Below are 230,686 nucleotides of genomic sequence, written 5' to 3'. Positions count from 1 at the left end.
GAGCTGCTGGCAGCTACCAATGCACGTTAGGTAGGCGTTCTACTGCGGTATGCCCGGTTAAATCTTTTCGAGTCGAGTGCTTTCTTCTCGGCACATCCTGCGATGGCTCTTGATGTTGCTCAGAGACTGAAAACACAAACTAAACGCCAGTTATATTGGTAAAGAATCATGTTTTTATGGGTGCCAATACCCAAGAATTCCTTTTTTAAGTCTTATTGCAACAAGCTGTTGCTCTTCGAATTTATCCCTGCTGGATAGACGATAGATGACTTTTTTATCGCCGCTTATCAAAACTGCATATTGATAACTGGATTTGCCTGAATGTTTTGTTCCAAACCCTGCGACCCTAAATTGCTCGGTTCGCTCGGCGACAGAGAAACAGTTGTTGAGCGCAGTCGTTGCGACAAGGCCGGCAAAAATAGAAATAATATAAATGTAGGGGGCTTCACGTATTTGCTTGCGCTGGGGATAGTTGAGTTTATCTAGGGGGTTGGATTTTTTATGATTAAAAATTAATCTGCGCATTTTGAAATAGACATAAGGAACGATCAGTCCAGATATGACTCCGAGGCCTGTAAGTTGAAAGCCGTCAATCACGTCGTCATTGAATTCTATTATTTGACACACTAAAAAAATAGGAACAAATAAAGTTAAAAATAAAAAAGAGAACGTGCTTTTTATGCGTGTTGCTATGCCGTTCAGGTTTTTTTTAAAATCAACCACCTTGTCTGCTCCCCCGGAAAAAATTGGGCCAAGAGGTAATAATGTCGAGGTGCCCTAACGCCTTGCAGGTTAGCAATCTACTTCCACATCAGTCAACTCAAACGCATTTTTGCATAGCCCCTATGCAACGCGCCGTTTCACTTTGCGAGGGAAGGTATTTCCTGGGTTTAATTTGGGTGGGAAGGTGTCAGCTAGGAAGTCTGCTTCAACGGTGATTATGATTCAAGTAACTAGTTCAGGTTGTACTGCATGACTTTCATGGGGTTTAAGTATCTGCTGCTATTTTTCCACCCATAGATGCATCATGTTTACATACGTGATTGCCACAATTTCAGCGCCAGGACTAAAAAAACGCCCACGTACTGCAATGCCTGGCGAATCAGCTTAAATCGTGTGACACCGAGGCGTTCAACTTCTTGATTGCCTCAGGCATCAAACAACTCGACACCCTGCGCAGCGCTGCCGCCCAACTTCAACCGCTGGGCCTGACCACCGGCTACGGCGACGTGCAGGGCAACTGGTGTTTAAAAAACATTGAAGAAGAACAGAGTGCCCTGCTGCAAGGCGGCATTCCGCGTAAACAGGGCTTTACCTTGGAGTTTGTACGTTATGGCGACGACTTGCAGAACAGCTAGCGGCGACGTGCTCGACACCATTTGCCAGAACTACTACGGCCACCTCAATGGCACGGTCGAGGCCGTGCTCGATGCCAACCAGGGGCTGGCCGAAGAGGTTCAGCCGTTCAAGGCCGGGCTGGTGATTCACCTGCCTGATTTGCCCGTGCCGAGTGATGAGGTGGTGATGCTGTGGGGGTAGATTAAAACGGGGTGCTGGTAAATTCAGATTGTTCCTACAAAGTGCGTCTAACCCTGCGTAGTAACATCCGGAGATGACTCAAGCGCTGAGGGAACCTATGCGTTTAATGAAAAGCACTGCTCGCGGGGCCAGTGATGCGGAGCCGTCACACTCTGCCGAGAGCACAGTAAGAAAAATGCTGGAGGGCAATCGGTCAAGCCTTGAAGGGCTGGATGAACTCTTGCGTGATCATTACACGATCAACAGTAATCAGGACATTCTCAATGCCGTCAGAAACGGTGATTGGGTGCTGGTTACAAACAGTTCCAATGCTGCGGGGGGCGGCGGTTTTTTCTGCCCCATGCCTGAGCCAGATCCTGTTTATATGTTGAAAGAGGAATGGCCAGCTCCCAAAAAACGGACTGATCTTACCTTCGCCAAGTCCATCAGCACGGCCCCTTGGGGTACTACCCACGCCGGTACCGGCAGTGAGCCCGCGACGAACTTCGGCAAAACTATGATTATGGCTGCCTCCGCGACCGAGGTCGGGTTGGGGAGAGTCGCGGGAGAACTCATTCTAAGAAGTTTCGTATGGTCACTTGAAATGGCCGGGATGGTGCTTAAAAACGCGGCGGGGCCTGTGGGGCGCGTGGTGATAATGGCCATGACCCCGACAATGCTCGGGGACGATTCTTTCTACACAGAAGAACAATTGCGTGACATGCGTACTGCCACGACGCGAGTTCGCTTCCAGTTTCGCAATGACGCTAATGGGGCATTACAGGTCTACGGTATCCACACCAGCGCCCAGTCAGGTCAAGACTCGGTTCCGGTGATTCATGCCAAATGGAACGCCGATAAAAGTGCAATGGAAGCCCATCTCGGCGGAATCACGATTATCTGGACACCGAACAAAGGCCCCGTGGTAACCGCACCCACCCGTTACCCAGGCGTGACCGATGAACTGGCGAACATTTTGGTTCACCCGATCAGCGAAGGGGACGACAGCAAAATTCAGGGCTCGCCTATTGATGAGTTCACCGTCGAGGACTGCATCATCACTTTCCCGGCGGATTCCGGGATCAAGTCGCTGTACCTTGTCTTTGCGAAGCCGATGGTCAATCCTCTGGAGGTCGGCCCCGCGAATGACCTTTCCAGTCGGAGTGCAAAGGACGGTCTCGACATCGATCACATGCCGTCGCAAAGAGCTTTAAGAGAATATGTGGTTACACTTAAACCAGGCACGCACCCGAAGGTTCTAAAAAAAATTCTGCAAAATGCGCCAAGTATCGCTATTCCGCGCGTGGCGCATCACAAATATAGCGAGACATATGGCGGCAGAAATACAAAGGCCAAGCAAATTATGGATGCCGCTGACCTGCGCGCAGCTGTAGATTCCAATCTCAACGCCATTAAGCCTTATCTACTCGACGAAGGTTTTACCGATGAGCAGATCGAAACAGCGCGGATCGACCTGCACAACCTCCATCAGCAACAAGGCTGGTATTGATATGAACGCTGCAATGATTGATGACTTGGTAAAAAGTCTTGGACGCACTTACTCGGAGTTGATTGCCTCCGGTATGTACCTCCCGGGCGGGCCTCCCAAGGGTATGTTCGATGGTGATGAGACCTCGTATATGTCGCCTGCGCCCGGAATAGATTTAGGGTTTTCAGCGAATAAACACCTTGGATCAATCCATATCTATTTGCTTAAAACCTTCGATGACGACTCGGTATACGAAGGGAGTTTGCCGTACCAGCTCCAACGCCGTATGGATCAAACTTGGGTAAGATCACATTGCGGCGAACCTTTAGAGTCAAAAGGACCTATCAAAATGCCAGTGATTGGAGTGACAGGGGGCTGGGATACATATCGCTTTCCAAATACAGTTAAAAATATCAAGACGGTATTCCAGTTCAACCTCGAATGGGCAGTGAGTGGACTAGTGTTCAGCCTCATAGGCCAAGACACGTAGGGCGACGCAATCAAATTTGTCAGCTGGTCTAAATTTTAACGATGCGCAGATCGAAACGGTACGCCCCGATTTTCGTAGACATCATCAACAACCAGGCCTATGTTGATATGAATGCAGCAATGATTGATGACTTGGTTAAAAGTCTTGGACGCACCTATCCTGAAATGGTTGCGTCAGGTCTTTATCTTCCGGGCGGTCCGCCAATAGGCATGTTCGACGACAGTGACACCTTATCAATGATGACGACGCCGGGCGTTGAACTTGGCTTTTGGGCCAATAATAAACGATTTGAAAAATTTTTTATTAGCTTGCTGGAAAGTTTCGAAGGAGAATCCCTTTATAAGGGAACATTACCTTATGAACTTAAAAGCTATATGAATCAGGGGTGGATTATTTCCAAGTTTGGCATACCGTTGGAGTCAAGGGCGCCGTTCAAAGTTCCCGTTCTCGGCATGACGGGTGGACACGATATCTATCGTCTTCCAGGAATGCTCAAAAATACCAAAGTTGTTTTTAAATACAACTTAGAGATGGAAGTGGAAATGGTAGTGTTCAGACTTAACGAAGTATCACATGCCTAGTACTTTGGCAGTGAACGACTAAGACTAGGCCTGGGATATCGGTTCTATTCCACGGCCCCTGATCATTTAATATTTCTAATTTTAAGGCCTCGACTCGTCGAGGCTTTTTTATATCTACGGTTTAACGACAATGAAACCAACTTTTCGCATCGTCGTAGACGGTGCTGACATCACCGCGCTGATCAACGACCGCCTGCTTTCATTGCGAACCAGTGACAAACTCGGCATGGAGTCCGACGACTTTGAACTGCGCATCGACGACCATGATAGCGCCGTGTCATTGCCAAGCCGTGGGGCAAGTATCGAAGTATTCCTCGGCTACAGCGGCACCGCATTAACCCGCCTCGGGCGCTGTACCGTGGACGAGGTCGAGTTGTCCGGCCCAACCGATACGCTGGTGATCCGGGGTAAAGCCAGCGACATGCGCGGCAGTGGCAAGACTACGCGCAGCGGCAGTTGGGAAGGGGCGAGCCTGGCCAGCATCGTCAAGGACGTAGCGGCACTTAACGGCTGGTCGACACGGTAGTGCCTCGTGCAGATCAGCTCAGCGAGGCAGACTTCAACTTCATCACCCGACTTTCCAAGCAGTTCGACTGCACCGCCAAGGTGGCGGACGGCAAGCTGCTGGTCATGCAGAGCCAATAAGGACAAAGCGCACTTGGTGCAGCGCTGGGCATCGTCATCCTGACACGCAGCGACGTCAGCCGTTTTTTGTTCCTGTTCTATCCACCGCGATGATCCAATTCCATATCGTCGGCACGAAACGCATCGTCGCCTTCATCGCTCAGATCGGTCACGAATCCGGTCAGTTTCGCTACGTGCGCAAATTGGGCAGCGACCAGTACCTGAGCAAATACGACACCGGCTCTCTCGCCAAGCGCTTGGGCAATACACCTGAGGCGGACGGCGACGGCCAGACGTATCGCGGCCGTGGTCTGATCCAAATCACCGGCCGCATTAACTACACCGCATGTGGTGAAGCGCTGGCCTTTGAACTGGTCAATCATCCCGATCTGTTGGAAAAAAACCAGCACGCCTGCATTTCAGCAGCCTGGTTCTGGCGAGCAGGGGGCTTAACACCCAGGCTGGTGCAGGCCAATTCGACACCATCACCCGGCGCAGCATCGGCGCCCAACTCCAGCCTCTGGGCCTGACCACCGGCTACGGCGACGTGCGTGGCAACTGGTGTATGAAAAACATCGAAGAAGAACAAAGCGCCCTGCTGCAAGGTGGCATCCCGTGAAAGCAGGGCTTTACCTTGGAGTTTGTGCGCTATGGCGACGACTTGCATAACAGCTAGCGGTGATGTGCTCGACACCCTCTGCCAGAACTACTAAGGCGACCTCAATGGCACGGTCGAGGCCGTGCTCGACGCCAACCAAGGGCTGGTCGAAAAGGTTCAACCGTTCAAGGCGGAGCTGTTGATTCACATGCCGGATTTACTCGTGCTGAGTAATGAGGGGATGATGTTGTGGGTGGAGGGCTTTTTGCTTGTAAGGCATTAACCAAAGTTTTTGTATTATTTTTGAATGGCGAAAGCATAAGTTTTTGTGCAGGCTTCTCTATAAAACGCCACAGCAAGAAGGACACAATAATGACAAATATGCAGTATCCCAGCATCTGCACGCTCTGATCGATTGAAGCGAACCACTGCGGATGGAGACTCAATGTCTTTTGTATGATTTGGTGGGTTAAATAAATTGAAAAACTTATTTCTCCTAGCCATACGAGCGGTTTGAAAGACAATGCTCGCGTAATAAAGTCTTTGCTGATAGCTAAAAGTAATATTCCAAGGGCGAAAAAAGGGGCCGCTCCACTGGCATTTAACCACCCGGCAAGTGGGAGGCTGATCCACTGATGCGATAACATCCAGGAGGACAGATTAGGCACCAAGATACCTGCACAAATCATGATTGTCAGAGCCATGAAGCCGTAGATGGCTGACCAGCGTGAGTCGAGTAGCGAGTCACTTTTTTGCATTACCACCAGCCCGGCTAACATGCCGAAGACAAACTCCAGAAGCCTTGCAGGAGGCCAGATATACAGCCAAGAGGCTGACGTAATGATGTCTCCCGTAATCACGGCAGGAGGTCGTGTGATACTGATGATCAAAAAACTAAGCCCTAAAAGTGATACTGAAAATAAAAGTTTCAGTGGCCAGTTTTTACGGATGTTGATAATCAATAGAGGGAACATGGCATAGAAAAAAAGCTCTGTTGATAAGGACCAAGAAACTCCGTTGTATGAGAAGAAGTAGGAAGGGTAGGGTATCCATGATTGAGTTAACGTCAGATTGCTAAGTGTTGTGCTGATGTCTGGGCTGTAACCGGTGCTAAATACATAGGCCCAAAGAATGTAAAAGGTAATCATGGTGGTGGCGTGAGAAGGCCAAATTCGCGCAATCCGTGCCCATAAAAAATAAATTGAGTTTTTAACGCCGGATAAGTTTCCATGTGTATAGGTCAGAATAAAGCCTGATAAAACAAAGAAGAACGATACACCTTGGTCCAAAGCATAGTTTTTAGCCAGATCTTTAAAAACACCAAAATGGCCAGCGGCATGCTGAACAACGATCATCGCGGCTGCAAAAAAACGCAGGGACGTTAAGGCTGGTAATTGTTTTTTCATGGAGCTTGCGCGAATTCCTATGTCATCAAGCTAATTTTCCTACGCGCAAATTCTATAACAGTCCTCATGCCCGGGTCTGTGGTCGAGCCCCAAAAAGCACGAGATGCGCCTCAATGAATGCCTTGTTTCAGCCTATAGCGCCCGTTGGAAGCCATCTTACTAATGGCCTCCCTTCTGGAATCCAGTCATGAAGTCTACCTTGCGCATCGTTGCAGACGGAGCGACATCACCGCAGTGATCAATGACCGTCACTCTGAGGTGACATAGCCCAGTCACTGATCCACCCCTGAGCAGCGCGGCTCGATGCCAGCTTCCCCAATCTGCTATCCAACAGACCGACCTCTTTTCCCGTCACGACACGATGCTACTTATTCAGTCTGGTTGATTGGGTGTACAGATGTGGCCCGTAGTGGATACCCACTTCAAGGCTTGAATACCGTTCCTCACTCGTCTTGTTTATGACGAAGAGAGAAGTGCATTGAGAGAGTCACTCAGGCGATCGATTCGGCCACTGCTTTCGTTCACCAATTGAGTGATTTCTTTAGCCGAAACGGCAGACTGTTGGGCCAGCTTGCGCACTTCGTCGGCTACGACTGCAAACCCCCGGCCCGAGTCGCCCGCGCGTGCGGCTTCTATCGCGGCGTTGAGGGCGAGCAAGTTGGTTTTCTCGGTGATGGAGTTGATCGTGCCGATGATATTGGCAATTTGTGTGCTGGATTCTTGTACGCGCCGCATTTCACGGTCAGTGACTTGCGAGGCATCGTGCTTGGTTTGCTCGTCCACGCCATAACTTACGATGCGCTTGATATTGCCGATTGAGTCGGTAATGGGGCACAGCGCGCCGCTGAATTGGATGGACCGACCGTCTTTGGACGGGATGGCGAAACCGCCCGCGAATTGTTCGCCCTTAAGCAGTTTCGTGAATATTTCCGGGCTCAGGAGAGTGCGCAAGTTGTGTTTGCGGGCCAAGAGTTCAGGTAAATCGGTGTGAGCCAAGTGATGCACCAGATAGTCGTTGGCCGTGCTCATCTGGCCATTGGTTTCCCATTCCGCGACGCCGTTACTGACACTGATGGCTTTAAAGCGCTTGTCCGACTCAAGGGAGAGTTCTTTGGTGTCGGTAATGTTGGCCTGGATAGAAATGAAATACTCAAGTTCACCGGCGTCACTGAAAACAGGATTGATGGCCAGGGAAATCCAGTAGTGACCTCCGGATTTTTTATAGTTGAGAATTTCGTTATAGATCGGGCGGCGATGACTGACGGCATCCCGAATCTGCTCCACAGTGTGGGGGGCCGTGGCGGCGCCCTGGAGGAAATGCCCCGGTTTTTTACCTCGAACTTCCTCCAGGCTGTATTCCGTCAACTTCGTAAACCCCTGATTCACATACTGGATAAGCCCGTCTTTATCCGTAATGACAATGGCGTTATCGGTCTCGTTGGCAACCAGTGACAGTAATTTGAACTCGCGGTTGCGCATGACTTCTGCCGTGATGTCATTTGCGAATTTGATCACCCGGACAACCTTGCCTTCAGCATTAATGATCGGGTTGTAATTGCCGTGAATCCACACCGAATCACCACGCTTGGTCATTCGTTGATATTCGGCCGTTTCGTAGTGGCCCGCCCGCAATTTTTGCCAAAAGTCAGCATAGGCTTTCGACTGACGTTGAGCGGGCGGGACGAAAATAGAGTGTTTTTCACCCCGAATGTCGTCGAGTGAATAACCCATGAGTTTAAGAAAGTTATCGTTTGCATCGAGAATCGTGCCATCAGGGCTGAACTCGATAATGGCCTGTGCACGGTTAATGGCGGCAATCTGAGCGTCCGCGCGCGCATGTTCAATAACGGAGGCAGTCACATCCGTGGCGAATTTGATAATGCGTTGCAGTTTGCCGCGACGAAAAACAGGGGTGTAGGTTGCCTGAATCCAGACCGGTGTGCCGTGTTTGGTATAGCGCTTGAACTCGCCTGACTGTGGTTTTCCGCTTCGAAGGTCCCGCCAAAAATCACTGTATGCCTGACTGTCTGCCTCACTGGCCTTGGTAAAGAGGCTATGCGCACGACCTTTAACCTCTTCAATGGAATACCCAAAGAGGTCCAGAAAGAGTGGGTTGGCACGCAGAATATTGCCCTGTATGTCGAATTCGATGACGGCCTGTGTTTGCTCAATCGCTTCGATGACGTCCAGTACACGGTTCTTACGGAACAGATTGAGCATGATGCGTTTCCTAAAATATGGACGAACCTTCAGTGCTGATTTATCGGCTGTCAGTGCAAAACCTTGAGCGGGCGCTACTGCTGTGTGCAACGGTTGCGGGGCGGTTGACCCCTTAGCGGATGCGCACCTTCAAGCGAGTGGCCACGCCGGTTGTCAGCCTGATTTTTTGAGAATAGTGTGTGAAAAAACTTATACGGGTAATCAGGCTATGTACAAGAATGCGCAGTGGCCGCTCACGCTTTATTTTGATGGCGCATGCCCGCTCTGCGCCCAGGAAATAAAACTGTTGCGCGCCAAAGCCTCACCGGCCCGGCTTCTTTTTGTCGATATCAGTGAAGATGGATTTGACGCCAGCGCTGTGGGGTTTTCCCTTGAGGCCATGCAGTCATCCTTGCATGCCAGGTTCAGTGATGGGGACTGGGTGATGGGGTTGGACGCGACCTTGTGGAGTTGGCGCGCCGCCGGTCTCGGCATTTGGGTCACGCCGTTGTCATGGCCCGTGATGAGGCCCTTACTGAATCTGGGGTACCGGTTTTTTTGCCGCTGGCGCCCGCACCTGGCGTGGTTACCGCATCCGGATGGCAGTCGACGCTGTCACGACCTTCAGTGCGATATTGCGCCAAGTAAGCCAAAAGCCGACAACTCGACGCCTTCGTCAGGACAGTAGCGTCGGGCGCCCACCTGTCGCGAATATTCAGTCAGCCACCCTGTGGATGTTCCACCTATCGCTCAAGCCATTGGCCGTCTGCCGCAGCGGCTGAATCACCTTGCGCGCGACATATAATCTAACTGTCTGATTTGTAAAGAATATCTTGTATCAATATATTTCAATTGATTTTCGGGTTAATAAACACAAGATCCAGACTTTTATGAGGCCAAAGTCAGTAAGGCCACATTTTTCACCAGATATGGCGGTGTATATGGTGAAAAGGACTACAAGACACTTCCTATACTGCGCTCGGCATCTATTTACCTGCGCAGCACCTCCTATCTGACTGATTCGAGAACCTGCTCTGTCGATGCGCTTACGCACAGAGGAGGGCGTTGGCGGCTTCTCCTGTGGCGTGCACCTAATAAGTCTAAGAAAGAGAACGTGTCATGAATAAACAATCCATCCAGATTGCCCTTGCATATATGTCGGTCGTTATTGGCGGTGGCTTTGCCTCCGGGCAGGAGGTACTGCAGTTTTTTACCGGCTATGGGCTGATCGGCATCGCAGGCACGCTGGTGAGTGGCCTGATGTTTGCTTTTTTGGGCATGCAAATCGCCCGCATGAGCTCGAAGATGCAAGCAAATTCGCACAAAGAGGTTCTCTACAGCCTGTTCGGCGCACGCATTGGGTGGGTCGTGGATGTGGTGTTGTCGTTCTTCTTGTATGGCGTTGGTGTGGTCATGCTGGCAGGCAGCGGTTCGATCTTCGCTCAGCAGTACGACATGCCCCCTTTGTTTGGCGGCGTACTGATGACGGTCCTGGTGATGGTTACCTTGTGCATGAACGTCAAGCGCATTATTGATTTGATCAGCGCGGTCATGCCGTTTCTGCTGGCCATGGTGCTGATCATCACCACCTATTCGATCTTCAGCTATAACGCCCCCGTCGAGACCCTCGACGCAGTCGCCCGTGAAAACAACGAGACGGTGTCCGGCAACTGGTTTGTCGGGGCTCTGTTGTATGCCTCGTTCAATATCGCGGTCGGTTTCCCGATGTTGGCTGTGATCGGTGGCATGACCCAGCAACCCAAGGCTGCGGCGGTGGGTGGCATTCTCGGCGGTTTGGGCTTGGGCGTGCTGATCCTGCTGTTGAACATTGGCTTGTTCGCCAACATCAACCAACTGCAGGGCATTGAAATGCCATCGCTGGCACTGGCCGGCCGCATCTCGCCGATGCTGTCAGTGGTGATGTCTCTGGCCCTGGTCTGCATGGTGTACAGCACGGCGGTAGGGATGTTCTTTGCGTTCAGCGCCCGTTTCGCCAAACCTGAAACACGCCGTTTCAAGGTGACCAGCGCAGTCGCGGTGTGCGTGGGGTTGGCCTTGAGCCTGGGTGGCTTTAGCAAGCTGGTCGGTACGGTTTACCCACTGCTGGGTTACGTAGGTTTTGCCCTCATCCTCGCGATTGCTTTTAGCTGGGTGCGTGGTCGCTCCAGCGCCAAGGCGCTTAAAGCTGAGCTGGACGCGGCGTCATAACGGCGTCGATCTCGCAGCGGTCAATCCCGCACGCCTGAACCCCGCCTAGTGCGGGGTTTTTCATTCAGGTGTCAGCGCAAAGTGCGACTCTCGAGCGTCAAAAAAACCGTGTGCTACGCTCCTTTTCAGCGTGATTAACCCCTTTCTGGACCATGGAGACGGCGATGAGAAAAATACTGTCCACCCTGTCAATCGCATTGGCAGCGCTCGTTCTGACCGCGTGTGTGAATGGCGGCGCTAATAACCCGGGGCCCAATGAGTATGAAATCCGCACCGGGGTCATTGAGCAAATTGAGCTGACGCAGGCACAGACCAACCATGACAGCGGGGTCGGCGCCATTTTGGGCGGGATTGCCGGGGCAGGGATTGGCAGCTTGATCGGTCACGGCACCGGGCGTGATGTGGCGATGGTGGCGGGCGCACTGGCCGGTGCGGCGGGCGGCAACTACACCGAACGGCAGCGCTATGACCAGCCGCGGCAAGTTCAGCAAATCATCGTGCGGGTTAAAAGTGGTGTATTGGTTTCGGTTACCCAGCCAATCAACCCTGTCCTCACACCGGGGATGCACGTGTATATCGAAGGCGCGGGCAGTGATGCGCGCGTGATTCCACAGAATTAACCCCTCAGGCATTGCCCCCAGTTGAAGCTTTGCTGGGGGGCAATGGATTTTTCTTGCGTGGCGAGCACTGTCGTCGTGGTGCTTTTGGGGCGTTGAAATCAACTTTTCCTACTAAGTGGCTGTTTTTTAATAAATTTGTGCGTTTGGGGGTTTCCAGATGTTACGAATGTTGGTAAATTTGCGCGCACTCCCGGACAGGTCGCCACATGGCCTGCAGCCCAAAGCCATTTATGAGCGTTGCGCTGAGCGAACGGGAGCCGAGTGCCAGGCACTCATCGCAACAGATACAGGGGCGTCGCCAAGCGGTAAGGCAGCAGGTTTTGATCCTGCCATGCGTTGGTTCGAATCCAGCCGCCCCTGCCATTTCTCATCGTGTTTCCCGCATCCTTCTGTCGCGCGTTCTGCGTAAGCAGCTTATTCAAACGTGACCACCGATCCTCACTTTGCCCTGTCTGTGCGAAGGGATTTGGCGTGTCTGGCGTTTGAGCAGGCTGCACACGAACAGGGGTTGGCAGGGTGACGCCAACCCCTGAGTGCTTAGGTGTAAGTGCTTGCAATCGGAAACGGGCATGCTTGCAATCAACGCACTTCAGGCGTCGAGGGTGGTGCGAGACGTCTCTCAGTGGTGCTGGCTGGCCATCCCAAGCTGCGTAATGATTTGCGTCGTCCGACGATGGAGGAAATAGGCTATCGCACCGACATTTTTTCACTCGATGGCATCACCGGTAGCCAGCGCGAATACATCCACTGGTTACTGGACACCTGTTCAGAGGGGGAAGTAGCTGCTGAATCGATCTTGACCGAAGATGCGATCGATCTGTTGGCCACCAAACAGCGCACGCCCTTGCAGATTCAACTGCATTTAAGCCTGTCTCTGGAGGCAGGCTACTTGACGGGTGAGAAACCTGTTTCGGCGGAGCTGGTGGAGTCGGTGCTGTCGCGTCAACTGGATGATCTGGAACCGAAACTCACTCGTCATGGGTACCGGATAAAAGACTTGGTAGAGCAGTTCGACGCCAAGCCCACCGAAATCAAAGCGTTATTCAGTAACATGTTCGACCCGGCACGAGCTGCTGAGTTACGCGACAAGATGCTGGCAGCAGGATTACCGATTTAACACAAATCGTAGCGATTGTCGGAAGGTCACAAGGCTGTTGTACTCAGGTGCTACGAACGGTCTGGATTACTTTGGAAATCGATGATGATGTGATGGATCCATTTCGAGTAATAGTCCGATAAGGTTTTATTGTTATGTCTGAATACGTTGACGGATAAAAAACAACCATCCCCTCATCGACACCGCTGCCAATGTAATAGTCCTGATCCAGTACTTTTTTCTGAATGTTTTTTATATGAACCTCGACAACAGAAGCCTCAGATATAGCTTTAAATCGGTTGGTCAAATGACTTTCGGCATACATTTTGGCATCGTCATACCGTTGAGAAATGTAGAACCCTTCTCCATGCTTCAACTGGGCAAGGCTACTATTTTGACCTGCATGACCTTCTTTAGGCCCGTGTGCAATAAGTTGGCGTTCACCCGCAGATGTAGTGCCATGATAACCCACTTTAGACACTGCTCCTTCAGGTAATCTTGGCTTCGCTTTTTTCATCAAGCCTACCTTGCGTAAAAGCGATTTTAATGGAGCCCATGTGTGCCCAGTAGAATCTTTTCGATTCAGAGGGTCGCCTCCGCAATATGCGTACGAATTTATCCCGCCCTTTTCAAAAGGACTTAACTTATCCGGGCTGTTAAAGCGCATTAGCACAGGATTAAATGCCCGATAACCCTGACCCAATAAATAATGCCCTGTTGCTGAGTCAGGCCGTTCGCCGTTAAATCCCAGTAAATTAAGTAACCCGTTCGTCGTTGGACGATACCCATAAGGGCCGTAGCTCTGTGGTTGGCTAAGTACAGGGCTAACGCCGTACAGCACCGATCTTTGCTGATCCGTGGCCAGTAATGTGACAGCTTCTGCTGGGTGTAACTCAGCCAGAGGCATGCCCTCGTGTTCAAAAAAACAGGTTTTTCTATTGTTCTGAATCTCGGTCGCGATACGGGTGCCGTTATAAAAACGTTGGGCCGAATGAGCGCCTGTCAAACGGTCCAACGGGTCGTACAGATAGAGGTCAGTGATGGATTTACGTGGCGCGTTCATGTGCCTTGCTCAAAGGAAATAGTTATCGACACTTAACAATCTGCTCATTAGCCAGATCTGTATAGCTAGCAGATCTATTAGGTGCTTGCATGGGCTGACGTCCACCAAACCACCGTTTGATGGACGCTCCGTCAGTCGCACATAAAGTGAGCCCGCGAAGATCGATTGCAAGCATGCTGGGTTGAATGCAAGCACAGTCGCAGCTAATGCGAGCATGGGGGCCGCTTCAGTCGCAATTAATTCGAGCCTGAAAGTGCGTTGATTGCAAGCTTGGTCGTTTTCGATTGCAAGCACTTACACTTAGGGTTTGCTGAGCGGTGGGGTACGCGGCGGCACCTTGCGTTTCGAACCGGTGGCTTCGAATGCGCTGGCCAAGGTCAACAACGCCGAGTCATGGTAGGCGCGGCCAGCAAAGGTCAAGCCAACAGGCATGCCGATGTCGTGCATGATGCCCATCGGCACCGTGACCGTCGGCACGCCCAGGTGTCGGATAGCCAGGTTGCCGTTGGCCACCCACACGCCGTTGCTCCAGGCGATATCTGCTGACTCGGGGTTCACGTCGGCATCGGCCGGGCCGACATCGGCGACCGTCGGGAAAATCACGGCAGCCAGCTGGTGCTTGTCCATCCAGTCTTCGAGGTCGATTTTTCGGGTTTTTTCCAGCCCGCGCAGGCCATCGGGCAAGGACGCAATCTGATCCCAGGGCGTGATGCCGCGTTTGGCCATTTTCACGTACTCGTCCATGCCGGCCGCGAGGTCGTCTTCGCGGTTGGGCAGGGTGCCGGGGTCATGGGGGAAGATTTTCGGGCCATCCACATCGGCCAGACAGTTGAGTTTCGGGTCGCCATTGGCACGCAGAAAATCATCGAACGCCCAGGCCGACAGATCCCACAATTCGTCATGCAAGAACGTTTCGGACACCAAACCGCGGTTGAACACCGTGGGTGCTCCCGGGCGATCGCCCTCGCAGTTGGAGACCAGCGGGAAATCCACTTCAATCACTTCAGCGCCTGCCGCTTCCAGCGCCCGGCGCGCCTGCTGCCACAGTTCGATGATCGAGTCGCGGGTAATGATCTTTTGCCCGGTCGGGCCGCCGATCCCCGGTTTTTCGGACGTGCCGGCGTCGGGGTCGGCATTGATGTACATGCGGGGCACGCCAAAGCGTTTGCCCGCCAGGGCCTGTGGCGTGGCCATCAGTTGCAGGTACGATTCGGGGCGCACCGAAGAGGCGCTCGGGACAGGCACCCACGGTTGCAAGCGCCACAGATCGCCACGGGTGTCAGGGTCGTCGGCAACCACGATGTCGAGCACTTCAAGCAGGTCGGCCATGGTTCTGGCAAACGGTACGACCACATCCATGGTCGGCGTCAGGGGCCAGTTCCCGCGCACCGAAATCACCCCCCGGGACGGGGTATAGGCGCACAGGCCATTGTTTGACGCAGGCCCACGGCCGCTCGACCAGGTTTCTTCCGCAAGACCGAACGCGGCGAAGCTGGCGGCGGTGGCGGTGCCCGCACCATTGGATGACCCGGAAGCAAACGGCGCAGTCAGGTAATGCGCGTTGTAAGGGCTTTCGGCCCGGCCGTATACGCCGCGTTGCATGCCGCCGTTCGCCATGGGCGGCATGTTGGTTTTGCCCAGGCAAATGGCGCCCGCTGCACGCAGCCGTTCAATGGTGAACGCATCGCGATAAGCAATCAGGTCCTTGAAGGCCGGGCTGCCGGAAGCCGCGGTCAGCCCCTTGACCAGATAACTGTCCTTGGCGGTGTAGGGGATGCCGTCCAGCGGACCCAGGGTTTGGCCTGCGGCGCGGCGTTCATCTGACGCGCGCGCTTGGGCCAGTGCATCCGGGTTGCGCACCACAACGGCATTCAGCGCGGTGGGGGTGTCCGGGCCGTCATACGCGTCGATGCGTTGCAGGTAAGCCTGCACCAGCGCCACGGCGGTGGTTTGCCCGGATTTCAGCGCGGCGCGTAAGTGGGCAATCGATACTTCAGTCACTTCGATCATGCGTTCACCGCCTGGGGTCCGAAGGCATGGACATGATGGCTGGCATCACGTGTGGAGGTCGGGCAGAAGGCATCGTGTGTCTCAAACTGGCAGGTCATATCGGTTCTCATTGCACGGCTCACGCAACAGGGGCTGAACGCGGGTCTGTTACCGTTTCATTGCAAGCCGCGTCACCGGCTAACGGTGACACGCGACCCGAAGGGACGAGCATCCACGTAGCGCAGTGCGGCGTTGCTCGACGCGTGTTGGGAGCAACCCAACCACGCCTCTCGCGCTTTGCCCTGCACCCGTGGGCTTTCGTCGCGGCGGCGATGAAGTGGTAACAGACCTTGGGGGCCAGAGCTTAGCGAAATCCCGGGCGTTTAGGCCATCACCAATGCACTTTCGGGTGCCGGGTCGATCCATTCATCAATGCGCGCGGCGGGAACCGGCATTCGATTACTCAGTCATAGCCATGTGCCATATCGGCCCTTTGGAAAGGAATCATTCGATGTTCAGTGCCCGCCACCCTTTTTTTGCGATGACCGTCCTGGGTGCAGCGTTGCTGATGCCAGGGAGTGGGGCTCAAGCCGCCAGTGAGCCGACGCGTATCGTCATGGGGCCGTTCAGTGCCGTGTACAACGACGCCATTCTGGCGGGTGCCAGCGAGGCGGGCAGAACCTACACCGTGCGCAGTGCGGGTTTCACCGTCAATGACCTGCAACAGATGAAAAAAACCCTCGACGACAACAGCCGGGCCCTCGCTGAACTGCAGTCGCTCAAGCAGACGGTAAGTGAGCAGGCGCGCCAGATTGAAGCGCTCAAACGCGACACCGGGTCGATTCACAGCACCGGCTCCAATGAGCTGTCGCGGCTGACACGCACCACCGAAGAGCAAAAGAAAGAACTCGACAAGCTCGCGCAACAAGTGGAAGTGCTCAAGCGTAACGCGGGCGCCACTGACGTAACGGCGCTCAAAAACACGCTCGACAGCCAGGGCCGTACACTCGAGAAGCTCGACAGGGAGGTGCAAGACCTCAAGCGCAATGCCGGTTCCAGTTCCAGCTCGGGTGCCAGTGAATGGTCTGCACTCAAAAACAAAGTCGATAGCCATCACAACAGCCTGGACAAACTGGAGCGTCAGCTCGACGACGTGAAACGCAGTGCCGGTTCAAACTCAAGTGCCGCCGACCTGTCTTCCCTCAAGCGCGAAGTGAGCGATCAGCAGCGTGTAATGGAAGGGCTGAAGCGCAGCGTTGAAGACCTCAGCCGCAAAGTGAAATGAGGCGTGGAATGGGATCCATTTTGGCCCACGGCTGAAAAGATTCAGCTTATAGCCATTTGGAATAACCTTATGGGCCTAATATTATTAAAAACATGTGGTTATTTAATGACTTAGGTCAGTAAAGAATTGGAAAAAAACGTGCAAAATATCTTGTTACGAGTTGTAACGCTGAGGTAAGATCGCCCCGCGTTCACCTACCACGGTTTATGCATTTTTTAAGGCCCAAGTTTCCATCAGCTACTTGGGCTTTTTTTTGGCAGGGCGATTTATTGGATCCAAAGTTGTCAGGGCCATGAGCCCCTTCAGCCGCGCGGGATCACTTGAGGCCCCGGTTACGGCGCCAGGGTGCCGGCGTTATACGCGCCGGGCTTTGGTACACGGTGAAAGCATGGCCGTCGTAATACAGGCTGCGATGTTTGCCCTGATTGTCCAGCGTGACCATGAGTTTGTCGGGTTGCTTGGCCAGCAGGCGCGTGTGGTGGCGGATTTCTATGCTCTGGCCGTTTTCCAGCACGTGATCGATCTGGGCCCCAAACTGCTTGAGGCTGCGCAGGTCACTGCCCATGCGCGCCAAGGCCTGCACGGCGGCGGGTCGACCTCATCAGCGGCGTGGCACAGGCGGGACACCGCCAGCAAGGTCCTGAGCAGCGCGCGATGCACAATAGCCATGGCCCGGCCCTTATCAGACGAGCGGCAAGCGAACGGTCCAGGTGTTCACATCCGACGAGCCGGTGCGTTCTGCGACGATCACGGTTTGACCGCCGCCCACTGCACGTCCACGGGCTGTCGAACAGGGTGCGTCAATGAATCCCGGCTGGCCGCATGCTATCGTGCACGCCTTTTTCGAGGGGTAATCCGATGCGAATGCTGATTGGCGCTGTGAGCTTGGCCCTGCTGGGCGGTTGTGTTTCCTCTGCGATGAATGAGGCGCGTCACCAGACGCCGGTGCGGGTGCTGGCTTCCAGTAAAGCCACGCCGTTGGTGGCACAGTGCATTCAGTTTTCGTGGCAGGACGAAGCCGTGTTCGGCGTGGATGCCAGCGGCTACATGAACACCCCCAAAGACGGCGGCATGACGGTCTACACCCGGGGTGCCGAATCGTTTGCCGACCTGACGCCCCAGGGCACGGGCACCTCGGTGAGTTACTACGCCGCCAAACCCGATGACAGTGTGGCCATGCGCCGAATGGCGGCGATGGCCACTTGTCTGTAATTACGCGGTCCCGGGGTTGAGGGGGCGCGTGTGAGCCTGCACCACGGTTTTGTGCTGACCCGCCACTGGCGCGACACCCCGTCGGGGATTGAAGTCGAGTTCTGGCTGGCCACCGACAACGGGCCGCAACGCCTGCGCCTGCCGCTTCAGTCGTGTACCGCGTTCATCCCCGCCGAGCAGCGCGAGCAGGCGCAAGCGCTGTTGCAGGCTGAGCGCGGGCTCGAATTTCGGCCACTGGCGATGTGCGACTTTCATTCGCGCCCGGTGGTGGGGCTGTACTGCCAGCAATACGGCCAGTTGACTGACATCGCCCAGCGTCTGCGACGTGCCGGGGTAGACGTTTACGAGTCTGATATCCGCCCCCCGGAACGCTACCTGATGGAGCGTTTCATCACGGCGCCCGTCAGTTTTCACGGGCACCCGCAACCGGACGGCCTGTGGCTGGAGGCGCAGATCAAACCCCATCCCGACTACCGGCCGCGCTTGAAGCTGGTGTCGCTGGACATCGAAACCAGCGAGCAAGGCGACCTGTATTCAATTGCCCTTGAAGGCTGCGGCCAGCGTCAGGTGTACATGTTGGGCAAGGCCACGGCCGCCGATGCCCCGGTGGATTTTGACCTTGAGTTCTGCGCCACCCGTGCCGAGCTGCTGCACCGCCTGAACCAGTGGTTTGCGCGGCACGACCCGGACGCCATCATTGGCTGGAACGTGGTGCAGTTCGACATGCGGGTGCTGCACGAACATGCGCGCCGCCTTGGCATCCCGTTGGCGTTGGGGCGCGACGGCAGTGAGATGCAGTGGCGCGAACACGGCGCGCGCAACAACCACTTTTTTGCCAGCGCGGCCGGGCGGCTGATTATCGACGGCATCGAGTCCCTGCGTTCTGCCACCTGGTCGTTCCCCTCGTTCAGTCTGGAGAACGTTGCGCAAACGTTGCTCGGGGAAGGCAAGGACATCAGCACCCCGTACCAGCGCATGGACGAAATCAACCGCATGTTCGTCGAGGACAAACCGGCGCTGGCGCGTTACAACCTCAAGGACTGCGAGCTGGTGACGCGGATCTTCGAGAAAACGCAGCTGCTGACCTTCTTGCTGGAACGTGCGTCGGTCACGGGGCTGGAGGCTGATCGCAGCGGGGGCTCGGTGGCCGCGTTCTACCACTTGTACATGCCCCTGATGCACCGTCAGGGCTTCGTGGCGCCGAACCTGGGGGACAACCCGCCCCAGGCCAGCCCCGGCGGGTTTGTCATGGAGTCGCAGCCGGGTTTGTACGAGTCGGTGCTGGTGCTCGACTATAAAAGCCTGTACCCGTCGATCATTCGCACGTTTCTGATCGACCCGCTGGGGCTGGTAGAAGGCTTGCGCGACCCCAGCGATAGCGCGTCTGTGCCCGGCTTTCGCGGCGCCCGTTTTTCCCGCACCCGGCATTGCCTGCCGGCCATCATCGAGCGCGTGGCCAATGGCCGCGAAGCCGCCAAGCGCGAGCAGAACGCGCCGCTGTCCCAGGCCCTGAAAATCATCATGAACGCGTTTTATGGGGTGCTGGGCTCCAGCGGTTGCCGTTTTTTCGACACGCGACTGGCCTCCTCGATCACCCTGCGCGGGCACGACATCATGCTCAAAACCCGTGCGCTGATTGAAGCCAGGGGCTACAGCGTGATCTACGGCGACACCGACTCCACATTCGTCTGGCTGCGCAGTGAACACAGCGAAGCCGACGCCAGCCGCATTGGCCGCGAGCTGGTGCAGCACGTCAATCAGTGGTGGCAAGACCATGTTCGCGAAGAGTACGGGCTGACCAGTGCGCTTGAATTGCAGTACGAAACCCATTACCAGCGCTTCCTGATGCCCACGATTCGTGGGGCCGAGGAGGGCAGCAAAAAGCGGTATGCCGGGATGGTGGAGCGCCCCGACGGGCAGTTCGAGATGGTCTACAAGGGGCTTGAAACGGTGCGCAGCGACTGGTCGCCGCTGGCGCAGCAGTTCCAGCAGGCCTTGTACGAACGCATTTTCAAGCGTCAGCCGTATCAGGATTACGTGCGTGATTTTGTGCGCAGTACGCTGGCCGGTGAGCATGACGACTTGCTCATTTACCGCAAGCGCCTGCGTCGCCCGCTCAGCGACTACGAGCGCAATGTGCCGCCCCATGTGCGGGCCGCGCGGCTGGCCGATGAATACAACGACCGTCACGGACGACCCCGCCAATACCAGCGTGGCGGCACCATCAGCTACATCATCACCGTGGCCGGGCCGCAGCCGCTGGAGAACCTGACGGGCGCAGTGGATTACGAACATTACCTGACGCGCCAGCTTCAGCCGGTGGCGGATGCGATTCTGGTGTTCGTCGACGACGACTTCAGCGCCTTGGTGGGCGGGCAGATGGGCCTGTTTTAAGCCTTGTCCGACGCCTCAGCCAAGGCTTTGGACTTGGCCCGGTCCTTGGCGGCCTTGGCTTCGACGGCCAGGCACTCCATGCAGAACTGCTCGGCGTAGCTCATGAAAATCTCAGTGGTGTCATTTTTGATCGTGCGCGAACCGGCGAGGATGTAGCGCATGCGCTTTTCCGTCACGCCGATGCGCGACGCAATCCAGGCCGGGGTCTGGCCGATGCGGTCGACCAGTTTGTTGGCGTATTCGGTGTCAGGGTTGTAGCGGTCAGCATTGGGGTACATGAGTGTTCCGTGTGGGCAGGATGCAAATCAGGGCGGCAGGGTACTCCTTTTTCGCCGGGCTGACGCGGCAAATCCGGCGGCAGGTAGCGAAACGTCCGGCCCGCAGATATGAACTAGAGTTCTTCCCACTCACTGACAGACACGAGAGGGATTTTCATGACTGCGCTGGACGTTTTTTGGGTCGGATTGGGGGGCGGGCTGGGGTCACTGCTGCGCTGGTGGATCGGTTTACGGGTTGGCCAACTGTATAAAGGGCCGTTGCCGCTGGGCACGTTTGTGATCAACGTCAGCGGTGCGTTTGTGATCGGTTACCTGAGCATCCTGTTCAGCGTCGACTGGCGTGACCGTTACGGTGATTTTCTCAACGCGGCCGTGCTCACCGGCATTCTGGGCGGCTACACCACCTTCAGCAGCATGCAACTGGACGCCTCGAAACTGGCCAGCGCCAAGGACCGTGCCTGGGCTGCCGGGTATCTGATTGTTTCGGTGGTGTTGGGGTTGGCGGCTGCCGCGTTCGGCGCCTGGCTGGCGCGTTAATCAGGAGCAGGAACCATGTTGAATCTGATCATGTTGATTTTTGTCGGCGGCGCGTTTGGCGCCATGTGCCGCGAGTTTGTGATGCTCTCGGTGCCACGCCTGGCCGACGGTTTTCCCATGGACATCTTCGTGGCCAACATCGTGGCGGCGTTTTTGTTGGGCGTCGCGACGTCGTTGTTCAAAAGCAACCGCATCAACCAGTACGTACACGTGATGATCGGGACCGGGATCATGGGCGGGCTTTCAACCTTTTCCAGCTTCGTGTTTGGCGCGGTTGAAATGATGAAAGACCCGGCCGGGGTCTTTGTGTCCATCTGCTACCTGGTGGCCAGCCTGGTGATCGGTTTTGCGGCGGTCGAACTGGGGTTGATTGCCGGGGCGAAATGGCCTGCCCGGCCGGCGGACGATAGCCACGCCTGAACGCACGAACGCAGGCGGGGGTGGCCCTCGCCTGCGCCTAGGTGCCTTAGCCCAGCGACGTACGCTTGCCGAAGAACATTTCGGTGATCAGGTCATTGTTGATCGCATCCCCCTGCAGGGTACGCACCAGCAGCTCACTGCCCAGCAAGGGCAGTGACAGCACCATGGTAGGGTTGACGCGTTTGACCTTGGCCATGTTCTGGGTTTCGTTAACCAGAGCAATGATTTGCGTGTCGTCACCGGCCACTTCCTTGGCCGCCAGAATCACAAACACGTTTTCCGCGTCACTTTCTGACAGCACCACGATGTATTTCGCTTCGTTGGCACCCGCCAGCTTCAGGGTCGACACGGCCGAGGTGTCGCCTTCGATGATGTCGGCCTTTTCCGGCAAGTCGTGCGGGCTGCCGGGGGGGCAGACCACGGTCACGTGTTCGCCCCGTTCTGTCAGGCCCTTGTAGACGTTTTGTGCCAGAGAACCCATGCCCACCAGGATGTAGTGATTTTTACGCGCCATGTGAGAAATCCTGCCCTTAACAATGCGTTGGATGTTGTTGCTGATCAGCGGACCGGCAATGGACGCCACCGAGATCGCGAAGATGGTGATGCCCAGGATGATCACCGTCAGGGTGAACATGCGGGCATCGGTGGTGTGCGGGACGATGTCGCCAAAGCCCACGGTGGACATCACCACGATGGCAAAGTAGAACGCGGTCGGCAGGTCGGTGACCTGCGGCGCGAACTGTTCGCCCATGTACAGCGTGCCAAGCATGCTGTAGACGATCAGCGAGGCGATGCTGACCACGGCGAAAAAGCTGCCGGTGGCCAGGCTGTAGTGGTCGAAGCGGCGCCAGAAGTACACCAGCACGGCAATGGTGAACAGCGAGAACAACGTCACGCCATCGGGTTGCTTCAGGATGAACACGTCGACGCAGACCGTGGCCACCAGCAACAGCAGGCAAAAGAACCAACTGATGCGCGACTTGATCAGCAGGCCGATGGACATCAACAGCAACACCAGCCCCACCACGAAGCCGGGGATTTCCAGCAGCGCCAGAAAGCTCAGGGCTTCCTTCCAGGAGCTGAACAGGCCGGACGCCTCGTTGGAGTGCGCGACGCCGCGTTGCAACACCGGTAAGAACAAGAGAAAACCGTTGATGGCCACCAGCAGGGCGACCCCGTAGGCAAAGGAGAATCTGGCTTTTACGTCCTCTTTTAAAGTCATGGTTCCTACGACGCCTCAGTTAAAGAATGGATGGAGTGTAGGTCAGCGGCTAACGCGCACGTCCTTTTGCTGAATCTGTTCATCAGGCATTGGCTCCTAAATGGTCATAACCGCGCAGGTAGTAGTTCAAGGCTGAAATCAGCCAGCACAACACGAACATGCCGATGATCCAGTAGCCGATCTCGCCAAAGTGTTCGCTGATGGCGTTGATCGGGGTCCAGATACCGCCCGTCAGTTGCAGTTTGTCGGCAATCAGCCCGAGGGCTTCAACCCCGCCGATAAACAGGGCCACCACCACCGAAGCGGCGGTGATGGTGATGTTGTAGTACAGCTTGCGCACCGGTTTGGAAAAGGCCCAGCCGTAGGCGCCGATCATCACAAAGTTGTCCAGCGAATCCACCAGCGCCATGCCCACGGCAAACAGCACCGGGAACACCATGATCGACCACAGGCTGATGCCATGGGAGGCGCTGGTGGCACTGATGCCCAACAGGCCGATTTCAGTGGCGGTGTCGAACCCCAGCCCGAACAGAAACCCCACCGGGTACATGTGCCAGCTTTTGTTGACCAGGTTGAACACCCGGCGAAACACCCGCGCCAACAGGCCGCCGTTGTTGCTCACCAGCCCGTCCAGCTCGTGCGGGGTGAAGGTTTTGCCAGCCTTGACCTGCTTGAACGTCTTGTACACCGAGATCAGAATCACCAGGTTCAGCACCCCGAACAACAGCAGGAACACCGCCGATACCAACGTGCCGATCAGCCCGCCGGTTTCGTGAAACCACGCCATGTCGTCTTTGAACGCCATGGCCGTGGCGGCGATGGCCAGCGACGCCAGGATCACGATGGTGGAATGCCCGAGGGAAAAGTACGTGCCCACGGCAATCGGGGTTTTGCCTTGTTGCATCAGCTTGCGGGTGACGTTGTCGATCGCCGCGATGTGGTCGGCATCCACCGCGTGGCGCAAGCCAAAACTGTAGGCCAGCAGCGCTGTGCCCATCAGCACCGGGTTGGTGCCGAATTCACTGAAGGCCCAGAGCCATGCCAGTGCGTTGGCGACGATCAGGCCGGTCAGCAAACAGATCGCATTGCGCCGGGTCGTGGAGGGCGCTGCTGGGGCCAGGGGTTCGACGATGGCTGTCATGTAAAGGCTCCGCAAAAGGATGAAGGCTACTGGCGGTGGGCAGGCATGACGTCTTTGTTGGGCACCAGAAATAACCACGACGCCAGTACAAACGGCATGGTCAGGGTCGGTATGCCCACCGGTGCCAGCAGGGTATTCAAAGCCCCTTGCACAAACACCGTGAAAATCACCCCGATCACGGTGTAGATCAGCACCCGCCAACTGGGCGTGTTGAACGTTGAGCCCAGCGCAATGGCGGTCAGCACGGCGCTGAACGCGTACAGGCCATTATTGATGCTGGCATGCTCGGCTTGCAGCACGGTAGCCGTCAGCACCGCCAGCAGCGAACCGCAGACGGCAAACACCGCCGCCCACAGCGAGGACACCGCGAGCCCGGCGAGAAACAGCACGCTGCCGATCAGGGTGCTGATCAGAAACACTTCGGAAATGCCGTTGAACACCCCGTCGAGCAGGTGAATGCCGTCGAACAGGTTGCTGTTGTGTGCGACCAGATCGTGGGGCAGGTTGGGCACCGGCAGCGCCGTATTGGTCAGGCCGCCAAAGGCGTAGCTGGCCAGCAGGATCATCCAGGTCACCAAGACAAACGGGGCAGTCAGGGCGGCGACTTTCCAGGTGTTGAGGATGTCGGCAATGCAGAGCATGACGATCACCGAGACCACGCTGGCAAGGATGATGCACAGCCACAGCACCGGTGTGACCTCAAGAAAGGTCGGCAACGCCGCGCCTACCAGACAACCGTTGTAGCCGTACAGCCCGGCCTTCCACGAGGCCCGGTCCTTGAGGCTCAGCCCGGCGAGGGTCGCCACCGCCGTGCCGAGTACGCAGCCCCAGGCCACGGCCGGGATGCCTTCGGCATAGGCGCCGACGAAGATCGCGGCGAAGAACAACAGCCCGGTCAACGGGTTGTTCTGGAACATGACTTGGGCACAACCGCGCAGGGTGACGTCGATGAACTCGATCCCCCGATTGCCGTTTGCCAGTTGGGTCCATGTGGAACCGGGCGCTTTGGCGACATCCATAGATGCTTCTCCATTCGGGCTGCAAAGGGTGTGCAATCACCGGCGCCGCAGCCGGCCCCGGTCACTACTGCGCAGTGCGAGTCGCCTAGCGCCAGAGAAACGGCGGCGCTAAGGTGACCCCCAGAATTTCCTCACGGGCGACTTTCCAGAACTCGCGGACCTGAGCCTTGACCTCACCGCTGTCATTGCCCAGCACCTTGAAGATCAGCCCGCAGTCATTGGGCAGGCGGGTTACGCCACTGGCCAGCCCGGCCTTGATATCGAACAGGGCAGGCATGCGTTCGACAATCCGGTCGTGATGCGCCTTGGGGGTGAGCAGCACCACGTTGCCGAACACGTCGAAGGTCTGCATCACGCCAATGGCGTCGAGGCTTTCCTTTTTGGGCTCCAATACGTATTTCTCGACAAACAGCTCCCGGCCCTCAAGGGTTTGGGCGCAGACCCGCGAGGAAAACACGTCAAAACCGAAGCGTTCATCCACGTGGTGGTATTTGCGCCCGGACATCAGGATTTCGCTGTAAATCGCCGTGGCCGTGGGGTGAATCGTGATCCGGGTGTCGGTGATAAACCGTGCATCGCGGTGCGGGATCAGCGGGTCGGGCATGAACTCCAGGTAGCCGTTTTCCTCGACCCGAAACTGCTGGATCTGCGAGGCATAATTGGCATTCATCGAATGCACTTTGGTGGCCGATTGGGTCGTCACGTGCCCGCAGGCGCCCACGCCCACATTCACGTCGGTGGCCAGGCGGTCGCCTTGCAGCACGCAGCCGGAAGTCGAAATCATGGTCACGCAGGGCAGACCGGGCATTTCTTCGTCCCAATACAAGGCCCGCTGCACCAGTGACGGCACGCGCCGCTCGACATCCGCCAAAATGCTGCGCTCCCCGCGCCGCTCAAACCCCAGGCGCAAGTAACCGCTTTTGCCGACCGCGCCGCTGTGCATCTGCGGCGGTTCATTCTGGTACTCCGCCAGCTCCGGCGCGTCCTGACCCAATGCATGAGCGCGAAGCCGTGAAGGGGTGTTCACGATGTTCAGGCTCTGAGCAGTCATGCAGTGACCTCGTGGGTGGCGGGTTTCTGGGCGAACAGGAACATGTGTTCAATCATGTCCACCAGCTCTTCAATGCCTTGGCCGGTCTTGCAGTTGGTGAGGATGTACGGGCGGTTGCCGCGCACCACTTTGGTGTCGCTTTCCATCACGTCCAGGCTGGCGCCCACGTACGGCGCGAGGTCGATTTTGTTGATGATCAGGATGTCGGCCTGCACCAGCCCTGGACCGTTTTTGCGCGGGATTTTTTCGCCTTCGGCCACGTCGATCACATAAATGTAGAAGTCGGCCAGCGCCGGGCTGAAGGTCAGGGTCAGGTTGTCGCCGCCGCTCTCGATCATGATCAGGTCGCTGTCGGGGAATTTCTCTTCCATTTCCTCGACCGCGGCGATGTTCATGCTCGGGTCTTCGCGCACCGCCGTGTGCGGGCAGGCGCCGGTTTCGACGCCGAGGATCTTGTCTTCGTCGAGGATGCCCTTGAGGGTGCGCTTGACCTGTTTGGCGTCTTCGGTGGTGACGATGTCATTGGTGATGATCAGCGGTTTGTAACCGCGATTGATCAGGATCGGGGTGATCACTTCAATGATTGCGGTTTTACCCGAGCCGACCGGGCCGCCAATACCAATACGTGTAATTTTTTTCACGGGACTTGCTCCTGAAACAGTCTTTTCATCGGGCACCGCGCTGGCAGGGGCCGGCGCGGTGCAGCGGGTCAGTTCATAAACAGCCGCACATGGGCTTTGACGTGGACCGCAGCCAGCACGTCGACAATGGGCACATAGGACGACATCTGCTCGATGTCGCCGATTTCAGCGATGTCGCAAAACGCTTCAATGTCGTGGTTGAGTTCAAACAGGATGTGCTGGGTGTCCAGGTGCGTGACACGCATCAGGCGCATGGCGGCGCTGAGGATAGTCATCGCCACCCCGTACTGGTGCATCACCACCACCTCGCGGGCGCCGATGCCCTGGGTCGACATCACCACGGCCTGGGTCACGGGGTACGTGCCTGCGGCGTTGCCGGCCTTGATTTGTTCCAGCCACCAGCGCACCAGCGGGGTTTCCACCACATGGATTGACATCTGCGCGAGTTTTTTGCCCATGCGGGTGGCCATCAGGCGGCTTTCTTCGTTGAGCTTGCGGTTATTGACCGCCCAGTCCGCACGCAAAATGCCATCACGGTCATCAGCGATGGCCGCGCGGTGCGCCGCGACCACCCCCATGCCGTCACAACTGGCGGCCTGCTTGAGCGCCGTGAGTACAAACCCTTTGAGGGTTGCCACATCGTGCACGATGCCGGTCTGGATCGCGGACTCTACCCCGTTGGAGAACGTGAACGCACCGACCGGTAACACCGAGTCGCCAAACTGCATGATGCGGATGAGATCTGCTGCCTTCATGGTCACGCCTTCTGCAAGGTTCAGTGCTTATGGTCGTGGTGCGTATGGCCATGGTCATGGCTGTGACTGTGGCTGATGCCGTCGCCATGGCTGTGCACGCCGTGAATCTTGAGTGCCGCGGCCTCCAGCTTGTCCTGAGGGCTGGCGACGTGGACGTGGGTGTCGGTTTCTTCGGCGCCGCCGAACAGCAGGCGGGCTTCGGAGCTGGTGAGGTGCGGCAGGATTTCGGCGCCGCCGATGAAGGCGTAGGGCAGGTGTTCAAAGCCGTGGGTGCGCATCACCGAGTCCATCATCTTGGTTTCCACGGTGAGCGGGATGTACACCTCGTTGTTTTTGGTCACGGCTTTCCAGTGCTGGTTGCCCAGTGCGTGGCCGAGTTCGAAGCTGGTTTTTATCAGGACATCGAGGGGCTGTTTTTTCAGCTCCTTAAGGTCAATCACCATGACGTCGCGCAGGTTCAGTTGCACCACCACGGCGGTTTTGCTGGCCTCATCCCACATCAGGACATCGCCGTCGGCCAGCACCACGTTGCGTTCCAGCGAAATACCCAGGTCGCGCCCGCCGAGGCTGGTGCGGCGACAGCGGCTTTTCTGCGCTTCGCGCTGATCGAGCACCAGCAGGTCGATGTGAGCGCCTTCGAGTCTGCGCTGCCAGACCGGGTCTTTCTTGGCATTGCCCAGAATGTGTTCAATCAAAATCACGTCGCAAACTCCTTCCTTGATGCCCGGCCATCCACCCACGGATGGCGGCCGGGCGGTCTGCCTTAACCGAAGAAATACCGCTGGTTCATGGTGGCCACATCGATCGGTTTGCACGTGGCGTGCACGCCGTCGACTTTCACCTCGAACGTTTCAGGGTTGACTTCGATGTGCGGCGTCTGGTCGTTGCGCACCAGGTCCTTCTTGGAAATGGTGCGGCAATTGCGCACCGCCATGACCTGACGGTCCAGCCCGGCCTTTTCCTTGACCCCGTCTTCCAGCGCGGCCTGCGACACGAAGGTCACGCAGGTGTCTTGCATGGTTTTGCCGAAGGCGCCGAACATCGGACGGTAGTACACCGGCTGCGGCGTGGGCAGGGAGGCGTTCGGGTCACCCATGGCGGCCCAGTTGATCATGCCGCCCTTGATCACCAGTTTTGGTTTGGCCCCGAAGAAGCGCGGGTCCCACAGCACCAGGTCGGCCATCTTGCCCACCTCGACAGACCCCAGGACGTGGCTCACGCCTTGGGCAATGGCCGGGTTGATGGTGATTTTGGCCACGTAACGCAGCACGCGGAAGTTGTCGTTGCCCGCGCTGTCTTCCGGCAATTTGCCGCGCGAGACTTTCATGGCGTGGGCGGTTTGCATCACCCGCAGCCAGTTTTCACCGACCCGGCCCATGGCCTGGGAGTCACTGGAAAACATGGAGATCACGCCCATGTCTTGCAGCACGTTTTCGGCGGCGATGGTTTCCGGGCGTACCCGGCTTTCGGCAAACGACACGTCGGCCGGTACGTTGGGGTTGAGGTTGTGACAGACCATGATCATGTCGAACAACTCGGCCTGGCTGTTGACGCCGTAGGGCAGGGTGGGGTTGGTCGAGCTCGGCAGGACGTTGAGCTGGCTGGCCACCTTGATGATGTCCGGGGCGTGACCGCCACCTGCGCCTTCAGTGTGGAAGGTGTGAATGGTGCGGCCTTCGAAGGCATCGATGGTGTCTTCGACGTAGCCGCATTCGTTGAGGCTGTCGGTGTGCACCGAGACCTGAATGTCCATTTCATCGGCGGTGCGCAGCGCATGGCGCAGGGCGTTGGAGGTAGCGCCCCAGTCTTCGTGGACTTTAAGCCCGGCCACACCGGCAATGATTTGTTCGGCAAGCGGGTCGCGGGCAAAGGAGTTGCCCTTGCCCAGCAGGCCGACGTTGATCGGCAAGCCTTCGAGCGAGCGCAGCATCTGCCGGATGTTCCACGGCCCCGGCGTCACGGTGGTGCCGTTGGTGCCGTCGGTAGGGCCGATGCCGCCGCCGAAGAACGTGGTGATGCCGTTGGACAGGCCGTGGTAAGCCTGTTGCGGCGAGATCAGGTGAATGTGGGTGTCGATCCCGGCGGCGGTGAGGATCAGGTGCTCGCCGGAAATGGCGTCCGTGCTCACGCCCACCACCATGTTATTGGTCACACCGCTCATGGTGCCGGGGTTGCCGCTTTTGCCGATGCCGCAGATCTTGCCGTCGCGGATCCCCACGTCGGCCTTGATCACACCCTGAATGGCGTCAACGATGGTGACGTTGGTGATCACCAAATCGAGCACGCCGTTATCGCGGGTCAGGTGGTTGTTGGCGCCCATCCCGTCGCGCAGCGATTTGCCGCCGCCGTACACGGCTTCTTCGCCATAGCCGCGCAGGTCCTTTTCGATTTCTACAAACAGGTCAGTGTCGCCCAGGCGGATCTTGTCGCCCGTGGTCGGGCCGAACAGCCCGGCGTATTCTTTGCGTGAAATAGTTGGCATCGGTGGCTCCTTCCTTCATGCGGCGCATTCGTCAATGGCGCAACGACGCGCAGGCAAAATGTGAAATGCGGCGCTTAGTTGGATGGTTTGGAAAACTTGAAGCCGCGATCGGCTGCACGCTGGATGGCTTGCAGTTTTTCCGGGCGTTCATGGCCGCTGACCGTGCTGTCGGGGGCCCAGCCGTCCACCAGGTTGTTGAAGCCGTACAGGGTCTGTTTGCCGCCGAAGGGGATCAACGGCACTTCAATTTCATCGCCCGGCTCGAAACGGATGGCCGTGGTGGCGGTGATGTTCAGACGCTTGCCGAACGCGGCGGCGCGGTCGAACTCCAGCGCTCGGTTGACTTCGAAAAAGTGAAAGTGCGAACCCACTTGAATCGGCCGGTCGCCGGTGTTGCGCACTTTGACCTTGGTCACCGCACGGTCTTCGTTGAAGGTGATCGGCGTGCTGGCGTAGATGCAACCGCCCAGCGGCACATTGCTTTCATTGCCGGTGGATACACCCCCGGGGTTTTTGGCGTGGGGGATGTGGTGGTCAGGATGGGTGTCCTGATGCGGTGATTGGGAAGGCTGGGGGGATGCTGGCTTTTTGCTGCTCATGACGGAATCCTCAAACGGGTGTGTTTGGCGTTAACCGGCTTGACTGCTCGGCCGTTATTTGATCGGGTCGTGAACCGTGACCAGACGGCTGCCATCGGTAAAAATCGCTTCCACCTGAACGTTGGGGATCAGGTCGCTCACACCCTCCATGACGTCATCTTTGGTCAGTACTTTGCCCGCCTCGGTCATGACGTCTTCCACCGACTTGCCATCCCGTGCCCCTTCAAGCGCCGTGACGGTAATAATTGAAACGGCCTCGGGAAAGTTCAACTTCAAACCACGCGCCTTGCGTCGCAGTGCCACGTCCGACAAGGTGTAAATCATCAATTTGTCGATTTCTCTCGGGGTGAGCTGCATAAGCCCTCCTATTCACAGTGCGCTTAATCGTTAAGTTTCAATGTGCCGGTCAGACGGACAAACCCTTGTTTCAACATTCGGTAACGGGCAAGGATGCAACGGGTTGAATGTGGCGCAGGGTTTCTTAACGCGGTAATGGTTGTATTCAACACAGCGGGTATCACGCAGGCAGTTATCTTGCAGTGTTGATGCAGGGCGGCCGTTGTCGGAGTGCCACTGAACGTGAGCACGTTATATGACGCATACACTGCGCACGTTGCACCGGGGCGGTGTATCAGGTGTTTAAGCGCAGTGGTGTGTTCAGTGGTCATGGGCTCTTCCGTTCAGTTCCATCAAGACGGGCGCGATCAGAGCGTAGACGATAATTTTGCAGCGGCGAGCCAATCCAGGGCAGGGAAGGAGGCCCGGGCAAGGCTGCTTGACGAATCTGAAAAGCGTGAGCTAATTGTTTGTGTCACTTTTAAAACAGTAACTTAGAGCTACATTGCCTGTGATCGTGGTGGGGTGAATACGCTGCTATCGGGCTCGGTTTCTGGGTTAAATCTTCATGTTCGGTGCTCCATGTCATATTCATTTGTAGGTTTTTTCTTTGATTGTCGTAGCTTTTGTATCGGTATTCGATAATGTGTCGCGACGAGCTCACCCTGGGATGTGCCGCACTGCCGCTCAAGGGTCCGCAGGCGGCTTGTTGTTTTTAAACAAGTGTTTATGTCCCGGATGGTAAAGCGCCGCGTGCAGTTGATCGTTCAATTCAGCCAGTTGTTTGAGCATTTCAAGGCTGAGCCATACATAGGCATAAAAAGGCGTTTCTATTTCTTTGCCGCTAATACTCTTAAGTGCCAACTCGCGTAACTGGTGCGAACTTTTACGTAACTGTGAACTGATTTCGTTATCGCCAATGCCCATGACTAATTTGTTTTGCAACGATTGCAAGGCCAACGGTATAAGCCGGTGCAAGTCACTTAAGGCCGGTTCATTTTTAATCAATAAATGATTTTCGCGGGAAGACCAGTACGCATCGATCATCAGAATCAGTGTGGAGACCACATTGCGGTGCAACGTTTGCAGGCCATTGAAAACGTCCTGCTTGAGGTGGCTTTCGTTGCTCGCGGCGGCGATGTAACTGCGCAACTTGACCACCGCGTCCAGCTCATCTTTGAGTGAGTCGTCCAGGTGGGGGCGCTCCAGCACCTGCGGGGAAAAGTAGGCTTCATACAGGTCGTTGAGTTTGCCCATGCTCTGGCTGAACTTGATGCGCAGATCGGTATAGGCCCGTTGCGGATAGATGCTGGTGTAGATCAGCGCCAGTATCGAACCTGCCATGACGTAAACGCTGCGCAACACGGCGGCGTCCATGTCATTGGGGGCCGAACAACTGACCACGGCCAGGGTCGCGCCAATCAGCAGCGCCATGTAGGGGTGTTTGCCCAGGGTCAGGTAGCCGCACGCGAACATCACCACCGCGCACCACAGCAGCATCGCGGGGAATGAATACATCTCCAGGTACAGCGCCACCAGCCCCGACACGGCGCCGATCACCGTACCGCCGGTTCGTTGCACGGCGCGTGAGAACACATTGCCCCAGTACGGCAGCGGGCCCATCACGATCAGCATGGTAATCAAGGCCCAGGAGGCGTCTTCGAGCTTGAACCAGCGGATCCCCGCGAAGGTGATTAAAAACGCCAGGCTGATGCGGGTCGCGTGAATCCAGCGGTAATAGCGACAGGCCAACTGTTCCAGCGTCGAGATCTTTTTGCCCAAGTGCATGTCGCCTCCCACCCATGATCTGCAATGGGCAGGGAGCCTAGTTCAAGGGTGGGCAGTCCTCCACACGCGCCGGGCGTGGCCATGCCGGTTGCAGATGGCACGTTCTGTATTTCCTATGGCCGGGGCCGCGTGTACAGCGCATAAGATGACGCCAACTGGCCCAAAAAAATAAATGAGGAAGTGCTGATGAATGCTGTCCAGGCACCGCTGACCCGCCCACCCTTGCCCGCGTCGTTACTGCAATCGTTGCAGGCGCTGTTGGGCCCCCGCTTGTCGACGTCTGCCAGCGTGCGCGAGCACCATGGCAGCGACATTTCGTCTCTGGGCCCGATACCGCCGGATGCGGTGGCGTTTGTGCAGAGCCTGGACGAAATCGTCAGTGTTTCCCGGCTGTGCCATGCCCATGATGTGCCGATGATTCCGTATGGCAGCGGCACCTCGCTCGAGGGCTGGTTGCAAGCGGTGCAGGGCGGGGTGTGCATCGACGTGTCGGGGATGAATCAGGTGCTTGAAATTCGCCCGGACGACATGGATGTCACGGTGCAGCCCGGCGTCACCCGCAAACAGCTGAATGCGGCGTTGCATGGCACCGGTTTGTTCTTCCCGATTGATCCGGGCGCAGATGCCTCGCTGGGGGGCATGGCGTCCACCCGGGCCTCAGGCACCAATGCGGTGCGTTACGGCACCATGCGCGAGAACGTGCTGGGCATGACCGCCGTGCTGGCCGATGGCCGGGTGATTAAAACCGGCGGTCGGGCACGCAAGTCGTCGGCCGGCTACGACCTCACGCATTTGCTGGTGGGCTCGGGCGGCACGCTGGCCACGTTTGCCGAATTGACCGTCAAACTGCACCCCTTGCCGGAAGCCATTTCAGCGGCGATTTGCACCTTCCCCACGGTGGACGATGCGGTGCGCACGGTGATTCAGACCATCCAGCTCGGGGTGCCGATTGCCCGCATTGAGCTGATCGATGCCCTGACGGTGCGAGCCATCAACGCCTACAGCCACACCGATTTGCGCGAAGCCCCGTCGTTGTTTTTCGAGCTGCACGGCTCCGAGTCCGGGGTCAAGGAACAGATAGAAACCGTGCGCATGGTGGCCGATGAACACGGCGGGCAGGACTTCGAATGGGCCGTCAACCCGGAGGACCGCACCCGCTTATGGCAGGCGCGGCACGATGCCTACTTCGCCTCGGTGGCGCTGCGTCCGGGGTGTCGCTCGTTGACCACCGATTCGGTGGTGCCGATCTCGCGCTTGGCCGAGTGCATTGAAGCCACGGCTGCCGACTTGCACGCAAACGGCTTGCTGGCACCGATTTTTGGCCATGTGGGCGATGGCAATTTCCATGCGCTGATACTGGTGGACCCCCATGACGCGGACGAAGTGGCCCGTGCCGAGGCGGTCGCCCATCGTTTGGCCGAGCGCGCGATTGCCTGTGAAGGCAGTTGCACCGGCGAGCACGGGATTGGCCTGACCAAGCGCGATTACATGGCCGTTGAACACGGGCAAAACGCGGTGGATGTGATGCAGTCGATCAAGCACGCGCTGGACCCGAAAGGGCTGATGAACCCCGGCAAGATTTTCCGGCGCGATTAACACCACGCGTGGGCGCGCTGCTCGCCGGGATTGTCAGGTGACGCTGCAATCGCGGCGTGTATAGAATCCGCGGCATGGAAATTCGTCAGCTCAAGTATTTCGTCGCCATTCTCGACAACGGCAGCCTCAGCGGGGCGGCCCGCGACGTGTTTGTCGCCCAGTCCGCCCTGAGCAAGCAGATCCTCGACCTTGAGAAAGAGCTGGGGGTGCAACTGTTGCACCGCAGCCACAGCGGTGTGACGGCCACTGCGCCGGGCAAGGTGTTTTACGAATACGCCCAGGGCATCCTCAAGCACCTGCAGGACGCCCGCAACGCGGTGCTGGATTCGGCGCAAGCGGTCAGCGGCCCGGTGGTGGTAGCGCTGCCGCAGAGTGTGGCCAGCCCGTTGGCCTTGCCGTTGCTGCGCGAGGTGGCCACGCGCTACCCGCAAGTGCGGCTGAACCTCAATGAAGAGCTGACCGGCAACCTGTTCGAGCAGCTGTTGTACGGGCGTATCGATCTGGCGCTGTTCACCGATGCCGAGCTGCCGCCCGAGATCGCGTTCACCCCGTTGCTCGAAGAAGACTTCTACTGGCTGTGCGCGCCCGCGGATGACCCGTGGCCTGCCGGTCAGGTGCTCGACCTGGAGCAGGCGTTTGCCCGGCCGCTGGTGTGGCCGGGCGCGGCCCACGGTCATTGCACGCGGGCGATTGTCGAGCGCGTGGCGGCCCGCCATGGCGTGTGTGCGGCGCCTCCCGCGCTGGAAGTCAACTCGGTACACATCCTCAAAAGTGCAGTGCAAGCTGGGCTGGGCCCGACCTTGATGCCGCTCAACCTGGCCCGTCGCGAGCTTGAAGAAGGGCGCCTCACCGCCCATCGCGTCGACTGCCCGGCGCTGTATCGCACGCTGGGCATCTGCGTGTCGACCCGCATGCCGCCGACCCCGGCGCGTGAGGCAGTGGCCGCGCTGATCGGGGAGGTGGTCAACCGCATGGGTGAGCAGGGGCAATGGCCCGGCAGTCGCCGGTTGAGCAACGGGCCGACCTGACGCTCAAGGGCGTTGCGCCGCCGCGACAGGTGCTGCGCTGCGCAGGTCGAGTCTGGCCTTGGGCACGCACAAGCCCAGCGCGCCGCCCATCACCAGCACGGCCGCCATCATGTACATCGCCGCTTGAGTGCTGCCGGTGAGCTGGGTCATCCAGCCCACCACGATGGTGGCGAAGAAGCCCGCCACGTTGCCCATCGAGTTGATCAAGGCAATCCCGGCGGCCGCCGCCGCGCCGCCTACCACGGCGGTCGGCATGCCCCAGAACACCGGCAGGCTGCTGATCATTGCCGCGGTGCCGACCGTCAGGCCGATCATGGCCAGCCACAGGTTGTCACCCAACAAAGTGCCGAACAGCACGCCAGCCGCGCCGAGGGTCGCGCAGATCGCCACGTGCCAGCGGTATTCGTGATGGCGGTCAGAACTGCGGCCCACCAGCACCATTGCCACGGCGGCTGCGGCAAAGGGAATGGCCGACAACAGGCCGATCACCCACGGTTGGTCGATGCCGCTGTTGCGGATGATGGTGGGCATCCAGAAGCTGATGATGTACTGGCCCATCACCAGGCAAAAATACACCGCGCCCAACAACCAGATTTTTGGGTTAAGCAGCCCCTCGCGCACCGAGTGCCCCTGTTTGCCCTGGTTGTCGCGGTCAATCGCGGCTTGCATGCCGCGCTTTTCGGCTTCGCTCAGCCAGCTGGCGTCGGCAATCCGGTCGCGCAGCAGGCAGAACACGGCCATGCCCAGAAACACGGCCGGCAAGCCTTCGATCACGAACAGCCATTGCCAGCCGGCGTAACCGGCCACGCCGTTCATGTACTGCATGATGTAGCCGGAAATCAGCGACCCCAGCAGGTTGGAAATCGGCAGGGCGCAGATGAACAGCGCCACCATCACCCCGCGCCGGTGTCCGGGAAACCAGGTGGTGAGGTAGAAAATAATGCCGGGAAAGAACCCCGCTTCAGCCACGCCAATCAGAAAGCGCAGCGCGTAAAAACTCCAGGGGGTCTGCACGAACATCATGGCGGCGGACAGCAAGCCCCAGGTCACCATGATCCGCGCGATCCAGCGCCGGGCGCCGAAGCGGTGCAGGGCGATGTTGCTGGGCACTTCAAACATCAGATAACCGATGAAAAATATCCCGGCGCCCAACCCGTACACGGCCTCGCTGAACGCCAAGTCATCGAGCATTTGCAGCTTGGCAAACCCCACGTTGACACGGTCCAGATAGGCCACCAGAAAGCAGACCATCAACAGCGGCATGACGCGCCACGCGGTTTTACGATAAGCCTCGTCCAGTGCCTGATCGTCGGGGTCAGGGTGTTGCGCAGGAATGTGATTCATCTCAAGCCCTTTTTTGTTATCGCGCGCCTGAGCACGGGCGTGGCCAGGCATCTTTTTAGGGAGGTGCAAAGGGACTTTACGGTCGTGGGACGATTCGCACAATCGGCGGTTTAAGTTCCGCGCAGGGAACGTTCAGGCACGACAAAGGCGGCAGAAAAGACCAGCAGACAGGGGGAGGCTGAGCAAGCGGGCGTAAAAAAGGCCATTACCATCATGGGGATCCGGTAATGGCCAACTATCTCAACCAAAGAGAGCGTCAGGACTGACCTGACGGACGAGAATGTATCAATGGGCCACTTAGTTAGCTAGCTAAGGAGGCGCGAAACAGTTTTACCTGATGCGCAACAATGGTGCGTTTTCGAGCACGGGATGGACGCTGCGGGCGGTCTGGAACTGTTCACGTCAACGCTTAGGCGCTAACCTTCGGCCCCATGCACATACCTGACATGAATTTACTGGTTGCCCTCAACGTGCTGCTCGAAGAGGGCTCGGTGGTGGGCGCTGCGCGGCGCATGAACCTCAGCGCCCCGGCCATGAGCCGCACCCTGACGCGCATCCGCGACGCCCTGAATGACCCCATTCTGGTGCGTTCCGGGCGCGGGCTGGTGCCTACGCCGCGTGCACTGGAGTTGCGCGAGCAGGTGCGTGGCGTGGTGGAACTGGCGCACGGGGTGTTTACCCAGAGTCAGAACAGCGACCTGAGCCAGTTGGACCGCACCTTCAGCATCCGCGCCAACGATGTGTTCTTCGGGGTCTATGGCGGTGCGTTGCGCCGGCAAATGGCGCTGGAGATGCCCAATGCTGCGCTACGAGTGGTGCCCGAAGGGTTTACCGACGATGAAGCCCTGAGTGAAGGGCGGATCGATCTGGCCATCGGCGCCACGCTACCGGTGAGTGCGGACCTCAAGGTGCAGCGGCTGTTTACCTGCCCGTTTGTGGGGTTGGCGCGCGAAGGGCATCCGATTTTCGATCAGGCCATCACCGCGCAGCGATTTGCCGGGTACGACCACATCAGCGTCTCGCGCCGGGGCCGCGCCCGTGGGCCGATTGATGCAGTGCTGGCCGAAATGGACCTTGAGCGTCGGGTGCTGTTCACCACGCCGACGTTCTATTCCGCGATTTTTGCCTTGGCCAATTCGGAGCTGATCCTGCCGTTGATGCCGCAATTGTTGCTCAAAACCCTCGAGCCCCTTGGCCTCAAGCTGCGGGCCTTTGAGCTGCCCATCCCGTTGAAACCAGTCGAAATCACCCAGGCGTGGCACCCGCGGCTCGATAACGATCACGCCCACCGCTGGCTGCGACGCACCCTGAAAACCCTGTGCGATAACGCCACGGCGTAAATCGCGGTGGTGGATTGCGTTTGCTGCAATCCAGACGTGCCGAGAGATCAATTTTTATAACGGTTTGTGCTGATTAAACTTTTCGTCATCTTTAAAGGTGACGGAGTCAGCCATGTACGGCGGTGTTAACAGTGCGCGGGTGTGCGCGGCGGGAGCTGGACAGTGACGGCGTTGAACGTCGGTGTGCCCACCGCCCCGGCAGTGGCCCCGGCCATCAGCGCGGCGTTTGGCCTGCGGATTTTCACCGGGCTGGTGGGTGTGCTGCTGGCGGTGCTGGTGTCGGGCTTCAACGAAAACGTCACCAAGGTGGCGATGCCGGATATTCGCGGCGCGATGGGCATCAGTTATGACGACAGCACCTGGCTGCTGGCGGTCTATTCCGCGACCTCGATCAGCGCCATGGCCTTTGCGCCGTGGTGCGCGGCCACGTTTTCCCTGAGGCGATTCACCCTGTGTGCGATCGGTGCTTTTTTGCTGCTGGGCATCCTCTGCCCGTTGGCCCCCAATGTCGAGGTGCTGATGCTGTTGCGCACCCTGCAAGGCTTCGCCGGGGGCGCTCTGCCGCCGATGCTGATGTCGGTGGCGCTGCGGTTTTTGCCGCCGGGGATTCGCCTGTACGGCTTGGGCAGTTACGCGCTGACCGCCACGTTTGGCCCCAGTTTTGGCACGCCGCTGTCGGCCTGGTGGGTGGAATACGCTGGGTGGCAATGGGCGTTCTGGCACATCATTCCGTTGAGCCTGCTGGCCATGGCCTGTGTCGCCTGGGGCTTGCCGCAGGACCCGCTGCGCCTTGAGCGTTTCAAGCAATTTGACTGGCGCGGCCTGCTGTTGGGGCTACCGGGGTTGATCATGCTGGTGCTGGGGCTGGAACTGGGTCAGCGGATGAACTGGTTTGAGTCGTCGATGATCCGGGTGTTCATCGTTGGCGGGCTGGGATTGCTGGTGCTGTTTTTCATCAATGAGTGGTCGCACCCGCTGCCGTTTTTCAAGTTGCAGTTGCTCAAGATCCGCAACCTTGCGCATGCGTTGATCACCTTGGGCGGGGTGCTGTTCGTGCTGCTGGCGGTGATCAAGATTCCGTCTGCGTATCTGGCACAGATCCAGGGTTACCGACCGTTGGACACCGCGCCGGTGATGCTGCTGGTGGCAGTGCCGCAATTGATCGCGCTGCCATTGGTGGTCGCGCTGTGCAACCTGCGTCGGGTGGATTGTCGATGGGTGTTGGCCATCGGCCTGGCCTTGTTGGCGCTCGCCTGTGGCCTGGGTTCACAGGTGACGTCGGTGTGGAATCGCGACAATTTCTACGCGCTGCAAGCGATTCAAATCATTGCCCAGCCCATGGCGGTGATCCCGCTGTTGATGCTCGCCACGGGCAGCCTGAACCCGGCGGACGGGCCGTTTGCGTCGGCCTGGTTCAACACGGTCAAAGGGTTCGCGGCCATGGCGGCGGGCAGTTTGTTGCAGGTGCTCACCGTCAACCGCGAACACTTTCACTCGATGATGCTGGTGGACCGGCTCGGCAATTCGCCGTGGGTCAGCGACAGCGCCGATCTGGCGCACCGCGTGCACCAGCAGGCGATGGTGCTGACCTCGTCTGACCTTTACCTGTGCATGGCCGGTCTGGCCGTGTTGCTGATCGTTCTAATCCCTTTCGGCCCGACGCGGATTTACCCGCCACGGGCCGCACGCTGAACCTGTGTGGAGTCATGAAATGAGTACAACAAGTGCGCGCACGCCTGTGCTGAAGGCCGGGCTGGGACTGCTGGCGGTCGTGGTGCTGTATGGCCTGTGGCGGCTGGTGTTTGGCACCACCGGGGTGCAAAGCACCAATGATGCCTTCGTGAGTGCTGACTTCACACTGGTGGCGCCGAAAGTGGCGGGGTTTATTGACGAGGTGCTGGTGCAGGACAATCAGCCGGTCAAGGCGGGCCAGTTACTGGCGCGCATCGACCCGCAGGACTACCAAGCTGAGGTTCAGGCGGCCCGGGCCAACGTGGCCACAGCGCAGGCGCAACAGGCCAATGCACTGGCCATGATGGAGCGTCAGCGGTCGCTGATCGAACAGGCCAACGCCACGGTGGACGCGGATCTGGCACAGGTGGAGTTTGCGGCCCATGAGTTGCAGCGCTACGAACACCTGGCCGGGCAGGGCGCCGGGACGCTGCAAAATTCGCAACAGGCCAAAAATCGCTCGCAAACGGCGCGGGCGTTGTTGGCGCAACACAAGGCCGCGCTGGAAGCGGCGCGTCAGCAAACCCGCGTGCTGGTGGCCGAACACACCGCCGCCCAGGCTTCGGTGCAACATGCCCAGGCCGTGTTGGCGCGCGCCGAACTGGACTTGTCGCACACCCGCGTGGTGGCCCCCTTTGATGGGGTGGTCGGGCGTCGCAGCCTGCGGCTTGGGGCCTACGTGAAGCCCGGCGACACGGTCATGGCCGTGGTGCCGCTGGCGCAGGCCTATGTGGTGGCCAATTTTCTGGAAAACCAATTGACCCGCATGAGCCCTGGCCAGCGGGTGACCATCAACGTCGATACCTTCCCCGGAGAAACCCTGCTCGGCACGGTAGAGAGCATTGCCCCGGCCACGGGCGTGACGTTTTCGGCCATCGCGCCGGACAACGCCACGGGCAACTTCACCAAGGTGGTGCAACGGGTGCCGGTGAAAATCGCCCTGGATCCCCATCAGCCGCTGGCCAGCCAGCTGCGCCTGGGCATGTCGGTGGACGCGGCCATCGACACGGCCTCGACCCCGGCCGAACAGGTGAGTGCGCGATGAAGCTCGGTGGATTGGCCTGCGCCGTGGCCGGTTACTGCGCCTTGAGCCTGACCGGTTGCGTGATGGGACCGGACTATCAGACCCCGACCACGCCGCTGGCCGCCCATTGGGCGCTCACGCCCGGTGAAGCGGGGCACAGCCGGGCCATTGAAGGGGAGGTCGACCCGCGTTGGTGGGACCGTTTTGGTGATGCGCACCTGTCGGCGTTGGTGCGTGACGCGCTGCGCAGTAATTTCGACCTGCAACGGGCCGCCAGTCGGCTTGAGCAAAGCCGCGCCCTGCGTCGCCAGATTGCGGCCGATTCACTGCCAGCGGTGGACGCAGGTCTGGAGTACAGCCGCGGCCGTAATAGTCAGCGGGGCTTGAACGACCCGTCGGGCCGTAGCGGTAAACAGGCGTTCAACCTGTGGAACAGTGGCCTGGGGTTCAGTTGGGAAGCTGACCTGTGGGGGCGCGTCAAACGTTCAGTGGAGGCGGCCGACGCCTCGGTGCGCATGGCCGAGGAAGACCGGCACGGCGTGCAATTGCTGGTGATCCGGCAAACGGCGCAGCAGTACATCCAGTTGCGCGGCACCCAGCAGGCGCAGGCGGTGGTGGAGCAGAACCTGAAGATTGCGCAACGCACGCTGGAGCTGACCCAACTGCAAGTGCAGGAGGGCGTCGCCACGGATTTGGAAGTGTCTGAAGCCGCCTCGCAAGTGGCCGAGATGCAAGCGCGCCTGGCGCCGTTGCAGCAAAACAGCGCGCAGTTGATCAATGCCTTGAGCCTGTTGCTGGGCAAGGCGCCGCGTGCCTTGCAGGCGCAATTGGCACCCCCTGGCCAAGTCCCGTCGTATCAGGGCGATGTGCCCATTGGTGTGCCGAGCGAGCTGGCGCAACGTCGCCCGGACATCCGCGGGGCTGACGCGCACTTGCACGCCGCAACGGCGTCCATCGGTGTGGCCCGGGCCGATTTTTATCCGCGCATCACGCTGTCCGGCAACCTCGGGTTTCAAGCCCTGCAGTTGTCGGATCTGGGCAGTTGGGGCTCGCGCAGTTTTGCGTTCGGGCCCGGCCTGAGTCTGCCGGTGTTTGAAGGCGGGCGGTTGCAGGGGGCGTTGCAGTTGCAGGAAGGGCGTCAGCAAGAGGCGGCGGTCCAGTATCAGCACACCGTGCTACGCGCCTGGCATGAGGTGGATGATGCGCTGGTGGCGTATCAGGCCAGCCAGCAGCGGCGCGACAGTCTGCAGCAGGCCGTGCGGCACAGCCAGCGAGCGCTGGACAGCGTGCACCAGCAATACGCACAGGGCACGGTGGATTTCCTTAACGTGATGACCGTGCAAAACGCGTTGCTGGCCAACGAAGCGGCGTGGGTGGACAGCACCGCGGCGGTGTCGCTGTCGCTGGTGGACGTGTATGCCTCGCTGGGCGGTGGCTGGGAGGCATCGGCCCCGGCGCGGCGCTGAGGTCGGGGTTGAAGAACCGGGGTGTGGATTTGCTATGCTCGCGCCCCTGAGCGCAGCGTCTGTTGAGGCGTGCCCCTTCCTATTGAGCGTATTTATGCCTGCTGATACTCAAGCCCCTTCGGTGCGATTTTCCCGGTCCGACTACCGGACCCTTGGCCTGGCGGCCTTGGGCGGGGCGCTGGAAATTTACGATTTCATCATTTTCGTGTTTTTCGCCCTGACCCTCAGTCAGCTGTTTTTCCCGCCGGACATGCCCGAGTGGCTGCGCCTGCTGCAAAGTTTCGGCATTTTTGTGACCGGCTATCTGGCGCGTCCGCTGGGCGGAATTCTGATGGCGCACTTTGCCGACCATTTGGGGCGTAAACGGGTGTTCAGCCTCAGTATTTTGATGATGGCGCTGCCGTGCCTGCTGATCGGGGTCATGCCCACCTATGCCGACATCGGGTATTTCGCACCGTTGATTCTGTTGGCACTGCGCATCCTGCAAGGCGCAGCGGTGGGGGGCGAAGTGCCCAGTGCCTGGGTGTTTGTGGCCGAGCATGCCCCGGCAGGCCGACGCGGGTATGCGCTGGGCTTCTTGCAGGCCGGGCTGACCTTCGGCTATTTGCTGGGCGCCCTGACCGCCACGTTGCTGGCGCAGGTGTTTACCCCGGCCGAAATCCTTGATTACGCGTGGCGTTTTCCGTTCCTGCTAGGCGGGGTATTCGGGGTCATTGGCGTGTGGTTGCGCCGCTGGCTGAGCGAAACTCCGGTGTTTCTGGCGCTGCGCGAACGCAACGAGGGCAGGGCGCCGTTCCCGCTGCGCACGGTGTTACGCGACCATCGAAGTGCCTTGCTGCCAGCGGCATTGCTGACGTGTGTGCTGACCAGTGCGGTGGTGGTGTTTGTGGTGATTACCCCGACCGTCATGCAGCAGCGCTTTGGCATGGACGCCCGTCACACCTTTGCGCTCAGCAGTCTGGGGATCGTGTTCCTGAATCTGGGCTGTGTGCTGGCCGGGTTGATCGTGGACCGCATCGGTGTGTGGCGCAGTATCGTGCTGTACAGCCTGTTGCTGCCGCTGGGCATTGGCTTGCTGTACGCCAGCCTGGTGGGGCAGTGGGCCTTGCCGGGCCTGGCCTATGCGTTTGCCGGGCTGACCTGCGGCATCGTCGGGGTGGTGCCGTCGGTGATGGTGGGGTTGTTTCCCGCACCGATTCGGGTGTCGGGGATTTCCTTCACCTACAACATCGCTTACGCGCTGTGGGCCAGTACCACGCCCCTGTTGCTGATTGCGCTGATGCCGTGGAGCCCGTGGGTCTGCGTGGCGTTCTGCGCCCTCATGGGGCTGGTCGGATTGCTCACGGCACGCAGGTTCGGGTTTGCACGCGGCCTTCAGGTGGAGCAGCGATTGCTGGCGAGCGTGCAGCGTTAGGTCGTAATGATTGCTGGGCATAATAGGAAGCATTACTATTCGCGCCCCGCCTTCGCAGCCTATGGCAATGACCGATAAGCCGCCCCGTAAAACGGGCTTTTTTGAACATTACGAAGAGTTGATTGGCACCTGGACTCGCCGCCTGCGCAATCGTCAGCAGGCACAGGACCTGGCCCATGACACGTTCGTGCGCGTGCTCGAAACCGATGCGGCCACGGTCGAGCAGCCGCGTGCCTATCTGCATCAGACCGCGCGCAATATTGCGGTCGACGACTTTCGCCGCGCAGAACGCCGCGACGCCAAGGAACGGGCCACCATGCCCCCTAGCGCGTCGGAGACAGGCGACCCGGAGCAGTTCATGCGTGCGTTGCAGTTGGCCGAGTCGGTCGAAAGGGCCTTGCAGGAGTTGCCCCTCAACTGCCGCAAGGTGTTTGTGTGGCAGAAGATCGAAGGGCTGACCCAGGCCGAAATTGCCGAGCGGCTAGGGCTGACCAAAAATATGGTGGAAAAATATATGATCCGCACCCTGCGCCATCTGCGTGAACGCGTGGAGGCTCCGTGATCCGCTCAACTGGCGAGTGTGATCGTCCCACCACCGACCCAGAGACGCCGGGCGCGGGCGACCATGCCTGCGTGCGCGAGGCTGCCGCCACGTGGTTTGCGCGGGCGCAAGCGGGCAGCCTGACGGCCGGGCAGCAGGGCGAGATGGCCGCCTGGCGCGGGCAAGACCCAAGTCATGAAGCCGAGTACCAGTGGCTGTTGAACATGTGGTCGGCCCTCGACACCCTGCCTGCGTCGCGCTTGCAGGCCCTGTGCGCAACCCCGTCAGCGCCGCTCAGGCGGCGCGGTCTGTTGCGTTACGGGTTGGCGGCCAGCCTGATGGCGCTTGCGGCCGGGGCCGGTTTTTGGGGATATCAACTGTCCTCACCGTCTTATCAGGCGGCCTTTGCCACTGCGCCGGGGGAACGGCGCGTTGTGACATTGCCCGACGGCTCCACCCTCGAACTCAACAGCCGCAGCCGGGTGCAGGTCAGTTTCGAGGCTGACCGGCGCCATGTGGACTTGAGCGAAGGCGAAGCCATGTTCAGCGTGGCCCATGACAACGCCCGACCGTTTGTGGTGCAGGCGGGTCCGGGGCAGATCACGGTCACCGGGACCCGCTTTGATGTCCGCCGCGATGGCGAACAGGCGCGGGTGGCCGTTGAGTCGGGCCATGTGCAGGTGCAGGGCGTCGACCCGCAGACCCGGGTCAACCTGACGGCCGGTCAGGGCACACAGGTCAGTGCCCAGGGGCACGTCGCGGCGGTGCAGGCTGTGAACGCTCAGGCACTGACGGCCTGGCGCAAAGGCCAATTGGTGTTTGATAACGCGACCCTCGGTGAAGTGGCGGCCGAAGTGTCGCGCTATCGCGCACAGCCGTTGCAGGTGAGCAGCCCTGCGCTGGCGCAGTTGCGTGTGTCCAGTGTGTTCAAGGTGGATGACACCGACGCACTGCTCAGGGCATTGCCCAAGATCCTGCCGGTGGCGATTCGCACCCGCGAAGATGGCAGTCAGGAAATAATTGCCCGCTGAATTCAGGTTTTTTTTGAGTTCTTCGTCTTCTTGAACAACTGAGACTGGTTTGCATTAACAGTCGCACTTCAGATGCGATCAATAGGGCAAGACTCGACGTGAAAAATAACAAGCTTCGTGGGCGCTTCTCTTCGTTCAACTGCGCTTTGAGTACCCCGCCTCGTGGTGGCCGGGCGCGCTGGCTGCCCTTGGCACTGGCATTGGCGCTGGCCGTCAATGCTGCTCTGCCTGTTGCAGTCGCCGGGGAAGACACATCCGGCGCCATTCACATTCAGGCCCAGCCGCTGGCAAGTGCGTTGAGCCAATGGGCCCAACAGACCGCCTTGCAGGTGTTTTTCAACCCGGACATGGTGGCGGGCAAACAGGCGCCTGCGGTGAATGGCAAGCTGTCGGCGCAAGAGGCGCTGGCGCAACTGCTGCAAGGCAGCGGCTTGAGTTACGCCCTGGACGGTGATGCCGTGACCCTGCGTGAAGCGCCGGTCAGCCATGCCTCGTCAGCCAGCGGCACCCTTGAACTGGCCCCGCTGGATGTGAAAGTGGTGGGCGACTGGCTGGGCGATGCCAATCAGGCGGTGGTGCAAAACCACCCGGGCGCCCGCACCGTGGTGCGCCGCGAAGCAATGGTCGAACAAGGGGCGATGAATGTGCGCGATGTGCTCAAGGGCATCCCCGGCGTTCAAGTGCAGGATTCCAACGGCACCGGCGGCAGCGATATTTCCTTGAACGTGGGGGTGCGCGGCCTGACCTCACGCCTGTCGCCACGCTCCACGGTGCTGATTGACGGCATCCCGGCGGCCTTCGCGCCCTATGGCCAGCCGCAGTTGTCGATGGCGCCGATTTCGGCGGGCAACCTGGACAGCATCGACGTGGTGCGCGGTGCCGGTTCGGTGCGTTACGGGCCACAGAACGTGGGGGGCGTGATCAACTTCGTGACCCGCGCCATCCCCGAAACCTTTCAGGGTGAAGTCGGCACCACCCTCGAAACCTCGGAGCGTGGCGGCTGGAAACACATGGAAACCGCGTTTCTGGGAGGCACGGCGGACAATGGCATCGGCGCCGCGCTCTTGTACTCGGGGGTCAAGGGCGATGGTTACCGCGCGCGCAACAACGACAACGACATCGATGACGTGTTGCTCAAAACCCATTGGGCGCCCACCGACCAGGACGACTTCAGCCTCAATTTCCATTACTACGACGCCACGGCCGACATGCCGGGCGGCCTGACCCAGGCGCAGTTCGATGCCGACCCGTATCAGTCGGTGCGCGACTATGACGGCTTCAGCGGTCGGCGCAAGGACGTGTCCTTCAAGTACCTGCGCCAGATCGACGATCTGACCCAATTTGAAGTGCTGACTTACTACACCGACAGCTTTCGCGGCAGCACCATTGCCTCGCGCAACCTGGACACGCTGGTGTCCTACCCGCGCAATTACCACACCTTCGGCATCGAGCCGCGCCTGTCCCGCGTGTTCACCCTTGGCCCTGTGACTCAGGAAGTCGGGGTCGGCTATCGCTATTTGAAAGAAGCGATGCACGAACAGGCGAGTCAGTTGCAGTTGGTCAACAACGTGCCGGTGGTCGGGCCCAAGGGTGACGGTCATGCGTATCAGGACCGCACTGGCGGCACCGAGGCCAACGCGTTCTACATCGACGACAAGATCGACGTGGGCAACTGGACCGTGACGCCGGGTATTCGCTTTGAGCGCATCAGTACCCAATGGCACGACCGGCCCGTGCTGGACGCCAAAGGCAAGCCGGTGCAAGAGAAGAAACGCAGCATCGACAGCAACGAAGCGCTGCCGGCGTTGAGCGTGATGTACCACCTGTCTGACGCCTGGAAGCTGTTCGCCAACTACGAAACCTCGTTTGGCAGCTTGCAGTATTTCCAGCTGGGGCAGGGCGGCGTTGGCGATCAGACAGCGGCGGGGCTCAAGCCCGAGAAGGCCAAGACGTACGAGTTGGGGACGCGTTACGACAACGGCGTGTGGGGCGGAGAAATCACGCTGTTCTACATCGATTTTGCCGACGAGCTGCAATACATCAGCAACGACATAGGCTGGACCAACCTGGGGGCCACCAAGCACCAGGGGCTGGAGACGTCCGTCCACTACGACCTGGCCAGTCTGGACCCGCGTCTGGACGGGTTGACCGTGAATGCGGCGTTTACCTACACCAAGGCCACGTCCGAAGGCGACATTCTCAACTTCAAGGGGCGCGACTTGCCGCTGTATTCGCGACAAGTGCTTAACCTTGGCATGCGCTATGCGGTTAATCGCTGGACTTACAACCTGGACATGTTTGCCCAGTCCAAACAGCGGGCGCCGGGCACTGGCGGGGTCTACATCACCGAGCCGACCGCGGACGGCCAGTACGGCGATATACCGGGTTATGCCACCTGGGCCACCCGCGTCGGGTATGACTTCGGGCCGCAAGCCTCGAACCTGAAGCTCGGGGCGGGGATCAAGAACCTGTTCAATCAGCAGTACTTCACGCGCTCCAGCGACAACAACTCGGGAATGTACCTGGGCGAGCCGCGCACGTTCTTCGTGCAGGCGAGCGTCGGGTTTTAAACGCGCCGTCGTAACGGCTTCACACCCGCAAGATCCGCCCGCTGATGGCCACGGCCACCAGCAGGGCGGCGATTATCAGGAACGCCGCGCTCAAACTGCTGGCGTGCGCAACGAACCCGATGGCTGCAGGGCCCGCGAGGATCCCGGCGTAGCCCAGCGTGGTGATCGCCGGCACGGCGATGTGTTCGGGCATCACGGTTTGCTTGCCCACGGCGGAGTACAGCACCGGCACAATGTTGGAGCACCCGGCGCCGACCAGCGCGTAACCGAGCAGCGCCACTTCCCAGCCCGGAGCCAGCGTGGCCAGCGCCAGGCCCAGCGCCGCGAGCGACCCCCCCAGCACGATCACCCGGGTCGGCCCCAGGCGCCTGACGAGGGTGTCGCCCAGCAAGCGCCCGGCGGTCATGGTCACGGCGAAGGCGGCATAGCCCAAGCCCGCATAAGCATCCCCGATGTGTTTTTCAGCGCTGAGGAACACGGCGCTCCAGTCGAGCATCGCGCCTTCGGCCAGAAAGACGATGAAGCACAGGACCCCGATGAACAGCACCACGCCGTGGGGGATGGCAAAGGCCGGGCCACTGCTTTCACTGCCATACGGCAGCAGGTGCGGTGCGGCTTTGGCCAGCGCAGCCAGTAACAACACAATCACCACGGCAATCGCCCACAGCGGCGTAAGCCCCAACGCCAGCAAGGCGCTGACCCCCGCCGCACCGGCAATCCCGCCCACGCTGAACAGGCCATGGAAGCCCGACATCATGTTGCGGCCGCTGGCGCGTTCGACGATCACGGCTTGCAGGTTGACCGTGGAATCCACGACCCCCAAACCGGCCCCAAACACAAACAGCGTGGCAATCAGCAGCGCGACGGTGCTGGCGGTGGCCAGCAGGGGCAGCGCCAGACAAATCAGCAGCGTGCCAGCGATGGTGACCTTGCGACAGCCGTAACGGGACGCCAGCATGCCCGCGATGGGCATTGCCAGAATCGAACCGGCCCCCAGGCATAACAGCAGCAGGCCCAACGTGGCTTCGTCCAGGCCCGCTCGGGCTTTGGCATAGGGCACCAACGGCGCCCAGGCCGCCACGCCGAACCCGGCAATAAAGAACGCCAGACGGGTCGAACTCTGTTCAAGGCGTCCTGGAACGAGGGGCTTTTGGGTAACGGCGGCTGTCATGGTCATCCTTGTCGGTCGCGTCGGCGAGACGCGGGGAAATATCCTTGCTTATTCGGCGCAGGCGTCGCGGCGACAGGCGGTACACGGCCGTCTGTAACCGCTGGCGCCCGGCTTACACCTGTAACAAACGCTCACGCAGCTTGCCGATTTCGTCGCGCATTTGCGCCGCGGCTTCGAATTCCAGGTCGCGGGCCAGGGCGTACATTTTTTCTTCCAGCTGACGAATCCGCTTGCTGATTTCGCTGGGCGAACGCAGTTCGTTTTCGTACTTGGCGTTTTCTTCGGCGGCTTTGGCCATGCCTTTGCGTTTTTTGCTGCGCGAGCCCGGCACGGTCGCGCCTTCCATGATGTCGGCCACGTCCTTGAACACGCCTTTGGGGGTGATGCCGTTGGCGAGGTTGAAAGCGATTTGCTTCTCCCGGCGCCGTTCCGTTTCGCCGATCGCCCGCTCCATGGAGCCGGTGATGCGGTCTGCGTACAGGATCGCCCGGCCATTGAGGTTTCGCGCCGCACGGCCGATGGTCTGGATCAACGAACGCTCGGAGCGCAGGAAGCCTTCTTTGTCCGCGTCGAGAATCGCCACCAGCGACACTTCCGGCATGTCCAGGCCCTCACGCAGCAAGTTGATCCCCACCAGTACGTCAAACACCCCCAGACGCAGGTCGCGGATGATCTCGACCCGTTCCACGGTGTCGATGTCCGAGTGCAGGTAGCGCACCCGCACGCCGTGGTCCGCCAGGTAGTCGGTCAAGTCTTCGGACATGCGCTTGGTCAGCGTGGTCACCAGCACGCGTTCTTCCAGCGCCACGCGCTTGGTGATCTCCGACAGCAAATCGTCGACTTGGGTCAGGGCGGGGCGGATCTCGATTTGCGGGTCCACCAGACCGGTCGGACGCACCACCTGTTCGATCACCCGGCCCGCATGTTCGGCTTCGTAGTTGCCGGGAGTGGCCGAGACAAAAATGGTTTGCGGGCTGATGCGCTCCCACTCGTCAAAACGCATGGGCCGGTTGTCCAGCGCCGACGGCAGGCGGAAGCCGTATTCCACCAGGGTTTCCTTGCGTGAACGGTCGCCCTTATACATGGCGCCGACCTGCGGCACGCTGACGTGGGACTCATCGATCACCAGCAGCGCGTCGGGCGGCAGGTAGTCGAACAAGGTAGGCGGCGGGGCACCGGATTCACGGCCCGACAGGTAGCGCGAGTAGTTTTCGATGCCGTTGCAGTACCCCAGCTCCATGATCATTTCCAGATCGAAGCGGGTGCGCTGCTCAAGGCGCTGGGCTTCCACCAGCTTATTGTTGGCGCGCAGGTAATCGAGGCGCTCCTTGAGCTCTTCCTTGATGCCCTCAACGGCATCGAGCAGGGTTTCGCGCGGGGTCACGTAGTGGCTTTTGGGGTAGAAGGTGAAGCGCGGCATCTTGCGGATCACTTCACCGGTCAACGGGTCGAAGGCGCTGATGCTCTCGACCTCATCGTCAAACAGCTCGATGCGGATGGCTTCGAGGTCGGATTCGGCCGGGTAGATGTCGATGACGTCGCCGCGTACGCGGAACGTGGCGCGGGCGAAGTCCATGTCGTTACGGGTGTATTGCAGGTCAGCCAGGCGACGCAGCAGTTCACGCTGGTCGAGTTTGTCGCCGCGGTCAATGTGCAACACCATTTTCAAATAGGTTTCGGGGCTGCCCAGGCCGTAGATGCACGACACCGTGGTGACGATAATCGCGTCCTTGCGCTCCAGCAGCGCCTTGGTCGCGGACAGTCGCATCTGCTCGATGTGATCGTTGATCGAGGCGTCCTTCTCAATGAAGGTGTCGGAGGAGGGCACGTACGCTTCGGGCTGGTAATAGTCGTAATACGAAACGAAGTATTCCACGGCGTTGTTGGGGAAGAACGACTTGAACTCGCCATACAGCTGGGCCGCCAGGGTTTTGTTGGGTGCGAGCACCAGGGTCGGGCGGTTCACGTGGGCAATCACGTTGGCGATGCTGAAGGTCTTGCCCGAACCGGTCACCCCGAGCAGGGTCTGGTGCGACAGGCCGGCTTCGATGCCTTCAATCATCTGGCGAATGGCTTCGGGTTGATCGCCTGCGGGCTCAAAGCGGGTAACGAGCTGAAAATCGGACATATCTGACCTCTGGATTCGCATCTATAAAGGCATGGACCTTTCAAACGCGAGAAAGACTGCATACGACGCATGCCGCAGGAAAAAAACAGGATACGGCTAAATATGGTGGTGGTGACTGACTGTTTCAAGGCGTGTCGCTGACAGGGCGATTCAGGCCCGGTTTGCAATTAGACCAGTGGCCTGAAAATAAACGGAAATACTTGGGCAAATCCGGGAATCGCCTGTTGCCCCAATCGTGTTCGGGCTTATACTTGCTCCCCGTTTGTGCACCGCTCTAGTGCAATCGGCTGGAGCGTTGTCACCCCCTCCATTCCCTATTCAGAGCCGCCGTAATAATGAGCCTGTTCTCCGCTGTCGAAATGGCACCACGCGATCCTATCCTGGGCCTCAACGAAGCATTCAACGCCGATACCCGAACCAGCAAAGTGAATCTGGGGGTCGGTGTTTACTGCAACGAAGAGGGAAGAATTCCGCTCTTGCGTGCCGTTGTCGAAGCCGAGACCATTCGCGTCGCTCAACACGCGTCGCGCGGTTACTTGCCCATCGACGGTATTGCCGCCTACGACCAGGCCGTTCAAAAACTGCTGTTCGGCGCCGAGTCGCCGTTGTTGGCCGCTGGCCGGGTCATCACCACCCAGGCGGTCGGCGGGACCGGCGCACTGAAAATCGGCGCTGACTTCCTCAAACAATTGCAGCCCAACGCTGTGGTCGCCATCAGCGACCCGAGTTGGGAAAACCACCGTGCGCTGTTCGAAACCGCGGGTTTCCCGGTGCAGAACTACCGCTACTACGACGCCGCCACCCACGACGTGAACCGTGCGGGCATGCTGGAAGACCTGAACGCGTTGCCGGCGGGCTCCATCGTGGTGCTGCACGCCTGCTGCCACAACCCGACCGGCGTCGACCTGACCCCGGCCGACTGGCAGAACGTGCTGGACGTGGTCAAGGCCAAGCAGTTGATCCCGTTCCTCGACATGGCCTACCAGGGGTTTGGTGACGGCATCGCTGAAGACGCCGCCGCTGTGCGTCTGTTTGCCGAGTCCGGCCTGAGCTTCTTTGTTTCCAGCTCGTTCTCCAAGTCGTTCTCGCTGTACGGCGAGCGGGTCGGCGCGTTGTCGATCATCACCGAGTCGAAGGACGAGAGCGCCCGCGTGCTGTCCCAGGTCAAGCGCGTGATTCGCACCAACTACTCCAACCCGCCGACCCACGGCGCAAGCATCGTGGCGGCTGTGCTGAACAGCCCTGAGCTGCGCGCCATGTGGGAAGACGAGCTGGCAGAAATGCGCCTGCGCATTCGCGGCATGCGCCTGCAAATGGTCGAGCTGCTGGCCAAAAAGGCGCCAGGGCACGATTTCAGTTTCGTGGCGCGTCAACGCGGCATGTTCTCGTACTCGGGCCTGACCGTTGAGCAAGTGGCGCGCCTGCGCTCCGAGTTCGGCATTTACGCCCTCGACACCGGTCGGATCTGCGTGGCTTCTTTGAACCAGCGCAACATTGAGGTGGTTACCGACGCCATTGTTCAGGTCATCTGAATAATGCAAAGAGAAGTCATCGCGAGTGTTGACTTCTCTTTTTATATCAGTAAGATAGACGCCATTCCGCGATAGCTCAGTTGGTAGAGCAAATGACTGTTAATCATTGGGTCCCTGGTTCGAGTCCAGGTCGTGGAGCCAGATACAAGAAAAGCCGCTAGCGATAGCGGCTTTTTTTATGCCCGCAATTCCTTCCTTCCGCGTTCCCCTGCCACCCCTGACAATTCAAGCGCTTCTTGCGCCTGCCGATAACTACGGCGGTGGCCGTGTGCCTGACTAAATAAATGGAGTGTCGCTTGGAGGTGTCCAAGCGTTAAGGAGAGCACCTTGAAACGCATGGGTTCGACGATTGGCCTGATCGTTCTGTTGTCAGGCTGCGGGGTGTACAGCGATGTGAAACTGTCGATGGCGCGTGATGCATTGCGTCAGGAGTGCATGGGTAATTTCACGAATACCTGTGTGAGTAAAACGATCGACTACAACATCCTGTTATTGGAAGAAGCCAAGTCAGCCTGGCTGGCTCAAGAAGATGAGTGGGTCGAATCTTTGGGTAAGGATGCTGGCAAGCTTTGGACCGGCCTGGTTGAGCAGCGCACCGATCAACTGGTCGACAAGCTGGAGTCGGTGCGACCCGGCATGTTCTCACGCTGGTTCTTGGGCGATGCACAGCCCTTCAGCGGTAAGGGAATGATGGAATTCTCCGGTCAGGACCTGAAAGAAATGCACGGCGCGTTGATGGCTGAGTTCATTGCCAAGGGCAAGCAGCAGGGCCTGAGCCTGACTGAAAAAGGTGTTGAAAAATACGCTCCGGCCGCCGATACGAAGGGTGTCGAGTCTGACGCCACTCAGGCGGATGCCGCATTGCAGGCTGCGATCAGTGACGTGATTGCGATGGAAATTTCCAAGGATGGAGGGGCGGAATACACCGATAACCGTCAGGTTATATACATGGACCTGAATGAAGACGGTCAGCCTGACGCTGTGGTGCTGTTTACTGTCGAAGGGCAGGGGGGCGGTAACGGCTCCTACCAAAGCCTGGCGGGGTTCTATCGCTCAGGGGCTGGCTGGGTGTATCAGGGCCATTCTGTGGTGTCAGGGGCGGCAACCGACATCAAGGCCTCTACAGGCCCGCGCGTCGCCGTGAGCACCCTGACCAGTGGCCCGGATGACCCTCGGTGCTGCCCGAGTGTTGAAAGTGTCGAGATCTATACGTGGAACGGACGCGGCTTTGAATTGAAGCAAAGCTGAATACCGCACACAGGCGCCGCGATGCCTTTACCGGGTGGGCGGCGTCTGTGCGAGTCGAAGTGTCTGTGAATCGGCGGGGCGGTGCGGCAACCACAGGATTTGCGCTTCGGTGCCGGGGTATTGGTCGGCACTTGTGCCGTCACGGTCCAGCACGACGCGGTCGTTGTATCCCTTCATGGAGGGAATGGCGAACAGCTTGCCGATCAGCGAGGGCATCCCGTGGACATCGGCAAAAAACCCCGCATGGCGGGCTTCCAGATCACTACGGTTTTGCGCCTGTTACCCGTGCCGCGCCTGTTTGCGATTATCGAACAGCAGTTCGATAATCGCTCACGCCTTTGTGGGCATCAGGACAGGAAAACAATAATGAGTGAAGAACCCCCGTTGCCACGCTCGACCGTGGCGCCGCCGATTGTGGCGTCACCGGCCAGGCGCATCGATGCCTTGACCGGCGACCCGAATTTCATGACGTCACTGGCCCGCGGGCTCGCCGTGGTGCATGCCTTTGAGGCACGTAAACGGCAACTGACGATAGCCCAGATCAGCCACCGCACCGACATTCCCCGTGCCGCCGTGCGCCGCTGCTTGCATACCCTGATCAAACTCGGGTACGCCACCACCGACGGACGCACGTATTCGTTGCTGCCCAAAGTGCTGACGCTGGGTCACGCTTACTTGTCTTCAACCCCCATGGCGGTGACGGCCCAGCCCATTCTGGATCGGCTTAGCGAACAACTGCATGAGGCGTGTTCGATGGCCACGCTGGAGGGGGATGAGATTTTGTACATCGCTCGCTCGGCCACCCCTCAACGCTTGATCTCGGTTGACTTGAGTGTGGGCAGTCGTCTACCGGCGTATTGCACGTCCATGGGACGGATTCTGTTGGCCGGGCTGGATGACCTGGCGCTTGAGGATTACCTGCAACACGCCCCGTTGCAGGTTAAAACCCGTCGCACGGTGCATACCGTTGAAGGCCTGCGGGCCAGCCTCGACAGCATTCGCCAGCAGGGCTGGGTGATTATTGATCAGGAGCTGGAGATCGGTTTGCGCTCGATTGCCGTGCCTTTGAAAGACTCGGCAGGTCAGGTGATGGCGGCCCTCAATGTGGGCACTCACGTCAGCCGCGTCACCCTTCAGGCGTTGGAATCGCGCTTTCTGCCGGTACTGCTGCACGCCAGCCAGGAACTGAGCACCCGACTGTACAGCTGAAACAGTGTGCGTTAATCGAACGCTTGGCTGAAGGTTCAATTGAGTCCTTGCGCCTCGTGCGGCTTAATGCGGCAGGGGGAATGCGCCGTAACCGTTCCTCCGGTCAGCGTATTTTTCTGTGCCCACAGGCATAGAATCGGTGACAGCTTGATCAAACACTGCGTTAAGGCAGAGCGCAGTGCATAAAAACAATGTGAGTGCCTTGTCATGAACAGTTGCCTGCTCAGTCACACCAGTAGTGTGTTCGACCGTGCTGACCCGCACGTGGTGTCCAGTTACGTCAATGAACACATGGGAATGCACGACATCCGCATGCCGAGGCTCGGCCAGCCGGCGGCTTCGCTAAACCATCGCAAGTTCGCCAGTCTTGACCTGTGTCGCATCAGCTACGGCGGCAGTGTGCAGGTGACTTCACCCGCGCTGGAGACCGTTTACCACTTGCAAGTTTTGTTGCAGGGCCATTGCCTCTGGCGCGGCGGCGGTGAGAAGCACCCGTTCAGCCCCGGTGAGTTGCTGCTGATTAACCCGGATGATCCGGTCGACCTCACGTATTCCGCTGACTGCGAAAAATTCATCATCAAACTGCCTTCGTCGCTGCTGGATAAAACCTGCCGCGACCATCACTGGCAGCCTCCCGAAGACGGTATTCGTTTCAAACCCAGGTACAACCTGCATCAGCTAGAGGGTTTTCAGGGGTTGTTGCAGTTGGTGTGTGTCGAAGCGGAAAGCACCCACACGTTGCAGCAAGTGCAAGAGCAATTCACGCGTATCCTCTGCGCCAAATTGCTCACGCTGCTGGACAGCAACGTCAGTCGCCTGCCACTCGAACAGGGTGCCGCCAGTTTCGAGCGCATCCTGCACTTTATTGAAGCCAACCTGAAACACGACATTAGCGTTGAGCAGCTGGCGCGCTTGGCCCACAGCAGCCCACGCTCGTTGTATGCCTTGTTTGAGCGACACACGGGCACCACGCCCAAGAGTTTTATCCGCCAGAAGAAGCTCGAACAAATCCGTTCAAGCCTTACCGACCCGGCCTCGCGTGTGCGCAACGTGACGCAAGTGGCGCTCGATTATGGGTTTGTTCATTTGGGCCGGTTTTCCGAAAGCTACAAAAGTGCCTTTGGCGAATTACCTTCCGAAACCCTGCGCCGGCAAAAGGCACCGAACCCTTCGGTGTAGCCGCATCGTCGGTCTGTCCAGGGCCGACGTCCTTTTTGTGTCAGTCATCACCGCCCGTTTGTCCGCCTGCCGTGAGGTGTGCAGTAAACGGATAGAGGTTGTGCGCAAAGCGGATATTGCCGCGCCAGCGAGCCACGTAGCCTTCATTCCGTTGAAACAATAATAACGGAGCCATGGCCATGAACCTGGGACTCGACTACCTGAACAGCCTGCTGCAAGACGATAAAGAGAAAGGCATCTTCCGCTGTAAGCGCGAAATGTTCACCGACCCGCGGTTGTTTGATCTGGAGATGGAACACCTCTTCGAAGGCAACTGGTTGTACGTGGCGCATGAGAGCCAAATTGCGCAGAACAACGACTACTACACCACCTACATGGGGCGTCAGCCGATTGTTATCGCGCGCAACAAGGCGGGTGAGCTCAATGCGTTTATCAACGCTTGCAGCCATCGCGGTGCCATGCTCTGTCGCTTCAAAAGCGGCAACAAGGCGACCTACACCTGCCCGTTCCACGGCTGGACATTCAATAACTCGGGCAAGCTGCTCAAAGTCAAAGACCCCAAGCACGCCGGCTACCCCGACAGCTTCGACTGCGACGGTTCCCATGACTTGAAGAAAGTGGCGCGGTTTGAGTCATACCGGGGCTTCTTGTTCGCCAGCCTGCGCGCTGATGTCGCGCCGCTGGAAGTGTTTCTGGGCGAGTCGAAAAAAATCATCGACATGGTGGTCGATCAGTCGGCCGACGGCCTGGAAGTGCTGCGCGGGTCATCGACCTACGTGTACGAAGGTAACTGGAAGTTGCAGGCCGAGAACGGCGCAGACGGTTACCACGTGTCGGCCGTGCACTGGAACTACGCCGCAACCCAGCAGCAGCGCAAACTCAAAGAGGCGGGTGATGACATTCGTGCCATGAGCGCGGGCGGCTGGGGCAAAAAAGGCGGCGGGTTTTACTCGTTTGAAAATGGCCACTTGCTGCTGTGGACGCGCTGGGACAACCCCGAAGACCGGCCGATGTTCGCTGAGCGAGACCGCCTGGCCGGTGAGTTCGGTGAGGCACGCGCGGACTGGATGATCGGGAATTCACGCAACCTGTGCCTGTACCCCAACCTGTACCTGATGGACCAGTTCGGCTCGCAACTGCGCGTTGCCCGGCCGCTGGCGGTCGACCAGACCGAGGTCACCATCTATTGCATCGCGCCCAAAGGCGAGAGTGCCGACTCGCGTGCCAAACGCATTCGTCAATACGAAGATTTCTTCAACGTCAGTGGCATGGCCACGCCGGACGATCTGGAAGAGTTCCGCGCCTGCCAACAAGGCTTTGCCGGTCGCGCCATGGAATGGAATGACATGTCCCGGGGCAGCGAGCATTGGGTCGATGGCGCCGATGAATCAGCAAAGGAAATCGACCTGCACCCGTTGATGAGCGGCATGCGCACGGAAGACGAGGGCTTGTTCGTGTTGCAGCACACGTACTGGCAGCAGCAGATGATCAAGGCGCTCACGCACCGCCAGGACTCGATGATTCACGTGGAGGGCGCGTGAATGAGCCTGACCTACGAAGCCGCGCGTGACTTCCTCTACCGTGAGGCGCGCTACCTGGACGACAAGCAGTGGGACGATTGGCTGGAGATGTACGCCCGTGACGCCAGTTTCTGGATGCCCGCCTGGGACGATCGTGACCAATTAGTGGAAAACCCGCAGACCGACATCTCGTTGATCTGGTACGCCAACCGCAGCGGCCTGGAAGACCGCGTGTTCCGCATCCGCACCGAACGCTCCAGCGCCACGGTGCCTGACACCCGCACCTCGCACAACATCAGCAACATCGAGCTGATCGGGCAAGCGGATGGCCTGTGCAAGCTGCGGTTCAACTGGCACACCCTGAGCTTTCGCTACAAGGTCGTCGATCATTTTTACGGCACCAGCTTTTACACCTTGGACACCCGCGGGCCCAACCCGCTGATCAAGGCCAAGAAAGTGGTCCTGAAGAACGATTACGTGCGTCAGATCATCGACGTGTACCACCTGTAACCCCGAGGTGGAGCCCGCGCAGGCCTGCCTCAGCGGCGAGCAGAACAGGCGTTCTTGCCGCCGCCCCGGGTGCCCCTGCGCGCATCAAGCTCCGCCAGCGGTTTGACCTCTTACTGTGTTAAGCGAGGCGTGCCATGAGCCACAAGATCGCACTGAATTTTGAAGACGGCGTGACCCGTTTTATTGATGCCACTGTGGGCGAAACGGTTGCCGATGCGGCCTACCGCCAGGGCATCAACATCCCGCTCGATTGCCGCGACGGCGCTTGCGGTGCCTGCAAGTGCTTCGCGGAGTCCGGTCAGTACGACCTTGGCGAAGACTACGTTGAAGACGCCTTGAGCGAAGAAGAAGCGCAACAAGGTTTCGTATTGACTTGCCAGATGCGCGCCGAAAGCGACTGCGTGGTGCGCGTGCCCGCCTCCAGCGAGGTGTGCAAAACCCGACAGGCCACGTTTGAGGCGCCTATCAGCGCGGTTCGCCAGCTTTCCGAAAGCACCATCGCCCTGTCGCTCAAGGGCGAGGCCCTGTGCAACCTGGCATTTCTGCCGGGCCAATACGTCAATCTCAGCGTGCCTGGTAGCGAGCAAACCCGTGCCTATTCGTTCAGCACGTTGCAAAAGGGCGGTGAAGTCAGCTTCTTGATCCGCAATGTGCCCGGCGGGTTGATGAGCGGTTTTTTGACCGGGCAGGCAGCGGTCGGCGACACCATGACCCTGGCCGGTCCCTTGGGCAGTTTCTACCTGCGGGAAATCAAGCGGCCGCTGTTGCTGCTGGCCGGGGGCACGGGGCTGGCGCCGCTCACCGCCATGCTGGAAAAAATCGCCGAGCAGGGCAGCGTCCACCCCGTGCACTTGATCTACGGCGTGAGCAATGACGTGGATGTGGTGCAAGTGGACACCTTGCAGGCCATGGCCGCACGCATCGACAACTTCACCTACAGCGTCTGCGTCGCCAACCCGGACAGCACGCACCCGCTCAAGGGGTACGTCACTCAGCACATTGCGCCCGCGCACCTGAACGAAGGGGAGGTGGACGTTTACCTGTGTGGTCCGCCGCCGATGGTCGAAGCCGTCAGCCGCTACCTGCGCGAACACGCCATTGAGCCTGCGAACTTCTACTACGAGAAATTCGCCGCCAGCGCCTGAGCGTCCTTCTTCACGGCCAATCGCTGGTTCAGCGGGCTTGTTTAATCGCGACGCGGTGTGCGGTTCGTTTGCCGGATCGCCCACCGACTTTTACCGAGGTCAGGACCATGAATATGCGTTTTCAACACAAGGTTGCCGTTGTCACGGGCGCCGCCCAAGGCATCGGTCGGCGTGTGGCCGAGCGCCTGGGGCAAGAGGGCGCGCAACTGGTGCTGGTCGACCGTTCGCCGCTGGTGCATGAACGGGGTGATGCCGGGGCCCGAGAGACTGACGTGTTGACCCTGACCGCCGACCTTGAACAATTCGCTGAATGCCAGCGGGTGATGGCGGCGGCAGTCGAACGTTTCGGGCGTCTGGACATCCTGATCAACAACGTCGGCGGCACCATTTGGGCCAAACCGTTCGAGCACTATCAGGCCTCTGAAATCGAGGCTGAAGTGCGCCGTTCGTTGTTCCCGACCTTGTGGTGCTGCCATGCCGCCTTGCCGCAGATGCTTGAACAGGGCGCAGGCGCCATCGTCAACGTGTCTTCCATTGCCACCCGCAGCATCAATCGCGTGCCCTACGGCGCTGCCAAGGGCGGGGTGAACGCCCTCACGGCATGCCTGGCGTTTGAAACGGCCGAGCGCGGGATTCGGGTCAACGCCACCGCGCCGGGCGGAACCGAGGCACCGCCACGGCGAATCCCGCGAAACGCCACCGTGCAGACCGAACAGGAAAAAATCTGGTACCAGCAAATCGTCGATCAAACCCTCAGCAGCAGCCAAATGAAGCGCTACGGCACGATGGATGAGCAAGCGGGCGCGATTTTGTTCCTGGCCAGCGACGACGCCGCGTACATCACCGGCGTGACCTTGCCCGTCGGCGGCGGCGATCAGGGCTAGACGGGTGTGTACCGGTCCGTCAGCAGTGTCAGGCGCCGCCAGGGCCTGGCCCTCTTTAACTCACGCAACAGAGAACCCTGAAATGAGCCAAGTCCTGATCGAACGTGTGTCGGCCGTTATCGTCGACCTGCCCACCATACGCCCGCACACATTGGCCATGCACACCCTGCATCAGCAGACGCTGGTCGTGATCCGCGTGCAGTGCAGCGATGCCATCGAAGGCATCGGTGAGTCGACCACCATCGGTGGCCTGGCCTATGGCAACGAAAGCCCGGAGAGCATCAAGCAGAACATCGACAGTCATTTGGCCCCGTTGTTGGTAGGCCAGGACGCGGCCAACATCAACGCGGCGATGCTGCGCCTGGACAAGGTGGTCAAAGGCAACACGTTCGCCAAATCCGGGCTGGAAAGCGCGCTGCTCGATGCCCAGGGCAAGCGCATGGGGCTGGCGGTGAGTGAGTTACTGGGCGGGCGCGTGCGCGACAGCCTTGAGGTGGCCTGGACCTTGGCCAGTGGCGACACAGGGCGCGATATCGCCGAAGCGCAGCACATGCTCGACCTGCGCCGTCACCGGATTTTCAAGCTCAAGATCGGCGCCAATCCGGTGGAACAGGACCTCAAGCACGTGATCGCCATCAAGCACGCGCTGGGCGACCGCGCCAGTGTGCGGGTGGACGTGAATCAGTCGTGGGACGAATCCCGGGCCATTCGCGCTTGCCAAGTGCTGGGCAACAACGGCATCGACCTGATCGAACAGCCCATTGCGCGCATCAACCGCGCCGGGCAAGTGCGCCTGAACCAGCGCAGCCCGGCGCCGATCATGGCGGACGAATCGATCGAAAGCGTCGAAGACGCCTTTAGCCTCGCTGCTGACGGCGCGGCGAGCATCTTCGCCCTGAAAATCGCGAAAAACGGCGGCCCGCGTGCGGTGTTGCGCACGGCGGCGATTGCCGAAGCGGCGGGCATTGCGCTGTACGGCGGCACCATGCTCGAAGGGGCCATCGGCACCCTGGCCTCGGCCCACGCCTTTTTGACCCTGCGGCAGCTGAGCTGGGGCACGGAGTTGTTCGGCCCCTTGCTGCTCACCGAAGACATCGTCACCGAACCGCCGGTTTATCGCGATTTTGCCTTGCACGTTCCCCGCACGCCGGGCCTTGGCCTGAGCCTCGATGAAGAGCGCCTGGCGTTCTTTACCCGTCACTGACCCAGAGGAGCCGCACATGTTGTTCCACGTAAAGATGACCGTAAAACTGCCGGCGGACATGGACCCGGCCAAAGCCGCAACCCTTAAGGCCGATGAGAAAGCACTGGCCGGGCGCCTGATGCGTGAAGGCACGTGGCGTCACTTGTGGCGCATCGCCGGGCACTACGCCAACTACAGCGTATTTGACGTAGAGAGTGTGCAGGCGCTGCACGACACCTTGATGCGCCTACCGCTGTTTCCCTACATGGACATTGAGGTGACGCCGCTGTGTCGGCACCCGTCTTCGATCCGCGAAGACGACCGTTGATTACGCCCATAACAAAAAAATGAGGTAACACCCATGACCGTTAACGTCAGCCACACTGCCGAGATTCAGCGCTTGTTCAACGAAGCGGCGGGTCTCAACAACGACCAGGGCAACCCGCGCGTCAAAGCCATCCTGTTGCGCATCATCAACGACCTGGCCAAGGTCATTGAAGACCTGGACATCACCGACAACGAGTTCTGGTTCGCCGTGGACTACCTCAACCGTCTGGGCGGACGCAATGAAGCGGGCCTGCTGGTGCCGGGGTTGGGCCTGGAGCACTTTCTCGATGTCTTGCAAGATGCCAAAGACGCTGAAGCAGGCCTGACCGGTGGCACACCGCGCACCATCGAAGGCCCGTTGTATGTGGCGGGTGCGCCCATGGGCGAGGGCGAAGTGCGCATGGACGACGGCAGTGAACTGGATCACGCCACGGTGATGTTTCTGGAAGGCGTGGTGCGCGACAACCAAGGCCGTGCGGTGGCCGGGGCGGTGGTCGACCTGTGGCATGCCAATACCCAGGGTAACTACTCTTACTTCGACAAGAGTCAGACGCCGTACAACTTGCGTCGACGCATCGTCACCGACGCCGAAGGCCGTTACCGCGCCCGCAGCATCGTGCCCAGCGGGTACGGCTGTGCACCCGACGGCCCGACTCAAGAGTGCCTGAACATGCTGGGTCGCCACGGTCAGCGCCCGGCGCATATTCATTTCTTCATCTCGGCGCCGGGTCATCGGCACTTGACCACACAGATCAATTTGTCGGGTGAAGCCTACCTCTGGGATGACTTCGCCTATGCCACCCGAGAGGGGCTGGTGGGGGACATTACCTTCGTCGAAAACCCGACCGCGGCCCGTGAGCGAGGCGTGCAGGGTGCGCGCTTCGCTGAATTGACATTCGATTTTCAGTTGCTACAGGCACCGCACGTTGACGCCGAGCAGCGCAGCCAGCGCCCTCGCGCCTTGCAACAGGCCTGATCCGGCCAGTGGGCAGCCCCCGAAGTTGCCCACTGCGCCTGCTGCGAGGCGCCATGACCAGCGTGATTAACGTACGGGCCCGGTGCGCTGCCTGATCAGGTTTGTGTGTCCGATTATCGAACCCGTAGTCGTTTATCGCCTGGATGGCAGGCGCCCCGAGCGTACTTTTTATCCACCTGACGCCTTGCTGCGTCCTGGACACCATCGAGATCACCATGGCTGAGATTCTTTCCCTGCGCGAAGCCGTCGAGCGCTTTGTGAATGATGGCGACACCCTTGCGCTTGAAGGGTTTACCCACCTGATTCCGACTGCCGCCTCTCACGAGATCATCCGTCAAGGCAAGAAAAACCTGACGTTGATTCGCATGACGCCTGATCTGGTCTACGACTTGCTGATTGGCGCCGGTTGCGCCAAAAAACTGATTTTTTCATGGGGCGGAAACCCTGGCGTCGGCTCTCTGCATCGGCTGCGTGATGCCGTTGAAAAAGGCTGGCCGCAGCCACTGGAAATCAGCGAGCACAGCCACGCGGCCATGGCCAATGCGTATGTAGCAGGTGCGTCAAACCTGCCGTTTGCGGTGCTGCGTGGTTATCAGGGGTCGGATTTGGTGAAGGTCAATCCCGACATCAAATTTATCCAGTGCCCCTACACCGGCGAGCAATTGGCCACCGTTCCGAGCGTGCGTCCGCAGGTGAGCGTGATCCACGCCCAGAAAGCCGACCGCAAAGGCAACGTACTGATTCAAGGCATCCTCGGTGTCCAAAAAGAAGCGGCCCTGGCGGCCAGGCGTTGCATTGTGACGGTTGAAGAAATCGTGGAGGACCTGCACGCGCCAATGAATGCCTGTGTCTTGCCAGGCTGGGCGCTGAGTGCGGTCTGCGTGGTGCCAGGAGGCGCTCACCCGTCTTACGCCCACGGGTATTACGAGCGTGACAATCGCTTCTATCAGGCATGGGACGCTATCGCCCGCGACCGTGAGACGTTTACTGCCTGGATCAATGAATACATCCGTGGCACTGAAAATTTTGAACAGTTTCAGGCGAAAGTAACCGCAGGGGCCAAGTGATGAATGACTTCAATACCAACGAAATGATGACCGTTGCGGCGGCCCGTCATCTGGGTAATGGCAGTGTGTGTTTTGTCGGCATTGGCTTGCCTTCGAAGGCGGCCAATCTGGCACGTTTGACCCACGCCCCCGAGGTCGTGCTGATTTACGAATCCGGCCCGATCGGCGCGAAACCCACCGTGCTGCCGCTGTCCATCGGGGACGGCGAGCTGGCCGAAACCGCTGACACGGTCGTGCCCACCGGTGAGATCTTCCGTTACTGGCTGCAAGGCGGGCGCATCGATGTGGGGTTTCTCGGTGCCGCTCAAGTCGACAAGTTCGGCAATATCAACACCACGGTTATTGGCGACTATCACCAGCCCCGCGTGCGTTTGCCTGGGGCCGGGGGCGCGCCGGAAATCGCGGGCAGCGCCAAAAAGGTGTTGATCATGCTCAAACAGGGGCACCGCACCTTCGTCGAGAAGCTTGCGTTCATCACCTCCGTGGGGCATGGCGAAGGGGGGGATCACCGCACGCGACTCGGGTTGCCGGGCCAGGGGCCGGTGGCGATCATCACCGACCTGTGCATCATGGAGCCGGAAGCGGGCAGCCACGAATTTATCGTCACGTCGCTGCACCCGGGCGTGACCCGCGAACAGGTGATTGACAGCACCGGTTGGCCGGTGCGCTTTGCCACCGAGGTGGCCACCACGCGGGCGCCCACGGTTGAAGAACTGGCCGCACTGCGTGACCTTGAAGCCCGCACTGCCGCTGCCCACGGGCAGCAGGGCGGTGAGGAATGAGCCGCGAGGTGTTCATTTGTGACGCCATTCGCACGCCGATTGGTCGCTTGAATGGTGGGCTGGCCCCGGTGCGGGCGGATGACCTGGCGGCCATCCCGTTACGCGCCTTGATGCAGCGCAACCCGCAGGTGGATTGGTCGGCGGTGGACGAAGTGTTCATGGGCTGTGCGAACCAGTCGGGTGAAGATAACCGCAACGTGGCGCGCATGGCGCTGCTGCTCGCCGGCCTGCCTGCCAGCGTGCCGGGCGTCACCCTCAATCGGTTGTGTGCCTCGGGCATGGAAGCGGTGGGGGCTGCGTTCCGCGCCATTGCCAGTGGTGAAATGACGCTGGCCATCGCGGCCGGGGTCGAGTCCATGACCCGTGCCCCCTATGTGATGGGCAAGGCCGACAGCGCCTTTGGGCGTACACAACGACTCGAAGACACCACGTTGGGCTGGCGCTTCGTCAATCCGGCCCTGCGGGCCGAGTATGGCGTGGACAGCATGCCGGTCACGGGCGATAACGTGGCCCACGCATACGCTATCAGCCGCGCCGACCAGGACGCCTTCGCCCTGCGCAGCCAGCAACGTGCCGCCCAGGCCAGCGCGGCGGGCTATTTTGCCGAAGAAATCGTGCCGGTGGTCATCCCGGGCAAACACGGCGAGACGGTTATTGAAGCCGATGAGCACCCGCGCGCCGGGTCAACCCTTACTGCACTGGAAACGCTCAAGCCGGTCAACGGCCCGGGGCAAACGGTCACGGCGGGCAATGCGTCGGGCCTAAACGATGGTGCCTGCGCCATGGTGCTGGCGTCGGCCGACGCGGTGGCCAAGTATGGGTTGACGCCACGTGCCAAAGTGCTGGGCATGGCCAGTGGTGGGGTGCTGCCGCGCATCATGGGCGTCGGGCCATTACCTGCGGTGCGCACCTTATTGACGCGTCTTGGATTGGGCATTCACGACTTCGACGTGATTGAGCTCAATGAAGCGTTTGCAGCTCAAAGCCTGGCCGTGACCCGTGCCTGGGGGTTGGCTGACGACGATGCGCGGGTCAACCCGAACGGTGGCGCGATTGCCCTCGGTCACCCGCTGGGCATGAGCGGGAATCGTTTGGTGCTGACGGCGGTGCACCATCTGCATAAATACGGCGGCAAATATGGGCTGGCAACGATGTGTGTGGGGGTCGGCCAAGGGCTGGCGTTGGCCGTAGAACGCGTGTGAGCTGCCGGTTCGAGTCCCTGGAACGGCAGTCGTCGTCGAAAATTCCTCCCTTCTGGAGTGCTGTATGTCTGAAGCAAACCGGGTCAACGGCCCACTCAATTACCGCCTTGAAGGTCCGCAAGACGCCCCGGTGTTGGTGTTGTCCAACTCGTTGGGCACTGACCTGCACATGTGGGAGGCGCAAATGGCAGCGTTCACCGGGCATTTCAGGGTGTTGCGCTACGACACCCGTGGGCACGGTCAATCGCGGGTGACGCAGGGCCCTTACAGCATCGAGCAGAATGGCCATGATGTGGTGGCATTGCTGGACGCGCTGCAGATTGAGCGGGCATTTTTTTGCGGCCTCAGCATGGGGGGCTTGATTGGCCAGTGGCTGGCGATCCATGCACCGCAGCGTTTGCACCGCGTGGTGCTGTGCAATACCGCCGCGAAGATCGGCAGCCCCGATGGGTGGAATCCGCGTATCGAAACCGTTGTGCGTGAAGGCGCGGCGGCCATGCGCGGGCTGCGTGACGGTTCGGTGGCCCGCTGGTTTACCCCTGAATTCGCCTTGGCCCACCCCGATCGGGTTGAGCGCATTGTCGACATGCTGGCCCACACCTCGCCCCAGGGTTATGCCGCCAACTGTGCTGCCGTGCGCGATGCCGACTTCCGCGAGCACGTGGGTCGTATTGAGGTGCCGGTGTTGATCGTGTGCGGTTCGCAGGATGCCGTCACCACTGTGGAGGACGGGCGGTTTATGGCTGAGCGTATACGCGGTGCCGCGTGCGAGGTGCTGCACGCGGCCCATCTGTCAAACGTTGAGGACGCTGCGCTGTTCACCCGTCACGTACTGGGCTTTTTGCGGGCCGGGGTGGTTGGGTAGCGCGCCACCTGCCGTGAACACCTTACCCCGTGGCCCGGATGACCCTCGGTGCTGTCCGAGTGTTGAAAGTGTCGAGATCTTTACGTGGAACGGACGGGGGCTTTGAATTGAAGCAAAGCTCAATACGCACAAAGGCGCCGCGTTGCCTTTACCGGCTGGGCGGCGTCTGTGCGAGTCGGGGGGGCTGTCAATCAGCGGGTCGGTGCGTTATCCAGCGCTTCGCGCAATGCCGTGGCGGTGGTAAAGGCCTGCTGTGACACCAGTTTTCCGTTGTCCAGCTGCAACAACAGGATTTGCTCTTTGGCGCCGGGGTATTGGTCGGCAATTTTGCCGTCACGGTCCAGCACGACGCGGTAGTTGTATCCCTTCATGGAGGGAATGGCGAACAGCTTGCCGATCAGCGAGGGCATCCCGTGGACATCGGCAAGAAACACCGCATGGCGGGCTTCCAGGTAACCTTTTGGCTGGTCTTCAATCGCCGCCTTGACCATTTGAGCGGCCTTCATGTCGCGCGCGACCAACAGGATCCGGGTGTTCTGGTCGAGGGTATAAGGCTGGTCGAACTGGTCATTAAGCGTCCACGGCGTCAATGTATCGCCCACATTGGCTGCCTGAGCCAGCAGGGTTGCCGCACTCAATAACAACGCAAGTACAATTTTCACCGTTCAATCCCTCTGTCATGACTGTTGATTCAGGTCGCTAACGGCGGATGGCCATTAGTCGTAGCGCGGCATGTTAGCCCGCGAGCTGCATGAGTAGAACCTGTATGGTCATGCGGTTGTCTCAAAGTATGACAAAGGTTGCACGGTTATCCGGCGTCAAGTCAGGCACAAATTGTGCGGCTGGCTTATCATCGGCGGCGTTTCACCGATCAATGGCAGTAATCAGAGTAACGGCGTAATGACTGACTGGCTTCAACACGATGGCGCGATGGCTGAGCGAATCAGAACGCATGATTGGGCCAGTACGCCGCTCGGGCCGTTGACCGAGTGGCCGGATGTGTTGAAAACCAGCGTAGCCTTGATGCTGGATTCGCATTTTCCGCAGTGCATCGTGTGGGGCGCATGCCTGATTACCCTGTACAACGACGGGTTCGTGCCCATTTTGGGCAGCAAGCCAGAAGCGCTCGGGCGGGCGTTCAGTGATATTTGGAAAGAAGCCTGGCCTGATATCAGTCCCATTGCCGACCTGGCTTTTGCCGGTAAAGCGACGTATATCGAAAATTTCCCTGTCGTGATTCATCGCAGCCAGCGCCCTGAGCTGGCCTATTTCACCTTCTGCTACAGCCCGATACGCGATTCGGCCGGCAAGGTGGTCGGCATGCTCGACACCGTGACCGAGACCACAACGACGGTGTACATGACCCAGCGTCTGTCGGTACTCGACGCGATCAGCCATGCCGTGGTCAATGCCCATGACCCGCAGGAAATTCTCGCCATCACCATGAGCACACTCGCAGATGCTTTGCGCGTGACCCACTGTGCCTACGCGGATATGGAAGCGGACGAGGACACGTTTTTCATTCGCGATAACTGGCTGGCAGACGGCGCGACCCGCCTGGTGGGCCAATACAGCCTGAGTGAATTCGGCCAGCACGCGGTGTCTCGTTTGAAAGCGGGCAAGCCGCTGGTGATCAACGATGCGCAGGCAGAACTGCCGGCACACGCTGCCGCCAGTTTCACCGCGCTGGGCGTCAAGGCCACCCTCTGCCTGCCGTTGATCAAGGGCGGACGCCTGACTGCGCTGATGGCCATACACGACACCTCGCCGCGACTGTGGTCGCCCCAGGACGTGGCCTTGCTGCGTGAAGTCACGGAGCGTTCGTGGGCGCACATTGAGCGCGCGCGGGCTGATGCGGCGGTGCGTGCAGGCCTGGCTGAGCTGGCACAGCTCAACACCACCCTCGAAGAACGCGTCCAGGAGCGCAGCGCCCGCTTGCTGCACATCGAGGCGGCGCTGCATCAGTCGCAAAAGCTCGAAGCCATCGGTCAGCTCACCGGCGGTGTGGCCCACGATTTCAACAATCTGCTGACCATCATTCGTTCGTCGGTGGATTTTCTGCGCATGCCGAACCTGTCGGATGTGCGCCGTGAGCGCTATGTCAATGCCGTCTCGGATACGGTTGAGCGGGCGAGCAAATTGACCGGACAGTTGCTGGCGTTTGCCCGGCGCCAGCCGCTCAACCCGCAGGTGTTCGAGATCGGCCAACGCATCCGTGACATCGGTGACATGCTGGAGACCATCACCGGGGCCAGAATCAACGTCGTGGTCCAATTGCCGCCCGAGACCTGCTATGTGCGCGCCGATGCCAGCCAGTTCGAGACGGCGTTAATCAATATGGCGCTTAACGCACGGGATGCCATGGAGGGGCAGGGCACGCTCCTGTTGCGGCTCAATGACACCACCACCTTGCCCGCGATCCGGGGGCATGCAGGCTGCGACGAGCCCTTCGTGGCCATTTCGCTGACCGACACCGGCATCGGGATTTCCTCGCGCATGCTGACGCAGATTTTCGAGCCCTTTTTCACCACCAAGGAAGTAGGTAAAGGCACGGGGCTGGGGCTGTCGCAAGTGTTCGGGTTTGCCAAGCAGTCCGGCGGTAATGTGGACGTGGCCAGTGTCCTCGGTCAGGGCTCGGTCTTCACCCTGTACCTGCCGCGAGCCAGCGCGCAGGCGCTGACGGACGATGCATCCGGCGTGTGCGCGCCTGCCTGCCTCGACCCTGAAGCCGATAAGCCGCGCGTGTTGCTTGTGGAAGATAACCTTGAGGTCGGTCGATTTGCCCAGCAGATCATGCAGGACCTGGGTTATGAGACGGCCTGGGCCACCCATGCCGAAGAGGCCCTGCACATGATCGGGCCGCAGGCCATGGCGTTTGATGCGGTTTTTTCGGATGTGGTCATGCCGGGCATGACGGGTGTAGTAATGGCTAGGGAGATGCGCAGGCGCCGCCCCGATTTGCCGATCATTCTGGCCTCTGGCTACAGCGAAGAACTGGCGTTTGACGGTTACGATGGCTTCGAGTTCCTGCCTAAACCTTACTCAGTCGAGCAGATTTCGCAGATTTTAGAAAAAATCACCCACAAGCGTTGAGGTCTGTTTTTCTGCTCGGCAGAGTGTCTGAAATACCCTTCAAACTTGTAATCCCTATCTCCATCCGTTATAGCTAAAAAGGCATTCATAACCAAAAGAGGCTAATAAGCCCCCATGCATGAGACCACACGTATCTTTGACCCTTTCGGCCTTCCGCCTGCGCAACGCAGTGACGGAACCAGGCCGATCCAGCTGCACACCCTGCCTGTTTTAGTGGCCACGTTCTGCCAGACCCTGGCGACGCGTTTTCATTTGCCCCCCACGTCGCTGCGAGACGCTTTAGTCACTCGCCCGCGCAGCCGCGCAGTGCCTCCCCCTTCCGTTTGATGCCTGATCGCCGCCGTCTCGCCACGCGCTTGGAGCGTGTTTGCGCGAGGGTTTTTCACTGATTCAGCGTTCAATCTGTTGAGGGAATTCGATGTCTACTCGTGTTGCAATTATTGGCGCAGGCCCGTCGGGTCTGGCGCAACTGCGTGCCTTTCAGTCAGCCCATGCAAAGGGGGCGGCCATGCCGGATGTGGTGTGTTTCGAAAAGCAGGCCGACTGGGGCGGCATGTGGAACTACACCTGGCGCACCGGCCTGGACGAGCACGGCGAACCGGTGCACGGCAGCATGTACCGTTACCTTTGGTCCAATGGCCCCAAGGAGTGCCTGGAGTTCGCGGACTACAGTTTCGATGAGCACTTCGGTCGCCCCATTTCTTCGTATCCGCCTCGTGAAGTGCTGTGGGATTACATTCAGGGCCGGGTCAAAAAGGCCGGGGTGCGCGATTACATTCGTTTCAATACGGCGGTCAAACAGGTCACGTTTGACCCCGTATCGCGGCAATTCACTCTGACCGCCTACGACTACGCCAACGGGCGAAGCACGACCGATACATTTGATTTCGTGATCGTGGCCAGCGGGCATTTCTCCACGCCGCAGGTGCCTGCGTTTGCCGGGTTCGAGCGTTTTTCCGGGCGCATTTTGCATGCCCATGACTTTCGCGAAGCGACGGAATTTCAGGGCAAGGATCTGCTGATCGTGGGTAGCAGCTATTCGGCCGAAGACATCGGCTCCCAATGTTACAAATACGGCGCGCGCTCAATTACCAGCACCTACCGCACACAGCCAATGGGGTACACATGGCCCAAGGGGTGGGAAGAGCGTCCGCTGCTGAACAGGGTTGAGGGTGACATCGCGTATTTTGCCGATGGGTCGAGCAAGCGGGTGGACGCCATCATCCTGTGCACCGGCTATCAGCATCACTTTGCGTTTCTGCCGGATGAGCTGGCCCTCAAAACCGGTAATCGCCTGTGGCCGCTGGGGTTGTACAAAGGCGTGATCTGGGAGCACAACCCGCAGTTGATTTACCTCGGTATGCAAGACCTGTGGTACAGCTTCAACCTGTTTGATGCCCAGGCCTGGTTTGTGCGCGATTACATCCTGGGTCGCATCAAACTGCCTGAACAGTCCGAGATGCAGGCCGACAGTGCCGCGTGGCGCGAGCAGGAAGAGGGGTTGCAGTCCACCGCTTCGATGTACGAGTTCCAGGGTCGTTACATCAAGCACCTGATCGAACACACGGATTACCCGTCCTTTGATATCGACGCGGTCAATCAGATCTTCCTCAAATGGAAAACTGACAAGAAGCGCGACATCATGGGCTATCGCGACAAATCCTACCGTTCGGTCATGACCGGCACGTTAGCGGTGCCGCATCACACGCGCTGGTTGCAGGCGCTGGATGACTCGATGGAAGAATATTTGCGCGAAACGGCGGGCAAGGGGGACGTCAATGCGCTGCGCCAGCGTTAATCTGAGCCGGTGAACGGCCCAGCCTCTGGCGCGTGACCGTGGCCAGAGGCGGCTTAGCCTTTCTTTTTTTGCAGGTTTTTCAGGCGGGCACTGGCGCGTTGCACGGCGGCCATTTTCTCCGGGCGCTTCATGCGCCGCCACGTTCTGATGTCTTCTTTGCTGCGCCCGCAACTCACGCATAAATCCCCGCTGAGCTTGCAGGTGGCCACGCACGGGTTTTCGATGTCTTTGGCCACGTTTTACTTGCGACCTGCGCCCTTGCGCGCAAGACGTTGCGGCCAGTGCCCGGCGTCGGTGCGCTGGCATTCTTCCTCGGAATCGAAGTACACATGGGTGGCCACGTTACGCAGGTTGACATTGGCTTTGTCGAACGCCTTTTCGGTCAGCTCGACCATGTAACCGGCTTCGCCATCGGCCAAGGCAAAGTCCTTGTTGTTTTGCGTATCGAACACCCAAACCACTTTGAGACTGGCAGGAAATGCGTCGTAGTCGACCGCGTGAGTCAGCCAGACAAACCCGTCGATTTGATGTTTGGCGATTTCGCAAGCCTCGGTCAGGGCTTTCACCAGGCGGCGTTCGATTTGGGCCTGATTGCGTTTGTTCAGTGACATGAATCTTCCTGTGGGCTGGCAGTGCGCAAAAGCCGGCCATCATACGCCAAGCCTTGCGCGGCCGGGCCGTTGATTGCGCCCGTGTGTGCGAGCGGGGCGGCAAATCGTGGGCAACCCCTTGTCGCAAACGATTCAGCTGCCTGAAAAAACCGCAAAAGATGCGTTTTCGCCCAAAGGGCCACCTGAGGTAGAATGTCGCGGTTTTGAGGCTGGCCACCCGGAATACTCATGTTCACGCAGTTCCCCGGAAGGAACCGCGAGGCGGTCGGATGCAAGGGAATAGCGAAACGGTTGGTGGTTGCGAAGGAGCTGGGCGGAGGCAATTCGTTCAAGCCGTGGCCATCAATAGCTGACACTTATCATCAATGTCACCCAAGTCGCTGAAGCCAATAATTAATAAGAGATCAGCACCCAAGGTACATAAACGTGAGGTCTATAGTTGTGCATAGGCCTTTATCCATCTATCCGTTCAAGGCCTGAGGGCTCGATTGCAGGCGATCAGCCTGTGGTGAGCCGGTATTGCTCATGAACCGCGTGCCGGGTAGATGATGTTTTATCTTAGGTACTACAACATGTTAAAAAAAATGAACAAGGGGCTACTGGGCCTCGCGCTGAGCATGGGGTTGACCTCCGTGCAGGCAGCCGAGACCAAACACGTTGATGTCTTGCTGATTGGCGGCGGCATCATGAGCACCACATTGGGCGTGTGGCTCAATGAGCTGGAACCGAACACCTCGATGCAGATGATCGAGCGTCTGGACGGTGTGGCGCTGGAAAGCTCCAATGGCTGGAACAACGCAGGTACGGGTCACTCGGCACTGGCCGAACTGAACTACACCCCGGAAGACAAGAACGGCAACGTCGAAATCCCGAAAGCCATTGAAATCAATGAAGCGTTCCAGATTTCCCGTCAGTTCTGGTCCTGGCAGGTCAAGAATGGCGTGCTGAAGAACCCGCGTTCGTTCATCAACTCCACGCCGCACATGAGCTTTGTGTGGGGCGATGACAACATCAAGTTCCTGAAAAAACGCTACGACGCACTGCAGGCGAGCCCGCTGTTCGCTGGCATGCAGTACTCCGAAGACCCGGACCAGATCAAAAAATGGGTCCCGCTGATGATGGAAGGGCGTGACCCGAACCAGAAGATCGCCGCCACCTGGTCGCCGATCGGTACGGACGTGAACTTCGGCGAAATCACTCGTCAGTTCGCCGCTCACCTGCAAGCCCAGCCTAACTTCTCGCTGAGCCTGTCGAGCGAAGTCAAAGACATCAAGCGCAATGAAGATGGCAGCTGGCGCGTGGTGTACAAAAACCTGAAGGACGGCACCGAGTCCCAGACCGATGCCAAGTTCGTGTTCATTGGCGCGGGCGGCGGTGCGCTGCACTTGCTGCAGAAGTCCGGCATTCCTGAAGCTCAGGAATACGCAGGCTTCCCGGTAGGCGGCTCGTTCCTGGTGACCGAGAACCCGACGGTGGCCGAGCAACACTTGGCCAAGGCCTACGGCAAAGCGTCGGTTGGCGCGCCACCGATGTCGGTGCCTCACCTGGACACCCGCGTGCTGGACGGCAAGCGTGTGATCCTGTTTGGCCCATTCGCGACGTTCTCGACCAAGTTCCTGAAAGAAGGTTCTTACTTCGACCTGTTGACCAGCACCACCACCCATAACTTCTGGCCAATGACCAAAGTCGGTATCGAACAATACCCCTTGGTTGAATACCTGGCCGGTCAGTTGATGCTGTCGGACGAAGACCGTTTCAACGCGTTGAAAGAGTACTTCCCGAATGCCAAGTCTGAAGACTGGCGTCTGTGGCAGGCCGGCCAGCGCGTGCAGATCATCAAGCGTGACGAAGAGAAGGGCGGCGTGCTGAAACTGGGCACCGAAATCGTCAGCGCCAAAGATGGCAGCATTGCAGGCCTGCTCGGCGCTTCGCCGGGTGCCTCCACTGCGGCACCGATCATGCTGACCGTGCTCGAAACCGTGTTCAAGGACAAGGTGGCCTCGCCTGAGTGGCAAGCCAAGCTGCACCAGATCGTACCGAGCTATGGCACCAAGCTGAACGGTTCGCCAGAGCGCGTTGCGCAGGAATGGGCCTACACGGCTGAAACCCTGCAACTGACGCCTCCACCGGCAATCCCGGCAGCCTCGGCTGCTCAGCAAGCTCCAGCTCAAGCGCCGGCACAGCCAGCGCCAAGCAACCCGGCCGCTGATATGGCCCTGTAAATAAGCGGCCCCGACCCACACTGTTGGGCGGGGCCACTTTCAGTTGTGACGCTTGACGCCCTTCGATACTACGCCCGCTGAATGAGTGGACGCCGATTCACGGCGTACCGAACAGGGCGGTCCAGTAAATCCCCGCATCACTTTTCGGATCGACCGCATAGGCCGCGCCCAGCGCCTGAAACTGCGGATTCATCACGTTCGCGCAATGCCCGGGGCTGGCCAGCCAGCCATCAACCACCTTGTTCGGCGTGTCTTGCCCGGCGGCAATCGTTTCCCCGATCCATTGCGCGCTATAGCCCGCCAGTTCTGCACGGTCCCCAGGCGTTTTGCCATCGCGGTTCATGTGATCAAAATAATTGGTATTGGCCATGTCACGTGTGTGGCTTTCAGCGGCGATGGCCAGTGTGGCGTCCCAGGTCAACGGGGCGGCTGCGGCAAACGCCTGCGTGCCGCATTGGCGCGGTTGGGCGCGGGCGGTATTGATCAGCGCCAGTACCTTCTGGCCCTCGGTTTGCCAATCTCCCAGGCGACCGGTCAACAAGGGCCGTGCCAGCACGATGCGCCACTCACGCTGGTTGCGGCTGACACCGATGTCCACGAATTGCGGGTCGAGAACCACCTTGCAGAAGCTCTCTTGAACGGCTTGCATCGCGGCCTGTGCATCACGCGGGCCTGACAGGCTAATGGCCTGCACATTGACCAGCGGATACGCATTGCTGGCCAGCGCTTGCTGCAGGTCGCCAAAGTTGCCGGAAGGCAAGATCAGGCGCGCATCAGCGGTCAGTGGCGGCAGTTCCTGGGAGACCTGCCCCGCGCACTTGTGAGGCTGGCTGCGATAGGTATTGATCGACTCGACGAGTTGCGACTCTTCGCTGGCCACGGCCGAGCAAGCCACGAGCCAGGCGCAGGTGAAAGCGGCCAGACGGGTGAAGGTGACGGGAACGCGCATGCAGGTTTCCTCTGAACGGACTGCGCACATGATGCGTTATTTCACCCCCCGTTTGGCAACGGCCTGTCAGCGCGTGCGTTCGGCCACGAAGGCGCGTGCCTTGGCGGTGAGCTGGTCGATTTGACGGTCACGCTTTTTTTCGGCGTCGATCATGGCTTTTTTGCCGTGACGGTTGAGCAGGTAGGTGTGGATCTGCCGCACTTCGGTGGAGCTGTAGACCGCCGACACATCCAGCACGGCCATCAGCCCGTCGGTGCCGTGGTCGCGGGTGTTCATCACCACCTGCGGTCCGCGAGCGCCTATGACCTGAAAGCCCAGTGCTTCAAATGGCGCCACGTTGCGCACGCTGCAGGTGAGTTCGGTGTGGGGGTAGCGGCGGATGACTTCCTGCACCATCGCCCGGGTGACGTCCGGGGTATTGGCGGCCATGTAGGCGATACCGCAGGCCTGAGGGTCGTCCTTTACGGGCAGATACAGGACAAACCCGGTCACGCTGTCCGGCGCCTGCTCGTCCGTGGCGACGATCAGTTCAACGGCAATTCCTTTGGTGCCGTCCAGCGCCTCCAGATACAAATGCACTTCGAAGCCGATGGCGTACTGATAGATGTTGTAGAGCAGGTTGCTGGGCGTGATTTCCATCATGCTCAGCTCGGTGAGCTGGTCCACCACCCGTTGCAAAATCTGGCTGCTGATGGGTTCGCTGACCGGTGTATCAAAATGAGTAAGAAGCGTCATGGGCCTTTTCTGCAGGTCTGTGCGTGAGGGTAGGTCGGGGGCCGGCGGCTCAGCGCTGGCTCAGCCAGTAGTCATGCAAAGCGCGGGCGGCGGGGGCCAGCTCGCTTACCTGGTGCTGATGCGCGGCGACGTCCAGATCGGCCGGCAGTTCAAAGTTGTCCTGTTCGGAGCAGTCAGAAATAGCACTCAGCAACCCCGCCTGAATGGCTGGCAAGGGTGTCCAGTGGGCAATGGCGACACCGCGCAGGTACCCGAAACACCATTCTTCTGCCAGTGTCACGGTTTGACCCTGATGCTCGGTCTGTTCGAAGCGCGGCAAAAATGCCTGACTGTCGTGCGCCAGTTGGCGAGCCAGCGTGTTGAGGTGCCGCACGCACAGGTCAATGAACTGTCGGGCCTCTTCCGGGGTTTCCCACTCAGGGTTTTGCCCCCCCCAAATCGCCGGGAACCACTCGGCAATGTCCACCGGCGCCGGGCCAGAAACCAGTGCCGTGAAGTAGCCGTCGAGTTCGCTCGGGTTGAGGACAGAATGGTCGTCGCCGTATTTCAGCAGCGTGTCTTCAAGCGAGGTGAAGTCGGCAGCGTTCAAAGGTTGGGTGTTCATGGACGGTTTCCTGTAGCGGGCGCTTTGGGCTGCGCGCTGAATAAATTGCGCAGAATCCCGTTTGACGCGGTGTGTGACCCGGGCGCGGGCTCAATGAATCAATCGACTTTAACGATCGACGCCAATTCGTAGTATTTAAATTTGGCTTTGGCCAAGGCTTTTTTGGCTTCTTGCTCGGCATCAAACCGGCTCAGGGATTTTGAGTCATGAATGAACTGGGTCACTTCGCCGTCGTATTCCTTGCTGACGTTCATGGTGACGCGCAACACGGGGCCTCTGCGTTTCACGGGAGCTCGGTCCGCAGCCTTGACGGGGGCGGGTGCGACGGGAGGCAGTTCAGGTTCAGGCTGGGGGGCCGGGGCGGGAGTGGGTGTATCAAGGCCGAGCGCTCTGCGCATTTCGTCCTCGGTGAATCCGGTGCTCATGGTGTGACTCTATTGATGTGAAACACGGGCTTATATTTCAGGCCTCTGGTCAAGGCAAGCGAATTCTTCCGGGAATGCCGAAAAACCGGTTATTGGGCCCACGGCATCGCCCACCGATTCAGGTATCGCGCAGCAGGTCGTGACCGTCGAGCAGGCGATAGGCTATTTCCGGGCGCTTCTCCAGGGCTCGCCGTATGGCGGCGGGGATCGCCTGACGGGTTTTGCGGCACAGGCCCGGCTGATCGGCCAGGCGGATGGCAATCCCGCGCATGGTGCGCACTTCATTGAAGCCGGGCTCAATGTCGAGCCGGATGCCCAGTTGTTCGTGCATGCGCCGTTGCAAATGGTGCAACTCGTCGAGGTCCTGAATGTTTTCCAGCCGTTGCAGCAGCTCTTTTTCCGCCTGACGGGTCAATTTGAAAATCCGCAGGTCGGCGTCGTCCTTGGCCAGCAATGCGTCACGCTCGCAGATGCAAACCCCGGGCGGGCAAGCAGGTCGGATCGGTACGGAGGGGGTCATGGGCCAGGGTCTGTTCCCGTTTTATAGCCGTCGCGACGAAAACCCACGGGCTGCAGGGTCAGGCGCGAAAAGCGTGGTGTGATTGTTCCCAACCAGCGTCGAGTACCGCCGCTCCGCGCCACGTGGGCTTTCGTCCCTTCGGAGCGCGTGGCACAAGTAGCCAGGCTGCGTTGCAGCGCTTGAGAAGAGCATAGCCAGATTGCCCGGGGTTTGCCGCCATGCCCGCCGCGCAGTGCTCAAGCGACTTGCAGACGGCGCATTACCAAGGCGATCAGTTCCTGAATCATGGGCTGGAACGCTTTGGCGGTGCAGGTTTGGCCCAGCATCACGGTGCGGGTCGTCAGGTGCGAGAACAAGGCATCGAACAGGATCGCGGGCACTTCGCTGGTTGACGCATCGGTGGCGATCGCTCCGCGCTGGCGCTGCTCCTGAAGCAGGGTGGCGATCAATTGGTGCCAGAACTTGGGACCGTGCTCGTACCAGGTTTGCCCCACTTGCGGGACATGGGCCGAGCCGTTGACCACCAAACGGTAGAAGCTGACATGGCGAGGGCTGGTGACCACCGCCACCAGCTGTTCGAGGATCATTTCCAGACCGCGGGCCAACTCGACACCCGAGGTGTCGAGTTGCTTGAGGTCAATGATGAAGTCTTCACACAGGTACTCGACCACGGCCACCAAGAGCGCTTGCTTGCTGCCGAAGTAGCGGTAAATCGTGGCTTTGGAGCCGCCTGCCGCGGCGACGATGGCGTCCATGCTGAGGCCATCGTAGCCCTGTTGCAAAAACAGTTCGCTTGCCGTGATCAGCAGGTTGCGCCGTCGGTCCTCACTCCGGGTCGGGGTTGAAGTCGGGGAACGGTGCAACTGCGGCATGGGAACTACTCTTTTTCGGGAAGCGCGTACGCTATCACGTAATCCCCGCGATCTGGAGACTGACGCGCGCCACCTGCGACGATCACCACATATTGACGCCCGGTTTCAGGCGAACGATAGGTCATCGGCGTGGCCTGACCCCCGACCGGCAAGCGGCCCTTCCACAGCTCTTTGCCGGTGGCCATGTCCAGGGCCCGCAGGTAGTAATCCTGTGTCCCCGCATAGAACACGATCCCCGAGCCCGTCACGGCACCGCCGCCCAGGGTCGGCATGCCCAGCGGAATCGGCAGCTTGGCGCGCACGCCATTGATCACAGCATCTTCCACTGTCCCGGCCGGACGCTCCCAGACCTGTTTGCGCGTCTTCAGGTCCACCGCGGCAAATACTCCCCACGGCGGGCTCTGGCAGGGAATACCCAGTGGCGAGTTAAAGCTTTTGTGGTCAATCACGAACGGCGTGCCGTCCATCGGGTAGGTGCTGCCCACGCCATGTCCGGACTTGAGGTGGGACAGGTCGACGTTGTCACGCGGCACCAGTTTGACCACCTGCGGGATGCGGATGTCGTTGACGAACAGGTAGCCGCTTTTCTCGTCAATGGCCGCGCCACCCCAGTTAAAGCCACCGTAGTAGCCAGGGTAGATCAACGTGTCTTCGGTGCTCGGTGCGGTGAACTCACCGTGGTAGTTGAGCTTCTTGAAGTCGATACGGCACATCAACTGATCGAAGAACGTCGCGCCCCACATGTCTTTCTCGGTCAGCGGTTGTGCGCCGAAGGTGGGCATGCCGACCGAGTAGGGCTGGGTTTTCGCCACCCAGTCGCCCGCCGCATGCGCCTGTGGCACCGGTTTCTCGATGACATCGGCGATCGGCTGGCCAGTGCGGCGGTCGAGCATGAAGATTTGCCCGCGCTTGGTCAGTTGGATCAGCGCCGGGATCTTGCCGCCTTTGCCGTCCGGCACGTCATACAGGGCTGGCTGGGACGCTACGTCATAGTCCCAGATGTCGTGATGCGCGGTCTGGAACGTCCAGCGTTCGCGGCCGGTGGCCATGTCCAGCGCAACCACGGCAGACGAGTATTTCTCGGTCAGTTCCGGACGTGCGCCACCCCAGAAATCCGGCTGCTGGTTACCCGTGGGCAGGTACACCAGGCCCAATTCGTCGTCGAATGCCGGGCTGGACCACATGTTCGGCGTGCTGCGGGTGTAGGTTTGACCTTCAGGGGGCAGTTTGGTGATAGCGGGGTTGCCCAGGTCCCAGGCCCAGACCAGTTCACCCGTGTCGGCACTGAAGGCGCGCACCACGCCCGACGGCTCATCGGTCGAGCGCCCGTCAAAGACCCAGCCGCCGAGGATAATCAGGTTGCGCGACACTGTAGGTGCTGAGGTGTAGGCGTAATACGGGACGTTTTCCATGACCTTGCCCAAGCCCTGGGTCAGGTCCACGGCGCCTTTATCACCAAAGTCCTCGCAGGGTTTACCGGTTTGGGCATCGATTTCCAGCAGCCGTGCGTCCATGGTCACTTGCACAATGCGCCGGGCGCAGACGCCAGCTTGCGCAGTGGCAGCGGGCTTGAGGTCGGTAAACACCAACGGGTGCTCAACCTTGGCGGGCTCGTAGTAGCTCACGCCCCGGCAGCGGTTCCAGGTTTTGATGTTGTGCGGCTTGGGGTCGAACATCCAGCGCTGTTCCCCGGAATCGGCATCCAGCGCAATCACCTTGCTGGTCGGTGTGCAGGTATAGACGGTGTTGCCGACCTGGATCGGCGTGTTCTGGTATTCCGACGCACCTTCGGCGATTTCTCCGGTGCGATAGGTCCACGCGACCTGTAGCTGATCGACGTTGTCTTTGGTGATTTGATCCAGTGCCGAGTAGCGGGTCCCGGCCGGGTTGCTGCCGTAGTGGCTCCAGTCCGCCACCTGCTCTTGAGGGATGTCCGTGCCCGGTTGTGCAACGGGCAGGGGTTTGCCTTCGAGCACGCCGTGCGGGGTGAAGAGGGCAGTGGCGCCCACGGCCAGCAGCGCGGCAAATACGGCGCTGCCGGTATAACTGGCGGCGCGCTGGCGACCCTGTGTGAGCCACGGGTGCAGCAGGGATGCCAATAGGCCGATGACCAGGAACGGCGCCAGGCGCGGCACCATCGGCCAGAACGTGAAGCCGACTTCCCACAATGCCCAGGCCACAGTGGCGACCATTACCAGGGCCATGATCCCGGTTGCAGCGGGTTTTCGACGGATATACAGCACGCCCGATCCGAGCATGCCGAGCCCGGCAAGCAGGTAGTACCACGATCCTCCCAGTGTGATCAGTCGCGTCCCTGCAACTGCCAGAAACAGCCCGCTGAGCGCGAGCAAAATACCGAAGATGCCCAGTATCAGGTGTCTTCCTTTAGAGGCAGGGGCCTCTTGTTTAACGTTTTTCATTGCGGTGATCCCGGCAACCGGCAGCCAAGGCCTTGGAAGCGCTGCGGGTTTAGGTTTTAGAATGGTACTGTACAGTACAGTTTTTATTCTGAGCCTGTTTCCGGCACAAATAAAGACAATTTGTCGCAGGGGATGAAATTTAGTGAGCCGGTGACGGCCCGTTCAGAGACAGGTTCATAACGATGGTGCGTTCCTCGCCATGGTACTGGTCGCGCACCTTTTGGAAGCCCAGACCGGCATAGAACGCTTGGGCCGTGACCGAAGACGGGACCTGCACGTCGCTCAGGCGTGCGGCCCGCGCCACCGCGATGACCTGCGCCATCAAGGCCTGACCCACGCCGCGTCCTTGCCAGTCAGGGTCTACAAACACACTGCGCACCACTGAGCCATCAAGGCTGGCGGTGCCGATCAGTTGCTGATCGGCACGCGCGACGTACACCTGGCGTTGTTGCATGAGGTCAAGGATTGAGGCCGGGGCGAAGTGCTGTTCCACCTGCGCAATGACCTGCGGCGTGTAATCACGGGCGTTGGACACACGCAACGTCCTGATAATCAGCTGGCTGATGGCGGGTGCATCCGCGGGTCGGGCGTGTTCAATCGTGCAGGTCATGGTGCGTCCTTGTCGTCGTGGTTTCAGTCGTCGAACCCTTCAGCCAGAATGCCGGCATACAGCTGCCGGTCAATATTGGCGCCGCTCAAAATTACCGCCACGCGCCGTCCTTGCTGCCGGGGCTGCTCCTGAATCAAACCCGCCAGCGCTGCAGCGCCTGCACCTTCGGCGGTGTTGTGCGTGGTTTCATGATAGACCCGCATGGCGTGGGCAATTTCGCGGTCCGAAACGCGGATCACCCGGGCTGCGCCTTCAGCGATGATGGCCAGTGCGTCGGGCAAGGGCTGACGGCAGGCCAGGCCGTCAGCGAAGGTGTGGGCGGTCTCGGTGCTTACCAGACGGCCTTGCTCAACGCTCTGGGCGAAGGCATCGGCATGCCGGGACACGACGCCCACGATCTCGGTCTTGAGGCCCAGCAGGTCGCGGGTGCGAATTAATCCGCAGATACCCGAACCCATGCCCACCGGCACATACACCGTGTGCAAATCGCTCACGGCTTCAAACAGCTCCAGCGCATAGGTGGCGACCCCGCGGATCAGGTCGGGATGGAACGCGGGCACCAGATGATGACCATGGGTTTGCGCCAGCAGCGCTGCTTCGGCTCGGGCCTCGTCAAAGTCTTTGCCAGACTCGATCACGTGCGCGCCCAATGCCCGCATCGCGGCGTTTTTCTCGGACGAATTACCGACCGGCACCACAATGCTGATCGCCAGCCCCATACGCCGCGCCGCCAGCGCAAGGCTTTGCCCGTGGTTACCGCGCGTGGCGGTCACCAGACCCCGTGTGTCGGGTTCGCGCTGGAGCAAGCCTTGTACATACAGCAACCCGCCGCGCACTTTGAACGCGCCGGTCGGGGTGTGGTTTTCATGTTTGACCCACACCTGCGCCCCCAGCCGTTCGGCCAATAAAGGCCACGCCAGCTGTGGCGTGGGGGCCAGGGTCTGGTGGATGTCGTGGGCGGCGTGACGCAGGCTGTTCAAGTCAAACATGAGGAGCACCGTGATCGAAGGTTTGACTCGATTCTAAGCACAGCACATTGTATGGGCCGATCCTTATATTGCATGGCCAACAATAAATGTGGATGCCCACCCTCAACGACACTCAAGCACCGCGCTATCTGGCGTTGGTCGAAGCGATCACCCGCGCCATTGCCTGTGGCGAGTTGCAGCCCGGTGAGCGCTTGCCGCCCCAGCGCCGTCTGGCCTGGGCGTTGGGCTGGAACCCCAGTACCACCATGCAAGCCTATCGCGAGGCCGCGCGTCGGCATCTGGTGTCCGGCGAAGTGGGGCGCGGCACCTACGTGTTGGCCAGCAGCCAGGAAGCGACGCTGTTCAAGCTGCAACAGGTTGACGATCAGCCCTCGCGCATCGACCTGCGCACCAACCTGCCTGCCATCGACCTGCACACCGAGTGCGACGCCCAGGCGCTGAGCTGGTTGCTCGACACCCGTCAGGCCACTCGCCTGCAACACTACGTGAGTGCGGCCGACCTGTTGCAGGCCCGGGCGCAAGGGGCTGCCTGGTTGCGCGGGCGAGGTCTGGAACTGCCCGTCGATCACCTGATGTTGTGTACCGGCGCGCAGCAGGGATTGTTCACGGTGCTGTTGTCACTGTGCCAGGCAGGCGAACCGGTATTGGTTGAAGCCCTGACCGCACCCGGTATCAAAGCCGCTTGTGCGCAGCTGCGTCTGCCGCTGCACGGGGTTGCACTGGACGAAGAGGGCATCGTGCCAGACGACTTTGACCGCATGATCCGCGCCACGGGGGCGCGGATCGCGGTGCTCACACCTACCTTGCAAAACCCGACATCGGCAGTCATGGGGGTGGAGCGCAAGCAGGCCATTGCGCAGATTGCCCGGCGTCACGGGGTGTACGTGATTGAAGATGATGTGTACGGCGCCCTGACTGACAGCCCGCCGCTGTGCCAGTTCTTGCCGGAGCTGGGCGTGCTGATTACCAGTCTGTCCAAAACGGTCGGCGCAGGCTTGCGGCTGGGCTGGATCGCCGCCCGCCCGCAGGTACTGGCGCGCATCGACCCGCATGCCCAGGCCGCGCACTGGGGGCTTTCGCCGGTGACGCTGGCCATTGCCTGTCACTGGATCGCAGAAGGCATTGCCCATCAGCGTGTCGAGTGGCAAGCCGGTGAGGTAGAGCGCCGCTGGCGGCTGGCAAAAAACCTGATGGGCCGTGGGATGTATCAGACCCGCTTCGCCTCGCCGCATATCTGGCTACACGCCCCGGTCGAGGCCGAACCGTTGGTGCAGACGTTTCGCGCGGCAGGCATCGAGGTGGTGCCTTCACAGGTGTTTGCGGTTAAATCAGCCCCCTTGAACGCCGTGCGAATCAGCCTGACCGCCGCGCCCAGCATTCAGCAACTGAGCGTGGCGCTGCAGCGTTTGCCTCCTGACATCCCGTATATGAGAACCCCATGCGCAGAGAAATAGGCTATTGGCACCGCGAAGGTCGCGAGCTGTTTTATTACCTGGAATTCAAGCCCGAGACCGCCGAGTTTTACCTGACGTGTGAACACACCCCCAGCGAAGGCGAGGGCAGCGTACGCTCGGTGTTGCTCAGCGAAGCGCGGGGCGAACGCTATTACGAAGATGCGCTGCTGATCATCAAGGAAGAGCTGTTCAAGCAGTACACGGTGTAAGACGGCTACTGGATGGGCGCCGCACCCGCGCGATTCATACAGCGTTGACGCCGCTCATCCACCCGCTGGGCAAACCAGGCGGTAGTCAGATTGCGGGTGATTTTCGGGCTTTTGAGCGTGATGCCCGGCAGCACGGCACGCGGCAGCGGTTTGCCTTGTTGGCGATCTGCCAGCGCGAACACCTTGCGGTACAGGTCGGTCTCATCGAAGGCCAGGCTTTCGCCTTTTTCCAACTGACGCCGAATGGCGTTGTCATTCATGCCCAGTGACTTGCCCAGTGCTCGCACGGCACGTTCGGTAGACCCTACGGCGTAGGAACCGGGAATCGTCAGGTCGCCATCCAGTGCCAGCGGGATGCCCGACACCTGGCTCACGGCATTCTGAAAAGCGGCATTGCGGCTGGCATACCAGCCTGCATTGAAGTCAGCGAAGCGGTACAGCGACTGTGGGTAATCCGCCGGGTAGTCCAGCAAATGGGCGATGCCGAAATACATGCCCCCGCGTCGGGTGAACACTTCCTGGCGGATTGAATGCGCCACCGGGTACGGGTATTGCTTCGCGCGCTGCTCAGCAAAGGCGATGCTCACTTGCATCGGGCCGCCCGTGTGGACCGGGTTGAGGCTGCCAAACAGCGTGCTGCCCAAGGGCACCATGCCGATAAAGTCATCGAAAATGGCGCTTAACTGGCCCTCGGTGCGGGCCGCGTCCAGACGCTGGTTGTAGGTTTTGCCGGTGGGCGAGGTGATGTTCAACGCGCTGCGTACCAAAAACTCCGGAATATGCAGCTTGCCGGCGCGTCGGTTGATTTCAGTGCGGGCAATCTTCGCCAACCCCGGCACGGGCGGGTCGGCCCGAAAGGTTGACTCCTGCTCGGTGACCGCCAGTACCGAACATAAATGCTCATCGGAAGGGGACAGATCCTGCGCCACAAAGGCGACCTGAATATCGGCGGCCCAGCCCTGACGGTCGGCAACCGTGGACGGCAACAGTTGCACGATCCGCGCCCGGGTTTGCTCAGGCGTCAGTACCGGGCCACTGCGGGTGTCCCGGCTGCTGCAACCACTGAGCACGGCCACACACGTAAAAACAAGCAGGCTGAAACGGTTCACTGACTGGCAACTCCCGGAAAATCATCAAAGTCCACTGGCGCGCGTCAATCGTCTCGCGTCAGCACTTGCAGCAGTTCGATCTCAAAGGTGAGGTCAGAGTTCGGCGTGATGTGAGCGCCCATGCTTCTTTCACCATAGGCCAGATGCGCCGGCACCTGCAGCTTGCGTTTGCCACCGACCTGCATCCCCATCAGGCCGATATCCCAACCCTTGATGACCCGGCCAGTGCCGATCACGCACTGGAACGGCTTGACGCGCTCGTGGGAAGAATCAAACACCGTGCCGTCTTCCAGCCAGCCGGTGTAGTGCGTGGTAATCAGCGCGCCTTTGACGACGGTCTTGCCGTCGCCGATGAGCAGGTCAGTGATGAGCAGTTCGGGTGTCATTGGAGGTTCTCAAGCAGTGTTCGGGACGGTGATTTTTTCAAAAGGCCAGCCAATTACACAATAAGTAACAAATTTGTGAAGGGGGGGCTGGAGTGCGGCGTAAGGGCGCTGTTTTTCTCAGGGTTGCCGGGGTTTGGCAATCTTTTTCTTGAAAGAAAAAGCTGAAAAATTCGCGGAATACGGAACTGGGGAATGAGGATTATTGTCCTTTGAGCTTTACTCTCATTTGAGAGTGATTATTATTGCGGCCCTTGCAGTGCCATGGCGCGCAATCGATGCAGGGTCCTTTGGAGCCTCGCGGAGGCGCATCACGTCGTGCGCCTGCTGAGCACACTCCATTGTTAAGGGATCAACTGGACATGTCGTCTCGATTCAAACGCAGTCAGATTTCGCTCGCCTTTATTGCTGCACTGGCCTCACCCACGTTGCTGGCCGATGCGCTGGAACGCGAGCGTGACGAGGTGCCTGTCCAAGGGACGGACCTGCCGGTCGATGGCACCCAGCAAGCGCTGGAACTTGAAGAAACCCGCGTTCTGGGCACCGCCGCGCAAGAACTGAAACAGGCGCCGGGGGTGTCGATCATCACCGCCGAAGACATCAAAAAACGCCCACCGGCCAATGACCTGTCGGAGATCATGCGGCGCGAGCCGGGGGTCAACCTGACCGGCAACAGCACCAGCGGCAGCCGTGGCAACAACCGCCAGATCGACCTGCGCGGCATGGGCCCGGAGAACACCCTGATCCTGATCGACGGCAAGCCCTCGTCCTCGCGCAATGCCGTGCGGTATGGCTGGAGCGGCGACCGCGACACCCGGGGCGAAACCAACTGGGTGCCCGCCGAAGAAGTCGAACGCATCGAAATCCTGCGCGGCCCGGCCGCCGCACGTTATGGCTCGGGGGCCATGGGTGGGGTGGTGAACATCATCACCAAGCGCCCGACCGACACACTCAAAGGCTCGTTGACCGCCTATTACCTCTCGCCGGAAGACGACGCCGAAGGCATCAGCAAACGCACCAACTTCAACCTCAGCGGCCCGATCACTGACGACCTGGTGTTTCGCGTCTACGGCGGTGCGAACAAAACCGACGCTGACGATGCGGGCATCAATACCGCCGCGCAGGCATCGCCGGACAGCGTCGTGGCGGGCCGCGAAGGCGTGCGCAACAAAGACATCAACGGCTTGCTCAGCTGGCAGTTCACCCCGGAACAATCGCTGGACCTTGAAGCCAGTTACAGCCGCCAGGGCAACATCTTTGCCGGCGACACCATGCTCAACAGCGGCGGCGATTTCGTAAACAGCCTGACCGGCAAGGAAACCAGCGTTCTGCAACGCAGCACCTTCTCGGCGACCCACAATGGGTCGTTCGACTGGGGCTCGACCCAAGCGTCGCTGAGCCACGACCTGACCCGCAACGCCCGCCTGAACGAAGGCCTGGCCGGTTACGGCGAAGGGGCCCCGTCTGAAAGCGCGGGCCGCTTCGAATCGCGCTTGCGCAACACCCGCGCCACCGGCGAAGTCAACCTGCCGCTGAGCGCATTCACCGAGCAAGTGCTGACATTGGGCGGCGAGTACTTGTACGAATCGCTGAATGACCCGGGTTCGTTGCGACCACAAAGCTGGGACCCGGGTGCGGACGGTACGCCGGGCATTGCGGGGCAAGACCGCACGCAAACCAAGTCCACAGCCAACAGCTACGCGTTTTATGTGGAAGACAACATCGAGGCGGGTGCCAAAACCATCATCACGCCGGGTGTGCGTTTCGATCATCACAACGAGTTTGGTGGCAACTGGAGCCCAAGCCTGAACGCATCGCATCAAATCACCGATGAGCTGAGCGTCAAGGGCGGCATTGCCCGGGCCTACAAAACCCCGAACCTTTACCAGTCCAACCCCAACTACCTGCTGTACAGCCGCGGCGCGGGTTGCAGCTCGGTTGAAGTGAACATCGGCGGTTGCTACCTGGTCGGTAACCCGGATCTCAAGCCCGAAATCAGCGTCAACAAAGAGATTGGTCTGGCGTTTGATAAAGGCACCTGGCGTACCAGCGGTACGTATTTCCGCAACGACTATCAGAACAAGATCAACGCCAGTAACGAAGCTGCCTACCGCTTGCCCAACGGCCGACGTGTTTACCAATGGGATAACAGCGGCAAAGCCATCGTGCAGGGGATCGAAGGCAACCTGTTCGTGACCCTGCGTGACGATCTGGACTGGAACACCAACCTGACCTACATGATCGAGAGCAAAGACAAGGAAACCGGCGATCCGTTGAGCATCATCCCCAAGTACACGGTCAACACCACCCTGGACTGGTACGCCACCGAGAAACTGTCGTTCCAGGTCAGCGGGACTTACTACGGCAAGCAAGAGGCGCCAAAACGTAACAATCGGGCCAACGAAGAACTCGACAAGTCGGTGCAGCAATCCGTCGATCCCTATGGTCTGGTGGGCCTGAGCGGCGGGTATGAGTTCAACAAAAACCTCAGCGTGCGACTCGGCATCAACAACCTGTTCGACAAGCAGCTGTACCGCAAAGGCAACTCGGACGAAGCGGGCGCACAAACCTATAACGAAGCGGGCCGCGCCTACTTCGCTTCGGTGACCACCTCGTTCTGATGACCTGACAGACCGTGCATTGCCCTACGGGCAATGCCGCTCTTTATAGGCGCGACACCCGTCTCGACGGGCGCCGCGCCGTTGTTGCATCTGGCACTGGCAAAACCGTGGCTGGCGCTGAATGAAGGATTGAACGCTATGAAATTCGCATCAACGGCCTGGGTGCCGATTCTGTCTCGCACACTGGCGGCCTGGGTGGGCGGTTATGCTTTCACCTATGCCTTTACCGCGGCCCTGGCGCGTCTGTTGCCGCTGGACAACGTGGACGCCCTGATCGTCGCCAGCCTGCTGTCTTTTGTGATCTACACCTTCGCCATCCTCTGGGCCTTTGCCGCCCGCCATCAATGGTCGGCGTGGATGGGGGCGGTGCTGGCGCTGCCTTTGGCGGCCATCGGTTTTTGGCCGCAGTGGATGGAGCGACTGACATGAAACAGACCTTGACCCAATCGATGGCGTGGTTGCACACCTGGGGCGGCCTGATCGTCGGCTGGCTGTTGTTCGTGATTTTCCTGACCGGCAGCCTCGCGGTGTTCGATCAGGAAATCGACAACTGGATGCAACCCGAACTGCCTGCCCATCATGTGAGCGACGAACAGGCCGCCGATCGTGCGCTGGACTATTTGCGTGAACACAAAGCCGATGCCAAACAGTGGGGCATCAGCCTGCCCGGCGAGCGCACTCCAGCCTTGCAAGCCTCCACCGGCGGGCGCCGCGACGGGGTGTCAGTGACCCTCGACCCGAACACGGGTGAGGTCATACCCGTGCGCGACACCGCAGGCGGTATGTTCTTTTTCTTCTTTCATTTCACCTTGCACATGCCTGGCATGTTTGGCATTTACCTGGTGGGTGCCATGGCCATGGGCATGCTCGCGGCGTTGGTCAGCGGCATCGTGATCCACAAAAAGTTCTTCAAGGAATTCTTCACCTTCCGCCCCGCCAAAGGGCAGCGCTCATGGCTGGATGCGCACAATGCCAGCGCCGTGTTGCTGCTGCCGTTTCACTTGATGATTACCTACAGCGGGCTGGCGATATTTCTGGTGATTTACATGCCCGCGGCCATGGACGCGTTGTTCGACGGCAATCGTGAGGCGTTTTTCAAGGCGCAGAATCCGGCGCCCGCGGCCGTTGAAGTGCAGCGTCCGGGCACCGTCGAACCCGCTCCATTGATAGCGCTGGGGCCGCTCTTGAAGCAGGCGCGCGAGGTGATGGGGCCGCTAGGCGGGGTCAGTATTTCCAACCCCGGTCAGCGCAACGCCGAGATCATGATCCGGCCGTTGCTGGGCAACCGGATTGCACTGGCCAAAGGGCAGGGCATGCGTTTTGACGGCGTCACCGGCGAGCAACTGTCCGGGCCCACCGAGATGCGCCCCAGTGTGTTGACCCACCGGGTTATTTCCGGGATGCATTTCGCCCAGTTCGGCGGCTATCCGATGCGCTGGTTGTACTTCATCTGCGGGCTGATCAGCAGCGCCATGATCGCCAGCGGCCTGGTGCTCTTTACCGTCAAGCGACGACGCAAGTACGCCAGTGAAAGCCGGGTGGCCCAAGTGCTTTACCGCGGCGTCGAAGCACTCAACGTGACCGTCATTGCGGGCTTGAGCCTGGCGTGCATCAGCCTGCTGTGGGCCAATCGCCTGCTGCCGGTGGACATGGCCGCCCGCGCGGCGGGCGAACTGAATGTGTTCTTTGGCGTCTGGGCCCTGAGCCTGGGGCATGCCTTATTCCGCCCGCGCATGCAGGCTTGGCGCGAGCAATTGGGTCTGGCGGGCACGATGTGCCTGACGTTGCCATTGTTGAGTCTGCTGACCGTCAACTCGCCGTGGGCATTGCCCAGTCGTCTGGGGGTTGAAGGGGTGGCCATGGTGATTGGGGCGTTGTTGCTCTGGACAGGCTGGAAAATCGCGCAACCGGCGGTCGAGCGGGCGCCACGCAAAAAGCTAGCGTCCATGGCTGAGGTGAACTGAGATGGTGGCTCACTTTTTTGCGGGCTTCGCGCTGGCGTATATCGGCATGCTCGGCTTGTGTCAGGGGTTGGAGCGCCATTACAAACAGGTGTGGCAAACAGTGCCGTCTGCACCTCTGCGACGGCTGCTACGCGGGGCGGGCTGGTTTAGCCTGGCCCTGAGCTTTTACTTCTGTGGGCGTGCCTGGGGCTGGGCGATGGCCCCCATCGGCTGGTTCGGCATGCTGTCACTGAGCGGGTTTGGCTTATTGATGCTATTGCCTTATCGACCGCGTCTGGCGGTGTGGCTGGCGTTTGTATGTGTCCCGCTGTGGGTGCTGATTCGGGTGCTGGCGTAAGCCTCATTAACTCCCCCACAACCCTGTGAGGGAGTTAATACAAAAGGCGAGGCCGAGATAAGATCAATCGGCTGTAGTATTAATCAGTTGTTCTACAGGACTTATCCTGTAACAGAGTAAAGTCTATTTTTTTCTGAGTGTATATTTCCTTTCAAAATTTAATAAGAAAGTAACTACACGTGTTTCTGTTAATTCTGGCTGCGCAAGCGGGCCACGCTGCTTGACGGAGTGCGGTTGCGTTCTTTTTTTAAAATGAGGCTTGTAGGGCGGCAATTTATAGCCGTTGTTTGTGCCCTAGACTGGTTTTTAGCCCCCTGTTATTTAGCGACTTCACGGCGCCTAACGTTCATTGGGGGGTGCACCAATACCCTAAACCTCTAGGAAAGCGCAGGAATTAGAATGGACGCAGAGTTTGAGCAGGAATTTAATAACCCCGCCCCTATGCATGGCGTGCAGGAGAATGTTGCGCCTACACCCGCCGCTGTGACGTGGACAGACATTACAGATTTTCAAGTTTATGCACCTGAGGGCGGCACAACGCTGTATGCGAACGGTAAGCAACAGTTGAAAGTTCGCGTGTCTATCCGGGTGAAATATAAAGGCCTCGCGACAGTAGAACTGGATGAGCAAACGCTGTCCACGCTCACATTGGTGGAGTCCGGCACAGGCACACCGTTGGTCCATGACAGGTTCAACCCTGGCGATCCGATAGGCTGGCGGTATGTGCTGGAGCGCAATGAAACGTTCAAGTCCCTTCCTTATCAAGGCCCGATCGTGGCTGGAGTGGAGGGGGCGAAGGTGTATAGCCGTGATTTCTATGTCAGTACCACTGCCAGCACTTCAATATTGTTGTCGGCATCGGTGACACGGTCGGACGGGACGATGTTCTATTCAGAAGCTATCAAGACCCATGGCCGGATGACGTTGAACAGCGTTCCTCCAGCCGTCTACTCACACAACCAATTTCAGCTCGCCTTGATCGGTAAGACGCCTTACGAAAGTAAGAATATATCTAAAGTTGAGGTGTATCGACTAAGGCTGATTGTGGACCAGCATCAAGTTGACATCCTCAAGATTGACAGTCTTTATCCGGGTGTTTTTTTACGTAAAAGCTCACACCCTGATTACTTGGGTTTCTACACATCAGCTTATATCAATGGCGAGGAGTATCCGTTTGCTGAGTTACTGCCCTTTGAAATGCCACATGCTCGAGCCAAGTATCACAACTATCCGGGCGCGGTGACATTCCTGATGAGCTATGCCAAAAAAGGCGGCCACTCTCAGATCAGGACTGAGCAAGATGCGTGGAGTATGGTGTTGTTGGATATGTATGGTAATACCCATGCGGTTATTGTTAAAGCATCAGAGCATTCCCTGCCCGAGTTAAGGCTCTCTTGATACTGAAACCCTAAATCCCTTCGTTGTGTTTACTAAAAGATAGGTTGATGTATGAGCACGCCAGTACAAAAGGAAGAAGCGGTCAGCTCGGGCGCATTTAATTATTTAAGCTTTATTCAATCGGGTGTTGATCCGCGCACGGGTTCCTACAGTTGCAGTCTGTCTATGAGCGACCTGTTGAGTCATCATCTGTGCGGGCCAGCGCTACCCTTGATATTTAGCTTTAACTCTTTTAACGCCCTCAATCAGGGATTGGGCTGCGGTTGGTCCCTGCGCATGAGCGCCTATAACCGCACCACGAAAAAACTCACCCTGTCATCAGGTGCGAGCTATCAGGCTTATATCAATGGGCGTGACGTGACACTCGTGGACAAGAAGCTCGATACGTTCAACATCTCTGTTGAAAATGACACATTAATCATTCATCACAAAGATGGCACCGTTGAAGAGTTGACCCGGCCCGACCCTGACGATGACGAGTGGCTCCCGTCTCGCCTCTCTTCGGCAGAAGGACGTTATATTTCATTTACGTATGACATCGTGCACGGGTATCGGGTTTTACGGGGCATCAGTGACGCCCATTACCGTTTACTGAGCATTGAGTATGAAAGTGATCATAATTGGGACAGCTCGCCTGGGATTACGTTATGGCCCGACAGCCCTTATCACAGAAGAAAGTTTGGGTTTGTCATTCGCGACAGCTGGTTAAGTGAAATATACCTGGAGTCGCGCACCGGGCTGGAGAGAGAAAGTTGGTTGTTTGATTACCAGCCCGGCGTCAATGGTACGCTGCTGATTACCCGCTTGCAGACGCCTGCCGGCGCCCTTGAAACTATCGATTATGCAATGCAAGCCCATGTGCTGCCGCCCGGTGCTCCGCTAGCCGCCGTTCCGGCCGTCTTGTCCTGTACGTTAATTCCGGGGGCTGAACAAGCTGCAACGGTCCGTCGATATGCTTTCTCAGACCACAACTATTTCGGTAACGGTGCCGGTTACGAATGGAGCGATAGCGAGGATTACCTCTACAGGAATATCAGTGACTATACCTACTCATCTGTCGAGTCAGTGACCTGTGACAATAACGTTAAAACGATTGAAAGAACGTACAATCGATTTCATTTGCTGATTTCTGAAAAGACCACGGTGGGGACAAAAGTACATCATAAGCGTATTGAATATCACGACGTAGCGGGACAGGACTTTGCGGCTCAACCGGCTATTTTTCAGATGCAAAAAAAACTGACGAATACCTACTACGACCGTCTCGAGCCTGAGGCGAATTCATATTCGGAAATGACCCGCACCTCGTATGATTCTTTTGGTAATTTGCTGGAGCTGGTCAGTCCAAACGGTGGGCGTGAAGTGTATGTCTATTATGTGGCCGCCGGGGAAGCAGGTTGTCCTCCCAGCCCGTCAGGACGCGTTCATTATCTTAAAAGTAAACGTGTTATACCCTCGCCTGATTATGCACAGGCTCCGACGACTACGGTCGAACATACTTACGGCGATTTGCCGTGTCTTGGCAATAATGGCAAGCGCTTTATCATGTTGCACAGTGACGCCCTTTATGAGAATAACGCGGCCCAACCGACGGTCCGCACAACGTACGGTTATATCAATGAACCTGAACACCCTTTTTACGGGAAAGTCAGTATTAAAACTGAAACGATGGGCCGTCACGCTGTTACTTACAGACATGCCTATGCCTTGGACACACGCGTCGTTAAGCTCAGTCACACCGTTGAAGCAGAGAACCAGCTTTATACTCATCACATAGAATACGATGTCTATACCGGTCAGGAGGTCAATGTTAGCGATCATGCCGGACATGAGGTTGCCACTCTCTATGACGGTCTTGGGCGTGTACAAAAGGAGACTGTAAAGAACGGTTCCACTACAGTGTCCAGAACCTATGCCTACCCTGTATCAGATGAGAGTCTTAATGCCAGACGGCATGTTGTTTTAAATTCAAGAGGGCAGGAGCACATTACGGTCCTGGACGGGTTGGGGCGAACCATTGAAGTCCACGTGCAAGACATCGATTATCCCGGTCCCGTAAAACCTCTGCGTGAAACGTATCGTGCTTCATACAATGAGTGGGGGCAAATGACCCAAGAGGTCACGACGGACTGGTTTGAAGGAATCCCGCTACCACAGCCGGTAACGTTTATATATGACGAGTGGGGTAAATCCGTTCAGGTCATTCACGCTGACGGTACTGTGGAAAACGATACGTTTGATCCGGTTACGCGCACGCAGGTCAAGTGGCTCAATGGCGGCGGGAAAACAATAACGGTGATCAATGCTTTCGGTAAGCCCGACAGCATTGAGCGTGTCGACACGCAAGGTCGTTCCTACGGGAAAACGTCACACACATATGACGGATTTGGTCGTTGTCTGGAAACCATTACGCCTGAAAACCTGAAGACTAGGTTCAGTTACGACATGTTTGGCCGGGTGACTGAAACACAACTGCCGGATGGAACGGTCATTACTCGCCAATACGATCCGCGCAGTGCCGGGGATCATCCGATTACCATCAAAGCAAATGGCTATACGCTGGGGGCTCGAACGTATGATGCCCTCATGCGCGTCACTTCGACAACGGTGGGTGGACGACGCGAGCACTTCACGTATGAAGGCAGCAACACCGAGCCGTCGCGCAAAACCTGTGCAAGTGGTGCCGTGGTCAACTTTAGTCTGGACCCGATCTTCAAGGGGGAAGTGGGTGAGCGTAGCGTCGAGAACAATTCAAACCTGGTGTCTCGATTCAACAGGGATGCGTTGTATGGTCAATTGATTCAGGCGTCCAATCGCACCTCTCAGGAAAATTTCGATTATTACGCTTCCGGCAAGCTCAAGCGCAAAGAGTACCTGCTCGAGCAAAAGCAATTTGAAACGACTCATGCCTACTCTTTATTGGGAAAGCTCATGAGCTTTACCGATGTTCTGGGGGATGTTCAACGTTATCGTTATGACCCCTTCTGTCGTCTCGAACGGATAGAGGCAAACGCACTTATCACCACTTACAGTTATGATCGGCAGGGCGCATTAAAGAGCCTCCATGTGACGGATACTGACACGCAGCATCAGTTACGCACCGATTTGGATTACGACGATTTCGGGCGGGAAATACGGCGTACGTTTACCTCGAGTGAAACACCTAAACGCGTGATAGAGCAGACGTTTACGTCCGAGGATAAATTACAGCGGCGCACCTTGCGCACCGAGCAGGCCGTACTGCGCGATGAAACCTATCAATATGACAAACGTGGCCGTTTGAGCCGGTATGCCTGCAGCGGGCCTCAAGCGCCGGTAGACGCGTGGGGCAAAACCATTGTTGCCCAGTCATACGAACATGACGAACTCGATAATATTCTCACCCTGACAACGCACTTTATTGGCGGTGAGAATATCACCACGTTTCACTACGATTATGTTGACCGTACGCAGTTAAGTTCAGTGACGCACAGCCATCCAGACTACAGTCCACAACGCATTCAATTTGAATACGATGCCGATGGCAATCAACGGACTGACGAGTTGGGGCGCGTACTTAACTATGATGAGCTGGGGTGTTTATGTGGGGTCGCCGTCGGCGGGGCATCCGGCTCGTCCATGCTGGTTGAATATAACTATGACCCGTCTGACACATTGCAAAGCAGCAGATCGAACGAGGGGGTGACCAAAGCGTTTTTTTATCATGACGGGGCTTTGATTAATGAGCTTGAAGGGGAACAGCGTCGCAGTTACATCCGGCATGGGGCTCACGCGGTGGCCCAAAGGGACGATACCGAATGTCTGTTGTTGAGTACTGACAGTCAGGGCAGCGTGATTCAGGCCGGTTCGAAGAAACACCAAGCACCTGTTGCGTACATGCCTTACGGCGGTCGACCGCTTGATGACGGGATGAGTTCACTGTTGGGGTTCAACGGTGAATTACCCGATCCGTATACCGGGTGTTATTTGCTGGGTAATGGGTACCGTGCTTATAACCCTCTGCTCATGCGCTTTCACACGCCGGACAGTTTGAGCGTGTTTGATGGAGGCGGGCTCAACCCGTATGCGTACTGTTTGGGCGATCCAATCAACTACCGCGACCCAACGGGGCATATCACCGCTGTTCAAGGTGTGAAAATCGGGCTCGCTATTGGTTTGTCAGTGGCTTCTTTGGCATTGACTATCTTTACATTTGGCGCGGCCGCCCCAACTGTGGGGCTTTCAGTCACCTCTATTATCAGCCTGGTCTATGAGGTCGTTTCAACGGCCATCTCGATCACGTCAGCTGTGCTGGACGAGTTGGCGCCTGATTCCACGGTGACCCAAGTGTTGGGGTATGCAGGTATTGCGTTTGGATTAATCTCGGGGGGGAATTGGGCCGTCGGTAAACTCGCGAATAAAGGTATCAGTAAAGCACTGGAAAAAACGATTAACCGCGTTGGAAAATCGGCCGCTGGACAATCAACCTGGTCTGGAGCCAAAGTCCCTACGGCATCAAGGCCGATGTCAACTACCAGTTCATTACTGCGCGCAAATGGAGGCGGCAAAAATCTGAGGAAACTTCACGCGCAACTTCAAACTGTCTCCAACGTAAAAGACGGTATTGATTACACTCGATATGGCTTCATAGGCATCAAGGCGGGGTTTAAACATTATGGTAAAGCCGTGGATGTCTGGAACAGTGAGGCTTTTCAGTACGGGCTGAGTTATCTAAATAATGCGTATTTAGGGTTGGAAACTGTTTTTCCTCGGGAATGTGCCACTGCAGCAGATCAAAAGCTACCGCTTGAAAATTTTTTAGAGGGGATAGAAAGTCGGGTCATGCATATCAGAAATGGGTGATGCGCCCCGCTCATTTCGCTTGAGAGGGGCGCAAAATGCCTGATCTTTAAAGAGTGAGTGTGGACAACGGCCCGTTATTTCGCTGCGGCGTGCGAGCGAACGACGGGCTTGACCCAGCGTTGGGCCAGCCAGTCCAGGCTGCTGCACAGCACGAAGTAAACTAACCCGATAAACAGGAAGATCTCAGTCGGGTGGACCATCACCCGATTACTGACCTGAGTGGCCACAAATGACAGTTCCCCCACGCCGATCACGTAGGCCAACGAGGTGTCCTTGATCAGCGAGATCCATTGGTTAAGAAAAGACGGCAGCATCATCGGCAGGGCTTGCGGCAAGATAATCAGGCGCAGCACCTGCCCACTGCTCAGACCCAGCGCCTTGCCCGCCGCCCATTGTCCGGGCGGCAAACTGCTGATGCCGGCATGCACCGAATGCGCCAGATAGGCGCCGCCGATCAACGACAGCGCACACACCACGGTCGCTAGCGCGGGCACGTCCACCTTGAACAGGACGGGCAGCAGAAAGTAGCTCCAGAAAATCAGCATCACCACAGGAATGGCACGCAGAAACCCCAGCACGGCCAGTAACACCCAGCGGCCCCACCCGCGCATCATCACCAGCGCGATCCCGAGCAACAGCCCCAACAGTGCGGAAATCACACCGGACAACACACTGAGCACCAGCGTGAGTGCGGCGCCGCCCAGCGGACCGTCGGGATAAGCCCCGAGCAGGAAATACGACAGGTTGTCGCCAATCACTGAAAAATCCATGGCTCAGACCACTCCCTGCTTGTACCACTTGCTACGGGCCATCCATTGGCCAATCACTTCGATCAGCGCAATGCTGGCCACATACAAGAGGGTGGCGAAGCCGAAGGCCTGAAACGTCTTGAAGGTTTCGGTTTCAACCTGACGTGACGCGTAGGACAACTCGGCCAATCCGATGGCCATGGTCAGCGACGAGTTTTTCAAGGCGTTCATGTATTGCCCCAGCAACGGACCCAGTGCGGTGCGAATCGCTTGTGGAAATACGATGTAACGCCACACCTGCGCAGTGGTAAACCCCAGGGCCAGCCCGGCGGCTCGTTGCTCAATGCGCACCGAGCTGACCCCGGCGCGAAACTCTTCACAAATAAAGGCCGCGGTGTAGAGCATCAATCCCCAGAACCCGGCGATGAATTCAAAGGATGGCCATTGCAGCTCAAAGAAGCCTAACGACAGGCTGCGTGGCTGGTTAAGCCACATCACCCACCCTTCAGGCAGCATCGCGGTGACGCCGAAGTACCAGAAAAACAATTGCACCAGCAGTGGCGTGTTGCGAAACAGTGAAAGATAGGCGCGGGCGGGCCACGACCACAGACGCGCAGAGGACAAGCGTGCCAGGCACAGCAAAAAGCCGAGGCCAGTGGCGAAGACACAAGTGAGCAGTGACAGGATCAGCGTGAGCACAAAGCCATCCAGCAGCCAGTGCAAGTAGTGCGGGGCAAGCAGTTCACCGAACATAAACAGCGTCCATCCAGAAACAAACAAACCCGTCCGGTTGACCGTGACGGGTTGAACGATGATGCAGCAGTGAGGGCCTAGCTCTTGTCACCGATCTTGTAGAGACGGGTCAGCGGGGTTTTCGTGTTCGGGCCGAACCAGGCGTCGTAGATGGTTTGCGCCTGACCTTTGCTTTCCAGCTCGACCAGCGTTTGGTTGACCACTTCGGTCAGCGCCGTTTCGCCTTTGGGAATGCCCACCCCGATCAAATCGTTGGAGATGGTGAACGGCGGCACTTCGTACTTGTCCTTGTCCGGCACATTGGCCAGCAAGCCGATCAGTTTCGGCCCATCCTGAGTGATGGCTTGTACGTTGCCGTTGCGCAGGGCAGTGAATGCGAAGGGGGTGTCGTCATAGGCAACAACCTTGGCACCCGGGAATTTCTTGCGCAGCACGCCTTCATTGACCGTGCCCTTGTCCACCCCCACGCGCCATTTGTTCAACTCTTCAGGGGAGGTGAGGGTGCCTTTTTTGACGATGAATTGCTGACCGGACGAGAAATACGGAATGCTGAAATTCACCTGCTCGGCCCGCTCCGGGGTGATGGTGAAGTTGGCCAGCACCAGATCCACCTTGTTGGCCACCAGCAGCGGTACGCGGTTGGCCGGGTTGGTTGGCTGAAGCTGCAATTTCACGCCCAATTTGTCAGCGATGGCCTTGGCGTAATCCACGTCCAGGCCTTCAATCTGCTTGCTCTTGGCATCTACAAATCCGAACGGCGGGTTGCTGTCGAACGACGCCACGCGCAGCACACCGGATTTTTTAATGTCGTCCAGACGATCGGCGTGGGCCAAGCCTGACAAAACAGCCAGGGTCAGTGCGGTGAGGGCAGTGATTTTCTTCATTTCGTTCTCATCATGAGTTGGAATCGTTATGACGAGAGTCTTGCAGGAAATTTAGCTTTTAAAAAAGAATATAAAACGATTTAGATATTCTATTTAAGAATATGTATTGGCGTACGAAGTGACCTCAAAGCCCGAGCCTCAAGGTCACAGGCGGCCTCACGATGACTGCTCAACCCGGCGGATATCCCGGTCCAGAAAGGCCGGGGTCAGATTGGCGTGCTTGAAGTCCTCGCCGGTGGGGAAGTGCACCACCAACCGACTGATGATGCCGAACTGCACTGAACCGTGCTGCAAGTGGAAGTCAATGACATGCCCGCCGCCGTGGCGCTGCTCGGTGATGAAGTGTTCGTGGTAACCGGCCACGCCGATGCCCTGAATGAAATCGGGTGAGCGGAACCCGACCAGCGTGCCCGCAGCATGTGCAAAGTCGAACAGAGGTTGCTGCTCTACGGCTTTTGTAAAGGGGATAAATGGCGGCGCTTGTCGTTCGACGGTGCGGGTTCTCACGTGGTTGAACTGCCCGTCAATGCGGATGGCGCAGAACACATTGGCCGAACCTATTTGCGCATCAATGTCGTGATGCAACGCTTGGCGGGTCACAGGGCTGTCCACATATAACGTCAGTTGTGGCTCAAAAAAGGTCACTACGGCGTAGGGCGTTTTCTGGTTGCCTGTGGCAGGACGCGCCGAGCCGTCTGAGCGCAACTGATAGGCTTCGCCGTCAAATGCAATCAATTCGCCGTCCAGTTCATTAAACGTGCCGAGGCCGAAATCGCCTTTTGCGAACAGCTCGGCCAAGGTCATTTCGCCCTCATACACCCCGTCCATCAAAGCGCTCATGATCGAGACTTGATGCAATTCACGTTGGTTGTCGCGTTGTCCTTGACTCACCAGCCCTTGCAGCAAGTGCTGCGGGCACAGACATCCTTGAAGGTGGCTCATGATCACTCCTGTGTTCATCGTGTGAGGGGGTTACCCTAGCCCAGCAATGAGGCAATGCCCGCTCAATAGACGCTCTGCGACGAATGGACACTGCCCCACAGCCCCGGTTGATCCTTGTGGCGCCACGGCAGGATTAACGAGGCTGGGCGCTGATCGGGCGTTGGCGACAGTGCAGGCTCAGCTTTGCGCCGCCGCCGGGGCGGTTGTCCACCTCGAGGCTGAAACCGTGCAGGTTGACGATGGCGGCGACGATAGACAAGCCAAGGCCGAACCCGCCGTGTTTGTCGTCGCTACGGTAAAACCGCTGGAACACAGCTTCGCGCTCGGCTTCGGGAATGCCCGGGCCGGTGTCGAGGACGTCAATGCGCACGCAGCCTTCGTCGTTGACGGCGCGCAGTGTCACCTCACCGCCGGGCGGGGTGAATTTGATCGAGTTGCTCAACAGGTTGGCCAGTGCTTCAAACAGCAGCGCGCGGTCCCCGGTCAGGCCCGGCAAGGTGGGCGGTGTGTCCAGCAACAATGTGACCTGGCCTTCTTCGGCCAGCGGCAGGTAAAAGTCATACAGTTCTTGCAGCAGTGGCTGCGGGTCGAGTTGCACAAAGCCCGAGCGGCGTTGATGGTCTTCGAGCTCGGAAATGCGCAGCAACCCGCGAAAACGCGCCATCAAGGTGTCGGTTTCAGCGATCACTTGATCCATTTGCACGGCCTCGGGCGACCCTTCCGGCGCTTGCTGCTGGATGCGATACAGTTGCGCGCGCAAACGGGTCAGCGGGGTGCGCAAGTCGTGGGCAATGTTGTCGCACACGCCTTTGACTTCGTGCATCAGCCGCTCGATGCGGTCGAGCATGGCGTTGACGATGGCGGCGAGCATGTCCAGTTCGTCACGGCGATTGGACAGCGGCAAGCGGTAGGTCAAATCCCCCGCGACAATCGCTTCGGCGCTGGCCTGAATCGCCCGGATGCGCTGCAAGGGGCGACGTCGTAGCAGGTGCCAACCCGCGATGCCGGGGATGATGGTCAGCGACAGCCCCCAAAACAGGGCGTGCAAAATGATCCGCGTGACGGCGAACAGCGAACCGTTGTCGCGCACCAGAACCAGCCAGCGGCCGTCGTGGGTTTGCGTGGCCACGGCGTCGCAGCTGTCTTGCGGCAGGTTGGGGTCGTCGGCGTCGACGCAGGTGCTCAGCTCATGGATCTGGCCGTCGAGGGGCAGGTCGGCCGGGATGACCTGGATCGGCCCGCTGAGGGGGCGGTGTTGCGCGTCGAACAGTCCATACGCATCCACCGTGCGCAAATCAAACGTCAGGCTGGTGGCCAGCGCCTCGTCCAGTTGTTCGCCCTGAAAGCGCGAAAACAGGTGTTGGCGCTGCATCAAGGAATGCTTGGCCAGATTGCCAAGGTAGTCCGACACCTCGTAATACAGCACCCCCATCAGGATGCAGCTCCAGGCCACGAACAAAAAACTGTACAGCGCCAGCAACCGGCTGCTGGAAGAACGCCAGCCCTTAGAGGGGTTCGGCAATGACATAACCCGAGCCTCGAACGGTGCGAATCAGGGGCACCTGGCCCGGCGGGTCGATCTTTTTGCGCAAACGCCCGATGTGCACGTCGATCAGGTTGGTGCCCGGGTCAAAGTGATAACCCCAGACCTCTTCAAAAATCATCATCCGCGACAGGATCTGCCCGGTGTTGCGCATCAGGAACTCCAGCAACTTGTACTCGGTGGGCAGCAGGCTCAGCGGGTGCTCGGCGCGGCTGGCTTCACGGGTGATGAGGTTGAGTTCCAGATCGGCCACGCGCAGCGAGGTCTCGTATTTGTCGGCCGGGCTTTTGCGCCGCAGCAGGACTTCAACCCGGGCCGCCATTTCGTCGCTGGCGAAGGGTTTGGTCAGGTAGTCGTCGCCCCCGGCCCGCAACCCGCGCACGCGTTCATCGACATCGGAGAGGGCGCTGATCATCAAAATCGGTGTGCTGACGCCGATGGTGCGCAGGGTGGTGACAATCGCCAGCCCGTCCAGTTCGGGGAGCATGCGGTCGAGGGTGATCAAGTCGTAGTCGCCGCTGACGGCGCGTACCAGGCCTTCGCGGCCATTGTCCACCCAGTCGACATCCAGCCCGTGGCTGCTCAATTCAGCCACGATTTCTTTCGCCGTTACGGCATCGTCTTCAATGGTCAAAATGCGGGTCATACCGTCACCTGATAAGCCGTCATGGCGATGGCACATTTTGCCCGCAAAAAGCTGAAACGTTTCTTAATATTTCTTCATGTTCAGCGGGGCGTCAGGCAGGACGGTTTTTTCCGTCTGCCTGACGCCGTGCAAGGGCTCTAAAGCGGGCGGGTGACGAGCGCCAGTGGCGGGATCGGCTGACGCATCAAGGTCCCCACCACCAGTGCGCCCAGTAACCCCAGCCACCCGGCGACCCATAACACCACGCTGAACCCGTTCACAAAAGCCTGCGTGGCCAGCGCCTGAATCCGGGGTTGGACTGACAGCGGCAATGCGCTCACGGCGCCGTGCAGGTCTCCCGCCACGACCCGTGAGGCGATGGCGTGGGTGTGATCCTTCCATTGCGGGGCATCGGCCGCAAGGCTGGCATTGAGGTGCTGTTCGGTGTGACTGCCGAGCAATGCGCCGAGCACGCCAATGGCCAGCACAATGGCGCTGAAACGCATGGTGGTGCTCATGCCCGAGGCCATGCCGACACGGTCGCGCGGCACGCAGGCCATGATGTTTTTTTGCGTGTCGCCATTCAGTAAACCGGCGCCTGCGCCTGTCACAGCGGTGGTCAGGGCGAAACTCAGATAGCCGCCGTGCTCCACGGCCCAGGCGCTGAGCAGGTTGCCACAGCCCACCAGTGTCAGGCCCGTCGCCATCAGCGTGGCCGGGCTGTAACGGCTGGCCAGGCGGGCACCGATGCGCGGGCCGATCAACATGGTGACAGCAAAGGGCAACATGCCCAGCCCCGCGTGTACGGCGCTGAACCCCAACCCGTTTTGCAGGTAAAACGGCAGCAGGGTCATCATCACCTGTGCGCAACCGGCGTAGGCGAACATGCCGAGCAGGGCGCCGATAAAGCGCGGGTGGCGGAACAGTTGCAGGTCGATCATCGGGCGCTTTTGCAGCGACTCGACCCATACAAACACCCCCAGTAGCAGCACCCCGCCCACGATCCGTGCATAGGTCAGCGGGCTGTTCCAGCCAATGCGGTTGGCTTCGATCAAGCCCCAGATCAGGCATAACAGGCTGGCGCTGAACACCAGGCTGCCCCACGGGTCGAGCCGCGCGGATTGCGGGTCCCGGGATTCGGCAATGGCGTGGTTGACCAACGCCATGAGCAGCAGGCCCACCGGCAGGTTGAGGTAGAAAATCCAGCGCCAGCCCAGGTACTCGGTGATCAAGCCGCCCAGCGTGGGCGCGGCCGTCATGGCGACGCCCATGCACGCGCCCCAAAATGCCCAGGCCCTGGCGCGCTCCGCCTCGTCATGAAACGCGTGGCCGATCGAGGCCAGTGCCGAGGTTAGCAGCAGCGCAGCGCCGACCCCTTTGACGGCGCGGGCGATGTCCAGTAGCAGGGTGGTCGGCGCGGCCCCGCAGCCGATGGACGCGAGGATGAAAATGCTCAGGCCCCAAAGCAGGGTCTTTTTGCGGCCATAGCGGTCGGCGATGCTCCCGGCCGGTAACAACAGTGCGGCGAAGGCCAGCATGTAGGCGCTGACCACCCATTCGATGTCGACAAAGTTGGCCCCCAAGTCTTGCGCGATGCTCGGCAGGGTAACGGCCACAATGTTGGTGTCGAGCACGATCAGGGAGCACACCCCGGAAGCGGTCAGCAGGGTCAGGCGCGGGCTGACAGGCTTCATGGTCTGGGCTCCCGAGGCAACCGCAGGATTGCCTGCGAGGCAATGCAGCAGACGAGCGGCTGCGCGAAGTGACTGAGCGGCACGGCTGGTCTTGATTTGACGGACATAGAAGCGGCTCTCTAGTGTGACGGTCGGCACAGGGTAACGCTGTGCCGGGGCGGGTCGGTTAGGCATCGGCCGAGACTTCATTACCTATGAGCTAATGCACCCATGGACATACGTCATTTCCGCTATTTTCTGGCGGTTGCGCAGCAACGCAATTTCACCCGCGCGGCCGAGGTGCTGGGCATTGCGCCGCCCACCCTGAGTCGGCAAGTGCAGGATCTGGAAGCCGAGCTGGGGGTGCGTTTGTTTGTGCGCGAGCAACGTCAGGTGAGCCTGACCCAGGCCGGCGAGGCGTTATTGCCCGAGGCGCAAGCCACCGTCAGTCAGTTCGAACGGGCTGGGCGCCACGCACAGCGGGCTGGTCGCGGCGAGACTGGGCATATCGAGTTGGGGTATGTCGCGTCGGCAGTCTATTCCGGGGTTTTACAGCGCCAAGTTCAGGGCTTTTGCCGCGAATCGGCCGAGGTCAGCATTTCGGTCCGCGAAGCACCGATGGCGAATTTGCCAACGATGGTGGCTGAAGGCCGCTTCGATATTGGCTACGTGCGCTCGCCCATGGCGTTGCCCGACGGGGTGGAGGCGGTTCGCCTGAATGCGGAAGGTTTTGTCCTGGCGCTGGCGGCAGACGCATGGCTGGCGCGCTTAAAGGTCATCAGCCCCGAACATCTGCAAAACGAAACGTTTGTGTTGCCCGAGCAAATCAGCGGGACGTTGCAGGTCGCCCGTCAAGGCGGTTTCGCCCCCAGGCTCGGCCCGCAACCCGGCGGGCTGGTGGCGGTGATCGCGCTGGTGTCGCTGGGGCAGGGGGTGGCGGTGGTGCCTGCCTCGGTGGTCGGGCACATCCACTTGCCCGGCGTGGTCTATCGCCCGATCGAGGGCTGTGAGGTGATGTCGTGGTTGTCGCTGATCCACCGGCGCTTTGAAAAATCGGCGGCGGTGGCGCGTTATATCGAGCATGCCAAGTGTGATTTCCGGCTTCACGAAATGGCCCCTCGCGACTGATCGGGAGGGGAGACGATGCCAGCTCGTCAGATGCTGGCATTTAGCCTATGTCTGTACGTGCGTTTGCCCGTGGAATCAGTACAATCGCGCACTTTTCACGGTGCATGGATGCCGTTCGGCTAGCGCTCTGCAGAAGGTCCATGTTTTGGCAAGTTACTCCCCCGCGTTGGTTCTGATTTCTTTATGTGTGGCCATTCTTGCTTCCTACACCGCCCTTGACCTCAGCGGTCGCATCGCCACGGCGCGCGGCCGTGCCGCGTACCTATGGATGGGGGGCGGTGCGCTGGCGATGGGGTTTGGTGTGTGGTCGATGCACTTTATCGGCATGCTCGCGCTGTCTTTGCCCATTGAGCTGGGCTACGACCTCGGGCTGACATTGTGGTCGTTGCTGGTGGCGATTCTTTCATCGGGGTTTGCCTTGTGGCTGGTCAGTCAACCGCGGCTGCCGGCGCTGCAACTGCTCTATGGCGCCCTGATCATGGGCGCGGGCATCAGCGCCATGCACTACAGCGGCATGGCGGCGTTGCGCATGCAGCCGGGGATCGACTACGACCCTGCGTTATTTGGTTTATCGCTGGTGATCGCCGTGGCGGCGTCGGCGGCCGCCCTGATGATAGCGTTCCGTTTGCGTCAACAAACGCCGTACGTGCGTCTGGCCCGGGCCGGGGCAGCAGTGGTCATGGGACTGGCTATTGTCGGCATGCATTTCACCGGCATGGCGGCGGCAAGCTTCCCTGAGGGCAGTTTTTGCGGCGCAGCCTTGAACGGGCTGAGCGCCAAAGGGTTGGACAATCTGGTGCTGGTGGCAAGCCTGGCGGTGATGACCATCGCGCTGCTGACCTCGATCTTTGATGCCCGACTGGACGCCCGGACCGCCGCGTTGGCGCAGTCCCTGACCCTGGCCAATGAAGAGCTGACCCAACTGGCCTTGCACGACAACTTGACCGGCTTGCCCAATCGCATCCTGCTGGCCGACCGTATCGGGCAGGCCCAGCGCAAAGTGGCGGAACAGGGCGGTTGTTTTTCGTTGATGTTCATCGACCTGGATGGCTTCAAACCCGTCAACGATGCCTTTGGCCATCACTTGGGCGATCGCTTGCTGCGCGAAGTGGCGCTGCGTATGCGTCAAGAGTTGCGGGGTCAGGACACGCTGGCGCGCATTGGTGGCGACGAGTTCGTCATGCTGGTGCGACTGACCGAGGCCAATGACGCGCCGCAGGTGGCTGCGCGGCAGGTCAGCCTGCTGTCGCGCTCGTTTCAGGTGGATGAGCATCAACTGCAAATTTCCGCAAGCATCGGCATTGCGCTGTACCCCGGTAATGGCGTCACGGCTGAAGAGTTGCTGATGAACGCCGACGCGGCGATGTACCACGCCAAAGGCGCAGGCAAGAACGGCTACAGTTTTTTCGAGGTGTCGATGAACACCAATGCTCGCAAGCAATTGCAATTGCTCCAGGACTTGCGCCAGGCGCTGGCGCAGCAGCAGTTCAGTTTGCATTATCAGCCCAAGATGGATGCCAGCACCGGTCAGCCGATCGGTGCCGAGGCGCTGTTGCGCTGGGAGCATCCGCAGCAAGGGTTGTTGATGCCGGATGCGTTTATCGACGTGGCGGAAAAAACCGGTCTGATCATCCCTATCGGTGAGTGGGTGCTCAACGAAGCCTGTCGCCAGATGCGGGTGTGGTTCGACCAGGGTTACAGCCACTGGCGGGTGGCGGTGAACCTCTCGGCGTTGCAGTTTTGTCACAAGGGGCTGGTCGACAGCGTGGCCTGTGCGTTGGCCCGACATCAATTACCGGCCAATAGCCTGACCCTGGAAATCACCGAAACCACGGCCATGAACGACGCCGATGCCAGCATGACGGTGTTGCAACAGCTGTCCCTGATGGGCGTCGACCTGTCCATCGACGATTTCGGCACCGGCTATTCAAGCCTGATGTACCTCAAACGCTTGCCCGCCAACGAACTCAAGATCGACCGCGGGTTTGTCCGCGACCTGGAGCACGACAGTGATGATGCGGCCATTGTGTCGGCCATTGTGGCGTTGGGTCAGGCATTGGGCTTGCGAATCGTGGCCGAGGGGGTAGAGACCGACACCCAGCAAAGTTTCCTGACCACGCTGGGCTGCGATGCCTTGCAGGGCTACCTGTTGGGGCCCCCCAAGCCTGCGCAACAGTTCATGTCCGACATCCACCGCGTTCAGCAAACCTGCGCGGCACCTGACGCCGCGCACTGACAAAGGCGTAACGCCCGGTTATTCTGGCCGCAGGTTTACACCGTGAATGGGGAACGCGTATTTATGGACAAAGTCATCGTGATCACCGGTGGCAGCCGTGGCATTGGCGCAGCGACGGCGCTGCTGGCTGCCCGGCAGGGTTACAAAATCTGCATTAATTATCTGGCGGACGACGCGGCGGCCCATGAAGTGCTGGAGCAGGTTCGCGCACTGGGCGCGCTGGCCATCAGCGTGCGGGCCGATGTCAGCAATGAAGACGAAGTCATCAGCCTGTTCCTGCGGGTGGATCAGGAACTGGGGCCGGTGACGGCGCTGGTCAACAATGCCGGTACGGTGGGGCACAAGTCGCGGCTCGAAGAGATGTCCGAGTTCCGCGTGCTGCACACCCTCAAAACCAATGTGCTGGGCCCGATCCTGTGCGCCAAGCACGCGGTGCTGCGCATGTCGCCCCGGTATGGCGGCCAGGGCGGCAACATCGTCAATGTGTCGTCGGTGGCTGCCCGGTTGGGGTCGCCGGGCGAATACGTCGACTATGCGGCGTCCAAAGGCGCACTGGACGCTTTCACCATTGGCCTGTCAAAAGAGCTGGCGGGTGAGGGTATCCGCGTCAACGCGGTGCGACCGGGGTACATTTTCACCGACTTCCACGCGCTGAGCGGAGATCCGGGCCGGGTCAGCAAGCTCGAATCCATGATTCCCATGGGTCGGGGCGGGCGCCCGGAAGAAGTCGCGGAGGCGATCGTCTGGCTGCTGTCCGACAAAGCGTCCTACGCCACCGGCACCTTTGTGGACATGGCCGGCGGACGTTGACCCGCGCAGGCGGCTAAACGCGGATGCGTCTGTCATGCCGGTGAGGCCTGTGTCACCTTGCAATTCATCTTGATGTCACGATAATGCGACTTATTACTATTTGAGTTCGGTTGTCTTTATGAATTGTTCGAGTGGCACAGTCCCTATGAGCAAAAGCAGCGTTGACCCCATTACCCGTGCGGCTGTTGACTGGATGCTGTTGCTTGAATCCGGTCATGCCTGCCCGTCGGAACGTCAGGTGTTCAAGGCCTGGCTGGCTGAAAACCCCGAGCACCTGGCTGCATGGCTGCGCGTCGCCAATGTGCAACGGTTCAACCCGCGCACGCCCGCGGCCGACCCCGACCTGCTCAAGCTGGTGCAGCGCGCATTGGACGGGCGTTCCTTCTTTTCCCGGCATAAAGCCCTGCAACACGCGCTGTTGGCTTTTTTAGTCGGTTTGGGCGTGCTGGCGTCCGGGTTGTTGTGCCAGGGCTGAGGCCAGACTGATCGCTAACGGCAGGCGCGGCAGCAGGGTGGCCTGATACGCGTGGTAGAGGTCCGGTTTGCCCGGCCATATACGGGCCGAAGGCCGGTTGTTCGGGTCCAGTTCGTGATGCCAACTGCCGTGTTCCCGATCGATCAGGTGCAGGTCGATAAAATCCCAGAAGCGTTGACCCCACTGCTCATATTCCGCTTCCCCCGTGCGCTGCCATAGCGCAGCGGCCGCTGCCGAGGCTTCGGCCAGGGTCCAGTGCAGACGTTCGCGAACCACCGGCCGGTTATCCCAATCCAGTGTGTACACGATGCCGGGCTGGCCGTCGGCATTCCAGCCATGCTGGCATGCGCTGTGAAACAACTGCCGGGCATCGTCCAGTAGCCAATCGGGTGTCGGCATGCCACGTCGCGTGCGCGCCGCTTCCAGATGCAACAACAGACGCGCCCATTCGAAGGCATGGCCAGGGGTTTTGCCAAAGGGGCGGAACGGGTCGGCCGGATGGTCGCGGTTGTAGTCGGGCAGCGGTTGCCAGTGCTCATCAAAGTGTTCGACCGGCAGGTAGCCGGCTTGAGCGGCCTGTACATGGATGACCCGCTCGGCGATCCGCAGGGCGCGGTCCAGCCACAGGTTTTCGTCCAGCACATCGGCCAGCGCCAGAAAGGCTTCGACGCCGTGCATGTTGCTGTTGGCACCGCGATACGCTTCGCACGCGCTCCAGTCGCCCGTGAAAGACTCCAGCAACGCGCCTTCGGCTTCGCTCCAGAACGTGTCTTCCAGCAGCTCCACGGCATCCCCGAGTAATTCGGCAGACCCTTGTCGGCCAGCCACCGCGGCCGAGCTGAAGGCCAGTGCCACAAAGGCATGCAGGTAGGCTTGCTTGCGAGTGTTGCCATCGTGGGCGTGCGCGGTGGCGAACCAACCGCCATGGCGGGCGTCGCGTAAAGGCCCTGCCAGTGCCGCCAGGCCGTGATCAATCAGCTGCGCACAATCAGGTAAACCTTGCAGGTGGGCGAGGGCGAAACTGTGCACCATGCGTGCCGTGGTCATGGTGTCGGCCCAAGCGTTATCGGGGCGCTGGCCAAAGGAGTCGAGGCTGGTAAAACCATCCGCCACCCGTGCGGCCCGGGCGAAGTCCACCAGCCGTCGGCCCTGATCATGCAGCCATTGATGATGGGCCGGGCAAGCCATCCAGCCAGCGTCGGTGCGGGTGAGGTCGGACATGGGTCACCTGTGTTGTCATTGTTATTGCGCGTTGCAGCAGCCTAAGGGATAGCGCCGCGACTGCAAAGCTGAAAGGTTTCAGGTGCCGCAGGTTTCATCCTGGCGTAGGCCGGATCAGACTTCCGGCCCCCAGCGCTGGGACCAGTCGCCGTCCAGCTTGACGATGTCGCGCAGCAACTCCAGCGCCTGTTGCAAGGCCGGGCAATCTCGCTCGCGTGAGTACACCAGATAGGTCGGGTAACTGAATTCAGGCGCTTTGGGCACCCGCTCCAGGGCGCCGCTGTTGAGGTAGCTTTGCACCACCCGCGTGCGGAAATAGCCACTGCCGCCGTTCTCAAGAATGTAATGCAGCGCCACCGGCCCGAGGTTGAAACTGACGGCAGCCCGCGCCTTTTCCGGCAGGGCGGCATCGTGCTGAAGGCGGAAATCCTCCCCCCAGTCCACGTACACATAGGGATCGGGCCTCGCGGGGCGGCGGATCTGGATCAGCTTTTCCTCCAGCAACTGTTCCACCTGCACGCCGGGCCAGTAAGCAGGCCGGTACACCAGCGCGGCATCCAGCAAGCCCATTTCCACTTGCCGCAACAAATGCTCGCCATCGCGAATCTGCACCCGCACGGCATGGGAACTCAGGTGCTGGCGCAAGGCTTGGGTCCAGCTCAGGATCAGCGGGTTGCACAGGCTGACCTCGCCCGCGATATGCAGAACCTGGTCAAGCCCTTCGGGGCGCGGCAAATCGCGCCGTGCCGCTTCCCAGGTGTGCAGTAGCTGGTTGGCATAAACCACAAACGCTTCGCCTTCGGGCGTTAATTTGGCCCCCGCGCGGTTGCGGATGAACAGCGTCACCCCCAGCAGGCTTTCGAGTTTTTGCACCCGCGCCGTGACGGCGGTCTGGGTGACATGCAGGTTCTGGGCAGCGCTGGCAAGGCTGCCGTAGCGAACAATCTCAAGGAAGGTGCGAGCCAGATCGAGGTCCATGGAGCGTGCCAACAAGCAAAGGGCCATCAGTGTAAGGGCTTTCCGTCGCAAATTCGAAAATGGAGCGGATCTATTGGCCTGCATCAATGCTTATTTTTACGAATCGTCTAACGTTCCGGTCTTGGTTCCCAGTGACCAAGACCTCTGGCTGCCTAACACCCGGAGGCCCGCGCTAAGCAGTTCATACAAAGGACAACATAAGAAAATGGATGATTTGAACCGGCAGTACGACATTCAACCTTTAATGCAGGCGGACATGACCATCCTGCTCAATGGCCAGGCGGTCAGCGCCGCGCAAGGCGAGACTGTACTCAGTGTCTTGAACGCCGTCGGCGTTCGTCAGGTGTCGGCCAACGACCATGGTCAGGCCAGCGGCGCCTATTGCGGCATGGGCGTGTGCTATTGCTGCCTGGTCAATATTGACGGGCGGCATAAACGCCGGGCCTGCCAGACCGTGGTGCGCCCCGGCATGAAGGTCGAAACCGGGCAAAACCGGGTCGCAGAACAGGAGAAAGCCCGATGAGCCTTAATCCTGTGATCGTCGGCGGTGGCCCGGCCGGCATGTCGGCTGCCATTGAACTGGCGCAGCACGGTGTGCAGAGCACCTTGCTGGAAGAAGCCTCGCGCCTGGGCGGTGTGGTTTATCGCGGGCCGCTGCGTGAAGGCGTGGAGCTCGACTATTTGGGCGAGCGTTACAAGCAAGCCCTGCACACGTTGCATGATGAATTCGCCGCGATTGCCCGAAATGTCGATGTGCGGCTTAACCACCGGGTGATTGGCGGTCAGGGCGTACAGCGCCTGCAACTGCTGGATGCTAACGAGCAGGTGCAGGAAATCGCCTTCCCGCAGCTACTGCTGTCGGCAGGCTGCCATGAGCGCAGCGTGCCTTTTCCGGGCTGGACCACCCCCGGCGTGATCATGCTCGGCGGTCTGCAACTGCAAATCAAAAGCGGTGTGGTCAAGCCCAAAGGCCCGGTGTTGATAGCCGGTACAGGGCCGCTGTTAATGTTGGTCGCCTGCCAATTGCACGCGGCGGGCGTGGAAGTGGCCGGCGTGTATGAAGCCTGTGAGTTCGGCCGCATCGCCAAAGAAAGCCTCGCGCTGCTCAATCAGCCGCAACTGTTCCTCGATGGCCTGAGCATGCTGGTGTACCTCAAGCGCCATGGCATTACCGTGCGGTATGGCTGGGGTGTGGTTGAGGCCATGGGCGACGGTGAGGTGCAAACGGTCAAGGTGGCGCCCTACGACAGCCACTGGCAGGCAAACCTGAGCAAGGCTCAGACAGTGACAGCTCGCACCCTGGCGGTGGGCTACGGCTTCATTCCGCGTACCCAGCTCACCCAGCAAATGGGGCTGGAACATGCCTACAACGTGGACGGTTACCTGGCGGCCACCGCCAACAGCTGGCAGCAAAGCAGCCAGCCGGCGATTCACCTGGCAGGGGACGTCACCGGCCTGCGCGGCGGTGAAGCTGCCATGCTGACCGGACGCATCGCGGCCCTCTCGATCCTGATGCAGCGCGGGGTGCTCAGCGAACAGCAGGCCCTCGATCAGCGGCGGGCCTACCTGAGCAAGCTCAACGCCATCGTGCGCTTTCGCGGCGGGATTGACCGTTACACCCAGCGCGGCACCCGTCAGATTGACTTGCCACAGGCCGACACGGTGGTGTGCCGTTGCGAGCACGTCACCCGCGCCGACATCGACCTGGCCCTGAGTCAGGGAGTGCAAGACATGGCCGGATTGAAAATGCGCACCCGGGTCAGCATGGGCGATTGCCAGGGGCGCATGTGCGTCGGCTATTGCAGCGACCGTCTGCGCGACGCCACCGGGCGCCAGGATGTGGGCTGGCTGCGCCCGCGCTTCCCACTGGAACCCGTGCCATTTTCGGCCTTCACCAATGCCTGCAAGGATGCCTGACATGATCAAGACCTATGACGTAGTCATCGCCGGTGGCGGGGTGATCGGCGCCTCAATCGCCTATCACCTGTCGCGCCGCAAAGACCTGAAAATCGCCATGATCGACTGCAAGCGCCCCGGCAATGCCAGCCGCGCCTCGGCGGGCGGCCTGTGGGCCATCGGCGAGTCGGTGGGACTGGGCTGCGGGGTGATTTTTTTCCGCATGATGTCCGCCGAACGCAAGCGTGAAGCCCAAGGCTCGGCAGTGGTGGTGGACGCCAGCACGCCGCACATCCTGCCGGACTGCTTTTTCGACTTTGCCTTGCAGTCCAACGCGCTGTACCCGGGCCTGCATGAGGAACTCAAAGAAAAACACGGCATGGACTTCAAGTTCGAGCGCACGGGGCTCAAGTACGTGATTTATGACGACGAAGACCGCCTCTACGCCGAGCACATCGTCGCCCATATTCCGCATTTGGCCCATGAAGTGCGCTGGCTCGACCAGGCCGCGCTGCGCGAGGCGGAGCCGAGTGTCAGCCACGATGCCCTGGGCGCTCTGGAGTTTCTGTGCGACCACCAGGTCAGCCCGTTCCGCCTCACGGACGCCTACACCGAAGGCGCTCGCCAAAATGGCGTGGACCTGTATTTCAACACCAACGTCACCGGCGTGTTGCGCCAGGGTTCGAAAGTCATCGGCGTGCGCACCGACAATGAAGGGGTGTTCCACAGCAAAACCCTGATTAACGCGGCGGGTGCGTGGGCGGCCGAATTGAGCGTGATGGCCACTGACATGAGCATCCCGGTGGCCCCGGTCAAGGGCCAGATTGTGCTCACCGAGCGCATGCCCAAGTTGCTCAACGGCTGCCTGACCACCAGCGATTGCTACCTGGCGCAGAAGGACAACGGTGAAATCCTGATCGGTAGCACCACCGAAGACAAAGGCTTCGACGTCACCACCACCTTCCCGGAAATCAGCGGTCTGGTGCAGGGCGCCATGCGTTGTATACCGGAACTCAAGGACGTCAACCTCAAGCGCACCTGGGCGGGGTTGCGTCCGGGCTCGCCGGATGAACTGCCGATTCTGGGGCCGATGGCGGGGGTGGAGGGGTATTTGAATGCCTGCGGTCACTTTCGCACGGGCATCCTGACGTCAGCCATCACCGGCGTCATGCTCGACGCCTTGGTGCGCAATGAGCCTTTGCCGCTGGACGTGACGCCGTTTCTGGCAGACCGTTTCGACCTGCAGCCGGTAAGGCTGTCTAACGTCATCGGCGCCTGACACACGCCTCAACGGTGGGTGCCAGCCAACTGGCGCCCACCGTCTTGACTGTCTGCCGCGCGTGTTAAAGCGCCTGCGTCTGGATGCGCTGGTAATGCATCTCGGACAGCACAAAGAACTCTTTGTCGATCAAAGCCCGAACGTCCACCAGCGACATGCCCCGGATTTGCGGCGCAAGCCGTATGCCGTAGTCTTCGATGCGCTTGATCGTGTCCGCACCGCGCCAAATCACCTGATACGCCAAGTAATAAATGGAATGCTCAGGTCGCAGTTGAATCCTGCGCCGGGTGAGTTGGTCCTTGAGCAAGGCCTCGTCGAACACATCCACCAACCCTTGGGTAACACGGTCGAGCAAGTGCTCAAGCCGCCACAATACGGCTTGTTTGTCCGTTTCCGAATACCCGTTCCAGCCCACAATTTCATGGTGAAAACGTTTGCATCCCCTGCACACAAGGTCACCAAAAACCGTTGAGCACAGCCCCACGCACGGGGTTTTGATTTTCTGGCTACACATAAGTATCAGTTTGAAAAAAGTGAGGGCCTCACCGGGCCGATAGGCTCAGTCCCAGCTTAACGCGCCGCCCGTCTGGTACTCGATGACGCGGGTTTCGAAGAAGTTCTTTTCTTTCTTCAAATCCATGATTTCGCTCATCCACGGGAACGGGTTGGTGGTGCCGGGGTATTCTTCTTTCAAGCCGATCTGGGACAAGCGGCGGTTGGCGATGAACTTCAAATAGTCTTCCATCATGGCCGCATTCATGCCCAATACGCCGCGAGGCATGGTGTCGCGGGCATATTCGATTTCCAGTTGCGTGCCCTGCAAGATCATTTGCGCGGCTTCATCTTTAAGTTCGGCATCCCACAAGTGCGGGTTTTCGAGTTTGATCTGATTGATCACATCAATGCCGAAATTCAAGTGCATGGACTCGTCGCGCAAGATGTACTGAAACTGCTCCGCCACGCCATTCATTTTGTTGCGCCGCCCCATGGACAGGATCTGGGTGAACCCGCAATAGAAGAAAATACCTTCCAGCACGCAGTAGTAAGCGATCAGGTTCTTGAGCAACTCTTTGTCGTTCTCGACCGTACCGGTTTCAAACGTCGGATCGGAGATCGAACGCGTGTACTTCAAACCCCAGGTGGCCTTTTTCGCGACCGAGGGAATCTCGTGATACATGTTGAAAATTTCGCCTTCGTCCATCCCCAGCGACTCAATGCAGTACTGGTAGGCGTGGGTGTGAATCGCTTCTTCAAAGGCCTGACGCAGGATGTATTGCCGGCACTCGGGGTTGGTAATCAACCGATAGACCGCCAGCACCAGGTTATTGGCCACCAGCGAGTCGGCCGTCGAAAAGAACCCCAGGTTGCGCATCACGATGCGGCGCTCGTCATCGGTCAGCCCTTCAGGGCTTTTCCAGAGGGCGATGTCGGCGGTCATGTTGATTTCTTGCGGCATCCAGTGGTTCGCGCAACCGTCCAGGTACTTCTGCCAGGCCCAATCGTACTTGAACGGCACCAACTGATTGAGGTCGGCGCGGCAGTTGATCATGCGTTTTTCATCGACCGCTACCCGGGCAGAGGCGCCTTCCAGTTCGGCCAGGCCTTCTGCGATGTCCAATTGGTTCAGCGCGGCCTTGGCGCGCAGCGTGGCGGGTGTATCGTCAGCTGTCGCCTGACGTGCCTTGGCCGCCTCCTGATCGCCGACGCGGTTGAGTGCATCCAGCGCAGGCGAGGCGGGTCGCACTGCAGGTGTGCCAGAGGCTTCGTTGTCAGAACTGTCCCAATTCAACATAGGGGTTTCCTTTCGGGGGAGGCGGGTACGCCCACGAACAAGCTCGTGGAATAGAGTGAGTCAAACGCTAAAAACACATCATGTAGTGTGTATTTGTGTTTCTTGGCACACCATATAGTCGATACCCCGAAGGGTCAACCCGAAATTCCCCGGCGGTTTGCACGATCCAACGGGTGAATCTGATAGCCTTTGGCGACTTTTCCTTAGTGCAGGCCTGACATGGACTATTTCGCAGCGCTGAGTGCTTTTGTTGAAGCGGCACAGGCCAATAATTTTTCCCGGGCAGCCGAAAAACTGTCGATCAAAGCCTCGACGGTCTCGCGTTACATCAAGGACCTTGAGCAGGATCTGGGCATTGCCTTGTTCAACCGTTCAACCCGTACCTTGCGCCTGACCGAAGGCGGAGAGACGTTCCTGCACCATGCGTTGCGCGTGCTCGACGCGCTGGATCACGCCAAACAGGCAACGTCTTCGCTTAATCAGCACCCGCGTGGCCTGTTGAAACTGAATCTGCCCCCGGCATTCGCCCGCCAGCACATCCTGCCGGTACTCGGTGAGTTCATGTCGCGCCATCCCGAAGTCCGGCTGGACCTCACGCTGGACGACCATCACGTGAACCTGATCAATGCAGGGGTTGATCTGGCCGTGCGCATCGGGGTCTTGCCCGATTCCACCCTCAAGGCGCGCAAGCTGGCCAATGAACGTACGCTGGTGTGCGTCAGTGCGGCCTATGCCCGGCAACACGCGCCGCCAGCAACGCCCCAAGAGCTGAGTGGCGTGTTATTGAATGGCAATCTGCCGGATGAGGTGTTTTTCGTGCCCGCAGAAGGTTTTGCCCACGGGGTGCAGCGCGTGGCGGTGGCGGGGCCTTTGCGGATCAATGACCTGGAAGCGCAGTTGCGGGCGGTCGAACAAGGGTTGGGCGTGGCGTGCTTGCCCGACTGGCTGGTGGCCGGGCAACTGGCCTCGGGCGCGCTGGTTCAATGGTTTGCGCAGTGGCAGGTACAAGCGACGCACGTGCCTGCGTCGCTGTGGCTGGTGTACCCGCCCAAGCGCACTGTGTCTTCCAAAGTGCGCTGTTTCATCGACTTCATGGTCGAGCGGGTGGGCAGTCCGGCCTATTGGCAGTCGTGAGTGTCAGCTGAAACGGATATCCAGCGCCCGCAGGTAGGTTTGCAAGCCTGCGTCCTGAATAGGAATCAGAAAGGCCTCATCGTCCGACTCGTTGAAGTGCGCATGCCAGTAACCGGGCGGCGTGACAAACGCCAGCCCCGGCGCCCAGTCGACCCGGGTCGGATTGCGGATCTGCCCGTTCTCGTCGATGTCCGTGCCCACCAGGGTGTAACACCCGGCCGGGCAATCAATGATGAAATCCAGCGCAATGGATTGGTGGCGATGGGGTTTTTGCACTGAACCGGCGGGCAAAATCCCGTACATCGCCCACAACACATGGGTCACCGTGCGTGTCTGGGGAAAATGCCGATTGCCCAGCAAGATACTGATCCGGCTCCGGTCCTGCGCCCTTGGGTCATCCGCCGCCTCACGCAGCTTGGCGTTGGCTGTTTGGGCCGGGTACAGCGTGGCGCTGAAGTGCTGTTGGGTGGGCGTGACCCCCAGATAACGCAACAGCGGCTCATCGTGAACGTAATAAAAACGTGCATCTTCATGGGCACTCAGTTGCAGCTCTTCCAGCCCGGGCACGGCAATAAAGCAGCCTTTTTCCCATTCAAACGCCACATCGCCTTGCACCAACCCACCGCGTCCGGCGATGACATACAACACCTGGGACGTCGCCGTGGGGGCCAAGGTCAGGTGGTCACCGGCATTGAGCCGGATAAAATTCGCCAGCAGCCCCGGCCCGGTTGCCGGCCCTTCGCAGCCCAGCGCCTCACTCAGGTCTAAAGGGACAAGACGGCTAGGGCCAGTGTCATACAGCGAGGATGGAAAGTTCTGGTAAGGAATACGCGAAATCAACCCGGCACTGATCGGATTCGCGGCCTTGCTGTATTCGAAATATTCAGCGTCATGCTCGGCATCCAGCAGATCGACGTGGTGCAGTGAGGCGTTCAGGCTATTCATGCAAACCCCTTCTTTTTGTGAGTGGCATTACGGGTACAGGTGCAAGCCACTATACGAAGCGCGGGTCCACCCATTAAGGCCTCAAACGGAACAGCAGTTGTGCAGGGAAGGGGGCATGCGGTTTGGAACAGTGAAAAGTTAATTCGAAGACAAACGACTGCTCAGGTGAGTCAGGCGACTGTCCTGACTCGGACTCGACCTAGTGATTAGGAGTTTCAGATGTAGAAGTCCAGATGTGAGCTGACAGTTTATGAATTGGCCGTCGTGAGGTCAGTTAAATTCAGTTAATTATTGTGGCCTGCCAGATTTTTTGCCATTTTCAACTATCACTGTCTGCAAGCGACCACAGCACTCAATACCTTTCTTCTTGATTATTCCATTCATTATTGTAGTGTGTCGGCATAAGGCACGATCAATCGGCCTCCACTTATAAACGCCCTGACGCTCTCATATAATTCCGCCTTATATCGAAGGCCTTGTTGTGACTGCACCGTGGATCATCAGTGTTAGCGCTTATTTATGTATTGGGTTCTAAGCATGTATCGATATTATTAGGGGGTGTTGTTGTCATTATTGATGTGACTGAACAATAAGTGTGTGGTGTGTGGGTTGTAGGGTGATTAATGGTTTTTCAATGATCGTTTTAAATATGATCGGGAGTGGTTTTTATTTTTCTGAAGTTATAGTCTGGTGAAGTATGGAATGGGTGTTTTCTTGTGGCTTAACGCCTCTGTAGGCTTTAAATATTCAACGTTGAGTGTTTAAGCCGTTATTTAAATCTCAACGCGTGTAACGGGCTGCGCGGTGAGTACGTGGAGCTGATGTTGCATTGAACTCCGGCCTGCTTCTACCAGTCAGCACTCCAAGCCCACTCACAAACAGGTGCTGACACTCATGCAAATTTCTCTCGCGCAACAGGTGGCGCTGGTCACTGGCGGCAGTTCCGGGATTGGCGCGGCCAGTGCCCGGGCGCTGGCGGCGGCCGGTGCGGCGGTGGTGGTGCATTACAACGCGCAGGCGGAACCCGCGCAGGCGTTGGCGGCCGAGATCAAGGCGGCCGGGGGCAGGGCGATTGCTCTGGGCGGGGATGTGTCGAAAGAGGCGGACGTGGAGCGTTTGTTCGAGCAGACGCTGGAGACGTTCGGGTACCTGGACATTCTGCTGGCCAATTCGGGCATTCAGCAGGACGCCCCGGCAGTCGACATGACGCTGGAGCAATGGAACGCCGTCATCGGTGTCAACCTGACCGGGCAGTTTCTGTGCGCGCGGTCGGCGCTGCGGATCTTCAAGCGTCAGGGCATTCGCGAAGGGGTGTCGCGGGCGGCAGGCAAGATCATTCACATGAGTTCGGTGCACCAGGTGATTCCCTGGGCCGGGCATGTGAATTACGCAACCTCCAAAGGCGGGCTGGACATGCTCATGCGCAGTCTGGCGCAAGAAGTCAGCCATCACAAAATCCGCATCAATGGCATTGCGCCGGGGGCGATCCGTACGGCCATCAACCGTGATGTGACTGAAGGCGAAGCTGAACAGGCGCTCCTGAAGTTGATCCCCTACGGCCGCGTAGGCGAGGCCGAGGAGGTGGCCAACGCGGTGGTGTGGCTGGCCAGCGATATGTCCGATTACGTGGTGGGCAGCACGTTGTTTATTGATGGCGGCATGAGCCTTTATCCGGAGTTCCGTGGCAATGGTTAAACCCGATACCGACACCCAAAGTCACATCGAAGCCCACGGCATCATTGGCGACATGCGCACCGCCGCGCTGGTGAATGACAAGGGCAGTGTGGATTTTTTCTGCTGGCCGGAGTTCGACAGTCCGACCCTCTTCTGCGCGTTGCTCGACAGCCCTGAGGCAGGCATCTTTCAGTTGGCGCCGGACATGCCCGACGCCCGGCGTGAACAGATCTACCTGCCGGACACCAATGTCCTGCTGACCCGCTGGCTGGACAACGAGGCGGTGGTGGAGGTCACCGACCTGTTGCCCGTCAGTGATTGTGCCGATGAGTTGCCCGTGCTGATGCGCCGGGTGCGGGTGGTCAGTGGGCGTGCGACTTTCACGTTGCGCTGCGCGGTGCGTCATGACTACGCCCGTGCAGACACCCATGCCCGAGTAGACGGCGCGGATGTGTGGTTTGAGGCCTCTGGCCAACCGGCGTTGCGCCTGGCAGCCAGCCAGCCGCTGAGCGTTGAGCAGCAGGCGGCGTGCAGTACGTTCGCGCTGGCGCAAGGGCAGACCGCCGAGTTTGTCCTGGGCGCGGCTCAAGACCCGCGTGTCCGTGCGGGCAGTAGCGATTTGGCGTTGCAGCACACGGTGCAGTTTTGGCGGCAGTGGATTGCACAATCGACCTACCGCGGGCGCTGGCGCGAGATGATTAACCGCTCGGCACTGGCGCTCAAACTCCTGACGTCTCGCAAAGAGGGGGCGATTATTGCCGCCGCCACGTTTGGCTTGCCTGAAACCCGCGGCGGCGAGCGCAATTGGGACTACCGCTACACCTGGATTCGCGACGCTTCCTTCACGGTGTATGCGTTTGTCCGACTCGGTTTTGTCGAAGAAGCCAACAATTTCATGCGCTGGTTGCGCGGTCGTGTCGGGGATGGCTGCGACCAGCCGCTCAAACTCAACATCATGTATGGCATCGACGGCCGTCGTGAGCTGCCAGAGCGGGAGCTGACTCACCTGGCCGGCCACGGTGGCGCCACGCCTGTGCGCGTGGGCAATGGCGCGGCGGATCAAGTGCAATTGGACATCTATGGCGAGTTGCTGGACGCGGTGTACTTGACCAACAAGTACGGCGAGGCGATCAGCCATGAAGGCTGGCAGCACGTGACGCAACTTGTTGATGAGGTGTGTGAGATCTGGGATCAGAAAGATGTAGGCATTTGGGAGATGCGCGGCGAGAAGCATCACTTTCTGCATTCGCGGCTGATGTGCTGGGTGGCGCTGGACCGGGCCATCCGCCTGGCGTCAAAACGCTCGTTGCCCGCCCCCTTTGAGCGTTGGAACGCTGCGCGTCAGGCCATTCATGCCGATATCTGGGACAACTTCTGGGACGCTGAACGCGGGCATTTTGTGCAATACAAAGGCGGCACGGCGCTGGACGGCTCCATGTTGTTGATGCCGCTGGTGCGTTTTGTCGGCGCCACCGACCCGCGCTGGCTGGCGACCTTGCAGGCGATCGAACGCACGCTGGTGCGCGATGGCATGGTGTACCGCTATCTGAATGAGGAGGAGGGCATGGACGGCCTTGAAGGCACCGAAGGGGCGTTTGCGGCCTGTTCATTCTGGTACGTGGAGTGTCTGGCGCGAGCCGGACAGGTAGAAAAGGCGCATCTGGAGTTCGAACAGTTGCTGCGTTATGCCAACCCGCTGGGCTTGTATGCCGAAGAGTTCGATTGCCACGCCCGGCATCTGGGTAACACGCCCCAGGCGCTGACGCATCTGGCGTTGATCAGCGCCGCCAGCTTCCTGGACCGCAAGCTCGATCATCAGAAAACCCAGTGGCAACCCTGAACGCACAAGCCCCGACGCAGTTGCGCCGGGGCTTGTCGGGTGATGCCAGTGACGCTTAGAACGTGTACTTGGTGGTCAACATCAGGCTGCGCGGCTCACCGTAGTAGGTGGTGTTGAAGTTGCCCAGTCCGGTCAGGTACTTCTTGTCGAACACGTTGTTGGCGTTGAGGTTGAACGTCAGGTGTTCGTTGTACTCGTAACGGGTCATCAGGTTGACCAGCGCGTAGCTGTCTTGCTCGATGATGTCGTAGTCGCCTTTGGCATTGTTGTAGATCTTGCCGTAGAACGGGCTTTGCCAGTTCACGCCACCGCCGACGGTGACCTTGTTCAACACGCCCGGCAGGCGGTAAGTAGTAAACAGTTTGGCCACGTTTTCAGGTTTGGTGGTTTCCAGCGGATAACCGTACACGCGCTCACCGTCGTCCGAGCGGGTCTGGGCGTAGGTGTAACCGGCGCTGATGTTCCAGTCCGGCATGATTTCACCGCTCAGCTCGAATTCCACACCCTTGGTGGTCGCACCGTCGAGGGATTCGAAAATGCCCTCGTTGGTATTGGGGTTGGTGCCGATCTGGATCGGCAGTTTCTTCTGCTCGGTGCGGAACGCCGCAATGCTGGCGTTCAGGCGACCGTCGAAATACTCGCTTTTGAGGCCGATTTCGTAGCTGTTGCCTTCCGTGGGCGCCAGGGTGGTGCCCGAAATGCTTCTGTCGGTGACCGGTTTGTAAATCGAGGTGTAGCTGGCGTACACGGAATATGTGTCGTTGATGTCATACACGGCACCGGCGTAAGGCGTCACCCGGCCATGCTGTTTGGACGTGGTTTTGTTGTCCTCAAAGGTAGGCGGTGCCTGTACGTAGTACTTGTAGGTGCTGTTGTACTGAAAGTCGCTGACACGGCTGCCGAGGATCAACGACAGGTCGTCGGTCGGTTTAAAGCGTGCGGCGATGTAAGCGCTGTTCTGGTTTTGATTGGTCTCGTACTTGCCGTTTTTCGGGAAGTCCGGCTTCGGGTATTTGCCCCTCCAGTCGAAAATACTGCCCGGCACTTTTTGGAACAGGCTGCCGTCAAAGGTTGCTCCGGTTTGACGGGACTCTTGGGAGGTATAGCCTACGACCAACTCATGTTCGCGACCAAACAGGCTGAAGGGGCCGGTTGCGTTGAGATCGAATGTGTTCTGGACACGGTGGCCTTCCCATTTGCCCCAATAGAAGAACATGCCTTCGCCCGTGACCGGATCGGGCATGTCGCCACTGGCCGAGCCCAACTGCGTGTCGTGATCGTTGACCTGCTGGTTCAAGGTGCCTTTGATTTTCCAGTCATTGGCGAACCGGTGTTCCAGCGACGCGAACGTGGTGCGCGCTTGCACGTCGCGACGGCTCCAGTCGGTGGCCGGGTTGAACGAGCGGCTGAAATCGGTCTTGGTGTAGTTGGAGAAGTAGTACGGGTTGCCGGTCCAGGACGAGCCTCGCGGCTTGATGTCCTGGTAGTCCATGCCAAAGGTGAACAGCGTGTCGGGTGTGATGTCGGCTTCAAGAATGCCGTAGAACACCTGGTTCTTTTTTGAGTAATGGTCGAGGTAGGAATCGGCGTCCTGAAGCGCGGTGACGAAACGCCCGCGCACGCTGCCGTCTTCGTTCAGCGGCCCGGAAATATCGCCTTCAGTGCGGTAGTTGTCCCACGATCCGGCGCTGCCGGTGATCGAAGCCTTGAATTCACGGGTCGGTTTCTTACGGATCAGGTTGACGGTGGCTGAAGGCTCGCCTGAGCCCGACAACAGGCCGGTTGCGCCTTTGACGATGTCGACGCGGTCATACAAGGCCATGTCGACTTTGGTGGCGCCCTCGTCGAAAACGCCGTCGTACATCGAGTTAACGCCGTCGTACTGGAAGTTGGTGATGGCGTAACCGCGGGCCGAATACTCCATGCGGTCGCTGTCATACGCCTGGGTCGAAATGCCCGGCGCGTTGCGTAGCACATCACCAATGCTCTGTGCGCCTTGGTCATCCATGTTCTGGCGGGTGACGACCGTCACGGTCTGTGGCGTTTCCCGAATCGAGAGCGGCAGTTTGGTCGAACTGCTGGTGGCGCCCGTTGTGTAGGAGCCTGTGCCTTCGGTGGTCAGCGAATTACCCAAGCCCTGGCCGGAAATGGTCGTAGCCCCCAGCTCCAGCCCTTTGCCCTGTGGCGCGTTGAGGATGACGGTGTCGCCGTTGAGCTGGTAGGACATGCCGCTGCCTTGCAGCAGGGTTTCCAGGGCTTTGACCGGTTCCAGCGAACCGGACACGGAATGCGATTTGATCCCTTGAACCTGATCGGCGCTGTACAGGATCTGCAGGTTGGCCTGCTTGCCCAGTTCGTTCAGCGCGTTGGCCAGCGATTGTGCCGGGATGTTCAAGGCCACCGGGGCCGCTTGAGCAAGGGATGAACCCAGCAGCACCGAGGCTACCAACGCACTGGACAACAGCGTGCGGCGAACGGTCTGGCGCTGGGTAGCGATCGAAAGCGGGGTCCGTCTCAAGTTTGGTCGTTGCATTACGTGCCGAAGCTCCGAAGGAGGGGATTATTGTTTGTTAATGGGAATAGTTATTAGACGCAGCGCGATTGAGAAACCGGAAAGAAGTTCCTGAAAAAGCGAAGATTTATTTTTTCAGCACGGTCTCCCTGCAGGCATCAGCACGTTAACGCCTGCAGGGAAGGGGCTTCAGGCGGGTTCCAGCGCCGTGCTGACCTTGCCGCTGTCCATGCGCACCAATTGGTCGGCGACGTCGAAATAACGGTCGTCGTGGGAAATGACGATGATGGTCTTGCCCAATCGCTTCAGGTCCGGCAGCAGTTCGGTGTAGAAAATCCTGCGGAACGTCGGGTCCTGATCGGCCGCCCATTCATCAAACACCAGCACCGGGCGCTCTTCGAGCCAGGCGTTGACCAATGCCAGGCGCTTGCGCTGGCCGGTCGACAGGTCGGTGGTGCTGAACTGACCGTCGTTGATGCTGACCTTGTGGGAGATTTCGAGACGCTTGAGGTACTGCTCGGCATCCTGCGGGATGTGCATGTCGCCCTGCACCACGTCGTCGAACAGGTAGTAATCGGCAAAAATCGTCGTGAACAACTGCCGGTAATCGTCGCGGCTTTGGGCCGTCACGGCATGCCCGTTGAGGCGTATTTCGCCCTGTTGGGGGGCGTACAGGCCCAGCAACAGCTTGATCAGCGTGGTTTTGCCGCAGCCGTTTTCACCGACGATGAACACAATGTCGCCCTGATTGACCGTCAGGTTGACTGGCCCCAGACGAAACGGCGCGCTGCCGTCCACAGGCGGGAAGCTGTAGCCCACATCCACCAGCTCCAGGCGCTTGACGGTCTTGTCCTGGGCAGCGGGTTCACTGAGCAGCAGGTGCGGTTCAGGGGAGTTGAACTGCTCGGAGAGGTCTGCAATGCGGCGGAAGGCGATTTGCGCCCGGCTGATGATCGGCAGGGTGCTGATGAGGTGCTCCAACGGGCCTTTCATGTACAGCAACACCAGTACAAAGCCGCTGATCACACCGGGGTTGGCACTGGGCCACACCGATTGCATGGCCAGCGCCAGGCCAATGACCACGAAGAACAGCATCGAGCCCAGGCTTTTGGCAATCACGAAGGTGTTGATCGAGCGCACCTGAATGTCGCAGATTTTTTGCGCCGTGCGCTGGATGCCCGCAACGAACATGCGCTGGCGACGCGGGCGGTGTATGCGCAGTTCCTTGGCGCCTTCGGCAATGGCGTTGTAGTGCTTTTGCAAATCGTCTTCGGCTTCGCGGGCTTCATTGAAGCCGTTCAGGCCGTAACCGCGTGCGATGTACTGGATCACTGTGCCGATCACGATGGCCACCAGCATCATCAGGAACATCGGCCACGAGAGCATGGCCAGGTAGCCCATGCAGCCGAGCGTTACCGTCAGGGAAATCGCCAGTGGCGCAAAGGCAAAGGCGAAGTCGCTGATGGTGTCGACGTCATGGGTCAGGACGGGGATCAGGCGATGGCTGCGATAGCGCTCGATCTGCGCGATCGGCGCTGACAGGACCTTCTCCCCCAGCTCTTTGCGCAGCCGGGCGATGATGTGCTGGCCGACATAGTTGCTGCCGATGTCCGAACAAATGGTGCTGATCAGCGCCAGTACGCACAGCCCGGCAAACAGGGCGACCACCTGCTGGGTCAGGCCGCCCTCGGTGTGCAAGGCACTGTTGATGGTGGCCAGCAACACCGTGACGCTCAGGCCGCCCACCATGCCGAGCAGGACGGACAAGCTGACAATGAGCCGGAACGGCTTGAGCAGATGGAACAGTTCTCGAAGAACCCCGGGGTTGGGTCGGGGTGTGGCGGGCTGGCTCATAAACAAGAGTTCCTTGGATCAAGGTAAGGACAGTCTCTTGTGAACGAGTGATTGGGCCATGGATTTAGCGTGGGTCAGTGCCGAGCCGCGAGGCGGCGGTTGAGGGCAAAGGGATCGTCCAGTGCGCCTGCGTCGCTCGATCAGGCAAGCCCGGCACCTTGACGCTGCCCCGCACAGCTTGTCAGCGATGACGGGGCAGTGCCCACCCGGACGTTAAAGCTCGCGCTGTACCCGCATGCCCACCCAGTCTCCCCGTGTCTGCGGGTAGATGTCATTGCGGTTGCCGGAGCGGGAGAAGACCGGCGCCTCGCCCCAGTCGTTGCCGCGTATCTGGCGCAGTTCGCAGGTGCTGTCCGTCACCCAGGCGCTGCCGTCAGTGGGGGCGCCCACGTAGTCGTTGTGTTTGCAGTCTTCCAGCCACTCGTACACGTTGCCGTGCATGTCATACACGCCAAACGCATTGGGTGGGTAGCTGCCCACGGGAGAGGTGTAGCTGTAGCCATCCGTCGGGCCGTACGTGTTGGCATGTTTGGCGATGCTGTAGGCCTTGCCTTCATCCATAGGGAAGGGGAATGGGCCAGTGGAGCCTGCCCGGGCGGCATACTCGCGAGTGGCTTCGCTGACCATGCGGTAGGGTTTGCCCGTCTTTTTCGACAGCCAACTGACGTAGTGTTGGGCATCGTCGAAGTCCATGCACACCGCCGGTTGGCGTGGACCCTGCGGGTAGCGCGGCTTGCTGGCAATGCACTCGCGTCCCGGGCGGTCGTCGCCGTCGGCAATCTTGACCCCGGTGTCCTTGATGTAGGCGTCAAATTCGGCGGCCGTGATCTGAAAGCGGCTGATGGCCAGTGGCTTGCTAAACGTCACCTTATGCAGCGGCCCCTCATCGGGTTCGCGGCCGACTTCATCGTCCGGGGTGCCCATCATGAAGCTGCCCGTGGGCAACACCACCATCTGCGGGCAGTCCTTGCAGTCCTTGAACACCGTCCCCGGCCTGGCCGGTTCGTCTGCGTGGGCAAGGGCGGGCAGGCTGCACAACAGGGCAGCCAGCGAGAAGCGATACAGCGGATTCAGCGTCAACATGGTCAGCAAGTTCACTTATTGAAGAGAGACAGGTTTGGCGGCTTTTTGCACGGTGTCCCACACGCGCAGGAAGTTGCCGCCCCACAATTTGGCGATATCGGCTTCCGAATAGCCGCGTTGCAACAGCTCGGCCGTGACGTTGCGGGTTTCGCTGACATCCTTCCAGCCATCGAGTCCGCCGCCGTCGTTGAAGTCGGAACTGATGCCCACGTGGTCGATGCCGATTTTCTTCACCGCGTAATCAATGGCGTCGCCGTAATCCTTGAGCGTGGCTTTCGGTTCTTCTTCGACGATGGCGTACAGCCCGGCCGCGTACTCCCCGAAGCGCTGCTCGGGCCAGACGGTGATGATCGGGTCGCCCGGCATCAGGGCCATTTCCAGGTTGTGCAGCGGCGGCAAATCGAACTGGCTGCGCAGGGTGTTGAGTTTGGCCTGGCTGTCCTGGCCAAGCGGGCGCAGGTAGGTCGGGAAACCGACGATTTGCACCACGCCCCCGCTGTCCTTGATGAGCTGCATTTCTTTGTCGCTGAGGTTGCGCGGGATGTCCACCAGCGCCCGCGGGGCCGAGTGCGAGGCCACCATCGGCGTGCGGCTGAGCTGGCTGACTTGCTCCAGTGCCTTGGTCGACATCTGTGACACGTCAATAATCACACCCAGATCGTTCAGGCGTCGTACCGCTTGCTTGCCGGTTTCAGACAGACCGTCGAGGGCATCAGGCGTGTCGTTGAAAAAAGGCAGCGGGCGCGAGGAGTCGGCCCAGTCGTTATTGCCGACGTAGCTGAAACCGAACATGCGCATGCCGCGTGCGGCCCACATGTCCAGCTGATTGAGGTCGTTACCCAGCGGGTAGGCGTTGAGCATGCTGATGAAGATGGCGAATTTTCCTTCGCCGTGAAGGCGTCGCAAGTCATCCGGGGTGTAGGCGATGCCGACCTGATTGGGGAAGTCGCGGACCATGCCGGTGATGATCCGGTAGCGCGCCTGCTGCTCATTACGCGCGGCCTCGACGAAGCCGGCGGTCGGGCGGTGCGGCGCGTTGGGGCCGTTCCAGATTTCCGGCCAGCCGAACACGGTCAGTGCCGCGCCGGATAACCGGCCCTTGGCGGCCTTGGCCAGGTCAAACTGCCCCGTCCCGTCCTTGTCGGCTTCGTTGCCCGCCGTGCCGAACTCCAGTGGCACCGTGATGTGGCTGTCAAACGACAGGATGCGGTCCTGAAGCGCGTCGGCCTGCTTGATGATCTTCAGCGGGTAACCCGGATTGCCCCGGTAAAACGTGTCCCACACCAGCACGCCCCCACCGATGGCGGCGGCCAGGGCCAGAGGAAGACCGAACAGCAGGGCTTTTTTAGAACGTGATTGAGTCATTGCCATCTCAGTAGAAATCCGCCGTCAAGGGGCAGGCGCGCGGCCTTTGCTATCTGGAAAGAACGAGGGGCAGTGGCATTAATTTAGAGGCAGGGGCGTCCATCACGTTCCGATGCGTCAAACCACGTCGCTGTGGCTGAATTCCTCGGCCAGAAAATCAATCAGCGTACGCACTGAAGGCAGTAATCCCCGGCGCGAGGGGAATACCGCGTGCACGATCCCGCTTTTGGGCGCCCAGTCCGGCAGCACGTTGACCAATTGACCGCTGGCGATTTGATCGCGAACCACCACATTGGGCAGATGCACTACGCCCAGGCCTGCCACGGCGGCCTGACACAGGGCGGGCAGGTCATCGGTGATGAGTTTGGGTGTGTGAGGGATCAAGGCGGTGGCGCCGTCGGGACCAAACAGTTCCCAGGCATAGTCGCGACGGGCCGAGCCCCAAAACAGACTCGGCAGGCCGCTCAGGTCGGCGGGGCCGGGCGGGTTGGAAAAACGCGGCAGCAGCGCCGGGCTGGCGACCAGGCTCTGGAGGCTGTTGCCCAACACTTTCATCACCAGCTCACTGTTCTGCAGCGGCGGAAAGCGCACGCGGATCGCAATGTCGAAACCCTCTTCGATCACGTCCACCCGGCGGTTGGTGCTTTCAACGTGCAGTTCCACCAACGGGTACTTGAGCATGTAGCGCGTGAGCATGGCGCTGACCCACGAGTTGAGCAGCGAGGTCGGACAGCTCAAACGCACAATGCCTTGGGGTTCGGAGCGATTTCGCTCAATGACTTCAGCTGCCGCTTCGGCCTCGATGCGCATGGCCAGACACCGCTGGTAATACTCTTGGCCAATTTCCGTCAGTGAACAGTGGCGGCTACTACGCTGTATCAGCCGTACCCCCAGTCGCTCTTCCAACTGGGCAATGCGTCGGCTGAGTTTGGACTTGGGCATGTCCAGCGCCCGGCCGGCGGCGGCGAAACCGCGGTGTTCGACCACTTGGGTGAAGTAATAGAGCGTGTTGAGGTCTTCCACCATCGTTCTCCAAATAGAACGCTAAGGTTCAAAAACGCAGTCTAGTCGACAAAACGCATCGAATCTAAGCTGTTGCCATGAATTACAGGAGGTACACGATGAAACACATTCTTGGCATTTACACAGCGCCGCGTGGCCACTGGGTCGGTGATGGTTTCCCGGTACGCACGATGTTTTCTTACGACCAGATGGGTAAACACATCAGCCCATTCCTGTTGCTGGATTACGCAGGACCCGCCGAATTTACGCCGACTACTCAGCGTCGCGGCGTAGGGCAACACCCGCATCGCGGGTTCGAAACCGTCACCATCGTTTACAAGGGCGAAGTCGAACACCGCGATTCCACCGGTAACGGTGGGGTGATCGGCCCCGGTGATGTGCAATGGATGACGGCGGCGTCCGGGATCTTGCATGAAGAATTCCATTCGGAGGCATTCGCCCGCCGTGGCGGCACCCTGGAGATGGTCCAGTTGTGGGTCAACCTGCCCGCCAAAGACAAAATGGCCGCACCGGGTTATCAGGGCATTCTGGACCGGGACATCCCGGATGTAGCCCTCAAGGACAACGCCGGACGGCTGCGCCTGATTGCCGGTGAATTCGACGGTCTCCGTGGCCCGGCGCACACCTTTACTGATATCCAGGTCTGGGATATCCGGTTGCAGGCGGGCAAGTCGGCTACGTTTGATCTGCGCGAAGGCCACAACACCGCACTGGTAGTGCTCAAGGGCGCCGTGCAACTGAATGGCCAAGAGATGGCACGCGAAGGCCAGTTGGCCTTGTTCGATCGTGATGGCACTCAGGTGCATGTCGATGCCGATCAGGATGCGGTGTTCTTGATCCTCAGCGGCGAACCGATTGACGAGCCCATCGTCGGTCACGGCCCGTTTGTGATGAACAGCGAGGCCGAGATTGAGCAGGCGTTTGTGGATTTTCAGTCGGGTCGTTTTGGTCGTATGCCCGCCTGATCTGAGTGTTGCAACGCGTTAAACCGCACTTCCGGGCCATGAAGGGTCATGGCCCGTTTTTTTGAATCACCCATGAGAGGAACACCCTGTGACGACTTCTTACAAGCGTTTGGACAAGGACAATGCCGCCGTTTTGTTGGTGGATCATCAGGCGGGTTTGCTGTCGTTGGTCAGGGACATCGACCCTGACAAGTTCAAGAACAACGTGTTGGCACTGGCCGATCTGGCCGCGTATTTCAAGTTGCCGACCATTTTGACCACCAGTTTTGAAACAGGCCCCAACGGCCCGCTGGTGCCGGAGTTGAAAGCGCAGTTCCCCGACGCGCCGTACATCGCCCGGCCGGGACAGATCAACGCTTGGGACAACGAAGATTTCGTCAAGGCCGTCAAGGCCACAGGCAAAAAGCAACTGATCATTGCGGGCGTGGTGACCGAGGTGTGCGTGGCCTTTCCGGCGCTCTCGGCGCTGGCGGAAGGGTTTGAAGTGTTTGTGGTGACGGACGCGTCCGGAACGTTCAACGAAATTACTCGCCACTCGGCGTGGGATCGTATGTCGGCCTCCGGTGCACAGTTGATGACCTGGTTTGGCCTGGCCTGTGAGCTGCACCGCGACTGGCGCAACGATGTGGAAGGGCTGGGGGCGCTGTTCTCCAACCATATCCCGGACTACCGCAACCTGATCACCAGTTACACCACCCTGACGGCTGGTAAGTAACCGGAAAGGAAGCTGACGCTCAACGCGTCAGCTTCGTTGCGCTTGTATGTGTCATTGCCGCCAGATATCCCGCACCTAAGGCGCTAGCCGCCAAGCAGTCAGACCCGTTCGAAAATCACCGCGATGCCCTGTCCACCGCCGATGCACATGGTGGCCAATGCGTAGCGGCCCTGAATGCGGTGCAATTCATGAATGGCCTTGGTCGCAATGATCGCGCCGGTTGCGCCCACCGGATGGCCCAGCGCGATCCCTGAACCATTGGGGTTGACCTTGGCCGGGTCCATGTCCAGCGCTTGCATCACGGCGCAGGCTTGGGCTGCGAAGGCGATATTGGCTTCGATCACGTCCATGTCGTTGATGCTCAAACCAGCGCGTTTCAGGGCCAGTTGCGTCGCCGGAATCGGGCCCAGCCCCATCAGTTCGGGTTCCACCCCGGCATGGGCGTACGCCACCAGGCGCGCCAGGGGCGCGAGGTTGCCCGAGGTCACGGCGCTGGCGCTGGCCAACACCAGGGCTGCGGCACCATCGTTCAGGCCCGAGGCGTTACCGGCCGTGACCGTGCCGTCTTTCTTGAAGGCCGGGCGCATGCTTGCCAATTGCTCAAGGGTGGTGGCGCGCGGGTGTTCATCGACACTGAACAGCGTGCTGCCTTTGCGTGTCGTGATCTCGACCGGGGCTATTTGCTGATCAAAAAAGTGGTGTTCGAGTGCATGAGCGGCGCGCTGCTGATCGGCGTAGGCCAGGGCATCCTGGGTTTCGCGGTTGATGCCGTTGCGTTCAGCGATGTTCTCGGCAGTGATGCCCATGTGCATGCCTTGAAACGGATCGTGCAGCACCCCGAGCATGTAGTCCTGCATCAGCCCGTTGCCCATGCGCGCGCCCCAGCGTGCAGCAGGCAGCAGGTAGGGCCCGCGGCTCATGGATTCCACCCCGGCGCCGATGGCAAATTCGGCGTCACCGAGCATCACGGTGTGGGCTGCTGAAATCACGGCTTGCAGGCCCGAGCCGCAGAGGCGATTGACGTTGAAGGCCGGGGTCTCTTTGGGGATGCCTGCGCGGATCGCCGCGACCCGCGCCACGTAGGCGTCGTGGGGGTCAGTAGGGATGACATTGCCCATCACCACGTGGCCGATGCGTTCGGGATCAACCTGACTGCTGGACAGTGCGGCCGTCACGGCAACGGTGGCGAGGTCGCACAGGGGCACGTCTTTCAGCGCGCCGCCGAAGGTGCCAATGGCGGTGCGCCGAGCGCTGAGGATAAAGATGTCAGAGGTGTGCATGAGGCGTCCTTATTGTTCTTGTTGATCTGTGGGGCCGGATTATTTCACAGCGCCAACGGCTGCGGACTAGTCCGTTTGAGGGGGAATTCGATAAGTGGCAATGCCTATAGATGGACGTTGCCGCTTCGCCGTCTACGCTGTCGGTTTCGCGGAGCCTGGCGATCAGGCCTTGCTCTCCCATCCCGATGCAAAGGAAATGCATGCCATGTCTACCGTAGACCGAAATGCGCTGATCGGCGCCTGGAAACTGGTGAGTTTTGTGGAGCGCGATACCAACACCGGTGTTGAATCCCACCCCATGGGCACGACCCCGGAAGGGATCATCCTGTATACGCCTGACGGCTATATGTCGGCGCAATTCTGTCCGCCCGGCCGCAATGACCTGGCCAGCAATGACCCGTTTGATGCCAGTGAACATGAGTACAAAGAAGCGGGTAAAACGTACTTTGCCTACAGCGGCCCGTTTTATGTGGATGAAGCGCGCGGACTGCTGGAGCACGAAATGTTTGTCAGCTTCTTTCCCAACTGGCGTGGGCAACGTCAAGTGCGTACCTGCCGCATTGAAGGCGACATGTTGTACCTGGCGCCGGACGTGCCCGTGAACTTCAATGGCTCGATGAAGCTCGCCAACCTGGCCTGGAAACGGGTCAACCCCAACCTCTAGCCCCTACGGCGTCAGGCCTTGAGCAGGGTGCGAAACGCGTCGATCGGTACAGGGCGACTGTGCAAATAGCCCTGATAGATGTGGCATTCCAGGCTCTGTAAAAACTGCAACTGCTGTTGCCGTTCGACGCCTTCGGCCACCACCTTAAGCTGCAGGCTATGGGCCATTGCCACGATGGCGCGGATGATTTCCGCGTCATTCGGGTCGTTGATGGCATCGCGCACGAATGACTGGTCAATTTTCAGCGTGTCGACCGGCAAGCGCTTAAGGTGCGTCAGCGACGAGTAACCGGTGCCAAAATCGTCCATTGCAAAGCTCACGCCCATGGCCGTGAGCTGATGCATTTTTGCGATAGTGTCTTCCAGGTTCTGGATCACGATGCCTTCGGTGATTTCCAGTTTGAGCATGGAACTGGGCAGGTCATGGGTCAGCAGGCTGCGTTGCACGCGATCAACGAAGTTGCTCTGGCGAAACTGGCGCGGGCTGATGTTCACGCACAGGCTGAAATCTTTGGCCTGGATCAGGCCGTCATTGAGCAAGGCACCGAAATCGCGGCAGGCTTGATCCAGAATCCAGGTGCCGACTTCAAGGATTAACCCGCTGTCCTCAAGGATTTTGATGAACTCGCTTGGCGACTGCGGCCCCAGTTGCGGGTGTTGCCAGCGCACCAGCGCTTCGGCGCCCACGATGCGTTGGGTGCGTGCATCGACCTGCGGCTGATAGTGCAGGCTGAATTCGTTGCGTGCCAGGGCGGTGCGCAAATCACTTTCGATGCGCATGCGCTCACTGGCGGCGGCCTGCATGTCGGGGTGAAACAGTTGCGTGGTGTTGCGCCCCGAATCTTTGGCCCGGTACAGGGCAATGTCGGCGCGCTTGAACAAGTCGGCCGGGTTGGCGCCGTGGTCGGGAATCAGCGCGATGCCGATACTGGGGGTGACTTGCAGGCGCTGGCCATCGAGAAACATCGGCTCGGCCAACAATTCGCGTAGCGTGTCGGCCGTGGCGCGCACGTGCCGGGTCACTTCCTCCAGCGAGCCGTGCAAGCCGCTGAGCAGGACCACAAACTCGTCGCCGCCCAGTCGCGCCACGGTGTCTTCGACCCGCACGCTGGCTTCAAGCCGGGCGGTGATGATTTTCAGCACCGCATCGCCCACCGGATGCCCGAGCGAGTCGTTGATGTGCTTGAAGTGATCCAGGTCGAGGAACAGCAGGGCCCCGCGCATGTCATGCCGCGACAGCAGGGCGCTTTGCTGGGTCAGGCGATCCATCAGCAAGGCCCGGTTGGGCAGGTTGGTGAGCGGGTCGTGATAGGCCAGATGACGCACCTGCGCCTGCGCGGCTTTCAATTGACTGATGTCACGGGCGATCAGCAGCAGGCAAGCGGTGTCGTTGAGGGTGATGCGTTCGATGGAGATCTCCACGTTAAGCAGATCGCCACGGCGTGAGCGCCCGAGGATTTCACGGTTGCTGATACGGCCTTTTTCTTCCAGTTCGTCCAGCAGCGCCTGACGCAGCGAGCTGTCACCCCAGATCCCCAGTTCGTAAGGGCTGCGGCCCATGACTTCGGCGCTGGTATAACCGGTCAGCCGGGTAAAGCCGTCGTTGACCTCCAGGTAACAGCCGGTGGCGTAGTCGCTGATGGTGATGGCGTCGGGGCTTGAGTGAAACGCCTTGGCGAATTTCTCTTCGCTGGCTTTAAGCACGGCTTCGGCCCGCTGTTGCTGGGTGATGTCGCGCAAGGTGGCGACCATGCAGGCGTGCCCATCCAGTTCGATGGAACGGCTGGACACCACACACGTCAGGGGGTCGGTATTTTTGTGCAATAACGAGACGGTCAGGTTGTGCTGCGCCGGGCCCTGAATGGCAGCCAGCAAAGGTCGTAAATGTATGGCCTGGTGGTCGGGGTCTGCACGCAGATCGTTCATGTCCCAGCCAAAGGTCTGACTGAAACTGGCATTGATCTCCATCACCTCACCGCTGACGGCCTGCAGCACGCAAATGGGGTCGGGGCTGGTCTGAAACACGCTGGCAAACTTTTCTTCGGAAGCGATCAGGCGTTGCTCGCGCTCCACTTGTTCGGTGATGTCGAGCAGGGTGCCCGCCATGCGCAGTGGCTGACCATCGTCGTCACGGTACAGGCGGGCGCGACTTTCCAGGTAACGCGAGGCACCGTTTTCGAGCTGAACCCGGTAGGTCAGCTGGTAATTACCGGCCGGGCCTTCGCGCAAGGAGCGGTAGGCGTTGCGCATGTTGTAGCGTTCCTCGATGGGCACCCCTTCAAAAAACGCCTCGAACGATTCGTTGAACGCCACAGCTTCCAGGCCGTGCAATTGGGCGGCGCGCGCCGAGCCGTACAGCTGGCCACTGGGAATGTGCCAGTCCCAAGTGCCCATCTGCGCTGAATCGAGGGCCAGGTCCAGTCGCTCCTGGCTGTCCTTGAGCGCTTGCTCGGCCTTGATGCGTTCGCTGGTGTCGAGAAACGTGCTGACCAGGTATTCCTCACCCTCCAGTTCGACTTTTTGGGCGCTGAGGATCCCGCCATGCAACTGGCCGTTACGGCCGCGCAATTGCACTTCCATGTCCACCGGTGCCTGTTCGCGGCGGATCGCCTGGATGAAAGCGTTGCGTTGCTGCGGGTCGGGCCACAGCCCCAACTCCAGCGTGGTCCGGCCAATGGCGTGCTGAACCGGCCAGCCGAGCAGGCTTTCAAAGCAATGGTTGGCTTCGCTGATCAGCCCGTCTTCAAGGCGCACCAACAGCACCATGTTCGGTGACAGGTGAAACAGGGTGGCAAAGCGTTCTTCCGAGTTGTTCAGGGCTTGCTGGCGCTGGCGTTGTTGGGTGACTTCTTGCAGGACGCCCATCATGCGGGGCTTGCCATCGGCGGTGGGCACCCGGCTGCCCCGGATCTCCAGCCAGTGCAGGGTGCCGTCTGGCCAGCGAATGCGGTGGTGAGTGCTGCGCTCCTGGGGGGCATTTTTGATCACCGCATCAAAGGCCTGCTGAGCCTTGGGCCAATCATCGAACGGCAAGGCCGATAACTGATTGAGGTTGCCCGGCAAGGTCTGGGTTGCCGGCAGGCCGAACAAGGCGTGGGAGCCCTCGGACCAACTGATGTCGCCGCTTTCCATGTCCCAGCACCATGCACCCAATTGCGCCGCCTTGAGCGCAGCGAGCAATGGCGGGGTCTGACGCCCGTTTTGCTCCAGCGTTAACGGTTCGGTAGAGGGCAAACCGCTAGTAAGGTGCACAGAGTCAGCGGGTGTTGGCATTGGCTGCGGTCCTTGAACGGAAAAAGCGACAGTACGGTCATGTGTCAGGCGCAGTGTGCCGGGTATCGACCTGGCCATCCAGCAATGTCATGAAAGCGTGTGCAGCATTCGATAAAGTGCGTTCGGTATGCAAGATATAGCCTAGTTGGCGCGTCAGTTGTATGCCCGGCAAGCGGATCGATGCCACTTGTTCGTCAAGCATGGTGCGCGGCAGCACGCTCCAGGCCAGACCGATGGACACCATCATTTTGATGGTTTCCAGGTAGTTGGTGCTCATGGCGATATTGGGGGTCAACCCTTGGGCCTCGAACAGCCGCTGCACGATGTGGTGGGTAAAGGTGTTGCCACCCGGGAACACCGCCGGGTGGTGCGCGATGTCTGCCAGGCTGATCGGCCCTTTGTGGGTCAGCGAGTGCTCTGGCGCGACGACAAAATCCAGCGGGTCATCCCACACCGGCACGGCGCGAATCAGTGAATGCGGTTCGGGCGCCAGGGTAATGACCGCCAGTTCAGCTCGGCCATGGAGGATTTCTTCGTAGGCCACTTCTGAATCGAGGAACTGAATATCCAGCGCGACCTTGGGGTAAGTGCGGGTGAATTCACGCAGCAGGGGCGGCAAGCGGTGCAAGCCAATATGGTGGCTGGTAGCCAGTGTCAGGCGACCGCTGACCTCTCCGTTAAGGTTGTTGAGCGCCCGGCGGGTGTCGTCCAGCACGTTGAGTATTTGATAGGCGCGGGGCAGCAGCGCTCGGCCGGCCTCGGTCAGGCTGACTTCACGGCCGAGTCGGTCGAACAGCCTGAGCTTGAGTTGTTGCTCAATGCTGGCGATGCGTTTGCTGATCGCCGGCTGGGTCAGGAACAACCGTTCGGCGGCACCCGAAAAGCTGCCGGTTTCTGCAATCGCAATGAAGGCATTGAGATTTGCGAGGTCCATGTTTCGAATTCCCTTTGGTTATCCAAACTATAAAAATTATGAATTTGAGTTATTAACTTTAACGCCATAGGATCGACCTCACAAGCCAAGTGGTTATTGGCACAGAAAGTAGCTGATGAGGAACCGTGTGATGGCCGGCAAAACGCTCTACGACAAGCTCTGGGATTCGCATTTGGTCAAGCAGCGCGACGATGGCTCGGCGCTGATCTATATCGACCGTCACATCATTCATGAAGTGACCTCGCCGCAAGCGTTCGAAGGCTTGCGTCTGGCAGGGCGCAAGCCTTGGCGCATCGATGCCAATATCGCGACCCCGGACCATAACGTACCGACCACGCCGGAGCGCAAAGGCGGGATTCAAGCGATTGCCGATCAGGTTTCCCGTTTGCAAGTGCAAACCCTGGACGACAACTGCGACGAGTACGGCATCACCGAATTCAAAATGAACGACGTGCGTCAGGGCATCGTTCACGTGATCGGCCCTGAGCAGGGCGCCACATTGCCGGGCATGACCGTGGTCTGCGGCGACTCGCACACCTCGACCCATGGCGCGTTCGGCGCCTTGGCCCACGGTATTGGCACGTCTGAGGTCGAACACGTACTGGCCACCCAATGCCTTGTCGCTAAAAAAATGAAGAACATGCTGGTGCGCGTAGAAGGCCAATTGCCATTTGGGGTGACAGCCAAGGACATCGTGCTCGCGGTCATCGGCAAAATCGGCACGGCCGGTGGCAATGGTCACGCCATTGAGTTCGCCGGAAGCGCGATTCGCGACTTGTCCGTTGAAGGCCGCATGACCATTTGCAACATGGCCATTGAGGCGGGCGCGCGCGTCGGTCTGGTGGCCGCCGATGAGAAGACAGTCGATTACGTCAAGGGCCGCCCGTTCGCCCCCAAAGGCGCGGAGTGGGACCAGGCGGTTGAGGCCTGGAAATCATTGGTGTCGGATGCCGACGCAGTCTTCGACACGGTGGTCGAACTGGATGCGACCCTGATCAAGCCGCAGGTCAGCTGGGGCACTTCGCCGGAAATGGTGTTGGCCGTGGATCAGAATGTGCCCGATCCGGCGCAGGAAGCCGATCTGGTCAAGCGCGGTTCGATTGAGCGTGCGTTGAAGTACATGGGGTTAAGCGCCAATCAGGCGATCACGGATATCCAGCTGGATCGTGTGTTCATCGGATCGTGCACCAACTCGCGCATTGAAGACTTGCGCGCGGCGGCCGTGATCGCCAAAGGCCGCAAGGTGGCCTCGACCATCAAGCAGGCGATTGTGGTGCCAGGCTCGGGGTTGGTGAAGGCTCAGGCAGAAGCTGAAGGGCTGGACAGGATTTTCCTTGAAGCGGGTTTCGAATGGCGTGAGCCAGGGTGCTCGATGTGTCTGGCGATGAACCCTGACCGCCTTGAGTCGGGCGAGCACTGCGCTTCGACCTCCAACCGTAATTTCGAAGGGCGTCAGGGCGCCGGAGGCCGCACCCACTTGGTGAGCCCGGCAATGGCCGCTGCCGCGGCGGTAAACGGTCGTTTCATCGACGTCCGCGAATTGATTTAAGGAGCGCAGCATGAAAGCTTTTACCCAGCACACCGGTCTTGTTGCGCCTTTGGACCGTGCCAATGTGGACACGGACCAGATCATTCCCAAGCAGTTTTTGAAATCCATCAAGCGCACCGGGTTCGGCCCCAACCTGTTTGATGAGTGGCGCTACCTGGACGTGGGCCAGCCTTATCAGGACAACTCCAAACGGCCATTGAACAAAGATTTCGTGCTCAATGCCGAGCGTTACCAGGGCGCCAGCGTGTTGCTGGCGCGTGAAAACTTCGGCTGCGGCTCAAGCCGTGAACACGCACCGTGGGCGCTGGAAGAATATGGCTTTCGCAGCATCATCGCGCCGAGTTATGCCGATATCTTCTTCAATAACAGCTTCAAGAACGGTTTGTTGCCGATCATCCTGAGCGACGCGGAGATTGACGAACTGTTTGCTCAGGTTGAAGCCACACCGGGTTATCAGCTCAAGATCGACCTTGAGGCGCAGACGGTCACCCGCCCGGACGGCAAAGTGCTGAGCTTTGAAATCGATGCGTTTCGCAAGCACTGCCTGCTTAACGGTCTGGATGACATCGGTTTGACCTTGCAGGATGGCGATGCCATCGCTGCGTTTGAGAGCAAGCATCGCGCCAGTCAGCCCTGGTTGTTTCGCGACTGATTGCAAGCCCATGACCTGAAGGACACTCCAATGACCCGCACCGCTCAGCACAGTCAAGTCGTACAGAAACAGTTCGGTGAGCAGGCGTCGGCCTACCTGAACAGCACTGTTCATGCCCAGGGCGCCGAGTTTGCGCTGCTCCAGGCGGAGTTGGCCGGCAAGTCGGCGGCGCGGGTGCTGGACCTGGGCTGCGGGGCCGGGCACGTCAGTTTTCACGTAGCGTCGCTGGTCCAGGAGGTGGTCGCTTACGACCTTTCGCAGCAGATGCTGGATGTGGTGAGTCGCGCGGCCCTTGAGCGCGAGTTGCCGAATATCCGCACCGTACGCGGCGCCGCAGAGCGCTTGCCCTTTGCTGACGGCGAGTTCGATTACGTGCTGAGCCTTTATTCGGCCCATCACTGGAGCGATCTCGGTCAGGCCTTGCGCGAAGTACGGCGGGTACTCAAGCCCGGCGGTGTCGCTGCATTCATTGACGTGATGTCGCCGGGCAGCCCGTTGTTTGACACGTATTTGCAAACGGTTGAAGTGTTGCGCGACACCAGCCATGTGCGCGATTACGCGGCGGGTGAGTGGCTTGAGCAGGTCAGCCAGGCGGGGTTGCACACGCGCAGTACGCAGCGCCAGCGTTTGCGATTAGAGTTCGGCTCCTGGATTGCCCGTATGCGCACGCCCGACACCCTGAGCCACGCCATCCTCGCCTTGCAACAGTCCATGGGCGCCGAAGTGCGTGAGTATTTCGAGATTGACGCCGATGGCTCGTTCAGTACCGATGTGCTGGTGCTGTGGTGCGAAAAGTAAGCACGTCACACGATTAAAATTTTCGGATGCGCCTGCGGGGGCATCGACAGACAAAAAAAAGAGGAACCCATGAGCAAGCAGATTCTGATTCTTCCAGGTGACGGCATTGGTCCAGAAATCATGGCTCAGGCGGTCAAGGTGCTGGAGCTGGCCAACGACAAGTTTCAACTCGACTTCGCGTTGACCCATGACGTGATCGGCGGCGCCGCCATTGACCAGCATGGTGTGCCGCTGGCCGATGAAACCCTGGCCCGTGCCCGTGCGGCGGACGCGGTACTGTTGGGCGCGGTGGGCGGCCCTAAATGGGACACCCTCGAACGTGACATCCGTCCTGAACGGGGCCTGCTGAAAATTCGTGCGCAATTGGGGCTGTTCGGCAACTTGCGTCCTGCGATCCTTTACCCGCAACTGGCGGACGCATCGAGCCTCAAACCGGAAATCGTCGCGGGCCTGGACATCCTGATCGTCCGCGAATTGACCGGCGGCATTTACTTCGGTGCGCCACGCGGAACCCGCGAGCTGGACAATGGCGAGCGTCAGGCCTACGACACGCTGCCCTACAGCGAAAGCGAAATTCGCCGCATTGCGCGGGTCGGTTTCGACATGGCCCGAGTGCGCGGCAAGAAGTTGTGCTCAGTCGACAAGGCCAACGTATTGGCGTCCAGCCAGCTGTGGCGTGAAGTTGTCGAGCAAGTGGCCAAGGAGTACCCGGACGTCGAATTGAGCCACATGTACGTCGACAATGCCGCGATGCAACTGGTTCGCGCGCCCAAGCAGTTCGACGTGATCGTCACCGACAACCTGTTCGGCGACATCCTCTCCGACGAGGCATCGATGCTCACCGGCTCCATCGGCATGCTGCCGTCGGCCTCTCTGGATGCCAATAACAAGGGCATGTACGAGCCGTGCCACGGTTCTGCGCCGGACATCGCGGGGCAGGGCATTGCCAACCCGCTGGCCACGATTTTGTCGGTCTCCATGATGCTGCGTTACAGCTTCAATCAGCAGGCAGCCGCCGATGCCATTGAGCAGGCGGTCAGCCTGGTTTTGGATCAGGGTTTGCGTACGGGTGACATCTGGTCGGCGGGGTGTACCAAGGTCGGTACACAGGAAATGGGCGATGCAGTAGTCGCCGCGCTGCAGAATCTGTAATCTCTCGGGCCCGTTACTTCCTGTTGGTGGAAGTAACGACCCCACTTTTTGTTAAAGGTGTAGTTGCGATGAAACGTGTAGGTCTGGTCGGTTGGCGCGGTATGGTCGGTTCCGTGCTCATGCAGCGGATGCTGGAAGAGCAGGATTTCGATCTTATTGAGCCGGTGTTTTTCACCACCTCCAATGTCGGTGGACAAGGTCCGTCCGTGGGCAAGGATATTGCTCCGCTCAAGGATGCCTACAACATTGAAGAGTTGAAAACCCTCGATGTGATCCTGACCTGCCAGGGCGGCGACTACACCACTGAGGTGTTTGCGAAGCTGCGTGAGGCAGGCTGGCAAGGTTATTGGATCGATGCTGCATCGAGCCTGCGCATGCAGGATGACGCGGTCATTATTCTGGACCCGGTCAACCGCAAGGTGATTGACCAGCAGCTGGATGCCGGCACCAAGAACTACGTGGGCGGCAACTGCACCGTGAGTTTGATGCTGATGGGCCTGGGCGGTCTGTTCGAGGCCGGTCTGGTGGAATGGATGAGCGCCATGACCTATCAGGCGGCTTCCGGTGCCGGCGCGCAGAACATGCGCGAGCTGATCAAGCAAATGGGCGCAACCCACGCCGCAGTCGCCGATGAACTGGCCAACCCGGCCAGCGCCATTCTCGACATCGACCGCAAAGTGGCGCAGGCCATGCGCAGCGATGCGTACCCGACCGAGCACTTCGGTGTGCCGCTGGCAGGCAGCCTGATCCCGTGGATCGACAAAGAACTGCCTAACGGCCAGAGTCGTGAAGAGTGGAAGGCGCAGGCCGAAACCAACAAGATTCTGGGTCGCTTCAAAAACCCGATTCCGGTTGACGGCATTTGCGTGCGCATCGGCGCCATGCGTTGCCACAGCCAGGCGTTGACCATCAAGTTGAACAAAGATGTGCCGATTGCCGACATCGAAGGGCTGATCAGCCAGCACAACCCTTGGGTCAAGCTGGTGCCCAATCAGCGTGAAATCAGCATGCAGGAGCTGAGCCCGACCAAAGTCACCGGCACCCTGAACGTGCCGGTCGGCCGTCTGCGCAAGCTGAACATGGGGTCGCAGTTCCTCGGCGCCTTCACGGTCGGTGACCAGCTGTTGTGGGGCGCGGCCGAACCGCTGCGCCGCATGCTGCGGATTTTGCTGGAGCGTTAATCCGCGCCGGTGATTTCAGACCCGCCCCTCGCAAGAGGCGCGGGTTTTTTTGTGCGCCGACGATGCACACCCTTTACAGCGCGCTGTGCGTTGCCTGGCGGGGTGGCGCCCGGTACAGTGCCGCTCCCACTGTTTCGCCTGAGGTAGATCCATGAGCCAGTCCTTTGATATCGCCGTCGTTGGCGCCACCGGCACTGTCGGCGAAACCATTGTGCACATTCTTGAAGAACGTGATTTTCCCGTCGGTGAGCTGCATTTGCTGGCCAGTCTGGAGTCCGCCGGAAGTTCGGTGCCTTACCGGGGCAAGAACGTGCGGGTGCGTGAAGTCGACGCATTTGATTTCACTCAGGTACGCATGGTGTTTTTTGCGGCAGGGCCTGCGGTCACGTTGAGTTTCGCCGACAAAGCCCGTGCAGCGGGGTGTGCCGTCATCGACCTGTCTGGAGCCTTGGCGCAGGCTCAGGCGCCTCAGGTCGTGCCGGAGGCCAATGCGCAGAAGCTGCAAGGTTTACCCAAACCCGTACAAGTCAGTAGCCCAAGCCCTTCGGCGACAGCGCTGGCGGTGGTGCTGGCCCCTTTGCGTGGGCTGCTGGACATTCAGCGGGTGAATGTCACCGCGTGCCTGGCGGTCTCGGCACAAGGGCGTGAAGCGGTGTCGGAGCTGGCGCGTCAGACGGCAGAGCTGCTTAATTTGCGCCCTTTGGAGTCGACCTTCTTTGACCGGCAAATGGCGTTCAATTTGCTGGCGCAGGTTGGCAAGCCAGATGCCCAGGGCCATGTGCCGCTGGAGAAGCGTCTGGTCAGAGAGCTGCGCGACGTGTTGGGCATGCCGGGGCTTAAGGTGTCGGTAACCTGCGTGCAGGCGCCGGTGTTTTTTGGCGACAGCTTCAGCGTCTCGGTGCAATTGGCAGGCCCGGTGGATCTGGACGCGGTTAATGCATTGCTCGAAGCAGCCGATAGCATCGAACTGGTCGAGGCGGGCGACTATCCTACAGCTGTGGGGGATGCGGTCGGTCAGGACGTTGTGTATGTAGGTCGTGTTCGTCACGGAGTTGACGATACTTCTGAACTTAATTTGTGGTTGACGTCAGATAACGTACGAAAAGGCGCCGCCTTGAACGCCGTGCAGGTGGCCGAGTTGTTGATAAAAGACCAACTGTAAAAGATACTTGGCGTCAATTTGCAAAATGATTCTAGCCAGACGGCCAATCGTTGCAGTTCAGTTGCTGTCAGGGCTCGCAAGGCGTAATAGGAGAACCGACCCGGTGGTGGTGTAATCCGGGCGGGGTCTTCAGGCAGCAGCTATACAGATCCCGTGGGACGGGGTCTGTACCAATAAGGAAGAGGCTATGGTTCAAGTTCGCAAATTAGTGTTAGCAATCGCCGCCGCTTCGGCGCTGTCATCCGGCATGGCACAGGCGCTTGGGCTCGGGGAGCTGACGCTGAAGTCGACGCAGAACCAGCCGCTGCTGGCTGAAATCGAATTGCTGGATGTCAAGGACTTGACCGCTGCCGAAGTGGTCCCCAGCCTGGCACCGGCTGAAGAGTTCTCCAAGGCAGGCGTTCAGCGCCCTGCGTTCCTGGATGACCTGCGCTTTACCCCGGTGATCAACCCGGAGGGCAAAAGCGTGTTGCGTGTGACCTCCAGTCAGCCGCTGTCAGAACCTTTCGTCAAATTTCTGGTGCAGGTCATGTGGCCCAATGGCCGCTTGCTGCGCGATTACAGCGTGTTGCTTGACCCGGCCAAATTTTCGCCGCAAACGGCTGCCGCTGCTGCAGCCACCCCGGCGGCTGCACCTGCGGGCAGCCCGGCGCAATACACCACCAGTGCCCGTGACACCCTTTGGGAAATTGCCGCGAAGGCGCGCAATGGCGGGTCCGTCCAGCAAACCATGCTGGCGATTCAGGCGCTCAATCCCGATGCGTTTATCAATGGCAACATCAACCGCCTGAAAACCGGTCAGGTGCTGCGCTTGCCGGATGCGTCGCAAAGCACCCAATTACCGCACGCCAAAGCCTTGGCTGAAGTGGCCTCGCAGAACGCCGACTGGCGCAGCGGGCGTCGCACTGTGCCGTTGGCCCAGCAGTTGGATGCAACCGGGCGTAAAACCCCGGCGCTGGCAACGCCCAAAGAGGCGATGGGCGACAATTTGAGCCTGGTCTCAGGGCAGGCGGCCAAGGGGGCTGGCAAAGGCGCGGCAGGTGATGTCAAACATTTAAGCGACAAGCTGGCGATGACCCAGGAAGGCCTGGATGCCAGCCGTCGAGAGAATGCCGAGCTGAAAAGCCGGATGCAGGATCTGCAAAGCCAGCTCGACAAGTTGCAACGTTTGATTGAGTTGAAAAACGATCAGTTGGCCAAGCTGCAGGCAGAGCCTGTGCCAACCGATCCTGCTGCGGCGATTCCGGCGCAATTGGCGGCGCAGGCAGCCGATGCCCCCGAAGCCGACATTCCGCCAGCCACCGAAGGAACACCGGCCACCGCCATCCCTCCGGCGCCGGTGGATGACGCACAAGACCAGGAACGCAGTATTCAGGACCTGCTGGCCAGTCCGTTGCTGCTGGGCCTGGTCGGTGGCGGGGCCGTGTTGCTGTTGTTACTGCTGATGTTGCTACTGGCGCGTCGCCGTAAAGCGCAACAGGCCGCCGAAAAACACCTGCGCATGGCGCGCGCGCTGGAAGAAGAGTCGGATTTTGCGGCTGATCTGGATATGCCGGAAAGCAGCTTTGAAGGCCTTGAAGTTCCGCCTCCAAGCGTCAAGCTCGCACCTGCACCTGCACCTGCACCTGCACCTGCACCTGCACCTGCACCGGTTGTTGAGTCTGTGGCTCCCGCGGTTGCGGCATCCACTGTCGCCGCGGCGGCAGTCGTGGCAGCGGCCACACAGTCCAAACCCGACAGCGATGTGCTGGACGAAGCTGAACACCTGATTACCCGCCGCCAATTCAATGAGGCGCAAGAGCTGCTCACCTCAGCCATTGAGCAGGCGCCGCAACGCAGTGATTTGCGTCTGAAGCTGATGCAGGTCTATGGCGAACTGGGCGAGCGAGATGCGTTTATTGCCCAAGAGCGCCAGTTGGTTGCCAATGGCAAAAACCACGCTGAAGTCGAGCAGCTTAAGGCGCGCTATCCGGCCATGGCAGCTGTCGCCGCTGCCGGTATTGCTTCGGCGGCCCTGGCTGCCGAACTGGATGCCCAGTTCGTCAAAGACATGCTTCAGGAAGAGCCGAATGCAGAGGCGCCCGTTTCCGCCGAGCCGGTGAGCGAGGCATTCGATGAAGATTTCGATCTGAGTCTGGATGATCTGGAGGCTGCATCCCCAGCGGTGGTTGCTCCGACTGTGGAGCCTCAGGCTCCGGCGCCTGCCGATGATGAGTTGAGCTTTGAGGCCGTGCTCGCCCAGCAGGCTGAAGCCCAGGCCGCCCATGATGACCTTGCAGACTTTGATTTGAACCTGCCGGACGATGAGCTTTCTGCTCCGACCCTGGCGGATGAGGATGTGTTGGGTCTGGAAGACGAGCTCAAGGGGTTGTCTGATGCCGAGACGCCTTTATTCGACATCAATGGCGTCGATGATCTGGATATGCCTGCGGATTTCGACCTGTCATTGGCGGACGAAGAGGCACCGCCGGCGCCTGACAGCTTTTCGGTGGAACTGGATGAGGTGAATGCCGAGCTGGAGCGTTTGTCGCAAAGCCTGGAGCATCCACCGATTGCCGAGCCGTTTGTCGATACTGACAAGTTCGCTGCTGACGATGCGGTGGAGCTGGGTGATGAACCCGAGTTCGACTTCCTGTCCGGCACGGATGAAACCGCTACCAAGCTCGATTTGGCGCAAGCGTATATCGATATGGGCGATGCGGAGGGTGCGCGTGACATCCTGATTGAAGTGCTTGGCGAAGGGAATACTGCGCAGCAGGCCGAGGCCAAAGAGATGTTGTCTCAGCTGGTCTGATCGCCAGCCCGTCATGCCAACGGCAGCCAGGGTGGCTGCCGTTGTCGTTTTTGCGAGGTGGGCGCGGGTGCGTCTAATCATCGGTGTGGCGTATTTGTTTCATGGCGTCTTGGCGCGTGCGCCTTATAATGCCCGCCTTTGCGTACATGAGCAGGCTGTAAGTCCTTGGCAAATTTAGATAACGCAGCCGCTGAAATGGCTGCCGAAGGTTTTTCCCGCATCGCGCTGGGCGTTGAATACAAAGGGTCGCGGTACAGCGGCTGGCAGCGTCAGGCCAACGGGGTGCTGACCGTTCAGGAAACCCTTGAAGAGGCGCTGTCAAAAGTCGCCGCGTCCCCGGTTTCATTGTTGTGCGCAGGGCGTACCGATGCCGGTGTGCATGCCTGCGGGCAAGTGGTGCACTTTGACACGCAAGCTGAGCGCTCGCTCAAGGCGTGGGTGATGGGGGCCAATATCAATTTGCCCCATGACATCAGTGTGAGCTGGGCCAAAGTCATGCCGGCGCATTTTCATGCGCGGTTCAAAGCCATCGCGCGGCGCTATCGCTATGTCATTTATAACGATCAGATACGGCCGGCTCATTTGAATCAGGAAATCACCTGGAACCATCGTCCGCTGGATGTCGAGCGCATGGCCGAGGCGGCGCAGTACTTGTTGGGAGTGCATGACTTCAGCGCTTTTCGCGCCGGTCAGTGCCAGGCCAAATCACCGATCAAAGAAATGCATCACCTGCGGGTCACCCGTCACGGGCAGATGATTGTGCTGGACATCCGCGCCAGTGCGTTTCTGCATCACATGGTGCGCAATATTGCCGGCGTGCTGATGACCATTGGTGCCGGTGAGCGACCGGTGGAGTGGATCAAAGAGGTGCTGGAAAGCCGTCAACGTCGTTTGGGGGGTGTCACGGCGCACCCTTACGGCCTGTACCTGGTTCAGGTCGAGTACCACGATGAGTTTCAGTTGCCTGACCGGTACATCGGTCCGCATTTCCTGACCGGTTTTAGCGAACTGGCCGGCTGACGCCCGCGCACGCTTTTGTTACCATCCGCCACTTTCATGCACCAACCCGGAGGTGGAGTCGACATGTCAGCCGTTCGCAGCAAGATCTGCGGTATTACCTGCATAAAGGATGCGCTGGCCGCTGTAGAGTCCGGAGCGGATGCGATTGGCTTTGTGTTCTATGCCAAAAGCCCGCGCGCTGTAAGCGTTCAGCAAGCTCGCGCAATCATTGCGGCATTGCCTCCCTTCGTCACCACGGTCGGTCTTTTCGTCAATGCCAGCGCGTGTGAGCTCAACGAAACCCTCGACGCCGTACCGCTGGATCTTTTGCAGTTTCACGGCGACGAAACGCCGGAGCAGTGCGAAGGTTTTCACCGGCCTTATATAAAAGCGCTGCGTGTGAAGGCCGGCGATGACATTGCGCAAGCTTGCGCGCGGTATGGCAGCGCCAGCGGAATTTTGCTGGATGCCTACGTTGAAGGTGTGCCGGGGGGAACCGGCGAGGTCTTTGACTGGTCTTTGATACCTCGGGACCTGAGCAAGCCGATCATTCTGGCTGGCGGTTTGACACCCGATAATGTGGCAGACGCCATTCACCGCGTTCGTCCGTATGCCGTTGACGTGAGCGGCGGCGTTGAAAAGAGCAAGGGCATTAAGGATCACGACAAAATACGTGCCTTCATGCAGGCGGTTCGTGGAACAAACTGACGCGTGATGTGACGGTTGGCAGTCTGCCACCGTCCATCATTACCGCTGCCGTAAAGCGTGCGGGCCCGGTCGTTGGACGGGCAGAAATTAAAGTGGCAACCGCTCTGGAGCGTGTTGTCGGGAAGGCTGAGGGTTGCAGGGAGATGCCGGTTCGCCATGGGCTGACCGCAAGTGACTGCAATCATCGCCACACACCTAATGAATTTAGCTCAAGGGCATACACGGGGCCTGAACCAGGTGTTCAAGCCGCCCCGGTACTGGAGAAAAAAAGCATGAGCAACTGGTTGGTAGACAAACTGATTCCTTCGATCATGCGTTCGGAGGTCAAGAAGAGTTCGGTACCTGAAGGCCTGTGGCACAAATGCCCGTCCTGCGATGCAGTGCTTTATCGCCCTGAGCTGGAAAAGACCCTGGACGTTTGCCCTAAATGCAACCACCACATGCGCATCGGCGCGCGTGCACGCATTGATATCTTTTTGGACGCCGACGGCCGTGTCGAGCTGGGTGCCGACCTGGAACCGGTTGACCGCCTGAAGTTCCGCGACAGCAAAAAGTACAAGGATCGTCTGGTCGGCGCGCAGAAACAGACTGGCGAGAAAGACGCGCTGATTTCCATGAGCGGCACCCTGTTGGGCATGCCGGTCGTGGTGTCTGCCTTTGAATTCTCGTTCATGGGTGGCTCGATGGGTGCCATCGTTGGCGAGCGTTTTGTACGTGCCGCCAACCATGCGCTGGAAAACCGCTGCCCGATGATCTGCTTCGCGGCGTCCGGTGGCGCGCGCATGCAGGAAGCCCTGATTTCCCTGATGCAAATGGCCAAGACCTCCGCCGTGCTGGCACGCTTGCGCGAAGAGGGCATTCCGTTTATTTCCGTGTTGACCGATCCGGTGTACGGCGGCGTTTCGGCCAGTCTGGCGATGCTGGGCGATGTGATCGTTGCCGAGCCCAAGGCGTTGATCGGTTTTGCCGGCCCGCGTGTCATCGAGCAGACCGTGCGTGAAAAACTGCCGGAAGGTTTCCAGCGCAGTGAATTCCTGCTGGAACATGGGGCCATCGACCTGATCGTTTCGCGTCAAGAGCTGCGCCCGCGCCTGGGCAGCCTGCTGGCACAAATGATGGGCTTGCCGACGCCGGTGTACGTCGCGCCTCCTGTTGAAGCCATCGTTGTACCGCCGGCTCCGGCAAACCTATGACCCGGCGCACCCTTGGCCAATGGCTCGCTTACCTTGAGCAGTTGCATCCATCGGCCATCGACATGGGCCTGGAGCGCTCGCGAGAAGTAGCGAACCGCATGGGGCTGATCAAGCCAGCGCCTCGGGTGGTGACGGTCACGGGCACGAACGGCAAAGGCTCAACCTGTGCGTTTGTAGCGTCTTTGCTGCAAGCGCAAGGCCTGAAAGTGGGGGTGTATAACTCCCCGCATTTGCTGCGTTACAACGAGCGGGTGCAAATCGCGGGCGTTGAAGCGACGGACGAGCAGTTATGCGAAGCCTTTGCTGCGGTCGAGGCAGGTCGTGGTGAAATTTCCCTGACGTACTTTGAAGTCGGCACGCTGGCCGCTTTCTGGTTGTTCCAGCGGGCCGGGCTCGATGCGGTGGTGCTGGAAGTCGGGCTGGGCGGTCGGCTTGATACCGTCAATCTGGTGGATGCCGACCTGGCGTTGGTCACCAGCATTGGCGTCGATCATGTGGAATACCTGGGCAATACCCGAGAGTCTGTCGCGTACGAAAAGGCCGGTATCTTTCGTTCAGGCAAGCCTGCCCTGTGCGGTGATTTGAATCCGCCCCAGACGTTGCTGGATAAAGCCCATGAACTGGGTTGTCCGCTCTTTATTCGCGGCCGTGATTTCGACCTGGCTACCACCGAACAGGTGTGGCACTGGCGTGGACTGAGCGCGGACGGGAGCGTTATTGAACTGCGCGATCTGCCCCTGCTTGACTTGCCCATGGAAAACGCTGCCCTGGCGTTGCAAAGCTACGCGCTGAGCGGCTTGCCATGGCAGCCGGAGCGCATTGCGCAGGCGCTGCAGGCAACCCGTGTGACCGGCCGACTTGATCGTCGCTCGTTCAAGTGGCAGGGTAAAACCCTGAATCTGCTTCTGGATGTGGGTCACAACCCGCATGCCGCGCAGTATCTGGTTCGCCGCCTGATGCAGCGCCCGGTGACAGGCAAGCGCCTGGCCGTGTTTGGTTTGCTGGCAGATAAGGACCTGGACGGGGTGGTGGGTGAGTTTTCGGTGCCGGTCGAGCACTGGGCGGTAGCGCCGCTGGACACCCCCCGAACTCGCCCGGCGGCTGAGGTGGCGGCTGTCCTGCGACGTCAGGGCGCCTCTGTTTCAGAGCATGGCAGTGTCATGGCTGCGCTGGAGGCTCAGTGCGAGCGGGCCAGTGAAGCGGATGAAATTCTGTTGTTCGGGTCATTCTATTGTGTCGCCGAAGCCCTTGAATGGCTGGAGCGGCGCGCCACGGAGGAGGCTGCACATGGCTTTGCTGGATAAGGCGTACAAGCAGCGCATGGTGGGCGCGCTGGTGCTGGTGGCATTGGCGGTGATTTTTTTGCCAATGCTGTTTTCGCGTCAGGATGAGCAGCGTCAGATTCAGGTCGATGCCCCCACGGCGCCTCAAGTGCCCGTGATGCCGCAGGTTCAGGTTGAGCCGGTTGCAGTGCCCGAGCCGCAGGTCATTCCCGAAGAGCCTGCCCCGGTCGAGCAGGCCGTGGTGGCTGCGCCGCAACCGGAAGCTGTCGTGGTACCGCCGGTGGTCGCCAAGCCCGCTGTCGCGCCCAAGCCGCCAGCGGTCACCCCCGCACAAACGGTGGCGCAAGCGCCAGCCAAACTCGATACCACGCAAAAACGTGTCGATGGCAATGGTTTGCCAATCAGTTGGTCGGTGCAGTTGGTCAGTCTGTCCAATCGTGCCAGTGCCGATAACCTGCAAAAAACCCTTCGCAATCAAGGGTATAACGCATACGTTCGGAGCTCTGGCGGGATGAACCGGGTTTTTGTAGGGCCTTTGTTGGAGCGTGCAGAAGCCGACCGGCTGCGCGATTTACTGGGCAAGCAGCAAAATCTCAAGGGTTTTGTGGTTCGCTTTCAGCCTGAACGTGGCTGAGACTGAAAAAAGGTTCAATCTGTTACGTAATGCGCGTTCAAAGCGCCTTACCTGTGAGGCGGTGCTCTGCTAAAATGCGCCGCCTTATCTGTCTGTAGGCTGCACCGTGCCATTTACCTGGGTTGACTGGGCGATCGTTGCAACGATTGCCATTTCTGCACTGATCAGTTTGAAGCGTGGCTTCGTCAAAGAGGCATTGTCGCTGTGCACCTGGATCATTGCCGGTGTTGTCGCCTGGATGTTCGGTGGTTCCCTGTCGGAATATCTCTCTGCCTACATCGAAACACCTTCCGCCCGTGTCATCGCCGGGTGCACCATCATGTTTGTCGCCACCTTGCTGGTCGGCGCAATGATCAATTTTCTTATCGGCGAACTGATTCGCGTCACCGGGTTGTCCGGGACCGACCGGTTCCTTGGCATGGCCTTCGGCGCCGCGCGTGGCGCATTGCTGGTGGTCGTGGCGGTCGGGTTGTTAAGCCTGGGGCCGGTACAGCAGGACTCGTGGTGGCAAGAGTCACGGCTTTTGCCACAATTTCTATTGGTTGCCGACTGGTCGAAAAACCTCATTTTGGGGTTGAGCAGTCAGTGGCTCGCCAGCGGTATCAGCGTACCCGCTGATATTCCGTTCAAGGAGCACCTCTTGCCGGCTACCCAGCCCAAGTGAGCGGTGTTCAGTTCAGATCCATAAAGTAGGGGTTGCGTCGCATGTGTGGCATCGTCGGTATCGTCGGTAAGTCGAACGTCAATCAGGCGCTGTATGACGCGCTAACCGTCCTCCAGCACCGCGGCCAGGATGCTGCCGGTATTGTAACCAGCCATAACGGCCGGTTATTTCTGCGCAAGGACAACGGGCTGGTACGTGACGTGTTTCATCAGCGTCACATGCAGCGCCTGGTCGGGAATGTTGGCATTGGCCACGTTCGCTACCCGACTGCAGGTAGCTCGACTTCAGCTGAAGCTCAGCCGTTTTATGTGAACTCGCCCTATGGCATTACCCTGGCGCATAACGGCAACCTGACCAACGTTGAGCAACTGGCCAAGGAGATCTACGAATCTGACTTGCGCCACGTCAACACCAACTCCGATTCGGAAGTGCTGCTGAACGTGTTCGCGCACGAGCTGGCCCAGCGCGGCAAGCTGCAGCCGACCGAAGAAGACGTATTCGCCGCCGTCACCGACGTGCATAACCGTTGCCGTGGCGGTTACGCCGTGGTTGCGATGCTGACCGGTTACGGCATCGTCGGTTTCCGCGACCCTAACGGCATTCGCCCGATCGTGTTCGGCCAGCGTCACACGGACGAAGGCGTGGAATACATGATCGCCTCTGAAAGCGTTTCGCTGGATGTACTGGGTTTCACCCTGATTCGCGACCTGGCGCCCGGCGAAGCGGTCTACATCACAGAAGATGGCAAGCTGCACACCCGCCAATGCGCGGCCAACCCGCAGTTGACGCCGTGCATCTTTGAGCACGTTTACCTGGCGCGTCCGGATTCCATCATCGACGGCGTTTCGGTCTACAAAGCCCGTCTGCGCATGGGTGAAAAGCTGGCTGACAAGATTCTGCGCGAGCGCCCTGAGCACGACATCGATGTAGTCATCCCGATCCCGGACACCAGCCGTACGGCGGCTCTGGAGCTGGCCAACCACCTGGGCGTGAAATTTCGCGAAGGCTTCGTCAAAAACCGCTACATCGGCCGTACCTTCATCATGCCGGGCCAGGCGGCACGCAAAAAATCCGTGCGCCAGAAGCTCAATGCCATCGAACTTGAGTTCCGTGGCAAGAACGTGATGCTGGTCGATGACTCGATCGTGCGCGGGACCACCTGCAAGCAGATCATTCAAATGGCCCGCGAAGCGGGTGCCAAGAATGTGTATTTCTGCTCGGCCGCACCGGCGGTTCGCTACCCGAACGTGTATGGCATCGACATGCCGAGTGCGCACGAGTTGATCGCACACAATCGCACCACCCAGGATGTCGCTGATCTGATCGGCGCAGACTGGCTGATCTATCAGGACCTGCCTGACCTGATCGACGCCGTGGGCGGTGGCAAGATCAAGATCGAGAAATTCGATTGCGCGGTGTTCGATGGCAAGTACGTGACGGGTGACATTGATGACAACTACCTGGACCGTATCGAGCGTGCGCGCAACGATGCCTCCAAGGTGATTGCGCAGGGGGTGGGTGCCACCATCGGCATCTACAACAACTAACGCTTCACCGAACCGGCCCCAAGGGGCCGGTTTGCATTTTTCCGATACGCAAAGTAGCCAATACACAGCAGTCATTACAGCAAGGAGTGGGCAGCATGAGTCAGGATTGGGATGCCGGTCGGCTGGACAGCGACCTTGAAGGCGTAGCGTTCGACACCTTGGCCGTACGTGCGGGTCAGCACCGTACACCTGAGGGCGAGCACGGCGACGCCATGTTCCTGACCTCCAGCTACGTGTTCCGCACCGCAGCCGATGCGGCCGCGCGGTTCTCGGGCGAGGCAGCCGGCAATGTCTATTCGCGTTACACCAACCCCACGGTGCGCGCCTTTGAAGAGCGCATTGCGGCATTGGAAGGTGCCGAGCAGGCAGTGGCCACGGCCACAGGCATGGCGGCGATCCTGTCGGTGGTCATGAGCCTGTGCAGCGCGGGCGATCATATTCTGGTGTCGCGTAGCGTATTCGGTTCGACCATCAGCCTGTTCGAAAAGTATTTCAAGCGTTTTGGCGTGCAGGTCGACTACGTGCCTCTGGCCGAGGTGTCGGGTTGGGATGCCGCGATCAAGCCCAACACCAAATTGCTGTTTGTCGAGTCCCCCTCGAACCCGTTGGCTGAGCTGGTCGATATCGCCGCGCTCGCTGAAGTAGCCCATGCCAAGGGCGCGATGCTGGTGGTGGACAACTGCTTCTGCACCCCGGCCTTGCAGCAACCGCTGAAGTGGGGGGCCGACATCGTGGTGCATTCGGCCACCAAGTTCATCGATGGGCAGGGCCGCTGCATGGGCGGCGTGGTCGCCGGTCGTAGCGAACAGATGAAAGAAGTGGTGGGTTTCCTGCGCACCGCGGGGCCGACCTTGAGCCCGTTCAATGCCTGGATCTTCCTTAAGGGGCTGGAAACCCTCAACCTGCGCATGCGTGCCCACTGCGCCAGCGCATTGGCCCTGGCCGAGTGGCTGGAGCAGCAGGACGGCATCGAGACAGTGCATTACGCCGGTCTCAAGAGCCATCCGCAGCATGCTTTGGCCCAGCGCCAGCAGCGCGGCTTTGGCGCCGTGGTCAGCTTTGAGGTCAAGGGGGGCAAGGAGGGTGCCTGGCGCTTTATCGACGCCACTCGCCTGATTTCGATCACCGCCAACCTGGGTGACAGTAAAACCACCATCACGCATCCCGCCACAACGTCCCACGGTCGCCTGGCACCTCAGGAGCGTGAAGCCGCCGGTATCCGTGACAGCCTGATCCGCATCGCGGTGGGTCTTGAGGATGTGGCTGATTTGCAGGCGGACCTGGCACGAGGCCTTGCCGCACTGTGACGGACCTGATTCTCGAAACATCGGCGGGCGGAAACGGCCGCGTGGCACTGGTGACCGGGGCTGCGCGGGGCATTGGCCTGGGGATTGCCGCCTGGCTGGTCAGCGAAGGCTGGCAGGTGGTGCTCACGGACATTGACCGCGCACGCGGCTCCAGAGTGGCCAAGGTGCTGGGCGAAAACGCCTGGTTTGTGGCGATGGATGTGGCACAGGAGTCGGACGTTATTCAGTGCGTGGCGCAGGTGCTGGGGCAGTTCGGGCGTCTGGATGCGCTGGTGTGCAACGCCGCCATTGCGGATCCGCACAACATGACCCTTGAAAGCCTCGACCTCGAACACTGGAACCGCGTACTGGCGGTCAACCTGACCGGGCCGATGCTGCTGGCCAAGCATTGCGCCCCGTACCTGCGGGCGCACTGCGGTGCCATCGTCAACCTGGCCTCCACCCGTGCCCGCCAGTCCGAACCCGACACCGAGGCGTATGTCGCGAGTAAAGGTGGTTTGCTGGCGTTGACGCATGCACTGGCGATCAGCCTTGGGCCGGAGATCCGGGTCAATGCGGTGAGCCCGGGCTGGATTGATGCCCGCGATCCGTCCGTGCGCCGTGCTGAGCCACTGGCCGATACCGATCATTCGCAGCATCCCGCGGGCAGGGTCGGGACAGTGGAAGACGTGGCGTCGATGGTGGCCTGGTTGCTGTCGCGCAATGCCGGGTTTGTAACGGGGCAAGAGTTCGTGGTCGATGGCGGCATGAGTAAAAAAATGGTGTACGACGCTTAGCTGCCGTCTAATTAGAGGATTCACAAGGTGGTAGAGCCATAGTCAGGGATTATCGATTTCTGCTTTTTTTTAAAAAAGTTCAATCTCGTCCTTGACTTAGCTTCGATAGGTGCGTAAATTTCGCGGCCTCAACGAAGCAAAGGGTGATTAGCTCAGCTGGGAGAGCATCTGCCTTACAAGCAGAGGGTCGGCGGTTCGATCCCGTCATCACCCACCACTTCTTGAGTTTCTCGCAAGAGAAAGGTCGTTCTGAAGAGAACACCAACCGACGCGCAGCGGTAGTTCAGTCGGTTAGAATACCGGCCTGTCACGCCGGGGGTCGCGGGTTCGAGTCCCGTCCGCTGCGCCATATTTTTACAAATCAGGTGATCCTGATTTGCGATTGAAAAGCACCGAAGCCTTTCAGTCACGGTTTAACTGTTCCAAACGGACGCAAGTCCGAGCGATACGCAGCGGTAGTTCAGTCGGTTAGAATACCGGCCTGTCACGCCGGGGGTCGCGGGTTCGAGTCCCGTCCGCTGCGCCATATTCGCCTCAGAGCCCTTGAACTCTCTGAAGCTAAAAATCAAGCGACCTCAGGGTCGCTTTTTTTGTGCCTGCGATTTTGCATCCCGCCCACCCAATACACGTTCCAGCCATTTCCCTTCCCCTGTGCAGCGTATCCGGCATGGATCCCAGTCAAACAAGCTGAATGGCCTCTTTTTCCCTATTCGATCGAATGGCAAGCGTCTAATCAGCTGCTTTCCCGGTCGTGTCAATTTTCCAGCGAATTCAGTTTGATTTTATAGTTCGCGCTAAAGTCGTCAAAAAAACGGCGTTTATTCCGGTTTGATATAAAAAAACCAATTGGATCTCCGAATTTTGGATCCATAGGATTGCCCGCAATTGGTGCGCAGTGCTGTGTCCGATTGACTGCTCAGGGGCCATACCTCATTGCGTCGGCAACGCCGTCGCCAGGGCTATTCCCGTGTTCAATCCGCCTAGGACGCATGATCGCCTTGAGAATGCCGAGGTGACCGCACTGCAATAACTGCCCTGGATTCGGTCATTAAGGTCAAACGTTCGTTATGGAGCATAAGTTTCGCAGGAGGCGTGCGTGTACCGTCGCTTTACGCCTGTTTGCAGCGTTTTCACTGTGCATCACCGGCACCGCCAGCCAAGCGGCTGAACCCGCGCCCCGCAGCGTGGCGTTCTGGTACGCAGAAAATCCCCCGCTGCAGGAGCTGGCACAGTTTGAATGGGCGGTCGTTGAGTCCGGTCATGTGTCCACTGCAGACGTCGCGCGTATTCGCCAGCTAGGCAGTCAGCCTTTTGCCTATCTCTCTGTAGGCGAGTTCGATGGCGACCGTGGGAGCCTGACTGAACTCGGGCTGGACAAAGGCGCCAGTGCCAAGCGCAACAAGGCCTGGAACAGCCAGGTGATGGACCTGACATCTCCGCAATGGCGCAATCATCTGTTCGAGCGTGCTCATCAATTGCAAGCGCAAGGGTATGCCGGTCTGTTTCTCGACACGCTGGACAGCTTTCAACTGCTGCCGCCATCGCAATGGCCCGGCCAGCAAACTGCGCTGGCCAGTTTTCTGCGTGAACTGCATGCCCGCGAACCGAAGCTCAAGCTGTTCTTTAACCGCGGTTTCGAAGTGTTGCCTGAACTCGACGGAGTGGCCGCTGCCGTGGCGGTCGAGTCGATACACGCAGGCTGGGACGCCGGGGCCAAGCGCTATCGGCCTGTCTCGCAAGCCGACCGCGAGTGGCTGGAGACCCATCTCAAACCGCTGCGCGACAAAGGCATGCCGCTGGTCGCCATTGATTACCTGCCGCCGAGCCAGCGCGAGCAGGCACGCAAACTGGCCCGTCAATTACGCGATGAAGGCTTTATCCCGTTCGTGACCACCCCGGAACTCGACTACCTGGGCGTCAGCACCCTTGAAGTCCAGCCACGCCGGATCGCCATGCTGTATGACCCGCGTGAAGGGGATCTGACGGTCAACGCCGGGCATGTGATGCTCGGTGGCCTGCTCGAATACCTGGGCTACCGGATTGACTACTTCCCGGTCGACAAACCGCTGCCGGCCCATCGTTTCAAGGGCGTGTATGCCGGGGTGGTGAGCTGGATGAACACCGGCCCACCGCAGGATGCACAGCATTTCAATGCCTGGATCACCCAACGTCTGGATGAAGACGTGCCACTGGTGTTTCTGGCCGGCATGCCGATTGAAAACGCCGTGCTGCTCAAGCGCCTCGGGTTGCACCAGTCAGTGCAGAGTGCCCCGACCTCGCTGACGTTGCTGTCGCAAGACGCGTCGTTGATCGGCGGTTTCGAAGCGCCTTTAAGGCTGCGCACCCGCGAACTGACGCCGTTGTCGATTTTGCCGGGTGGCCCGAAGCCGGGTCTGTTGCTGGCCGACGACAAAGGCAACGAATTTGCGCCGGTCGTCATTGGCGAGTGGGGCGGAATGGTCATGGCGCCGTATTTGGTGGAGTCCAATGGCGAAGCCAGCCGCTGGATCATCGATCCGTTCGCGTTCATTCAGCGCGCATTGCGCCTGCCACTGCAACCGCACCCCGACACCACCACCGAAAACGGCCGACGCATTGCGACGGTTCACATCGACGGTGACGGTTTTCCGTCCCGCGCAGAGATCCGGGGCACGCCCTACGCAGGGCAGTCGGTGCTGGACCTGTTTATCAAGCCTCATCCGTTCCTGACCTCGGTATCGATCATCGAAGGGGAGATCTCCCCACGCGGCATGTTCCCGTTCCTGGCCAAAGAACTGGAACCCATCGCCCGGACTATTTTTGCCGACCCCAAGGTCGAGGTGGCCACCCATACCTTTAGCCACCCGTTCTTCATGCAGCCGGAAAAAGCCATGAAAGAAGACGGCTTCCATCCCGAATATGGCCTGAACATGAAAATCCCGGGGTACGACAAAATCGACTTTCGTCGCGAAGTGTTTGGTTCGCGCGATTACATCAACAACAACCTGACCACCGCGCAAAAGCCGGTGAAGATGATTTTCTGGCCAGGGGATGCGTTGCCCGACGAAGCCACCCTTCAATACGCGTATGAAGCGGGCCTGCAAAATGTGAACGGCGGCACCACCATCATCACCCACGCCAACCCGTCACTGACCGGGCTCTCGCCGCTGTTGCGGCCCACCGCAGGCGGCTTGCAGATTTATGCGCCGATCATTAACGAAAACATGTACACCAACTTGTGGAAGGGCCCGTTCTACGGCTTTCGCGACGTCATCGACACGTTCGAGTTGACCGACTCACCGCGCCGTTTGCGCGGTTTGCACCTGTATTACCACTTTTATTCCGGCACCAAGCAGGCCTCGATCAAGGTCATGGATGACATCTACGCCTTCATGATCAAGCAACAGCCGATCTCGCTTTGGATGAGCGACTACCTGCCACGGGTGCGCGGCCTGTATGAATCGAGCCTGGCGCGCACAGCCGACGGTGACTGGCAAATACTCGGCATGAACGCCTTGCGCACCGTGCGCATCGACCCGCAGATGGGCTGGCCCGACATGACCCGCTCTCAAGGTGTGGCCGGGGTCCGCGACCTGCCGCAAGGCCGATACGTGCATTTGAGCCGTGATCGCGCCTTGCTGGCCCTGCGCCCGGATCGCGACCCGCGCCCGGCATTGGAGGAGGCCAACGTGCCGCTCAGCGCCTGGCGATATGAGGACGACGGCCGTATCACGTTCGCGTTTGCCGGTGAGTTCGACATTGAGTTTTCAGTGAGGGCCGCAGGGCCGTGCCATGTCGAGATCAAAGGGCAGCGCTATTCCCCCCGGGCGGAAAATGGCCTGTGGTTCTTCACATTACCGATGAAGCAGGTGAGTGATGCCCAACTCCTCTGCCAGTAACAAAACCCGCCTGCTCAATCCATGGGCGCTGGGGGTGGTGGCCGTGGCGGTCGGCGGACTGCTGTGGATGACCTTTCAACAGGAAAGCGTGTTCCTGCCGGATGACCGTCAGCCGGACGCCGTCTCGGCCAACTACGCGGAACTGTTGCTCACCGCGCACCCGCAAGACGATGCGTTGCGGATCAAGCTGTTGGACTTGCTGATTACCCTGGGCGAGTACCCCAGAGCGCGCAAACACCTGAACCAATGGCCGCACCCCAATACCACCGTGGCGCGCCTGTACGGGTTGCAGCTCGATCAACTGATGTTGCCCAAGGACGCCGATGACGCCGCCCGCACCGCGTTGGTCGAGCGCTTGAGCACACTGGATCGTGCTCAGTTGCCGATAGCGGCACTGGAGCGGATGGCTCGTTTGCTGTTGGTCCTGCAAGCGCCGGGCCTGGCGGGGCAGTGCTATGCCGAGCTGGCCGAGCGAGACCCGGCCAGGCGCCTGGCGTGGTTAAGCAGTGCCGCGCAGTGGTCGATGGCGGGTCAACAACCCGGCCGTGCCGCCGACCTGTACCTGCAACTGGAAGCGTCCAGCAGTACGCCCGCACAGCACAAACACTACCTGCGCCAAGCCTTCGATGCTTTGATCGCGGCAGACCGCGGGGCTGAAGCGGCGGCGCTGTTAAGCCGACAAGTGGCGCAACTCGACGATCCGGTCAGCGATCCGCATTGGCTGGAACAAGGCGTTGAAGCGGCCATCGCCCATGACCAGTTGCAGGAAGCGCAAGCGCTGCTCCAGCAGTGGCGCACCTTGCAGCCGGGCAACCTTGCCGCGTTGCGCAAGGAGTTCCGCTTGCGCCTGGCGTTTGGCGATCAGGACGGCGCCTGGCGTGTGGGGCAAGAGCTGTTGCAGATCGAAGCCGGCGATGCTGCGTTCCTGCAGCAAATGGCCCGACTGGGCGAGTGGAAGGGCGACAACTATCAGGCGCTGGATTACTGGATGGCCTACCTCAAACTGCAGGATGACCCGGCGGCGTATGAGCATGCATGGCGGTTGTCGATCCAGTTGTTTGATTTCGACCACGGCATCCCGTTACTCACCCGCCTTCTGGACACACGCAGCCTGACCGGCCCCGAGCTGGATGCGCTGGTGTTTGCCCACGAACAGCGGGGCACGCCGCAACTGGCCGAGGCGGTGCTGCGTGCCAGTTTAAAAAAATACCCGGAGCAGCGTCTGGCCTGGGTGCGCCTGAGCCAGAACCTGGAAAACACCGAGCAATACCCGGCCAAGACCGTGGTCATGCAGGCGATGGCAAAGCATTTTCCGATCACCGTCACCGAGCGCGTGGACTGGGCCGGGTCGCACCTGAGGTTTTTTGATACCCAAGGGGCGTGGCAGGTGCTGGACATCGATAACCAGGGCATTGAAGACCCCGAGTATTGGGCGCTGCGCGCGGCATTGGCGTGGGAGTTGGAGCGCGACGATGACTTGCAGCCAGCCCTCGAAAGGCTGCTGGCCATCAAGGGCTCGCTGCATTACGGCGAAGAGGAGCAACTGGCCAACCTGTACCGCAAGCGTGCGCCGCACAAGGCACTGGCGCTGATGATTGCAAGCTGGAACAAAACCCATAACCCGCAGCGTCTGGTGGTGGCGTTGCAAGTGGCGCAGGAGCTGCAGGACTGGGCTCAAGTGAGTGCATTACTCGACAGCGCGCAGGCATGGCCCCAGGCCAACGATCAGGAACAAGTGCTGGCGGCCCGCGCGGCGTTGGCCGTACACGAGCAACGCTTCGCCGAGGCTGAGCACCTGCTCAAGCAGGGGTTGGCGCGTTACGACGATGACAACCTGTTTCGCGAGCGCTTGCTGTGGCTGTACATCGATCAGGGCCGCACGGCTGAGATTGGCCCATTGCTGCAAAAATGGCGGGCGCGGGCGCGTAACGACAACCTGCTGTGGTTGCCGTTTGCCAGTGCCAGCCAGATGGTTGGGCGCACCCGCGAGTCGCTGGCCTGGTATCGCCTGTACCTCAAGGCCAACCCACAGGATTGGCTGGTGCAGGCCGGTTATGCCGACGCGCTGGAAGCGTCCGGCGCGTTGGCAGCCGCGCAGCGTTTGCGCTTGCAGTTGACCCGGACCGTGGACCTGCAACCGGGGCTTGAAGCCTCTCAACGTTATTCGATGTGGCTGCGCCTGTTGGCCAGCAGCTATTCGGCGCGTTTGGCCCAGAACAAGGCGTTGCAATGGCAGGACGGCTCGCCGGCGATGTTGCAACTGTGGTTCGAGCGCCTGCTGGCGCGGCTGGACGAAACCAATCAATCGGCCCAGAAAAATGACTGGCTGGCCTGGGCGCGCAGCCAGGGCCTGAAAGTCGACCGCTTTGAACTGATCCAGCAAGCGCTGCGTGACCGCAATCGCGACATGCTCAAGCAACTGCTGGCCAGCGGCGAACTGGACCCGGCGCAACAAGTCGAGGCCCTCAGTCAACTGGGCCATGACGGTCACGCCCTGAGCGTGGGGTTGTCGGCCTTGGGGGACGAGCAGTCGGCCCTGATTCGCGAGCAATTGCGGCGTCAGGCCGTCGAGATTCTTGACCGCACGCCGCAAGGCATTCAGTTGAGCTGGCAGGGCAAGGATTTTGGCGGGCTGGACATTGCCGGTCCGCAACTGACGGTCGCGCGCCACCTCAATGACGACTGGTACGCCAGCCTGGTGCTGGGCCAGGGGCGCTATGACAGCGATCAACTGCGCGATGGTGAGTTGGATCAGGAGCGCAACGCGCTGCTCACCTTGCGCCGTCAACTGAGTGACGGCAGTTACAGCCTGATTGCCGACCTCAGCACCCGCAAGGATCACGACCGCAACGGCGTTGGCCTGAGCCGCGCGTGGCAATTGAGTGCAACCGATGAGATCGAAACCGGCCTCGACTGGCATCGCCAGAGCGACGAAACCGGACTGATGCGCGCCTTCGGTCAGCACGACGGGGTGTGGGTCAAAGGTCAGCACGGTTTTTCGGCGCGGGACCAATTGAATTGGGCGCTGTCGCATAACCGCTTTTCGACCCGTACAGGCGATGCGCTGGGCTCCGGGCAGGAGGCCAAGCTGGAACTGGCCCATACCCTGGAATTCGAAGGCCCCAACTGGGTGGTGCGTGCCGGTGCCGATTATCAGCGCAATGCCCTCAAAAGCGGTGAGCTGAACGACCTCACGGCCTTCCTCAAACCGATCTACGAGCCAGAGCCCATCGAAGATGACGAGGGCCAGGTGATTGGCGCGCGCGCCGTGGACGTTACGTCGCCGCTCACGGCCCGTGACTTGCTGCAAGCGCGTTATGGCCAGGTGTATGTCGGCAGTTCATGGCGGCGTGGCATGCCGGGAGCGTTAAACCGCACCAAGGCGCAATACACCTGGCTGGTGGACGTGACGGCGGGCTGGCAGTGGGTCGACAAAACCTTCAACTGGGGCGTGGACACGGGCCTGGGCATGGAGGTGCTGGGCGATGACGAACTGGCATTCACGTTCGGTTACCAGTCTTCGCCTCAGGGCGGCGCGGGTGCCGGTGGCACGTTGGGCGTGAGCTATGGCCTGCGGTTTGGGCGCTGATCTATCAATGATGATGTGGAGAAATACGATGCAAACAATCCGAAACCTGACGCTGGTCATGAGCGTGTTGCTCATCGCCGGGTGCAGTAGCTTCACCGGTAAAAACAGCCCGACCTTGTCCCGCAGTGCCCAGTGGGGCGTGGTGCCGCTTGTCAACTATTCGCAAACCCCGCAGGCGGGTGAACGCAGCGAGCAAATCCTGCTCAGCGTGTTGAGCAGCAAAGGCTTGCACCCCCAGATGTACCCGGTGGGCGAGCAGGGCGAGCAAGCCCTGCTGGACGACAACGAGCGCTTGAGCGGCGCCATGGACTGGGCGCGTCAGCAGAAGCTCGATTACGTGGTGGCGGGCAGCGTCGAAGAGTGGCAGTACAAGAACGGTCTGGATGGCGAACCGGCGGTGGGGATCAGCCTGCGGGTCATCGAACCGGCCACCGGCCGTGTGCTGTGGAGCGAAAGTGGTGCGCGCGCCGGTTGGTCACGTGAAAGCCTGGCCGGTTCTGCGCAGAAAGTGCTGAACAAACTGGTCGGCGGCCTTCGGATCGAGTAACTGAGATGAATTCCCCCCATATGGATTTCAGCCTGGCGCCAAGAACCCAGGGCCTCGGCTCTTGGCTTGAGACGCTGGTCATCACCGCGCTGGCGCTCGGCCTTGGCTTGTGGCTGACCCCCGACGATCCGCTGCAAGTGCGTGGCGAGTTCCCTTGGCCCCTGCTGGCGCCGCTGTTGATCAGCGTGCGCTACGGGTTTGTGCGAGGGGTCAGCAGCGCGTGCCTGATCGTGATGGCGTTTTTTGTCTTGCGCCAACAGGGGTGGCCGCTGTACGCCGAGATTTCGCCTTCATTCATCGTTGGCATTTTGGTCTGCACCATGGTGGTGGGCGAAGTGCGCGACTTGTGGGACCGGCGTTTGCAGCGTTTGCAGATGGCCAACAATTATCGCCAGTACCGCCTCGACGAGTTCACCCGGCACCATCAGGTGTTGCGGGTTTCCCATGACCGGCTGGAGCAGCGGGTCGCAGGCAGCGATCAAAGCCTGCGCAGCTCATTGCTGGGCTTGCGCGAACGGTTGCGCACGCTGCAAGGCACCCCGCAACCGCTGGTGGCCCTGGCCGAACCGATTGTGGCGATCCTGGGCCAGTACGGGTCGTTGCGGGTGGCGGGCCTGTACCCGGTGGATGCCCAACGCCGGGTTCAAGATGAGCCCTTGGCCACCCTCGGTGTGATGGGCCCGCTGTCGGTGCACGACCCGCTGATTACCTTGTGCCTTGAACGCAACGAGTTGGTCAGTGTGCGCAGCAACCTGACTGACAACGGCGAGCAGAGTGATTTTTCGTCGTTGCAGGTCTGCGTGCCGCTGATGGACACCGAGGGGCGAGTGCTGGCGATTTTGGCCGTGCGCCAGATGCCGTTCTTCGCGTTTCAGGAGCGCACCCTGAGTTTGCTCGCATTGCTGGCCGGGCATATCGCGGACTTGCTGAGCAGTGACCACCTCAGCCTGCAACTGCCGGATGCCGATGCGCAGCATTTCGCCCAGCAACTCAAGCGATCCTTGATCGATGTGCAACAGCACGACTTGTCAGCGTGCCTGTTCTTCTTCGAGCTGACCGAACCTAACCCGCCATTGCTCAGCCTGTTTGAACGCAGCCAGCGCGGGCTCGACCTGCAACTGAACGTGCGCAACCAGCGCGACCATGATGGGCTGCTGGTGCTGTTACCGCTGACCAGTGCCGAGGGCGCCGAAGGTTACCTGACGCGTCTGAACACGTTGGTGCACGAGCATTTCGGCCAGCAACACACCTTGCAAAGCCTGGGCGTGCGCGCATTCGCGTACACCCTGGAGCCCGCGTGCGAGCGCGGCGGCTTGCGTAACTTCCTGTACAACGAGTGTGGCCTGAATGATCAGCAAGTGGCTATTTAGCCTTGGGGTAATGCTGGAGGCGAGCAGTTGGTCCAGCCTCTGGGTCGACCTGCCGCCGGGGCAGGCGTTCGTGCTGTATGTGATCGCCCATGGGATGGCCAGTGGCATGCTGTGCGCCGGGGTCTGGATGCTGCTGCCCGCGCGCTATCGCCAGCCCATGCCCTGGAGCCCGCTGTTTTTGTTTTCACTGGTGTTTTTTATCCCGGTGGTCGGCGCCTTGGGCGTCGCGTGTGTGATCTTCCCGGCGCTGTATTGGCCGCGCCCTCGTGAACAGCAAGCCTGGCAGGCGCTGGGCATCCCGAAGTTGCCTTTCCGGTCGCAGCCGCTGCATTCGCCGATGTTTCGCGATGGCGGTTTGCAGGACGTCCTGCGTCACGCACCCGACCCGGATCTGCGCCTGTCGGCGCTGCTGAGCACGCGGCGCATGCCGGGCAGAGACGCGATCCCGATCCTCAAACTGGCCTTGGCCGACCCCAGTGATGACGTGCGTTTGCTGGCGTATTCGATGCTCGACAAGCAGGAAAACGACATCAACCAGCGCATCCAGGCCGACCTCAAACAGCTGCCCTTCGCCAAACCGCCAGCCCGGGCGGCCTTGCACGCGACACTGGCGCGCTGGTACTGGGAGCTGGCCTACCTGGGGCTGGCCCAAGGCAGTGTGCTCGAACACGTGCTCAATCAGGCGCGCGAACATGCCGAGCAAGGCTTGCGCGCAGGTGAGGGCGGCGAGTTGCACCTGCTGGCAGGGCGTATTGCGCTGGAAATGGATGCGCTGGACAGTGCGCTGACGCATCTGGACGCCGCCGAACAGGCCGGTATCGACGCCTCGCTGTTGATTCCGTTTCACGCTGAAATTGCCTTCAGGGCCGGGCATTACGCGCAAATTCCGTCTTTGCTGGCGGCCTTGCCCGCCGACCTGTTGCGTCGCCCCCCCTTTGCCGACCTCGCTAGGTGCTGGTTATGAACACACCCCCACATGATGCGCCAATGGCGGATGTTTGCCTGTTGCTGGAAGGCACCTGGCCGTACGTACGCGGCGGGGTCTCGAGCTGGATTCACCAGATGCTGCTGGGATTGCCCGAAGTCACGTTTTCGGTGCTGTTCATCGGCGGGCAACGTAACGCCTATAGCCGCCGCAACTACGACATCCCGCCGAACGTGGTGCACATCCAGGAGGTGTTCCTTGAAGATGCGTGGCAAGGTTGCTCGTCGGGCACCACCAGTGAGCAGGCCATTGCCCCGGAACTGGCCAACCTGTACCGATTTTTGCACCACCCGGACGCGCCCAGTGTGGCGCAGGGCCAACAGCTCCTCGACGCTTTGGCCCAGGATCGCCTGAGCCTGGCGGACGTGCTGCGCAGCCGCGCCAGTTGGCACACCCTGAGCGAGGGCTATCTCAAGCACTGTGGCGATCCGTCGTTCGTCAATTATTTCTGGACCGTGCGCTCGATGCAGTCGCCCTTGCTGATGCTGGCCGAGGCCGCGCGCGACATGCCCAGGGCGCGGGTTTTGCACGCGATTTCCACCGGCTATGCGGGGCTCGTGGGCTGCATCCTCAAGCAGCGCTGGGGCTGTCGTTACCTGCTCAGTGAACACGGCATTTACACCAAGGAACGCAAAATCGATCTGGCCCAGGCCAGTTGGATCGCGGAGAGCAGCGAGCAGGCCCTCAATGGCAGCCTGGACACCGGCACCGGTTACATGCGCACCCTGTGGATCCGCTTCTTTGAACGCATCGGGCGGCTGGTGTACGACCACGCCGACACCATCATCGCCTTATATGACGGCAACCGTCAGCGGCAGATCAAGGACGGCGCGGATGCGGCGCGCACGCAAGTGATCCCTAACGGCATCGACTTGCCGAAATGGACGGCCGCGTTGCAGGCCCGCCCCGACGGCATCTTGCCGGTGGTGGGGCTGATTGGTCGCGTGGTGCCGATCAAGGACGTGAAAACCTTTATCCGCGCCCTGCGCGGCGTGGTCAGCGCCATGCCGCACGTGCAGGGCTGGATTGTCGGCCCCGAAGAGGAAGACCCGGCTTACGTCAGCGAGTGCCGCAGCCTGGTGGCCAGCCTGGGGCTGGAAGACAACGTGCTGTTTCTGGGTTTCCAGAGCATTCAAAACATCCTGCCGCAATTGGGGTTGATGGTGCTGACCTCCATCAGTGAGGCTCAGCCACTGGTCATTCTGGAAGCCTGGGCGGCGGGGATTCCCGTGGTCTCCAGCGACGTGGGCTCGTGCCGTGAGTTGATCGAAGGCGGCATTGCCCAAGACCGCGACCTGGGGCTGGCCGGGGAAGTGGTGGCGATTGCCGATCCGCAGGCCACTTCCCGCGCCATTCTCGGTCTGCTGCGCGACCCGCAACGCTGGCAGGCCGCGCAAGCCAGCGGTTTGCAGCGGGTGCATCGTTATTACGGAGAAAATCTGATGTTCGAGCGTTATCGCACCCTGTACCGCGCAGCCATGGAGGCGGTGTAAATGGCTGGCATCGGTTTTGAACTGCGCAAAATCCTGTCGCGCGACACGTACACCGCGACCTTGCATGCCTATGTATACGCCGGGCTGATCAGCTCGGGGCCGTGGGTGCTGTCGATTGTCAGCGTGATGCTGGTGGGGGTGTTGAGCCTCGGGTTGTTGATGCCGGAAATGCTGGTCCGGCAGTTTCTGATCACCGTGACTTACCTGATGGCCACCTCGTTGATCCTCACGGGCGGCCTGCAACTGTTTTTCACCCGTTTCGTCTCCGACCGGCTGTTTGAACGCAAATTCTCGCGGATCTTGCCCAATCTGGTGGGTGTGCTGCTGCTCGTCACCCTGAGTTCGGGGGGGCTGGGCGCGCTGTTGCTGTGGGCGCTGTTTGACGAGCCGTTGATGTACCGGCTGCTGGTGCTGGCCAATTTTGTGACCCTGTGCAACCTGTGGCTGGTGATCATCTTTCTGTCGGGGATGAAGGCCTATAACCGGATTTTGCTGGTGATGCTGGTGGGCTATGCGCTGATGGTTCTGAGTGCCTGGCTGTTGAGCTTCATGGGGATCAACGGTTTGCTGCTGGCGCTGTTGATCGGCCACGGTGCGCTGCTGTTCCTGTACCTCTACGACATCTTGCGCGAATACCGCGCCGATACACTGGTGGCGTTCGACTTTCTGGACCGGCGTCAGGTGTTCACCAGCCTGCTGTTGACTGGGCTCTGCTACAACCTGGGGATCTGGATCGACAAGTTCATCTTCTGGTTCAACCCGGCCACCTCCAGCGCGGTGATCGGCCCGATGCGCTCGTCGGTGCTGTACGACTTGCCGATCTTCCTCGCGTACCTGGCGATCATCCCCGGCATGGCGGTGTTCCTGGTCCGTATCGAAACCGACTTCGCGCAGTGGTACGACCGTCTGTTCCGGGCGATCCGCGAAGGGGAGACGTTGCAGCATATCGGCCAGATCAAGACAGAGATGACGCTGTCGATCCAGCAAGGGCTGCTGGAGATTTGCAAAGTGCAGGGGCTGACGGCGGTGCTGTTGTTCCTGTTTGCGCCGCACCTGCTCCAATGGCTGGGGATTTCCAGTTACTACTTGCCGTTGTTTTACATCGATCTGGTGGGGGTGAGCATTCAGGTGGTGTTCATGGCGCTGCTGAACGTGTTTTTCTACCTCGACAAGCGGGCCATCGTGCTCAAGCTGTGTGTGATGTTTGTGCTGCTCAACGGCGCTTTGACCCTGCTCAGCCTGTACCTGGGCCCGAGTTTCTTCGGTTACGGGTTTACCTTGTCGTTGCTGGTGTGCGTATGGGTGGCGTTGCAGCAGTTGTCGACGGCGCTGGATGACCTTGAGTACCACACCTTCATGCTCAGCCATTAAGCGGGAAACGCGGCCTGCGAGTACGGTGGTCATTCGCCTGTCCAGCGACCACAGGCCGCATCTTCGACTTGTTCTGGACACGTCATCCGATCAAACTGCGCGCATTCGCCCGTACTGTTCTCTTCAGGATGTTCAATGTCTATGTCATTCCCCTTGCGTACCGCGGTTGTGGCCTTTGTGCTGAGCGGCCTCGCAGGTTGCTCGACGCAGAAAACCGCGATCTATGAGCATGAAAACTTCGATGACTCCGGCACGTTCTCGCGCAATTACCCGGTGGCCGACAAGGCGTCGTGCGAGGCCGCACGCCGCGCCTTGCTCAGTCAGGGTTACATCATCACCAGCCGCGATCCGAAAATGATCAGCGGCCATAAAAGCTTCCAGCAAACCGGTGAAAGCCATCTGGAGATCAGCTTTAACGTGGTCTGTGCCGATGACGGCGGGGCGGCGCATCACTCCACCATGTTCGCCAACGCCTTGCAGGACCGTTATGCGCTGAAGAAGGTCAACAACTCCGCCAGCCTGGGGGTCGGGGTGTTGGGCTCGGTGTCGATGCCAATCGGTTCAACCGATGATTCGATGGTTAAGGTGGCCAGCGAAACCGTGTCGTCGGCGCAGTTTTATGACCGTTTCTTCTCCCTGGTAGAAGTCTTTCTGCCCAAAGAGGTGAAAAAAGCCGCGCATATCGAAGAAAAACCCGAGGCTGATCTGGGGGTGCCCGAGACCGCGCCTGCCAAGGTCGACGCCGCACCTGCGGCACTGACGCCTCAAACCCCGGCCGTCGTCGCGCCCGCCGTAACGCCGGTGAGCGCGCCGCCTGCGGTCGAGCCCGTAGGGTCGCAGCCGGTGGTTCCGCCCGCAGAAGCAGCCCCCATCACGCCGATTGAAGTCCCTGTCACCCCTGAGGTGAGCGCGCCGACCGCACCAGCGGCCCCGGCGCCGGACGCGCCTGTGCCTGAAACGCCGCACCCGGTGACAGAGCCCGCACCCGTCACGGCACCGGTCAGCCCGGAACCTGCTCCAGCGCAATAAATCGGGCCGTTAAATCTGAAATGATCTGCTACGTTTACGGTTGAGTGATAAAAGTGTTTGCGAAGGTGTCACGATTCCTTCATGCGGGCACTTTACGCTCGAACGAACACGACAACAGACACAGAAGGATGCCGACATGGACGATTATCAGGAAGAACTGCTGGAGTATCAGGCGTCCCAACTGGACCCGCTGGAGCCCGCCGACGACGCCACCGAGCTTTGATCGGCACTGCGCACGGTCGCCTTAGGCCGACTGGCGCTGGCGGCGGCGGAACTCTCCGGGTGTTTCAGCGTTCCAGCGCTTGAAGGCACGCTGAAACGCCTCGGCTGAGGCAAACCCCAACAAATATGCGATTTCGCCAAAGGCCAGTTCGGTGTCCCGGATATAGGTCATGGCGAGGTCGCGGCGTGTGTCATTGAGAATGGCGCGAAACTGCGTGCCTTCCTCCGTCAGCTTGCGGCGCAGGGTCCAGGTTGGCAGTTTCAGGCGTGCGGCCACTTCTTCCAGATCAGGTTCCCGACCGCCGTTGAGCAGCGGCCCCAACAACTGGGTGATGCGCTCGCGCAGGCTGCGCGTGCGGGTCAGTTGCTCCAGTTCGCGCTCGCACAACTGCAGCAGGTACGCCCAGGTGCTGGGGCAATGCTGCGGGTTGCGCCGATCGAGTGTGGCGTGATTGAGGCGTAACTGGTTGGTGTCGGCCCGAAAGCGCACCGGGTTGTGGCTCAGCACGCTGTACTGCTCGGCGTATTCAGGCTCGCTGAACTCGATCTCGATGTGTTCGCAGGTCAACGGGCGGTCGGCCACGGCGGACAATTGATGCAGCCAGCCCGAGATGATCGAATCCACCACGAAGCGGTTATAGGCGTTGTACGGGCTGATGGAGTAAAAGCGCAGCCAGGCGCCCTGGGCATCTTCGTGCAGGCTCGACTGGCCACGGTAGTTGGAACCGTACAGGGCCTCGAAGCGGATCAGGGTGCGCGCTGCTTCCCGCACCGTCGGGGCTTGCGCGGCCGTGACACCGGCCAGCCCGGCCTGACTCAGGCGGCTCAGTTGCCCCATGCGCAAACCCAGCGCGGGGTCGCCGGTCAAGGCGATCGCCGCATGCCCCAGGCGCATGTAGCGCGGGATCGAGAGCCGCGCCATCGGCTGGCTCAAGCGCGCCGCATCAAGGCCGTACTGGTCGAGCAAAGGCAAGGGGTCATGACCGCAGCTGCGCACCGCATCCGCCAGCTGCTGCACGAAACCGACCGACAAATCCCCCAAACGCATCGGCAACGGCTTCATCGTCTACAGCCAGAGGTTGAGCAAACGTGCCGTGGAGACGGGCCTGTCCGGGCTGGTGATGCCGTTGCGGCTGATAAAGCTCTGGCCGACGCTGTGTTTGTCCCAGAACCGGCCTTGGGAAAACACCGTGATCCCGGCTTCGGCGGTGCTGGTGGGCACGCTGCTGATCAGGGTCAGACGATGCCAGGCCGCGCCCTCACTGACTTCGCCGGGTTTGAGGCTGATTTCGCTGGGCGTCGACACGCTTTTATAGCCGCCCCACGGGTTATCCCACGTGTCTTTGCCGGTCACGAAAGCGGGCACCGCGATCAATTGCGCCTGTTGCTCGTTCAGCACCCGGTAGTTGTCGGGGTACCAGCTGTCGCTGCCCACCAGAATCCCGAGCCGCCCGGCCGGGGTGTCCACCACGTTCAACTGGTGGTCCGGGCTGGGCTGGATGTAGCTCTGTTCTTCGTAGGTGGGCAGCAACTGGCGCTGGGGCTTGCCTATCGGCGTGCCATGGCGGTCGAACACCACGCTGCTGTTGTACAGCGCGCCGGTGCCCGCCTGCAGGGTGCCGTTCTCGATACGGGGGTCGGGCAGGGCGATGCTGCCTGCCACCAGGGTGATACCAAATTCTTTGGCCAGCCCGCCGAACAGGGTCTGATAGTCGGCGGCCATGGGGTTGGCTTTCATGCGCAGGTGGGCGTCGTTGAGGCGGCTTTCGCCTTCGGCCCCCAGCCAGGCGCGAGCAAAGCTCAGCGGGTTGCTGATGGCCAGCCAGTGCATGGCCTCATTCAGGTTTGCGGCTTGATACAGCTCGTCTTTTTCGCCGCGAAACATCAGCCATGAGCCAATGTGTTCGGGCATCACCACGATGGTTTTCTCGTTGAGCAAGCCAGCGTCGCGGGCCTTGTTCAAGTAAGTCGCCAGCTTCAGATGCAGGAGATCAAGGCTTTGATAATCGCGGGGCGACAGCAACGGCTCGATCCCCAGCAGGTTGCCACGCCCGGTGTCGACGCCGTCGTTAAGTGCCAGCTCGACCCGCAAGTCGGACAGGTAATGGCCGACGTCGCGTTGCTCGGTCCAGTACGCGTACCCGCCTGCAGCGGCGGCAACGGCGATCAGTAAGGTGCAGCCAATTAATTTACGCATGAGAAATAGAGCAGACAGCCAGTGCGGGATTCGGCGTCTAGGGTAGGTGGCGCCTGCGCGCTTGCCAAGAGGGGCTGCGCAATTGGGTTAATAATTTGTCACTTTGGGTCATTGAGTGGGGTCGGGCGGGGCTTTACTGTGCCTGTCATTCAACGACGGGCGCCGCAGAGCATCCCGCGTTCCGTGAATCAGCCTGTTGTGGAGCAACCTGATGACTGCCACTCACTACCCGCATTTACTGGCCCCGCTGGATCTGGGCTTCACCACGTTGCGCAATCGCACCCTGATGGGCTCGATGCACACCGGCCTTGAAGAAAAGCCCGGCGGCTTTGAGCGCATGGCCGCTTATTTTGCCGAACGCGCCAGGGGCGGCGTCGGCCTGATGGTCACCGGCGGTATCGCCCCCAACGATGAAGGTGGCGTGTACAGCGGCGCGGCCAAGCTCAGCACTGCGCAAGAAGCCGAGAAGCATGTGGTTGTGACCCGCGCGGTCCACGACGCCGGGGGCAAGATCTGCCTGCAGATCCTCCACGCCGGGCGTTATGCCTACAGCCCGCGCCAGGTCGCGCCGAGCGCGATTCAGGCGCCGATCAACCCGTTCAAACCCAAAGAGCTGGACGAAGCCGGGATCGAGAAGCAGATCAGCGATTTCGTCACCTGCGCCCGTCTGGCCCAGAGCGCCGGGTACGACGGCGTCGAAATCATGGGCTCCGAAGGCTATTTCATTAACCAGTTTCTCGCCGCCCACACCAACCACCGCACCGACCGTTGGGGCGGCAGCTACGAAAACCGCATGCGCCTGCCGGTGGAAATCGTGCGCCGGGTGCGCGAAGCGGTCGGGCCGAATTTCATCATCATTTATCGCCTGTCGATGCTGGACCTGGTGGAAGGCGGCAGTGTCTGGGACGAAATCGTGCAACTGGCGCAGGCCGTCGAGCAGGCCGGTGCGACCCTGATCAACACCGGTATCGGCTGGCACGAGGCGCGCATCCCGACCATCGCCACCAAAGTGCCGCGCGGTGCGTTCAGCAAAGTCACGGCCAAATTACGCGGTGCGGTCACGGTGCCGCTGATCACCACCAATCGCATCAACACCCCCGACATTGCTGAACAGATTCTGGCCGAGGGCGATGCCGACATGGTGTCCATGGCGCGACCGTTTTTGGCCGACCCCGAGTTCGTCAACAAAGCCGCTGCCGGGCGCAGTGATGAAATCAATACCTGCATCGGTTGCAACCAGGCATGCCTGGATCACACCTTTGGCGGCAAGCTCACCAGTTGCCTGGTCAACCCGCGCGCCTGTCACGAGACCGAACTCAACTACCTGCCTGTCACCCATGTGAAAAAAATCGCCGTGGTCGGTGCCGGGCCAGCCGGGTTGTCGGCGGCGACTGTCGCGGCCGGGCGCGGGCATCAGGTGACGCTGTTCGATTCGGCCAGCGAGATCGGCGGCCAGTTCAACGTGGCCAAGCGCGTGCCGGGCAAGGAAGAGTTCGTCGAGACCCTGCGCTACTTCAAACGTTTGCTGCAGACCACCGGGGTCGAGGTGTGCCTCAACACCCGCGTGGGGGTTGAACAGTTGGTAGCGGGCGGGTTTGACGACATCATTCTGGCCACCGGTATTGCGCCGCGCACCCCCGATATTCCGGGCGTAGATCACCCTAAAGTCCTGAGTTATCTGGACGTGATCCTTGGGCGCAAACCAGTGGGTGCCAGCGTGGCGGTGATCGGCGCGGGCGGGATCGGCTTCGACGTGTCGGAGTTTCTGGTGCATCAGGGCGTGTCCACCAGTCTGGACCGCGAGGCGTTCTGGAAGGAGTGGGGCATCGACACACGCCTTGAAGCCCGCGGCGGCGTGGCCGGTATCACCCCTCAGGTTGAGGCGCCTGCGCGTCAGGTCTTCCTGTTGCAACGCAAGAAAACCAAGGTGGGCGACGGGCTGGGTAAAACCACCGGCTGGATCCACCGCACCGGGCTTAAAAACAAGCGCGTGCAAATGCTTAACAGCGTTGAATACCTGAGCATTGACGACGACGGGCTGCATATCCGCATCGGCGACGGCGAGCCGCAATTGCTGGCCGTGGACAACATCGTGATCTGCGCCGGGCAAGACCCGCTGCGTGACTTGCAGGCCGGGCTCGAGGCGGCCGGGCAGTCTGTGCACCTGATTGGCGGCGCGGATGTGGCGGCCGAGCTGGATGCCAAACGCGCGATCAATCAGGGCTCGCGTCTGGCGGCCGAGTTGTAAGCGCGGCGGTAGCGGCCATCAAAAAGCCGATGGTTTAAACTCCGTTCATTTTTGAGCGGAGTGTGCCGTGCGTGTGCCGTTGATTGATTGGGAGCCGTATGCGCCCTTGCAGCCTTTGCACCTCGACTGGCTAGCGAGGGCCGGGGTTGAGGTTGCTGTCTTGCGTCTGGACCTGATTGACCCGCTGGTCAGTGGCAACAAGTGGTTCAAGCTGCATCAGCCGCTGCACGCGGCCCATGCAGCGGGGGCTCACGGGTTGATCAGCCTGGGCGGCGCACACTCCAATCATCTGCACGCCTTGGCGGCGGCGGGCAAACGCTTTGGTTTTACCACCGTCGGCCTGCTGCGCGGGCACCCTCAAGAAACCCCCACCACCCGTGACCTGCAAGACTTCGGCATGCACCTGCATTGGCTGGGGTTTGCCGGTTATCGTGCCCGGCATGCGCCTGATTTCTGGCGGCCGTGGCAAGCGCAGTACCCGCAGTTGCAGGCCGTGCCCGAGGGCGGCGCCAGTTTGGCGGGCGCGCAGGGCTGTTCACCATTGGTCAAGCAGGTGCGTGACCAAGTGGCCGCGCTTGGCTGGGCGGATTACGACGCGTGGTGGCTGGCCGCGGGGACGGGCACCACGCTGGCCGGTCTGGTGCTGGCTGAAGCCGGGCAGCGCAGGGTCTATGGCGCCATGGCGGTGCCCGAAGACCACGGGGTGGCGCCCACGGTGCGCGCCCTCTTGCAGCAGGCGGGCAGCCCTGTGGGTGACTATCAGTTGATCGAGGCCAGTCGTGGCGGTTTCGCGCGGGTCGATGAGGCGCTGTTGGCGTTTATTCGGCGCAGCGAGTTGGACAGTGGCGTGCCTTTGGAGCCGCTGTACACCGGCAAGGCGTTGCTGGCGCTCAAAGAGGCTGTGGACGCGGGGCATGTGAGGCGAGGCATGCGGGTGGTGTTTGTGCACACCGGCGGCTTGCAGGGCCGCCGGGGGTTTGCGCCAGCTGTTTAGTTGCGTTTAGGCAGCATGCGCAACAGCGTGTTGTCTTTCATCACGTAATGATGAAACAGCCCGGCCAGCGCGTGCAGGCCGATCAGCCAGTAGCCGAGGGTGCCGCCCAGCTCATGCCAGCCCTTGATCTGTTTGGCGGTGTCCACGTCCTTGAGGGTCAGGGGTGGCAGGTCGAATCCGTAAAAGAACACAGACTTGTCGTTGTAACTGAGCACCAGATAACCCATCACCGGCATGGCGATCATGAACACGTACAAGGCCCAGTGCACCAGCGTCGCCAAGGCGGTTTGCCAGGCGGGCGGGGGCGGGGTGATCTTCGGCGCCACGCCGAGGGTTCGTGCCAGCAACCGTAGCCACACCAGCGCAAAGACGGTCAGGCCGAGCATGAAGTGGGCATCTTTCATCAAGTTGCGACCGTCGCTGTCTTTCGGGAAAATCCCGCGAAATTCAATGGCGGCGTAAATCAGTACAAACAGCAGCACCATCACCCAATGCAGGGCGATGGACATACGACTGTAACGGTCGGTGGAGCTTTTCCAGGACATGGGCGTTCCTCACGGTTCAGGTCTTGAGCCTCCGCTCTTGTATGACGGAGTTCCTTTACAGTAATACGTTTGCGCACATTTGCGCTGAGATGCATCAGTTTTCAGGGTTGCCCGGCACATGCGGCCATAGATCCGAGACCAGAAACAGGCGCTCGGCTTCTTCCCAATCGCCTTCAGGCGTCGGCGTCAGGCGCACCAACAGCTGCGCGGGAGCCTGCGGGTGCAGTTCAGCCAGCCAGACCTGCAATTGCGCGTCCCCCCAAAGCCCGTCCGGCCCATAGTGCGCAGGTGCCAGCCAGGCATGACGCGGCAAGGGCTGCCAGCACCCGGCGGGCCTTTGGCGGACAAACGCGGGCCAGTCGCGCTGGTGCAGCCAGCGGCCGCGTAAATGCAGCGGATGCGCGCCGGCCGGAGGCTGCGCTTCACCGGGCCACGGATACAGCAGGTAACCGCCCAGCCACAGGTGCGCACTGACATGCTGAATGTCCAGGGCGGCCAGAATCTCGCGGCATTCTGGGCGGCTGGACATCGGTAACTGATGCTGACTGAAATGCGTGAGCTTGCGGTCCAGCCGGTCATTGCTGCCCGGCCCCAGCCAGAGCGCCGGGTCGTGCCCGTCGCCGTGTGGCGGGCCGAGGTAAAGTTTGATCGCCAGTTCCAGATGATGCGCGCCGTCACGGTCACGTATCAGCATGTCCAGCTCGCCCAGCGTATGCCCGCCCACGCGAATGGGCAGGTTGGCGGCCACCAGCTCGACACCGGGGGCGTGGGTTATGGCGAACTGCCACAGCCGCTCGTAGTAACGCCCCAGCCTGCGGGTGGTGGCCAGCGCCAGCCACTGCTGCAATGGCTCGCTGTGCCGGTCAAGGTCGCGCAGCCAGTTTTCCAGCCAATGTGGCGCCTGGACCCAGTCGCTACCGGTCAACGGGTGGCGCTGAGGCCAGGGCGTTTGGCTGAGCATGGGCGGGGCCAGAATCACCCACGCCAGATCACGCACCTCGGGGTGACGTAACTGGCGGGGCAGGTTGAGCAAGTCGGGGAAGAGGATCATTCTGCGAGCATAGCCTTTTGCTCACGGGCTGAAAGGGTTTTGTCTATCGTGTCCTTTCGCCCATAATCGCTGTTTTCGCCCGTCACGTACCCCGCAGGAGCCTCATGGAGCACTTTCGTAATATCGGCATCATTGGTCGTTTGGGCAGTTCTCAAGTGCTCGACACGGTTCGCCGACTGAAAAAATTCCTGCTCGAGCGGCACATGCACGTGATCCTCGAAGACACCATCGCCGAAGTGCTGCCCGGCCATGGCCTGCAAACCTCGTCGCGCAAAATGCTCGGTGAAGTGTGCGACATGGTCATCGTGGTGGGCGGCGATGGCAGTTTGCTCGGCGCCGCCCGTGCGCTGGCGCGGCACAATGTCCCGGTGCTGGGCATCAACCGTGGCAGCCTGGGCTTTTTGACCGATATCCGTCCCGATGAACTGGAAGTCAAAGTCGCCGAAGTGCTTGACGGCCACTATCTGGTGGAAAACCGCTTTCTGCTGCAGGCCGAAGTGCGCCGTCACGGCGAAGCCATTGGCCAGGGCGACGCCCTCAATGACGTGGTGCTGCACCCCGGCAAGTCCACGCGCATGATCGAATTTGAATTGCACATTGACGGGCAGTTCGTTTGCAGCCAGAAGGCCGACGGCCTGATCGTCGCCACGCCGACCGGCTCCACCGCCTACGCCATGTCGGCTGGCGGCCCAATCATGCACCCCAAGCTGGATGCCATCGTCATTGTGCCCATGTACCCGCACACCTTGAGCAGCCGCCCGATTGTGGTGGACGGCAACAGCGAACTGAAAATCGTGGTGGCCAAGGACATGCAGATTTACCCGCAGGTGTCCTGCGACGGTCAGAACCATTTCACCTGCGCGCCGGGCGATACCATCACCGTGAGCAAAAAGGCGCAAAAGCTGCGCCTGATTCACCCGCTGGACCACAACTACTATGAAGTGTGCCGGACCAAGCTTGGCTGGGGCAGCCGACTGGGCGGCAGGAGCGACTGATGCTCGATCCGGCGCGCAGTTACGATCTGATCGGTGACGTGCATGGCTGTGCTCATACCCTTGAGCATCTGTTGGAGCGTCTGGGCTATCGCAAACTTGCCGGTGTCTGGCGGCACCCGCAGCGCATGGCGGTGTTCCTCGGCGACATCATTGACCGTGGCCCGCGGATCCGCGAATCGCTGCATATCGTCTATGACATGGTGCAAGCCGGTCAGGCGCTGTGCCTGATGGGCAACCACGAATTCAACGCGCTGGGCTGGTGCACCCCGGCCCCGGCGGGCAGTGGCAAGCAGTTTGTGCGTGAGCACAACCCGCGCCATACCCGGCTGATCCACGAAACCCTGGAGCAATTTGCGCACTACCCCGGCGAATGGCGCGAGTTCGTGCAATGGTTTTACGACATGCCGCTGTTTGTCGACGCCGGACGGTTCCGCGTGGTGCATGCCTGCTGGGACGCCGACGTGATTGCGACCTTGCGTGCACAATTTCCCGATGGCTGCATCGATGAACATTTCCTGCAAGCGGCGGCCGAGCCTGAAAGCTTTGCCAGCATGAGTTTTAACCGCCTGCTGCGCGGCACCGACATGCGCCTGCCCGACGGCATGACACTGACCGGCGGGGATGGCCTGACGCGTTCGTTCTTCCGCACCAAATTCTGGGAAGACGACCCCAAAACCTACGGTGACATTGTGTTCCAGCCAGACGCCTTGCCGGAACGGGTGGCCCGTAAGCCGCTGTCGCCCTCCGAAAAAGGCGCCTTGCTGCGCTATGGCATTGAAGAGCCGATGTTGTTCGTCGGGCATTACTGGCGCAGCGGCAAACCCGCGCCGATCCGGCCTAACCTGGCCTGCCTGGATTACAGCGCCGTGTTGTACGGCAAGTTGGTGGCCTACCGTCTGGATCAGGAAAAACGCCTCGATCCGCACAAATTTGTATGGGTGGACGTTGATCGCCCGGAGGCTATTCAATGAGTGGTGTTGAGGTTTTACGCTTACCCCTGTCGGTTGACCTGAGCGGATTTGTCAGCCTGCTCCAGCGCATGCACGTGCCGCATCGGGTCAGCGAAGAGGCAGGCGAGCAAGTGGTCTGGGCGCCCGAAAGCATTGCCGGAGAGGTGCGCAGCCTGTACGCACGCTTCCCTCAAGGCGACCCCGAAGGCCACGTGCCGATTGTCGATCGCCCGCCGGCCATGGCACGCCCGGGGTGGGTCCAGCAACTGCGTGACAGCCCGGCCACCGCGACTATCCTGCTGCTGTGCGTGATCGTGGCCGTGGTGACGCAACTGGGTGAAAACCTGTCGGTTCTCAGCGGGCTGACGTTCCTTGATTTCAGCATCCGCGGCCAATACATCCAGTTCACACCTTTGTCGGATAGCCTGGCGGCAGGGCAGTGGTGGAGATTGTTCAGCCCGATGCTGATTCACTTCGGTTTCCTGCACATCGCCATGAACGGCATGTGGTACTGGGAACTGGGTCGACGCGTTGAACTGCGTCAGGGCAGCATCAACCTGATCGGTTTGAGCTTGTTGTTCAGCCTGGTGTCCAACTTCGCCCAATACCTGTTTGGCGGCCCGAGCCTGTTCGGCGGCATGTCCGGCGTGCTGTACGGCTTGCTGGGGCATGTGTGGATTTACCAGCTCATGGCGCCGAACCCGTTGTATCGCCTGCCTCGTGGGGTATTGGTGATGATGCTGGTCTGGCTGGCCGTGTGCATGTCCGGACTGGTATCGCTGATCGGTTTCGGCCAGATCGCCAACGCCGCTCACGTCGGCGGGTTGTTGATCGGTTGCCTGACCGGCTTGCTGGGCGGGCTGTGGGCGCGCCGCAAGCAGGCTAAATGAAACACCTGGGGTTGCTGCCTTGCGCGGGCAGCGACCGCATACACCTCATCTGATGTTCAAGAGCGGAAACGAACCATGTCCTCTTTCAACGAAATGATCCAAAACATCACCCCCGAGATCTATCAGAGCCTGAAACTGGCCGTGGAAATCGGCAAATGGGCGGACGGCAACAAACTGACCGCCGAACAGCGTGAGCTGTCGTTGCAGGCCATGATCGCCTGGGAAGTGCAAAACCTGCCCGAAGAACAACGTACCGGTTACATGGGCCCGCAAGAGTGCAGCTCCAAATCCATTTCGGTGCCTAACATCCTGTTCAAATCGGATGCTATCCATTGATTGAGATTGGTCGCGGTGCAATCAGCAAGATGTCGGCCAGCCTTGAGGCGCCGACCGTTCAATACGCATTTCGGCTAGGCGATACCGAGGTGCCGGTCAATCCGTTGATCGGCAGCAGGTTGCGTCTGGAGTACCTGGGCACCATCAATTGCACCCATTGCGGACGTAAAACCAAGAAGAGTTTCAGCCAGGGCTACTGTTACCCGTGCATGACCAAGCTGGCGCAGTGCGACGTCTGCATCATGAGCCCCGAGCGTTGCCACTATGATGCTGGCACCTGCCGCGATCCGTCGTGGGGCGAGCAGTTCTGCATGACTGACCACGTGGTGTACCTGGCCAACTCCTCGGGGGTTAAAGTCGGCATTACCCGTGCCACGCAACTGCCCACCCGCTGGCTCGATCAGGGCGCCAGCCAGGCGCTGCCGATCGTGCGGGTCGCCACGCGCCAGCAATCGGGGTTTGTCGAAGACCTGTTCCGCTCTCAGGTGGCAGACCGTACCAACTGGCGTGCACTGCTCAAGGGTGATGCGGCCCCGGTGGACCTCGTTGCCGTGCGTGAGCAACTGTTTGAAAGCTGCGCCCAGGGCCTGCAACAGCTGCAGGAGCGATTTGGTCTGCAGGCGGTCCAACCGTTGCAAGGCGTCGAGCCTGTCGAGATTCGTTACCCGGTCGAGCAGTACCCGAGCAAGATCGTGAGCTTCAACCTGGACAAAGACCCGATCGTGGAAGGCACGCTGATGGGGATCAAGGGCCAATACCTGATCTTCGACACCGGCGTTATCAACATTCGCAAATACACGGCCTACCAGCTGGCCGTGCATCAGTAAAAGGACTCCAGCATGCGCACCGAACAACCCAAAATGATCTACCTCAAGGACTATCAGGCGCCCGAGTATCTGATCGACGAAACGCACCTGACCTTTGAATTGTTCGAGGACCACTCGCTGGTTCATGCGCAACTGGTGATGCGCCGCAATCCGGCCCGGGGCGAGGGTCTGCCGCCACTGGCGCTTGATGGGCAGCAGCTGGAACTGCTGTCGGTCAAACTCGATGACGTGGAGCTGCCCCCCGCTGACTATCAGCTCACCGACAGCCATTTGACCCTGCGCCCGCAACGCGCGCAGTTTGTGGTGGATACCAGCGTCAAAATCCACCCCGAGACCAATACTGCACTTGAAGGCCTGTACACGTCCGGCAGCCTGTTTTGCACCCAATGCGAGGCTGAGGGCTTCCGCAAAATCACCTATTACCTCGACCGTCCCGACGTGATGAGCATCTTCACCACCACGGTGATCGCGGACCAACACAAGTACCCGGTGCTGCTGTCCAACGGCAATCCGGTGGGCAGCGGCCCTGTAGAAGACGGTCGGCACTGGGCGACCTGGGAAGACCCGTTCAAGAAACCGGCCTACCTGTTTGCCCTGGTGGCCGGTGATCTGTGGTGCGTCGAAGACACCTTCACCACCCGGAGCAACCGCGAGGTGGCGTTGCGCATTTATGTCGAACCGGAAAACATCGACAAATGCCAGCACGCGATGAACAGCCTGAAGAAATCCATGCGCTGGGACGAAGACACCTACGGCCGTGAGTACGATCTGGACATCTTCATGATCGTGGCCGTCAACGACTTCAACATGGGCGCCATGGAAAACAAGGGCCTCAACATCTTCAACTCCAGCGCCGTGCTGGCCCGTGCCGAGACCGCCACCGACGCCGCGCACCAGCGCGTCGAAGCGATTGTGGCCCACGAGTACTTCCACAACTGGTCAGGCAACCGCGTGACCTGCCGCGACTGGTTCCAGTTGTCGCTCAAGGAAGGTTTCACCGTGTTCCGCGACGCGGGTTTCTCGGCGGACATGAACTCGCCCACGGTTAAACGCATCCAAGACGTGGCCTACCTGCGCACCCATCAGTTCGCGGAAGACGCCGGCCCCATGGCCCATGCGGTGCGCCCGGACAGCTTTATCGAGATTTCCAACTTCTACACCCTGACCGTCTACGAAAAAGGCTCGGAAGTGGTCGGCATGCTCCACACCTTGCTGGGGGCCGAAGGCTTCCGTAAAGGCAGCGACCTGTATTTCGACCGCCACGATGGTCAGGCTGTCACCTGCGACGACTTCATCAAGGCCATGGAAGACGCCAATGGCGTGGACCTGACCCAGTTCAAGCGCTGGTACAGCCAGGCCGGTACGCCGCGCCTGAATGTCACTGAACACTACGATGCCGCTAAACAGACCTACAGCCTGACCTTCGCCCAAAGCTGCCCGGCTACCCCCGGCCAGACTGAAAAGCTGCCGTTCGTGATCCCGGTGGCGCTGGGCTTGCTGAACGCCAACGGCGAGGAACTCCCGCTGCACCTGCAAGGCGAGTCGGCGGCGGTGGGCACCCACCGGGTGTTGTCGGTTACCGAGGCGCAACAGACCTTCACCTTTACCGGCATGGCCCAACAGCCGCTGCCGTCCTTGCTGCGCGGCTTCTCGGCGCCGGTCAAATTGCACTTTCCGTACAGCCGCGACCAACTGATGTTCCTCATGCAACACGACACCGACGGTTTCAACCGTTGGGAAGCCGGCCAGCAGTTGGCGGTGCAAGTGTTGCAAGACCTGATTGGCCAGCATCAGCGCGGTGAAGCGCTGGTCATGGACCCGCGTCTGGTAGCCGCCTTGCGCAGCGTGTTGGGCAATGAGCAACTGGATCAGGCGATGGTGGCCGAGATGCTGTCTTTGCCGGGCGAGGCTTACCTGACCGAAATCAGCGAAATCGCTGACGTCGACGCCATTCACGCGGCCCGTGAATTTGCCCGCCAGCACCTGGCTGAAAGCCTGCATGAGGCTTTGTGGGCGCGCTATCAGGCGAACCGCGAGGTGTCCAAAGCCACGCCGTACGTGGCGCAAGCCGAACACTTTGCCCGCCGCGCCCTGCAAAACATCGCGCTGTCGTACCTGATGCTTACCGGCAAGCCGCAAGTACTGGCTGCGGCTCTGGAGCAATTCGAACACAGCGACAACATGACAGAGCGCCTGACGGCGCTGGCGGTGCTGGTCAACTCACCGTTCGACGCCGAGAAGGCCAAGGCGCTGGCCAGTTTTGCCGAGCACTTCAAAGACAATCCGCTGGTCATGGACCAGTGGTTCAGTGTGCAGGCTGGCTGCACCTTGCCCGGTGGATTGGAGCGGGTGAAGGCGTTGATGCAGCACCCGGCGTTCACCCTCAAGAACCCGAACAAGGTCCGGGCGTTGATCGGGGCGTTTGCGGGGCAGAACCTGATCAACTTCCATGCGGCGGACGGCTCCGGCTATCGCTTCCTGGCGGACTTGGTGATCCAGCTTAACGCCTTCAACCCGCAGATCGCCTCGCGGCAGTTGGCGCCACTGACCCGCTGGCGCAAATACGACAGCGCCCGTCAGGCGCTGATGAAGGCCGAACTTGAGCGCATCCGCACCTGCGGTGACCTGTCCAGCGACGTGTTTGAAGTGGTGAGCAAAAGTCTGGCGTAAACACGCCGGGCGAGGTTTCGCCCCGGTCAACTGACGGGGCGGGGCGAAGCAGGAGCGGTGGGGCCGGTCAGTGACTGTGCCCCAGCACCACGTCCAGCGCCGTGCGCGCGTCATCGAGTTGAACCAGCGTTGCATGGCGCGCACCCAGCGCGTCATGGTTTTCGATGGCGGTCAAAATTGCCTTGTGCCGGGGCAGCGCCAATTCATGCAGGTTGGGGCGGCGGTTCGAATGCTTCAACGCCTCGCGCAGTGCCAGTGACAACATGTTGCACAAATTGGCCAACAGGTCGTTGTGGGTGGCATCGGCAATGCGGCTGTGAAAATCCAGGTCGGGTTGCAGCAGGGCTTCGGGCGTGGGGGCGTTTTCCATGCGCTCGTAGGCTTCGCGGATCGACGCCACGTCCTCGTCGGTCGCATGTTGGGCGGCGAGGGCCGCGACGGCAGGTTCAATGATGCTGCGCACGCTGGTGAGCAAGGCAAAAAATTCATTTTGCGGCGAGCACTGCATCAGCCAATGCAGCACGTCCGGGTCGAGCATGTGCCATTCGCGGCGCGGCTTGACCACGGTGCCAACCCGGGGTTTGGAGTAGACCAGCCCCTTGGCCAGCAATACCCGGGTCGCTTCGCGCAACACCGGGCGGCTGACGGCATACTCCTCGCACAGCAAGGCTTCGGCCGGCAATTTCTCATCGGGTTTGAAACGCCCGGAAACAATCTGCATGCCGAGTTCTTGAACGATGCGCGCATGCATGCTTTTGCGCTCGGAAGGCTGACGGTAATCCATTGGGGGCGAGTCGATCCTGTCGGTGAAAAGCGCCGATCATAGCAGGCGCGGACTCAAGGCTTATACACCTCACATTGACGTCGACGACGAAGCCGCTGGCCGCGTCGTCGACGGTGGCATGGACTCAATGGGAATGGCGTGGCACCTCGGCGCCACGGCAGCCCACCAGGAAGTCAAAATCACAGCCCTGATCGGCTTGCATCACGTGATCGATGTACAGCTGACGATACCCGCCGACCAGCAGTTTTTGCGGGGGCTGAATGTCCGCCAGCCGGGCCGCCAGTTCAGCGTCCGGGATGTCCAGGTGCAAACGCCCGGACGCGCAGTCCAGCTCGATCCAGTCACCTTCCTGCACTGTCGCCAAAGGCCCGCCTGCCGCTGCTTCCGGCGCGACGTGCAACACCACGGTGCCGTACGCGGTGCCGCTCATGCGCGCATCCGAGATGCGCACCATGTCGGTCACGCCCTGGGCCAGCAACTTGGCGGGCAGGCCCATGTTGCCGACTTCCGCCATGCCCGGATAACCCTTGGGCCCACAGTTTTTCATGACCAGAATCGAGTCGGCGCTGACCTTGAGCTCAGGGTCGTTGATGCGCGCCTTGTACATGTCGAAGTTTTCAAACACCACCGCCTGACCGCGGTGTTTCATCAGTGCCGGGGTGGCGGCCGAGGGTTTGAGCACCGCGCCCAAAGGCGCCAGATTGCCGCGCAGCACACAGATGCCGCCGTCTGCCACCAACGGGTTGTCGAGGGCGCGGATCACTTCGTCGTCGCCATAAATCGGTGAGTTTTTCACGTTGTCCCACAGGCTCTGGCCATTGACGGTCAGCGCGTTCGGGTGCGGGATCAGGTCATGCTCGCCCATGCGCCGCAGTACGGCAGGCAGCCCCCCGGCGTAGTAGAACTCTTCCATCAGAAAACGCCCGGACGGTTGCAGGTCCACCAGGGTCGGCGTGCCGCGCCCGATGCGGGTCCAGTCGTCCAGTTCCAGGTCTACGCCGATGCGTCCGGCAATGGCTTTGAGGTGGATCACGGCGTTGGTCGAGCCGCCAATCGCGGCGTTGACCCGGATCGCGTTTTCGAACGCTTCTTTGGTCAGCACTTTGGACAGGCGCAAGTCTTCGCGCACCATCTGCACCGCGCGCATGCCCGACATGTGAGCCAGCACATAGCGCCGCGCATCCACCGCCGGAATGGCCGCGTTGTGCGGCAGTGAGGTGCCCAATGCTTCGGCCATGCAGGCCATGGTCGAAGCGGTGCCCATGGTGTTGCACGTACCGGCCGAACGCGACATGCCCGCTTCTGCCGAGAGGAATTCGTCGAGGCTGATGTTGCCCGCTTTATAGGACTCGTGCATTTGCCAGACGATGGTGCCTGCGCCGATGTCCTTGCCTTTGTGCTTGCCGTTGAGCATCGGGCCGCCCGTGACCACGATGGCTGGCACGTCGCAGCTGGCGGCGCCCATCAGCAGGGCGGGGGTGGTTTTGTCGCAGCCGGTGAGCAACACCACGCCATCGATCGGGTTGCCGCGAATGGCTTCTTCGACGTCCATGCTCGCCAGGTTGCGGGTCAGCATGGCGGTAGGGCGCAGGTTGGATTCGCCGTTGGAGAACACCGGGAACTCAACGGGAAAGCCCCCGGCCTCGATCACGCCGCGTTTGACGTGTTCGGCAATGGTACGAAAGTGCGCGTTGCACGGGGTCAGCTCCGACCACGTATTGCAAATGCCAATGATCGGCTTGCCTTGAAACTGGTGGTCGGCAATGCCCTGATTCTTCATCCAGCTGCGGTACATGAAGCCGTTTTTATCAGCGCTGCCAAACCATTGGGCGGAACGCAGTGGCGGGGTTTTATCAGACATGGCGGCTCTCTTATTGTATGACTAATTAATTTTTATGACCCTAAAGTAGCGCTTAAAAAGCCAGTTTGGAAGTGTTGTTGAGTAAATAGTATTACTATATAGTCGATTCGACTGAGAGCTGATCCTGGTGTGTATTCACCTGAGGCCACTCCAGAGGTGCCATAACAAAAACAATGGGAGACCGTCTCATGAGCCAGGAACTCCGGCTTATTCGTCGCATCACGCTCAAACTGATTCCCTTTCTGGTCTTGCTCTACCTGATTGCCTACGTGGATCGCTCGGCAGTGGGCTTCGCCAAACTGCACATGGGGGCCGACGTCGGCATTGGCGACGCCGCCTATGGACTGGGCGCGGGCCTGTTCTTCATCGGTTACTTCCTGATGGAAATCCCCAGCAACCTGATGCTTGAGCGCTTCGGCGCGCGACGCTGGTTTGCCCGCATCATGATCACCTGGGGCGCCATCACCATTGGCATGGCCTTTGTGCAGGGGCCTCACAGTTTTTATGTGATGCGTTTTCTGCTGGGGGTGGCCGAAGCCGGGTTCTTTCCGGGCGTTCTGTACTACATCACCCAATGGTTCCCGGTGCGCCACCGGGGCATGATTCTGGGGCTGTTCATCCTTTCGCAACCCATCGCCATGATGATCACCGGGCCTATTTCCGGCGGTCTGCTGGGCATGGACGGCGTGCTCGGCCTGCATGGCTGGCAATGGCTGTTCATCGTGATCGGCACCCCGGCGATCCTGCTGACCTGGCCGGTGCTGCGCTACTTGCCGGACGGCCCGCAACAGGTCAACTGGCTGGAGCAGGGTGAAAAAGACTGGTTAATGGGTGAGCTGGAAAAAGACCTGCAAGCCTACGGGCAGACCCGGCACGGCAACCCGTTGCATGCCTTGAAAGACAAGCGCGTGCTGTTGCTGGCGCTGTTCTACCTGCCGGTCACGTTGAGCATTTACGGGCTCGGGCTGTGGCTGCCGACGCTCATCAAACAGTTTGGCGGCAGCGACCTGACCACCGGTTTTGTGTCGTCGGTGCCTTATGTGTTCGGCATCATCGGCCTGCTGTTTATCCCGCGCAGCTCGGACCGCCTCAACGACCGCTATGGTCACCTCGGCGTGCTGTACGTGCTGGGCGCCATCGGCCTGTTCTTCAGTGCCTGGCTGACCGTGCCGGTCATGCAACTGGCCGCGCTGTGCCTGGTGGCGTTTGCGTTGTTTTCCTGCACTGCGATTTTCTGGACCTTGCCCGGGCGTTTCTTTGCGGGGGCCAGTGCCGCGGCCGGAATAGCCCTGATCAACTCGGTGGGCAACCTGGGCGGCTACATCGGCCCGTTCGTGATTGGCGCGCTCAAGGACTACACCGGGCACTTGGCCTCTGGCCTGTATTTCCTGTCGGGCGTAATGGTCTTCGGCCTGTGCCTGACCGTCGTGGTGTACCGCCAACTGGAACGCAAGCACGTGCTCAACCCCAGTGAATTCGCGGCCAGCGCCCAGCCTGCCACCCATCCCTGAATTGCCCCAGTGAGGCTCAACATGCGTTTAGTACAGTTTGAATTGAACAATGGCCAGCGCCGCGTGGGCGTGGTGCAGGACGACCTGATCCGCGAAGTGACCGGTTGCACCAGCGTGCGCGAGGTGGCACTGGCCGCGATCGACGCCGGGGTGTCGCTGGCACAGCAGATCGAAGCGCTGGGGCTGGGCATCACCCATGACTATCAGGCGTTGCTGGCTGAATGCCGGATCTTGCCGCCGCTGGATCACCCGGACCCGGCCCACATGCTGATCAGTGGCACCGGGCTTACCCACCTGGGCAGCGCCTCGGCCCGGGACAAAATGCACCAGCAGGCCCACGACGACACCGCACTCACCGACACCATGCGCATCTTCAAATGGGGCGTGGAGGGTGGCAAACCCGACGCCGGCCAGGCCGGGGTGCAACCCGAATGGTTTTACAAGGGCGATGGCAGCATTGTCGTGCGGCCGGGCGAACCGTTCCCGCTGCCGCCGTTTGCCGAAGACGCGGGTGAAGAGCCAGAAATCGGCGGCCTGTATGTCATCGGTCATGACCGCAAGCCGTACCGGCTGGGCTTTGCCGTGGGCAATGAGTTCTCCGACCACGTGATGGAGCGCAAAAACTACTTGTACCTGGCCCATTCCAAACTGCGCAGTTGCTCGTTTGGCCCGGAGCTGCGGGTCGGCGACTTGCCCCGGCATTTGTCCGGCAGCAGCCGCATCCTGCGTGATGGTCAAGTGCTCTGGGAGAACGAGTTCCTGAGCGGCGAAGCCAACATGTGCCACAGCCTGGAAAACCTCGAATACCACCACTTCAAATACAGCCAGTTTTTACGGCCGGGCGATGTGCACGTGCACTTTTTCGGCACGGCGACGCTGTCTTTCGCTGATGGCGTACGCACCCGTGCGGGCGACCGTTTTGAAATCACCCAGTCGGCCTTCGGCGCACCGCTGATCAACGGCATTGCGCCGGTTGACGCGGTGTTCGAGCCCGGCGCTGTCGGCACACTTTAAAAGGAGAGCAGGTATGACTCAGATTCTCGGCCACAACTACATCGGCGGCCAACGCAGCGCCCAAGGCAGCGTCATCGTTAACAGTGTGGACGCCACCACGGGCCAGGCACTGCCCTACGACTTTTACCAGGCCACCGCGCAAGAGGTGGACCGTGCCGCCTGCGCTGCGGCCGCCGCTTACCCGGCCTACAAAGCATTGAGCGCTGAACGCCGCGCAGCGTTTCTGGACGCCATTGCCGATGAACTGGATGCCCTGGACGATCAGTTTGTGGCGCTGGTATGCCGTGAAACCGCGCTCCCGGCCGCCAGAATCGCAGGCGAACGGGGCCGCACCAGCGGGCAGATGCGTTTGTTCGCCACGGTATTGCGCCGTGGTGATTTTTACGCGGCCCGCATCGATCAGGCGCAGCCTGAGCGCACCCCGCTGCCGCGTCCGGATGTGCGCCAGTACCGCATCGGGCTTGGCCCGGTCGCCGTGTTTGGCGCCAGCAACTTTCCGCTGGCCTTTTCCACGGCAGGGGGGGATACCGCTTCAGCGCTGGCGGCTGGCTGCCCCGTGGTGTTCAAGGCGCACAGCGGGCACATGGCTACTGCCGAACAGGTGGCCGATGCCATTTTGCGTGCCGCCGAGCGTACCGGCATGCCTCAAGGCGTGTTCAACATGATTTATGGCGCAGGCGTCGGGGAGGCGCTGGTCAAGCACCCGTCGATTCAGGCCGTGGGCTTCACCGGATCGCTCAAGGGCGGGCGCGCGTTGTGTGACATGGCCGCGGCGCGGCCGCAGCCAATTCCGGTGTTCGCTGAAATGTCGAGCATCAACCCGGTCATCATCCTGCCGCAGGCCTTGCAGGTGCGTGGCGCCACGGTGGCCCGCGAGTTGGCCGCCTCGGTGGTGCAAGGCTGCGGCCAGTTCTGTACCAACCCCGGGCTGGTGATCGGTCTGCGCTCGCCCGCATTCACCGCCTTCATCGAGCAACTGGCCGGGCAAATCAATGAACAACCCGCGCAGACCATGCTCAATGCGGGCACCTTGCGCAGCTACGCCAAGGGGGTCAGCCAACTGGCCGAACATGCCCTTGTCGAACACCTTGCAGGCCTTGCCCAGCATGGCGCGCAAGCACAGCCGCAGGTGTTCAGGGCGGATGTGCGGCTGTTGCTGGAAGGTGATCCGGTGTTGCAGGAAGAAGTGTTCGGGCCAACCACGGTGGTGATCGAAGTGCAAGACGCGGCCCAACTGGACGCCGCGATCCAGAGCCTGCATGGCCAGCTGACTGCCACCCTGATTGGCGAGCCCGAGGACTTGCAACAGTTCGGCGGGCTGACGCCTTTGCTGGAACAAAAAGTCGGGCGCATCTTGATCAATGGCTATCCGACCGGTGTCGAGGTGTGCGATGCCATGGTGCATGGCGGGCCTTACCCGGCGACCTCGGATGCCCGGGGCACGTCAGTCGGTACGCTGGCCATCGACCGTTTTCTGCGCCCGGTGTGCTTCCAGAACTACCCGGACAGCCTGCTGCCCGAGCCGTTGAAAAACGCCAATCCGCTGGGCATCCAGCGCCTGGTGGATGGCCAGACCACGCGCAACCCCCTGTAATCCCGTCGGGGGTTGGTCAACGATCAACCCCCGCCATAGCCGGCTACCACTCACGGCGTGGCAAATCCTTTAACTCTTCCTGTCAGGCAGGGGCTTATCCCTGCGCCTTGATAAGGAAGTACCCATGTCCGATTCCGCCCCTTCACCCTTACCGGTCTACGCCTCCCACGTGGTCCAGCGTGCGGTGGCTGCACAATTTGCCGCCCGTCCCACCGTGCGTGCGGTGGTCACACAGTGGCTGACCCAGCAACTGGCTCACTCCATCACCCTCAAGCAGCACGCCTTCGATCTGAGCAACACCTATCTGGTGCTGACCGTCGACGCCCAGGGTCAACCCCTTGCCACCCAGCGCTACTGTTTATTGATCGATGAGCTGCTGGATCATGTCGCCAGCCGAGAACCGCTCACCTACCGGTATTACGATGACCCGACGTGCTTCGTAGCGATGAGCCCGGTGGCGCCTCCGGTCGGTGGCTTTGTGCCGATCGAACCCATGAGCGTGATCGAGCCCTTGCTGTTGGAGGTGCTGAGTATTTGGCCGATTGCCTTTCAAGACGCGCTCATCGCGTATTGGAATCAACCCGTTGATGCCGGTAATACCCGGCTGCACTGGGTGGGCCGGATGATTCGGGACCAGATGCTGACCGGTATCGCGCGGGCGCCTGAGCTCACGGACAACCAGCGCAAGGCGCTGCGTCAGGTTGTGCGCTATCCCCACCGCAATGAGCGCCTGCGCGAGCGCCCGCTCAAGGCAAGGCTGTTTGACGCGCAGACATCGGTCACGGTACACAGCGTGGCAGGCCGGTTGTGGGCGGCCGGGCGCAGGTTTGATGTGGTCACCCCGGATGCCGTGATCGAGGTGCTCGAGAACGGTGTAAGCACCTGGTTCTATTGCACGCCGGGCGGGACCCTTCAACGTTTTGCGTCCTTGGGGACGTTGACCCGCTTCTGGAGCCTGCGGTTTGCCTCGCGTTATCGATTGCAGCGTGCGCAATGTGTGCTTTACGAGCCCGCCGGCAACCTTCTCGACACCCAGTCGATGTGTGTGCTGGAGCGTCAGCTGGACGCCATCGGGGCATTGGATCAACCCATGACGCTCGCGGCTCTGGAGCAACGCATCCAGGCAGTGACGGACACCGCGGCCGTGTTCAAGGTGAGTGAAGCCCCGGAGCCGCTTGATCTGGCGCCTGTCTATGCGGCGCTGCCACCGTGGTTGCGCAACGCCTGCGCCGCCGACCGCTTTGAATACCGCTCACAACTGGTGGCGTTGGCCAGCGTTTACACACTGGCGCAGGGCAAGCGCTTCAACGATGACATCCCGGACCTCTACACCTATACCGCCCAGGCGCTGCGCCAACAGATGCTGCTCGATCAGCCTCAGGCGCCGGGTTACAACCCGGATGACATCCAACTGACGTTTGTCGACCCGGTGGGCCCGGGCGGCGAGGGCACTGTCGGCACGCTCAACCGGTTCACCCTGACCCTCACCGAATTGGCCGTGGAGAACCTGACCGCCATTCGGGGCAGCCGCATGACCATTACTCACGCCAAAGGCCAGCTGATTCAGGACTGGTGGATGACGCCTGACTACATCAAGCGTCTGGTGCGCCGTGTCAATATTGGCCTGCGTTATCCGCAGTGGATCCGCCAGTGCCTGCTCAACGACCCAGACGACGCCCTGCGACGTGAACGACTTTTCACCGATGAGCTGCGCGTGCAGTTGGTGCTGCAAGCGCTGGAAATCACACTCCGCAAAACGGCCCCGCTCACTCAACGCGGGTTTCAGATGATCAAAGCCCTCATGCACCCGGACCCGCAAATGCGGGCAGTGGGCGGACAACCCGTGTGCATCCGGCCGCTCACGCTGTTATCGGTGCCCACCTTGCCTGCCCACGAGGTGCGCAGCATGTTTGTCATCGGCCCTACCGAGGTCAGGGCAGGGTGCCATGTGCTGTATCGCCCGTTGCATAAGCAGCCGTTGGTTGAATACCCCTCGTGGGACGCGTTGTTTGCGGCCATTGCAGCGCCGGGCGAGTTGCAGCGCAGTGTGCTGGCCTGGCTGCCCGCCAGTGCCCGCCCCCTGTATGAGGCAGGCGGTTTCTACCGCTTGAACCTGCCTTCGCGCAACGTGCATGCCGACAGTTCATTTCCCCTGATCGCGGGTGCAGCGACGTTGGGCACCTTCACCTTGAGCCAGGACTTCATGCATGACCTGTACCTTGACATGGCGCGAACACTCAGTGAGCTGGCCGACCGGCAGACCGTGTCCAACGCAGAACAACGTTGGCAGTCGCTGATCACGGGGGGTTGGTTGTTGTTCAGTGCAGTGGTGCCTAACCTGCCATTGGCCTGGCCACTGCGGGTCATCGCGGGTATCAGCATGACGTGGCTGGCGGTGCAGAACGATATAGAACAGCTGCGCGCAACTGACGAACAGCAGAAAGCCTCGGCCCTGATCGACCTGATCTTCAATTGTGCGTTGGTGCTGTTGCACGCCCGGACGGTGGTGCCGCGCCCGTTGTTGCAGCAGGAGCCGGACGCCGTGTTGATCCCGGCCAGTGTCAGAGCGCGCGAGGCGCTGCAGCCGCTCCCGGCACCGCCGATCATCGAAGCGGGGGTGACCCATGGTGTGGACGTCGAGGTCGGCCATCAGCTCACCGCGCTGGATTTTTCCTGGTTTACCAACCCGCAAGTCAAGTACACCCGATGGCAACTGAGCTGGCTGGACCGTCATCATGTCTCAGGCTTCAAGAGTGACAGCCCTGCGATAGACCGAGGGCCTTATCAGGGCTTGTTGGTGTTCAAACACCAGTTGTATGCCGAGGTGGATAACTGGGTGTATCGCGTCCAGCTCGATGATGACGATGTCTACCTGGTCAACCCGCACGATCCGCAAGACCGCGGTCCTCGCATCCTGCGCAATGAACAGGGGAGTTGGACGTACGACCTGCGGTTGCGGTTGCGCGGCGGCACCCCCCAGTCCCGGCTGAGGGCGAAGAAGGAGCAGCGCATCAAACGCCTGACGGAGTTGCGTGAGCAACTCACGCTCTACAATGCCCGGGCCAAGGTGCTGGAAACCGAAATGACGGCGGCGCAAACCCTCAGCGACAAGGTCAATGCCGATGACACTGAAACCGGCGACCTGACCCGACGTCGCGCGGCACTGGAAAACTACATCGCGGTCATGGAGCGTCAGAAGCCTGAATACGAAGCCGCCTTGAAGCTGTTTCTGGAGAAGCAGGACGTCTTGGCTGAAGAGAAAGACCCTGCCAATTTGGTCGGCTTTTATAAATTCCTGATTCGCCTGACCAGCACGTTGTTCGATAGCCATCTGATGCTGACGGGGGTTTTCAAAGCGCAGCACCCCGACGTTTTCAGCAACGAGGGTCAGTTTGTCAATGTGCAGACCCTGCGCTCAGCGGCTTACCGGGCCGATTGCCAGGCCATCATCGACGCCTTTGACAAGGCGGCAGGGTATTTTCGCGAGTTGGAGACGTACGTCCGCGCACTGCGCGCCGTTCCGAAACTGGGGCATGCCACCGCGCTTGAAGCGCAGAAAAAATACGTGCTGTTTGAACAGGCGGACATGACTCACTATCGCTCCAGCGTTGTGTGCCGGGGCTATCAATTGTTGGTATTGCCTGAGCTGATCGTCTCCTCGCCGGGCAGCGCAGACTGGGTGACGGTGAGAAAAATACTGACCGACCTTTTTTATACCTCGCAAAGTCAATACGCACTGGAAGATCAATCGCTGTTCAGCCTTGAGGAGCGTGCCGAAATTCTCACTGACGTCCGCGAGCGGTATGCCCGCGCTGATGACGCGCTGGGGATTTTTCAGGAAGAGGCAGGCGCGCGGTTGAACAGACCGGCCTTTAACAACGTGCTTTCGATACTGGTTGAACTGGATCAACGGGCCGAGGCCATGCTGGACGAGCAGGCCAAGGAGCAATCGCAGTGGTTACCGGCGCAGCCCCGCCCCCTGCGCACGCCCACCTATACGCGCAAAATTGTCCGTACCCGTAAAAAAGGGATTCTGGTCGGCATCCCCCGTAAAAACACCCGCGAGGGCGACGCCGAGGTTGTGGACGTGGGCGATCTGTCGGGCGCCAGTGCCCGAAGCACCAGCCCTTCGCCCCACCTGACCGTCACCTTCAAACAAACCGCCCCGGATCAGTGGGTTGAAGTGCAAGCGCCGGTCGTGGTGCCCGAACGGCCACTGTCGGAACTCAAAACCGAAGCCAATACGTTGGTGCAGGGGCTGAATGCGCAGATCCGCAGGGTCAAGGGCTACGCCAAGCGGTCCAGGTTCCCGTTGGAGCTGGAAGAAATTCTCGACCGTTATGCGCAAAAACTGGATCGGCTGGTGCTGGAGATCAAACAGGCTGCCCCCGATGAGCCTGCCGTCGAGCACCCCAAGCCGGGCACCGTGCCGATGTACATCAAACGCCTGGAAAACGGCGCGGCGCTGCTGCGTTCCCAAGGTGTTGAGCTGCTGATGTCGTTACCACCCACCACCGCCACGGTTAACTTCCTGCTGGAGAAGCAACACGTCAGCGTGAACAAACTCGAGCCGCGTGTGGCCTTGCGTGGGGAACGTCAGGACTTCGTGCAGGAGTACGAAATCAAAAACACCGCCGGCAACGTGCTCTGGTATGCGCATTTGCATTACAAAGCGGCCGACAGCCCGGCGCAGAACGTGGAAGCGGCCCATTTCAAGCTGGCGGCTCAACGGTATGCCAGCCAGCCGGCTGAAGATGCCAAAGCCAAACCCGGGCGTGCGCCGACCCAGGTGTATTACGCGCCCATCAGTCAAAAGCTGCTGACGGAACGATTTCTGACGCGGGACGTCCAGTGAAAGACAGACAGGCATGGGTAAAGGGGCTGGTTTGACCTATCATTGCGCCTTTCCAACAGGTGAATGATTAATGAGCGATTCAAACCAGACCATGCGTGCGGCCCTTGAAAGCAGCGACATGCTGATTATTGACGGGCTGCACGCCTGGGATTTTTCTCTGGATGATGTGCAATTGCTCATCAAGTGCATGGATGGCCGCGCCGAAAAACGCTGGAGTTTTACACCCCCACAGCTTGAGGCGGCGGTTTTTGACGACAGCCTGCAAAGCTGGACCCTCGTGGGCAACTCGGGCGAGCACCGCCTGGTCTGCCTCAGCGCATTGAGCGCAAGCAATGATGACGACTGTGAGGTGGTTGATGAAGCTTAAATGGTTGCCGCTGTTGATGGCCTCAAGCGTGGGCGCGATGTCGGCGCAAGCGGCCTCCGAGCGTGAAGTGGAGTTGCTCGTCGGTTCGTATACCCAAGGCAAAAGCCAGGGCATCTACCGCTTGCAGTTCGACAGCGAAAAAGGGCGCATCACCCCTGAACCGTTGCAAGTGTTTAAGTCGGCCAACCCCTCCTGGTTGACGCTGTCCGCCGACCAGCAGCGGCTGTTCGTGGTCAACGAAAACGGTAAAGGCCAGGCGGATGTGGTGGGGCGCGTGAGCAGTGTCGCGATCAACCCCCAGACCCATGAGCTGACGCTGGTCAATCAGGTCAAAACCCTGGGCGAAGAGCCCACCCACTCCAGCCTGAGCCATGATGAGCGCTATCTGTTCGTGGCCAACTATGGCGTGCATGCCGACCCCGGCGGCAGCCTGGCGGTGTTGCCGATCAATGCGCAAGGCCAGTTGCAGCCCGTGACCCAAATGAGCAGCCACCCGGCCAGCCGGGTTAACCCTGAACGCCAGTTGTCCGCGCACGTGCATTCGGTGGTGTCATCCCCGGACGGCCACTTCGTCTATGCCAACGATCTGGGCGCCGACAAGATTTTTGTCTACCGCTACGACCCCGCAGCCAACCCCGAGCATCCTCTGATCCCCGCCGAACCGGCTGCCATTGAACTGCCTGCCGGCAGTGGTCCGCGCCACCTGTTGTTCTCGCGCGATGGCAAACACGCTTACCTGACCACAGAAATGAGTGCTCAGGTGTTTGTGTTCGATTACGACAACGGTCAGCTCAAACAGCGTCAGGCGGTAGAACTGGCGCCGGGCCAACCGGCCGTGAACCGCGCCGCAGGCGGCCTGCACACCAGCGCCGACGGCAAGTTCCTGTACGTCAGTAATCGGGGCAAGGCCAACGAATTGCTGGTCTTTGCGATTAACCCCGCCAATGGCGAGTTGACGCACCTGCAGCGCCGCTCCGTTGAAGGCGATCACCCCCGTGAATTCGCCCTCAGCCCCAACGGCAAGTTTGTGCTGATCGCCAACCAGATGAGCAACAACATCGTGGTCATGGAACGCGATCCGCAGACCGGCAAACTGGGCGACACCGTGCAAAACCTGTCGATGGACGCACCGTCCGACCTCAAGTTCATCAACCGGCCATAACCCTTGGCGGCTGAATCCCTGCGCACGGGTCGACAAGCGCAGGGACGTGGCGGCCCTTTTACGTCCTCAACCCCTGTCGCTCAGGGCTGTTTGGCCATCACCGCCGTGAACAGCCCTGACGCGAGGAAGCGTTCAAGCCAGGCCTGCAATTTAGGGTAGGGCGCTTGCGCGAACCACGCGCGGTCCACGTGGGCGAACTGGCGTATGAACGGTGCCAGTGCCACGTCGGCCAAGGTCAACGTGGTGCCGGTCAGGTAGGGGATGTGCTCAAGCAGGCACTCAAGCCGCTGCAACACAACCGCCGCTTGCGCCCGGTAATGCTCCATCGGGTACTCGGGGTAGCGCACGGCGTACTTGTAGCGGTCCAGCAGCACCTTGAAGCGGGTGTCGTTTTCTTCAATCAACGTTTCGATCAAAGGCCGGTCCGCTGGCAGCCAAACGTCGGGGTCGTTCTGACTCAGGGCCCAGTGCATGATCTCCAGACTTTGCTCGATGACCCGGCCGTCGGCGCACACCAGCACCGGCACCGTGCCTTTGGGCGAAGCGGCGAGCATGTCGGCGGGCTTGGCTTTGAGGCTGACCTCAATGATCGACACCGGGACACCGCTGTAGCGCAGGGCCATGCGGGCGCGCATGGCGTAGGGGCAGCGGCGGAACGAGTAGAGGGTGTGCAGGCTCATTTGACCTGCACCGTGCTCAGCCCGTTGCCTTGGCGCTGAACCTGTATCTGCACCGGAATCCGTTCGTGCATTTCCTGCACATGGGAAATCACCCCGACCTTGCGTCCCTGTGCCTGCAATCCGTCCAGCGCGTCCATCGCCAGTTGCAAGGATTCAGGGTCGAGGCTGCCGAAGCCTTCATCAATAAACAGCGATTCGATTTTCAGCGTGCTGGACGCCATGGACGCCAGCCCGAGGGCCAGCGCCAGCGACACCAAAAAGGTCTCGCCGCCCGACAACGAATGCACCGAGCGCAGTTCGTCGCCCATTTCCGTGTCCATCACCAGCAATCCAAGCATGCTGCCGCCGCGCTTGAGGCGGTAGCGGCGCACCAGTTGGCGCAGTTGGGCATTGGCGTGATGGACCAGCAGGTCGAGGTTATAAGCCTGGGCAATCTTGCGAAATTTGTCCCCGGTGCCCGAACCGATCAAATCACTGAGCCGCGCCCAGCGCTGCCACTCGTCATAGGCTTGCGCGGTGCGCTGCGCCAGTGCCTGATTGGCCTCAGTGCGCCGATTGTCTTCAGCTTGTTGCGCGCGCAGTCCGGCGCTCAATTGTTCGCTCACCTCCAGTTGAACGTTCAGCGCGTCAAGGGCCTGAGTCAGGGCCTCGGCGTCCAGATTGCCGTTGGCCTGCGCCTGATGCCGGGCGAGTTGCTGTTCGCGTTCCTGAAGCAGAACCCGGGTGTGTTCCAGGTTTTTTTCACTGCCCAGCAGACGCTCGCGCAGTGACCGCACCTGTGGCTCGTCATGGGCCAACAATTGATGCAGGCGCGCGTCATCCACGCCAGTGTGCAAGGCACGCCATTGGGCGACCTGCGCCGTTAACGTGGCGTGCTCCTGCTCAAGTGCCTGCAAACGTTCGCGGTGCGCCTTGAGTTCAGCCGTCAGTTGGATCTGCTGGCGGGTGGTGGCCTGCACGGTGTCGCTGGCATGGGCTTGCGCGGTGCGGGCTTGTTCCAGGGCCTGTTCAAGGTGTTGCTGCCAGGCTTCGGCGCTGCTGTGTGGGCCCAGCAGGGCGTGCAGGGCCTGCTTGCTGGCATGTTGCTGCGCGAGCCATTCGTCCAGGGCTTGCTGCAGCGCGTCCTGCTGGGAGCGCTGATGGCTATGCTGAACCTGATCGCGCTCGAGGGTCTGGCTGCGCGCCGCATGCTCAGCGAGTTCGTCGCGTTGTTGCTCCAGGTGCGCAAGCCGCTCGCCCACCTGTTGATCCAACGCCATGAAACAGGCCGACGTGTGCGCACGCAGTTCGGCCAGGCGCTCGGCAGGCAACAGGCTGGAGAACGCCGCCAGTTCCTCTTCGAGGCGCTGGGCGTCGGCGTTGAGCTGCACCTGCTGGTCGGCCAGTTGCCGGGCGGCCAACTGGCTGGCGTCGCTGCTGCGCTGGATGTCGCCTTGCAGTTGTGCGGCGTCCCTTTGCAGGGCGAGCAGGGCGTTCTGACGTTCTTCGTCACGGCTGATGCTGTAGTGCAATTGTTCAAGCCGATGGGCCAGCCACGGCGCCCGCTTGGCCGCGGGTTGGTCCTGCCACTGCGCATGGTGCGGGTGCGCCTCCAGGCTGGGGGCGAGTCCCTGTTGGTCGTCCAGCAATTGCTGATGTTGCAGGCGCAGTTCGCGCAGTTGCGCATTCAGGCCGCTGACCTGTTCACGCAGTTGATCGAGGGTGGCCTTGAATGTGTCCACGGCCTTGCGGGCCGCCGCCTCTTCGTTTTCGTCATGGCGCGAAAGGCTTTGCAACAAGGCTTCGGGCTGGTGGTACGGGTGCTCGTGGCTGCCGCAGACCGGGCACGGCTGGTTGTCCTGCAAGTGCTCGCGCAGTTCTTCAACACTGGCGCTGCGGGCCAGTCGCTGGCGCTCCAGCAGTTGGCGGGTGACGTTCAGTGCCTGCTCGGCCGCCTCGTATTGTTTTTTGGTCTGGGTGCCGAGTTCGATCCGCTGTTCGCGTTCTGTGTGCAGCGCCTGCAATTTGCTTTGCAGGGCCTGCAACCGGTCGTCCAGCGCCTGTTGAGTGCTGCTCAGCCGCTGCAAGTCTTCGTAGTCGCGCTGCTGCTGGCGATTGTCCTTGAGCAAGCTGCCCAACGCCTGGATTTGCTCGTTGACGGCGTGGGGTTCGGCCGCCGCTTCCTGAAACAGGATTTCCAGGCTGTTGCGCTGTTCAGTCAGTTGCTGCGCGGCGTGCAGGGCACGTTGCTCCAGGGCCGGCAGCTCGTGTTGACCGGTGCTTAAAGTGGTGCTCAAGCGCACCAGTTGCTGCAAGCGCGGGCGCCAGGCGTCCCAGGCATTGGCCAGCGGCGCCAGTTCAGCGCTGTGCTCAAGCTGTTGGGCAATCAGTGACAGCTGTTCGGTGCTGCGTTGCTGGCGCTCGATCAGGGTGTCGAGCCGTTGTTGGCCCGCCGCACTGGCGGTGTCGGCTTGCTGTTTGAGGGCGCGTTGCTTGTCGAGCGTGTCAGTGAGCCGTTGCAGGTTGGCCTGTTCTGCATAGGCCTGCTGCAGTGGCGTGGCGCACTGCTGGTGCATGGCCTGGGCCTGCTCTGTCGCCAGCCGCGCGGCTTCCAGCGTGTGCACCTGTTGCGCGTGTTGTGCCTCTAACTGCGCATGTTGCTGTTGATGGTCGGCCATCTGCGCCGTGAGTGGACGCACCTGTGCGTCCAACTCGGCCAGCCGTGCAAACTGATGGCGCTGGGGGGCCAGTTGTTCGAGCCAGTGCAGGGTGTCGCGGTCACCGGCCTGGCTGTCCCACAGCCCTTGCGCCTGCTGCAACTGCTCGGCGGCGCTTTGGTGTTGTTCTTGCAGTTCGCGCAACGTCTTGAGCCAGACGTGTTGCTGCTCCAGCTGTTTGAGCTGGCCTTGTCGGGCCTTGAGCTGTTGTTGGGCCAGGGTGAATTGTTGATCCAGTTCGAGGCGCGCGTCAGGCGACAGGGGCGTAATCCCCACCGCTTGATCCTGTAGCTGCTTGTGCAGGTCGCGGGTTTCCTTGGCCTTGTCGAAAGCACGTTTGCCCAGACGGGTGTACAGCGCAGTGTCGGTGAGTTTTTCCAGCAGTTCGCTGCGTTCGTTGTCGTCGGCCTTGAGGAAGGCGCTGAACTCGCTTTGGGCCAGCATCACGGCGCGGGTGAACTGTTCGAAGTTCAACCCCAGCCGCGCTTCGAGCTGGACCTTGTAATCACCTTTCTGGCTGGCCAGCAATTGATCGCTGTCCAGATCGCGCAGGCTCTGGCGGCTGGCCTGGAGCTTGCCGGTGGCCTTTTCCCGCGCGCGGTTGGCTTCCCAGCGCGCCCGGTAGCGGCGTCCGTCGATGCCGAGAAAATCCACTTCGGCATAACCTTCGCCCGTGCCGCGCCGCAGCAGGGTGCGCGGGTCGCCAGTGGCGATCTCGCCGTCAACATCGGGCACTTTGGCGTCACGACCGGTGTTGTTCAGGCGCGGCACGGCGCCAAACAACGCCAGGCACAAGGCGTCGAGCAGGGTGCTTTTACCGGCGCCGGTGGGGCCGGTAATGGCGAATAGACCGGCGCTGGCCAGGGGCTCGGCCGTGAAATCCAGTTCAAACGGGCCCGCCAGCGAAGCGAGGTTTTTCAGGCGGATGGCGAGGATTTTCATGGCTGTTCGCCCTCCAGCTGTACGTCTTGCAACAACACGGCAAAGTCCTTGAGGGTCTGTTCATCGGCCTCGCGGCCATAGCTGTCTAGCCAGGCCCGGCTGAACAGCTCTTGCGGGGTCAACTGGTCGAGTTCAATCAGCCGCGCGTTGTCGTCTTCGTCCCCGCGTTTGCCCGTGCCCGCATACTCGGCGCTGATGCGCACCAGGCGCACGGACTTGCCTTGCAACGCGGTTTCAATCTGCTGGCGCAGGTCTGGCTGGGGTTCGTCGAGGATCACCCGCACTTCGAGCCACGGCTGGCGCTGGGTATCGGCCAGCAGATCAACGTCCGGCACGCCGCTCAGTTGCGAGAGAATTTCGCTCAGTGGCGCCGGGCCGATGCGTTGCAGATTGACCGCGCGGGGGATCAGCAAGGGCTCGACGCTGACCAGGGTTTCGCCCTCCAGTTGCACCTCCAGCACCTGATGCGGGTAGCTGATCTCCGAAAAGGACAGGGGAATGGGCGAGCCGCAGTAGCGAATCCGCTCTTCACCATTGACCTTTTGCGGCTTGTGCAAATGCCCGAGGGCCACGTAGCTGATGCTTGGGCCGAACAGGCTGGCGGGGAGGGCTTCGGCGTTGCCGATAATCAGGCTGCGCTCCGAGTCTTCGGAGACCGAACCGCCCGCCATGTGCGCATGGCTGATGGCTATCAGCGCCTGACCGGGCTGGCGTTTGGCATTGGCGGCCTCGATCAGCCACTCATGCACCTGACCGATGCCGCGCAGGTAGTCATCGCCCAAGTGTGCGCCCGTGACCTCGGCGGGGCGCAGGAACGGCAACGCCAGGCACCAGGCCGCGATCTGTCCGGTTGCGTCCGGCAGCGGGATCATCAGGCGCTCGGCATCGAGCTGGCCATCGTCAAGCCACAGCACACGACCCAGCGCGTGGGTGCGCAGGCGCCGCATCAGCGGGGCAGGCAGCTCAATGCGCGAACCGGAGTCATGGTTGCCGGCAATCATCACGATGGTCAGCGCGGGGTGCTGTTCATGGGCGCTGACGATGAAGTCGTAAAGGCGTTCCTGGGCTTTGACCGGCGGGTTGACCGTGTCGAAGATGTCCCCGGCAATTAACAGCACGTCGGGTTGCCGGGTGGCCAATTGGGCCAGCAGCCAGTTAAGAAAACAGGCGTGTTCGAAGTCACGTTCCTGGCCATGGAGGTTTTGCCCCAAATGCCAGTCGGAAGTGTGAAACAGGCGCATAACAGAATCCGTTTAAAAAGGTCATCAGCGGTCGCGCCAGGCAGGGAGCATGCCCGTCGCCACCTCGACATTATTTGGGGTAGAGCGGCGGCAGGCTGCTCGGCTCGCTGCCGGGGTCTTGCTCTCGCTCGTGCGCCGGAATGCTGCGAATGGCCTTCCATAACTCTTCGCCTTGCCAGTGCTGGCCAGACTCGCTGTAGAGCGCGCCATTGAGGCCGTCCAGCGCATCGGACAACAACACAAAGCGCGCGGCCATGTCCGCCAGGGTTTCGGGTTGCTGGCGGGCCCAGGCATCGAGTGCCTGGCGGGTCGCTTGCGGGTCGTTGGCCAGGCAGGCGCGTTTGAGATCATCGAGCAGTGTGCGCGGGCTGGGGCCAGTCTGCGCAGCCCGCAAAATGGCTGGCTGCCAGCGGGCGCGCCACCACAGGCCAAAGCCGATCAGCGTCGAGCAACCCAATACAAAGGTGCTGAGTTGCCACAGCCAGAGCGACGATTCATCGCTCAGGGGCCGCGTCGTATCGCTGGCGGCAGGGTCCAGCGCCAGGTCAGGGTTGGCGGCGACTTGCAGCGTGCGCGCCGGTAAGTAGCTGCGCTCAAGGCGATCTTCGTGGGTGTTCCACCACACCACTTCCACCGCGGGCAATTCGACTTGGCCTATGCGGGTGGGCACCAGCGCCTCGCGCTCTTCGCGACTGCCGATCAGGCCGTTTTCGGTGATTTGATTGCTCAGTTGCGGCAGGTCGGGATAACGCCGCAAGCCGTTGACGTCGGTGGCGGTGAGTGCGGGCAATTGCGCGCTGGACAGCCCTTGGGCCTTGAGCGTCAGGGTCCGGGTGAGCGAGTCGCCCACCCTGCAGTGATCGGGCTCGGGGTTCCAGGTTTCACTCATGCTCAGGCTGCGTGCGGGCAACCAGGGCGCGGTGCTCGGGTAGTCTTGCGGCTTGGGCTTGACCTTGAGCGGGATGTCCGGCGACGTCACGTGTACCAGTTTTCCCGGTACCGGGCCCAAGGGCGCCGGGGCGTTGGACTGTTGGCTGTCGACCTGGGTGGCACTGAAAGTTTGCGCAGGCACCAGCAGCTCGCCACTGTGCTGCGGGTAGATCCCGTAGCGCATTTCGATGACGCCGTGGCGCACCCCGTTGATCAGTTTTTCGTAAGTCCGCGACTCGCCGAGCTGTTCGACAATGGCATCGCTCAGGTGCAACGGGGTCAGGCTGCTGTCGTCGTACAGGGCCACCGAGTGGTAAATGCGCAGGGTCAGGATGGCCTGGGCCTGCACGTAGACGCTGGACTGGTCGAGGCTGGACTCAATAAAGACCGGAGCCAGTTCGTTGACCGTGGCTTCACTCTGGCTGACGGTCAGGCTGATCGGCTGGCTGTGATAATCGCCCACCTGCAGCGGCGGGATCACCACTGTACCGGTGCGCCTGGGTTGCAGGGTGATGATCCAGCGGGTGTTGGCTTTGTTGCTGTCGCTCAGGTTGGTCAGTTGATTGACCTGCCGCGTGCCGCGCACCTCAAACAGGTCGTCGAGGGGGCTGAGGTCGGGCTTGCCAAATTGCGTGGCGTCATTGGATTCCAGCGTCAGCTCAACGGTTTCGCCCGAGTTGAGGTGATCGCGATCGACACTGGCGACCAGCCCCAGTGCCTGGACGGGCAGTGTCCAGCACCACAGCAAAAGTAACAAAGCACAAAGGCGGTTCATTGAGGCGTGTCCTGATGTTGCTGCTGTTCGTACCAAAATTTTCGTCGCAACAGTTCGCTGGGGTTGTCGGGAATCTGTTTCAGCCATTGCTCCAGTGCCTGCCGGTGTTCTTCTTCAATGGGCCGAATGCCTGCCGGGGCAGGGTTGGTCGCGGGCGCTGCCTCCGGTTCGCCGGGGGCGGTCGGCGGCGCGTCCGGCTGTTGCGCAGGCTGAGGACTGACCTCGCCAGCAGGCGTCGAAGCCCCGCTCGGGTCTTGCGCAGGACGGGTAGCACCGGGCGCGCCCTGGGGTGGCGTGCTGCCCGGTGATTGGGCGTCAGGGGCCGGGTTTTCGGCCTCGGGGGGGCGTTCGGGCGTGGCGTGGCTTTGCTCATGCTGCTCTTCAAGCAGTTGCTCGATCAAGGCCTTGTTCTGGGCCGCGGCCTGCAACTCGGGCTGACGCTCAAGCGCTTGCTCGTAGGCGTCAATGGCCGCCTCCAGCTCGCCTGCCATGGCCAGTGCATTGCCGCGATTGTAGTGGGCGCTGGCGCTGTTGACCTCGGCGAAACGCTCAGCTGCAGCGGCGTAGTCCCCCGCTTGATACAGCGCCATGCCTTGCCACATCGGGTCTTCAAAGTGCTGCACCGCTTGCAGCGGTTTTTTCTGTTCCAGCAGGCGTTGGCCCTGTTGGTCGGGGCGTAGCCACAGGTCGGTGAAACTGAAGGCATAGCTGGGCTGTGGCAGCAAGAACAGCAGCGGCAGGCAGAACAGCCAGCCGCGCCGCCCGGCACAAGCCGCGAGCAGCAACAGGGGCAGCAATAGCCAATAACCCTGGTCGGCCCAGGTGTCCAGGCGCTGGGTCTGGCCGTCGGCCCGCAGGTGGTGTGCGCCGTCCAGCAGGCCGAGCCCGCGCAAGTCGTTGTCATCCAGACGCGCCTGCCGGTAGCGGCCGCCGATGTCCAGCAAGAAACTGCGCAAATCGGGGCTGTCCAGGCGAGGCAACAGAATGGCGCCCTGGTCGTCTTTAAGCAGTAGACCGTTTTCATCGACCACCGGTGCCCCGTCGCGCGTACCGATGCCGAGCATCAGCAACGGCGGCGCATCGCTGCCCAGCCGGCTGCGGATGCCTTCCCGTTCCTGAGCGCTCAGGGAGGAGCCGATCAGCAGTAGTCGCCCTTGGCCCAATGCGCCCTGATCCAGCAACTGCAAGGCTTTACCGACCGCCAGGTCGGCGCGATGGCCGGGTTGGGGCATGATCGAGGGCTTGAGCGCCTCCAACAGGTTGCGGCTGGTGGCCAGGTCGTCAGACAGCGGCACCAGCGTGTGGGCGCTGCCGGCGTACACGATAACCGCCGTTTGCGCGTCACTGCGGTTTTGCAGCAGGTCGTACACCTTGCGCCGCGCTTGTTCCAGGCGAGTGGGCGAGCTGTCCGTGGCCAGCATCTCGGGGGTCAGTTCCAGCATCACCACCAGCGGATCGGCGGGTTTTTGCGTGGCTTGCTCCACCCGCTGCCAGCTCGGGCCCATCAGCGCCAGCGCCGCCAGCAGCCAGCCCAGCCCGAGGACAATCCAGGGCAGTTTGCTGGCGCGGCCATTGCCGCCGCTCAGCAGCACCCGCTGAAACGCCACGGGCAAGATCATTTGCCAGCGCCCGGCGCGTTTTTGGCGGTGCCAGAGTTTCCACAGCAGCCAGCCGAGCAGGGGCAATACCGCCAGCCATTCGGGGCGAAACCAGTGCGGCCAGAGCGTGTTCATCGGCGTCTCCGCAGGCGCAGCCGCTTAAGGCGCTGGCGCCATTGAGGCAGAGGGTGCAGGCGGTGCTCCTGGGTCATCCAGCGGTGCAGCAGCGCATTGGGCCACAGTTCGCGAATCACCATTAGCACACTCAGCAGCAATGCACCTGCCAGTGGCCAGCTATACAGCGCGTTGGCCGGGCGCGCCTGGGTGGGTTGCTGGGCCACCGGTTCGAGTTGGTCGAGGGTGTCCTTGATCGCGGCAAGCTCTTTGCCGTCATGGGCGCGGAAATACTGGCCGCCGGTCAACCGGGCGATTTCCTGAAGCGCGGGCTCGTCCAGATCCACCCCGGGGTTAATCCCGAACAGGCCCTTGGTGCTGCTGTCTTCGGGGTCTGCTCCGATGCCGATCGGGTAGATTTTGACGCCTTCTTCAGCGGCCAGGCGCGCGGCGGTCAGCGGGTCGATCTGCCCGCCGTTGTTGGCACCATCGGTGACCAGGATCAGTACGCGGCTCTGGGCCGGACGTTGGCGCAGGCGTTTGAGGGCCAGGCCAATGGCATCGCCAATGGCGGTATTTTTGCCCGCAATGCCAATGCGTGCCTCGTCCAGCCAGGTGCGCACGGTATGCCGATCAAAGGTCAGCGGCGCTTGCAGGTACGCCTGACTGCCGAACAGGATCAGGCCGACACGGTCGCCTTCGCGGTTTTCCAGAAAGTCGCCCAGCAGGCTTTTGACCAGATCGAGGCGACTGACGTCTTCGTCCCGCCATTGCATGTCCGGAAAATCCATCGACCCCGAGACGTCAACCGCCACCAGTAAATCGCGGCCACTGGCGGCAATGGGCAGCGGCTCACCGACCCATTGCGGGCGTGCAGCCGCCGTCAGCAGCAACAGCCAGAGCAGCAGGTAGGGCGCCTGTTGGCGCCACGAAGGCAGGGTCGAACGGGCTTTGCGTCGCGCCAGTTCTTCGAGGTCGCCCAGAAAGCTGATTTTGAGCGCCGCTTCACCACTGTCCGCCACCGGCAACACAGCACGCATCAGCCACGGCAGCGGCAACAGGGTGAACAGCCAGGGCCAGGCGAACTCAAACATGTTTGCGGATCCAGGTTTCTACGGCTTGATTGAGCCCGGCAATGGCTTTGTCATCAAGCTTGCATTCGGGTTTGTAGGCGCCTTCTACCAGCACCATCCAGCGCGTCAGCCCGGCGGCGGGGCAGCGGTTGTCAAGGAACGCCAGCCATTTGCGGCCATTAAGGGTGTGGCTCTGGCTGTAGGGGTAATGGTTGCGGCACAGACGTTTGAGCAGGCCATTGAGCTGTTGCAGCCAGGCACCGGCGGGTGCGCCGTCGTAAGGTTTGGGAAAGCGCGCGAGTTCTTCAAGCGCCGCCAGGCGTACCGGGTCCAGCGGTTGCTCGGTGCGCTTTGGCAGGCGTTTGGCCGGCAGATAGCGGCGTAACCACCACAGGCCCCAGCCCACCGCGGGGAGGATTACCAGCAGCAGCCACCAACCCGGCGCAGGCGGCCACAGGCCAATGGCCTGAGGCGCAATCAACGGTTGCAGTTGCTCAAGGGTGGTCATAGGGTTTTGCCGGGGCGCTTGGCATTCAGGTAGTCGCGCAATTGTTCGATCATTTCGCTCTGGGTGCTCAAGGGCATCAGCAGCACCCGCAGTTTTTGCGCGAGCAAGGCCCAGCGCGCGATGCGAGCTTCGGCTTGCGCGCGGTAAGCCTGACGCAAATCATAGTTGAGCGTGTCGAGTTCGAGCTGGGCCCCGCGTTCGGCAAAGCGCAGCAAGCCCGCTGCAGGCAGTGCATGGTCCAGCGGGTCCGAGAGCGGTAACAGCATCAGGTCGCAATGGCGGGCCAGCAGGCTCAATTGTTGTTCGGCTGCGTCGGTGAGGGCGCGCTCGTCGCAAATCACGATCACCAGGCTGCCGGGCCGCAGCACTTCTCGGGCACGGATCAGTGCCATGCCCAAGGCATCGCGATCCGATTGCACCTCGGTGTGCAAGGACTGATTGACCCGCACCAGACGGTTGAGCAGTTGCAGCAGGCTCTGTTTACTGCGTCGCGGCTTGATTTCGTAATGTTCGTGGTCGCCGAACACCAGTCCGCCCACGCGGTCGTTGTGGCCCAGCGCTGCCCAACCGATCAGGCTGGCGGCCTGGGCGGCCAGTACGGACTTGAACATCAGCCCTGAGCCGAAAAACAGGCGGCGGCTTTGTTCGGCGAGGATGAAAATCGGCCGTTCGCGTTCCTCATGGAACATCTTGGTGTGGGGCTCAAGAGTGCGGGCCGTGACGCGCCAGTCAATGGTGCGCACATCGTCTCCGGCCTGATACACCCGCACCTGATCGAAATCGACCCCGCGCCCGCGCAGTTTTGAGTGGTGCAGGCCCACCAGCGGGCTGCGCTGGCTGGGCGAGGAAAACAGCTGCACTTCGCGCACCCGATGGCGCATTTCGATCAGCTCGGCCAGGGTCACGCGAATGCCGGGTTCGGCGGGTAGGGGGTTGTTCATCGGTCAGGCAACGGCGACGACGTCAAGAATGCGCTGCACCACACGGTCTTGGTCGATGCCAGCGGCTTCGGCCTCAAACGACAGAATGATGCGATGACGTAGCACGTCGAACAATACGGCCTGTATGTCTTCGGGGCTGACAAAGTCGCGCCCGGCGAGCCATGCGTGGGCCCTGGCGCAGCGGTCCAGCGCAATCGAGCCGCGGGGGCTGGCACCATAGGCGATCCACTCGGCCATCTCCGGGTCGAATTTGCCGGGGGTGCGGGTGGCCATGACCAGTTGCACCAGGTATTCCTCCACGGCGTCGGCCATGTACAAGCCGAGGATTTCCTTGCGCGCTGCGAAAATGGCTTGCTGGCTGACCCGGCGCTCGGGCTTGGTTTCGCCGTTCAGGGCTTCGCCACGGGCCTGTTGCAGGATACGGCGCTCGACCGCCGCATCCGGGAAGCCGATTTTGACGTGCATCAGAAAACGATCGAGCTGGGCTTCAGGCAGCGGGTAGGTGCCTTCTTGCTCGATGGGGTTCTGCGTGGCCATCACCAAAAACAGTGGCGACAGCTCGTACGTGCTGCGCCCGACGCTGACCTGGCGTTCGGCCATGGCCTCCAGCAAGGCGGACTGCACCTTGGCCGGGGCGCGGTTGATTTCATCGGCCAGCACCAGGTTGTGGAAGATCGGGCCTTGCTGAAACACGAAACTGCCGGTTTCGGGGCGATAGATCTCGGTGCCGGTGATGTCGGCGGGCAACAGGTCGGGGGTGAATTGAATACGATGGAACTGCGCTTCAATGCCTTCAGCGAGTTCTTTGATGGCCTTGGTCTTGGCCAGGCCGGGGGCGCCTTCGACCAGCATGTGGCCGTCAGCCAGCAGCGCGATCAGCAGCCGGTCGATCAGCTTTTCCTGACCGAGAATCTGCGTTGAAAGAAAGGTTCGCAGCGCAAGCAGCGCTTCACGATGTTCCATCGATGACTGTTCCTGAAAAGGACACCGGCGGCGCATGAATTGCGCCGGGGCTGGGGGCGTTACTTTAATCCATTGCAGGGGGTTGGGACTAATGCCAGTCGGGGTTTTTGTGGAAAAAGCACAAAACAACCCGGTTGTTGAGAATGTTGCTTATTTGCACGCCGTGGCCGGCCCCGGATTCTGCGGTGAAAAGTGCTCTGCCAGCAGGCTGGCGAAGGCATCGCGCGCCGTGTGGCACCCCGTTTCACGGTGCCACACCAGCCGGTTTTGCACCGCTGGCAGGTCGTTGAAACGATAGCGCGTCAAGGTGGCGCCGGTGCCAAAACGCTCCAGCATGCCCTCGGGGACGATGGCCAGCCCGGCGCCGGCGCCGACGCAGCCGATGATGCTGCCCCAGTTGGCGTAGGCCACGCTGTTGATGGGCACGTTGTGTACGGCAAGCCACTGTTCCAGTGTGTCGCGGTACGGACAGCCCGCTGGCCACATGAATACGGTTTGCCGGGAGATGGCGCTCAAGTCCGTGAGCGGCGGATGGGCAGCCCCGGCAATCAAAATCAACGGCTCGTGATAGAGCGCGGTGCTGAGCAATTTGGGGTGCTGAACGTCGATGGCGACAATCGCAGCATCCAGCCGATGGTGCTGGACGTCATCAAGCAGTTGCGGCCATTGGCCGGTCACCAGCTCCAGCGTGACCTCCGGGTAGCGCTGGTGGTATTCGGCCAGCAGCGGCGGCAGGCGCCCGGTGGCGCACGAGTCGATGGCGCCGATGCGCAGTGTGCCGTGGGGCTTGGCGTGGGGCGTGACGGCGCGCCGGGCTTCATCGACCAGCGCAAGGATGCGTTCGCAATACCCCAGAAACAATTGACCGGCGGCACTGATTTGCAGCCCTCGGCCGGCACGGGTGAACAGCACGGTGCCCAGTTCGTTTTCCAGTTGTTTGATGCGCGTGGTGATATTGGACGGCACGCAGTGCAGGTGTTGAGCCGCCAGCGCAATACTGCCGCACTCGGCCACCGACTTGATCATCCTGAGTTGGCTCAATTCCACGGTTCACTCCCCCTGAGTTCAGAACTCTTAATTAATCACTTGTTCGCTGCGCCAGGGCTGACTGACATTGACTTCTGCAAACACTGCGGCTGACGTCAGTGTGCGCTGGATGAAAGGAAGGGTAACCCCTCTGTTAGCGAGGTCAATATGAACATTACAAAAACAAAAGTTGAGTCATTGGCGCAGACCGTGTTTTCACATGGCGCACTCAATAACGGGTTTTATCAACGCTGGCTCAACGAAACCCTGACATTTGCTGAAGTTGAAATTTTTGCCCGTAACTATTGGGCGCGTACCCGGCGCACCGCGACGATGGTCGCACTGTCGTTGCTGCGGGCCAAAACCCTGCAGGCGCGGGTGGAAATCGTCAAGAACCTGTATTCGGAGCTGGGTGGCGGGGATGTGCATAAAGCGCACAGCGCGCTCTTGCAACGCTATTTGCTTGATCTGTTGAGCCGTTTGGCCAAGCGGCCTTATTCGCTGCAAGAACTGGAAGCCGGGCCCTTGTTGGCGTCCACCCAATTATTTATTGATGAACAAGATGCGTTATATGCACCGCACGGATTGGGGCGTTCTGAAAGTCATGTATTAGGGGCGTTGTTGGCGCAAGAGTGGTTGGCGTATTCCATGTTGACGCGTTTATACGAAGGCGCGAGGAATTATCAGTATGCGTATAAACACAATGATGAGTTTCATGAGCACTGTGAGTATTTTCATATTCATATCGGTGAAGCCGAGAAAGAGCACAAAGTTCAGGCAGTTGAAGCCGCGGCCGTTGAATGTTGTACCCAAGAAGACTTCGCCGGACTGTGCGTCGGGTTCAATCGTTTTCTGGCCATTACTGAGCATTATTGGCAAGGCATCGCGGTTGCGATGGCTGAAACCCCGGCGCTGGCGGTGCGCGCTTGAGGCGTGCAACGGCCCCGGCGTTGTCCGGGGCAATGCTGGCAGTGGTGCTGTGCTGGGCGTATTCGCCGATCGGGATTCATATCGGCTTGCAAAGCTACTCCCCCGGCCACTTGGCCTTGCTGCGTTTTTTGGTGGCGTCGCTGTTCATGGGCGTGGTGACGCTGGTGCGCGGCATTGGCTTGCCTCGCCTGCGTGACGCGCCGTGGTTGATGGTGTTGGGGCTGTTCGCCATTGTGATTCACCATGTGGCGTTGAACACCGGCCAGCGCTGGGTCAGCCCCGGCGCGTCCAGTGTGCTGGCGCAGTCAACACCGATATTCAGCACGTTTATTGCGGCAATCTGGCTTAAAGAGTCCGTCAGCGCCTGGCGCTGGTGTTGGGTGGGCACGGGGCTGGTGGGGGCGCTGGTGGTCATTTGGGGGGACAAGGGCTTGGGCACCTTCCGCCCCCAAGGGTTGTTGATACTGCTGGCGGCGTTGTCCTGGAGCGTCTATTTCGCGCTGCAAAAGCACTATTCCAGCCGTTACAGCCCCTTGACCATCGTCTGTTACACCATTTGGGCCGGAACCCTGTTGTTAGGTGTCTATGCACCGGGCCTGGCGACACAGGTGAGCGCTGCGCCGGTCAGGGTCAACCTCGCCGTACTGGTGCTGGGGGTGTTTCCCAGTGCATTGGCCTACCTGTTGTGGGCCTATGTGCTGGCGCACACCGAAGTGAGCCGTTCGGTGTGCGTGATGTATCTGGTGCCTCCCGTCGCCATGTTGATGGCCGCAGTGTTGCTGGGCAGCCATGTATCAGGTGGGGTGCTGTTCGGGATGGCGATTGTGTTGGGCAGCGTGTTTGCGATGCGGCGGGCGGCTTGATGAGAGGTGGGGGCTGTGTCAGCTCAGCTCGCTGGCATAGGTGCCGACGCCATCCAGAATGAGGGTCAGGGTTTGCTCAAGCTCTTGCATGTCCGTGGCCTCGGCGTCGAACTGGATCTCAAGGTGATCATCGCCATTGAGTACGTCAACGTCACCGGCGGCCACTTCAAGCAATAGGCGGGTCGGGCTCAGGGTGACTTTGACCCCTTCCAGTGACGAGGGATCGTTGTCCCCCAGGGAAATCTCCAGCTCATCTTCGTCCGGATAGCGGTTCATCAGAAACATGTCGCCCTGCGTGCTGAAGCAGCAGACCGTGGCGAGGTTCTCTTCTTCCTCGTCGCACGGGTTGGCGAGCAGTAGAGGGGCTGTGATTTTCATGGGCTAATTCCTGGCGCTTGGGCGCCTGCAGAGCGATCAAAAGCGGCAAGTTTGCCAGCCTGCGCGCGTTTGTGCAGGTCTGAATGCTGAAACGGCGCAACTGAAGTGTTTTCGACTGTCAGTCATTTCAGATTACAACGTCAGTAAAACGGTATTTTCCGTGAAGTTTTTTCGTTATCGAGTGCTAGGGTTGAACATGAGCAGCGCCCGCGGTTACGTCCCGATGACTGAATATGTCGCTGCATCGCAAGTATCGCGGGCATCTCTCTCGTTAAGCTGCATCCGGGATAGTTATCTCTAAAGACACAGCCCGCTGAGCGGTCAGTCGTTTTTGTAGATACCCCTCCTGGAACGTGAATGTGACCCCTGGGTCGCGGCCAGCTTCACCTCCCTGTCATGCTGTGCATTGAGGGTGGTTGCCACATCCAGCCTCACGCAGCATGGGCAGCTCCCCATGCGGGAATAGCACGCGACGCTTCTCTCAATAACAAGCCCAAGCGGAGTACCACAGATGGCGTTCTTCACCGCAGCCAGCAAGGCCGACTTCCAGCATCAACTGCAAGCGGCACTGGCGCAGCACATCAGTGAACAGGCACTGCCACAAGTGGCGCTGTTCGCCGAGCAATTCTTCGGCATCATTTCTCTGGATGAACTCACTCAACGTCGCATGTCCGACCTTGCCGGCTGCACGCTGTCGGCCTGGCGCCTGCTTGAACGTTTTGACCCGGCCCAGCCTCAAGTGCGGGTCTACAACCCGGATTACGAACGTCACGGCTGGCAATCGACGCACACCGCCGTCGAAGTGCTGCACCACGATTTGCCGTTTTTGGTGGATTCGGTACGTACCGAACTCAACCGTCGCGGTTACAGCATCCATACGCTGCAAACCACGGTCCTGAGCGTACGCCGTGGCAGCAAGGGCGAGTTGCTGGAAATCCTGGCGAAGGGTACGCAGGGCGAGGGTGTTTCCCAAGAGTCGCTGATGTATCTGGAGATCGACCGCTGCTCCAATACCGCTGAATTGAATGTGCTGAGCAAAGAGCTGGAGCAGGTTCTGGGTGAAGTGCGCATTGCTGTGGCTGACTTTGAGCCAATGAAGGCCAAGGTTCAGGAGTTGCTGGCGAGCATCGACAGTTGCCAGTACGCCGTGGCGGCTGATGAGAAAGCCGAGATCAAGAGTTTTCTGGAATGGCTGGTGGGCAACCACTTCACGTTCCTGGGCTATGAAGAGTTCGTGGTGCGCGATGAAGCGGACGGTGGCCATATTGAATATGACCCGGCTTCCTTCCTCGGTCTGACCAAGCTGCTGCGCGCCGGGCTGACCCCCGAAGACCTGCGCATCGAAGACTACGCCGTCAGCTACCTGCGCGAACCGACCCTGTTGTCGTTTGCCAAGGCGGCTCACCCAAGCCGTGTGCATCGTCCTGCTTACCCCGATTATGTGTCGATCCGCCAGATCGATGCTGACGGCAAGGTGCTGAAGGAATGCCGCTTCATGGGCCTTTACACGTCGTCGGTGTATGGCGAGAGTGTGCGTGAAATCCCGTATATCCGCCGCAAAGTGGCTGAAATCGAACGCCGCTCCGGTTTCCAGCCCAAAGCGCACCTTGGCAAGGAACTGGCGCAGGTGGTCGAAGTGCTGCCTCGCGACGACCTGTTCCAGACACCGGTCGACGAGCTGTTCAGTACGGTGATGTCGATTGTGCAAATCCAGGAGCGCAACAAGATTCGCGTCTTCCTGCGCAAAGACCCGTACGGGCGTTTCTGCTATTGCCTGGCGTATGTGCCGCGTGACGTGTACTCCACCGAAGTGCGGCAGAAAATCCAGCAAGTGCTGATGGACCGTCTGCAAGCCTCGGACTGCGAGTTCTGGACGTTCTTCTCTGAGTCGGTGCTGGCACGCGTGCAGCTGATTCTGCGGGTAGACCCGAAAAACCGCATCGATATCGACCCGCTGCTGCTGGAAAAAGAAGTCATCCAGGCGTGCCGCAGCTGGCAGGACGACTACGCCAGCCTGGTGGTCGAGAGCTTCGGCGAGGCCAATGGCACCAAAGTACTGAGCGACTTCCCGAAAGGATTCCCGGCCGGCTACCGCGAACGTTTCGCGGCGCACTCGGCCGTGGTCGACATGCAGCACCTGATGAGCCTGAACGAGCAAAACCCGCTGGTGATGAGCTTCTACCAGCCGCTGGGGCAGAGCGCCGGTCAGGAATTGCATTGCAAGCTGTACCACGCCGACACACCGCTGGCGCTGTCAGACGTGTTGCCGATTCTGGAAAACCTCGGTCTGCGGGTGTTGGGCGAGTTTCCGTATCGCTTGCGCCACGCCAATGGCCGTGAGTTCTGGATCCATGATTTCGCCTTTACCGCGGGCGAAGGCTTGAACCTGGACATTCAGCAACTCAACGACACCCTGCAAGATGCATTCGTGCACATCGTCAGCGGCGATGCGGAAAACGATGCGTTTAACCGCCTGGTGCTGACCGCCGGTTTGCCATGGCGTGATGTGGCGCTGCTGCGTGCCTACGCCCGTTACCTGAAGCAAATCCGTCTGGGCTTCGATCTGGGCTACATCGCCAGCACGTTGAACAACCACACCGATATCGCCCGCGAACTGACCCGGTTGTTCAAAACGCGTTTCTACCTGGCGCGCAAGCTCACCGCTGAAGACCTGGAAGACAAGCAGCAGCGTCTGGAACAAGCGATTCTCAGCGCTCTGGACGATGTTCAGGTGCTCAATGAAGACCGCATCCTGCGTCGCTATCTGGACCTGATCAAGGCTACGTTGCGGACTAACTTCTACCAGCCGGATGCCAACGGCCAGAACCGTTCGTATTTCAGCTTCAAGTTCAATCCGCACCTGATTCCCGAATTGCCCAAGCCGGTGCCCAAGTTTGAAATCTTCGTGTATTCGCCCCGCGTGGAAGGTGTGCATTTGCGCTTCGGCAACGTGGCGCGCGGCGGCCTGCGCTGGTCGGACCGTGAAGAAGACTTCCGCACTGAAGTGCTGGGGCTGGTGAAGGCGCAGCAAGTGAAGAACTCCGTCATCGTGCCGGTGGGTGCCAAGGGCGGTTTCGTCCCGCGTCGTTTGCCACTGGGCGGCGGCCGCGACGAGATTCAGGCAGAAGCGATTGCCTGCTACCGGATCTTTATTTCCGGCTTGCTGGACATCACCGACAATCTCAAGGACGGTGCGCTGGTGCCGCCATTGAACGTCGTTCGTCACGACGAGGACGACCCGTACCTGGTGGTGGCTGCGGACAAAGGCACTGCGACCTTCTCCGACATCGCCAACGGTATCGCCATCGACTACGGGTTCTGGCTGGGTGACGCGTTCGCGTCGGGTGGTTCGGCCGGTTATGACCACAAGAAGATGGGCATCACCGCCAAAGGCGCCTGGGTCGGTGTGCAGCGCCACTTTAAAGAGCGCGGGATCAACGTTCAGGAAGACAGCATCAGCGTGGTCGGTATCGGCGACATGGCCGGTGACGTGTTCGGCAATGGTTTGTTGATGTCGGACACGCTGCAACTGGTGGCTGCGTTTAACCACCTGCATATTTTCATCGATCCCAACCCGGAGCCTGCCAACAGCTTTGCAGAGCGCAAGCGCCTGTTCGACTTGCCGCGTTCGGCCTGGTCGGACTACGACACCAGCATCATGTCGGCGGGCGGCGGTATTTTCTCGCGCAGCGCAAAAAGCATCGCCATTTCTCCGGAAATGAAAGCGCGTTTTGCAATCACCGCTGACAAATTGACCCCGACCGAGTTACTGAACGCCTTGCTCAAGGCGCCGGTTGACCTGCTGTGGAACGGCGGCATCGGGACTTACGTCAAGGCCAGCAGCGAAAGCCATGCGGATGTGGGCGACAAGGCCAACGATGCACTGCGCGTCAACGGTAACGAGTTGCGCTGCAAAGTGGTGGGTGAGGGTGGCAACCTCGGCATGACGCAATTGGGTCGTGTGGAGTTTGGTCTCAATGGCGGTGCCACCAACACAGACTTCATTGACAACGCCGGTGGTGTTGACTGCTCTGACCATGAAGTGAATATCAAGATCCTGCTCAACGAAGTGGTGCAGGCCGGCGATATGACCGAGAAGCAGCGCAATCAGTTGCTGGGCAGCATGACCGACGAAGTGGGTGCGTTGGTGCTGGGCAACAACTACAAGCAGACGCAGGCCATTTCGTTGGCGGCGCGCCGTGCTTATGAGCGGATTGCCGAGTACAAGCGCCTGATGAACGATCTGGAAGCGCGTGGCAAGTTGGACCGTGCCATTGAGTTCCTGCCCTCTGAAGAGCAGCTCAACGAGCGCGTGGCGGCCGGTCATGGCCTGACCCGTGCCGAGCTGTCGGTGTTGATTTCCTACAGCAAGATCGACCTTAAAGAAGCGTTGCTCAACTCCCAGGTGCCGGATGACGCCTACCTGACCCGCGACATGGAAACAGCGTTCCCGCCGATGCTGGTCAGCAGGTTCGCCGAAGCGATGCGTCGTCATCGCCTGAAGCGTGAAATCGTCAGCACCCAGATCGCCAACGATCTGGTCAACCACATGGGCATTACGTTTGTTGAACGGCTCAAAGAGTCGACCGGCATGAGCGCTGCCAATGTGGCCGGTGCTTACGTGATCGTGCGTGACATTTTCCACCTGCCGCACTGGTTCCGTCAGATCGAGGCGCTGGATTATCAAGTGCCGGCCGAGATTCAACTGGCTTTGATGGATGAGCTGATGCGCCTGGGGCGTCGCGCCACGCGTTGGTTCCTGCGCAGCCGTCGCAATGAGCTGGACGCCGCGCGGGATGTGGCGCACTTCGGGCCGCATCTGGCAGCGTTGGGCCTCAAACTTGACGAACTTCTGGAAGGGCCGACCCGTGAAGGCTGGCAGACGCGCTACCTGGCGTATGTCGAGGCGGGCGTTCCGGAGTTATTGGCACGCATGGTGGCGGGCACCACGCACCTGTACACCTTGCTGCCGATCATTGAAGCCTCGGATGTGACCGGGCAGAACGCGGTGGACGTAGCCAAGGCGTATTTCGCCGTTGGCAGTGCGCTGGACCTGACCTGGTACTTGCAGCAAATCAGCAACCTGCCGGTGGAAAACAACTGGCAAGCGCTGGCCCGTGAAGCCTTCCGCGACGATATCGACTGGCAGCAGCGGGCGATCACGGTCTCGGTCCTGCAAATGACCGATGCCGGTGAGAGCATCGAGGCGCGTCTGGCGCTCTGGCTGGAGCAGAACCAGACCATGGTTGAGCGCTGGCGCGCCATGCTGGTGGACTTGCGTGCAGCGACGGGGAATGACTATGCGATGTATGCCGTCGCTAACCGTGAGCTGCTGGACTTGGCCATGAGCGGTCAAACCGCGATCTGAGGGAAAAAGCAGTAAAAAAAAGCCCCGGCTCGGTTGAGTCGGGGCTTTTTTGCTTTTAATGACCGCTGTGGTTTAGATGCCAATGTTGCCCAGTGTCTGGACAATATTGCGCAGTGTGCCGGCCAGGGTGGGGTGTTCCACTTCAAAGCGTTCTACAGCCAGATTAAGGTTGTCGGCGAGGCTGTTGTCTTGCGTGGCGTTCTCAAGTTTGATTTCAGCATCGATTCGCGCCGCCAGTTGATTCAGATCTTCACGCTCTTTTTCACTCAGCGGCGGATTTTTTTCCAGTTGCTCGCGCAGAGTGTCGAGTTGTTCTTGCAGTTCGCGGGCAGGCATAACGTTCATCCTTTATTGAGAGGCTGTGCGATAGACCATCGTAATGAACAAAAGGTCGATCAAGCGGGCCTTTAGAGTAATCCACTCATGTCCACTTGGCATGATCCTTATCACGGACGCCTGAAAAATGCGCTGTCTTCTGGTCTTCAGAAGGCGCCTGAAGGTCGTCGGGCGCGAGCAGATTGCAAGTTGTGTCGTTAAGGGGGCTGCCTGTTCGACATTTCTCGTTATACTAACGCCCAAAACCAGGGCATAGCGCCCGAGTGTAAGTGTTGCCTAGGAGTTATTTGCTATGCGCTGGAATGATCGTCTAGCCCAATTGTGTCTGGTTGCCGGTGTGGCCATGCTGCCTTTTACCGCTCAGGCCGCGACCGAAGATGACCCGTGGGAAGGTGTCAACCGTGTCATTTTCAAGTTTAACGACACCCTTGATACCTATGCCTTGAAGCCAATTGCTCAGGGCTACCAATACATCACGCCTCAGTTCCTCGAGGACGGTATCCATAACATGTACCGCAACATCGGTGACGTGCGTAACCTGGCCAACGATGTGTTGCAGGCCAAGCCGCACGCAGCGGGCGTGGATACTGCGCGGGTGCTGATGAACACCATCATCGGTGTGGGTGGTTTCTTCGATGTGGGTACCAAAATGGGCCTGCAACGCAATGAAGAAGACTTCGGTCAGACGTTGGGCCGCTGGGGTGTTCCGAGTGGTCCATACGTAGTGTTGCCGCTGCTGGGCCCAAGCACGGTGCGTGACGCGGTAGCCATCTACCCGGACACTTACGCCGAACCCTACCGTTACATGAACGACATCCCGGCGCGCAACATGGCGATCGGCATGGACGTGATCGATACCCGCGCCAGCTTGCTGTCGGCTGAAAAACTGATCACGGGCGACAAATACGTATTTATCCGCAATGCCTACCTGCAAAACCGCGAATTCAAGGTGAAGGATGGTCAGGTAGAAGACGATTTTTAAACCGTTTTTTACCGCTTGCGCAAAAGAGCCCCTCGGGGCTCTTTTTTGTTTTCAGGGCGTTTAAGCGGGCAAATCAAACGTAACTGACCAAGCTTTTAGTCAGCTCTGCGATGGTTCTTATAACTGTGGGGAATTTCTCTTGTGGAACTCCGTCTGCCAGCATCGGGCTGAGCTTGAAACCCCCCGCGGATGGGAGTACCGTCTGCGCCTTACGCGAGCACCTTTGTAGAACTGAGCAATACTCAATACCGGTTCAAGGTGTTTCACAGTACATTCAGTCGTTGAGCCCGCTCAGTGCGTGTTTAATGCCAACCTAATTCTGGCGCCATTTGCCCACATGCAAAAAACCAGTGCCACGCTGCTGATCATTGATGACGACGACGTCGTACGCGCCAGTCTGGCGGCTTATCTGGAAGACAGCGGCTTCAGCGTCCTCCAGGCCAGTAATGGCTTGCATGGACTTCAGGTCTTCGAGCGCGAACAGCCAGATTTGGTCATCTGTGACTTGCGGATGCCGCAAATGGGTGGCCTTGAGCTGATTCGCCAAGTGACGCTTCAGTCCCCCGTGACCCCGGTGATCGTTATTTCAGGCGCGGGCGTCATGAGCGACGTGGTCGAGGCGTTGCGCCTCGGGGCAGCTGACTATCTGATCAAGCCCCTTGAAGACCTGGCAGTGCTTGAGCATTCCGTCCATCGTGCCCTTGATCGCGCCCGTTTGTTAGTGGAAAACCAGCGTTACCGTGAGAAGCTCGAATCCGCCAATCGCGAGCTGGAAGCCAGTCTGCACTTGCTGCAGGAGGATCAGAACGCAGGCCGACAGGTGCAGATGAACATGCTGCCCGTCAGTCCCTGGTCCATCGATGAGTTTGATTTTGCGCACCAGATCATTCCGTCGCTGTATTTGTCGGGCGACTTTGTTGATTACTTCAGGGTGGACGAGCGCCGCGTGGCGTTTTATCTGGCTGATGTTTCAGGTCACGGGGCGTCTTCGGCTTTCGTGACGGTGTTGCTCAAATTCATGACCACGCGCTTGCTGTTTGAATCCAAGCGCAACGGTACACTGCCTGAATTCAAGCCTTCCGAGGTGTTGGGGCACATCAACCGTGGCCTGATCAACTGCAAGCTGGGCAAGCATGTGACCATGGTTGGCGGGGTCATCGATGAAGAGAGCGGCCTGTTGACCTACAGCATCGGTGGGCATCTGCCCTTGCCGGTACTGTACACGCCTGACAGCGTCAGTTATCTGGAAGGTCGAGGTCTGCCGGTCGGCTTGTTTAAAGAAGCCACCTATGAAGATCACACGTTTAAACTGCCTGACATTTTCAGCCTGACGCTGATGTCCGACGGAATTTTGGATCTTTTGACGGAGCAGACGCTCAAAGAGAAAGAAGCTGCCTTGCCTCAATTGGTGAAAGCAGCGGGCGGCAGCCTGGAAGGTCTGCGCCAAGTGTTTGGTTTAGCTACGCTCGGGGAGATGCCGGATGATATCGCCTTGTTGGTGTTAAGCAGGAATCTGAAATGAGTACCGGTAGAATTCAGTTCGCCGAACAGGATGGCACTTTCGTCCTGAAGTTTGTAGGTGAAGTGCGCCTGACCTTGTGTTCGGCACTGGATGCGACGATTGAGAAAATCTTCACGGCGTTGAATTTTTCCGCCATCGTGATCGATCTGACCGATACGCGCAGCATTGACAGCACGACCCTGGGGCTGCTTGCGAAATTGTCGATCCTGTCCCGGCAGAAAGTCGGCCTATTGCCCACTGTCGTGACCACCCATGAAGACATTACCCGTCTCCTGCAATCCATGGGTTTTGATCAGGTTTTCAATATCGTGGGTACGCCCTTGCCTTGCCCTGAGTGCCTGACCGATCTGCCTTCACAGGATCAGTCGGAGGAGGTCGTACGGGTCAAGGTGCTGGAAGCCCATAAAATCCTCATGAGCTTGAATGATTCCAACCACGAGGCTTTTCATGATCTGGTCAATGCGCTCGAGCGTCATTGAATCCAGGCCATGCATAGCAGCCATACATAAAAAGGAGCCGATCCTGCGCAGGATCGGCTCCTTTTTGTTGCGGTGTCAGCGACCTTCCAGCAGCTCTCCGGCTTGATCCAGCAGCGCCAGAGGATCTTTAGCCTTGTGAATATCCACTGAAAGCAACTGGCGAAAGCGTCGAGCGCCCGGAAAACCTTGGCCCAGCCCCAAAATATGACGAGTTACGTGATGCATCGCACCGCCAGTTGCCAGATGTTGAGCAATGTAAGGGCGCAACAACGCCAATGCCTGGGCGCGGGTGACGACCGGCGCTTCACTGCCAAATAACTGCTGATCGACCTCGGCCAGAATGTACGGGTTGTGATAAGCCTCGCGGCCCAGCATCACACCATCAAACGTTTGCAGATGCGTTTTGCATTGATCGAGGGTTTTGATCCCGCCATTGAGAATGATCTCAAGCGCTGGAAAATCGGCTTTGAGCTGTGCGGCCACGTCGTAGCGCAAGGGCGGAATATCCCGGTTTTCTTTGGGGGAGAGCCCTTCAAGAATCGCGATTCGCGCGTGTACCGTAAAACTTTCGCACCCTGCATCCCTCACCGTCCCGACAAAGTCACACAGTTGTGCGTAACTGTCGCGACCATTAATACCGATGCGATGCTTGACTGTAACCGGTATCGACACAGCATCGCGCATGGCTTTAACACAATCGGCCACCAACACGGGATGAGCCATCAAGCATGCGCCAATCATATTATTTTGCACCCGATCGCTCGGGCAGCCGACATTCAAGTTCACTTCGTCATACCCGGCATCTTGCGCCAAGCGTGCACATGCCGCCAAATCTGCAGCCGTGCTTCCCCCTAGCTGCAATGCCAGCGGATGCTCGGCCACGTCATGCCGCAGAAAACGCTCTGCATCACCATGTAAAAGCGCGCCAGTGGTCACCATCTCGGTGTAAAGGAGCGCGCGCTTGGACAGCAGGCGTAAGAAAAAACGACAATGACGATCGGTCCAATCCATCATAGGGGCCACGCTAAAGCGTCTGGACGCCGCAGAGCCTGTGTTTACGTGGGGTGTAGCTGAATTCTGTACCATTTTGCTCTACGTGTTTTAAGCGTGTTTTAGGGGGTTTTAGGGCGTTTTTCGAAGGTCGCTGGTACAATGTACCATCTCATTTTCGAATTGTACCAGTTGACTATGGCCACGATCAGAGTACGCAAACGCACCAACGGCAGTAACAGTTACACGGCACAAATACGCCTGATCCGTGATGGGGCGCAAGTTTACCAAGAGAGCCAGACATTCACCCGCAAACAGACGGCTCAAGCGTGGATTCGAAAGCGTGAAGCTGAACTTGACCAACCCGGCGCGATTGAGCGGGCAAACCGCGAAGGCGCTACGGTCAAGGAAATGATCGAGCGCTACGTGCTCGAAATGGAAAAAGCCCGCGCACTAGGAAAAACCAAGCTGGCCACCCTCAAAGCGATCAGCGAATCCTACTTGGGCCAGATAAATGACCAAGATTTGAACTGCCAGATACTGGTCGAGTATGCGGTCTGGCGAATGGGGTCAGAGGGCGGCGGTGTGCTGCCGCAGACAGCCGGTAATGATTTAGCACACTTGGGCGCCGTTCTATCCATCGCTCGCCCTGCATGGGGCTATCAGGTGGATCCTCACGCGATGGGTGATGCCCGCAAGGTACTGCGCAAGCTGGGTTACAACATGCGCAGCCGTGAACGCGACAGACGCCCGACACTGGATGAGCTGGACATGCTGCTGACACACTTCCAAGGCATCCTTGCCTACCGCCCAAGCTCAATCAACATGCTCAAGATGACCGCCTTCGCGTTGTTCTCGACGCGCCGCCAAGAAGAGATTACCCGTATCAAGTGGGCTGATCTGGATGAAGCGGGAAACCGTGTCCTGGTCCGGGATATGAAAAATCCGGGGCAAAAACTTGGCAACGACGTGTGGTGCCATTTGCCACCCGAAGCAATGGCCATCATTAAGACAATGCCCAAGGCAGTAGAGGAAATATTCCCGTACAACGCCGAGTCCATATCCGCGTCCTGGACACGCGCCTGCAAGTTTTTGGGGATCGAGGATTTGCACTTTCATGACCTGCGGCACGAAGGCGTCAGCCGACTGTTTGAAATGGATTGGGACATTCCTAGGGTGGCCAGCGTGTCCGGGCATCGGGACTGGAACTCCATGCGCCGTTACACGCATTTGCGGGGAAGGGGTGACGCCTATGCAGGCTGGCCATGGCTGGAGGTTGTCCTGAAGGCGCCCGTCATTCTGGGCGCCCGGGCCACGAAGTGAATTAACGGCTACGCGGTGCGCTGTTGAGCTGGTGACTCTCCTTCATCGCGGCAGCGCGCTGGCCGTCCAGATACTCGGACAAATCCGAGATGTGCACGCCCTTGGCACTTTTCTGGCTGGCTTCCATCCGTGTGATTGGAATTTTTATCAAACCTGCCATTACCTTGCGTTCAAACATATTGGTGGTCAGGTGGGTGAAGTAGTCCTTGCAGACGCGCTCAAGCGGTATCACCACCTGTCCGTTGTATTGGGCCATCAGGACAAAGAGAGTTTTCAATGCTTGGCTTCCAATTCAGTAATTCGGTCTAGCAGTTGGGCAATCACTCTGTTCTTTTGGTCGAGTACCCGCTCCAGACTAAGCGAGCGCTCCAGTCGAATGATTATTTCGCCATTCATGCTGCGTTGATTCCTCGACGCTACAGCAGCAATTTCCGGGCGTAAGCCATCGGGTAAGCGGATTACAAACTTGTCCTGTACGCGTGAGTCATTCATTGCTGTGCTCCTTTAACGATTGATCCGGCGAGTAATTGAGCAACCAGTGCTGCATCGCGCTCTGATAGCTCGCCCAATGTCTGGGCCATAGTGCTCAGGCTCTCCAGCCGCACACGCGCCTCAGGGGATTTGTGCACCAGGTAGCCGATCATTGCGGCGCCGATGATGGCGGTGGCCACCAAGTGTTTTGCGGGTGTGGTAGCCTTCACTTCGCTGCTGCTTTGGTTTTTCACTTTCATGGTGTGCTCCTTAGTAGTGGTTGGTGCCGGGGAGGGCCAACTCCTCGACACCCCTTTTTATTACCGACTCAGCCGATTTTTTGTTCAGTAGCTACTTTTCGTACCAGGTGCAGTATCAAGCTCTCCAATTCAGCAACTTCGTCTGTTGCGGATTGCCACTCCAATACGGCTTGGATTTGCTCTTTACTGCACTCCAGGACCAGAATTTCGTAATCCCCTTTCGCAGCACAGACCTCTAAAATTTCGATCAGGCCAGCAGCTCCGTAGGCATCTGCGTGCACGGTGGAATGTTTGCCGACAGTCTCTGATATCCAGTTCTGCAGCCCTGTGACCTGGTTTGCGTGGGTTATAAGTCCGTTTGGACCTGTTGCTGTCATGACTTGGATATGCATCGTTTTTCCCTCTCTGGGTTGTGGTTAGGAAGCTTGGAAAATCCAGCAGCGCACGGTTTTAGGTTTGTCGAACAAGGGGTTTGCCGCCGACTGGGCTGCACGGATAACGCTGTAGGTCGGTTTGTTGATTTCCAGCAGCTTGCGGCTGCGGCAGTCCCCCAGCAGCGCGCGTAAGGTTTTGAGGTCGGCCAGGTTCTGGCGATGTTCGCTGGCCTTTTCGGCGAATTCGTTAAGGTTGATCGCGATCAGTTTCGGATCGTTGCTGTGATTGACCTGCTGGCCTTCGCCCAGGCTTTCGAGGTAGTCGTAGACTTCCCAGAACTCGGCCACCAGCGGGTGATCGGCGCTGATCGCCGATTGGCGCTCAAGGGCCATCGTCACCAGTTGTTGCTGAGTGGTAGCCAACTGGTTTTCATCCAGCGGGCAAACCAGGCGCAGGCAATCAAGCAGGGCCAGCATCTGGCTGTGGTTTTTGATAATCCGCTCGACGCGGATTTCTTTGAGTTTGCGCAGGCGTTCTTCGTGCACGATCACGCGTTCGGCAAACTTAGCCATCACCTGTGGCTCTGCTCGTACGGCTTTCAACAGGAAATGGCTCAGCAGCTCGACCGGGATCTGGTTCAAGTTGTCAGCGGCAATCCGACTCTCTGTCGTCACCGCTGGGCGTGCAAAGTGCAGTTTGACAATACGGGTCAGGATCGCTTCAGACGCGCTGACGGCGGCGTTCTGGCTGATGGCAATGGTGGCGCGAAACGGTGGTTCATAAGTCTCGTTGCCACTGGTTTTCATGCCTTTCGTGCCCAAGGTGCCGCCGCCGAAAAACTCCTTCAGTTCGTCCCAGTCAAAACCCTTGGCGTGCAGTTTGTCCGGTTCGTTACGGTCGCCCTCAATCAACACCACCGGCATGTTGGACACTTGGCCCATCGCCCGTTGACGGCCTGCTCGGGTGGATTTGGATGGGTCGAAACCTTCCTTCTCCTGTCCCAGCAGCTTCCACAGGAACGTGAGCAGCGTGGTTTTACCGGCGCCGGCTTCACCGGTGGCTTCCAGAAACGGAAAGGATTTGTACTGTGCCCGGATTTGCTCTGCGAACAGTGAGCCAAACCAGAAGGTCAGCGCGACCACACCATTTGCCCCGAAACACGTCCATAGCATAGGCAGCCAGTCTTCGCGGTACTCCTTGGCGTCCCGCTGGATGTGCATAGGGTTGGACTTTTGCAGCGTCTTCAAACGCAGCTTGCCGAACTCGAAATAGTCCTCTTTGTTGACCTCGCTGAGCACGCCGTTGCGCACGGCAATGTCGCCGAACACGTAACTACTGTGCTGTTTGCTGTAACCGATAAAGTCGATGGTTTCTACAGTTTTCAGGCCAAACAGCTGGTCTTTCATGATCTTGTCGAGGTGTTGGCCGCTGCCGGTGAAGACTGCGCCGGCAGCCATCCCCAGCAGGCGCTTTTTAAACTCGCTGGCTGCTGCGACCTGACCACCTGTGAAGGTATTTTTGACGCTGCCGCCGTCATGCGGGAAGTCGATACGGAAGTAGTACCAGGACTCGTCCGTCACTTCGTTGCGTTGGAAATACAACGCTTGTGGGTAGCAGTTGGCAATTTCTACCACGCCGCCACATTGGCGCAAGGCCTTGTCGCGGCGCTGTTTATCGGTGAGTAACTGGTCTTCTTGGCGCTCAGAAGAATCGAGAGTCTGCATGGCCTTATCGAATTTCAATAAATCCATCTTGAACCAGTACAGGCGGCTGTCGAATCCGAAGTGGAACTCGTGCCGTTCGCGCCATTCATACATCAGCACGCCTTTCTCGGTAGCGCTTTCGGCAATCAATAGAGCGCCGTGATACCGGGCTGTTTTCAGGTCATGAGCTATGCGATCCGTACGCTTGTCGAGGTCGTCAATGACGATCCAGCGTTGATGCAGATCATTCCAGTCGTGTTTGCGGTTGTCTTGTTGCGGGATCTGCGCAGCTTCGCAGACGTAGCCGAGGTCACGCGCCATGCTTACCCAGCGTTTGGTGTAGCGGTGGGCACCGGGTTCGTTATCCAGCGCCCAAACCAGCTTGGGCAATTTGCCGCCGCGCTGCCGCGACAGCTCTTTCAGGGACGCTTCGGGGAAGGCATTGGAGGACATGGCAGAGACGGCAGCGATGTCGTGGTGTGCCAGGGCAATGGCATCGAAAATGCCTTCGACAATCCATAGCTCTTTGACCTCGAGCAGATCAACGCTCGGCGGGCACCACCAAACACCTTTGTAACTGTCGCCCTGTTTAAAGCGGGCTTTTTGTTTGCCGAAGCGGTGAGGGCGGTCGATTAGACGTTCCCAATACCCCCCTTTCTCAAGGGCGAAGCGCACTGTCGCACTGCCTGCGTTGTGCTGGGCTGAGTAGAAAGAGTCCTGGGTAAACCAACCCTGAATCAGTTCAAAGCGAAAGCCGCGAGCAAACTCCAGATAGGCGCGGGCTGTTGCGTTGGGGTACTGATCCGTTGAAGGTGCTCGCTTGGTCCAGTCGTCAAACAAGTCCTCGTACAGTTCTTTGACATGCCAGCTCTGTGCGCATTTTCCTTCCCTGCCGCAAATAATGAGCCACGGGTTTTTGTGGTGGGTATACAGCTCTTTCTTGCCACACGCGGGGCAGCGGCCGCCGCGCATGTAGTGGGTGCCTGAGCGATGTTTCAGCTCGTAGTCGCTTTCAAGACGTCTGAGCACTTCAGCGCGCAGTTCATGTTCCATATTCATCGGGATTACTTCACTGCTCTGAGGCTGTGTGTGAGCGCGCCCATCAGGCGCTTTTGTGCGGCCATCACCGGCATGGCGTTGAGAATGGAGCCATGACGCAAGCCTTCGGGTATCAGTCGGAATTGGTCGGCGTACCAGACTTCGTTCAGTACCTGGCTATAGCGCCCACGCAGTTCGGCAAGCAGCAGCTCAGCCTCTTGCTGGGTCAGTGCGGCGCTGATTTCGACCGGCTGTTTCATGGTCCACCTCAAATTTCGGGCGTAGCTCACCCCAACCCATTGCAAACAGGTCTGGAGACGGGTGGTTAAGGGTTAGGGTGTAACGAGGCGCAGTCGGCGATTGTCGGTTGCGTTGATTATGCGTTCGTAAATCAGATTGACCGGGACCGCCCACGTAAGGCCGCTGGAGGGGTCAGTCACAATGGCGACAGTGGTAGAGCTGGCATCAACATCCAGTTGGTGACGATTGCTACTGCACTTCAGTTCGCCATAAGCCCGCGTAACTAACTTTTCAGCCATGTGCAGTGGCACCTCAAGACTGCCGGTCAAGTGCTGCACCGCACGGCTAAATAGCAACTGATCATTGCCCAGATGCTCGGATTGGTGGCGTTGCAAGAAGAACAGGGCTGCCAACTGCATGCTGACCTCATATTCCTGATGCTCGGTGTGGGTTGCTGCATTCATATCGCACGCTCCATTTCCAGTTGGTCCAGCAGGTCAGGGTGATCGGTGGGTGAGAGCATCGCCGCGCGGCGCTGGGCGACATTGGCTATTGGCAGCTTGACCGCTGGGTTGGCCATACCGCTTGGGCTCATCTCATGAGTCATTTCAAATTCGGCGCGGACTGACCAGCCACAGGCTTCGTTCGTGCATTGCAGATAAGCAACGCGCAGGAAAATGTGTGTGCCCTCACTGGTGCGAATGCGCATACGGGAGTGGCAGTGTGGGCAAACCAGTTTGTAAGTGCTCATGACGCGGCTCCTGCGCTGTAGAGCTGGATGGTCGCAAGCACTTCGGCGTAGCGGGCAGACATATAAAGACTCAACGCGTTGATGATGGCTTCGCCTTCGTGTTTCTCGATCACACCATCGTCCAGTGCCTGAGCGATGATTTGATCAACACAGCCACGTTTAGCGGCGGCTTTGACTGAGCGACTGAACAGCTCGATGTTATCCAGCGTGCCTGGTGCTGCCAGCGGCACAAATATGCCGCCGTACATCGTGGCTACATAGCTGGGCAGGAAGGTCGTACCCGTTTGCTGCTCAAGCCTGAAAATGTGCTCATCCGTTAACGGACGGCTGCCGGCGTTTTCGTAAGCCTGGTTATCAAACTTTTTGAGATTCATGCCGAGGTTGGCAGCGGCATACGCTCGGCCACCGGGATAACTACAAATCACTGCACTGACCACGTCTTTTCGGGTGCCTAGAACTGGGCGTTTCATCTTCTGGTTTCTCCCTGGAGTCATCGCCCCTACAGTTGCTTACGCCGTTCTTGAAACAAACGGCTGCTTATCGCTCTCAGCCAAAATGCCGGGAAGCACCTCTTTGCCAATCAATCGGGACAAGTCCTGCATGATGCGAAACGACAAACGGCCTCTCGGCAGCGTTTCGTGACCGGCCCAACGCTCTACCACCTGAGTAACTGTGCGCACTTCATAGCCGTGACTGAGAGCGAACTGACGGAAATTACTGCCGCATTCGATCAGTCGCGCTTGAATCTGGCGCTTCTCCATGGCTTGACTCATGGTTTGAGTGTTCCTAGTTGGTTAAGATGTACCTGTTTGTTCGCAGTATACGCACCCAATCGAGTGCGTCAACCGGATAGTATGAAAAAATGAGTATAGCCAAGCGTCTGCGAAGTGTCCTCGACCTGAAAGGCCTTTCTATTAAGGAGGCCTCGGAGTTGGTCGGAATCCCCTACAGGACGCTCCAGAACTACCTTTTGGACGAGCGAGAACCAAACGCGAAAGCGCTTTCGGCTATTCGCACCCATTTGGGTATAAGCGTTGATTGGCTACTCACCGGTGAAGGCACCATGACCGGTGATGCTCCGCAGCAGGAGCAAACAGGCGCAGTCACCGTTAACCCCCAGGAAGAAGCCATTCTTGAGCTGTTTCGTTCATTAGGAGAGGCGGGCAAGCGGGAGATACAGAGCGCTGCTGAAGAAAAGAAACGCCTGATGGATGTTGAGCAGCGTCTTAAGGATTTGACGGAAATTCTTGCTGATACCAAAAGGCCAGCTTAGTCTGTACACATTAGGAACGGATCAGCTAGAAAATCGCTGGTCCAAATTTATAGTTGCGTTTGCGAACGATTAGCACAGTGGATGCCATAGATCTCAGCCTCGGACAAGGAAATGCCTTTAATGTCAAATACTAGTATTCTTCTACAAGTTTCATTTGTTCTGCTTGGAGGAAGGCAATCTAAACGTTCGCTTGGATCTGCGTGGCGTGGTTCTTTCCGACTCGTACCATAGACTTCTGGTTTTTATTCTTTCCTGAGTTAATTCTTTATTTTGGAAGTATTTATGAGTAACGCAGAGCGTCTAATAAAAAATTTAAAATCTCGTGCAGGAATTAATGTGGCTCAAGCAATTTTAAGGGCTGCGAAATTGCCAACAGCTCGAAGCTGGACTGAGCTTGAGGCGATAATTACTCAGGCAGTTGAGAAAGATCCCGCTATCTATGAGGCGTTGTTGGCGGCTCTTCACGTTCAGTTAGTTTGTGACATGAAAGCAACGTCCTATTTTTCAATAGCTCCTGAAAAAAAACTCGCTGTGAAAGCTGCACTGCTTGGACTGAAAATTGCAGATACTGAGTTTTCAAAAGCTTTTCCTTTGTCAGTTTCAGTTGCTGAGTTAGAGACTGATAATGGGGAGTTGAAAGCAATACATTCATTTAGTGATGAGTTCGGTGTTGGAGTGGTTTTTTCGAGGAAAAGAGTTTTTAGTGTTTCGGAAGAGTAC

195 protein-coding genes, 5 tRNA genes and 5 pseudogenes (1 of these 205 only partly in view) are annotated in these 230,686 nt (G+C 59.7%); 119 read left to right on the top strand and 86 right to left on the bottom strand.

The genetic code is table 11. The features are described from left to right. Positions 1-174: 174 nt before the first annotated feature. Complete coding sequence (locus tag IF654_RS14150; RefSeq protein WP_047275768.1) at positions 175-723, bottom strand: hypothetical protein; 549 nt, start codon at positions 721-723, stop codon at positions 175-177. A 428-nt stretch (positions 724-1,151) separates the two neighbouring features. Here IF654_RS14150 and IF654_RS14145 point away from each other — a divergent pair. The 8 genes and pseudogenes from IF654_RS14145 to IF654_RS14110 all read left to right on the top strand — a co-directional run. Further along, positions 1,152-1,358 (top strand): annotated as a pseudogene (locus IF654_RS14145) (phage tail protein); the annotation flags it as partial. Then, positions 1,333-1,539 carry a tail protein X gene (locus tag IF654_RS14140; protein WP_194862295.1) on the top strand — a complete coding sequence of 69 codons (207 nt, stop codon included), beginning with the start codon at positions 1,333-1,335 and terminating at the stop codon, positions 1,537-1,539. The pseudogene IF654_RS14145 and the gene IF654_RS14140, both read left to right, overlap by 26 nt. A gap of 97 nt (positions 1,540-1,636) precedes the next feature. After that, complete coding sequence (locus tag IF654_RS14135; protein WP_194862296.1) at positions 1,637-3,028, top strand: S-type pyocin domain-containing protein; 1,392 nt, start codon at positions 1,637-1,639, stop codon at positions 3,026-3,028. A 1-nt stretch (position 3,029) separates the two neighbouring features. Continuing rightward, positions 3,030-3,497 (top strand): DUF6392 family protein, encoded by a 468-nt coding sequence (locus tag IF654_RS14130; RefSeq protein ID WP_047276259.1) that lies wholly within the window; start codon positions 3,030-3,032, stop codon positions 3,495-3,497. A 119-nt stretch (positions 3,498-3,616) separates the two neighbouring features. Continuing rightward, positions 3,617-4,078, top strand: a complete 462-nt coding sequence (locus IF654_RS14125) for a DUF6392 family protein (protein ID WP_230683708.1) — start codon at positions 3,617-3,619, stop codon at positions 4,076-4,078. Between the two features lie 130 nt (positions 4,079-4,208). After that, positions 4,209-4,795, top strand: a pseudogene (locus tag IF654_RS14120) (phage late control D family protein); the annotation flags it as partial. Then, positions 4,783-5,321: pseudogene (locus IF654_RS14115) on the top strand (glycoside hydrolase family 19 protein); the annotation flags it as partial. The pseudogenes IF654_RS14120 and IF654_RS14115, both read left to right, overlap by 13 nt. Positions 5,322-5,352: 31 nt before the next feature. Further along, a pseudogene (locus IF654_RS14110) lies at positions 5,353-5,583 on the top strand (tail protein X). On the opposite strand, the gene IF654_RS14105 reads toward IF654_RS14110, so the two are convergent. Both IF654_RS14105 and IF654_RS23120 read right to left on the bottom strand, forming a co-directional pair. Then, positions 5,486-6,706 (bottom strand): acyltransferase family protein, encoded by a 1,221-nt coding sequence (locus IF654_RS14105; RefSeq protein ID WP_094987506.1) that lies wholly within the window; start codon positions 6,704-6,706, stop codon positions 5,486-5,488. The pseudogene IF654_RS14110 and the gene IF654_RS14105 sit on opposite strands and share 98 nt — an antisense overlap. 456 nt (positions 6,707-7,162) lie before the next feature. Then, positions 7,163-8,926: a methyl-accepting chemotaxis protein gene (locus IF654_RS23120; RefSeq protein ID WP_194862298.1), complete on the bottom strand. Its 1,764-nt coding sequence runs from the start codon at positions 8,924-8,926 to the stop codon at positions 7,163-7,165. Positions 8,927-9,134: 208 nt separating this feature from the next. On the opposite strand from IF654_RS23120, the gene IF654_RS14095 reads away from it, so the two are divergent. From IF654_RS14095 to IF654_RS14075, 5 genes are all read left to right on the top strand, one after another. Next, entirely contained in the window at positions 9,135-9,593 is a 459-nt protein-coding gene (locus IF654_RS14095; RefSeq protein ID WP_047280839.1) for a thiol-disulfide oxidoreductase DCC family protein, read from the top strand. 431 nt (positions 9,594-10,024) lie between these two features. Continuing rightward, the gene (locus tag IF654_RS14090) at positions 10,025-11,113 is read left to right on the top strand and encodes a YkvI family membrane protein (RefSeq protein WP_047280838.1); all 1,089 of its coding nucleotides are present in this window, start codon (positions 10,025-10,027) and stop codon (positions 11,111-11,113) included. A 164-nt stretch (positions 11,114-11,277) separates the two neighbouring features. Next, positions 11,278-11,733, top strand: a complete 456-nt coding sequence (locus IF654_RS14085; RefSeq protein WP_047275750.1) for a glycine zipper 2TM domain-containing protein — start codon at positions 11,278-11,280, stop codon at positions 11,731-11,733. Positions 11,734-12,021: 288 nt separating this feature from the next. Continuing rightward, positions 12,022-12,096, top strand: a tRNA-Gln gene (locus IF654_RS14080). Positions 12,097-12,355: 259 nt separating this feature from the next. Next, on the top strand, positions 12,356-12,850 hold the full coding sequence (locus tag IF654_RS14075) for a hypothetical protein (protein WP_230683707.1): 495 nt from the start codon (positions 12,356-12,358) through the stop codon (positions 12,848-12,850). Positions 12,851-12,893: 43 nt separating this feature from the next. Here the strand turns inward: IF654_RS14075 and IF654_RS14070 are convergent, their stop codons facing one another. Both IF654_RS14070 and IF654_RS14065 read right to left on the bottom strand, forming a co-directional pair. Next, positions 12,894-13,892: an RHS repeat-associated core domain-containing protein gene (locus IF654_RS14070; RefSeq protein WP_194862299.1), complete on the bottom strand. Its 999-nt coding sequence runs from the start codon at positions 13,890-13,892 to the stop codon at positions 12,894-12,896. A gap of 300 nt (positions 13,893-14,192) precedes the next feature. Further along, complete coding sequence (locus IF654_RS14065; protein ID WP_094987508.1) at positions 14,193-15,902, bottom strand: amidase; 1,710 nt, start codon at positions 15,900-15,902, stop codon at positions 14,193-14,195. A gap of 490 nt (positions 15,903-16,392) precedes the next feature. Between IF654_RS14065 and IF654_RS14060 the strand changes: the two genes are divergently transcribed. Then, a complete protein-coding gene (locus tag IF654_RS14060) occupies positions 16,393-17,166 on the top strand; it encodes a hypothetical protein (protein ID WP_194862300.1) in 774 nt (257 codons plus the stop codon). Positions 17,167-17,482: 316 nt separating this feature from the next. Here the strand turns inward: IF654_RS14060 and IF654_RS14055 are convergent, their stop codons facing one another. Continuing rightward, positions 17,483-17,749, bottom strand: coding sequence for a DUF2092 domain-containing protein (locus tag IF654_RS14055; protein ID WP_047280835.1), 267 nt, complete (start codon positions 17,747-17,749; stop codon positions 17,483-17,485). Between the two features lie 275 nt (positions 17,750-18,024). Between IF654_RS14055 and IF654_RS14050 the strand changes: the two genes are divergently transcribed. Both IF654_RS14050 and IF654_RS14045 read left to right on the top strand, forming a co-directional pair. Then, entirely contained in the window at positions 18,025-18,378 is a 354-nt protein-coding gene (locus IF654_RS14050; protein ID WP_194862301.1) for a hypothetical protein, read from the top strand. Positions 18,379-18,408: 30 nt separating this feature from the next. After that, positions 18,409-20,772, top strand: coding sequence for a DNA polymerase II (locus IF654_RS14045; protein ID WP_047282750.1), 2,364 nt, complete (start codon positions 18,409-18,411; stop codon positions 20,770-20,772). Here IF654_RS14045 and IF654_RS14040 read toward each other — a convergent pair. Next, a complete protein-coding gene (locus IF654_RS14040; protein WP_047275741.1) occupies positions 20,769-21,050 on the bottom strand; it encodes a hypothetical protein in 282 nt (93 codons plus the stop codon). The two genes, IF654_RS14045 and IF654_RS14040, sit on opposite strands and share 4 nt — an antisense overlap. A 156-nt stretch (positions 21,051-21,206) precedes the next feature. Between IF654_RS14040 and crcB (IF654_RS14035) the strand changes: the two genes are divergently transcribed. Together crcB (IF654_RS14035) and crcB (IF654_RS14030) are read left to right on the top strand one after the other, a co-directional pair. Then, the gene (gene crcB, locus IF654_RS14035) at positions 21,207-21,587 is read left to right on the top strand and encodes a fluoride efflux transporter CrcB (protein ID WP_047280833.1); all 381 of its coding nucleotides are present in this window, start codon (positions 21,207-21,209) and stop codon (positions 21,585-21,587) included. A gap of 15 nt (positions 21,588-21,602) precedes the next feature. Next, positions 21,603-22,007 (top strand): fluoride efflux transporter CrcB, encoded by a 405-nt coding sequence (crcB, locus tag IF654_RS14030; RefSeq protein ID WP_047275737.1) that lies wholly within the window; start codon positions 21,603-21,605, stop codon positions 22,005-22,007. A gap of 46 nt (positions 22,008-22,053) precedes the next feature. Here the strand turns inward: crcB (IF654_RS14030) and kch are convergent, their stop codons facing one another. From kch to IF654_RS13975, 11 genes and pseudogenes are all read right to left on the bottom strand, one after another. Further along, positions 22,054-23,229: a voltage-gated potassium channel protein gene (gene kch, locus IF654_RS14025; protein WP_047280832.1), complete on the bottom strand. Its 1,176-nt coding sequence runs from the start codon at positions 23,227-23,229 to the stop codon at positions 22,054-22,056. 82 nt (positions 23,230-23,311) lie between these two features. Further along, complete coding sequence (locus tag IF654_RS14020; protein WP_194862302.1) at positions 23,312-24,370, bottom strand: HoxN/HupN/NixA family nickel/cobalt transporter; 1,059 nt, start codon at positions 24,368-24,370, stop codon at positions 23,312-23,314. A 26-nt stretch (positions 24,371-24,396) separates the two neighbouring features. Next, positions 24,397-25,389 carry an urea transporter gene (yut, locus tag IF654_RS14015; RefSeq protein ID WP_047275732.1) on the bottom strand — a complete coding sequence of 331 codons (993 nt, stop codon included), beginning with the start codon at positions 25,387-25,389 and terminating at the stop codon, positions 24,397-24,399. Between the two features lie 85 nt (positions 25,390-25,474). After that, on the bottom strand, positions 25,475-26,440 hold the full coding sequence (locus IF654_RS14010; RefSeq protein ID WP_047276311.1) for an urease accessory protein UreD: 966 nt from the start codon (positions 26,438-26,440) through the stop codon (positions 25,475-25,477). After that, positions 26,437-27,081 carry an urease accessory protein UreG gene (ureG, locus tag IF654_RS14005; protein ID WP_047275728.1) on the bottom strand — a complete coding sequence of 215 codons (645 nt, stop codon included), beginning with the start codon at positions 27,079-27,081 and terminating at the stop codon, positions 26,437-26,439. The genes IF654_RS14010 and ureG overlap by 4 nt, the downstream gene beginning before the upstream one ends. Before the next feature lie 68 nt (positions 27,082-27,149). Then, entirely contained in the window at positions 27,150-27,836 is a 687-nt protein-coding gene (locus IF654_RS14000) for an urease accessory protein UreF (RefSeq protein WP_047276315.1), read from the bottom strand. A 20-nt stretch (positions 27,837-27,856) separates the two neighbouring features. Then, positions 27,857-28,537, bottom strand: a complete 681-nt coding sequence (locus IF654_RS13995) for an urease accessory protein UreE (protein WP_047276317.1) — start codon at positions 28,535-28,537, stop codon at positions 27,857-27,859. A 62-nt stretch (positions 28,538-28,599) separates the two neighbouring features. Continuing rightward, positions 28,600-30,318: an urease subunit alpha gene (locus IF654_RS13990; RefSeq protein WP_047275721.1), complete on the bottom strand. Its 1,719-nt coding sequence runs from the start codon at positions 30,316-30,318 to the stop codon at positions 28,600-28,602. A 179-nt stretch (positions 30,319-30,497) separates the two neighbouring features. Next, positions 30,498-30,917: pseudogene (locus IF654_RS13985) on the bottom strand (urease subunit beta); the annotation flags it as partial. A gap of 54 nt (positions 30,918-30,971) precedes the next feature. After that, on the bottom strand, positions 30,972-31,274 hold the full coding sequence (locus tag IF654_RS13980; RefSeq protein ID WP_047275719.1) for an urease subunit gamma: 303 nt from the start codon (positions 31,272-31,274) through the stop codon (positions 30,972-30,974). Between the two features lie 666 nt (positions 31,275-31,940). Further along, positions 31,941-33,041, bottom strand: coding sequence for an FUSC family protein (locus IF654_RS13975; protein WP_094987513.1), 1,101 nt, complete (start codon positions 33,039-33,041; stop codon positions 31,941-31,943). A 186-nt stretch (positions 33,042-33,227) separates the two neighbouring features. Here IF654_RS13975 and IF654_RS13970 point away from each other — a divergent pair, with 186 nt between their 5' ends. Together IF654_RS13970 and IF654_RS13965 are read left to right on the top strand one after the other, a co-directional pair. Beyond that, entirely contained in the window at positions 33,228-34,637 is a 1,410-nt protein-coding gene (locus IF654_RS13970) for an FAD-binding oxidoreductase (RefSeq protein WP_047275715.1), read from the top strand. Between the two features lie 74 nt (positions 34,638-34,711). Then, positions 34,712-35,665: a LysR family transcriptional regulator gene (locus IF654_RS13965; RefSeq protein ID WP_047275713.1), complete on the top strand. Its 954-nt coding sequence runs from the start codon at positions 34,712-34,714 to the stop codon at positions 35,663-35,665. Between the two features lie 3 nt (positions 35,666-35,668). On the opposite strand, the gene IF654_RS13960 is transcribed toward IF654_RS13965, so the two are convergent. Continuing rightward, a complete protein-coding gene (locus IF654_RS13960; protein WP_047276178.1) occupies positions 35,669-37,009 on the bottom strand; it encodes an MFS transporter in 1,341 nt (446 codons plus the stop codon). Positions 37,010-37,440: 431 nt separating this feature from the next. Between IF654_RS13960 and IF654_RS13955 the strand changes: the two genes are divergently transcribed. From IF654_RS13955 to IF654_RS13920, 8 genes are all read left to right on the top strand, one after another. Further along, the gene (locus IF654_RS13955) at positions 37,441-38,349 is read left to right on the top strand and encodes a LysR family transcriptional regulator (protein ID WP_047275712.1); all 909 of its coding nucleotides are present in this window, start codon (positions 37,441-37,443) and stop codon (positions 38,347-38,349) included. 162 nt (positions 38,350-38,511) lie between these two features. Beyond that, positions 38,512-40,041, top strand: coding sequence for an MFS transporter (locus IF654_RS13950; RefSeq protein ID WP_094987514.1), 1,530 nt, complete (start codon positions 38,512-38,514; stop codon positions 40,039-40,041). A 19-nt stretch (positions 40,042-40,060) separates the two neighbouring features. Continuing rightward, positions 40,061-41,125, top strand: a complete 1,065-nt coding sequence (locus tag IF654_RS13945) for an HlyD family secretion protein (RefSeq protein ID WP_047275708.1) — start codon at positions 40,061-40,063, stop codon at positions 41,123-41,125. Beyond that, on the top strand, positions 41,122-42,570 hold the full coding sequence (locus IF654_RS13940) for an efflux transporter outer membrane subunit (protein ID WP_194862303.1): 1,449 nt from the start codon (positions 41,122-41,124) through the stop codon (positions 42,568-42,570). Before IF654_RS13945 ends, IF654_RS13940 begins: the two co-directional genes overlap by 4 nt. A 94-nt stretch (positions 42,571-42,664) precedes the next feature. Beyond that, positions 42,665-43,984 (top strand): MFS transporter, encoded by a 1,320-nt coding sequence (locus IF654_RS13935; protein WP_047280826.1) that lies wholly within the window; start codon positions 42,665-42,667, stop codon positions 43,982-43,984. 67 nt (positions 43,985-44,051) lie between these two features. Beyond that, complete coding sequence (locus IF654_RS13930; RefSeq protein ID WP_047280930.1) at positions 44,052-44,546, top strand: sigma-70 family RNA polymerase sigma factor; 495 nt, start codon at positions 44,052-44,054, stop codon at positions 44,544-44,546. A 71-nt stretch (positions 44,547-44,617) separates the two neighbouring features. Continuing rightward, entirely contained in the window at positions 44,618-45,556 is a 939-nt protein-coding gene (locus IF654_RS13925) for a FecR family protein (RefSeq protein ID WP_047280929.1), read from the top strand. Between the two features lie 146 nt (positions 45,557-45,702). After that, positions 45,703-48,126 carry a TonB-dependent siderophore receptor gene (locus tag IF654_RS13920; protein WP_094987552.1) on the top strand — a complete coding sequence of 808 codons (2,424 nt, stop codon included), beginning with the start codon at positions 45,703-45,705 and terminating at the stop codon, positions 48,124-48,126. Positions 48,127-48,145: 19 nt separating this feature from the next. Here the strand turns inward: IF654_RS13920 and IF654_RS13915 are convergent, their stop codons facing one another. Beyond that, positions 48,146-49,297 (bottom strand): MFS transporter, encoded by a 1,152-nt coding sequence (locus tag IF654_RS13915; RefSeq protein ID WP_094987553.1) that lies wholly within the window; start codon positions 49,295-49,297, stop codon positions 48,146-48,148. A gap of 112 nt (positions 49,298-49,409) precedes the next feature. Continuing rightward, positions 49,410-51,425 (bottom strand): excinuclease ABC subunit UvrB, encoded by a 2,016-nt coding sequence (uvrB, locus tag IF654_RS13910; protein ID WP_047275701.1) that lies wholly within the window; start codon positions 51,423-51,425, stop codon positions 49,410-49,412. 335 nt (positions 51,426-51,760) lie between these two features. On the opposite strand from uvrB, the gene IF654_RS13905 reads away from it, so the two are divergent. The 3 genes from IF654_RS13905 to IF654_RS13895 all read left to right on the top strand — a co-directional run bounded on the left by IF654_RS13905 (position 51,761) and on the right by IF654_RS13895 (position 54,205). Further along, positions 51,761-52,957, top strand: coding sequence for an amino acid aminotransferase (locus IF654_RS13905; protein WP_047276333.1), 1,197 nt, complete (start codon positions 51,761-51,763; stop codon positions 52,955-52,957). 65 nt (positions 52,958-53,022) lie between these two features. Continuing rightward, positions 53,023-53,098 (top strand) — tRNA-Asn (locus tag IF654_RS13900). A 186-nt stretch (positions 53,099-53,284) separates the two neighbouring features. Then, the gene (locus tag IF654_RS13895; protein ID WP_194862304.1) at positions 53,285-54,205 is read left to right on the top strand and encodes a hypothetical protein; all 921 of its coding nucleotides are present in this window, start codon (positions 53,285-53,287) and stop codon (positions 54,203-54,205) included. 27 nt (positions 54,206-54,232) lie between these two features. Here the strand turns inward: IF654_RS13895 and IF654_RS13890 are convergent, their stop codons facing one another. Continuing rightward, entirely contained in the window at positions 54,233-54,421 is a 189-nt protein-coding gene (locus IF654_RS13890) for a hypothetical protein (RefSeq protein ID WP_194862305.1), read from the bottom strand. A gap of 150 nt (positions 54,422-54,571) precedes the next feature. On the opposite strand from IF654_RS13890, the gene IF654_RS13885 reads away from it, so the two are divergent. Together IF654_RS13885 and IF654_RS13880 are read left to right on the top strand one after the other, a co-directional pair. Continuing rightward, on the top strand, positions 54,572-55,414 hold the full coding sequence (locus IF654_RS13885; RefSeq protein WP_047282830.1) for an IclR family transcriptional regulator domain-containing protein: 843 nt from the start codon (positions 54,572-54,574) through the stop codon (positions 55,412-55,414). Positions 55,415-55,621: 207 nt separating this feature from the next. Further along, complete coding sequence (locus IF654_RS13880; RefSeq protein ID WP_070412136.1) at positions 55,622-56,593, top strand: AraC family transcriptional regulator; 972 nt, start codon at positions 55,622-55,624, stop codon at positions 56,591-56,593. A 40-nt stretch (positions 56,594-56,633) separates the two neighbouring features. Here IF654_RS13880 and IF654_RS23115 read toward each other — a convergent pair whose 3' ends face one another. After that, positions 56,634-56,768 carry a hypothetical protein gene (locus IF654_RS23115; RefSeq protein WP_257016727.1) on the bottom strand — a complete coding sequence of 45 codons (135 nt, stop codon included), beginning with the start codon at positions 56,766-56,768 and terminating at the stop codon, positions 56,634-56,636. A gap of 4 nt (positions 56,769-56,772) precedes the next feature. On the opposite strand from IF654_RS23115, the gene benA reads away from it, so the two are divergent. The 11 genes from benA to pcaD all read left to right on the top strand — a co-directional run bounded on the left by benA (position 56,773) and on the right by pcaD (position 67,054). Next, positions 56,773-58,134, top strand: a complete 1,362-nt coding sequence (benA, locus tag IF654_RS13875; protein WP_194862306.1) for a benzoate 1,2-dioxygenase large subunit — start codon at positions 56,773-56,775, stop codon at positions 58,132-58,134. Continuing rightward, on the top strand, positions 58,135-58,623 hold the full coding sequence (gene benB, locus IF654_RS13870) for a benzoate 1,2-dioxygenase small subunit (protein WP_047275692.1): 489 nt from the start codon (positions 58,135-58,137) through the stop codon (positions 58,621-58,623). A gap of 134 nt (positions 58,624-58,757) precedes the next feature. Then, a complete protein-coding gene (benC, locus tag IF654_RS13865) occupies positions 58,758-59,768 on the top strand; it encodes a benzoate 1,2-dioxygenase electron transfer component BenC (RefSeq protein ID WP_194862307.1) in 1,011 nt (336 codons plus the stop codon). 107 nt (positions 59,769-59,875) lie between these two features. Beyond that, the gene (locus tag IF654_RS13860; RefSeq protein ID WP_194862308.1) at positions 59,876-60,652 is read left to right on the top strand and encodes a 1,6-dihydroxycyclohexa-2,4-diene-1-carboxylate dehydrogenase; all 777 of its coding nucleotides are present in this window, start codon (positions 59,876-59,878) and stop codon (positions 60,650-60,652) included. Positions 60,653-60,734: 82 nt separating this feature from the next. Next, complete coding sequence (locus IF654_RS13855; protein ID WP_047276348.1) at positions 60,735-61,856, top strand: muconate cycloisomerase family protein; 1,122 nt, start codon at positions 60,735-60,737, stop codon at positions 61,854-61,856. A gap of 16 nt (positions 61,857-61,872) precedes the next feature. Beyond that, on the top strand, positions 61,873-62,163 hold the full coding sequence (gene catC / locus IF654_RS13850; RefSeq protein WP_094987522.1) for a muconolactone Delta-isomerase: 291 nt from the start codon (positions 61,873-61,875) through the stop codon (positions 62,161-62,163). Between the two features lie 33 nt (positions 62,164-62,196). Beyond that, a complete protein-coding gene (gene catA / locus IF654_RS13845; RefSeq protein WP_047280822.1) occupies positions 62,197-63,138 on the top strand; it encodes a catechol 1,2-dioxygenase in 942 nt (313 codons plus the stop codon). A 215-nt stretch (positions 63,139-63,353) separates the two neighbouring features. Then, the gene (locus IF654_RS13840) at positions 63,354-64,205 is read left to right on the top strand and encodes a CoA transferase subunit A (RefSeq protein ID WP_094987554.1); all 852 of its coding nucleotides are present in this window, start codon (positions 63,354-63,356) and stop codon (positions 64,203-64,205) included. Then, complete coding sequence (locus tag IF654_RS13835) at positions 64,205-64,987, top strand: CoA-transferase subunit beta (protein ID WP_047275680.1); 783 nt, start codon at positions 64,205-64,207, stop codon at positions 64,985-64,987. Before IF654_RS13840 ends, IF654_RS13835 begins: the two co-directional genes overlap by 1 nt. Beyond that, entirely contained in the window at positions 64,984-66,189 is a 1,206-nt protein-coding gene (pcaF, locus tag IF654_RS13830) for a 3-oxoadipyl-CoA thiolase (protein WP_194862309.1), read from the top strand. Before IF654_RS13835 ends, pcaF begins: the two co-directional genes overlap by 4 nt. Positions 66,190-66,253: 64 nt before the next feature. Beyond that, a complete protein-coding gene (gene pcaD, locus IF654_RS13825) occupies positions 66,254-67,054 on the top strand; it encodes a 3-oxoadipate enol-lactonase (protein ID WP_047275677.1) in 801 nt (266 codons plus the stop codon). A gap of 191 nt (positions 67,055-67,245) precedes the next feature. Here pcaD and IF654_RS13820 read toward each other — a convergent pair whose 3' ends face one another. Continuing rightward, positions 67,246-67,716, bottom strand: a complete 471-nt coding sequence (locus IF654_RS13820; protein WP_047275674.1) for a hypothetical protein — start codon at positions 67,714-67,716, stop codon at positions 67,246-67,248. A gap of 238 nt (positions 67,717-67,954) precedes the next feature. Here IF654_RS13820 and IF654_RS13815 point away from each other — a divergent pair, with 238 nt between their 5' ends. Both IF654_RS13815 and IF654_RS13810 read left to right on the top strand, forming a co-directional pair. After that, positions 67,955-70,147 (top strand): GAF domain-containing protein, encoded by a 2,193-nt coding sequence (locus tag IF654_RS13815; RefSeq protein WP_194862310.1) that lies wholly within the window; start codon positions 67,955-67,957, stop codon positions 70,145-70,147. Between the two features lie 418 nt (positions 70,148-70,565). Continuing rightward, positions 70,566-71,945, top strand: a complete 1,380-nt coding sequence (locus tag IF654_RS13810) for an NAD(P)-binding domain-containing protein (protein ID WP_070412128.1) — start codon at positions 70,566-70,568, stop codon at positions 71,943-71,945. Between the two features lie 53 nt (positions 71,946-71,998). Here IF654_RS13810 and IF654_RS13805 read toward each other — a convergent pair whose 3' ends face one another. Together IF654_RS13805 and IF654_RS13800 are read right to left on the bottom strand one after the other, a co-directional pair. Further along, on the bottom strand, positions 71,999-72,181 hold the full coding sequence (locus tag IF654_RS13805) for a DUF1289 domain-containing protein (protein WP_047275669.1): 183 nt from the start codon (positions 72,179-72,181) through the stop codon (positions 71,999-72,001). Between the two features lie 3 nt (positions 72,182-72,184). Beyond that, positions 72,185-72,556 (bottom strand): hypothetical protein, encoded by a 372-nt coding sequence (locus IF654_RS13800; protein ID WP_047282733.1) that lies wholly within the window; start codon positions 72,554-72,556, stop codon positions 72,185-72,187. A gap of 572 nt (positions 72,557-73,128) precedes the next feature. Between IF654_RS13800 and mqo the strand changes: the two genes are divergently transcribed. Next, entirely contained in the window at positions 73,129-74,778 is a 1,650-nt protein-coding gene (gene mqo / locus IF654_RS13795; protein ID WP_047275666.1) for a malate dehydrogenase (quinone), read from the top strand. 97 nt (positions 74,779-74,875) lie between these two features. Here mqo and IF654_RS13790 read toward each other — a convergent pair whose 3' ends face one another. From IF654_RS13790 to IF654_RS13750, 9 genes are all read right to left on the bottom strand, one after another. After that, entirely contained in the window at positions 74,876-75,727 is an 852-nt protein-coding gene (locus IF654_RS13790; RefSeq protein ID WP_083333502.1) for a CAP domain-containing protein, read from the bottom strand. Between the two features lie 66 nt (positions 75,728-75,793). Beyond that, on the bottom strand, positions 75,794-76,462 hold the full coding sequence (locus IF654_RS13785; protein ID WP_094987527.1) for a GNAT family N-acetyltransferase: 669 nt from the start codon (positions 76,460-76,462) through the stop codon (positions 75,794-75,796). A gap of 49 nt (positions 76,463-76,511) precedes the next feature. Next, positions 76,512-77,066, bottom strand: coding sequence for a UPF0149 family protein (locus IF654_RS13780; protein WP_094987528.1), 555 nt, complete (start codon positions 77,064-77,066; stop codon positions 76,512-76,514). 98 nt (positions 77,067-77,164) lie between these two features. Continuing rightward, positions 77,165-77,353, bottom strand: a complete 189-nt coding sequence (locus IF654_RS22985; protein ID WP_230683706.1) for a hypothetical protein — start codon at positions 77,351-77,353, stop codon at positions 77,165-77,167. A gap of 256 nt (positions 77,354-77,609) precedes the next feature. Then, positions 77,610-78,011, bottom strand: coding sequence for a hypothetical protein (locus IF654_RS13770; RefSeq protein ID WP_047280815.1), 402 nt, complete (start codon positions 78,009-78,011; stop codon positions 77,610-77,612). Between the two features lie 236 nt (positions 78,012-78,247). Next, positions 78,248-78,883, bottom strand: a complete 636-nt coding sequence (locus IF654_RS13765; RefSeq protein WP_052892952.1) for a TetR/AcrR family transcriptional regulator — start codon at positions 78,881-78,883, stop codon at positions 78,248-78,250. A gap of 5 nt (positions 78,884-78,888) precedes the next feature. After that, on the bottom strand, positions 78,889-81,303 hold the full coding sequence (locus IF654_RS13760) for a membrane-bound PQQ-dependent dehydrogenase, glucose/quinate/shikimate family (RefSeq protein ID WP_047280814.1): 2,415 nt from the start codon (positions 81,301-81,303) through the stop codon (positions 78,889-78,891). Between the two features lie 139 nt (positions 81,304-81,442). After that, positions 81,443-81,913: a GNAT family N-acetyltransferase gene (locus tag IF654_RS13755; RefSeq protein ID WP_047275653.1), complete on the bottom strand. Its 471-nt coding sequence runs from the start codon at positions 81,911-81,913 to the stop codon at positions 81,443-81,445. A 23-nt stretch (positions 81,914-81,936) separates the two neighbouring features. Further along, positions 81,937-82,902, bottom strand: coding sequence for a threonine dehydratase (locus IF654_RS13750; protein WP_094987530.1), 966 nt, complete (start codon positions 82,900-82,902; stop codon positions 81,937-81,939). An 86-nt stretch (positions 82,903-82,988) separates the two neighbouring features. Here IF654_RS13750 and IF654_RS13745 point away from each other — a divergent pair, with 86 nt between their 5' ends. After that, positions 82,989-84,356, top strand: a complete 1,368-nt coding sequence (locus tag IF654_RS13745; RefSeq protein WP_047282727.1) for an aminotransferase-like domain-containing protein — start codon at positions 82,989-82,991, stop codon at positions 84,354-84,356. After that, on the top strand, positions 84,341-84,565 hold the full coding sequence (locus IF654_RS13740) for a hypothetical protein (protein WP_047275647.1): 225 nt from the start codon (positions 84,341-84,343) through the stop codon (positions 84,563-84,565). Before IF654_RS13745 ends, IF654_RS13740 begins: the two co-directional genes overlap by 16 nt. 5 nt (positions 84,566-84,570) lie before the next feature. Here the strand turns inward: IF654_RS13740 and IF654_RS13735 are convergent, their stop codons facing one another. Both IF654_RS13735 and IF654_RS13730 read right to left on the bottom strand, forming a co-directional pair. Continuing rightward, positions 84,571-85,674 carry a DUF1615 domain-containing protein gene (locus IF654_RS13735; protein WP_194862311.1) on the bottom strand — a complete coding sequence of 368 codons (1,104 nt, stop codon included), beginning with the start codon at positions 85,672-85,674 and terminating at the stop codon, positions 84,571-84,573. Positions 85,675-85,718: 44 nt separating this feature from the next. Further along, complete coding sequence (locus tag IF654_RS13730; RefSeq protein WP_094987531.1) at positions 85,719-86,060, bottom strand: FKBP-type peptidyl-prolyl cis-trans isomerase; 342 nt, start codon at positions 86,058-86,060, stop codon at positions 85,719-85,721. Positions 86,061-86,419: 359 nt separating this feature from the next. On the opposite strand from IF654_RS13730, the gene IF654_RS13725 reads away from it, so the two are divergent. The 6 genes from IF654_RS13725 (at position 86,420) to IF654_RS13700 (ending at position 97,219) form a co-directional block, all read left to right on the top strand. Continuing rightward, positions 86,420-88,678: a FepA family TonB-dependent siderophore receptor gene (locus tag IF654_RS13725; protein ID WP_094987532.1), complete on the top strand. Its 2,259-nt coding sequence runs from the start codon at positions 86,420-86,422 to the stop codon at positions 88,676-88,678. Between the two features lie 138 nt (positions 88,679-88,816). Beyond that, positions 88,817-89,107, top strand: a complete 291-nt coding sequence (locus tag IF654_RS13720; protein ID WP_047275640.1) for a hypothetical protein — start codon at positions 88,817-88,819, stop codon at positions 89,105-89,107. Further along, positions 89,104-90,642, top strand: coding sequence for a PepSY-associated TM helix domain-containing protein (locus IF654_RS13715; protein ID WP_194862312.1), 1,539 nt, complete (start codon positions 89,104-89,106; stop codon positions 90,640-90,642). Before IF654_RS13720 ends, IF654_RS13715 begins: the two co-directional genes overlap by 4 nt. A 1-nt stretch (position 90,643) precedes the next feature. After that, entirely contained in the window at positions 90,644-90,979 is a 336-nt protein-coding gene (locus IF654_RS13710; protein WP_047280808.1) for a DUF3325 domain-containing protein, read from the top strand. A 399-nt stretch (positions 90,980-91,378) separates the two neighbouring features. Beyond that, positions 91,379-92,377 carry a hypothetical protein gene (locus IF654_RS13705; RefSeq protein ID WP_047275636.1) on the top strand — a complete coding sequence of 333 codons (999 nt, stop codon included), beginning with the start codon at positions 91,379-91,381 and terminating at the stop codon, positions 92,375-92,377. Positions 92,378-92,428: 51 nt separating this feature from the next. Continuing rightward, positions 92,429-97,219 carry an RHS repeat domain-containing protein gene (locus IF654_RS13700; RefSeq protein ID WP_194862313.1) on the top strand — a complete coding sequence of 1,597 codons (4,791 nt, stop codon included), beginning with the start codon at positions 92,429-92,431 and terminating at the stop codon, positions 97,217-97,219. Positions 97,220-97,293: 74 nt separating this feature from the next. Here IF654_RS13700 and IF654_RS13695 read toward each other — a convergent pair whose 3' ends face one another. The 7 genes from IF654_RS13695 to IF654_RS13665 form a co-directional block, all read right to left on the bottom strand. Next, positions 97,294-97,989 (bottom strand): amino acid ABC transporter permease, encoded by a 696-nt coding sequence (locus tag IF654_RS13695; RefSeq protein WP_094987535.1) that lies wholly within the window; start codon positions 97,987-97,989, stop codon positions 97,294-97,296. A gap of 3 nt (positions 97,990-97,992) precedes the next feature. After that, complete coding sequence (locus tag IF654_RS13690) at positions 97,993-98,721, bottom strand: amino acid ABC transporter permease (protein ID WP_047275631.1); 729 nt, start codon at positions 98,719-98,721, stop codon at positions 97,993-97,995. 77 nt (positions 98,722-98,798) lie between these two features. After that, a complete protein-coding gene (locus tag IF654_RS13685) occupies positions 98,799-99,605 on the bottom strand; it encodes an ABC transporter substrate-binding protein (protein WP_047275629.1) in 807 nt (268 codons plus the stop codon). A 156-nt stretch (positions 99,606-99,761) separates the two neighbouring features. Next, entirely contained in the window at positions 99,762-100,547 is a 786-nt protein-coding gene (budA, locus tag IF654_RS13680; protein ID WP_047275627.1) for an acetolactate decarboxylase, read from the bottom strand. Positions 100,548-100,680: 133 nt separating this feature from the next. Then, the gene (locus IF654_RS13675; RefSeq protein WP_047280803.1) at positions 100,681-102,075 is read right to left on the bottom strand and encodes a sensor histidine kinase; all 1,395 of its coding nucleotides are present in this window, start codon (positions 102,073-102,075) and stop codon (positions 100,681-100,683) included. After that, a complete protein-coding gene (locus IF654_RS13670) occupies positions 102,053-102,736 on the bottom strand; it encodes a response regulator transcription factor (RefSeq protein ID WP_047276418.1) in 684 nt (227 codons plus the stop codon). Before IF654_RS13670 ends, IF654_RS13675 begins: the two co-directional genes overlap by 23 nt. A 137-nt stretch (positions 102,737-102,873) precedes the next feature. Continuing rightward, positions 102,874-104,409, bottom strand: a complete 1,536-nt coding sequence (locus IF654_RS13665; RefSeq protein WP_194862314.1) for an MFS transporter — start codon at positions 104,407-104,409, stop codon at positions 102,874-102,876. Positions 104,410-104,619: 210 nt separating this feature from the next. On the opposite strand from IF654_RS13665, the gene IF654_RS13660 reads away from it, so the two are divergent. The 4 genes from IF654_RS13660 (at position 104,620) to IF654_RS13645 (ending at position 109,037) form a co-directional block, all read left to right on the top strand. Next, positions 104,620-105,516 (top strand): LysR family transcriptional regulator, encoded by an 897-nt coding sequence (locus IF654_RS13660; protein ID WP_047280800.1) that lies wholly within the window; start codon positions 104,620-104,622, stop codon positions 105,514-105,516. A 145-nt stretch (positions 105,517-105,661) separates the two neighbouring features. Then, the gene (locus IF654_RS13655; RefSeq protein ID WP_230683705.1) at positions 105,662-107,752 is read left to right on the top strand and encodes a putative bifunctional diguanylate cyclase/phosphodiesterase; all 2,091 of its coding nucleotides are present in this window, start codon (positions 105,662-105,664) and stop codon (positions 107,750-107,752) included. 63 nt (positions 107,753-107,815) lie between these two features. After that, a complete protein-coding gene (locus tag IF654_RS13650) occupies positions 107,816-108,562 on the top strand; it encodes an SDR family oxidoreductase (RefSeq protein WP_047280799.1) in 747 nt (248 codons plus the stop codon). 145 nt (positions 108,563-108,707) lie between these two features. Further along, positions 108,708-109,037 carry a DUF4880 domain-containing protein gene (locus tag IF654_RS13645; protein ID WP_047282719.1) on the top strand — a complete coding sequence of 110 codons (330 nt, stop codon included), beginning with the start codon at positions 108,708-108,710 and terminating at the stop codon, positions 109,035-109,037. On the opposite strand, the gene IF654_RS13640 is transcribed toward IF654_RS13645, so the two are convergent. Together IF654_RS13640 and IF654_RS13635 are read right to left on the bottom strand one after the other, a co-directional pair. Continuing rightward, the gene (locus IF654_RS13640; RefSeq protein ID WP_194862315.1) at positions 108,990-110,258 is read right to left on the bottom strand and encodes a D-mannose isomerase; all 1,269 of its coding nucleotides are present in this window, start codon (positions 110,256-110,258) and stop codon (positions 108,990-108,992) included. The genes IF654_RS13645 and IF654_RS13640 overlap by 48 nt on opposite strands. 114 nt (positions 110,259-110,372) lie before the next feature. Beyond that, complete coding sequence (locus IF654_RS13635) at positions 110,373-111,236, bottom strand: LysR family transcriptional regulator (protein WP_047280922.1); 864 nt, start codon at positions 111,234-111,236, stop codon at positions 110,373-110,375. 205 nt (positions 111,237-111,441) lie between these two features. Between IF654_RS13635 and hcnA the strand changes: the two genes are divergently transcribed. From hcnA to hcnC, 3 genes are read left to right on the top strand one after another with little or no spacing between them, the layout of a single operon-like run. Beyond that, positions 111,442-111,759: a cyanide-forming glycine dehydrogenase subunit HcnA gene (hcnA, locus tag IF654_RS13630; protein WP_047275611.1), complete on the top strand. Its 318-nt coding sequence runs from the start codon at positions 111,442-111,444 to the stop codon at positions 111,757-111,759. Next, positions 111,756-113,153, top strand: a complete 1,398-nt coding sequence (gene hcnB / locus IF654_RS13625; protein WP_094987541.1) for a cyanide-forming glycine dehydrogenase subunit HcnB — start codon at positions 111,756-111,758, stop codon at positions 113,151-113,153. The genes hcnA and hcnB overlap by 4 nt, the downstream gene beginning before the upstream one ends. Before the next feature lies 1 nt (position 113,154). Further along, on the top strand, positions 113,155-114,411 hold the full coding sequence (hcnC, locus tag IF654_RS13620) for a cyanide-forming glycine dehydrogenase subunit HcnC (RefSeq protein WP_094987542.1): 1,257 nt from the start codon (positions 113,155-113,157) through the stop codon (positions 114,409-114,411). Positions 114,412-114,475: 64 nt separating this feature from the next. Here hcnC and IF654_RS13615 read toward each other — a convergent pair whose 3' ends face one another. Continuing rightward, a complete protein-coding gene (locus IF654_RS13615; protein ID WP_047275605.1) occupies positions 114,476-114,925 on the bottom strand; it encodes a DUF1289 domain-containing protein in 450 nt (149 codons plus the stop codon). 45 nt (positions 114,926-114,970) lie between these two features. Further along, positions 114,971-116,203, bottom strand: a complete 1,233-nt coding sequence (locus IF654_RS13610; RefSeq protein ID WP_094987543.1) for a ribonucleotide-diphosphate reductase subunit beta — start codon at positions 116,201-116,203, stop codon at positions 114,971-114,973. A 219-nt stretch (positions 116,204-116,422) separates the two neighbouring features. Here IF654_RS13610 and IF654_RS13605 point away from each other — a divergent pair, with 219 nt between their 5' ends. Continuing rightward, a complete protein-coding gene (locus IF654_RS13605; protein ID WP_047276434.1) occupies positions 116,423-117,337 on the top strand; it encodes a LysR family transcriptional regulator in 915 nt (304 codons plus the stop codon). A gap of 3 nt (positions 117,338-117,340) precedes the next feature. On the opposite strand, the gene IF654_RS13600 is transcribed toward IF654_RS13605, so the two are convergent. After that, positions 117,341-118,282, bottom strand: coding sequence for a cupin domain-containing protein (locus tag IF654_RS13600; RefSeq protein WP_047275599.1), 942 nt, complete (start codon positions 118,280-118,282; stop codon positions 117,341-117,343). An 894-nt stretch (positions 118,283-119,176) separates the two neighbouring features. Here IF654_RS13600 and IF654_RS13595 point away from each other — a divergent pair. Together IF654_RS13595 and IF654_RS13590 are read left to right on the top strand one after the other, a co-directional pair. Then, entirely contained in the window at positions 119,177-119,977 is an 801-nt protein-coding gene (locus IF654_RS13595) for a glucose 1-dehydrogenase (protein WP_047275597.1), read from the top strand. Beyond that, complete coding sequence (locus tag IF654_RS13590) at positions 119,970-121,796, top strand: glycoside hydrolase family 15 protein (protein ID WP_194862316.1); 1,827 nt, start codon at positions 119,970-119,972, stop codon at positions 121,794-121,796. Before IF654_RS13595 ends, IF654_RS13590 begins: the two co-directional genes overlap by 8 nt. A gap of 55 nt (positions 121,797-121,851) precedes the next feature. Here IF654_RS13590 and IF654_RS13585 read toward each other — a convergent pair whose 3' ends face one another. The 5 genes from IF654_RS13585 to IF654_RS13565 all read right to left on the bottom strand — a co-directional run bounded on the left by IF654_RS13585 (position 121,852) and on the right by IF654_RS13565 (position 129,636). Continuing rightward, positions 121,852-124,329: a TonB-dependent siderophore receptor gene (locus IF654_RS13585; protein ID WP_083333521.1), complete on the bottom strand. Its 2,478-nt coding sequence runs from the start codon at positions 124,327-124,329 to the stop codon at positions 121,852-121,854. Positions 124,330-124,497: 168 nt separating this feature from the next. After that, positions 124,498-126,162 carry a cyclic peptide export ABC transporter gene (locus IF654_RS13580; protein ID WP_047275592.1) on the bottom strand — a complete coding sequence of 555 codons (1,665 nt, stop codon included), beginning with the start codon at positions 126,160-126,162 and terminating at the stop codon, positions 124,498-124,500. 213 nt (positions 126,163-126,375) lie between these two features. After that, positions 126,376-127,245 carry a dihydropyoverdine dehydrogenase gene (pvdO, locus tag IF654_RS13575; RefSeq protein WP_094989500.1) on the bottom strand — a complete coding sequence of 290 codons (870 nt, stop codon included), beginning with the start codon at positions 127,243-127,245 and terminating at the stop codon, positions 126,376-126,378. Between the two features lie 15 nt (positions 127,246-127,260). Continuing rightward, a complete protein-coding gene (gene pvdM / locus IF654_RS13570; RefSeq protein ID WP_095010168.1) occupies positions 127,261-128,610 on the bottom strand; it encodes a pyoverdine-tailoring dipeptidase-like protein PvdM in 1,350 nt (449 codons plus the stop codon). Positions 128,611-128,727: 117 nt separating this feature from the next. Further along, a complete protein-coding gene (locus IF654_RS13565) occupies positions 128,728-129,636 on the bottom strand; it encodes a LysR family transcriptional regulator (protein WP_080960215.1) in 909 nt (302 codons plus the stop codon). 95 nt (positions 129,637-129,731) lie between these two features. On the opposite strand from IF654_RS13565, the gene IF654_RS13560 reads away from it, so the two are divergent. Both IF654_RS13560 and ycaC read left to right on the top strand, forming a co-directional pair. Beyond that, positions 129,732-130,598 carry a pirin family protein gene (locus IF654_RS13560; RefSeq protein WP_194862317.1) on the top strand — a complete coding sequence of 289 codons (867 nt, stop codon included), beginning with the start codon at positions 129,732-129,734 and terminating at the stop codon, positions 130,596-130,598. An 88-nt stretch (positions 130,599-130,686) separates the two neighbouring features. Continuing rightward, complete coding sequence (gene ycaC / locus IF654_RS13555; RefSeq protein ID WP_047282710.1) at positions 130,687-131,313, top strand: isochorismate family cysteine hydrolase YcaC; 627 nt, start codon at positions 130,687-130,689, stop codon at positions 131,311-131,313. A gap of 98 nt (positions 131,314-131,411) precedes the next feature. On the opposite strand, the gene IF654_RS13550 is transcribed toward ycaC, so the two are convergent. Further along, positions 131,412-132,593, bottom strand: a complete 1,182-nt coding sequence (locus IF654_RS13550; protein ID WP_047276448.1) for an acetyl-CoA C-acyltransferase family protein — start codon at positions 132,591-132,593, stop codon at positions 131,412-131,414. 205 nt (positions 132,594-132,798) lie between these two features. Here IF654_RS13550 and IF654_RS13545 point away from each other — a divergent pair, with 205 nt between their 5' ends. Then, positions 132,799-133,257 carry a lipocalin-like domain-containing protein gene (locus IF654_RS13545; RefSeq protein ID WP_047275582.1) on the top strand — a complete coding sequence of 153 codons (459 nt, stop codon included), beginning with the start codon at positions 132,799-132,801 and terminating at the stop codon, positions 133,255-133,257. An 11-nt stretch (positions 133,258-133,268) separates the two neighbouring features. Here the strand turns inward: IF654_RS13545 and IF654_RS13540 are convergent, their stop codons facing one another. Continuing rightward, positions 133,269-136,529 (bottom strand): bifunctional diguanylate cyclase/phosphodiesterase, encoded by a 3,261-nt coding sequence (locus tag IF654_RS13540; RefSeq protein WP_194862318.1) that lies wholly within the window; start codon positions 136,527-136,529, stop codon positions 133,269-133,271. A 37-nt stretch (positions 136,530-136,566) separates the two neighbouring features. Further along, positions 136,567-137,463: a LysR family transcriptional regulator gene (locus tag IF654_RS13535; protein WP_047294306.1), complete on the bottom strand. Its 897-nt coding sequence runs from the start codon at positions 137,461-137,463 to the stop codon at positions 136,567-136,569. A 130-nt stretch (positions 137,464-137,593) separates the two neighbouring features. On the opposite strand from IF654_RS13535, the gene leuC reads away from it, so the two are divergent. The 28 genes from leuC (at position 137,594) to IF654_RS13395 (ending at position 170,347) form a co-directional block, all read left to right on the top strand. Next, on the top strand, positions 137,594-139,012 hold the full coding sequence (gene leuC / locus IF654_RS13530) for a 3-isopropylmalate dehydratase large subunit (RefSeq protein WP_194862319.1): 1,419 nt from the start codon (positions 137,594-137,596) through the stop codon (positions 139,010-139,012). Positions 139,013-139,022: 10 nt separating this feature from the next. Beyond that, positions 139,023-139,664 (top strand): 3-isopropylmalate dehydratase small subunit, encoded by a 642-nt coding sequence (gene leuD, locus IF654_RS13525; RefSeq protein ID WP_047275575.1) that lies wholly within the window; start codon positions 139,023-139,025, stop codon positions 139,662-139,664. Positions 139,665-139,694: 30 nt separating this feature from the next. Further along, positions 139,695-140,462, top strand: coding sequence for a class I SAM-dependent methyltransferase (locus tag IF654_RS13520; protein WP_194862320.1), 768 nt, complete (start codon positions 139,695-139,697; stop codon positions 140,460-140,462). 69 nt (positions 140,463-140,531) lie between these two features. Beyond that, positions 140,532-141,614, top strand: coding sequence for a 3-isopropylmalate dehydrogenase (gene leuB / locus IF654_RS13515; RefSeq protein ID WP_047275570.1), 1,083 nt, complete (start codon positions 140,532-140,534; stop codon positions 141,612-141,614). A gap of 68 nt (positions 141,615-141,682) precedes the next feature. Beyond that, positions 141,683-142,795: an aspartate-semialdehyde dehydrogenase gene (gene asd, locus IF654_RS13510; RefSeq protein ID WP_047275568.1), complete on the top strand. Its 1,113-nt coding sequence runs from the start codon at positions 141,683-141,685 to the stop codon at positions 142,793-142,795. Positions 142,796-142,946: 151 nt separating this feature from the next. After that, positions 142,947-143,957, top strand: a complete 1,011-nt coding sequence (locus tag IF654_RS13505) for an aspartate-semialdehyde dehydrogenase (protein ID WP_094987547.1) — start codon at positions 142,947-142,949, stop codon at positions 143,955-143,957. 187 nt (positions 143,958-144,144) lie between these two features. After that, positions 144,145-146,751: a FimV/HubP family polar landmark protein gene (locus IF654_RS13500; protein WP_194862321.1), complete on the top strand. Its 2,607-nt coding sequence runs from the start codon at positions 144,145-144,147 to the stop codon at positions 146,749-146,751. Between the two features lie 195 nt (positions 146,752-146,946). Then, positions 146,947-147,771, top strand: a complete 825-nt coding sequence (truA, locus tag IF654_RS13495; protein WP_047275562.1) for a tRNA pseudouridine(38-40) synthase TruA — start codon at positions 146,947-146,949, stop codon at positions 147,769-147,771. A 63-nt stretch (positions 147,772-147,834) separates the two neighbouring features. Next, the gene (locus IF654_RS13490; RefSeq protein WP_047275560.1) at positions 147,835-148,458 is read left to right on the top strand and encodes a phosphoribosylanthranilate isomerase; all 624 of its coding nucleotides are present in this window, start codon (positions 147,835-147,837) and stop codon (positions 148,456-148,458) included. 272 nt (positions 148,459-148,730) lie between these two features. Further along, positions 148,731-149,651, top strand: coding sequence for an acetyl-CoA carboxylase, carboxyltransferase subunit beta (gene accD / locus IF654_RS13485; protein ID WP_047275558.1), 921 nt, complete (start codon positions 148,731-148,733; stop codon positions 149,649-149,651). After that, positions 149,648-150,955, top strand: a complete 1,308-nt coding sequence (gene folC / locus IF654_RS13480) for a bifunctional tetrahydrofolate synthase/dihydrofolate synthase (RefSeq protein ID WP_048374943.1) — start codon at positions 149,648-149,650, stop codon at positions 150,953-150,955. Before accD ends, folC begins: the two co-directional genes overlap by 4 nt. Continuing rightward, positions 150,939-151,568, top strand: coding sequence for an SPOR domain-containing protein (locus IF654_RS13475; RefSeq protein ID WP_047275554.1), 630 nt, complete (start codon positions 150,939-150,941; stop codon positions 151,566-151,568). Before folC ends, IF654_RS13475 begins: the two co-directional genes overlap by 17 nt. Before the next feature lie 106 nt (positions 151,569-151,674). After that, entirely contained in the window at positions 151,675-152,232 is a 558-nt protein-coding gene (locus IF654_RS13470) for a CvpA family protein (RefSeq protein ID WP_047275552.1), read from the top strand. 41 nt (positions 152,233-152,273) lie between these two features. Further along, positions 152,274-153,779 (top strand): amidophosphoribosyltransferase, encoded by a 1,506-nt coding sequence (purF, locus tag IF654_RS13465; RefSeq protein ID WP_047275550.1) that lies wholly within the window; start codon positions 152,274-152,276, stop codon positions 153,777-153,779. A gap of 95 nt (positions 153,780-153,874) precedes the next feature. After that, positions 153,875-155,086 carry an O-succinylhomoserine sulfhydrylase gene (locus tag IF654_RS13460; RefSeq protein WP_047275548.1) on the top strand — a complete coding sequence of 404 codons (1,212 nt, stop codon included), beginning with the start codon at positions 153,875-153,877 and terminating at the stop codon, positions 155,084-155,086. Between the two features lie 8 nt (positions 155,087-155,094). Continuing rightward, complete coding sequence (locus tag IF654_RS13455; RefSeq protein ID WP_371057587.1) at positions 155,095-155,862, top strand: SDR family oxidoreductase; 768 nt, start codon at positions 155,095-155,097, stop codon at positions 155,860-155,862. 141 nt (positions 155,863-156,003) lie between these two features. Further along, positions 156,004-156,079: transfer RNA gene (locus IF654_RS13450), tRNA-Val, on the top strand. 55 nt (positions 156,080-156,134) lie between these two features. Then, positions 156,135-156,211: transfer RNA gene (locus IF654_RS13445), tRNA-Asp, on the top strand. Between the two features lie 100 nt (positions 156,212-156,311). Further along, positions 156,312-156,388, top strand: a tRNA-Asp gene (locus tag IF654_RS13440). A gap of 541 nt (positions 156,389-156,929) precedes the next feature. Further along, positions 156,930-159,740 (top strand): bifunctional glycoside hydrolase/polysaccharide deacetylase family protein, encoded by a 2,811-nt coding sequence (locus IF654_RS13435; protein WP_047280782.1) that lies wholly within the window; start codon positions 156,930-156,932, stop codon positions 159,738-159,740. Further along, positions 159,718-163,329, top strand: a complete 3,612-nt coding sequence (locus IF654_RS13430; RefSeq protein ID WP_194862322.1) for a tetratricopeptide repeat protein — start codon at positions 159,718-159,720, stop codon at positions 163,327-163,329. Before IF654_RS13435 ends, IF654_RS13430 begins: the two co-directional genes overlap by 23 nt. Positions 163,330-163,357: 28 nt before the next feature. Next, on the top strand, positions 163,358-163,876 hold the full coding sequence (locus tag IF654_RS13425; RefSeq protein ID WP_047275541.1) for a hypothetical protein: 519 nt from the start codon (positions 163,358-163,360) through the stop codon (positions 163,874-163,876). 5 nt (positions 163,877-163,881) lie between these two features. Continuing rightward, positions 163,882-165,246 carry a PelD GGDEF domain-containing protein gene (locus IF654_RS13420; protein WP_230683704.1) on the top strand — a complete coding sequence of 455 codons (1,365 nt, stop codon included), beginning with the start codon at positions 163,882-163,884 and terminating at the stop codon, positions 165,244-165,246. Beyond that, the gene (locus tag IF654_RS13415) at positions 165,224-166,210 is read left to right on the top strand and encodes a HEAT repeat domain-containing protein (RefSeq protein ID WP_047275538.1); all 987 of its coding nucleotides are present in this window, start codon (positions 165,224-165,226) and stop codon (positions 166,208-166,210) included. Before IF654_RS13420 ends, IF654_RS13415 begins: the two co-directional genes overlap by 23 nt. Beyond that, a complete protein-coding gene (gene pelF, locus IF654_RS13410) occupies positions 166,207-167,724 on the top strand; it encodes a GT4 family glycosyltransferase PelF (protein ID WP_047275536.1) in 1,518 nt (505 codons plus the stop codon). Before IF654_RS13415 ends, pelF begins: the two co-directional genes overlap by 4 nt. Beyond that, positions 167,725-169,095, top strand: coding sequence for an exopolysaccharide Pel transporter PelG (gene pelG, locus IF654_RS13405; protein WP_047275534.1), 1,371 nt, complete (start codon positions 167,725-167,727; stop codon positions 169,093-169,095). Positions 169,096-169,230: 135 nt separating this feature from the next. Continuing rightward, complete coding sequence (locus IF654_RS13400; protein ID WP_047282701.1) at positions 169,231-170,124, top strand: DUF2242 domain-containing protein; 894 nt, start codon at positions 169,231-169,233, stop codon at positions 170,122-170,124. A gap of 40 nt (positions 170,125-170,164) precedes the next feature. Further along, the gene (locus tag IF654_RS13395) at positions 170,165-170,347 is read left to right on the top strand and encodes a hypothetical protein (protein ID WP_139047512.1); all 183 of its coding nucleotides are present in this window, start codon (positions 170,165-170,167) and stop codon (positions 170,345-170,347) included. Positions 170,348-170,368: 21 nt separating this feature from the next. Here IF654_RS13395 and IF654_RS13390 read toward each other — a convergent pair whose 3' ends face one another. Continuing rightward, on the bottom strand, positions 170,369-171,409 hold the full coding sequence (locus tag IF654_RS13390) for an AraC family transcriptional regulator (RefSeq protein WP_047280777.1): 1,041 nt from the start codon (positions 171,407-171,409) through the stop codon (positions 170,369-170,371). 3 nt (positions 171,410-171,412) lie between these two features. Next, positions 171,413-172,543, bottom strand: coding sequence for a carbon-nitrogen hydrolase family protein (locus IF654_RS13385; protein ID WP_047275528.1), 1,131 nt, complete (start codon positions 172,541-172,543; stop codon positions 171,413-171,415). Positions 172,544-172,754: 211 nt separating this feature from the next. On the opposite strand from IF654_RS13385, the gene IF654_RS13380 reads away from it, so the two are divergent. Next, positions 172,755-174,791 carry an NADPH-dependent 2,4-dienoyl-CoA reductase gene (locus IF654_RS13380; RefSeq protein WP_047275526.1) on the top strand — a complete coding sequence of 679 codons (2,037 nt, stop codon included), beginning with the start codon at positions 172,755-172,757 and terminating at the stop codon, positions 174,789-174,791. Positions 174,792-174,858: 67 nt separating this feature from the next. After that, positions 174,859-175,785 (top strand): 1-aminocyclopropane-1-carboxylate deaminase/D-cysteine desulfhydrase, encoded by a 927-nt coding sequence (locus IF654_RS13375; protein ID WP_094987696.1) that lies wholly within the window; start codon positions 174,859-174,861, stop codon positions 175,783-175,785. Here the strand turns inward: IF654_RS13375 and IF654_RS13370 are convergent. Next, positions 175,782-176,330 (bottom strand): cytochrome b, encoded by a 549-nt coding sequence (locus IF654_RS13370; protein ID WP_047275522.1) that lies wholly within the window; start codon positions 176,328-176,330, stop codon positions 175,782-175,784. The two genes, IF654_RS13375 and IF654_RS13370, sit on opposite strands and share 4 nt — an antisense overlap. A gap of 94 nt (positions 176,331-176,424) precedes the next feature. Next, positions 176,425-177,381, bottom strand: coding sequence for a DUF1853 family protein (locus IF654_RS13365; RefSeq protein ID WP_094987695.1), 957 nt, complete (start codon positions 177,379-177,381; stop codon positions 176,425-176,427). A gap of 104 nt (positions 177,382-177,485) precedes the next feature. On the opposite strand from IF654_RS13365, the gene IF654_RS13360 reads away from it, so the two are divergent. From IF654_RS13360 to pepN, 6 genes are all read left to right on the top strand, one after another. Continuing rightward, entirely contained in the window at positions 177,486-178,376 is an 891-nt protein-coding gene (locus IF654_RS13360; protein WP_047275519.1) for an NAD(+) kinase, read from the top strand. Next, complete coding sequence (locus tag IF654_RS13355) at positions 178,376-179,347, top strand: metallophosphoesterase (protein WP_047275517.1); 972 nt, start codon at positions 178,376-178,378, stop codon at positions 179,345-179,347. Before IF654_RS13360 ends, IF654_RS13355 begins: the two co-directional genes overlap by 1 nt. Further along, positions 179,344-180,216 carry a rhomboid family intramembrane serine protease gene (locus IF654_RS13350; protein WP_094987694.1) on the top strand — a complete coding sequence of 291 codons (873 nt, stop codon included), beginning with the start codon at positions 179,344-179,346 and terminating at the stop codon, positions 180,214-180,216. The genes IF654_RS13355 and IF654_RS13350 overlap by 4 nt, the downstream gene beginning before the upstream one ends. Before the next feature lie 75 nt (positions 180,217-180,291). Further along, positions 180,292-180,552, top strand: a complete 261-nt coding sequence (locus IF654_RS13345; protein ID WP_047275513.1) for a YeaC family protein — start codon at positions 180,292-180,294, stop codon at positions 180,550-180,552. Further along, complete coding sequence (locus IF654_RS13340) at positions 180,549-181,379, top strand: DUF2797 domain-containing protein (RefSeq protein WP_047275511.1); 831 nt, start codon at positions 180,549-180,551, stop codon at positions 181,377-181,379. Before IF654_RS13345 ends, IF654_RS13340 begins: the two co-directional genes overlap by 4 nt. A 12-nt stretch (positions 181,380-181,391) precedes the next feature. Then, entirely contained in the window at positions 181,392-184,049 is a 2,658-nt protein-coding gene (pepN, locus tag IF654_RS13335) for an aminopeptidase N (RefSeq protein ID WP_094987693.1), read from the top strand. A 67-nt stretch (positions 184,050-184,116) separates the two neighbouring features. Here pepN and IF654_RS13330 read toward each other — a convergent pair whose 3' ends face one another. Together IF654_RS13330 and IF654_RS13325 are read right to left on the bottom strand one after the other, a co-directional pair. Further along, on the bottom strand, positions 184,117-184,833 hold the full coding sequence (locus IF654_RS13330) for a FadR/GntR family transcriptional regulator (RefSeq protein ID WP_194862323.1): 717 nt from the start codon (positions 184,831-184,833) through the stop codon (positions 184,117-184,119). A 124-nt stretch (positions 184,834-184,957) separates the two neighbouring features. Continuing rightward, complete coding sequence (locus tag IF654_RS13325; protein ID WP_047282696.1) at positions 184,958-186,694, bottom strand: IlvD/Edd family dehydratase; 1,737 nt, start codon at positions 186,692-186,694, stop codon at positions 184,958-184,960. A 188-nt stretch (positions 186,695-186,882) separates the two neighbouring features. Here IF654_RS13325 and IF654_RS13320 point away from each other — a divergent pair, with 188 nt between their 5' ends. From IF654_RS13320 to IF654_RS13295, 6 genes are all read left to right on the top strand, one after another. Then, positions 186,883-188,205 (top strand): MFS transporter, encoded by a 1,323-nt coding sequence (locus IF654_RS13320; protein WP_194862324.1) that lies wholly within the window; start codon positions 186,883-186,885, stop codon positions 188,203-188,205. 21 nt (positions 188,206-188,226) lie between these two features. Beyond that, positions 188,227-189,219, top strand: a complete 993-nt coding sequence (araD1, locus tag IF654_RS13315) for an AraD1 family protein (protein WP_194862325.1) — start codon at positions 188,227-188,229, stop codon at positions 189,217-189,219. A gap of 13 nt (positions 189,220-189,232) precedes the next feature. After that, complete coding sequence (locus IF654_RS13310; RefSeq protein ID WP_047282695.1) at positions 189,233-190,813, top strand: aldehyde dehydrogenase (NADP(+)); 1,581 nt, start codon at positions 189,233-189,235, stop codon at positions 190,811-190,813. Between the two features lie 124 nt (positions 190,814-190,937). Next, complete coding sequence (locus IF654_RS13305) at positions 190,938-195,668, top strand: dermonecrotic toxin domain-containing protein (RefSeq protein WP_194862326.1); 4,731 nt, start codon at positions 190,938-190,940, stop codon at positions 195,666-195,668. A 70-nt stretch (positions 195,669-195,738) separates the two neighbouring features. Beyond that, on the top strand, positions 195,739-196,035 hold the full coding sequence (locus IF654_RS13300; protein ID WP_047275495.1) for a DUF5629 family protein: 297 nt from the start codon (positions 195,739-195,741) through the stop codon (positions 196,033-196,035). Next, the gene (locus IF654_RS13295; protein ID WP_047275494.1) at positions 196,025-197,197 is read left to right on the top strand and encodes a lactonase family protein; all 1,173 of its coding nucleotides are present in this window, start codon (positions 196,025-196,027) and stop codon (positions 197,195-197,197) included. Before IF654_RS13300 ends, IF654_RS13295 begins: the two co-directional genes overlap by 11 nt. Before the next feature lie 80 nt (positions 197,198-197,277). Here IF654_RS13295 and IF654_RS13290 read toward each other — a convergent pair whose 3' ends face one another. From IF654_RS13290 to IF654_RS13245, 10 genes are all read right to left on the bottom strand, one after another. Continuing rightward, on the bottom strand, positions 197,278-197,877 hold the full coding sequence (locus tag IF654_RS13290) for a glutathione S-transferase (protein WP_047280768.1): 600 nt from the start codon (positions 197,875-197,877) through the stop codon (positions 197,278-197,280). Further along, entirely contained in the window at positions 197,874-201,515 is a 3,642-nt protein-coding gene (locus IF654_RS13285) for an AAA family ATPase (RefSeq protein WP_047280767.1), read from the bottom strand. The genes IF654_RS13290 and IF654_RS13285 overlap by 4 nt, the downstream gene beginning before the upstream one ends. Then, the gene (locus IF654_RS13280) at positions 201,512-202,756 is read right to left on the bottom strand and encodes an exonuclease SbcCD subunit D C-terminal domain-containing protein (RefSeq protein WP_047280766.1); all 1,245 of its coding nucleotides are present in this window, start codon (positions 202,754-202,756) and stop codon (positions 201,512-201,514) included. Before IF654_RS13280 ends, IF654_RS13285 begins: the two co-directional genes overlap by 4 nt. 70 nt (positions 202,757-202,826) lie before the next feature. After that, positions 202,827-204,461 carry a BatD family protein gene (locus IF654_RS13275; RefSeq protein WP_047280765.1) on the bottom strand — a complete coding sequence of 545 codons (1,635 nt, stop codon included), beginning with the start codon at positions 204,459-204,461 and terminating at the stop codon, positions 202,827-202,829. Continuing rightward, positions 204,458-206,194, bottom strand: a complete 1,737-nt coding sequence (locus IF654_RS13270; protein WP_047280764.1) for a tetratricopeptide repeat protein — start codon at positions 206,192-206,194, stop codon at positions 204,458-204,460. Before IF654_RS13270 ends, IF654_RS13275 begins: the two co-directional genes overlap by 4 nt. Beyond that, the gene (locus tag IF654_RS13265; RefSeq protein WP_194862327.1) at positions 206,191-207,267 is read right to left on the bottom strand and encodes a vWA domain-containing protein; all 1,077 of its coding nucleotides are present in this window, start codon (positions 207,265-207,267) and stop codon (positions 206,191-206,193) included. The genes IF654_RS13270 and IF654_RS13265 overlap by 4 nt, the downstream gene beginning before the upstream one ends. After that, positions 207,260-207,754 carry a DUF4381 domain-containing protein gene (locus tag IF654_RS13260; protein WP_094989222.1) on the bottom strand — a complete coding sequence of 165 codons (495 nt, stop codon included), beginning with the start codon at positions 207,752-207,754 and terminating at the stop codon, positions 207,260-207,262. The genes IF654_RS13265 and IF654_RS13260 overlap by 8 nt, the downstream gene beginning before the upstream one ends. Then, positions 207,751-208,695: a DUF58 domain-containing protein gene (locus IF654_RS13255; protein WP_047275477.1), complete on the bottom strand. Its 945-nt coding sequence runs from the start codon at positions 208,693-208,695 to the stop codon at positions 207,751-207,753. The genes IF654_RS13260 and IF654_RS13255 overlap by 4 nt, the downstream gene beginning before the upstream one ends. 3 nt (positions 208,696-208,698) lie before the next feature. After that, entirely contained in the window at positions 208,699-209,658 is a 960-nt protein-coding gene (locus IF654_RS13250) for an AAA family ATPase (RefSeq protein WP_016780594.1), read from the bottom strand. A 150-nt stretch (positions 209,659-209,808) separates the two neighbouring features. Further along, positions 209,809-210,705, bottom strand: coding sequence for a LysR family transcriptional regulator (locus tag IF654_RS13245; protein ID WP_047275475.1), 897 nt, complete (start codon positions 210,703-210,705; stop codon positions 209,809-209,811). Positions 210,706-210,852: 147 nt separating this feature from the next. Here IF654_RS13245 and IF654_RS13240 point away from each other — a divergent pair, with 147 nt between their 5' ends. Both IF654_RS13240 and IF654_RS13235 read left to right on the top strand, forming a co-directional pair. Continuing rightward, a complete protein-coding gene (locus tag IF654_RS13240) occupies positions 210,853-211,614 on the top strand; it encodes an iron-containing redox enzyme family protein (RefSeq protein ID WP_094987686.1) in 762 nt (253 codons plus the stop codon). A 32-nt stretch (positions 211,615-211,646) separates the two neighbouring features. Further along, a complete protein-coding gene (locus IF654_RS13235) occupies positions 211,647-212,477 on the top strand; it encodes a DMT family transporter (RefSeq protein ID WP_194862902.1) in 831 nt (276 codons plus the stop codon). A gap of 18 nt (positions 212,478-212,495) precedes the next feature. On the opposite strand, the gene IF654_RS13230 is transcribed toward IF654_RS13235, so the two are convergent. After that, complete coding sequence (locus IF654_RS13230; RefSeq protein ID WP_194862328.1) at positions 212,496-212,855, bottom strand: hypothetical protein; 360 nt, start codon at positions 212,853-212,855, stop codon at positions 212,496-212,498. Between the two features lie 511 nt (positions 212,856-213,366). Here IF654_RS13230 and IF654_RS13225 point away from each other — a divergent pair. Next, positions 213,367-218,223, top strand: coding sequence for an NAD-glutamate dehydrogenase (locus IF654_RS13225; RefSeq protein ID WP_047280762.1), 4,857 nt, complete (start codon positions 213,367-213,369; stop codon positions 218,221-218,223). Positions 218,224-218,295: 72 nt separating this feature from the next. On the opposite strand, the gene IF654_RS13220 is transcribed toward IF654_RS13225, so the two are convergent. Then, positions 218,296-218,559 carry a DUF4404 family protein gene (locus IF654_RS13220; RefSeq protein ID WP_047275464.1) on the bottom strand — a complete coding sequence of 88 codons (264 nt, stop codon included), beginning with the start codon at positions 218,557-218,559 and terminating at the stop codon, positions 218,296-218,298. 292 nt (positions 218,560-218,851) lie between these two features. Between IF654_RS13220 and IF654_RS13215 the strand changes: the two genes are divergently transcribed. The 3 genes from IF654_RS13215 (at position 218,852) to rssC (ending at position 221,542) form a co-directional block, all read left to right on the top strand. Next, on the top strand, positions 218,852-219,541 hold the full coding sequence (locus IF654_RS13215) for an MlaA family lipoprotein (protein ID WP_047275462.1): 690 nt from the start codon (positions 218,852-218,854) through the stop codon (positions 219,539-219,541). A 337-nt stretch (positions 219,542-219,878) separates the two neighbouring features. After that, positions 219,879-221,063: a two-component system response regulator RssB gene (rssB, locus tag IF654_RS13210; protein ID WP_194862329.1), complete on the top strand. Its 1,185-nt coding sequence runs from the start codon at positions 219,879-219,881 to the stop codon at positions 221,061-221,063. Then, positions 221,060-221,542 carry an anti-sigma factor antagonist RssC gene (gene rssC / locus IF654_RS13205; protein WP_047275460.1) on the top strand — a complete coding sequence of 161 codons (483 nt, stop codon included), beginning with the start codon at positions 221,060-221,062 and terminating at the stop codon, positions 221,540-221,542. Before rssB ends, rssC begins: the two co-directional genes overlap by 4 nt. A 75-nt stretch (positions 221,543-221,617) precedes the next feature. Here the strand turns inward: rssC and dusA are convergent, their stop codons facing one another. Beyond that, complete coding sequence (gene dusA, locus IF654_RS13200; RefSeq protein WP_194862330.1) at positions 221,618-222,628, bottom strand: tRNA dihydrouridine(20/20a) synthase DusA; 1,011 nt, start codon at positions 222,626-222,628, stop codon at positions 221,618-221,620. Positions 222,629-222,730: 102 nt separating this feature from the next. Here dusA and IF654_RS13195 point away from each other — a divergent pair, with 102 nt between their 5' ends. After that, positions 222,731-223,855 (top strand): site-specific integrase, encoded by a 1,125-nt coding sequence (locus IF654_RS13195; RefSeq protein WP_194862903.1) that lies wholly within the window; start codon positions 222,731-222,733, stop codon positions 223,853-223,855. 1 nt (position 223,856) lies between these two features. On the opposite strand, the gene IF654_RS13190 is transcribed toward IF654_RS13195, so the two are convergent. From IF654_RS13190 to IF654_RS13145, 10 genes are all read right to left on the bottom strand, one after another. After that, positions 223,857-224,132 carry a pyocin activator PrtN family protein gene (locus tag IF654_RS13190; protein WP_194862331.1) on the bottom strand — a complete coding sequence of 92 codons (276 nt, stop codon included), beginning with the start codon at positions 224,130-224,132 and terminating at the stop codon, positions 223,857-223,859. After that, positions 224,129-224,347 carry an Arc family DNA-binding protein gene (locus tag IF654_RS23160; RefSeq protein ID WP_194862332.1) on the bottom strand — a complete coding sequence of 73 codons (219 nt, stop codon included), beginning with the start codon at positions 224,345-224,347 and terminating at the stop codon, positions 224,129-224,131. Before IF654_RS23160 ends, IF654_RS13190 begins: the two co-directional genes overlap by 4 nt. Beyond that, positions 224,344-224,586 carry a hypothetical protein gene (locus tag IF654_RS13180; RefSeq protein ID WP_194862333.1) on the bottom strand — a complete coding sequence of 81 codons (243 nt, stop codon included), beginning with the start codon at positions 224,584-224,586 and terminating at the stop codon, positions 224,344-224,346. The genes IF654_RS23160 and IF654_RS13180 overlap by 4 nt, the downstream gene beginning before the upstream one ends. A 68-nt stretch (positions 224,587-224,654) precedes the next feature. Further along, on the bottom strand, positions 224,655-224,978 hold the full coding sequence (locus IF654_RS13175; RefSeq protein ID WP_194862334.1) for a hypothetical protein: 324 nt from the start codon (positions 224,976-224,978) through the stop codon (positions 224,655-224,657). Between the two features lie 24 nt (positions 224,979-225,002). Continuing rightward, positions 225,003-227,723, bottom strand: a complete 2,721-nt coding sequence (locus IF654_RS13170; RefSeq protein WP_194862335.1) for a toprim domain-containing protein — start codon at positions 227,721-227,723, stop codon at positions 225,003-225,005. Positions 227,724-227,728: 5 nt separating this feature from the next. After that, positions 227,729-227,962 carry a hypothetical protein gene (locus IF654_RS13165; protein ID WP_194862336.1) on the bottom strand — a complete coding sequence of 78 codons (234 nt, stop codon included), beginning with the start codon at positions 227,960-227,962 and terminating at the stop codon, positions 227,729-227,731. A 72-nt stretch (positions 227,963-228,034) separates the two neighbouring features. After that, positions 228,035-228,406, bottom strand: coding sequence for a hypothetical protein (locus IF654_RS13160; RefSeq protein WP_194862337.1), 372 nt, complete (start codon positions 228,404-228,406; stop codon positions 228,035-228,037). After that, complete coding sequence (locus IF654_RS13155; RefSeq protein WP_094993981.1) at positions 228,403-228,693, bottom strand: Ogr/Delta-like zinc finger protein; 291 nt, start codon at positions 228,691-228,693, stop codon at positions 228,403-228,405. The genes IF654_RS13160 and IF654_RS13155 overlap by 4 nt, the downstream gene beginning before the upstream one ends. Further along, the gene (locus tag IF654_RS13150) at positions 228,690-229,163 is read right to left on the bottom strand and encodes a YmfL family putative regulatory protein (RefSeq protein WP_194862338.1); all 474 of its coding nucleotides are present in this window, start codon (positions 229,161-229,163) and stop codon (positions 228,690-228,692) included. The genes IF654_RS13155 and IF654_RS13150 overlap by 4 nt, the downstream gene beginning before the upstream one ends. Positions 229,164-229,202: 39 nt before the next feature. Then, positions 229,203-229,454 carry a hypothetical protein gene (locus tag IF654_RS13145; protein ID WP_097192441.1) on the bottom strand — a complete coding sequence of 84 codons (252 nt, stop codon included), beginning with the start codon at positions 229,452-229,454 and terminating at the stop codon, positions 229,203-229,205. A gap of 101 nt (positions 229,455-229,555) precedes the next feature. On the opposite strand from IF654_RS13145, the gene IF654_RS13140 reads away from it, so the two are divergent. Together IF654_RS13140 and IF654_RS13135 are read left to right on the top strand one after the other, a co-directional pair. Continuing rightward, positions 229,556-229,966 (top strand): helix-turn-helix domain-containing protein, encoded by a 411-nt coding sequence (locus tag IF654_RS13140; RefSeq protein WP_194862339.1) that lies wholly within the window; start codon positions 229,556-229,558, stop codon positions 229,964-229,966. Between the two features lie 282 nt (positions 229,967-230,248). After that, positions 230,249-230,686, top strand: the 5' end (the start) of a protein-coding gene (locus IF654_RS13135) for a hypothetical protein (RefSeq protein ID WP_194862340.1). It continues 636 nt past the right edge of the window; only the first 438 of its 1,074 coding nucleotides appear in the window; its start codon is at positions 230,249-230,251; the stop codon falls past the right edge of the window.

It is taken from the genome of Pseudomonas lundensis, from assembly GCF_015377145.2.
In the GTDB taxonomy this organism is placed as follows: Bacteria; Pseudomonadota; Gammaproteobacteria; order Pseudomonadales; family Pseudomonadaceae; genus Aquipseudomonas; species Aquipseudomonas lundensis.
Note: the sequence above shows the minus strand (reverse complement) of the source record. Positions and strands in the feature narration are given on the sequence as shown.

Excerpts from the sequence above, each read along its gene's own strand:
- IF654_RS13180 (WP_194862333.1), bottom strand. The coding sequence starts at position 224,586 with ATGAAAGTGAAAAACCAAAGCAGCAGCGAAGTGAAGGCTACCACACCC.
- IF654_RS13155 (WP_094993981.1), bottom strand. The coding sequence starts at position 228,693 with ATGAGCACTTACAAACTGGTTTGCCCACACTGCCACTCCCGTATGCGC.
- accD (WP_047275558.1), top strand. The coding sequence starts at position 148,731 with ATGAGCAACTGGTTGGTAGACAAACTGATTCCTTCGATCATGCGTTCG.
- pcaF (WP_194862309.1), top strand. The coding sequence starts at position 64,984 with ATGAGCCGCGAGGTGTTCATTTGTGACGCCATTCGCACGCCGATTGGT.
- catA (WP_047280822.1), top strand. The coding sequence starts at position 62,197 with ATGACCGTTAACGTCAGCCACACTGCCGAGATTCAGCGCTTGTTCAAC.
- IF654_RS13745 (WP_047282727.1), top strand. The coding sequence starts at position 82,989 with ATGTGGATGCCCACCCTCAACGACACTCAAGCACCGCGCTATCTGGCG.
- IF654_RS13585 (WP_083333521.1), bottom strand. The coding sequence starts at position 124,329 with ATGCAACGACCAAACTTGAGACGGACCCCGCTTTCGATCGCTACCCAG.
- IF654_RS13295 (WP_047275494.1), top strand. The coding sequence starts at position 196,025 with ATGAAGCTTAAATGGTTGCCGCTGTTGATGGCCTCAAGCGTGGGCGCG.
- IF654_RS13550 (WP_047276448.1), bottom strand. The coding sequence starts at position 132,593 with ATGCACACCTCTGACATCTTTATCCTCAGCGCTCGGCGCACCGCCATT.
- IF654_RS13150 (WP_194862338.1), bottom strand. The coding sequence starts at position 229,163 with ATGAAACGCCCAGTTCTAGGCACCCGAAAAGACGTGGTCAGTGCAGTG.
- IF654_RS13420 (WP_230683704.1), top strand. The coding sequence starts at position 163,882 with ATGAATTCCCCCCATATGGATTTCAGCCTGGCGCCAAGAACCCAGGGC.
- IF654_RS13320 (WP_194862324.1), top strand. The coding sequence starts at position 186,883 with ATGAGCCAGGAACTCCGGCTTATTCGTCGCATCACGCTCAAACTGATT.
- IF654_RS13645 (WP_047282719.1), top strand. The coding sequence starts at position 108,708 with ATGAGCAAAAGCAGCGTTGACCCCATTACCCGTGCGGCTGTTGACTGG.
- truA (WP_047275562.1), top strand. The coding sequence starts at position 146,947 with ATGGCTGCCGAAGGTTTTTCCCGCATCGCGCTGGGCGTTGAATACAAA.
- araD1 (WP_194862325.1), top strand. The coding sequence starts at position 188,227 with ATGCGTTTAGTACAGTTTGAATTGAACAATGGCCAGCGCCGCGTGGGC.
- pepN (WP_094987693.1), top strand. The coding sequence starts at position 181,392 with ATGCGCACCGAACAACCCAAAATGATCTACCTCAAGGACTATCAGGCG.
- IF654_RS13860 (WP_194862308.1), top strand. The coding sequence starts at position 59,876 with ATGAATATGCGTTTTCAACACAAGGTTGCCGTTGTCACGGGCGCCGCC.
- IF654_RS13225 (WP_047280762.1), top strand. The coding sequence starts at position 213,367 with ATGGCGTTCTTCACCGCAGCCAGCAAGGCCGACTTCCAGCATCAACTG.
- IF654_RS13240 (WP_094987686.1), top strand. The coding sequence starts at position 210,853 with ATGAACATTACAAAAACAAAAGTTGAGTCATTGGCGCAGACCGTGTTT.
- IF654_RS13615 (WP_047275605.1), bottom strand. The coding sequence starts at position 114,925 with ATGTGTAGCCAGAAAATCAAAACCCCGTGCGTGGGGCTGTGCTCAACG.
- uvrB (WP_047275701.1), bottom strand. The coding sequence starts at position 51,425 with ATGTCCGATTTTCAGCTCGTTACCCGCTTTGAGCCCGCAGGCGATCAA.
- IF654_RS13990 (WP_047275721.1), bottom strand. The coding sequence starts at position 30,318 with ATGCCAACTATTTCACGCAAAGAATACGCCGGGCTGTTCGGCCCGACC.
- leuB (WP_047275570.1), top strand. The coding sequence starts at position 140,532 with ATGAGCAAGCAGATTCTGATTCTTCCAGGTGACGGCATTGGTCCAGAA.
- IF654_RS13685 (WP_047275629.1), bottom strand. The coding sequence starts at position 99,605 with ATGAAGAAAATCACTGCCCTCACCGCACTGACCCTGGCTGTTTTGTCA.
- IF654_RS13435 (WP_047280782.1), top strand. The coding sequence starts at position 156,930 with ATGGAGCATAAGTTTCGCAGGAGGCGTGCGTGTACCGTCGCTTTACGC.
- IF654_RS13755 (WP_047275653.1), bottom strand. The coding sequence starts at position 81,913 with ATGACCTGCACGATTGAACACGCCCGACCCGCGGATGCACCCGCCATC.
- IF654_RS13560 (WP_194862317.1), top strand. The coding sequence starts at position 129,732 with ATGAAACACATTCTTGGCATTTACACAGCGCCGCGTGGCCACTGGGTC.
- dusA (WP_194862330.1), bottom strand. The coding sequence starts at position 222,628 with ATGGTACAGAATTCAGCTACACCCCACGTAAACACAGGCTCTGCGGCG.
- IF654_RS13355 (WP_047275517.1), top strand. The coding sequence starts at position 178,376 with ATGCTCGATCCGGCGCGCAGTTACGATCTGATCGGTGACGTGCATGGC.
- IF654_RS13690 (WP_047275631.1), bottom strand. The coding sequence starts at position 98,721 with ATGTTCGGTGAACTGCTTGCCCCGCACTACTTGCACTGGCTGCTGGAT.
- pcaD (WP_047275677.1), top strand. The coding sequence starts at position 66,254 with ATGTCTGAAGCAAACCGGGTCAACGGCCCACTCAATTACCGCCTTGAA.
- IF654_RS23120 (WP_194862298.1), bottom strand. The coding sequence starts at position 8,926 with ATGCTCAATCTGTTCCGTAAGAACCGTGTACTGGACGTCATCGAAGCG.
- budA (WP_047275627.1), bottom strand. The coding sequence starts at position 100,547 with ATGAGCCACCTTCAAGGATGTCTGTGCCCGCAGCACTTGCTGCAAGGG.
- IF654_RS13970 (WP_047275715.1), top strand. The coding sequence starts at position 33,228 with ATGAATGCTGTCCAGGCACCGCTGACCCGCCCACCCTTGCCCGCGTCG.
- IF654_RS13710 (WP_047280808.1), top strand. The coding sequence starts at position 90,644 with ATGGTGGCTCACTTTTTTGCGGGCTTCGCGCTGGCGTATATCGGCATG.
- IF654_RS13635 (WP_047280922.1), bottom strand. The coding sequence starts at position 111,236 with ATGGACCTCGATCTGGCTCGCACCTTCCTTGAGATTGTTCGCTACGGC.
- IF654_RS13905 (WP_047276333.1), top strand. The coding sequence starts at position 51,761 with ATGAGCCTGTTCTCCGCTGTCGAAATGGCACCACGCGATCCTATCCTG.
- IF654_RS13930 (WP_047280930.1), top strand. The coding sequence starts at position 44,052 with ATGACCGATAAGCCGCCCCGTAAAACGGGCTTTTTTGAACATTACGAA.
- IF654_RS13840 (WP_094987554.1), top strand. The coding sequence starts at position 63,354 with ATGGCTGAGATTCTTTCCCTGCGCGAAGCCGTCGAGCGCTTTGTGAAT.
- benC (WP_194862307.1), top strand. The coding sequence starts at position 58,758 with ATGAGCCACAAGATCGCACTGAATTTTGAAGACGGCGTGACCCGTTTT.
- IF654_RS14040 (WP_047275741.1), bottom strand. The coding sequence starts at position 21,050 with ATGTACCCCAATGCTGACCGCTACAACCCTGACACCGAATACGCCAAC.
- IF654_RS13460 (WP_047275548.1), top strand. The coding sequence starts at position 153,875 with ATGAGTCAGGATTGGGATGCCGGTCGGCTGGACAGCGACCTTGAAGGC.
- IF654_RS13475 (WP_047275554.1), top strand. The coding sequence starts at position 150,939 with ATGGCTTTGCTGGATAAGGCGTACAAGCAGCGCATGGTGGGCGCGCTG.
- IF654_RS13800 (WP_047282733.1), bottom strand. The coding sequence starts at position 72,556 with ATGTCACTGAACAAACGCAATCAGGCCCAAATCGAACGCCGCCTGGTG.
- IF654_RS14130 (WP_047276259.1), top strand. The coding sequence starts at position 3,030 with ATGAACGCTGCAATGATTGATGACTTGGTAAAAAGTCTTGGACGCACT.
- catC (WP_094987522.1), top strand. The coding sequence starts at position 61,873 with ATGTTGTTCCACGTAAAGATGACCGTAAAACTGCCGGCGGACATGGAC.
- IF654_RS13605 (WP_047276434.1), top strand. The coding sequence starts at position 116,423 with ATGGACTATTTCGCAGCGCTGAGTGCTTTTGTTGAAGCGGCACAGGCC.
- IF654_RS13890 (WP_194862305.1), bottom strand. The coding sequence starts at position 54,421 with ATGCCCTCGCTGATCGGCAAGCTGTTCGCCATTCCCTCCATGAAGGGA.
- IF654_RS13380 (WP_047275526.1), top strand. The coding sequence starts at position 172,755 with ATGACTGCCACTCACTACCCGCATTTACTGGCCCCGCTGGATCTGGGC.
- IF654_RS13730 (WP_094987531.1), bottom strand. The coding sequence starts at position 86,060 with ATGACACCCGAACTGCTCATCACTGACCTGCTCATCGGCGACGGCAAG.
- IF654_RS13980 (WP_047275719.1), bottom strand. The coding sequence starts at position 31,274 with ATGCAGCTCACCCCGAGAGAAATCGACAAATTGATGATTTACACCTTG.
- IF654_RS13780 (WP_094987528.1), bottom strand. The coding sequence starts at position 77,066 with ATGAACACCCAACCTTTGAACGCTGCCGACTTCACCTCGCTTGAAGAC.
- IF654_RS13310 (WP_047282695.1), top strand. The coding sequence starts at position 189,233 with ATGACTCAGATTCTCGGCCACAACTACATCGGCGGCCAACGCAGCGCC.
- IF654_RS13750 (WP_094987530.1), bottom strand. The coding sequence starts at position 82,902 with ATGTTTGACTTGAACAGCCTGCGTCACGCCGCCCACGACATCCACCAG.
- IF654_RS13400 (WP_047282701.1), top strand. The coding sequence starts at position 169,231 with ATGTCTATGTCATTCCCCTTGCGTACCGCGGTTGTGGCCTTTGTGCTG.
- IF654_RS14095 (WP_047280839.1), top strand. The coding sequence starts at position 9,135 with ATGTACAAGAATGCGCAGTGGCCGCTCACGCTTTATTTTGATGGCGCA.
- IF654_RS13660 (WP_047280800.1), top strand. The coding sequence starts at position 104,620 with ATGGACATACGTCATTTCCGCTATTTTCTGGCGGTTGCGCAGCAACGC.
- IF654_RS14125 (WP_230683708.1), top strand. The coding sequence starts at position 3,617 with ATGATTGATGACTTGGTTAAAAGTCTTGGACGCACCTATCCTGAAATG.
- IF654_RS13885 (WP_047282830.1), top strand. The coding sequence starts at position 54,572 with ATGAGTGAAGAACCCCCGTTGCCACGCTCGACCGTGGCGCCGCCGATT.
- yut (WP_047275732.1), bottom strand. The coding sequence starts at position 25,389 with ATGGATGTCGCCAAAGCGCCCGGTTCCACATGGACCCAACTGGCAAAC.
- IF654_RS13325 (WP_047282696.1), bottom strand. The coding sequence starts at position 186,694 with ATGTCTGATAAAACCCCGCCACTGCGTTCCGCCCAATGGTTTGGCAGC.
- IF654_RS13725 (WP_094987532.1), top strand. The coding sequence starts at position 86,420 with ATGTCGTCTCGATTCAAACGCAGTCAGATTTCGCTCGCCTTTATTGCT.
- IF654_RS13640 (WP_194862315.1), bottom strand. The coding sequence starts at position 110,258 with ATGTCCGACCTCACCCGCACCGACGCTGGCTGGATGGCTTGCCCGGCC.
- IF654_RS13385 (WP_047275528.1), bottom strand. The coding sequence starts at position 172,543 with ATGCGTAAATTAATTGGCTGCACCTTACTGATCGCCGTTGCCGCCGCT.
- IF654_RS13415 (WP_047275538.1), top strand. The coding sequence starts at position 165,224 with ATGATCAGCAAGTGGCTATTTAGCCTTGGGGTAATGCTGGAGGCGAGC.
- pvdM (WP_095010168.1), bottom strand. The coding sequence starts at position 128,610 with ATGACTCAATCACGTTCTAAAAAAGCCCTGCTGTTCGGTCTTCCTCTG.
- IF654_RS13490 (WP_047275560.1), top strand. The coding sequence starts at position 147,835 with ATGTCAGCCGTTCGCAGCAAGATCTGCGGTATTACCTGCATAAAGGAT.
- IF654_RS13965 (WP_047275713.1), top strand. The coding sequence starts at position 34,712 with ATGGAAATTCGTCAGCTCAAGTATTTCGTCGCCATTCTCGACAACGGC.
- IF654_RS13835 (WP_047275680.1), top strand. The coding sequence starts at position 64,205 with ATGAATGACTTCAATACCAACGAAATGATGACCGTTGCGGCGGCCCGT.
- IF654_RS13590 (WP_194862316.1), top strand. The coding sequence starts at position 119,970 with ATGGTTAAACCCGATACCGACACCCAAAGTCACATCGAAGCCCACGGC.
- IF654_RS13265 (WP_194862327.1), bottom strand. The coding sequence starts at position 207,267 with ATGTTTGAGTTCGCCTGGCCCTGGCTGTTCACCCTGTTGCCGCTGCCG.
- IF654_RS13520 (WP_194862320.1), top strand. The coding sequence starts at position 139,695 with ATGACCCGCACCGCTCAGCACAGTCAAGTCGTACAGAAACAGTTCGGT.
- folC (WP_048374943.1), top strand. The coding sequence starts at position 149,648 with ATGACCCGGCGCACCCTTGGCCAATGGCTCGCTTACCTTGAGCAGTTG.
- IF654_RS13580 (WP_047275592.1), bottom strand. The coding sequence starts at position 126,162 with ATGAGCCAGCCCGCCACACCCCGACCCAACCCCGGGGTTCTTCGAGAA.
- IF654_RS13675 (WP_047280803.1), bottom strand. The coding sequence starts at position 102,075 with ATGTCATTGCCGAACCCCTCTAAGGGCTGGCGTTCTTCCAGCAGCCGG.
- IF654_RS13715 (WP_194862312.1), top strand. The coding sequence starts at position 89,104 with ATGAAACAGACCTTGACCCAATCGATGGCGTGGTTGCACACCTGGGGC.
- IF654_RS13300 (WP_047275495.1), top strand. The coding sequence starts at position 195,739 with ATGAGCGATTCAAACCAGACCATGCGTGCGGCCCTTGAAAGCAGCGAC.
- kch (WP_047280832.1), bottom strand. The coding sequence starts at position 23,229 with ATGACTTTAAAAGAGGACGTAAAAGCCAGATTCTCCTTTGCCTACGGG.
- IF654_RS13270 (WP_047280764.1), bottom strand. The coding sequence starts at position 206,194 with ATGAACACGCTCTGGCCGCACTGGTTTCGCCCCGAATGGCTGGCGGTA.
- IF654_RS13540 (WP_194862318.1), bottom strand. The coding sequence starts at position 136,529 with ATGCCAACACCCGCTGACTCTGTGCACCTTACTAGCGGTTTGCCCTCT.
- rssB (WP_194862329.1), top strand. The coding sequence starts at position 219,879 with ATGCAAAAAACCAGTGCCACGCTGCTGATCATTGATGACGACGACGTC.
- IF654_RS13610 (WP_094987543.1), bottom strand. The coding sequence starts at position 116,203 with ATGTTGAATTGGGACAGTTCTGACAACGAAGCCTCTGGCACACCTGCA.
- IF654_RS13145 (WP_097192441.1), bottom strand. The coding sequence starts at position 229,454 with ATGGAGAAGCGCCAGATTCAAGCGCGACTGATCGAATGCGGCAGTAAT.
- IF654_RS13260 (WP_094989222.1), bottom strand. The coding sequence starts at position 207,754 with ATGACCACCCTTGAGCAACTGCAACCGTTGATTGCGCCTCAGGCCATT.
- hcnB (WP_094987541.1), top strand. The coding sequence starts at position 111,756 with ATGAGCCTTAATCCTGTGATCGTCGGCGGTGGCCCGGCCGGCATGTCG.
- pelF (WP_047275536.1), top strand. The coding sequence starts at position 166,207 with ATGAACACACCCCCACATGATGCGCCAATGGCGGATGTTTGCCTGTTG.
- IF654_RS14085 (WP_047275750.1), top strand. The coding sequence starts at position 11,278 with ATGAGAAAAATACTGTCCACCCTGTCAATCGCATTGGCAGCGCTCGTT.
- IF654_RS13700 (WP_194862313.1), top strand. The coding sequence starts at position 92,429 with ATGAGCACGCCAGTACAAAAGGAAGAAGCGGTCAGCTCGGGCGCATTT.
- IF654_RS13220 (WP_047275464.1), bottom strand. The coding sequence starts at position 218,559 with ATGCCTGCCCGCGAACTGCAAGAACAACTCGACACTCTGCGCGAGCAA.
- IF654_RS13740 (WP_047275647.1), top strand. The coding sequence starts at position 84,341 with ATGCGCAGAGAAATAGGCTATTGGCACCGCGAAGGTCGCGAGCTGTTT.
- IF654_RS13170 (WP_194862335.1), bottom strand. The coding sequence starts at position 227,723 with ATGAATATGGAACATGAACTGCGCGCTGAAGTGCTCAGACGTCTTGAA.
- IF654_RS13390 (WP_047280777.1), bottom strand. The coding sequence starts at position 171,409 with ATGAAGCCGTTGCCGATGCGTTTGGGGGATTTGTCGGTCGGTTTCGTG.
- IF654_RS13880 (WP_070412136.1), top strand. The coding sequence starts at position 55,622 with ATGAACAGTTGCCTGCTCAGTCACACCAGTAGTGTGTTCGACCGTGCT.
- IF654_RS23160 (WP_194862332.1), bottom strand. The coding sequence starts at position 224,347 with ATGAATGACTCACGCGTACAGGACAAGTTTGTAATCCGCTTACCCGAT.
- IF654_RS13350 (WP_094987694.1), top strand. The coding sequence starts at position 179,344 with ATGAGTGGTGTTGAGGTTTTACGCTTACCCCTGTCGGTTGACCTGAGC.
- IF654_RS13665 (WP_194862314.1), bottom strand. The coding sequence starts at position 104,409 with ATGAAGCCTGTCAGCCCGCGCCTGACCCTGCTGACCGCTTCCGGGGTG.
- IF654_RS13785 (WP_094987527.1), bottom strand. The coding sequence starts at position 76,462 with ATGACGCTTCTTACTCATTTTGATACACCGGTCAGCGAACCCATCAGC.
- pvdO (WP_094989500.1), bottom strand. The coding sequence starts at position 127,245 with ATGTTGACGCTGAATCCGCTGTATCGCTTCTCGCTGGCTGCCCTGTTG.
- IF654_RS13175 (WP_194862334.1), bottom strand. The coding sequence starts at position 224,978 with ATGCATATCCAAGTCATGACAGCAACAGGTCCAAACGGACTTATAACC.
- IF654_RS13855 (WP_047276348.1), top strand. The coding sequence starts at position 60,735 with ATGAGCCAAGTCCTGATCGAACGTGTGTCGGCCGTTATCGTCGACCTG.
- IF654_RS13305 (WP_194862326.1), top strand. The coding sequence starts at position 190,938 with ATGTCCGATTCCGCCCCTTCACCCTTACCGGTCTACGCCTCCCACGTG.
- IF654_RS13960 (WP_047276178.1), bottom strand. The coding sequence starts at position 37,009 with ATGAATCACATTCCTGCGCAACACCCTGACCCCGACGATCAGGCACTG.
- crcB (WP_047280833.1), top strand. The coding sequence starts at position 21,207 with ATGACTGCGCTGGACGTTTTTTGGGTCGGATTGGGGGGCGGGCTGGGG.
- IF654_RS13255 (WP_047275477.1), bottom strand. The coding sequence starts at position 208,695 with ATGAACAACCCCCTACCCGCCGAACCCGGCATTCGCGTGACCCTGGCC.
- IF654_RS13670 (WP_047276418.1), bottom strand. The coding sequence starts at position 102,736 with ATGACCCGCATTTTGACCATTGAAGACGATGCCGTAACGGCGAAAGAA.
- IF654_RS13250 (WP_016780594.1), bottom strand. The coding sequence starts at position 209,658 with ATGGAACATCGTGAAGCGCTGCTTGCGCTGCGAACCTTTCTTTCAACG.
- IF654_RS14070 (WP_194862299.1), bottom strand. The coding sequence starts at position 13,892 with ATGAACGCGCCACGTAAATCCATCACTGACCTCTATCTGTACGACCCG.
- purF (WP_047275550.1), top strand. The coding sequence starts at position 152,274 with ATGTGTGGCATCGTCGGTATCGTCGGTAAGTCGAACGTCAATCAGGCG.
- IF654_RS13915 (WP_094987553.1), bottom strand. The coding sequence starts at position 49,297 with ATGACAGCCGCCGTTACCCAAAAGCCCCTCGTTCCAGGACGCCTTGAA.
- IF654_RS13955 (WP_047275712.1), top strand. The coding sequence starts at position 37,441 with ATGCACATACCTGACATGAATTTACTGGTTGCCCTCAACGTGCTGCTC.
- IF654_RS13535 (WP_047294306.1), bottom strand. The coding sequence starts at position 137,463 with ATGGACCTCGCAAATCTCAATGCCTTCATTGCGATTGCAGAAACCGGC.
- IF654_RS13345 (WP_047275513.1), top strand. The coding sequence starts at position 180,292 with ATGTCCTCTTTCAACGAAATGATCCAAAACATCACCCCCGAGATCTAT.
- IF654_RS13810 (WP_070412128.1), top strand. The coding sequence starts at position 70,566 with ATGTCTACTCGTGTTGCAATTATTGGCGCAGGCCCGTCGGGTCTGGCG.
- IF654_RS13595 (WP_047275597.1), top strand. The coding sequence starts at position 119,177 with ATGCAAATTTCTCTCGCGCAACAGGTGGCGCTGGTCACTGGCGGCAGT.
- IF654_RS13935 (WP_047280826.1), top strand. The coding sequence starts at position 42,665 with ATGCCTGCTGATACTCAAGCCCCTTCGGTGCGATTTTCCCGGTCCGAC.
- IF654_RS13160 (WP_194862337.1), bottom strand. The coding sequence starts at position 228,406 with ATGAATGCAGCAACCCACACCGAGCATCAGGAATATGAGGTCAGCATG.
- IF654_RS14135 (WP_194862296.1), top strand. The coding sequence starts at position 1,637 with ATGCGTTTAATGAAAAGCACTGCTCGCGGGGCCAGTGATGCGGAGCCG.
- IF654_RS23115 (WP_257016727.1), bottom strand. The coding sequence starts at position 56,768 with ATGGCTCCGTTATTATTGTTTCAACGGAATGAAGGCTACGTGGCTCGC.
- IF654_RS13290 (WP_047280768.1), bottom strand. The coding sequence starts at position 197,877 with ATGAGCCTGCACACCCTCTACTCGTTCCGCCGCTGCCCCTACGCCATG.
- IF654_RS13720 (WP_047275640.1), top strand. The coding sequence starts at position 88,817 with ATGAAATTCGCATCAACGGCCTGGGTGCCGATTCTGTCTCGCACACTG.
- IF654_RS13425 (WP_047275541.1), top strand. The coding sequence starts at position 163,358 with ATGCAAACAATCCGAAACCTGACGCTGGTCATGAGCGTGTTGCTCATC.
- IF654_RS14000 (WP_047276315.1), bottom strand. The coding sequence starts at position 27,836 with ATGAAGGCAGCAGATCTCATCCGCATCATGCAGTTTGGCGACTCGGTG.
- IF654_RS13275 (WP_047280765.1), bottom strand. The coding sequence starts at position 204,461 with ATGAACCGCCTTTGTGCTTTGTTACTTTTGCTGTGGTGCTGGACACTG.
- IF654_RS13770 (WP_047280815.1), bottom strand. The coding sequence starts at position 78,011 with ATGACCCCCTCCGTACCGATCCGACCTGCTTGCCCGCCCGGGGTTTGC.
- IF654_RS13365 (WP_094987695.1), bottom strand. The coding sequence starts at position 177,381 with ATGATCCTCTTCCCCGACTTGCTCAACCTGCCCCGCCAGTTACGTCAC.
- mqo (WP_047275666.1), top strand. The coding sequence starts at position 73,129 with ATGTTAAAAAAAATGAACAAGGGGCTACTGGGCCTCGCGCTGAGCATG.
- IF654_RS13195 (WP_194862903.1), top strand. The coding sequence starts at position 222,731 with ATGGCCACGATCAGAGTACGCAAACGCACCAACGGCAGTAACAGTTAC.
- IF654_RS13650 (WP_047280799.1), top strand. The coding sequence starts at position 107,816 with ATGGACAAAGTCATCGTGATCACCGGTGGCAGCCGTGGCATTGGCGCA.
- IF654_RS13815 (WP_194862310.1), top strand. The coding sequence starts at position 67,955 with ATGACTGACTGGCTTCAACACGATGGCGCGATGGCTGAGCGAATCAGA.
- IF654_RS14140 (WP_194862295.1), top strand. The coding sequence starts at position 1,333 with ATGGCGACGACTTGCAGAACAGCTAGCGGCGACGTGCTCGACACCATT.
- leuC (WP_194862319.1), top strand. The coding sequence starts at position 137,594 with ATGGCCGGCAAAACGCTCTACGACAAGCTCTGGGATTCGCATTTGGTC.
- IF654_RS13165 (WP_194862336.1), bottom strand. The coding sequence starts at position 227,962 with ATGAAACAGCCGGTCGAAATCAGCGCCGCACTGACCCAGCAAGAGGCT.
- IF654_RS13940 (WP_194862303.1), top strand. The coding sequence starts at position 41,122 with ATGAAGCTCGGTGGATTGGCCTGCGCCGTGGCCGGTTACTGCGCCTTG.
- IF654_RS13600 (WP_047275599.1), bottom strand. The coding sequence starts at position 118,282 with ATGAATAGCCTGAACGCCTCACTGCACCACGTCGATCTGCTGGATGCC.
- IF654_RS13235 (WP_194862902.1), top strand. The coding sequence starts at position 211,647 with ATGCTGGCAGTGGTGCTGTGCTGGGCGTATTCGCCGATCGGGATTCAT.
- pelG (WP_047275534.1), top strand. The coding sequence starts at position 167,725 with ATGGCTGGCATCGGTTTTGAACTGCGCAAAATCCTGTCGCGCGACACG.
- rssC (WP_047275460.1), top strand. The coding sequence starts at position 221,060 with ATGAGTACCGGTAGAATTCAGTTCGCCGAACAGGATGGCACTTTCGTC.
- IF654_RS13360 (WP_047275519.1), top strand. The coding sequence starts at position 177,486 with ATGGAGCACTTTCGTAATATCGGCATCATTGGTCGTTTGGGCAGTTCT.
- IF654_RS13230 (WP_194862328.1), bottom strand. The coding sequence starts at position 212,855 with ATGAAAATCACAGCCCCTCTACTGCTCGCCAACCCGTGCGACGAGGAA.
- hcnC (WP_094987542.1), top strand. The coding sequence starts at position 113,155 with ATGATCAAGACCTATGACGTAGTCATCGCCGGTGGCGGGGTGATCGGC.
- IF654_RS13765 (WP_052892952.1), bottom strand. The coding sequence starts at position 78,883 with ATGCCGCAGTTGCACCGTTCCCCGACTTCAACCCCGACCCGGAGTGAG.
- IF654_RS13545 (WP_047275582.1), top strand. The coding sequence starts at position 132,799 with ATGTCTACCGTAGACCGAAATGCGCTGATCGGCGCCTGGAAACTGGTG.
- IF654_RS14010 (WP_047276311.1), bottom strand. The coding sequence starts at position 26,440 with ATGACTGCTCAGAGCCTGAACATCGTGAACACCCCTTCACGGCTTCGC.
- IF654_RS14060 (WP_194862300.1), top strand. The coding sequence starts at position 16,393 with ATGTTCAGTGCCCGCCACCCTTTTTTTGCGATGACCGTCCTGGGTGCA.
- IF654_RS14090 (WP_047280838.1), top strand. The coding sequence starts at position 10,025 with ATGAATAAACAATCCATCCAGATTGCCCTTGCATATATGTCGGTCGTT.
- IF654_RS14105 (WP_094987506.1), bottom strand. The coding sequence starts at position 6,706 with ATGAAAAAACAATTACCAGCCTTAACGTCCCTGCGTTTTTTTGCAGCC.
- IF654_RS13975 (WP_094987513.1), bottom strand. The coding sequence starts at position 33,041 with ATGCACTTGGGCAAAAAGATCTCGACGCTGGAACAGTTGGCCTGTCGC.
- IF654_RS14020 (WP_194862302.1), bottom strand. The coding sequence starts at position 24,370 with ATGACAGCCATCGTCGAACCCCTGGCCCCAGCAGCGCCCTCCACGACC.
- IF654_RS14050 (WP_194862301.1), top strand. The coding sequence starts at position 18,025 with ATGCGAATGCTGATTGGCGCTGTGAGCTTGGCCCTGCTGGGCGGTTGT.
- IF654_RS13760 (WP_047280814.1), bottom strand. The coding sequence starts at position 81,303 with ATGAAAAACGTTAAACAAGAGGCCCCTGCCTCTAAAGGAAGACACCTG.
- IF654_RS13705 (WP_047275636.1), top strand. The coding sequence starts at position 91,379 with ATGGACGCAGAGTTTGAGCAGGAATTTAATAACCCCGCCCCTATGCAT.
- asd (WP_047275568.1), top strand. The coding sequence starts at position 141,683 with ATGAAACGTGTAGGTCTGGTCGGTTGGCGCGGTATGGTCGGTTCCGTG.
- benA (WP_194862306.1), top strand. The coding sequence starts at position 56,773 with ATGAACCTGGGACTCGACTACCTGAACAGCCTGCTGCAAGACGATAAA.
- IF654_RS13565 (WP_080960215.1), bottom strand. The coding sequence starts at position 129,636 with ATGGTGGAAGACCTCAACACGCTCTATTACTTCACCCAAGTGGTCGAA.
- IF654_RS13140 (WP_194862339.1), top strand. The coding sequence starts at position 229,556 with ATGAGTATAGCCAAGCGTCTGCGAAGTGTCCTCGACCTGAAAGGCCTT.
- IF654_RS13280 (WP_047280766.1), bottom strand. The coding sequence starts at position 202,756 with ATGCGCCTGTTTCACACTTCCGACTGGCATTTGGGGCAAAACCTCCAT.
- IF654_RS14065 (WP_094987508.1), bottom strand. The coding sequence starts at position 15,902 with ATGATCGAAGTGACTGAAGTATCGATTGCCCACTTACGCGCCGCGCTG.
- IF654_RS13330 (WP_194862323.1), bottom strand. The coding sequence starts at position 184,833 with ATGGATTACCGTCAGCCTTCCGAGCGCAAAAGCATGCATGCGCGCATC.
- IF654_RS13500 (WP_194862321.1), top strand. The coding sequence starts at position 144,145 with ATGGTTCAAGTTCGCAAATTAGTGTTAGCAATCGCCGCCGCTTCGGCG.
- crcB (WP_047275737.1), top strand. The coding sequence starts at position 21,603 with ATGTTGAATCTGATCATGTTGATTTTTGTCGGCGGCGCGTTTGGCGCC.
- IF654_RS13945 (WP_047275708.1), top strand. The coding sequence starts at position 40,061 with ATGAGTACAACAAGTGCGCGCACGCCTGTGCTGAAGGCCGGGCTGGGA.
- IF654_RS13695 (WP_094987535.1), bottom strand. The coding sequence starts at position 97,989 with ATGGATTTTTCAGTGATTGGCGACAACCTGTCGTATTTCCTGCTCGGG.
- IF654_RS13285 (WP_047280767.1), bottom strand. The coding sequence starts at position 201,515 with ATGAAAATCCTCGCCATCCGCCTGAAAAACCTCGCTTCGCTGGCGGGC.
- leuD (WP_047275575.1), top strand. The coding sequence starts at position 139,023 with ATGAAAGCTTTTACCCAGCACACCGGTCTTGTTGCGCCTTTGGACCGT.
- IF654_RS13505 (WP_094987547.1), top strand. The coding sequence starts at position 142,947 with ATGAGCCAGTCCTTTGATATCGCCGTCGTTGGCGCCACCGGCACTGTC.
- IF654_RS13430 (WP_194862322.1), top strand. The coding sequence starts at position 159,718 with ATGCCCAACTCCTCTGCCAGTAACAAAACCCGCCTGCTCAATCCATGG.
- IF654_RS13790 (WP_083333502.1), bottom strand. The coding sequence starts at position 75,727 with ATGCGCGTTCCCGTCACCTTCACCCGTCTGGCCGCTTTCACCTGCGCC.
- hcnA (WP_047275611.1), top strand. The coding sequence starts at position 111,442 with ATGGATGATTTGAACCGGCAGTACGACATTCAACCTTTAATGCAGGCG.
- benB (WP_047275692.1), top strand. The coding sequence starts at position 58,135 with ATGAGCCTGACCTACGAAGCCGCGCGTGACTTCCTCTACCGTGAGGCG.
- IF654_RS13370 (WP_047275522.1), bottom strand. The coding sequence starts at position 176,330 with ATGTCCTGGAAAAGCTCCACCGACCGTTACAGTCGTATGTCCATCGCC.
- IF654_RS13215 (WP_047275462.1), top strand. The coding sequence starts at position 218,852 with ATGCGCTGGAATGATCGTCTAGCCCAATTGTGTCTGGTTGCCGGTGTG.